Below are 226,963 nucleotides of genomic sequence, written 5' to 3'. Positions count from 1 at the left end.
AGCCGGAGCTACATCTGCGGAATCGCCAGCACCGGCATGACCTCGATCGCCTCGCCCGGAAAGATCGCAAAGTGCGGATGGTTCTCGAACAGCTTTGCGGCGTCCTCCTGCGAGGCCGCCCGCACCACCGTGAAGCCGGTCAGCGCATTGCTGACCTCTGCGATGCCGCTTCCGTCGATCCTGCGGGTCTTGCCGAGCGGGCCACCCATCTCGACGATGACGTCCTTGTGCTTCTCGACCCAGCCGTGCCAGGCGGCCATGCCCTCACGCTCCCTGGCCTTGCGTTCGGCCTCGGGCATGGCATGCCAAGCCTTCATTTTTTCGCCGCTCATGCTGCCAAGATAGACGGCGAGGAATTTGTGTTCGGTGCTCATCGGTTCTCTCCCTTGTTGATCGATTGACGACAGCCGCGATTGCATCGCGGCCACTCTCGCTACGTCTTCAGATCGCCAAAACCGGCGGCGGCGGCCTGCACGTCGGGCGGAAAGTCGCTCATTTCCTGCACCTGCCGGATCTCGATGATTTCGTTGGCGGAGGCCGGGCACTTCTTGGCCCAGGCGATCGCCTCCGCACGCGAGGCCACCTCGATCATCCAATAGCCGCCGAGAACCTCCTTGGCCTCCGCGAATGGGCCGTCGGTCACGACAGGCTCGCCGGTCGCGAACGAGACCCGCGCGCCCATTGACGGCGGGTGCAGGCCGTCGAGCGTGATCAGCACGCCGGCGTCCTTTAAGGCCTCATTGTAGCGCATCATCGCGGCGACGCGTTCGGGATCGAGTTGCACGTCCGGCGGCGCGGTCTCGTAGCCGAGCGGGATCATCAACATCATGAATCGCATGGGGTATCCTCGTTACTCTCGGTCATTCCGGGCAACGACGTCGCGCCCCCGGGATGGCGGCAGTGCCCCCATAAGACGAACGAAGCCCGATAGGACCGACAGGTGCGCGAAAATTATCTCGGAGGTCGCTTTTCCGAGAGGGCGTCAGCGCGGCAATCCGACGTCAGCCGCTTCAAGACATGTCCAAGACGTGTCTATGTCGGCCCAAACTCTGATCCCTTGCGCGGAACCAGCTAAACTGTCATGCCGCGGGCCTGAGCCAAGGACCGCATCATGACCGCCTCTCCCGCCAAAGTCGCCCTCGTCACCGGAGCCGCGCGCGGCATCGGGCTTGCGACGGCCAGGAAGTTCCTGGCCGAGGGCTGGCGCGTGGCGCTGCTCGACATCGAGGGCGAACTTCAGGCGAGCGCGGCAGCGGCGCTGCAAAATCGCGATGACACGCTGGCGATCACCTGCGACGTGTCCGACGCGGCGGCCGTGGGAGCGGCAATGGCGGCAATCATGAGCCGTTTTGGCCGGCTCGATGCGCTCGTCAACAATGCCGGCATCGCCGTGTTCGCGCCGGTGCTGGAGACCAGCGACGCCGACTGGAACAGGATCATGGCGGTCAACCTCACCGGCCCGTTCCTGTGCACCAAGGCGGCCGCGCCGCTGATGCGCGAGCTGGGCGGCGGCGCGATCGTCAACATCACCTCGATCTCGGCGGTGCGCGCCTCGACGCTGCGTTCGGCCTACGGCACCAGCAAGGCCGGCCTAGCGCACCTGACCAAACAGCTCGCGGTCGAGCTTGCCTCGCTCAACATCCGCGTCAATGCGGTGGCGCCGGGACCGGTCGACACCGCGATGGCGAAGCAGGTGCACACCAGGGAGATCCGCGCCGACTATCACGACGCCATCCCGCTCAACCGCTACGGCCTGGAAGAGGAACTTGCGGAGGCGATCTACTTCCTGTGCTCGGAACGCGCGAGCTACATCACCGGCCAAATTTTGGCCGTTGATGGCGGCTTCGATGCGGCCGGCATCGGCCTGCCGACGCTGCGCGGGCAGCGGCGCAACGGGTAGAGGCTTGCAGGGCGGGTTAGCCCTACGGCACCGGATTCGTGGAGTGCTTCATGCGACGCATTGCCGCCCTCAAAGCCCTGATGCTCGCATCTGCGCTGCTCGCCGCGGCGCCGGCCGCAGCCGAGATCCGCATCATCCAGTCGCCCGGCGGGCAGGTCGGGCCGTTCCTCGATCTGTTCGAGAAGGTGCGCGAGAGCGGCGAGCGCGTGGTGATCGATGGTCCGTGCCTGTCAGCCTGCACGCTGGTGCTGAGCATCGTTCCGCGCGAGCGCATCTGTGTCACGAAACGCGCCGTGCTCGGCTTCCATGCGGCACGCTCGGTCGATCGGCTCGGGCGCTTCTATGACGAGCCGGAAGCGTCCGACGTGGTGCTCCAAGCTTATCCCGGCCCGGTGCGCGACTGGATCAGCCGGCGCGGCGGCCTCACCTCGCGGCTGCTCTTGCTGAAAGGACGCGATCTCGCCGCGATCTACCCACGCTGCCGGTGAGGCTTTCGCGGCCGGTTCCAGCTGCTCGCACAGAGAGCAGCAGCACGCATCGCCCCTGTTTTAAAACAGAGTCTGGATCAATGGCGCCAGCTTCAAGCTTGCGCAGATGAGCATCCCCCAAAGAGCAAAATTGATCTGCAGCGCCGTCGCCATCGGTCGCTCCCCTTCCAAGTCCGTTCATCCCGGTTGTCGACTCTTGTGAACCAGGATTAGCGATTTTGTCACGAAGATGACAAGCTCAATCTTGCGCCAGTTGTTGTGCGCTGCGGTCCGCGCGAGGTGATCGCGCGGACCCAGCTTTCGCTCACCGCATCGAGCGGCCGCGCGCGCTTACATGCCTTCGGCGGGACAATTTACCATCCAGGGAATGCCGAACTTGTCGACACACATGCCAAAACCCTTGGCCCAGAACGTCTTGCTGAAGGGCATGGTGACCGAGCCGCCGTCGGCCAGCGCATTGAACTTGCGCTCGCCGTCCGCGGGATCCGCGACCGTGAGCGAGATCGAGAATCCCTGCGGCTTCTGGGCATGGTCGGGCGGGGCGTCGGAGGCCATCAACACGCTGCCGTCGGGCAGCGACATCCGGGCATGCATGATCGTCTTCTCGCGGCCGGGCGCGGCGGGCATGTCCGGCGGCGCATCGGAGGCGCGCATCATCGCGTCGATCTTGCCGCCGAGAACCTTGGCATAGTAGCTGAACGCAGCTTCGCAATTGTCCTGATAGAACAGATAGGGATTGAGCATCGTTTCTCTCCTCTTCTTCGCTTGCTTGACGGCGCTACTTCTCGGTGAGCTTCTTCAGGCTGGCAAGCCCAGCCTCGAAGTCCTTGCCGATCATGTTGTCCATGTTGATGAAGACCTGCATGAGCTTCGACATGAACGGGGCGGGACCATACATCGCCCATGTGACCAGTGTGGCATCGCCTTGCGGCACAAAGGTGAACTCGGCGGTGTTGTGACCTTCGAACGGGCGCTCGAAATCGAGCTTGATGCGGAGCTTTGACGGCGTGTTCGCCTCGAGGATCTCCATATGGCCGGCGCCGACATTGTTGTTGCCGTCCCAGGCGTAGGTCGCGCCCTTGCCCTGTGCAGTTCCACCATAGGTACGCTTCATGGCGGGATCGCGGTTCTCGTAAGGCGACCAGCCGGTCCAGAAATGAAAATCGGCAACCAGCGGATAGATCGCAGCGGCCGGCGCCTTCACCGCGAGCGAGCGCTCGACGCGGAAGGTGTCCGGTTTGGTCAGGGCGAAGACGAGGATGCCCGCGATTCCGACCGCAAGCACGATGGCGGTGATGGCAGCAGCTTTCAGCATGAGTGGCTCCGTGGATACGGAGTTAAGACGAAGGAGCCGGACTGGGGCCGACAAGTGACGGAACGATTTTTTCCGTCACTTCACTTTCGCGCCCTGCCTGAGGCTGCCATTGCCGCCCTTCGGTTGGCTGTCGCGGATCAGGCGATCGAGATGCATGCGGATGTGGGCGGCCTCGGCCGATGTGTTGGCGAGCGCGATGGCGCGGTCGAAGGCGACGCGGGCTTCGTCGTTGCGGCCGAGCTGCATCAGGAAGGCGCCCCGCACGCCGTGGAAATGGAAGTAGTTGGCAAGCTTCGGCGCCAGCGGCTCGATCAGGTCGAGCGCGGCCTCCGGCCCGCGCACCTTCGAGACCGCGACCGCACGGTTGAGCGTCACCACCGGCGAGGGCTGAATCACTTCGAGCGCGCCATAGAGCAGGTCGATCTGGGTCCAGTCGGTTTCCTCCGGCGTCGCCGCACGCGCATGCAGCGCGGCGATCGCGGCCTGGATCTGGTAGGGCCCGCTGCGGCGATGGCGCATCGCCTTGTCGATCAAGGCGAGGCCTTCCGCGATCATGGTGCCATTCCACAACGAGCGGTCCTGGTCGTCGAGCAGGATCAGCGAGCCGTCCGCAGCAAGGCGCGCGGCGCTGCGCGCATGCTGCAGCAACAGCAGCGCCGTGAGCCCCATGATCTCGGGCTCGCTCTGGAACAGCCGCAGCAACAGCCGCGCCAGCCGGATCGCCTCCTCGCACAGCGGCTTGCGCAACTCCGCGGTGTCGCCGCTGGCCGAATAGCCTTCGTTGAAGATCAAATAGATCATCGCCGCGACGCCGGCGAGCCGCTCGGAACGCTCGATCGCGCCGGGCGCCTCGAAGGGCACGCCCGCGTCCGCGACCTTGGCCTTGGCGCGCGTGATGCGCTGCTCCATCGCCGCCTCCGAGACCAGGAAGGCACGCGCGATCTGCTTCACCGTCAGGCCGGAGACGATGCGCAGCGCCAGCGCGATCTGCTGCGTCGCCGGCAGCCCCGGATGGCAGCAGATGAACATCAGCCGCAAAATATCGTCGCGATAGTGCGAGCCGTCGAGCCGCTCGGCGAGCGCGCCTTCGGCATCGTCGAGATCGGAGATCGCCTGGTCGTCCTCGGGCAGCGGCTGCTGCTTGCGGGTGCGGCGAACCTCGTCGATCGCGACGTTGCGTCCGACCATAATCAGCCAGGCGGCGGGATCGCGCGGCGGCCCATTCTGCGGCCAGCTCTTCAACGCGCGCAGGCAGGCGTTCTGGAAGGCTTCCTCGGCGGTGTCGAGATCGCGGAAATAGCGCAGCAGCGCGCCGACCGCCTGGGGGCGCGCCGAGGTCAGCGCAGTCTCGATCCAGGCGGTGTCGGTCTCGCTCACGCCGAGATTCCTCCGGGCCGGAACACGCCGACGGGACGCACCTCATAGGCGCCGCCGGGATTGGCCGCGCCGAGGTCGCGCGCGACGTCCAGCGCGTCGTCGAGGTTCTTGCAGTCGACGATGTAGAAGCCGAGCAGCTGCTCCTTGGTCTCGGCATAGGGGCCGTCGAGCACCAGCGGCGGGTCCTCCTTGCGCAGCGTCGCCGCCGCGGTGGTCGGCAGCAGCCGCGCCACCGGACCGAGCCGACCCTGGCTCGTGAGCTTCTCCTGCACCACCGCGAGCTTCTTCATCACGGCCTCATCCTGGTCCTTGCTCCAGGAGCCGACGAAGTCCTCGTCGTGATAGCAAAGGATCGCATAAAGCATGGGCAGTACCTTCCTGAGCGCTTGTTTTGAAGACGATCCACTATGCATCGCCCCGACAGGGCTGCGGAAAAAATTTGCGAGAAAAACCCGACGGATCGTGCCAAGGAGGGCCATCTTTACCGGAACCCGACGAGGCACTTCGAATGACCCTGGGCACACTGGCCGTCTTGATCAACAGCACGCAGCAGAACTGGCTGCCGGAGCGCTGGAAGGCCCGGTTCGATTCCGTCTGCGGCGGCCGCCGCGTGGTGCTGCTGCCGGATGCCGGCCTCGATCCGGCCGAGGTGCACTATGCCGCAGTGTGGAAGCCGGTGCCCGGCGACCTCGGCTCCTTCCCCAATCTGCGAGCGATCTTCAATCTCGGCGCCGGCGTCGATGCGCTGATGGCGGACAAGAGCCTGCCCGACGTGCCGCTGGTTCGCGTCGCCGTGCCTGATCTCACCAACCGCATGACCGAATATGTCGTGCTGCACGTGCTGATGCACCACCGGCAGGAGCTTTATCTGCGGGACTCGCAGCGCGCAAAACGCTGGGAGCCGAAATATCAGTGGCCGGCGAGCGCCGTGACGGTAGGCGTCATGGGCCTGGGCACGCTCGGCGCAGACGCTGCCAATGTGTTGCGCCGGCTCGGCTTCCGCGTCACCGGCTGGAGCCGCAGCCCGCGCACCATCGGGGGTGTCGAGTGCTTCCATGGCACGGACGGAATGGATGCATTCCTGCGCAAGACCGATATCCTGGTCAGCCTGCTGCCGCTGACTCCTGATACTCACGGCATTCTCAACCGTGACGTCTTCACCAAGCTCAACCGCAAAAGCCCGCTCGGCGCACCGGTGCTGATCAATGCCGGCCGCGGCGGCCTTCAGAACGAGGCCGATATTCTCGCCTGCCTCGACGATGGCACGCTGGGCGCCGCCTCGCTCGACGTCTTCGTGCAGGAGCCGCAGCCGGCGGACAGCCGGTTCTGGACCCATCCCAAGGTGGTGCTGACCCCGCACAATGCGGCCGATACCGACGCCGATGCGATCTCGGCCTATGTCGCCGAGCAGATCGCGCAGTTCGAAGCCGGCGGCGCGTTGGAGAACGTAGTGGATCGGACGCGGGGGTATTAGGCCGCCGAGATTTTCGCGAGCGCTGGTGCGCCATATTCAGTGTCGTCCCCGCGAACGCGGGGACCCATACCGCGTGATTTATCGTTGCGGATAGTCGTAGTACTGAACGACAAACCTTCGTCAAACTTCTCCCTGCGGTTATGGGTCCCTGCGTTCGCAGGGACGACGCCGTTGTTTTGGCGGGCTGCCCCGGGCACATAACAATCCGTCCCCACCGCCATCGCCCCCTGCCACGTTCACCCTCTCTTAGCGAGAATTTGATAGTCGTTCTTAACCAACGGTCAAGAACGAGAGAGACATGCGCGCGAGCCTCGGCCTCAGGATGCGGATCACGGTTGCGCTGGCGGTGACGGCGGCAGCGACTGCGCTGTTTGCCGTGCTGGGCGCGATGTGGATCATCGGTGGGATCATCGACCGCGCCGACCAGCGCGAGCTGCGCAGCCATTATGATGCACTTCTGTCGCGGATCGCGGAAGAGTCCCATCGCGCCGCCGCCATGAGCACGGTGGTGGCCGCGATGCCGGCGACGCAGGATGCAATGGCGAAGCAGGACCGCAACGCCCTGATCGGTCTGTTCGGGCCGGTCTTTGCCGCCACCAAATCGGAGTATGGCGTCGAGCAGTTCCAATTCCATGTGGCGCCGGCGACCTCGTTCCTGCGCGTGCACCAGCCGGCGAAATTCGGGGACGACCTCTCCGGCTTCCGCAAGACGGTTCTCATCGCCAACCAGGAGCGCAAGGTCGTGGTCGGCCTCGAAGGCGGCGTCGCCGGGCTCGGCATCCGCGGCGTGGTGCCGATCGCGCAAGCCGGCAAGCATCTCGGCAGCGTCGAGTTCGGTCTGACCTTCGGCCAGTCCTTCCTCGACGATTTCAAGACGAACCGCCATGTCGACATCGCCTTCCATCTCGCCGACGGCTCCAGCTTCAAGCTGTTCGGTGGCACGCTGAAGGGCAAGAGCTTCTTCGATGCGGCCGATTACGGCCGCGCCGCCGGCGGCGATTTCACGGTGCGGCAGGGCACGCTCGCCAGCACGCCGGTCGCCGCCCTGCTCGGCCCGATCAGGGACTTTTCCGGCAAGCCGCTCGGCGCGGTCGAGCTGGTGATGGACAATGCCGACTATGTCGCTTCCGCCGATCGCGCGTGGTGGCTTTCGCTCGGCATCGCCGCGCTCGGGCTCGCGCTGGCGGCGATCGTCGGCTATCTGATCGCCCGCAGCATCTCGCGCCCGATCCTCTCCATCACCAGCGTGATGCGCGAGCTCGCGGACGGCCGGCTCGATGTCAACGTTCCCGAAAGCCGAGCGAATGACGAAGTCGGCGCCATGGTAAAGGCGGTCGCGGTGTTCCGCGACAATGCCGTGAACTTCAGCAAGCTCCAGGCCGATCAGCTCGAGGCCAAGACGCAGTCCGAGGCGGAGAAACGGCGTGCCTTTGCCGCGCTTGCCGATAATTTCGAGGCGTCGATCCGTGACGTCGTCACCACGGTGTCCGCGGCCGCGGTCGAGATGGAGCAGACCGCGCGCTCGATGTCCGATATTGTCGAGCAGTCGCGGCAGCAGACCCGCAACGTATCGTCGGCGTCGGCGCTGGCCTCGGAGAACGTGCAGACGGTTGCGGCCGCCGCGGAGGAATTGTCCTCGTCGATGACCGAGATCAGCCGCCGCCTCGCGCATGCGACCGAAGTGGTGGGCAAGGCCGCCAGCGACGGCCGGCAGTCGAATGCGCGGGTGCAGAGCCTTGCGGACGCCGCGCAAAAGATTGGCGATGTCGTCTCCTTCATCAACGGCATCGCAGGCCAGACCAATCTGCTCGCGCTCAACGCGACGATCGAAGCGGCGCGCGCCGGCGAAGCCGGCCGCGGCTTTGCCGTGGTTGCTTCCGAAGTGAAGGCGCTGGCGACCCAGACCGCGAAAGCGACCGAAGAGATCGGCGCGCAGGTCACGGCGGTACAGGGCGAGACCACCGGCGCAGTGGACGGCATCCAGTCGATCTGCGCGACGATCCAGCAAGTCGACGAAATCTCCGCCGCGATCGCAGCGGCCGTCGGCCAGCAGGGCACGGCGACGCAGGAGATCGCGCAGAACGTCCAGCAGGCCGCGGCCCGCACCGGTGAGGTCTCGCAGAACATCGCCGGCGTCACCGCCGGCATCGCGGCGACCGGCACCGCGGCGGAAGAAGTGCTGGGCTCGGCGATCGAGCTGTCGAAGCAGTCGCAGCGGCTGCGCGACGAGGTCGACCGGTTCCTTGCGCATATCCGCGCGGCGTAGAGCTACTCTTTAACTCCCACCATCACATCGATCGCGCCCTTCACGATCGCCTCGAGCTCCTTGCGCGGCACGTGGGCGCGGGAGCGGATGGCGATGGTGTGGACGGTGGCGGAGGCGATCTGCGCCAGCGCGACGGGATCGGCACTCTTCGGCAGCTCGCCCTTCTCCTTGGCACGGCGGAAGCAGTTCGTGAAAGCCTTGTCGAGCCCGACAAGCCCGTCGAGCACCATGGCGCGGATCTCGGGATCGCTCACGGCCTCGGACGCCGCGGTCACCACCGTGAAGCAGCCGCGCGGGCCGGTGTCGCCGGACAGATAAATATCCAGCGCTGAAGCGTAGATGCGCTCCAGCCGCTGACGCAGCGGCATCTCCTGCCGGAAGATCTCGACCATGGAAGCGCCCGCCTCGTCGCGGTAGCGCTGATAGCTCTTGATGTACAGCTCGCGCTTGTCGCCGAAGGCGCCATAGAGGCTCGGCCGGTTCATGCCGGTGGCTTCGCTTAAGTCGTCGAGCGAAGTCGCGGCAAAGCCGTGCGTGCGGAACAGGTCGAGTGCCTTGCCGAGCGCGACATCCGGCTGGTAGGCGCGGGGGCGGCCGCGGCGCTTGGGTTGGCCGCGGCGCTCGGGTTGGCCGCGGCGCTCGGGCTCATTGGCAGCAGCTGGCGGCTTCGATTTTTGTACCATTTCGCAAATTAATCCTTGACCAGCGCCATATTATGCAAGATGGTACAAAAATCAATCTGGCCAGGTTGAGCGAAACCCAAAAGGAATTGCCCAAGGAGGCTACCAATGGATCTCTATTTCTCGCCGTTCGCCTGTTCCATGGCGAGCCGCATCGCGCTGTACGAAGCCGGCGCCGAAGCGAACTATCTCGAAGTCGATCCGCCGACCAAGAAGGTGCTGAATGACGGCACCGACTTCCGCACCGTCAACCCGATCGGCCTCGTGCCGACATTGCGCACCGACGAGGGCGTGGTGCTGACCGAGAACGCGGCGATCCTGCAATATGTCGCCGACCGCTTTCCGCAATCCGGTCTGGGCGCCACAGCCGGCATCGAGCGCACGCGGCTGCACCAATGGCTCTGCTTCATCGGCACCGAGCTGCACAAGGGCCTCTTCATCCCCCTGCTCGACCGCAAGGCGCCGCAGGAAGCCAAGGCCTATGTGCTGGAGAAGAACCTGTCGCGGCTCGATTATCTCGACAATTATCTGAACGGACGCGACTTCCTGCTCGATCATTTCAGCGTGGCGGATGCGTATCTCGTCACGGTGATCAACTGGACCATGGCAACGCCGCCGATCGAGCTTGCGAAATGGCCGAACGTGAAGGCCTATTACGACCGCCTGCGCCAGCGGCCGTCGATCGCCAAGGCGATCGCCGAGGAGTTCGAGCTGTACAAGGCCGAGCAGGCGCGGAAGAAGGCGGCGGCGTAACGTCAAGCATCGTTCCGGCCGACAAGGCCGGGACGACTTTTTCGTCAGCGAGCATAGCCGTAAAGCGCAGCCGCATTGTCGGAAGAGACCAGCCCGCTCTCGACGTCGTCCCTAACCGCGGCGCGATCTCGCTCCATGGGTCGGCCGATGCCGGCGCCGCCCGGCGTCATCACCACCAGCCGGTCATCCGGCGGCACCTGCTGAAAGCCCTTGCCACGCAGCTTCTGGCCGGACTTCAGGCCGACATAGCCGGCCTCGCCGTTCTGGCCGCCATCGCGGCCGCGCGGCGGATGATCGATGCGGTCGAATGCCGCGAGAATGTCGAACGGCGCATCGACACCGCTGCCGACTTCGATGATCTGGCCGAGGCCGCCGCGGGTGCGCCCCGCCCCGCCGGAATCCGGACGCAGCTCCTTGCGCCAGAAGATCAGCGGTGTCTGCGTCTCCGCGATCTCGACCGGCGTGCCGCGCACGCCGCTGGGATAGGCGGTCGCGGACAGGCCGTCCTTCGCAAAGCGCGCACCGGTGCCGCCATTCGACGTCACCGCCATCGAGAACCCGTAATTGCCGCCGGCACCGGACCGGGTCTGGCCGCGCACGTTGAGATTCCACAGGCAGGAGGTGCCTTCCGCCGGCACGCGCTCGGGAATGATCTGGCGCAGGCAGCCGAACACCACGTCGGGCAGCATCTGGCCGATGATGTGGCGCGAGGCGACCGGCGCCGGTTTTGGCGCATTGAGGATCGCGCCCGCCGGCGCGGACACGGTCAGCGGCGAGAGCGAGCCGGCATTGTTCGGGATCTGCGAGGCGACGACACAGCCGAGGCCGAACACGGTGTAGGCCGTGGTGTAGGACAGGGGCACGTTGATGCCGAACTTCGAAGCGGCCGAGGTGCCGTCGAAATCGACGTGAATGCCTTCGTCCGAGATCGTCAGCGTCGCCGCCAGCGTCACCGGCGCGTCATAGCCGTCGACGATCATGGTGTTGCGCCAGCTGCCCTTGGGCAGTTTTGCGATCTCGGCCAGCACCGCTTCGCGCGAGCGGTCGCAGATATAGTCGCCGAGCTCGTCGAGCGTGTCGATGCCGAACTCGGTCATCATCTCGACCAGGCGCTCGCAGCCGACGTCGTTGCAGCCGGCGAGCGAATAAGTGTCGCCTTCGGTGTCGATCGGCAGCCGCGTATTGGTGCGGATCATCGCCATCAACGTCTCGTTGACGACGCCCTGGTCGATCAGCTTCAGCATGGGGATGTAGAGCCCCTCCATGAACACGTCGGTGGCATCGGGCCCGAAGCCGATACCGCCGATGTCCATGAGATGGCTGGTGCAGGAGAACAGTGCGACGACCTTGCCGTCCTTGAAGCAGGGCGTGGTCACGACAAAGTCGTTGAGGTGACCGGTGCCCATCCAGGGATCGTTGGTGATGTAGGCGTCGCCCTCCTTCATCGTCGCGAGCGGAAAATGAGCAATGAAGTGCTTCACGGACTCCGCCATCGAGTTGACGTGGCCAGGCGTGCCGGTCACCGCCTGCGCCAGCATCCGTCCCCTAAGGTCGAATACGCCGGCGGAGAGGTCGCCGCATTCCCGCACGATCGGGCTGAAGGCGGTGCGCAGCAGCACCTGCGCCTGCTCCTCGACCACGGCGATCAGCCGGTGCCACATGATCTGAAGGTCGATCAGGCTCGCGCCGTTTGCCTTGCTCATGATCGGGCCGCCTTCCGTTCCATGACGATGCTGCCGGCACCGTCGATATGAGCGTCAAAACTTGTCGAGACGAAGGTCGAGGTCTCGTCCTCCGCGATCACGGCTGGGCCGGCAACGGTCGCGCCGGGCGCCATGTCCTCGCGGCGATAAAGCGGGATCTCGATCAGCTCGCCGGCACGGCCGTCGAAGAATCTGCGGCTGCCGGACGGATTGCCGGCGGGCTTGCGCGTAACGCCCGCGACGCGCGGTGGATTGCGCGCCTCGGTTGTCGCCAGCACCGACCAGCTCAAAACTTCGATCGCCGCGCCCGGGATCGACCGCTCGAACATCGCGGCGTAGTCGGCCTCGAACTTCTGGCGCAGGCCCGCGAGGTCGGCCGTGATCAGCCGCCGGTTCGGCAGCTCGACCGAGATCTCGTGACCCTGGCCGACATAGCGCATGAAAGCGGCCCGCCGTTCGCGCACCGGCGCACCAGCCGCACCGGGCTCGACCAGCGCCCGCGCCTCGGTCGCCATCTCCTGAAGCAGGTCGGAGACCGCTTCGGTATCGAAATCATCGAGCCGGACATGACGGCTGCGCACCAGCTCATAAGCGATGGGCGCCGCGAGGAAGCCGACCGCAGAACCGACGCCGGCATTCGACGGCACGATCACGCGGGAGACGCCGATCTTCTCGGCAACACGCGCCGCATGCAGCGGCGCAGCACCGCCGAAGGCGATCAGCGTATGCTGGCCGACAATCTCGCCACGCTCGACCGCATGCACGCGCGCCGCGCTCGCCATGTTCTCGCAGACGACCTCGTGCACGGCATAGGCCGCGGTTTCCGCCGACAGATCCAGCGGCTCGCCGACATCGCGCAGCAGGGCCTGTTTCGAAAGTTCTGCGTCGAGCTTGATCGTGCCGCCCGCAAAGGCGTCGGGATCGATCATGCCGAGCGCCACGTCCGCGTCCGTCACCGCCGGACGCTGGCCGCCGCGGCCATAGCAGGCCGGTCCCGGCTCCGACGAGGCGCTCTCCGGGCCGACGGTGACGCGCTTCATCGCATCGACATGCGCGATGGAGCCGCCGCCGGCGCCGATCTCGACCATCTCGATCACGGGGATGCGCACCGGCAAGCCCGAGCCCTTCAGGAAGCGCGCGGCGCGATCGACCTCGAACACGCGCGAGGTCTCGGGCTGGTATTTTTCGATCAGGCAGATCTTCGCGGTGGTGCCGCCCATGTCGAAGGACAGCACTTTGGTCTCCCCTAACCGCGCCGCAATCTGCGCGGAGAAGATCGCGCCGCCAGCGGGCCCGGATTCGACGAGCCGCACCGGAAAGCGCCGCGCCGTCTCGATCGAGGTGACGCCGCCGCCTGACGTGACGAGATAGATGGCGCCGCGGAACTGCTCGACCTGCAAGGCATTGGCCATGCGGGCGAGATAACCGTCGATCAGAGGCTGGACATAAGCGTTCGCGACCGCGGTGGAGGTGCGCTCGTATTCGCGGATTTCCGGACACACGGCCGATGACACCGTCACCGAGATTCCGGGCAGCTCCTCGCTGATGATCGCTGCCGCCCGGCGCTCGTGCTCGGGATTGGCGTAGGAGTGCAGGAAGGCGATCGCGACGCTCTCGACCCTCAGCTCACGCAATTTCGGCGCGAGTGCGCGCACCGACTCCTCGTCCAGCGGGAGGCGAACGGCACCGTGGGCGTCGATGCGCTCGGGCACGGTGAAGCGCAGATTGCGCGGCGCCAGCGGTTTCGGCTTGTCGATGCTGAGATCGTACTGGTCGTAGCGGCTCTCGGTTCCGATATCGAGCACGTCGCGGAAGCCGTCGGTCGCGATCAGCGCGGTCTTCGCGCCGCGGCGCTCGATGATGGCATTGGTTGCGAGCGTCGTGCCGTGAATGAAGACGTCGATGTCGCTGATATGCGCGCGCGCGTCAGTGAGGATGAGCCGCATGCCGTCCAGCACGGCCTGTTCGGGGCGCTGCGGCGTCGTCAGCAGCTTGCGGGTCTTGCGCACCTCGCCCACGTCCAGAACGATGTCGGTGAACGTGCCACCGATATCAACGGCAAGCCGCACCTCGGCTCCCTCAAGCATTCCAAATTCTCCGTGCTGGTCGTCAAGACTGGAGGCAAAAGCGCAGCAATTTCCATGCCGTGGACGGCAAGGACGATATACCCGCCCGGCTATTCTGCTTGGCACCTATGCAATAGGCAAGGCGCGTTCGCCGCCCGCGCGTTCAGAGCAGGAATGCAAGCGCCGTTTCGCAGCTCTCCTCGACCTTGAGCGTCAGGAGATCGTCGGCGCGGGTGCGGCCGAGATTGACGGCGGCAATCGGAATGTTGCGCTGCGCGGCCGCTTTCACGAAGCGGAAGCCGGAATAGACCATCAGCGAGGAGCCGACGATCAGCATGGCGTCGGCCTGTGCCAGATGGTCCTGTGCGGCGGTGACGACATCGCGCGGGACGTTCTCGCCGAAGAATACGACATCGGGCTTGAGGATGCCGCCGCAGGCTTCGCAAGGAGGCACGCTGAAGGACGAAAAATTGGCGTGCTCCAGATCAGCGTCGCCATCGGGCGCGTCCGCGGCATCGAGCGTCAGCCATTCGACATTGGCGCGGCCGAGCCTGTCCTGGAATTCGCTCCGCTGTGTCTTCCTCCCGCAGCCCATGCAGCGGACCAAGTCAAGTCGGCCGTGCAAATCGATCACCTGCCGGTGGCCGGCGGATTGATGCAGCCGGTCGACATTCTGGGTCAGCAGCATCCCGCAGCGACCGTTCGCCTCAAGCCGGGCCAGCGCATGATGCGCATCGTTCGGCTTCGCCTGGCCAAACCGCCGCCAGCCGATCAGGCTGCGCGCCCAGTACCGCTGGCGGGTGTGCTGTTCCGACATGAAGGCCTGGAAGTTCACCGGCTGGGTCCGCTTCCAGTTGCCGTGGCTGTCGCGATAATCGAGGATGCCCGAATTGGTGCTGCAGCCTGCGCCGGTCAGCACAAACAGGTTTTCGTGCCGGCCGATGAAATGTTCGAGCGGGGAATTTGCCAGCGGAGAGTTCGTCATGGCGCAGATGTAGTCTGCGCCGGCCGGTTTTGCCAGATCACCCACGGCCTGCTCGAAGCCCGCGGTTAGCTCGCCCAATTCTCCCTGAATTCCGGAAACAGCGTCAGGCCTCCGCAGGCATAGATGGTCTGGCCGGTGATGTAGCTCGCTTCATCCGAGGCGAGGAAGGCGAACACGGCGGCAATCTCTTCCGGGGTGCCGACGCGACCGAGCGGAATGTGGCTGGTGACGACGCCGCGCTTTTCGGGGTCGCCGGTCCAGGCCGCATTGATCGGTGTGTCGATGGCGCCGGGGCCGACCGCGTTGACGCGGATGCCGCGGCCGGCGAACTCGAGCGCCAGCGTGCGCGTCAGATTGGCCATGCCGCCCTTGCTGACGGAATAAGCGAGATAGCCGGGTTTGGGGATGATCTGGTGGACGCTGGAGCAATTGATGATGCTGCCCCCGCCGCCGCGCGCGACGAAATGCGCGAGCGCCTTCTGCGCGCAGAGCACGGCGCCGTTGAGATTGACGTCGATGATGCGGCGATAGGTCTCGATGTCGAGCGCCTCGCTCCGCGACTCCCGCTGGAAGCCGGCATTGTTGACCAGACAGTCGAGGCGCTTGAAACGCGCCAGAATCGTTTCGAACATCGCAGCGACCTCCTGCTCGTTGCTGACGTCGGCCTTAACGATGATATGGTCGAGCTTGCCGTGGCCGCGGTCGCTCGAGGCCGCTCGTGCCAGCGCCAGCGACTCCTCCGCCCTCTCGGGATGGTCGACATAATTGATGGCGACGGTCGCGCCTTCCTGGGCGAGGCGAATGGCGACGGCGCGGCCGATACCTTGCGAGGCACCGGTCACCAGCGCGTATTGGCCGACCAGGCGCGAGGCAAAGGTGGATGAGCGGTCAGTCTGTGGCATGAGCTTCCTCCGGGACATTTCATCATGGATGGAACAGGCATTTTGTTCCATCCGGCAGCGCATCGCCGGGATTCATTCCGCGCGGCGCGCGAGCGGCGAGGTCAGGATCTGGTAGAGGATGATGGCACCGAAGGTCGCCGTGCCGATGCCGCCAATCGTGAACGCGCCGAATTTGAGCGTGAGGTCGCCGGCGCCCGCGGTCAGCGCCACAGCGACGGTGATGAGATTTGCGGGATTGGCAAAGTCGACCTTGTTCTCGACCCAGATCCGCCCGGCCATCGCCGCGATCAATCCGAACAGCACGATCGAGAGGCCACCGATGACGGGTCCCGGGATCGACAGGATCAGGGCGCCGAATTTCGGCGAGAAGCCGAGCAGGATCGACACCGTCGCCGCGAACGCGAACAGCAGGGTGGAATAGACCTTTGTCGCCGCCATGACGCCGATGTTCTCGGCATAGGTGGTGACGCCGGTGCCGCCGCCGCAGGCCGCGACGATCGTCGCCAGGCTGTCGGCGAACAGGGCACGGCCGAGATAGGCATCGAGGCTGCGGCCCGTCATCGCGCCGACCGCCTTGATGTGCCCGAGGTTCTCGGCAACGAGAATGACCGCGACCGGCGCGATCAGGACGATCGCATCTGCCTGGAACGTCGGCGTGGTGAAGCGCGGCATGCCGATCCACGGCGCGGCCGAGAGTTGCGCGAAGTCGATCGGCTTGCCGAAGCCGAAGCCGTTCGCGAACAGCAGGTACAGAAGATATCCGCCGATCGCGCCGAGGATGATCGGCAGGCGGCGCCACAGGCCCGGAGCGGCAACCGCGATCACGCCGATCATCAGCACGGTCGCAAGCCCGATCCAGGTCTCGAACGCGTTGGCGCTCACCGCCTTGACCGCCACGGGCGCGAGGTTGAGGCCGATCGCGGCGACCACGGCGCCGGTGACGGCCGGCGGCATCAGGCGCTCGACCCAGCCGACGCCGGACCACATCACAATCAGCGCGATCACGCCATAGAGCACGCCGGCTCCGACGATACCGCCGAGCGCGACGGAGATGTTCGGGTTCGGCCCCTGCCCGGCATACCCGGTGGCGGCGATGACGACGGCGATGAACGCGAAGCTCGAGCCGAGATAGCTCGGCACGCGGCCTGCGACGATGACGAAGAAGATCAGCGTGCCGCTGCCGGAGAACAGCACCGCAACATTGGGATCGAACCCCATCAGCAGCGGCGCGATGATCGTCGAGCCCGACATGGCGACGCAATGCTGGAGACCGGAAACAATGGTCTGGCCCCATGACAGCCGCTCCTCCGGCATGATCACGCCCGAGGTCTTGAGCTTCCAGCGCGGGAAATAGCCCTGCCCCTGCTCGTCCGAGCTCGTTGTCATTGTCATGTTTCCCCCATTGCGGTGCAGCGATTGATCTTCGTGCGTTCCGACAAAAATGTGATTGTCGCTTCTGCGGCGGCCATCACATGATGCAAGACATATGCGATTCAAGTCCTGCAAAATTCAAATCTTGCAGGATTCAGACCTTGCAAGTCCAGTGCATTCCGGGCCCACGATATGACACAGATCGCGATCCAGACAGCCATCCATCATCGGCATCAGCCCTGGTACAAGATTCTCTATGTTCAGGTGCTGATCGCGATCGTGCTCGGGGTGCTGATCGGCTATTTCTATCCCGACCTCGGCAAGGCGCTCAAACCGCTCGGCGACGGCTTCATCGCGCTGATCAAGATGATGATCGCACCGGTGATCTTCTGCACCGTGGTGCACGGCATCTCCTCGATGGGCGACCTCAAGCGCGTCGGCCGGGTCGGGCTGAAGTCGCTGATCTATTTCGAGACCGTCTCCACCGTAGCCCTCGCCATTGGCCTGTTGGTCGGCGGGCTTCTCCAGCCCGGGCACGGCTTCAACATCGATCCCGCCACCATCGATCCGAAATCGGTGGCGGCCTACGTCACCAAGGCCAAGGAGGAAGGCATCGTCGCGCATCTGCTGGCGATCATTCCGGACAGCTATGTGGGCGCGATCGCGCGCGGCGACCTGTTGCAGGTGCTGCTGGTGTCGATCCTCTCGGGCTTCGCCATCGCCTTTCTCGGCAAGGCCGGCGAGCCGATCGCGGAGGCGATCGACAAGGCCGCCAAGATGTTCTTTGGCATCATCCGCATCATCGTGCGCGTGGCGCCGATCGGCGCCTTCGGCGCGATGGCCTTCACCGTGGGCGCCTACGGCCTCGGCTCGCTGCTCAACCTCGCCGCCCTGATCGGCACGTTCTATCTGACCAGCATGCTGTTCGTGCTGATCGTGCTGGGCGCAATCGCGCGGCTTTCCGGTTTCTCGATCCTGCGCTTCATCGCCTATATCAAGGACGAACTCCTGATCGTGCTCGGCACCTCGTCGTCGGAGACGGTGCTGCCGCAGATGATCCAGAAGATGGAGCATCTCGGCGCCTCGCGCTCGGTGGTGGGCCTCGTGATTCCGACCGGCTACAGCTTCAACCTCGACGGCACCAACATCTACATGACGCTGGCGACGCTGTTCCTGGCGCAGGCGACCAACACCCATCTGACGATCTGGCAGGAGCTCGGCATTTTGGGCATCGCCATGATCACCTCGAAGGGCGCTTCGGGCGTGACCGGGGCCGGCTTCATCACGCTCGCCGCGACACTCTCGATCGTGCCCGACATCCCGATCCAGTCGATCGCGATCCTGGTCGGCATCGACAAGTTCATGAGCGAATGCCGCGCACTGACCAATCTCATCGGCAACGGCGTTGCCTGCGTCGTGATCAGCATCTCCGAAGGAGAGCTCGACCGCGACGCGCTGCACGAGACCATGGCGCATCCGCTGGAGATCGGGGAGTCGCTGGAACCGGGCGGCAGCACGGCGTCGTAGGCGGCGCGCTGCGCAGACGCAGGACGGTTCCACGCGGTAGTTTCCCGGAATGGTCAATTGGTGCGGCGCGAGTCACAACGTCAGCGTTGGGATCACGGATCGATACTTCTTTTTTCAACCCGACGCGCTGGGGGCAGGGCGTCGGGTTTTTGTTGATCGCAGCAAGGAGCGACGCGGCGGGATTGGCGCGCCGACCTCGACGGGCAACTCCGCCTGTTGCGAGAGACGATCAGCTCTTGAGCGCGGTGACCACCACCTCGATCAGCGCGCTGCCGCCGAGATCGGCGACGCCGACGGTGGCGCGGGTCGGCAGATTGTCGCCGAAGAACTCGGTCCAGGCCGCGTCCATCTCCTTCTTCTTCGAAAGATCCGTGACGAAGATCGAGGCGCTGACCACGCGCGACTTGTCGGTGCCGGCTTCCTTCAGATAGCCGGCGATCTTGCCGAGGATGTTGCGGGTCTGCTCGCCCATGGAGGCCGAGGTGTCGTCGGCGATGGTGCCGCCGAGAAAGACGAAGCCATTGGCTTCGACGGCGCGGTGCATGATGGGCGTGCGGATGCTGCGGGTGATGCTCATGATGTCCTCTTGTTGCTAGAGCGTGGTGCGATGGAAGCGGTCGATGCCGAGATCGCCGATGCGGGTCTGGGTGCCGCCATTGACGATCAGCTCTGCCATCACGGCGCCGGCGCCGGGGCCGAGCTGGAAGCCGTGTAGCGAGAAGCCGAACTGGTGATAGAGCCCCTTGTGGCGGCTGCTCGGGCCGAAGACGGGAATGTCGTCCTTCATCTTCGCCTCGATGCCGGCCCACGCGCGGACGATCGTGGCGCTGCGCATCACCGGGAACAGCTCGAACACCGTGCGCGCGCTGATCGCAAGGCTCTTCCAATCCAGCACCGTCTCGTTGCGATCCTGGTACGGCGTTGCCAGATGGCCGCCGCCGATCAGCACGGTGCCGTTCTTGAACTGCTTGAAAGACAGTTTTCGGCCGCGCAGGATCACCACGGGATCGATGAAGTGCGGCACGCGGGAGGTGATCATCAGCATCGGGGCCACGGTCTCGACCGGCACCTGCTCGCCAAGGCTTGCGGCAATCTTGCCGGCCCAGGCGCCTGCGGCGTTGACCAGCACCGGCGCGGCGAAGCTCTCGCTGCCGACATCGACGTGCCAGAGGCCGTCACGGTGCCGGATGTTGCTGGCGGCCGCGCCTTCGCGCACAGTGGCGCCGAGCTGCTCCGCCTTGCGGCGAAACGCGGTCGTCGTCTGCGCCGGATTGGCGGCGCCGTCGCGGCGCGAGACCACGCCGCCGGGACAGGTCTCGGCCACTGCCGGCACGAGGCGCCGCAGTTCGGCGGCATCGATCAATTCCTCATGGGTGAAGCCGAGCGCATTGAGCTCAGCCACGCGCGCGCGGCAGATCGCGAGCTCCTCCTCGTTTTCTGCGACGAGCACCTGACCGTGACTCTCGAAGCTGCAATCGTCGTTGAGGAGATCGTTGATCTTCTCCCAGATCTCCATCGAACGGATCGACAGCGGGATCTCGGGAATGTGCCGCGCAAGCTGGCGGACGCCGCCGGCGTTGACGCCGGAGGCGTGGCGGCCGGCATAGTCCTTCTCGATCAGCACCGGCTTCAGCCCGGCGAGGCAGAGATGCAGCGCGGTCGAGCATCCGTGGATGCCGCCGCCAATGACGATCGCATCCACGTTTTGGCTCATCCGCGCACCACGGCCTTGATATCGGCGTCGCTCTTCGGGACGGCGGCGAGCTCGGCCAGCGTGATCGGCTTCACCGGCGCACGCAGCCGGTAATACCCGATCTCCTGCGGGGTCTTGCCGCGCGCCTGCGCCATCAGCTCGGTGACGGTGAGGCCGCAGAGCCGGCCCTGGCACGGGCCCATGCCGGTGCGGCGATACGCCTTGAGCTGGTTCGGTCCGGTCGCGCCGATCGCGACGGCATCGAGAATGTCCTTTGCGGTGATCTCCTCGCAGCGGCAGACGATGGTGTCGCCCACGGGAATGCGGAACTGCGGCGCCGGGCGGAACAGCGTGTCGAGGAAGACACGGCCGCGCTCGGCCTTGGCGAGATCGGCACGCAGCGTCGCCATGGGCGCGAGCTTTGCGGCAGCCGCGGGGGCCAGTGCTTCCACCGCGGCGCGCGCCGCGATGCGGCCGCGCACGACGGCGGCATTGGCGCCGCCGATGCCCGCGCCGTCGCCGGCGATTGCGATGCCGGCGACCGAAGAATTACCGCTCGCGTCCAGCACGGGCGACCAGCACAGTTGCAGATCGTCCCAGCGGTGCTCGATACCGGCCGCCATCGCCAGATTGACGTTGGGTACGACGCCCTGATGCAGTAGCAACAGATCGGCAGGAATGGTCTCGCGCTTACCGCCGGCGACATAGCTGACATTCGCAACCTGACCGTCACCGGACGCAGCGAGCTCGGCGACGCCGGACATGACCCGAACCTTCGCCTTCACCTCGCGCATCATCGACAGGCCCTTGGCGAAATAAGGCGAGGTCAGGAATGCGAAGGCGTGCGGCAGCGCCGCGAAATAATTGCCGCGCGCGGTCGTGTCGAGAATGCGGTCGATGCGGCCGCCGAGCCGCAATATTTGCGCGGCGAGCAGCCAGAGCAGCGGTCCCTGCCCCGCGATCACCGTGCGTCCGTCAGGCACCAGCGCTGATGATTTCAGCATGGTTTGCGCTGCGCCCGCGGTCATCACGCCCGGCAGCGTCCAGCCGGGGATCGGAAACGGCCGCTCCAGCGCGCCGGTCGCAAGGATCACGCGTCTTGCTTTGACGAAAGCCGAGGCGCCGCCGATCGAGACCGCGATTTCGAGGTTGCGGTCGAGGCTCCAGACCGTGGCACGATGGATCACCTCGGCGCTGCTCGCGCGCAGCGCCTGCACGAGATCGGCGCCGACCCAGTAATCAGCGCCGAGCTGGTTGCGATCGGTCACCGGGGTCGAGGCGATCGCGCGAAACACCTGCCCGCCGGGGCCGATGTTCTCGTCGAGCAGCAGCGTCGATAGGCCGGCTCCGGCAGAGGTCGCAGCGGCGGCGAGGCCGGCGGGGCCGGCGCCGATCACGACGACGTCGTAGGCTTCGCGCTTGGGAGCGACACTCATCTTCCGATCTCCCGCTTGCCCTTCTGGATCTCGATCTGCATGCCCTCGGCGACAGGCACGAGGCAGCCCTGGCGGTTGCCGACGCCGTCGATGGTGACGAGGCAGTCGAAGCACACGCCCATCATGCAGTAAGGCAGACGTGGCGCACCGCTCACCGCCGTGGATCGCCGTGCGTCAACGCCGGAGGCCAGCAGCGCGGCAGAGACGGTGTCGCCCTGCCGCGCAGCAACGGCCACGCCGCCGACGAAGATCTGCACCTGTGGACGTTTGTCCTGTTCGGATCGTCTAAACATGGGATGCCCCTTGGCTCCTTGATATCTCTAGTAGCCGCTGTTGTTCGCCGCGCCCGCGTCGCCGAAACGGCTGGCGGAAAACGCGCCAACCAGCTCCGGCTCGAGCGCGCCCTGCGTGACCATGCGCGCGATCTCGAAGGCATGGTTGGAAGCCAGCGTCACGCCGGAATGGCAGCAGGCGACGAAGGCGCCCGGATGCGTCTTCGACTGGTCATAGATCGGAAAGCCGTCCTGCGGCATGACGCGGATGCCGGCCCAGCTTCTCACCACGTTGAGCCGCGCGAGGTGCGGAAACATCCGCTGCGCGCGATCGGCCATCACGCCGCTGATCGAATGCTTCATCGTCCGCTCGTCGAGCTCGTCCTCCTTGCTGTCGCCGATCATCACCGTGCCCTCGTCGGTCTGGCGGATCGTCGTCAGCGGATGCGGCAGGAACGGCATGGTGCGCTCGGTCACCACGATCTGGCCCCGGGTCGGGCCCATCGGCGCGTAGAGACCGACCATCGGCGCCAGTGTCTGGTTGGCATTGCCCGCAGCGAGCACGATTTTCGCGGCGCGCAGCTCGCCCTTGGGCGTGGCCAGACGGAATTCGCCGCCGCTCTTGCTGATCGCCGAAACCGGACGCTCCGGAAAATAGTCGATGCCGAACGCCCTGAAGCCGGTGTGGAACGCGCGGAAGGTGCGCAGCGAATTGACGTGACCGTCGAGCGGACAATAGCTGCCGCCGGACACGTCCGGGCCGATCAGCGGCAGCGACTTCTTCACCTCGGACGCCGAGAGCATCTCCATCTTGTAGTCGGCCGCACCAACCTGGTTGTGCATGCGCTTGACCAGCTCGGTGCGCTGACCGAACTCGTCGTCGCCGAGCGTGAGATGGAAGCCGCCGTTCTGCTGAAGCGCAACATCGAGGCCGGTCTGTTGCTTCAGCTCGGACGCGAGCCGGCGCCACGCTTGCGACGCCTGCACGGTCCAGACGGTGTAGGCCGGCATGCCCAACCCCTTGCTCTGGACCCAGACCAGCGCAAAATTCGCGCGCGAGGCGCGCTTGGTGATGTCACCCTCGTCGAGCACGGCGACGCTCTTGCCGAGCCGGCCGAGACCCCAGGCAATGGCGGAGCCGAGCAGTCCGCCGCCGACGACAGCGACGTCATAGTCAGATTTTTGTTTGGACGCGTTTTCTTTACGCGAACCGGCGTCCACTTCGCTCGAAAACGCTTTCGACATGGGTTCTCCTATCGTCCCGCATCGCCCTTGCCGGCGAGCACACGGTCGAGCCCGTAGAAGCGATCGAGCAGAATGAGGGCCGTCATGGTAATCGCGATCACGCAGGCCGAGACCGACGTCACCAGCGGATCGATATTGTCCTGGATATAAAGGAACATGCGCACCGGCAGCGTTTCGGTGCCGGGCGCCGCAAGGAAGACGGTCATGGTGAGATCGTCGAAGGACTGGATGAAGGCGAGCGCCCAGCCGCTGATGACGCCGGGCAGGATCAGCGGCAAGGTCACGCGGCGGAAGAGGGTCCAGCCGCCGGCGCCGAGGGAAACCGCGGCCATCTCGACTGTCCGGTCCATGCCGGTCGCGGCCGCGAGCGTCAGCCGCAAGGCAAAGGGAAACACGATGATGACATGCGCGATGATCAGCGCGGCAAAACTGCCGCCGAGGCCGGCCGATGTGAAGAAGCGCAGGAAGGCGATGCCGAGCACAACATGCGGGATCATCAGCGGCGACAGGAACAGCGCGGCCAATGCATCACGGCCGCGGAAGCGATAGCGCGCGATGGCCAGCGCCGCAGGCACCGCGAACAGCAGCGCCACGATGGAGGACAGCGCGCCGAGCCCGAGGCTGATCCAGAACGCGTGGATGAACTCAGGGTAATTCGCGATCGCCCTGAACCAGCGCAGCGAAAAACCGTTGGTCGGCAGCGAGAGAAAACCTTCGGGCGTGAAGGCGACCAGGCAGACCACCAGGATCGGCGCCACCATGACGATGACGAAGATGGTGTGGAAGATCAGCGCGAGCGGGCCATTCCGTCTCATCGGAACACCTCCGCATAGCGGCGCTCGATCAGCGCGTTGCTGCCAACGACGATCAGCACCAGCGCGACCAGCAGCAGCGTTGCGACCGCCGCGCCCAGCGGCCAGTTCAGCGTGTTGAGGAATTCATCATAAGCGAGCGTCGCCGCGACCTTGAGCCTACGGCCGCCGATGATCGCCGGCGTCGCAAAGGCGCTGGCCGAGAGCGAGAACACGATGATCGCGCCGGAGAGCACGCCTGGCATGATCTGCGGCATGATGATGCGGCGGATGGTGGTGATCGGACCCGCGCCGAGCGACATCGCGGCGTTCTCGATCTGCGGATCGAGCCGCTGCAGCGCCGCCCACACCGAGAGAACCATGAACGGCATCATCACATGGGCAAGCGCGATCACCATGCCGGTTTCGGTGAACATGAAGGGAATGGGGAAACGGATCACGCCGAGCGACATCAGGAGCTTGTTGACGAGCCCGTTGTTGCCGCCGAACAGCAGCGCCCAGCCCAGCGTGCGCGCCACCACCGAGATCAAGAGCGGTCCGAGAATGACGAGCAGGAAGAAGCTCTTCCAGCGACCGCTCATGCGGTTGAGGATGTAGGCCTCGGGCGCGCCGAGCAATGCCGTGAGCAGCGTCGTCAGGATCGCGATCCGAAAGGTCCGCCCGAACATTTCGGCGTAATAGGGATCGGTCGCGATCTCGTGCCAGTTCTTGAGGATGAAGACCGGCTCGATGCCCTTGTACTGGCCCCAGTCGTGGAACGACAGCATCACGGTCATCGCCAGCGGAATCAGCAGCACGCCGATGAACAGTAACAAGGCGGGCGCGGTCAGCGCCCATGGCGCCCGCGCGCTGCGCTCCTCGGCGGCCGCGCTCATGCGACAGCCCTCGCACGCACGCTCATGTCCTCGGGCCGCCAGGTGAGGCGAACCGCCTCGCCTTCAGTCGGCTGCGCTCGGCCGTCGTTCTGGCGGATCACAATCGCCGGGCCACATTCGCTGTCGCACTGGAACAGCCAGTGATTGCCCTGAAAAATGCGCGTGACGATCTTGGCGCTGATGCCGGCATCGCCGAAGCAGATGCGCTCGGGGCGAACGCTGACAGTGACGGCGCCGTTCAGTCCAGCGGGCGCCGGTGCGCTCCAGGAGCCCGCCACCAGTCGCGCGGACGTGCCGGTCCGATCGATCGTTCCGGCAAAATCGTTGGTCTTGCCGAGAAACTGCGAGACGAAGGCCGAGGCCGGCTTTTCATAAGTCTCATGCGGCGTGCCGATCTGCTCGATCTTGCCCTGGCTCATCACCACGATACGGTCGGACAGCGACATCGCCTCGTTCTGGTCGTGGGTGACCAGGATCGTGGTGGTGCTGACGGTGCGCTGGATCTGACGCAGCTCGATCTGCATCTCCTCGCGCAGCTTGGCATCGAGATTGGACAACGGCTCGTCGAGCAGCAGCACGCTCGGCTTGATCACCAGCGCGCGCGCCAGCGCCACGCGCTGCTGCTGGCCGCCGGACATGCGGCGCGGATGGCGGTCTTCGTAGCCGGCGAGGCCGACCATCGCGAGCGCGGCGCGGACGCGCTCTGCCCGCTCGTTGCGCGGCACATTGCGCATCTCGAGGCCGAACGCGACGTTCTCCGCCGCGGTCATGTGCGGAAACAGTGCGTAGCTCTGAAATACGATGCCGAGCCCGCGCTTGGCCGGATGGATCGCGGTCAGGTCCTTGCCCTCGAGACGGATCGCGCCGCGGGTGGGGTCGAGGAAGCCCGCGATCATCTGCAAGGTCGTGGTCTTGCCGCAGCCGGACGGGCCGAGGAAGGAGACGAACTCCCCCTTGCCCACCGACAGGCTGAAGTCGTCAACCACAGTCTGCGCGCCGAACTGTTTGGCAACCCGATCGAGCTCGAGATAGGCCATGCGCTGTCTCCGCTACCGACAATCAGATCAGCGCTCGACCTCGCGATTCCAGCGCTTGGTCCACTCCTCGCGCTTCTCGTTGATGAGCGTCCAGTCCGGATTATAGAGCTTCGCCGCGCGCTCGCCGATCGGCGCCATCTTGCCGAGCTCCGGCGGCACCTTCAGCGATTTCAGCACCGGGCCGTAGCCGTAGTCCTTCAGCATCACCAGCTGGATCTTCGGGTCGAGCAGCATCTTGACGAAGCTCGAGGCCAGCGGCGAGGCGTTGGGCTTGGCGATCGGACACGCCGTGGTCAGCAGCGTCGCGGCACCTTCCTTCGGATAGACGAAGTCGACGGGGAAGCCAGTGTTGGCAAAGCTCTGCACGCGACCGGTGCCCCACACCGCGATCACGGCCTGGCCGGACTGGAACAGCTCGGTCATCTTGCCCGGCGACGGCTCATAGGCGAGCACGTTCGGATTGATATCGTTCTTGAAGATCTTGAAGCCGGGCTCGACGTTGGATTCGCCGCCGCCGTTCATCTTCGACAGCATCACCAGCGCTTCCAGACCATAGGTGTTGTTGATCGGCGGGATGACGAGCTGCTTGGCGTATTTCGTGTCCTTCAGGTCGTTCCACGAGGTTGGCGGCGCCCAGCCTTTGTCTTTGAACACCTTGGTGTTGTACATCAACCCGGTGGCGACGATGCCGATCGCAACCGCACGATCGTCCTTGAAGCGCGCGGCATCGTAGAGATCGGCCGGCAGACCCTCGAGCTTGCCGCAGAAGCCGAGCTGGATCGCCTGGTACATCGGGCCGTCGTCGACGATGGCGACGTCGATCTGCTGGTTGCCCTTCTGCGCCTGAAGCTTCGCCAGCGTGTCGGTGGAGTTGCCGGCGACGTACTCGACCTTGACGCCATTTTCCTTCTCGAAGGTCGGGATCACCTCGTCGCGGATGGTCTTCTCGAACGAGCCGCCATAGCCGGCGACGTAGAGCGTCTTTTGCTGGGCCGAGGCGGCTGAAGTGGCGGCGATGAGTGCCGCGATGCTGGCCGCTGTCAGAAGGCGAAAAGTCTTCATGTGGACCGATCTCCATACCGGGATGAGTTGACGTGCCGACGAGTCTCGCGAGCCGAAGCGCTTGCCGCATTTCTTTCCGCGCTGCTCCCTTCTGACCAAGGCTCTGGCCCCCTGCGCGGGTTTTGGCGCGATCTAGAGGTTTGAACCCCTCGAGTCTGCCGAAAAAGCGGGCTGTCTCCAGCTCTGATGAAAAAGATCGCAAACCCCTGCTTCCATCGTCCAATGAATAATGGCACCATCTGCATACGTAAATGTTATGAATGGGATACGGTATGGCCCGGATCAATTCGCGTCAGGTGGAGGCCTTCCGCGCGACAATGCTCACGGGCAGCGTGACTGAGGCGGCGGCGCTGATGACCGTGACGCAGCCCGCGGTGAGCCGGCTGCTGCGCGACCTTCAGGCGCTGCTGAAGATGGAGCTGTTCGAACGGCGCGGCACTGGCCTCGTGCCGACCGCGGCGGCGATGGCACTCTACACCGAGGTCGAGCGCTCCTTTGTCGGCCTCGAACGCATCACCGCGGCGGCGGAAGAAATCCGCGGCCGCCGCACCGGCTCGCTGCGGATCGCGGCACTGCCGGCGCTGTCGAACGGATATCTGCCGCGGCTGACCGGACACTTCTTGAAAGAGCGCCCGAACCTCAACCTCGCCTTCTTCGGCGTGATCTCGCCGATCGTGGTCGACTGGGTGCTCAACAACCAGTGCGACGTCGGCTTTGCCGAGGTGCCGATCGCGCATTCCGGCCTGCCGAGCCAGAAGCTGCCGGCGCCCGCGCGCGTCGCAGTGCTGCCGACGGGTCATCGCCTCGCGGAAAAACAGGTTCTGGAGCCGCGCGACTTCGAGGGCGAGACGTTCATCTCGCTGTCGGCGGGATCGTCGAGTCGGCATCTTGTCGACCAGGTCTTTCATCGCCACGATGTCCGCCGTGTGCTCAGGGTGGAGACTGCGCTGTCCGAGATCATGTGCGGCCTGGTGTCGTCGGGGCTTGGCGTCGCGATCTGCGACCCCTTCACCGCGCAGGAATTCTCCACCCGCGGCGTCGTCGTGCGCCGCTTCCTGCCGCGCATCGACTTCGAATTCTCCGCCGTCTTCCCGGCGCAACGCAGCCCCTCGCCGGTGGCGCTCGATCTGGTCGAGACCATGCGCAAGGCGCTGGCCGAATTCGACGAACAACCCGCACCCTGACTGGACGCTTGCGCGCGTAGGGCCGATCTCTTACCTGAGGGCACATGGCACGCATCACCATCATCGAGACCGGACTGGTTCCGCAAAAATATCGTGAGCGCCACGGCTCGTTTCCGGACATGTTCGAACGGATGGTCCGCGCCGAGGACCCCACCGCTACGGTGGACATCGTCAGCATCCCGAATGGCGATGCGCTGCCCGACCCGCGCAAGCTCGAAGCCGTGCTGATCACCGGCGCTGCCGCCGGCGTCTATGACGGGCTCGACTGGATCGCGCCGCTGGAAGATTTCGTGCGCACGGCCTACGCCAACAAAACGCCGATGGTCGGCGTCTGCTTCGGCCATCAGCTGGTCGCGCAGGCGCTCGGCGGCACCGTGCGCAAGTCCGAGAAGGGCTGGGGCATCGGACGGCACGTCTACCAGGTGCTGCCGGAGAACGGCGTCATCGACGGCGAAGTGGTCGCGATCGCCGCCTCACATCAGGACCAGGTGATCGAGCCGCCCAACGATGCGCTGACGATCCTCTCATCCGAGTTCACCCCGCATGCAGGCCTGCTCTACGCCAACGGCACGACGCTGACGGTGCAGCCGCACCCTGAGTTCGACGTGGCGTTCGCGCAAGTGTGCTGCGAGCTGCGCGACGGCAAGGCGCCCGACGATGTGGTCGCGACCGCGAGGGCGTCGCTGGCGGAGCCGATGGACAGCGCGAAGCTGGGCGGGGCGATTACGCGGTTTCTGGCGCGGCGGTGATCTCACCTCGCCCCACTTGCGGGGAGAGGTCGGATTGCATCGACGATGCAATCCGGGTGAGGAGGACTCTCCACGGGTCCAGCTCTCAGCGAATTTGCCGAGACAGCCGCTCACCCAACCCTCTGTCCCCGTAAGAACGGGCAGAGGGAGAGGAAGCAGTTCAGAACGGATCGCTTCCCAACCCCGCCACATCGGCCGGCCGCGGTCCCGGCGCCGGCCAGTGAAACCGGCGATCCTTCTCCCCAATCAAAATGTCGTTGATCGACGCCTCGCGCCGCCGCATCAAGCCGTGCTCGTCGAACTCCCACTGCTCGTTGCCGTAGGAGCGATACCACTGGCCGTTGGCGTCATGCCATTCATACTGGAAGCGCACGGCGATGCGATTGCCGTCGAAGGCCCAGAGATCCTTGATCAGGCGGTAGTCCTGCTCCTTCTCCCACTTGCGGGTGAGGAACGCGACGATGGCCTCGCGGCCCTGGAACACTTCGGCGCGATTGCGCCAGCTGCTGTCCTCGGTATAGGCGAGCGAGACGCGCACCGGATCGCGCGAATTCCAGGCGTCCTCGGCCATGCGCGCCTTCTGCGCGGCGGTTTCGCGGGTGAAGGGCGGAAGCGGCGGGCGCGACATGATGGCCTCATCGATGGGTCGGGGCCGCAAATCTATCGCCGCAATCGGCGGAGTCGAGTGGCCATGCCCTATTGGGCGATCACGAAATCAGATCGGCCTTCATCAACGTGCGGATCGATTTCGGGATCGGCTGGGCACGGCCACCGCTGATGAAGGCGACGCGTACCTCGGCTTTCACCAGCACGTCCTCAGCTCGCCGCACCTCCTGCGCCAGCATGATCGAGGCGCCCTTCACCGCGACCGGCCAGGTCACGACGTCGAGGACGTCGTCCATCCGCGCGGGCTTGAGGAAATCGAGGCGCATCGAGCGGACCACGAAAGCGAAGCCAGCGCCTTCCGTCTCGACCTGCTCGAACAGCGCCTGCTGCTCGGCGCCCATCAGCCGCAGCTGATTGGTGCGCCCGCGCTCCATGTAGCGCAGGTAATTGGCGTGATAGACGATGCCGGAAAACTCTGGTCTGACGATATCGCAACAGGATATTAACTGCTTGATTCCGTTGGGGCGCTGGAGGGCGAAAGCGTGAACAAGCGTAGATTTTTCTACGCCGCTTCCATGGCGAACCGCAGCGCCTTCGGGATACGTTGCGCCTTTCCGCCTGAGATAAAGGCGACGCGCACGCGGGCCGTGACTAAAAGATCGTCTCCACGCCTGCATTCCTGCAGCAGGATAATCGAGGCGCCCCTCACGTCTTCTGAAACCGTGATAACCTCAAGCAGGTCATCCAAGATTGCCGGCTTTAGAAAGTCGATACTCATTGAACGGACAACGAAGGCAAAGCCTGGCACATCTCTCCGCGCTTCTTTCAGGAGCTCCTGCTGATTCATTCCGAGCAGACGCAAGTAATTTGTTCTGCCGCGTTCCATGAAGCGCAAAAAACTGGCGTGATAAACAATTTGGCCGGAGTCAGTGTCTTCGAAATAAACGCGGACGCGCATTTGATGACGACCGTCGCGAATTTCGCCTTCAAGAGAGCCTGTCACAGGAAGATTCCTCCTATCGCACTTCGGGAGCATGCACCTTGCTCGCGGCAGAAATCGAATGAGGTCCTGGTAGTCAACAAAAACAGCTTGAATCTCACGTTGCGTTACGTTGTAGGCTTGAAAAATGTTGACAAAAGCCACCCCCGCAGGCGCGTCGATTGCTCATTGGCAACTCACATTTGACTGCCACGCCAAGTGATCCATTGCGAGATACATGTCTTCGAAACGCATGAAGCGAGGGGATCCTCGTGACGCTTTCGGTCAGCGTGCTTTTCGAGAGCCCGCGTCACTTCGCTTGATGGCTGGCCGAAACAGATCGGAGTCAAGGCAGATCGAAGATCTCACAAAACCAAGAGGGCTCGTGGTGGTGCGCCGTTGCGGTAAATCAGTCCGTGGAAGCGCCGGGGGCGGCCGGCCGCCCGTAACCCGGGGTCACCTATGTGGGTGAGGTGTGCGCAGCATTCGGTGGTCGCGTGGCACGTTGCGGGCCCTCTTAGGTCCGCGCACGCAGGGAGCCGATCTTAGCAAGTGACGATAGCGTCGCCTTCTTTGAAGCGAAGGAGTTGAACTTCTGTAATGTCTTACCGTTTTCTCCTCGCCTCGTGGGGCACGTTGGGAAACCTCAGTCCGCTGCTCACCGCGGCCCGGCGGTTGCGCGGGCATGGTCACCATGTTCGGGTCATTGCGGACCCCGCCATGCGTGCAGAAGTCGACGCCGCCGATTTCGAGTTCGTGTCATGGCGAAGCGCCCCAATCGGGGAGGCTGCGGATCCAACAGATGTCTCGAGCCTGCGAGATCGGATGCGCAGGGTCGTCTTTGAGCCTTGCTCTGCTTACGCGACAGATATTTGGGAGGAAATTGGCCGCTTACCGGCGGATGCCGTCCTTAGCCTCGATTTTCTGTTCGGAGCGGCACTTGGGGCGGAAGCGTCCGGCGTACCTTTCGCGTTTCTTTCGCCTCACGTCAGCCTTCGGATCCTGCCGGGAATGCCGCCGGCTACGTCCGGATTGGGCCAACCGAAAACGCCAGAGGAGCACGCCGAGGTGGCAGCAGCCTGCGCCGCTCTCCATGGTGCGATGAATGCGTCTCTTCCTATCCTTAATCGGGCCCGCGTTGATTGCGGACTTCCCGTTCTTCCCGACGTTATGGATCTGTTCGACCGGGCTGACCGAGTTCTGCTCGCGACCAGTCGGGCCTTCGACTTCGAAGCCACCTCTCTTCCGGACAACTTTCGCTATATTGGACCGTTGCTCGATGTGCCGAGTTGGTCCAAGTCGTGGCAGGCTCCATGGCCCGGGCAGTCTGATCGTTCTCGCGCGCTGATCGCCTGTAGCACGGGTGCGCAGAACCAGCGCGATCTGTTCCAGCGCGTCATCGACGCCGTCGGAAAGATTGACATCGACGCTGTGTTTACAACAGGTCCGAGTCTGGACGTGGCCGACTTTCGAGCTCCGCAAAACGTGCATTTGGTGCGCGGTGCTTCCCATGACTCCGTCATGAGGGACGTCTCCATCGTCATATCACAAGGCGGCCACGGCACCGTCACCCGTTCACTGATCAACGCTTTGCCGCAACTCGTTCTGCCAATGGCGCGAGACCAGTTGGCCAACGCTGCGCGGGTCGAGGCGAAGGGGGTGGGACTTCGATTGGGGCCGACGGCTTCTGAACCGGATATTGCGGCAGCCATAAACCGGCTGATCACGGAACCGCAATTCAAAGTCGCGGCCCGGAAGCTTGGCGAGGCTCTTAAAGCCGATATCGATACATCTGGCCTTGTCAACGAGATGGAGCTTCTCGCCGCTGTCGGACGTCAGCGACGGAGCCGCTCATGAATTTGGGTCCATTGCGGGCCGGCCAAACGATCAACGAAACGGCTACTGCTCGATGAATTGCCTCTTGCTGGTGGAAACATTATCCACGCGCCGGCTGGCGCAATCGCCGATCAAAGAGAAGGATGCCTTGCGCATTTATCCCGATTCATTTGCCTTCACCTCGTTAGTTGGTCTTATGGCTTCGTTGCCGACGTTTGGCATTGACGCACCCCCTCCCAAGCCTTTCGGCGACGGGAGACGATCTCGGAACGACCTCGGCCGAACTGGGTTTGGCGACGAGCGTTTATCTCATGAGCTTGAGAGCGCCCCCTCTCGGTTATGGGACGATATCGGATCGCGTCGGCCGCAACCCGATCGTTCTGTTTGGCTGTGCACTTGTTGGCATCGCAAGCTTGGGCTTCATGTTGTCCATCTCGCCGTCGAGGGAGCCGGTGCTTCCGCTACTGCAATTGCTGCCTTTGCAATTGCCAGGGACATCTTCGACGGCGAGGCCGCAGGCGCAAAGATGGCCAACGTGATTTTGGCGATCTACATCGTCCCGATGATTGCACCAACCGTCGGCGCGACGCGCCTCGCTCTCAGTAGCTGGCGGACTATCAACCTCGTGCCGGTCGCAGGAGGGCTGATGTTGCTTATGGCAATGTCAGGCATGAGCGAGAGCGCGAAGATTGATCCGAACGCTAGGCTCGGCCCTACGCCGATCATTCGAAATTATCTTCGGAGTCAGCGGCATCCCGTCTGCGTGGGCAACATCCTTTGCAAAGCAGCGGTTATTGGATCCACGTTTGCTTATTTCACCGGCTCATCCCTGTTCTTCATCGATGCTCTGTGTCTCAAGCCGTATGAATACGTGTGATCTTTGGAGCAAGTTCGCTGCGACGGCGGTAATGATGTTTGCTTTCTGCTTGTTGTGGGTGCGGCTTGCCTGGGCATCGTTCTTCCGGCCGAAGGCTGAGCCGAAGTCCATGGAAGGCAAGCCCAGCTCGGGAGGAAAGTGACCGTGATCTCTTATCACAAGTTGAGGCCCGTTCTGTTGAGCCGCGACGGTGTACGTTTGGCACACGTTGAGGCCGGACCTGTAGCCGCGCAAGTCCCTCCGCTGCTCCTTGTCAATGGCTGGACAGGTGACCACGGCATCTTCACGCCCCAGATCGCCCACTTCTCTCAAAGCCGTCGCGTCGTGGCCGTCAATCTTCGCGGTCACGGCTCCAGCGATGCACCCCAGCAAGACTATACCATGGCAGGATTTGCGGACGACATCGCCTGGCAATGCGCTCAACTGGAACTGCACAAGCCGGTTGTGATTGGCCACAGCATGGGAGGCCGGATCGCGCTCGAACTGTGCGGCCGTTATCCGGATCTGGCCTCGGGCATGGTGATGATCGATACGATCATCATGCCGCCCCCGATCTTGCGCGAATCTCCCGGAGTTCGAGCGCTTCTCGAAGGTATCGGCGGGCCCGACTATCTGGTGGTCTTAAAGGCGAACGCATGGGAACTTGGCTGCGATTTCGAAGATCCTGCCCGGCGAAAGTTGATCTACGAAACCTATGTACTTCCGCCCTGCGAGAGAACGCCGCAGCATGTGGCTCATTCAATGATTCGGAACGCCATCCTGAACTATGATCCGGTCCCGGCTGCAGAGGCCTGCTGGATTCCTATGGCTTACATTTCGGCCGATGTTCCGCTGGTGAACATGGCGCGCGATCTCGATCGGCTCCAGGAGATCTGTCCACAGCTGGTCATAGCGAAGACGATGCTCGCCGGACATTACAACACGATCGAGGTTGCAGATCAGGTCAATGCTATGCTCGATCGCTTCCTAACCGTCGGCCTCCACCGGTGCAGAGACTGACGCGGAAGCCTTGAGCAGATCCGGCCATGTGAAGCGGTTTTGCCTGGCAACGGAATGACGATCCGTTCCGGTAGATGCGGTGCCCGAGACGCAAAGTTGGCCTCATACAAGTTCAAGCCGCGCCATCGAAGTTGATGTGAAGTCGCAGCCCCAGAGGTAGAGCCTGGATGTCGATGTCGCAACAGAAGTCCAACGGGTTGCTTGCATTGGGTCGCTGGACGGCTAGGCGTGAATGATGAGCAGATTTATCTATGCCCTTGCATAGCAAGCGAGCCGCATGGACACGGCTCATTTAAGAAGGCTTCCCTTTTCCGCTTCGCTTCGCCCATGGCTGCGCATTGGAGATCGAAATGTGATTGGCGGTGGCCCCGACCAGCTAGGTTTTGCTTATGAGTTTTCTGCATAGTCAGGCTTAGCAAATTTGCAAATCTATAAACTTGCTTTGGTTTGAAATTATGCTATATTACTAAGCATGACTGAGCTTTCCGGACGAAAGCTAAACTTCCTCGAACATACCCTACCGGATGGCCTATTGGTCGATGCCAGGTGGATGACGAAGCATGGCTATTCGACCGGTTTGCGCAGCCAGTACGTCTCGGCTGGCTGGCTGGTTCAGCCGACGCGTGGGACTTTCAAGCGTCCGCTTGGCACCCTGACATGGCAGAAGGCCATCATATCGCTTCAGACGCTGCTTGAGCGCCCCCTGATCGTCGGAGGGCGAACCGCGCTCGAACTTCAAGGCTTTTCGCACTACCTCCGGGCTGAAGGGCCGACCGTCGTTTATCTGTACGGTCCCGATGCCCCGCCCGGATGGCTCTTCAAGCTTCCGCTCAAAGAGCGCTTCACATTCCGCAAGAGCACAACGCTCTTCAAGGCCGATCCGGTGACGAAGGGGCTCAAGAACTTCGCCTGGAATGTCCAGAACAATACCGGCGCAGCCGCAGATGAATTCCAGGCAGGACCATTCAAGCAGATATCGGGCGAGAGCGAATGGCCGCTCACCATCTCATCGCCCGAACGGGCGTTGCTTGAACTGCTCGACGAGCTGCCACATAGCGAGAGCTTCCACCAGGTCGACATGCTTGTTGAGGGCTTGCGCAACCTCAGTCCCCGTAAGCTGCAAAAACTGCTAGACGATTGCCGAAGCGTGAAAGTCAAAAGGTTGTTCTTCTGGTTCGCTGACCGGCACAACCATTCATGGCTGAAGCAGATAGACCGCGACCAGGTCGATTTGGGGACGGGAAAGCGCATGCTGGTGAAAGGCGGAAGGCTCGATCCCAAATATTTGATCACCGTGCCGGAGGATCTCAGTGCCCCTGTCTGAACGCTATCGGCATCAGGTTGCGCTGCTGATCGAGACCTTGCCATTCGTTGCGGCGGAACGGGATTTTGCTCTCAAAGGCGGCACTGCGATCAATCTATTCGTGCGCGACATGCCGCGTTTGTCCGTCGATATCGACCTGACCTACCTGCCTGTCGCCGGCCGGCCGGAATCGCTGGCCGCGATCGATGCGGGCATGAAAAAAATGGCTGTCGCCATTGGCAAGGGAATTCCGGGCGTCAAAGTGAATGAGGTCGTAAACCGCGCGGAAGGCATCGTTACCAAACTGACCCTTCAAAGGGCGGACGCCCAGATCAAGATCGAAGTCACTCCCGTCCTTCGTGGCTGCGTCTTCGATCCCGAGATGCGATCCGTACGTCCGAACGTCGAGGAGAGCTTTGGCTTTGCGGAAACGCAGGTCGTTTCCTTCGCCGACCTCTACGCAGGGAAAATCGTCGCCGCCCTTGACCGCCAACATCCTCGCGATCTTTTTGACATCCGCGATCTTCTGGCGAATGAGGGCATCAGCGACGATCTGAGGCGCGCTTTCATCGTTTATCTCATCAGCCATGACCGGCCCATTTCGGAGGTTGTGCTTCCGCGGCGAAAGGATATCCACCAGGAATTCGAGCACGGCTTTGAGGGTATGGCGTCAGACCCAGTCTCGCTGGATGAGCTATTGAAGGCCCGCGAGGACTTGATCGCCGAGGTAACTGGAAAGATGCCGGAGGAGCATCGGGAATTTCTGATCGGATTCAAGCGCGGGAAGCCGGATTGGGCTCTGTTGGGCGTCGGTGGAGCGGCAGAGCTCCCGGCAGTCCGATGGAAGCAGATCAATCTTGACAAGCTGCGTGCCGCAGATCGCGAAAAGCTTGTGGCTCAGTTGATCGCAGTTCTTAAGTAACTGCATTGTGGTGCATCGGATCGTAAGCTGATGGGGCATGTCGTAGGGCTGTGGAGTAGGCTCGGTCGCTATAGGGTAAAGTAGGAGCCCTCAACGCATAATAGCGTAGAGAACACTGGTTTCACGATGTCGCAACAGAATCCTAGTGGATTGCTTTCATTGGGTCGATGGACGATCAAGGTGTGAACGAGGAGCAGATTTTATCTATGCGCTTCCATAGCAAGCCGCAGCGTCCTGGGAATGCGCTGCGCTCTTCCGCCTGCGACAAACGCCACACGCACACGCGCCATAACTAGGAGATCGCTTCCGCGCCTGCACTCCTGTAGCAAGTCAATTGACGCGCCCTTCACCTCTTGTGGGAGCGTGACGACGTCAAGGACGTCGTCCAAGACCGCCGGCTTTAGAAAATCGATTGTCATCGAACGGACGACGAAGGCAAAGCCGGGCGCATCGTTCCCTGCTTCTTCGAGGAGCGCTTGCTGATTGGTTCCGAGCAGGCGCAAGTAATTCGTTCTGCCGCGCTCCATGAACCGCAAAAAATTTGCGTGATAAACAATCTGGCCGGAATCTGTATCTTCAAAATAGACCCGGACCTGCATATGATGGCGTCCGCCGCGAATTTCGCCGTCAAGAGTGGCTGTCACGGTGCGGTTCCTCTCCTGCGCTTCCGGAACCATTGTCTTGCACAGAGGCGCTTTTCTGAGCAAGCAGCAAAAATCTCGAGCTTGGCTCCTGCAGTCGGAAGCTCAACGCCGCCACATGAATGCCGGCGTGCACTGCGCGCGGTATCGATGGCGTCGCTAAGGTCTGCTCGCGCATTACGAGAAGGGCCCGCCTGAACGGCACGCACCGACCAAAGTGCCTGCTGTCCGGGCGAATATTTTGACATTGCTGCGCAAAGAATGACATGGGCTCGGGGTTGCCGAAGCCGTCCCGCGCAAGCCAGGTGCGATGCGCGCCGGTGATGGCGCCGGAAAGATCCGTGACCGCGGCTATCATCGCCGGCAAGTCTCGGTCGGCGAATGCTCGTCTGGGCAGTAGTAGCAGCGGGGATGGAAGCGGAGATTTCCGGTTCCGTGTAAAACCGTAGTGCAGCGTTCCCGCAGATACGTTTGGGCGGCATCCTTCGGCTCAGGCTGAAACGACCGTCGCCATCGCAGCAGTAATGAACGCGAAATGCCATACCGCGGCGCTGTTGCCCGACTTGGCGCGGCGCCTGTAAGTTCTCCAGGACGATCTTGAGCTTCTCGTCTTCGGACCAGCGCCGCCGGCCCGTGTCCACCACCTCAAGGCGTTCGACTTAGGCACTGCGCATGTCACTGTCCATAAGGACAGTTCTCAACAACACGCCTCATTCAGCAAGGCAGCCTTCACCGGACTTCACCGTCTTTCAATTACCCAAAATTTCTGCTCCGACCATGGCGCCCAGCGCGATATCTGTGACCTGCTGCTGCTGGTGTCGCTGATCTTGTGCCTGATGCGCGACCGCCCTGCCGACGTCGGTCTGGCGGCCTACGGGGAGACCGCCACCGCGGATCCGGTCCAGCCGGCCACGACCACCCCCGACCGGTCCGGTCGCCACCGCGTTCGGCGCGCTGGGGATCGTCGCGCATCAGGTCGGCGCCGCCGTCGCCGCGGCACCGGTCTCACGCGGACCGTCGAAGACACCTACGCGCCGACTTTCCTGACGTCCGGCATGCTGCGCTTCGTGGCTGGCCTCCGTAGCCTGTTCATCGGCTGCAGCGCGCTCTCCGGAGACCAGTCGACGGCCCTCCCGTCGGCGGCGAAGGCATGATGCCGGCTTGCCGCCAGCAGCTGGCACACCGCTCTCGCACCTGCGTTTTCTCGTCGACGGCGGCCTGCCCATAGCCGGAGGTCTGATTGGACGCAGTGTCGAGCTCGAATGCCGCGTCCCACCCGGCCTGGCGACGTGCTGCACGTCGAGATCGTCCCGTCGCGTGCCCCATCCGGGCGGCACGGTCGTCGCGTGCGGCGAGATCTGCAACCAGCGCAGGGAGGTCGTCCAGATCACCACGGTCGGGCTGATCGTCGCGGCACCGAAGCTAGGATGCCGGTGGGTGCTGCGGGCCGAGCAGATGCGCTCCGGAGGGTCCAAATATGGACTTTTGAACGTTTTCCCGCGGATAGCCCTTTTTTTGAACGTTTCGCCGTACGGCTGAACGTTTTTCCTCGTTCGAGGAGATTTTTGGCCGGTCAAGGCTTCGTTGAACGATTTTCCGCGGATTGTCCTGTTTTTGAACGTTTCGCCGTGCGACTGAACGTTTTTCCGCGTCCGAAGGGTTTTTCGGCCGGCCAAGGCTTGGTTGAACGATTTTCCGCAGCCCGCCCTATTTTTGAACGATTTTCCGGGAACCTGAACGATCTACCTCCAACTTGCCGTATCCTGAACGTTTCGCCATCTTGCTGAACGATATTCCGCCCGAGCGCCGGTTTGAACGAGGAGTTCCATTGCAGGACCAGAGCCTAGGCCAACTCCGCCTCCATGAGATGCTGGAGCTCGATGTACCGAAGCCGCACGTGCGCTCGACGGCCGTCCGCGGCAACCGTCGCACCATTGAGGGACAGGACGCACTGATCGAACAGTTTCCTCCCCGGTACGTCCCGCAAGACACCGCGATCGAACATCTCAAGTTCGCGCTACGTCACGAACCGCTAGACATGGGCGTCCTGGCAGCCGCCTTCAAGGCGATGCCGAAGCAGGACATCGAGACCTGGATCAAATCCGAGCCGACCGGCGCCGTCTCTCGGCGGGCATGGTTTCTCTATGAAACGCTGACCGGCGACATGCTCAACATCGAAGACGCCGGCGCGGTGACGTACGTCGACGCACTGGATCCCGAACGGCACATCGTCGCGAACGGCGTGCGGTCCCGCAGGCACAAGGTGGCGGACAATCTCCTCGGAGTACCTGGCTTCTACCTCACCGTCCGGCGGACGGCGCAGATCCAGCAGCACATAGCGGAGAAGCTCGACGAAGTCGCGAAGGCGTACACGGAGAAGGTGCCCGCCGAGACGCTGATGCGGGCCGTGCAGTACCTGTATACGAAGGAAACGAAATCCTCCTTTGAGATCGAACACGAACGGCCGACGCCGGAGAAGGCACTGCGCTTCATCGCCGCCCTCGAACAGGGCGAGAAGTTCGACCCGACGGACGAGAAAAGTCTCATCGCGCTCCAGAACGAGATCGTCGACCCGAGATACGCCGCCTCGGACGTCCGCGACTTCCAGAACTTCGTGGGCGAAACTCTCGGCTCGCACCGGGAGAAGGTGCATTTCGTCTGCCCAAAACCGGAGGACGTGAAGCCTCTGATGTCGGACTGGATGAAGATGACCGCGCGCCTCAAGCAGGACGCCGAGCCCGTCACCGCAGCGGCGCTGATTGCCTTCACGTTCGTCTTCATCCATCCGTTCGAGGACGGAAACGGCCGCATCCACCGTTTCCTCATCCATCACGTGCTGTCGTCCCAGCACTACACGCCCCAAGGCATCATCTTTCCGGTCTCGGCGGCGATCCTGCGCAACATCAAGGAGTACGATACGGCTCTCGAAAGCTACTCGAAGCCGCTTCTCGCGCACGTCAAATACAAGATGACGCCGAAGAACGAAGTCGAGGTACTGAACGAAACCGCCCACCTCTACCGGTACTTCGACGCGACCCGTTTCGTCGAATACCTCTACGACAAGCTTGCGGAGACCATCGCCACGGACCTCAAGGAGGAAGTCGAGTTCGTCGAGAAGTTCGACCGGGCGTACACCGCGGTGACGAACCAGATCGACATGCCAAACAGACGCGCGTCGTTGTTTGTCCGCCTATGCATGCAGAACGCCGGAAAGCTTTCGACGAAGAAACGCGAGCAGTTTCCCGAATTGACCGACGACGAGATCACAATGCTCGAGGAAGCCATCCAGGAAGCGCTGGCGGAATTCGACGAGGCTTAGCCCCTATGGACCGGTACCGCACGGCCCCGTCCGGACGGCGTATCGAACGATCCTCGGCGGCGTCCTTACCTCTACATCGGCGTCATACCCTGTACCGGCCCGGCGCCTTTATCCGGCACGCATACGCGGACGCAGCGTCGAGCCTGGACGCGACCGCCGCCGTCGCGAGCGAACATTCGCGGCGCGGACGGCCTACTCAGCGGGCGACGGGTTCTCGCTCGCCGACATATCCGCGCACATCATCGAGGTTTTCCTGAGCGACCGGATCGACTGGAGCGCGCATCCGCACCTCAAGCGGGGTTCGACCTGGTCGGAGGCCGGCTGGGCGTGCCGGCCTTCGGGGCGCCGAACGGTTGTCACCCGGCCCGCGTGTGGTAGCCTTGCAGTTGCATTTCCGCGCATGCGCGACCCCCAAGGTGATCCATGGTCATGATCGAGTCAGCCGCTCCGAATCCGCTCGACAGCATCTTCCAAGATTTCGAGAAGAAGTCCGGCTGGACCTTGAGTCCGCAAGCAAAGACCATCCTCAAGGAAGGTCTCGAGGCAGTCCACGTTGATATGCTCGGTCTCGGGGATTTCGCCGTGGCCGTCGACCGGGCCCCCATCGTCCATCGGGTCATCGACGCCCTGCCCGAGTTTCTGTTCGATCTCGCCAGGAAGGCCGACAAGCGCGACAAGGTCGAGACGTCCAAGCGGACGATCGGCGGCGTGTTCGTCCTCCAGAACATGAGGCTGTGGGAAAGCCTCTCGGGCTGCACCTGCTGGCCGGTCTGAGCCGTCCATGAACGATGCAGCGCCTCCGCCTTCCCCGCCGATCAAGGACACGATCGACGCGAACTCCGGCCGGTTCGAGTTCCTCAAGCAGACGCTCACGCTCGGGCTCGCGGGAATCGGCGGCGTTGCGGCGCTCTTCACCGACTCCTCGCGCGTTCCGAGCGACACGTTCTCGAAGTGGGTGCTGGTGCTGGCCGGCGCCGGGCTGGTCTTCGTCGTGGCCTTCGCCGTCATGGGACTCTCGGCCTACGCCAATCTGCTGACCGTCAGCGCGAAGATATCTCTGAACACGAATGACGTCGAAAAATATTCGAAGGGCGTACGCGATCACGCGCGGGTCGTAATCATCGCGCTTTCGGTGGCGCTGGCCGGTACGGTCACGTTCGCGGTCAACCGGCTGTTCGCGCCGCCGACCACGCCCGAAGGCGCGGTCACGACCGCCGCCGGTTTCGTCGCCAAGGAAACGAAGCTCACTACCGACATGATCCATTTCGACAGAATGGAAGCCGACAGCGACGCCTACGTCGTGACGTTCTCGGTGCCGACGACCGGCAACGGTTTTACCGTCCGCGTCGCGAAGAAGGACGGTAGCGTCGCCCAGGCCACGCAGCAGAAGAAGCCCTAGCGGAGCAGCCTAAAACAATCTCGTCACCAAACGGCTCCGCAGAAACAAAATTGTCACCTCGAAAACAGGATTGTCACCGTGCTCGCTGCGGCGACCGATCCGGCGATGATCGGCATAGTTGCGGCGACTCACGGCGATCGCTATACTCTGCGCGGGCTCGCCACCTTCGACCTGTCGCCGGCTCAGACGGTTTCCAGGGCAGTGTTGCACGCGCGCATCTCGTCGCCGTCGCTAGCCGAGCCACCGGGCCAACTGCGTTTCTGGCAAATTGGAAGGGCTCTGGGCGACGGCGTCCACGATGTCTGGTGCCGGAAAGACCAAAGTCCCCGTGGGCCTTTCATGTCATGCTCGACGAAGCGCGATGGTCTGGACTGGCTTTCTCGCCGATGTGTTCTCGTTAGAAAGCCCATTATTGAGCTCACCAGTAAGTCGACAACCGAAATCCCGTTCTCCATTCCCGAACTTCAGCTTTTCTACAAGGCCAGGGATCCACGTCCGAAAGACGAACTGACTTCGCAGCCGCATTGCCATTGCTGAACGCTTCCCAAATTGCGTGGCTAACCGCGGACTGCTTGCAAGACCCTGGTTCGTTCGAAGCGATATGGGATTGCCGGAATGCCGGCCACCCTGTAGACGATCCCGGCACGCCGTCCGGCCGCCTTTCAGCGATTGCCCGCGGCGGGGGCCTGTAGCTCAATGGTTAGAGCCGGCCGCTCATAACGGTCTGGTTCCTGGTTCGAGTCCAGGCGGGCCCACCGATAACAAGAAGAAGAAGAACAAGAAATCAATGTTGATGATAAGTGGCTTAGAAGTCACCTAGCGTCATTTCGCTGCTACCCAGCACCCGCCTCGCCGCACGACGTTCAGAGACAGTCGATGAGTCCTTAGATCCGGGCGCGCCTGATCGATCGGTGCCGGGTCGAACATCGACTTAGGAATCGCAGCGTCCTGGAAGAACCAGGGGCTACGGGGCTCGGCGTCGTCAGACTTCGCCGCGATCCAGCGCGTTTTCGCGCGTATGCGCTGCATTTCGTTGCCGAACGCGAAACAAGAGCAGCGAGACTCACCTGGAGATGTGTCAAAGTACATGGATCTAAGTTGCGAATTTTAAGCGGACTCTTTTGGGGGCATCAACATGAGATTTCTGGGACTCTTGCTGGTCGCTCAAGTCTTGTTCCTTTCCGCCGAGGCCATGGCGCAGGGGCTGCCTGCTCCCTCATACTGGAAGAATGAACGGGGTTCAGAACTGGTTGTTTGGTCCGCCAATAGCGGGGCAATACAAGGGAGCTTCACAAACCATGCTCAAGGATTTGCGTGCCAGGGTATCCCTTATCCTGCATCGGGGTCCGCTAGTCGGAGCGGCTTGTATTTTGTTGTTACTTTTGCCCAATGCAATTCCTTCACCCGATGGGTTGGAAAAATCAACGGGTCTCAAATGCCAACGTCATGGACGCTGTTCTACGTTGATAAGAACGGCAAGCCTAGCAAGTTGAAGGGCGCGGATATGTTTACGCGCGTATGGTAGTTTTGAGTCTTCTTGCAACATCGCAACCTTAGACCGGCGTCGGCAGCAATTCATGCGAGATCGATCGCTCCAAAATTCTCACACCAAAACGCTTCGCTTTTCGGCAAATCACTTGCAGAATTTCGGCGACATGAGGGCCGACGTCAGGGAACTTCTGCTTAATTGTCCAGTACTGTCGTTCCTCCTAGAGGCAGCGAAGCGAGCGAACGAATACTCGGCGTCACTGCGCCGAGAGTAACAGCAAGCTGAAAAGGAATTCACGCATGGCTAAGCCACCCCATCCAACCCATCCGGAGCATCCGGACGTGCCGCCAGGCCCGCCCAGCGAGACGCCGGGTAAGGGTCCCCCGCGCCCCAGCACGCCGCCTGGACATCGCCCTGTAGGTTAAGCTTGGCCAAGCACAACCAGGCCGGCGCGGACCAGGACTGGTGGAGGATCTGGCCGGAAGTTTTTGATGACGAGCTGGCTGCGTTTACGCGGCTGGGGATCGAGCCTCGAACTATCCACAAGGGAAACGGGATTCTGATCCTGGAAACGGATTGGCCTGTAGTAGGCCGGTCTGAAGCGATGCTGCTTCGCATCGGCTATTCCCCGCTGCACCCCTTCTTCCGGCCGGCTGTGGCCGCGCCGAACGAGAGCCTGGAGCGCCACCAAAACCCGCTGAGTCGCGAGCTTTGCTTGCTTACTCAGGAATCGGGACAATGGGACTCGAACCAGCTAGTCGCCGACTTCATCCAAGAGCGGCTGGATCATTTGTTGCGCGTTCTTGAAGCCAGAAAGGAAGCCCGTTGGGCCGATGCAGCCAAGCTCGAGGAGCAGGCCGCCGACCCATTAATGCCCTACTTTGCTCCGGCTTCCGAAGACGACTCTGTCGTCCTCTTCGACGGTCAGGCGGCGCTCCCGCCGGCGCAGCATGGATTGCTCGAGGTGGTCTGCTCGGCTCGCTATAGCCGCACGAACGACGCCGCGTTCGAAGGCGTGCTGCGGCAAGTGAAGACCAGCAACGGGGCGGCCATCGGGAAATGGTTCGGATTTCGGACGGAGCCTAAAGACGCTCAGATTCTCACCGGGCGGTGGGTCAAGTTTACTCCCCCCGCGACGACAGATGCGCGCGAGTTGCTCCGGCTTGCCGAAGCAGAGCTCGCGCGCCAGGCCGTGATGCAGCCGAGCAGCGTGCGCAAGGTCAACGAGGTGACACATGGCTCCCTATCGATCACCGGCATCGTGTTCCCGGAGGAGATCAAGTACGGCCCTCAAAAGAATGGCGCAGGATGTTCCTGGTCACCCGGCGTGCGATAGGTGACGCAAGCAAAGTGCCGGCGGAGACCCGGTTGGTTCGGGCAGAGCGTGCGGGAAAGGACGACGTCGTTTCCAGGCTACCGGTCGCCAAGTCGCTTCTAAGCAAGAAGGCCGTCGTTGTCGGAAGTGGCGCGATCGGAAGTTTCGCCGGGCTCGAATTGGCGCGCGCCGGTATGGGCGAAGTCACATTCATAGATTTTGACATTGTCCAGCCCGGCAACAGCCTTCGCTGGCCGCTGGGCCGCTCCGCTTGGGGAAGAGGTAAGGGGTCGGCTCTCGCGAACTTCATCGCCGAAAACTATCCGTTGACGAGGGCGAGCTTCATGCCCGCGCGTCTCGGCGAGACAGTGACCGATCCGGGGGCGCTTCCGCCTGGGTCCAGCAACGTTCTGGCACCTGTGTTTGAGCTACTCCGCAACGCGGATGTGGTAGTCGACGCCTCTGCATCGGAGGAAGTACAGCTTGCACTGTCCCACTACTGCAAGCGTTTTGGCGTGCCTTACGTGGTGGGCCATGCAACCTATGGGGTCGCCGGTGGCCTAGTCGCGCGCTTTCTGCCGGACGCCGAAAGCTGCTTCGTTTGCCTCAACGAGCACTGGAAGGACAAGCACATACCCGAGCCACGCGTCGACGATGCGGGCATGGTCGTTCCGGTCGGCTGCAATGCCCCGACCTTCACCGGGGGTGGCTTCGACCTGCAGGAGATCTCGCTCGAAATCGTGCGTGCGGCGGTTGGATTGCTTTCGGAAGGAAGTTACGATCCCGGTGGCTGGACCGTCGCCGTACTGACGCTCAAGAACGAGGACGGGTCGAGGACGCTGCCGCGCTGGGAGGGACATTCCTGCCCGCCTCACCCCAGATGCTGCGGAGCCAATCAATGACCGTATGGCTCTCCTCGCGCGTGATGCAATCGATGGCGCTGTACGCGCGGGAGCTGTCTCCGCTCGAAAACGGAGGCATTCTTCTAGGTTGGCGTTCGGGCGAGGATCGTATCATCGTCGATCTGCGCGGCCCCGGCCGCCTCGCCCTTCATGGGCAACATTGCTTCGTGCCGGATCACAAGTGGCAGGTGGCTGAAATAAAGAGCGCATTCGAAGCGAGCGAAGGCGACCTCGACTATCTCGGCGACTGGCACTCGCATCCCGATGGTGTCGCTGAGATGAGCGATCTCGATTCGGCGACGCTCTTGCGGATAGCTCGAAGCGTGACTACGCCGCTGATGCTGATCGTCGCTGGCAGCCAAACAGACTGGATCCCTCGATGCTGGAGAGGGGAAATCGTTCGCCCGTTGTTTCGGCGCAGATTGATGGCCACGCCGGAGGAGCTCAAGATTTTCGACCCCTCCACGGTCTGGCCGCGGCGGACCGCGGTCTTGCCGAGTTTGCTCAGAGATTTCACGTCATGAAGCTACGGCGAGAGGCTAGGAGCCTGAAAGCAAAAGCGATTTCATCGCTGAAGATCGGCCTCGAGGCCTTCAATGGTTTCAATGAGGATGGCCGAACAACGAAGACCCTTCTTCATTTGCAGCACGCGTGCGAGATGCTTCTCAAGGCGTGTCTTGTCCAGCGTCAGGTCAACATTCAGGATGCAGTCCAACAACTTCGCGCCCTGACGAAGTGGCATCGATAAGGCTGTGACCGAAAATTCGCCGGAGCCCAGCTGACGAATTATTGTAGGAATCAATCGTCGATATTTCGGTCACCCAAGTAAATGCGGCAGATGAAGTTTAAGTAGGACATCCTTCATCCGACATTACGCGAGTCTTGCCGAGGAGTACCGCGCGCGCGTTTTTCTATCGATGGAGCGCTTCAGGCTTAGCCAGTCTCGCTAGCAATCCGTAGATCGCGTTCTCGATCTCGCGCTCGCCTTCGAGATAGCCCTAAGTGATCGGGCTGACAATGCTCCCCCGAGCTGGAAAGTCAGTGTCCGTTTGGCGCAGTTGATCGGCGGTCCACTCGCCACGCGCCAGCAAAACAGGGATGGCATGGCCGTTCTTTACGACCTTCACAACCAAGCAACTCACGGCGGCTCGTTGATGGCGAAACACAAGAAGCCGATCGACCAGGTTCTTGAAGAGAGCTTCGGGCTGCCGTCGCTGTCGAAGTCGATCGAACTGGAACCGAGCAATGGTTAAGCGTGCAGAGTATGTTTTGTGACTTTTGGTTGCGGGAGCCGGATTGAACCAGCGACCTCAAGGTTATGAGGCCGAAGGTCGAAATGAAAGCGATAAACGGTCCCGGCCGTGTCCCAAGCCAACCGCACCGGTTTCGCACCAGAGGGACCTCACGCCGATTGATAGTTGCTCATCAGGCTTTCGGCGAAAAGGGGGCGATTCGTCCTATTTGTACGCCGCAGCTACCCAGCAGCCATACCTGAGCTCTAGACTCCTTTCTTGCTGGAGAAGCGTACGATCTTATTTCCTCACACCGACCATGGTTCGGGGCGGAGGCATGAGCGACAAGGTCGAAAAGACTCCGATCGAGGCATTCGGGTCGCCAGATATTAAGGAAATGCCGCCTGCCGCGAAGCGCCATCGCAAGAACCGTGGGGTGCCGCCGCCGGCGATGTTCGATATCGATGCGCTACCGGGCAGCTCCAATTTGACGGTATTAGAGGCGGCCGCGATCATCCGGCGCACGCCCGGAGCGCTGGAGCAGTGGCGGCGCGATCCGAACCATCTCCTGAAATGGCGCTACGTCGATGGCCGCCCGCTCTATCGTGTCGATGCGCTGCGTGACTATCTGGCCGGATAAGGAGCATCAGCACGCTTTAGAGACGATGCCCTCAGCAACCTGTGGGCCTTAAAATGGGATCAGGACCGCCGCCCATAACGAGGCCGCTACTGTCGAGATCGGCGGCTCCGCTGAAACTGTACCGATCTCGAACAGTTTCTCCTCCTTGGTCCCGCCAAGTACGCCGAGAGCGGTGTGAATGTTGTCACACCGCCCCAAGGCGCTCGCGCCGCCGACCACCCGAGAATTGCGGGGGTGAGTCGGCATGGAAGCCGCGAGCCTGCCGCATATCGGGGGTTGGGGACATTAAGGAGATTTGAAGCGAATCAACGCGATAAGGATATACATCCTGTGGACGGGCGTGTATGTTCTCTTTATGTTCTGCATTTGACGAAGGGGATTTCCCGGTGCTTTTAGGAAGCATGGCACACAAAGCGGCGGCCCAGAAACGCGGTCGAGGGCGGACGTCCCGTTACGCGCCCCCGGACGATCAGCATCAGTATCAGCTTGCCGATTTGTTGCAGAGAATCGGAAGGGGCGAGCTTGAGGATCGACAACTAGAAATGTTGCGGCCCGACCTCAATGGTCGAGTCAGCATCTTTTATTCGGGACACCTCGATTTGCTCGACTCTCCGGCGGTATCAATCGTCGGCACGCGCGAGGTTTCGGAAAAGGGATGGACGCGCGCCTATCAACTGGCACGTTCGCTCTCGGCTGCCGGCGTGACGGTTGTCAGCGGGCTTGCGAAGGGTGTGGATACCGCCGCTTTGACGGGCGTCGTCGACAACGGCGGCCACGCGGTCGCTGTCATCGGTACGCCGCTGGACAAGGCGTACCCCGCCGAGAACGCTGATCTCCAGCAGACAATCTATGCGCATCATTTGCTACTCTCGCCGTTCCGCAATGGGGCGCCCGTTTTTAAATCCAATTTCCCGGTTCGGAACCGCGTCATGGCCGCGATTACTGACGCCACGGTGATTATTGAGGCGTCGGACACCAGTGGCACGCTTCACCAGGCGTCAGAATGCGTGAAGCTTAATCGCTGGCTTTTCATCGCCAAGTCAGTTCTGGACGATCGGACACTTAAGTGGCCGGCGCGCTTCTTGGATTATGAAAAGACTGCTGCTCTGACCTCGGTCGAGGACGTGTTGACGCGCGTCGGTGCTAGGTAGTCTTGCCGAGCGCCGCGCAGTAGACCGACCGAGCACCGGCGGAAAGCAGCAAATCTCTGCAAGCCCGCAGCGAATTGCCGGTGCTGACAACATCGTCAAGCAACAAGACCCTGCGACCGCGGATCAATTGCGGTGATTCGACCGCAATTGATTTTAGATGGTTGCGCCTGCTTCGGTCGCCGCCGTGGGCAAGCTTCTCAACGGGTTTCTTTCGCACCAGCACCTCAGTCGCGTCTATACGCGGATCGTCAATGCAAATCCGTTGCGCGAGCTCCCGGATGCCGTTGATCTTCTTTTGCGGATCGTGGGACGGAACCGTTGTCAACGCCACTTCCTTCCGGATCAGTGGCTCAACCTTGTTGAAGAAATAGACGATACCTCCGTGCCTCTTTTCTTTCAGATCTAGAATTTTTGCGCTGTAGGTGGGATAGATCGACCGATCGCCGTACAGCGCCATATGCTGGCGGTACGGGTGATAGTGCCCGAACGCAGAGATTTCGTCGTCTCCAAACTCTTCAAATTCGTTAAGATACCAGCGCTTCATCGGATTTCACCTGGTCACCGAATCACTGTACCGTATGGTTTTAACCCGAAAAATGCCATGTCAACGGGAAGGAAATCCCTCGCTGGCCAAAGAAGTCTTTGAAGCAACCAGAGGTGGCCGTGCTATAATCAACCGAGCAAATCTTTTCATACCTTTGGCATTTGACATGCTCGTGCAGCACCTTTGTTACTACCTGACGGATTGGACCGGAATCAAACCTCGTCAGGAAGATTGGGACACCAACAAGGTTGTAAAATGCCTGAAAGGTGAGCCCATTAAGGGGTACGCTCAAGTTAGCGTCGCCGGCACTACCTTCCGATTGGAGGAACGAAACAAGCAGGAATTTTTGGTCCATCTATGGTCAGCATTAGGTCGGTCGTTCAACTCGCAGAACCAGTCTACTGCGATTGTCCCAATTCCAAATAGCGCCGGTGTTGTTGGTGAATCGGCAAACTACAAGACGCTGTTATACGCGCAGGCGATCGCTGCGGCGTCTGGTGGCAAGCTGGTTGCTCTTGATGCGCTACGCTGGAAGGCCGCGGCAGGCGCGATGCACAAGCAGGCCGGTGCTCGCTCTCCCGAGAGGCGATTTGATAATCTCCAAGTGATCCAGAAACCCGATAGGCCAGTTGTTCTTTTTGACGACTTCATTACGTCTGGATCCTCATTCATCGCCGCCGTGTGGCGATTGTCCGAAGTAGGATGTCTTGCGACCGAAGGTCTCGCTGTCGCGCGGCGAACAGCTATCCAAGAGCCAAAGATGTTTAAATATCGGCAGCAGGATTTGGAGATCCCGCCGAAACCGCTTTTCTAGCCCCGCTTAATGTGACGCCTACCGTCCCGTAGCGTGCGCGGTGTTATGTCCCGCGTCGTGATCGAATAAAAGTTCCTCGCTCAATCGTTCGATTCATGTTCAAGCTCCGAGGCGTCAATGCGCCCCGAGTTTTCTAATCAGCATTTGGGCGGCGTACTGTGCTCGGCTGTCCCGGTGCACTGGCTTTCCGTTGGTCTTGCACCATGCGAGAAATGTATCAGGATCAACATCGACCTTGGTCGGCGTGCTTCCAGGGGCAGTCGATTGCTTAATCGCATCCTCGATTTTAGCGAGCCATCGATCATAAGCCGGCAACTGGTTGTCGATCTCCTGCCAGCGGTCCCAATCCTCTTTGCGAAGCCACGCGATTGCGACATGAGGCATTTGAACTTCTCCCCCAAAGTATCGGACGGCAGTCTACGGCAACCTTGAGGCGCGCGAAAGCCGTCCGGAGGGCTAGCCCTCCTCAACTTGCACGGGAGATCAAGATGGTGTATCGCGCGGTCGCATTTCCCGCGTTTTCGCGCGCTTCAGACAGGTGCCCTATGCATAGTCGAGAGTTCAAAAAGGACGGCTTCACCATCAAGGTCATCGCGCATGTCCCCTCGGACAACTCATATCAGCTGGTCGACGCGCTCGCGATCACCCTGCTCGATGGCGATGAGGCTAAGGCAGTCGCCTTCGTCGCCGAGTTGAAGCGCATCTATCTTGGTAAGCCGGTTTCGATGTGGGAATCCGGTGAGCTCGATGAATGATTTGGGCGTTCGACGGTGTTGAAGACCCAGTGAGCCCGGGGGTCGTGATACTGGTCTTCCATCAGGGCCGCGGACGATGTTGGGGCTGACCGTTGCAATGACTGGTTTTGCCGTCGGCTCAAAAAAAATGTATGTCAGATCAACGATGTTGACAGGACACCCCTCAATCCTTGCTTTCAAGAGCTATTCGTCTTCTGCTGCAGCGGTGGAAATCCTGGGCGCCAAGCAGCTTCAACGCGGTCTCGATCTTGGCCAGGAGCGCCTGGATCTCGGCACGTTCGTTCGAGCCGGGATGGCTTCGAGCCGCGCCAGTAATTGCTCCTTCTGGCCCTGGAGGTTCGCAACAGCCGACATTCATCACCGAGTAAACATAATCGACGTCGAAAGGGCCTCCTCTCTTTGAGCGGCCCTTCCTCTATTCACCAGCTCCGCGTGCCGAAGCTGAAGCCGATGATTGGGCCACCGCCGTAGTAGCCGTAGCTCCGGCGGACCACATAGCCGTCGTCTCCGCCATAATAGCGTTGGACATAGCGGGGACCGCGGGTCCGTAGCAGCGACCGTACTCGTCGCAGACGAGACGCACCTGCTCGATGCCTGCTACCTCCGTCGACGCGACGGCCGCAGGCGCGAGAGGAGCGGCGCTTGCGGACGATGCCATCAGGGTCGCCGCGAGCGCTCCTAGAACGATGGTCTTCATGGATGTTCTCCTTCGGCTTCGAGATCAGTCGATTTCTTCGATGATGCGACGCTCATGGGGTTCGACGATGTAGGTATGGCTGTCGCGGTTGATGTACCGGTACTCCCGCAGGGTCGGAGCATCCCGATACACCTCTTCCGGAAACGCTTCGATCTCAACGCCCTCCAGCACGCGCGCGCCGGTGCGGATTTCGGTCCGGACCGTGCTGCCGGTGGTCACCCGCTTCTCCAGCTCGACAGGGCGCGCCTTGGCGTGTTTACGGCCGACTTCCCTATCGCGATCGCTGAACGTTGCCTTGCGCTCCTCCGTTGGCCGCCGTCGAGCGGCAGGACCGCGACGATCTTGTAGCTGGAGGGCTCCACGATCACGATCTCGTCCTTGACCAGAACGAAATCGTAGCCGCGGTGCTGCGGCACGATTTCGACGACTTCCGCCGGTAGTTGCTGAAGACGAACGTCGCGCGGCACGACGGTGCCGACCAACAGCGAGAAGTTCACGTTGGTGAGCGGCTGCACGTTCAGGTGCGAAATCGACGTGCTGATCCGGGTCAGCTGCTGATCGTTGATATTTACAGACGCATTCACGTTCGTATTCGACGAGCGATCGGCCGTGTTCTGCTGGCTGTTCGGCTGCTGGGCCGTGGTGGTCGAATTGCTACCGTCGGGGACTGCGCCTGATTGGTGTCCGAAGCCGGTGGGTTCGCGCTCTGCGTCTGATTGTTCGCAGGTGGGTTGGTCTGCGCCTGGTTCGAAGGCGGATTGGTCTGGTTTGAGGGTTGGGTGGTCTGCGCCTGGCTGGTGGAGTTGTTCGACGTGGGCGCCTGCGTGGTGTTTGTGCCCGTAGTTGCGGCGCACCTCCGAAGGCAGGCTCCTTGTAGCCCGCCAAGAGGCACTGTTTGCGGACCTAAATCGGCACGGCCACGACACCGCCGACGCGCGCAAGGTGCTAGACACCGTGAGAGATTCGCAGGCCATCCACGAACAGGACGTAGGGCGTCTTTTAGAAGCGCTACAAGCCGCTAGCCAGCCGTTGGTGTAGCCCGATATGTAGTAATTGTCTCCGGTTTCGAAGTTTAAGCATTTGGAGTAATTCATGACCATATTTCATCGTACAGATTTCAATCACCGACGAAGCGCAATATCAAAAGTACCGCGAAGCCGTTGTACCTTCATCGCAAAGTTTGGCGGCAAGCTGGCCGCAAGGGGGGCCAAGGTGCACGTCTTCGAAGGCAAGCATGACACCCGGCCGGTGGTCATGTTCGAATTCCCCTCCATGGACGCAATCCACGCCTTCTGGAATTCGTCGGACTACCCGGCAATCAAGAAAATTCGCAAAGGCGTCGCGACTCCAAATGCTTGGGCGTTTCCCGGCGTCTAATCGCCTCAGCCGCGAGTTGTTCGGCAGCACTCCCAACCCGGCCAAACCCTCAAACCCGCCACGGGCCACGCCAGTGCGTTTGAAGGGCATGAGCACCGCCCTTCCTGGGCGGTATCGCAGGCCCATCATAAGATTTCCAGATTTTGGGTATCGCCTTTTGCAAGGCTGGGCTCTTGTATAGGGGTCGCCCAGCGCGATGACGCAGGGCTCATCTAAAGGAGACTGCGATGTTCAAGGCGACGCTCAACCCCCTTTCTCTCGAAATCAAGCTGCCCGACAGCGCTTTCGGCACCTGCCTCGGCATGGTCGTCGTGTTCGGCCTTGTGGCGGTTATCCGGCCGACCGGGCTCTTCTTCTTCCATCGTGACCGAGCGCCGACTATGACCAGACCGTCCATTGCCCGGCTGACAGCGACGTTAATACGATTGGGGGTGCTCAAGAAACCCTCTTGAACCGTCTTGCGATCGTCCTCCCAGGCGCCATCGACGTTATTGCGAACGAGCGAGACGATGGTGATCGGGTTTTCCTTTCCCTGATAACTGTCCACCGTGCCTACCCTGATCTGGTGCCCCACAAGGTGCCCCAAGGCGGAGCGCATCAACAACCTGCGGATCAGATCCCTCTGTGCCGCGTACATACAAATCACGCCGATACCGGCGTCGTGCTTTTTCTGCGTCGTGAGCCATTCAAGAAACGCGGCGTGGCCGATCCACTTCTCCAAAAGTGCGACAATGGCATTGGCTTCCGCTTGATTCACGCGGCTGTATCCCTCGGACTGAACCCGTTCGTAACCGCGCTCTCCCAATTTGTCCGTGTCTAGCCAAAGCAACGGACGGTCCAGATTCGGCGGAAGGCACGACGGATCGATCTCGGGGTCCAACCTCCCAGGCTCGAGTTTCAGATCGTGGTAAAACACTTCGGACACCAGACGCCCTATCGGCGGCAGCATGCGGTACTGCCGCTTCAGGCTAGTACCGGCAAATCTTCCATACTCGGTCGTGAATACCCGCTCTAAGTCGCTCCGCTTTACTTCCCGCTTTGTCGATTCCGGCGCTGTTCGCCACGCGTTTGACGATTTCAACCTCATGGTGCGGCTCAAGCTGCGCATGATCGCCGACCAATACCGCCCACCTGGCCGCTTGTAGCGGAACGAGCAGTTCGCTCGAAGTGCAGCGCGCGGCCTCATCCACGATGACCAGATCGAACGGTGTGCTCGTCAAGCCAAGCGACGTACGACCGAGCCCGACGCATGTTCCGACAACGATATGTCTCGTTCCGGCGAGAAACGGCTCGAAGCTGCGCCCCGAGCGCGACACGCTGCCCATGAAGTCCGATCCCAACGCGGCGGCGCCAAATAAGCGGGCGATGTCGCCGCCGCTGACCGCCAACCTGGTCGAGAAGGCGTCGATCACCTTCTCCCTGACCTCATGCATATAGGTCTCCCAGGTCTCGTCTTCGTAAGGGTCAAGGTCCTCCACTTCGAACTTGTCCAAGTGCGTACCTAAGGTACGCACCAATCCCTCATAGCGAGGGCTCCTAACGTCCTGCTTCCTGACCAGTTCAGCCAGGCGATCCACGATCGGACGGATCTCGAGCTCAATATTGATGACGGCCTTCACCATAGCTCGCGGGATGGCGAGTTCTTCCGCCACTATCGACAGCCGCGGCTCGAATGTCGCGCGAAACCTATCCTTCATCGCCTGTTCGATTTGGGCCGTGTGAAACGGTTTCAGCGCATCCGAGACGACGTCCTCCTTCATCGCGACACGAAGGATACTCGCCTCCAGTTCCGAATTGCGGAACAGCTTCAGGACTGCTTCGGCCGCGGTGTTCACCGCTTCGTGCGACTGGCTCGAAAGAAGGACGTTGCGGGCAAGCTTCTTCGTGATCGCGTAATGCGTTAGTCCGGCTATGAAGCGCGTTTTCCCGTCCCCGGAGGTCCCTGCAGGAGCCCGACGGGTCGAAACCGCACGATCTTCCCGAACGCCTCTACTTGCTCGTCGTTCAGCTCGTACGGAACCAGGTCTTGCTTCGCGACTTTGATTCCAAGATCATTCGGCTTAGCGTATGATTCCGGATCGAAAACGGAGAGCAGGTCGGAGGATCTGCCGTTCCCCGCCAAGATACGATCCACAGCATCCGATCGCCGCCGTAGGCTCTGCACTTCGAAATGACTGACGAAACGCAATCGGTCGCCGGCTCCGACGAGCGATGATCGGGAAAGTCTCCTTCCATCGCCGCTCACGATCACGGCAAGATCCGGACGCGATCTCGCAAGATCCAGTTCGCCGATACGCCGCCACGCAGCCCGATGATCCTGCCTCTCGACCCCGAGCCGATCGCTCAGAGCATAATCGAAAACACCGCTTTCGAGCTCAAAAGGCACTCTGTGACGACCGATCGTCCGGTCGTAGGCGCTGTCGCGCTGCGCGACGCCTTCGGTCGTGAATTCCTTCTCGGCCTGGATCAGTGTCCGCCACAGCCGTCGGATATCGATCTTCGGGAGCTCGGCATCCGGCGCGGACGCGATCTCCTCTGCCAGTTGATCCTCGGCAACCTCTTCCTTACTCGCCTCCGGCGCGTCTTCGATCTGATCGATCTTTTCGGCATCGGAATTGGCGTCCGCGCCGGAAAACCGTTCATGTACCGGCTGAGATACCAGCAGATCGCCCAGACCGGAAAACTCGTTTACGTCCGACCGTTGAATACTGATCTCGCCGCGGAATCGATGAAATTCATACTTGGCGATCAGACTGATGCGCCGCTGATCGATTGAGCGACGGCGGCCGGAAACCGGTCTTGCATCAGCGTCCAAGCGGACTTCCAACTCCTCTACACTACCGCGCACGAACAACGACCTAGTCCCGCGCGCGGCATCTTGGAAATACCGCAGCCGGCCGCCTCGGCCTTGCCCTCCGCCCTTTGTCGAATTGTCGTCTCGACGTTGTCCATCGCCTCCATTACGGGCTGCAGCGTAGCGAGCTTCGGAACCTTCTCCCGGACCTCGAAGATCGCGAGAGCAAGCGGCTTCGCGTCTTCCGGATCCATGCCGCTTTTGGCGAAGAGCTCCTCAGCGATCTTCAGCAATGCGAAACGATCCCGCTCGAACCTGTTGCCCGAAGCCGGTGCATAAGCCGTCGTCGAAATCTCTCCGTCAATCCCCGCCGCGAAGTCGATCGGATCGATCAACGTCGGTCGACCGTCCGCGGCGACCACGATATTGTCAGGCTTGAGGTCGCCATGAGCGTAGTCGCTCTCGTGCAAACGCTCGACGGTAGCGAACAGCGTACGTAGAAAGCCCAGCGCCTCGTTCGGAGTTTCGCCGAAACCGGAGCCGTCTGGGATGAGAGCGGCGAGCGTCGATCCTTCGATATATCCCTGGACCAGGACGATCGCATCCCCGAGCCAATGCGCGGCGTGGACCGGAGCAAGTCCTTCCGGCCGTTCGGCTTTCAGCGATGTCGCCGTCTCCAGAAACGCCAAGATGCGCGGGGGCCTCGCGGCGGAGGTCTCCCCATGTTCCCGGCTTCCACATCTTCACCAGCGCGGGTATCCCCTGATATTCGCTGCGCCACACTTCCATGCGATCGCTCTCGAGGACGTCACCTGAGGCTGGATAGATCGCCGCCAATGCACACTGGGATCGGATCTCCGAACGGAAATGCTCGAGGCCGCGGAGAGCTTCTTCCGGCGTAGGCCTCGCCGCGGTCGCTATGTTGAAAGCCTCCAGCGCGACGGTTGCATCCGCAAATCGCACGGACGCATCGAGCTCGAGAGCGTGCGCAAACCAGTGATGAAGGGATACCAACTTCTTCTGAGGATCGACCGCGGGATCCCACTCCGGCGGCTCCCCGGCCGGCACGCTTCCGAAGAGAAGTTGATGCATCGCGATCGCGCAAAGAAAGATATCCCTGCGCATCGGCCCGCTGTCGCCTCCCAAGAGGTCTTCCGGCACGCGGACGCTGGCGAGGAATTGATAGCGACTTTCGCCAAGCGATTGCAATTGCGGAAACCGGGCGGCAAACAGGTGCGACAGCCGGATCGTCGTCGGAGCCTCCAGCCAGATGCTGTGCTGCCCGAGATCAAGATGCGCCGACTCGTTTCGGTGAAGGCCAGAAACGGCCGATAGGAGTTGGCGACACAGTTCGATGCGCTGGTTCAGTTCGAACCTTTCGGTCGCGCAGAATTCCTTGAGGCGCTTGAGGCGGCGCCGCCGATCGCAGATTTCCCAGTATTGGACGCCGCGCTCGCCGTCGTCCAGGCGAGGAGCCAGGAGCACGCGATCGATCTCGTCGCCCCGGTCCCTGAGCCAATGATAGACGGCGCGCTCCCTACCCGCGATTTCGAGCCTGCCCTCGGCCGAACGGAAGCGCACGAAGTAATCAACATGTCGAAGCATCCCCCAGGCCTCGTGTCGTCGTATCATCCGCGCGGATCATCGCAAGCCATGATTGAACTTCTCCTACTAATTGCGAATATCTCCACACGGTGGCCCGCGTCGCGCAAAAAGATCTTATCAACGGGAAGGAAGCGCGCAGCGCTTCGATTGCTATTGATAGCGCCAAGATAAGTTTGCGGACCCTAGACGACTACAGGGCTCTCATATCGCAATACACGGCCGCACGGCCCACCTCGGAGTATGAAAAGGTGTTCGATATGATATCCGAATAATTTGCTGCACTTGCGTCACTCACGCCACCCGCCGAGACAATCGCGCCGGCGGCGACCAACGCCGAGGAAAGAGCGTTCGCCAATCCCTGCGACGTTATGGGATCGAAGGCCGCGGCCGCGTCGCCGACAGCGATCCATCCGGCGCCCGCGGCATGCGACAACGTCACCGAGGAAGCATTGACTAGCGCTCCGGAATTTCCGCTCCGCCGGGCCTGACGATGAACCGCCCAACTTTCAGATCTCCCGTCGGGACCGGCAACGGCATACTTCCAACCGGTCTCAACTACGTCGACGTCGAGCCACACCGGCTCCTGAGATGGTTCGCGACCCGCCTCGGTTCCGCATCGCTCCGCAACAAGGCGCTCGAACAGTCTTCGGGTCGCGCCTAAGCGGCGCGCCAGCGCGGACGACCGGCCGGTGGCATCGACGACGTTTTCGGTGGCGAGCGTCACATCGCTTTCTTCTCCCGCGATCTCGAGCACGAAGCCTGTCCGCGTCCGCCTCACCGCCGTCACTCTTCCGGCGATCATCCGCGCCCCGGCCGAGACGCAAAGCTCGCGCAGGCGGCGGTCAAACAGCCGCCGATCCACGATAAACCCCTCTCCCCCGGGACGTCTGAGGAAGTCATCGTAATCGATCGATCGGGACACCCAGCGACGACGGATTCCCGCGCAAGGACGGGATACCTCCGGATCCCGAACGATTTCCGTCAGCTCGAGGGCGACGAGTATGCCCATCGACGAAGGCGCGAGCATTTCGAGTCGGTTGGTCCCCATCGGCGGAGAGATGACAGCGACCGTCATTCCGGCACGAGCCAGAAGGCGCGCGACCGTAAGTCCGGCCGGACCAGCACCTGCGATGGCCACCGCTGTTTCGCAAGCCACCTGCATCCCTACACTTCACCCTGCCGGAAACCGCGGCGACCGGGATTGCGCGCGGGAGCCCCGCCTGCTTGTCGCTCGAACGCGAGACCCGCCTTAATGCTTGCTGGATCGCTGAGCTCCTCAACGCTTTTGACGAGAACCCTCTTGAGGTCGTCACCAGACGCCTTGTTGGTACGCCCTTGCTCCACCCTCGTGTCCGGCGGCAAGTGCGACGGCGGATTCCGCACGGGAAGGACCATGCCGAGGTCCGCCCAGTTGTCCAACATATGGCCGAGACGTTCGTAATAGTCCGCACCTCGAACGTCGCGGAGCCAATCGACCCGCAACATGTAGTGCTTGTGAAGCTGGACGAGCGACTTCGCAGGATCCAGTGCGGCTGCACGCTCGTAGTTGGCTTGGGCCAACACCTGATCAGGCACCCGCGCGCCCCAGAACGTGGGCATGGATAGGAATGTCCAAGGAAAGTAGTCGGCCGCAGAGTTGCAGGACGTGCCGTCCGTCTGCCACGGCACCCCCATGAACCGCGTCAAAGCCCCTGCAGCGACTCCATCGAACGGCCCCTTAGCTCCGGTGCAGACGGCCGGCGTCAACGTCGGGCCGAAATCCTGCTTGGCTGGATCGCTGCCGGGCAAGACGTTGAGACGGTAGGCCCTCTTCCAGATACGAGGGATCCGCATGGTCCAAGTCAACTCGATACCGGGATGGAAGGGTCCCCCGAGGCAGTCGCTGAGTGACGCGCGCTCGAGATGACCGATCTGCTCAGCCGCCGATAGCTGATCGAAGGCAGGCGCCGGCGGCGGCGATCCGGGCCAATCGTCCGCGCATTTGCCTGCCGCCCAATTGGACAGGTGATGGTATTGGGTGGGGGTCACGGATAGAAGCGCATGCGAATCCGCCGGCTGGCCCGGTGGATTCCAAAGCGTATCGACGGCATCGCCGTAGATCTGCGGGATTTTGGCTTCCAGGTCGCCGCTCTGGGTCGGGTTGCGGAAAAGATCGAACAGAGCATTTCGCCAAGGCGCATTCGCGGCCTTCGCATTGCGCAGCTTTTCGACGACCTGCGGATCCCGCGCATCGATCGGCGAACCGTAGCCGTGAACGACGAACAGACCGTGATCGACCCATTGCAATCCGGTCAGCCGGTCGAAGATCGGCCAAACGTCGTTCGTGAAGGACGTATCGAGCGGTCGCGCGATCCAGCCCTGGTCCTGAAAGGTCTCGCGGACGGCGTCATCCATGGTCACAAGGCCAAGGAGGCCCGGCGCGAAATTCGGCGGCGTTACCGCGACGTATCCGGCTTCGGCTTCGACCGGATCGGCACCCGCAAACTTGACTATCGCGCGGACAGGACCATCGGCGATGTCGTCGTGCCACCCGACGTTGTTTGCGAACGTGATGGGAGCGATGCCCTTATGGAAGGGCGCAGACTTTCCCTTGCCGCCCAGAAACAGCAAGCGACCCTTGTCGTCGGTGCGCAGTTCTCCGAGTTCGACTTTCTTGTGCCAAAATTGGCCGTCGTTGAACACCACGGGATCGGCATTGCGTCCTTTGATGCTGCGGGGGCTAGGTACGATATCGAGCTTGGCGCGGTCGTCAGAGCCGACAAGGTCATGATTTCGCTGGCGCGCCGGTTGGCTCAGATCGTTCGGGAGGTCCATCGCCTGGTTGAATTCGTACCACCCGGCCTTAAGGTTCGCGATCGAGACACGCCACTCGATCTCGGCATCGTCCGCGGTTATCTCTACGACCGATCCGTCCTTCAGATGGGCGTAAAGCCGGAAGCGAGCCGCTTGGCGCTTGATACTGCCGTCGGCGGCACGGAAGTGCTCGACGTAGCGAGCGCTCGAACCATCGGGCAGCGTGGCCGTTCCGTGGATGACCTCAGGTCCGATGACGAAGTCGTCGGCACCCGAGGCATTGCCCACACGGGCGATGCCCAGTGGTGGATAGATCTTGATGGAATCGATCGACTTCAAGTCCATTGCATCCCCCTCCCGGCCTCTGGGAAACTTAAGCTTTTCGCGGCGTGTGTGGTTCGGCGTCCGGTATGCCGTTTACGAAGTGACGCTTGGCGGCGGACGAGGGATAAGTGGCTCGGCGAGACTCCGCGATAGAACCCAGAGGCTTGTTCGCAGCCGGCACCCGCCAGGGTGCGAAAGTGAGATTGTCGCCGTAGGAAGCCTGCCCCTCCGCGCGAACGTCCTGCTGCGGAAACTCGATGCGCGCGACCGGCACAAACGGAGCATCGGCTTCGTTCCATCGCACGGTCGCTCTGTCGACCGGAAGACCCGCGCCGGAGTTCGGCTTCTGGATCTCGAACGCGAAAGCCGCGGGCTCAGCCAAAAGCCGAACGGCAAGGTCGCTACGCAAGCGGTTGGCGTCACCGGATGGCGCTCTGTTCGGATCTCCCTGCAAAGGTCGCAAACGGTACTTCACGGGTCCGGCATTGCCGCAGTCGTATGGAAGGACGCTCCAATAGGTGGCCGTCAGCACGCTTTCCTCGTGCTTAGCCATGTCCGCCAGGATCTGCTTGGTCTCGGGATGGTCCTTGAACCAGTCGTCGATCTTGCCTCTCAAGGCCAGGTCGGTGAAGACGCACATGTCGAAGCCGGTATCGACGAAGAAAACGTCGTGATTCTGCAGCAGAAGATCTGCGGTGGGTGCTTCCGGGTCGACGGATGCAAGCGTTGGGGGCGTTGTGCCGAAGAGCTTCATTCCGACGCCGATCGTGCCGTTCTCCGCATCGTCGGCATCCGGAGCGACGTCGCTCGAGAAGCGAACCCACATATCGTAGGCATCGCGAGCGAAAATGCCGGCACAGAACTCCGCCGGGCGCGACGAATCGAGCACCATTCGAGCGGACGCGATCCCGTGCATCTTCCGAAAGACCGCTCGATTTGCCGGCCTCCCTCCTTTCGAAATATCGCTCGCCTGCGCGACATCGACGAACAAGTGGCGAGTGTGCTCCACGAAATCGGTTTTGCAAGGATCGGATGCGTCTGCGCTCATCGGCTTGACCCTTTACAGCGATACAGGACCGCGAGTTAGGGCGCGGACCGAAGCAATGGACATGGTCGATCGAGACCTACGCATCTTTGTTACGATCTCAAAACCGACGCTTCAATGCAATCGAGCGGCGCGCCGCAAAACGTCGAAGATAGTCACATTCTATGAGTTCATAATCGGCAGCTATTGCCAACCACGAACACCCGCAATGAAAGCAAGCACGTGCGATCGGGCACAGCGAAGCGCTATCGCCCGCACGCGCAAATCAGAGCCAACGATGCATTCCGAGGAGTCGAAACGTCTAGTTTTCAACGTGCAAGAAAATATCTACACAATTACTAGGATGTGTATTAACGTGATGTCGCATGGGTTTGCAAGGGGGAGTTCGCGATGGTCAGAAAGCGAGGAATGCAGCGGGAAACCACATCGCTCAAAACCAAGCATCCATACGCTACTGCGCCGATGAGCACGCCGCCGGCCGTGGCGTTCGCAGGACCTGGGCCCGCGGGGATCGCCATTCAGGCGATCGAGGTCTGCCAGACCATCCAAAGCATCGACAACACCGTAACACTCGTCGCCAACAAAGCGACACTGGTGAGGGTGTACCTGGATCAATCCCGCGTCGCTGCTGCGACAAAAGTACGCGGCGAAATGACGTTCAAGACCAGCGCACAGGGACCGGCCACCTACGTTCCGGCGATGAACGAGCTCGTCCTGGACCCGGCGGACGGATCAGTAATCGACGACAAGCGGGATGCGATAGCGAAGAGCCTGAACTTCCGCCTGCCGGACGCCGCGACGGCCGCAGGCACGCTGATCATCGAGGTCAATCGGGTCATGCAAACGGGAGGCGATGATCTGCCACTAAGCGGCCCCCGCTCCGCCACCGTAACCTTCGTAGCGGCAGCGCCCTTGCGGATTCGATGCATCGGTTTGCGATATCGCGACGCCCAAGGAAAAACCTTCTCACCGAACGCGGTTCACTTCACGTATCTGAGATCTTTTCTCGAGCGTGCCTATCCGGTCCCTTCCGTCATCTGGTCCCAGATCGTCGTCGACGCCAGCTTCGCCGCACCGTTCAACGACGACACGGTCGTAGAAGCGAATATGCAGATCGCGGCAATACGCAGCTCCGAGGTCAACAGCGGTGTCGATCCGCGCACCCACTACGTCGCGCTCGTAGACGATGGCAACGGCAAGAACTTCATGCGCGGCCGCGCGATGGGAATTCCGACTACGCCGCAGCCCGATACGGTCGCCTCGGCGCCGTGCGGAGTTCCGAACGGCTTCGGCGGCGACGACGATCCTTCATACGCCGATTGGTATGGCGCCCACGAATTGGGACACACCTTCGGTCGCTACCATCCTGGGTTCCCGCCGGGCCAGCAAGATGCATCCGATCCCGCCTTTCCCTTTCAGAATGGGCAACTATCGAATGCGGACCGCAGGTTCGTCGGTTACGATCTCGGGGACGCCAATCTGGGCCTGCCTCTGCAGTCGATGGCCGGGATCAGCCATCATGACGTCATGACCTATGCGAACAATCAGTGGCTTTGCCAGCATACGTTCGAAGGAATACGCGTCAGGCTGATAGCAGAGGACGAGCAATTCGCACCCGCCGTGGCTTAATCGCTTCGAGCGGACGCAGAAAGGACATCGCAATGGCCGAGAACGAGAGCGGTAAGTTCGCGCACGTCATCGCCAATATCGATACCGAGACCGGTAAGGGCCAGATCCGCTACATCCTCCCCACCGAGCGGCGTACCAGCTCCGTCGAACAAGCTGGCCCCGACAAAGCCGATCTCAAGGTTAGATTGGTGTTCAAGGATTCTACCGGCAAAGAGATCGGTCGGGTGCAGCCCGAGTTACGCTTCGAGGCTTGCCACGAAGGCGAAAAGCCCCATCGGGCAATCATTCAGCAGGACGTCTCGGTGACCGATGCGTTGTCGCAGATCGAGCTGGAATACCAAGGCAAGACGATCGATACGTTTCGAGCCGGATCGTCCACGCCCGTCGACCAGCAGTTTCGCGAAACCGCGAATTTCGGGTTTCCCTTGCCTGGCGACCACACCAAACTGTCCGTAGGAACACCGACCATCGAGGCGCGTAGCGGCGTCAGCTACATGGTGCAGGCAAAGGCGGACAACGCTGCCCACTGGCAGACACTTTCTGTCGGACAGTCGACCCCGGATTTCGTCGTCGACAAAAACCAATTTCCCGGAGCATCTACGCTGGAAGTCCGCGTTACGCAGAATGCCGGATTTCAGAGCCGGACCGTAGATCAGCGAACGATCAAGCTCGAGTGACCACATATTAGATTTCGAACTTCGACCAGGAGATGGGGAGGAGACAGCATGGCCATGCGGCGCAACGTCTGGGAGCTCGGAAACGATTGGGCTCCTCCGATCCTCTGGTACGCGCGCGCTGTCGCGGCGCTGAGGCCGAAAGGCTTGACCGACCGGACGAGTTGGCGATTCTGGGCCGGGATGCACGGCTACCATCAAGGTCTATGGGAATTCTACAAGTACAAGGCCACCACCGAGGAAGTGCCGGCCGGTGCCGACTTCGACCGCTACTGGCTCCAATGCCAACATGGAAGTTGGTACTTCCTTCCGTGGCACCGAGGTTACCTCATCGGCTTCGAGAAGCTCATTAGGTCCACCGTCAAGAGCCTTGGCGGCCCGGACGACTGGACCTTGCCTTACTGGAATTACTTCAAGCCCGGGCAGAGCGCGCTTCCTCCCGCTTTCGGCAGCAAGAATTGGCCGGACGGGGGGACCAACCCACTTTTCGTCGAGGAGCGCTGGGGTCCCGATCCTCGACACCCCGGAAGGGTCGTCATTCCGCTTCAGGCCGTCAATCTGGACGCACTGACGATTTCCGAATTCACCGGCGTAGCGAGCGGTGGCGACCCAGGTTTCGGCGGGGTCGACACGGGATTCGAGCACAACGGCGGCGTACATGGGGACATCGAGGGTCAGCCCCACGATCAGGTCCACGGGTTCGTCGGCGGCGAGAAGATGTTCCCGGGCAATCCCCGACCTCTCCCAGGACTGATGTCCGCACCGCAGACGGCCGGGCTCGACCCGATCTTCTGGCTGCACCACGCCAATATCGATCGTCTGTGGGAAGTCTGGAAACGTCGGGATCCGAGAAATCAGGATCCGAAGTCGCCGAGTTGGCAGGACGGTCCGGCCAGTTTGGGGCAGCACAGCTTCGTCGTACCGCTGCCGGACGGCACGCCATGGGAGTTCACGCCCGGAAAGATGTCCGACTTCGCGAACTTGGAGTATACTTACGACGATTATACGCCGGCGGGCGCCGAGACAGGCGCTGGCATGGCCGCTGGTGCGTCCAGCGGAAGCGGGCCCGGAGCTGCCGGCCCCGCTGTTACGGGAGGTAGCGCAATGGCACAAGCCGGAGGAGGCGCCCAGGGTTCGGTCGTGGAGCTCGTAGGCGCCACCAGGCAACCCCTTTCCATCGCCGGAAATGGAGCGCAAGCATCCATCGACCTCGACGCGACGATGAGCGCCAAGGTGGCCGGGAAGATCGCCGCGGGTCCCGCTCCCGGCGCAAGAGCAGAAAAGGTGCTGCTCAATTTGGAGAATGTTCGTGGATATTCGGACGCGACAGTTCTACAAATCTACGTTCAGTTCCCGGGAAAGAGCGGGACACCCGCGGTCGAGCAACCTGTGGGAAGCATCGGATTGTTCGGCGTCACGAAGGCCACGGAGCCGGAAGACGGGCATGTCGGCAACGGTCTGTCTTACGTGTTGAACATCACGAAGGCTTTTGCCGACGCCGCCAACACGGTCAACACAGATCTGAGCCAGATCGGCGTCCGCTTGGAGCCCGTCGCCCCCGTCCAGCCTTCGGCCGACGTGAAGGTCGGCCGCATAAGCATCGTGCGACAAGGCGGATGATGGTGCTTCCGTGACCCCTGCAGCCCATGAGCGGAGGCGATCGCGCATTCCGCTTGTCGCGATATCGCTGCTTGCTTGGTCTGCGGTCATCGCCGACGATCGACAGGGTGTCATTCTCCAGTTTTGCAGGCCGACATCCTGGCCTACGCTCTCTCTCGACCGACTGTCTTTTGCCGTAGCAGCCTATCTCCCCCTTCTCACAGGGGGCTGGCTGCTCATGGTCGCGGCGATGATGACGCCGATGCTCGGTGGCCCGGTAAGTCATGTGCGGGCGAGAAGCTTGCCGCACCGCCGCTTCAGGGCGACGGCTTTTTTTATTACCGGATACTGTATGGTCTGGATCGCCGCCGCGTTGCCCATCGTGACGATGGTGATAGCGATCCCTATCTTTTTCCCAGTATCTATCGTCTCCCTCGCGATTGTTTTCGCGATCGGTCTCGCGTGGCAGTGCAGTCCGGCAAAGCAACTGTGCTTGAACCACTGCCATAGCCTGCCGGCTCTCGACATCCACGGTCTCGAAGCGGATGTGTCCGCGTGGAGATTTGGATACACGCAGGGCGTTTGGTGCTGCGGCGCATGTTGGGCTCTGATGATGATTCCTCTCGCAATGGAAGACCATCACCTCGTTGCCATGACTGGAGTTTGCGCAGTTCTATCGGCTGAGCGTCTGGACAAGCCACGGCGACCTGAGTGGAGCCTGCGGTATCCTTCCGCGATCTTTCGTCTTGTTCGATACGTGTTAGCTAGGACAGCGGGGCGCACCGATTACAGTCGCCGTCCACACCTTGTGGACCGCGGCAGACGACGATCCGAGCAGGTTTCTTCTCCCTAGAGCGATCCGGAGGCGTGGTGTTTGCCGGACTCTTCGAGACGGGAGAAGGAGTAGCCGTCCCAGTGAGCTGAGCCCAATAGGGCTGACGTCGGCACAAGCGCGCTCGGGGAGCAAGTCCCGACCGACATGGCCCGGAATGCCAACTCCGACCTCAACATACCTAAGCGATCGTTTTCGACGACCTCCCGAGCTGTTTGCTCGGTTTGTGCGAACGTCTGTGACCGACGCGCCCCGATCCACTAGCGCTAGTCTTTGTTGTTATAAAATCAACCCGGTTCCACCGGGGCGTACGTTAATGCGTCGAACGAGCCGATAGATTAACGCCCGCCCTATACCCGCGGTCGCAGCCGCTCCCATTCCCGGTACCGATCCGGACATCGATCAGGTCGACGAGAAGCGGAAGATCAACAGGCCGTTCGCCGGCACAACGATCTCGGCCCAGGCCGGAAGACCATGCATCTCACCGTCGTGGGCCTCAATGGAGCCGCCGTTGCCCGCCACCTCCGGGTTGACCCACCCGTCATAGACGTCGGAATTGAAGGACTCGGTCCATCGGCCGGCGCGCGGAAAGCCAATCCTGTAGCCGTAGTGGGTGGTCTCGCTCATGGACGCGATCACGACGACGTCCTCGCCCGAACCGTGCATCCAACGGTGGAACGCCAACACCCGGGTCGGATCCCAGGCGTGGTAGACATTGATCCGGCCCCGCCGGAGCGCGACCTCGGCCCGACGCCTCGCGATCAGCTCGCGCATGAAGCGCAGGTAGTCCGACATGACACGGTCGACCGCGAGCCCGTCCCACCAGATGAAAAGGTTGGCCTGCTCCGTCGAGTCGCTCCAGTATTTGTCCTCCAGAAATTCCTGCCCCATGAAGAGCATCGGCACGCCCGGGCCCGTCATGAGTAATCCCGCCGCCACACGGGCACGGCTGCGCGCATACCAGGAGCGGGAATTGCTTGGGTCGGCCGCGGCGGCGATCCGTGGCTTCTTGTCGGCTTCCGAGTGCGAGGCGAGAAGGACATCGTGGTTCTCGAGCATGGCGACCGCGCGCCAGGGAGCGTCGAAGCCGGGCGCGGAAGCGAGCGCGGCAGCCACCCCCGACCACGTGAAGCTCCCGTCACGCCCTGAGGTAGCCTGAGCAAGCGCGCCCCGCACGGTGTCGCGCAGCCGATCGTCCCATACGAGATCGAACCCTGCCCCGCCGTCCCCGACGGGCTTCACCGCGAACTCCTTGCTCGGATTCCAAAACTCGGCGATCTGGATAGCCGACGGCTTGGCGAACTTCAGCGTCTGCGTCAGCGCCTGACAGAACGACCAGCCGCCGAAGCGGTCGATCACGCTCACCTCGTCGTAGCGGAAGCCGTCGAGATGGAACTCGTCCAGGAAGAATTTGGCATTGTCGATCAGGAACTGCCTGACGCCGCCGTTCCAGTAGGCGAAAACCAAGCCGCCCGCCCAGCCCCGATCCGTGAAGTAGAGACTGTCGTTGTTGTTTCCGAAGGGAAGGCGATCGACGAAGAACAGGCTCTCGTCGCCGAACTCGCCGCCCGCATGATTGTAGACCACGTCCAGGATCACGGCGATGCCGTAGACGTGGAGGACGTCCACGAGCACACGAAGCTGGTTGGCAGCGCCCACGAGATGCTCCCGGCGGAGAGGCGCCCCTCCCCGAGCCGCCAACAATTTGTTCGCGGTCGCCAGATAGCGATCCAGATCGCGGGCCTCGACGCCGTAGGCGAACTCGGGAGAGAAGTAGTCGGTGCCGTTGTAGCCTTGGCTGAACCTCGTCGAGAATTCCACGATCGGTAGGGGCTGCACTGCCGTCACGCCGAGCTCGACGAAATATTCCACCCGGTCGAGCACGTCCAGGAAGCGGGCTCCACGGGCCGCTCTCGCATCGCCGCCGCGGTCGTCGGTCGCATAATAAACTCCGACGTGGAATTGATAGACGATCAGATCCTCGAAAGCCGGCGACCTGAACCCGGCGGAGTGCCAGGGATAGGCCAGCGGATCGCGGATGACACAATTCCAGAACGCTCCTTCGAGCTCGCGCGCATAAGGGTCCCGTTTCATTCCGGTGGAACCCGGTCCGGCAACCCAATACTTGTAGTGCTGCCCCTCCTTCGCATGCGGAAAGAAACCGGTCCAATGGCTTTGGTTCTCGACGAGCAAAGAGGCGTCGGATCTGCGCCAGTCGTTGAAATCGCCGAGTACGTGCACTTCGCTCGCGCGGGGGGCCCATAGACGAAATGCGCAACCACCGCCCACCAGATTGGAACCCATCGCCGTGCCGCGACCGATGTGCATTTGACTCGCCGACATTTCGCTCTCTCCCCAAATCAGCTTTGCACAATTTTGCCACCTAGACGAGAACCAATCGATATGTGATCCTTTTCGTCGGAGGTGGGTCCATGCTCGCGAGGGTCGTCGACAAGGAGTCCGACTGGATTCTGAACCACTGCACAAAGTACTTGGCGCGGGACAACACTGACGAACGGCACAGCTTCTTCGGACTGGACGCCGGTCTGCCGCGGGCGAAGATCAGCGAATGCTGGCGATTTCCTGTCGTCGACGCGGACGACAGTGGCGAAGCGGGCGCGTCCGAGCACAATCATGTTAGTTTCGTGTATCGCGGTCGGGACGCCGTCGTCCGACTTCTGACCCCATGTCTCGGGCTGCATGCGCCAGCGGACCTGAGGCCGGTCGGGGACAGCAATTATCTTTCTCTGACCCTCCGAGTGCCGAAAGGGCGCCGGTACCGCTACCGATTCATCGTCGACGGTCGAGCGCAACTCGACCCGATCAACCCTCAGGTCATGGACACGGCGCAGAACGAACCCTGGTCGTGTTTTTGGACGTCGTCCTACAACGAGCCCATCAACCTCGAACGTTCGGAAATGGCCCTGATCGGCCGCATGACGTCCGCGCTTCTGCCGTTTCAAGGACGCGAAACGCGCAATCTCATCGAGCGCGGGCTCAACGACGGCAACGTCGCGCATTTCTTCCGAATGGACATTCATGTCGGCGTCGCAAACTACATCGACAATATTCTGGCACGCGAGGAACGCCACCATCTTCATTCATACAAACTATGCCTACCGATGATCGACAGGGTCCTCAGGCGACGCAACCCGGGCGTCGAGCCCGCCGACTTGAGCGATCCGATATACAAGGGTCTGTTCGACGACATGAAGAACGACACGCCGGAACTCGCCCGGGACGGATGGGATCACAACGCCTACGGCAATCCGGGCTACTTTCTTTATATCCTGCGAAGGCACACGTGGACGGGTGCCTTCTCGCATCCGAAATACGGTGGCAATCCCGGAGGCCTCGGTTGGGCATTTTTGGGAGAGACCTTCCGCACTTCCGCCGATCCGTCCCTATCCGCCTTCAACTGGGCGCGCGCGATCGAACCACCCTTGGGCAATAGCGGCGAATATCGGGGCTGACGATGGCCGACTTACGCGACGAGTTCGACGTGGTGGTGATCGGCAGCGGCGCCGGAGGAGCGCCGATCGCCTATGAACTCGCAAGGGCGAAGAGGTCGGTCCTGGTGTTGGAAAAGGGTGCACTCCTGCGCACACAGGACGAAAGAGGTCCGGGCAGACTCAGCGATTTCAAGCGCGACGAGATGTTCAACGCCGGACCGGAACGGATCATCACCACCCCTGGCATGGTCAACACCGGCGCCAGTTTCTTCACCAGCCACGTCGAACCCGACCTCAACGACGAACCTCACGTCTTCACGAACGTCGACCGGCCGCAAGACGGGTCCAAGATCACGATCGAGGGCTATACTGCGCAGGTCGTGGGCGGAGGCACCCAGCTATACGGCGCGGTATCCCTGCGCTTCGCCGAGCGGGACTTCAAGCTCAAGACGGCGAACCAGGGACGGCAGTTGAAGGGCGATCCGGGCGGGGACGCATTGAAGCACGTGATCGACTGGCCCTTCGACTACGACGCGATCGAGCCCTTTTACGCGAAGGCCGAGCATCTCATCGGCATCAACGGCACGGTGGCCGGACAGATTAAGAAGTTTTCGCAGGACAACTACCAGACGCCTCTGCTGCCGAACCCGATCAGCGAATTCGCACGGCTTGGAATGCAGAGGCTTGGACTTCAGACCTACCGCACGCCCCTAGCGGTCATCACGCAGAAACACGAGCCGAGCGGCCGTACGGCGGGAGATCCGAAGGTCGGCTACGTCAACCGTTACGGCGACCCTCTCGGATATAAGTCGAATACTTGGGTTTCGCTGCTCCGACCGACGATACGCGACGGGCATGATCTCGAGCTGCGACCGAACTGCGTGGTGACCCATCTCGAGGCCAGCGGACGCAAGATTTCGAAGGTCCACTACCGCGATCCTAGCGGCAATCGGCGTACCGTCAGCGGCAAACTCGTGATCGTCGCATGCTCGGCGATCGAGTCCGTTCGTCTGCTCATGCTGTCGGCCGAGGAGGATCCGGAGAACTTCGCCTCTCTGGTCCGCTATCGGCAGGACGGATGCCTGCTCGGACGGTTCTTCCTCACGCATGCCTTCGGCGGAGCCGAGGTCCAGATCAAGGGACAGCGGTTCGACAAGTCGATCTCGCTCGATAGCGACTATGCGACCGACTCGTGCGCCTCCGAGGACTTCCTGGACGCGCACGGATTGTGGGCTGGAGGAGCCATCTACAACAACACGTCCGATCAATGCCTGCCGATCACGATGGCACGGACCGAAGGCGACACCGACCTCGATTTCTTCTGGGGCGGCTTCATCGGAGCGCAGGACCACACCTCGGAAGCCGCGCTGCAATGGCTCAACGGAGCGTTCGGATCGCGCCTGTCGGCGGCGTTCATGGCAAACCAGATACCGCGCTTCGAGAACCGGATCGAACTGCATCCGGATGTCCGAGACAAGTGGAACCGGAAATGCGGACACGTCATCAAGAATTTCCACCCGCACGACGAACAAGTGATGAACTTGTTCGCCGACGTATGCCGACAGATAATGGTCGAGGGCGTGCCGAAGTACACCGAGCTAGGTTCAGGGTCGGTCTACGGCAACGCGGTCCGGATAGCCAATCACATCATGGGCGGCGCCCGCTTCGCGCCCTCGCGCGAACTCGGCGTATTGGACCCGAACTGCCGGGTCTGGGACGCCGACAACCTCTACGTGACCGACGGCTCGTTCATGCCGACGTCCGGCGGAGCAAATCCGACGTTGACCATCCAAGCCAACGCATTCCGCGTCGCTTCGCACCTGCTGACGATCTGAGGATCGGATGGACCCGAGATTCAACGACATCGCCGCCGACCCGCGCAACTCGATCTTCGAGGTCGTGTTCTTTCCCGACCGGGTCTACCACGCGCAATATCTCAACGCGACGCGCAGCAGTCGCTACCGTTATGTCGTGCAGGAGGTCCGCGGAAAGTCCGACAGCAACCTGCTGAAGGGGTTCGTCTTCATCGATGGGCTGCAGATCTGCAACTTTCTGCGGATCGAGACACGAGGCGGCCGTCTTGCGGAAGTGGTCCGCGAGAAAGGGCGGTTCATGGGCCCCGACATCATGGCCAATGTCGGCCTGACGACAACCGACGGAAAAAGGGTGGACGCGCAGGTGCGGTTGCACTTCTGCCCATGGATCCATGCCTTTCAGATCGAGCTGTGGCAAACGCTCGATGCGCCGGCCGGCAAGCATCACGACTACCAGGTCGTTGACATGATGGGCTATCGCGGTCCCATCACCAAAGTACCGGCATTCGCGGACGCTCTCGCCAATCTCGATGCCCTGAAGCGGATAGACCTGGCCTTCCGCGAGAACGACGTGTCCTATCCCTCCCGGACCGCCATTCCGGATTCAGACGCGGCCTGGGACAACTATTACCAACGGAACGTCCAGGTCCCGAACACCCAGGAACCGAGCAGCGGGCAGAACACCGTGCGCCAAGACGGCTACGGCGTGGATTTCCAGCGCGGCTGGTTCATCAAAAAGGTTCGCGACATCGCGCCGGTCCGTTATCGCAACGGCATGATGGAAGGGGACAATCCGCAAGCGAGTGACGCCAATATCATCGAGATGCGATGGGTGCTGCAGCAGGAGTTCGGAGGCACCGTCGTCTTCTTCCACGAGGTGACTATCCCGCCGCATACGATCGAAGGAACCCACCAGCACATCGGAAGCGAGGAGCTCTACTACGTCTTCGAAGGGCGCGGCATCGCCTACATGGGCGCCGACGACGACCCGGCTCTCGCCCAGGACGCCTCCATTCCCGTCGTGGAACGCAAGATCTTCGGCCTCGACCCGAAGCCATGCAAGAAGCTCGATGTCGCTCCGGGAAGCGTGATCTACACGAAGAGCGGAGGCATCCACGGCATCGAAAATCCATACGACGAGCCGCTGCGCTTCGTCGCCTTTCTTTACCACAGCACCTAGTGCAATCCGGAGCTTGTCGGATCATGTCCATCGTCGATGCGGAAATCGCCAACGTCAGGACGTTTCCGCCGAACGCTCGGCCCAACTACGATCAGAACAATCCCATTTGGAAGCTCGTCAAGGTGCTGGAGGCCGCAGTCCTACAGGCCGATCGCGAGCACTATCTTCCGGAGACGCTCCAACATCTGTTCGGCCTCGAAAGCCTGGCTCTCCTCGGTCCATCCGGCGACGACCGTGACAAGAAGAATCCCCGCCAGCAGGACGTCAAGGAGGACTTCCAGAAGCAGAACCTCTACGACTTCATATTGACGGGCACCGAAGTCACACGCGGCTTTGCGCGAGCCGGCGATTGGGTAGGAAGCTTCCTGCGCATCGCGTACGTGCCCCGCTCCCCGCTGGTCGGAGCCGACGGCGTATTTCCGGGAGATTCCGTCCGGCTGTACCTGAAAGTGGGACAAGACGAGACCGGCTCCAATTATCTGATCGTCCCATATAGTATGGACTCCGCCCGGTACGAGATCGAGCTTTGGGCGTATCCCGGTCGAGATCTGGCGGCGCAACTCGGCCCGCGCGGCAAGGACGCCGTAGCGCGTGGCGCTCTCGTTTCAAGGCCGGATCTGGTGCACGGCGAATTCAGCGATTTCGTCGGGGTCCCGTTCGACGATGCCCGCGCGGCAGCAGCCCGGTCCGCAGGACAAGGCGTGGATATGATGGCTCGTGCGCCCAACCACACCATGCATCCGGTTCGCACGCTGCGGCTCGAACTCGCTTGGACCGACGCCGGCGCGACGAAATGGGACAACGCGAACGGCAGCAACTACGTCTACGAATTCTCGATGGCGATGCGCGGGTGGGGCAGCTATTTCGCCATCGGCGACAGCCAGAATCCCCACGGCGGCGTCGGCGGCCTGGAATACCGCAATCTCTATTCGAACTATTTCGGCCACGAGGGCCAACGGCGCCGAGAATTAGGGGCGCAGTGGACGCCGGAGCTAGGCCGTGTCTTGAGGAACTGGCAGTTCGATGCCGACCACAACAAGCCTTCCGAAAAGAGCCGAGAGGATTTCTTCGCCGTTGACTATATGGATCTCCACATCCTCAAGCGCGCCGCGATCATCGGAATGCATCGGCATCGCGACAACCAGGAGGTCTTCTTGCTCATGGAAGGCCGGGGTCTGATGGTGATGGGCGACTGGGAGAAATTTCCTTCGCGCGACCGCGCGGTCGAGCTGCGGATCATGAAGCCGGGCGATTTATCTCTGGTGAAGCCGGGCCAATTCCATGCTCTCGTCAATCTTCTCGACGAAAACCTGCTGCTATTTATGTTTGGTGGTTACGACTGAGAAGCGGCAAGCCCCCCGGACCGGCAGCATGCATGGCAAGCCTGTCGGTCGAACGCATCGGTTACGTGTCAGCAACGGGAAACGATATGAGTTCAGGCGATTTGATGACCGAGGAACGAGTGGCGACACTGATCTCGGGCGGCACCGGCGCTTGGACGGACGGCACCACCATCCAGATGAACTGGACCTTTCACTTTCTGGGCTCGCGAGCAGGCCACTACAACGCCGCTCCCGTGAAGATCGTGGTTCGTCCGTCCGATCCCTCGGCGGTAACCGGCGCAACTCTGCGCATCGTAGAACGATATCGATATTCGGGAGCGATCGCCAAACAAGCGGATTTCCGGCTACGCCAAAACGGAACGAGCTTCGAGACCGAGTTCGAATGGGATTCGACAGTGAACAATCCGGATCAGGAAATATCGGTTCAATTGGAAACCACGTCGCCCGACGGGCCGATCATGCTGCTCGCGGATCCCATTGCCCGGCGACGTGACTTCCTGATCTCGTTTTCGAACGTCAGCCCTTCCGCGGCAACGCGATCGTCCTGATCGAGTTCAGGTTCCTCGAGCCACAGCGTATAGCGAACGTCTTCATTCATGTCGGCATCCCTCATCAGTCGTAGATCACTGCGCCAACACGCCTGAACAAGCCGCATGCGAGCAACCGATCCAACTCGATCGCCCCTGTCAGGTATCACATCGGTCTTGCGCGCAAATCGGGTACGCCTCCGACAAGAACCGTCTTGCGTGACGGGTGGTAATTCGCGAAGCGTGTGACCTTAAGTCTAGCTTTAAGGTCATCAGGCGATGCGGGTCGAGGTTTTGGGCGGGCTCGAGCGGCGGCGGCGTTGGTCGCAGGACGACAAGGCACGGATTGTCGAGGAGACGCTGGCACCGGGCGCGAAGGTAACTGAGGTTGCGCGGCGCAACGGAGTAGCGGCCAGCCTGGTGTTTACCTGGCGTCGACAAGCACGGACATCGGAACAAGTTGCGCCATCTTTTACGCCGGTGCAGATCGCCGCCGTAGCGGCCTCGGCTGAAGAAACTCCGAAGCTTTTGCCTACGGTTGATGGCCGAGTTCGTTCGGCGGCAGCCGCGCGTACTGGATTGATAGAGATCGATCTCGGCAACCGACGGTGCATCCGGGTGGATGCGCACGTCGATCCGGAGGCGTTGGCGCGGGTCCTCGATGTGCTTGGACGCCGATGATTTCTGTACCAGGGAATGTGCGAGTGTGGCTGGCTACAGGCTACACGGATATGCGCAGAGGCTTTCCATCGCTGGCCCTCCAAGTGCAGGAGGTGCTGCACAAAGAACCGCTTAGCGGTCATTTGTTTGTCTTCCGCGGTCGCCGCAGCGATCTTGTGAAGGTGATCTGGCACGATGGTCAGGGAGCCTGCTTGTTCACAAAAAAACTCGAGAGAGGAAAGTTTATCTGGCCATCGGTTGCCGGTGAAGCGGTAACGATCTCGCTGGCGCAGTTGAGCTACCTGCTGTCCGGGATCGATTGGCGCAATCCGCAAGAAACCCAGCGTCCGACGCGGGTCGGATAATCGTTTTGGGTTTGAATCTGATGCTCGATCTGATTCAATGGCTTCATGACATCGAAGCCGGACGATCTTCCGTCGGATCTCGCAAGCGCCTACCTTGCGCTGCTGGCCGAGCGCGAGGCGTTGCAGGCTGAACGCGATGTAGCAGTCGCGGATGCCGCCAACGCGCGGGCGGAGCTGTCGGACAGCGAGGTGCTGATCGCTCATCTTGAGCTACGGATCGAGAAGCTCAAACGCGAACTGCACGGGCAGCGCTCCGAGCGCACGGCGCGGCTACTCGAGCAGTTGGAATTGGAGCTCGAAGAACTCGCCACCACGGCGACCGAGAATGAGCTGGCTGCGCAGGCTGCCGCGGCAAAAACCCAGAGCGTGAGCGCCTTCACGCGCAAGCGGCCGGTGCGCAAGCCGTGGCCGGACGACATCGAACGTGAGCGCGTCGTCATCGAGGCTCCAACGACCTGCGCCTGCTGCGGTGGATCGCGGCTGGCGAAGGTCGGCGAGGATGTGACCAAGACGCTGGAGGAGATTCCGCGTCGCTTTAAGGTCATCGAGACGGTACGCGAGAAGTTCACCTGCCGCGATTGCGAGAAGATCAGCCAGCCGCCGGCACCGTTCCATGCGACGCCGCGCGGCTTCATCGGCCCACAATTGCTGGCGACGATTCTGTTCGACAAGTTCGGCATGCATATCCCGCTCAACCGCCAGAGCGTGCGCTTCAAGGCCGAGAGGATCGATCTGCCGCTGTCGACGCTGGCCGACCAGGTCGGCCACGGAACCTTCGCCGTCATGCCGCTGTTCCAGCTGATCGAGCGTCATGTGCTCGCAGCCGAGCGCCTTCATGGCGACGACACCACCATCCGCATCCTGGCGAAGGGCAAATGCACGACCGGCCGGATCTGGACGTATGTGCGGGATGACCGGCCGTTCGCCGGGCCTGCGCCGCCGGCGGCGGTCTATTATGCCTCGGGCAACCGACGGGGCGAAAATCCTCAGAGGCATCTGGCCGCCTTCGCCGGCATTCTGCAGGCGGATTGCTATGGCGGCTTCGAGCCGTTGTTCGACCCAAAAAGGAAAGCAATGCCGATCACGCCGGCATTTTGCCTGGCCCATGCGCGGCGGGGATTCTTCGAGCTGGCTGACATCGAGAAAGCCGCCCGGGAAGGCAAGGGCAAACCGGTCTCCCCGATCGCGCTGGAGGCGGTAAGACGTCTGGATGCGTTGTTCGAGATCGAGCGCGCCATCAACGGCCGCAGTGCCGACGAGCGGCGTGCCGTGCGCCAGGAGCGGAGCAAGCCGCTGCTCGACGACATGCACGACTGGCTGCTCCGCGAGCGAGAAAGCCTCTCGCGCTCCGCCGAGGTCCTGAAGCCCATGAACTACATGCTTAAGCGCTGGGACGACTTCGTCCGCTTCCTCGACGATGGCAGGATTTGCTTGACCAACAATTGCGCTGAGCGTCCATTGAGAGGCATTGCATTGGGAAGGCGCAACTGGACCTTCGCTGGCAGCCAGCGTGGCGCCGATCGTGCAGCTATCATGCTGACGATGATCACGACCTGTCGCCTCAACGACGTCGATCCCAAGGCTTGGCTCGCCGACGTCCTCGCCCGGATCGCTGATCTTCCCACCTCGCGTCTGCGCGAACTGCTGCCCTGGGAACGGAACCTCCTGCACCAAGCCGGCAAGTCCGCCGATCAGCAAGCCGCCTGACCTTCACGCAACGCCATCGTAGAACTCGCCGTGCTCGCGCGCACGCGTCAATCAGGCGGCCTTCGTCGTATGCGTACCAAATCGGCGGTATCGAGATCGATGCACGGTGGCCTTCGCGCGGGCATCCGCAGCGACGCGGAGCCCCTTCGACCGATGCAGACGATAGGAGCAACCAGGCATTTTGGCGCCGCGGATGTCGCTTCAGATCCATGGACCAGCGGGTTTGATCTATGCCAGGCTTAATATCGCAGTCGACAAATTCGCGAAATGGATTCTTGGAACGTTTGCGCATCTAGTCGCAATACTCCTTCCGATCTTGACAATAAGGCTGTATCGCCCCCGCGAAGACGCATCGACAGCGGACTCTCGTTTCTCGCTACAATGCAGGGAAAGCTATGGTAGGCGGATGTTCGCTCGCAGGTCACAATTACATCCGTGTCGGCCGTAATTGATTCGAGGACGTCCTCCAATCTGTGCCGGCCGTCAGAGGCCATGATCAACATCGTTCCATCGCGTCGCAAAAGCGACAGAGCCGCGAAGATCGACACTGCAGAAAGCTCCATCATGTCGCTATTTCGATGTGGATGAAAGTTATAAAAGATCGCGCCATGGTTTTCGTAGATGAAATGATAGCTCTCTTTTGGAAGGCTGACCTCTCGCGGAAACTGTCCTATGTATTGTTTCTGCACGAATGGGGTGCGACAAGAACTATAAAAACGTAGAAAGCACTTCTCGCGCGAATTTGGTTCCGCCAAGTGATCGTACACATCATCCCAACGGAATCTCAAATAGGGGTTGAGAGGCGTCAGGGAGATGGTATCGATTCTTGCACGATGTAGAAGGCGATCAACGGTTGCACACGCGACGCCGGCCCCTGGTCCCAACTCCAGAAATCGGACATCTGCGTTGTTCCTGTACAGAGTAAGGATTTGTCTAGCGATGAATGAAAGTGGCCGTGTGTTTGTATACTTCAGTAGAAGTGGCGTCCCATCGTCACGACAAATGTGACCGTAGTCATCTGAATCGACGAACCAACTGGCGGCCTTTTTGTACGCATAATGGATGAGCCCATTCTGCTCGGCTTGTTGAATGCCCTGCATGTACCAATTGCTTTGATCCGGTCCGGACGACATCTCCTTGTTCCTACAAGCTCCGCAGAGCGCGCTCATCCGGACACCAGCGCTCAAAGTGTCTCAACAACCGTTTCCCGGCAGTGTCGGCGCGCGCGAAGGGCCGTGCCGTTACACAATCGGCTTGGCACCCGGAGCCTGACTTTGCCACCAATCTAGGAAGTCCGCCACCATTTGCGGAGTCCAGCGTGGCTCGCCGATTGGCATGCGTCCGCTGTCGACGGAGGCATGAACCTGCGTGGCGTAATAGAGAACACTTGTCTCGTCGTGCAAATCGAGGACCTTCGGCCAATTAACCGATACGCGCTTCATGTGATCGACGTCCATATCGGTGAAGTAAGCCTTGATCGTCTCCCAAGTCACCGCCATCGGATACTCCTGTCTTCGCTCATTGACTCAAACCGCATGTGATCGTCCCCACGGCAACCGACCAGGGGCATGGCCTATTTGGGCAACCGAACCGACTGGCTTTCTCCTGTTTTGCCGTCGACGGACATTCGGCAGATGTAGAGATCGCCGCCCAGAGGCCTTCCCTTATCGTCAGAGCCGTCCCATGTGACGGTGTGCCTTCCAGCGCGCTGGCTTTCACCGTCGACAAGTGTGCGCACGTGAAAGGCGAAGTGATTCCAAATCCCCACGAACACGCTTTTGGTGTCTTGCGGGAGCACATAGGTGATTTCGACGGAACGGCTGCTGAAATTGGAGGTGTGGGACAGCGCCAGACCCGGTGATTGCGGGGTGGAGATCCCCGCGGCGGCCACCACGGCGTCGAGTGCGGCGAGGTCCGCGCGCTTGTAAACCTTTGCTCCGCTGCAATACCCCGTCGAAGCGGGGCTGCCTAGCAGCCGGTACCGGTTGATCTTAATTCTCGGATCGCTATTCGAATTGCCCGGCACGTTGTTTTGTGCGGTCCAGGACTTGCCGCCGTCTACGGACAGGCTGTTGAAGAGGCCCTCGAAATTGTCGGCCCATCCGCCGACCCAGCCGGATTGCGCATCAATGAAACCGACGCCCTCGAGGTCCATGTTGATGGACTGACCGGCGCTGTCGACGACCGGCAACCGCACCCAGGTCTCTCCTCCATCCGTCGTCTTGAGAATTGCTGCCGTAGAGAAGTTCTCGAGTGATACAAACCCCGTCATGGCGTCCACAAATTGAATCTTCCAGCCCCACTCGCCACAATCAAAACCGGCAACGCCTGCGGCCTTGTTGACCCATGTGGCGCCTCCGTCGGCCGTCATTAGAACCACCGGCTTTAGCTGCGAATATTGCGGATGCGTTTCGTAGCCAGGCTTGACAGCGGGGCACGAAGATTCCTTTTTCCCGCCGACGATCCATCCGGTGTTCTCATCGGAAAAATACACGTCGATCAAGTTGTCGGCATGCTGGCTGAGATCCGTGTGCGTCCAGGTCCCGCCGCCATCCGTGGTCTTGACAAGCCCCGGGCCCGGCAGGTTCGGATCGTTAGTTCCGGCTCCGTAGACGACCTTCTCGTTGACGACTGACATGCCGCAAATGCCAGCAGGTGAGCTGTCGGGCATGTTCGAAATATTGTCCCAGGTTGCTCCGCCATCGACGGTTCTATGCAGCAGAATTTTCAAGAAGTCTTTGTTACCGGCGTCGAACGTCGTAACTGCGCCGACCCAGCCGACTTGCTCGTTTGCCCAACCCGTACAACGCAGATACGGAAAGCCGTTGGTATTCGGATCGATGAATTTCCGAGGGGTCCAGGTATGGCCGCCGTCCAAGGTTTGGCTGACTTGCCCGTTGCTATTCACGAGCCAGCCTTTCTTCTCGTTGAAGAACCAAATGTCGTCGGTCCGGGAATTGGCCACCGGCGAGTTCGTCGCCACCCACTTCCAATCCTTTGCCGTACTCATGGGCTGTTCCCTTTCACAGCTCGTCCGGTCGTTTTAGTTACTCAGCGAAACAGCGGCTGCATCGCAGCCCAGATGTGGCTGAGGCCGCCGCGAAAGCCATCTGGATTAGCCTGCGTACCGAGCATGCCGCTGCCGTCGGTATCGGTATGACATCCGAAGCAGCTGCCGAATTGGAGGAAGGTTTCCATCGTCGAGTTAGCCAGTTGCGGCGTGCCGACCACCGAACCTTTGCTTGGCAGGCCGCCGTTCGCAACCCAAGTCGTGCCGACCTGGAGGTAGTTCCGGCGCACGTCGCCCGCGGCCAGCAGCCCCATGACGTTGTGGTTGAGCGAAACGATGTCGGTGTTGTTGGCGGTAAAATTGGGATCGTTCGCGGCAGTGCCCCAGGGCGCGATCCGAACAATGTCGCTTGGACCGATCGTTTGGCCGGGGACCACACCGAGGGTGGTGCCGTTCGGAATTATTCGCTGGTTGTTCGGATTGGCAGCCGCTGCGCCGGTCGACGACAACACCCAGCCGCTAGGTCCATCTGCCGGCTGTGTGCCTACTGTGCCCGACGTCGTGGTGAACGTATATTGCGGATTGGGAGCGTTGTTGATGTGCTCGAACGTGGCCCACAGCATTTCCGGATGGCCGAGCGTGCTGCCCACGATGTGGATGCCGAGCAGCGCCAGTTTGGTCGGTTTTGTTCCTGACTGCATCGATTTGGTGTTGTTGGGCTGCGTCAATGGTGGATCGTAGGTCGGAATCGTCGCGTCAATGGTGATGTAGTCGCCCGGGTTTGCAAGGCCGGTCGCGTCGATCCATGACGACTTGATCTCCACGGCCATCGCGACGCTATCTGGGAAGGCGGACTGCTTGAACGGCGCCGGCGCCTGTTGCGCGACGGTGTTGATCTGGCCGAGAGTGGCGCCCGTGGTCGGGAATGTCGACGGAATGGGATTGGTGATCTTATTGTCGTTCATTCCCGTGTTGAAGTAAGCCCATACATCGTTCACCTGGAGCAGATAGAAGACCAGCGATCCGTTCTGCGCCATCAACGCGCCACCGCCCGCTTGGCTCTCTTCGGTCTCGATCACCGCGCCCGACGACGTCACCAGACGAGGACGCCCGTTCACCAGCACGGTATCCGGCCGCAAGCCCAGAGGTGTGCCCCGGTCGCTGAACAAGATGGGCGCGCCTCCCGGCGTCCCCTGGAATTCGATCTGTTTGTTCGACCGGTCGAACAAGACCGGCTTGCCGTCTGGAGACGCCTGAATCCGCTCTATCTCGACCGACTGGCCCGCCTTGTCGCGCGCCAGCAGCTTGCCGTTCGCGCCGACAGCCAGATGAATGACGTCGTGCACTTTTCCTTTGCTATCGAACACGACTTCCTGTCCTCTGCTTCCGCGCTGCGAGATGGAGGACAGGAACGGCAAGGAGCGCCCTGGCGCGGCGGGAATAAGATTGCGCTGACCGTTCGAATCGAGCGGCGAGACGGCAAAGAAGATGGAGGATTCGAATACGTGGGAGCCGCTGCCCAGTCGCGATGGCACCGGCGAACCCACCCAGAGAAACATCTGTTCGGCCCACTTATAGAACGAACACAGCGAATTCGGTGCGAACGAGAAACTGTTCGCCGGCCGAACGCCGCCGTTATTCGAGACGCTGCCGGCTTCGAATATCGCGCTGAATTCCTGCGACGTGAAGGAGCAGGTCGACATGACGTTCGTGGGCAGGGTAGTGCCAGCGTTCGCGCCTTGACCCACGGATGTCAGCGCCAGCACCGTAAGGAAGCAACGTGCGCTCTTCTGTAACCCAACGCAGATCTTGATATTCAAGACATCCTCCTTGGGGTGATTGCATGGCACATGCAATCACTAGTTGATCACAACAATGCATCGCACACAATCCCGGCCTGCAACTTTAAGGGAAAATCATTCCTGAAATCTGGGTCGGAGCTGCGAGGCCAGCTAGTCTAGTGAGCCGCGGGATGGCGGGCAAAAAGATGCCGACCAGCAAAGTGTCGGCAACACCACACGGAACCTCGGCTTTGGCGAACACGCGATCTCGAGCAGCGTAGACCATGGCGTAGAGACGACCTGAACGCTTGACGACCCGCCCGGCAACCAAGACGGTGTCCACGTTGCTTACGTCCGTGCCGGACACTACGGCCCCCGTCAAATCGTTGACCGGTGGCACGTTCACAGCGTCGGCTCGGAGCAATACGATGTCAGCTTGCTTACCCGGCGAAAGCGTCCCGACCTTGTGGATCAACCCGTTCGCCTCAGCGCCCCGACGTAGCTATTCGCATCAGATCCCTGACACTAATTCAGTCCCGGCAGGTTCGCGTCACCGCGATTTCGAAGTTGCCGGCTGCGGGATACACAACGGCCAGTGCGTAGCCGATCGCGACCGCCGCATCGATCGCATGACCGCCGTTCTTCAAAACATCGGCTCCCACCGCCGAAGCCAAATGCTGCGCCGTTACGACCATGCCATGCTCTCCCGCGGGAGGAGCCACGGAAGCTGAACGCACCCCATTGCCGTAAAGGAAGAACGCGGAGATCAGGACGTAGGTGACGAGAGATCTCTTGATCATGATTTTCTGCCCGGGTCCGGCTGCATCCGATGCAGCTCGCTCTTTCAACGGTAATACCGCCGGCGAGCCTCATTCATGGGAGGCGAATTGAAAGGTCCGCTCGTCGCGCTCGATGGGACCACATCCGAGGCCGCTCAGGAACATTCCCCCACGGGGCTCGCCCCCGAACCGGAGATCGGCCGCGACCGTAGGCTCCCGCGACAATCCGACCGGCAACTGCAGACGTTCACTCGCCCGTGCTCACTCGGAGGACAGTCTGCGACATCCGCCAATCGGTCGATCTCCCAACTGCCTTTGCGCTCTGATTAGTATATGTAAGTGATAGCGAAGCCGGAGCGTAGCCGAATGCGGGCATTTTCCCCTTACGAAGAAATGCCGTTGATCGTCGTATTGCTGATGATCTTGGCTGCCGGTCTCGGTTGGCTAGGTCGTTTACTGGGACTTTCCGTTCCCGCCAGCATACTCGTAGCTTTCGGCGTCAGTCTCGTCGCGTGCCATTGCTGGTTCTTTTTCTTTCGCAAGCAGCACGGCCCCGACGTGCCGAGGTATATCGACTACGTCTATCTTTTCGTCGGCGCGGTAGGTCTCTTCGCCAGTTCGATCGAATACACCAACAGTCGCCTGGACAAGACCCAAAGAGATGCAGTTTCCCACGTCGTGTCAGCGCTCACGGCCGCACGAGAAATCTACGGTGCGACATATTCGCACAATTGCACCGATGACAAGAACGTCTCCATCCGGGCGCTCCTGATACCGTTCGACAAGGACAAATGTCGGTATTTGAAGGAGTGGTTGGACACTTACGACATCGACGGACCGCTCGATAGCGATGCTTCGTACGGGCTTCTGGCCCAAAGAATCGTCACGGTGAGGCAGCTAGATCACCTGGTGCCGGGAGCCGGTTACGATCACTTTGAAGAACAATTTCAGAAATACATGCCTGCCACCGTCAAGACCGGCGTCGATTTCGTCTGGCTGTCACCTGCAATAATGGATGCGATGCGGTACATTGGCTTCATGCTTTTGTCGACCGCGATCGCCCTGCGAATAACTAAGGTGACTGTCGAAGTCGGTGGATGGTATCGCGGGAAGATCGAGAAGCGGCAAGAAATCGAGCAAGTGCCGGAGCAGCTCGGGTGAAAACCGTTGTGCCCGCGCGGTGTCGCTACGGACGATCATCGTGATCGACCTGTCACGCCGTATCTCCCGGTTCGCGGATTTCGGCTGGCACTTACCATGAGGTCACTATCTCAGGTTGTGAAGACACAGCCATTGTTCGCCGACGACCAGCTCTGGTGAAGACCTCAAGCCGACGCACCGGCCCCATGATAGCAGTACGCACTGTGTTCATTCTAAGCCCAACGGTCGAAACCAGACCGTAGACCCACAGTCCGGTAGGTGGCCGCTGAACAGCGCTTACGAATGAATCCGCACAAGTCAAAGCGGTCCCCACGTGCCAAAACGACGATCGCACCCACGGCTCTTAAAAAATTGGCCCCAACGCCGGACGGGGCTTTTTCAACACAATCCCCCAACAGCGGGGGTGACCGTGGCTTCGGATCGCGCAGGCACAAGAGCCGGCGAAGGATCGCTGTGGCTATGCGGTGATCTGTCGGGGGTTCGAGTCAATAGACCGATACATCGCTAAACCCACTATTTCGGAGGCCCTGTTTTCTTATCGGCGCACAGCGTATCTGGCCTAGCGGCGCTTTGATAGCCCGCAGCAAAGGCAACGCACTTATCCGCCAAGCGGACCGATTGCTTTGCGAGAGCTGGAACGAACGGATGTGGGCGGACGGTGAGCCCATCGACCCATCGCCGAGCGTCGATCAAGCGGTCAACGGCGGCTACACTTGGCTTGAGATCGAATGCTCCCGCTGCAAGACACGCCGGGATGTCGATCTGGCCGCCCTTCCTCACCCGCCGACCACCTTCGTGCACGACCTGGCCAGCCGTCTCCGGTGCAGCAAATGTGCTAAGGCTGGTCGGCGTCCTGCGGCGACCCTTCTCCAATTAACACAGCGGCCCCACTCCGCTCCGGAGACGTGACCTTGTGCGATCTCTATTCGATGACGAAAAACGTCGACGCGACGCGAGCCGCCCACTCCTAGCGTTTGCCGGCCTCTGGACCAACTGGACGTCTGTCCGGAAGGCCATGGAAGGCGAGATCACGGCCGACCTCTTCGGTTTTCTGACTTGCGATCCAAACGCCGAGGTCAAACGCGTCCAGCCCTTGCGAGAAGATGTCGAGGTCCGGTACGCGCGCGGCGAGCCGCTTGGTGCGCTCAGCCCAATCCCGTCCGCTCGTCGCAAGAATGGCCATGTCGCGCTTGAGGTCCGCCATAACGGCGAAACCGTCCGGATAACTCACCAGGATCTTGAGCACCGTGACCTGGAAGTTCACGCCCCCTTCCCTCCCCGCTATCGCCACATGGTCGGCGCGTCGTGGAGAGCCTCGCGGCCGATCTGCTTGAGCCGGTCCGGCGAAGTGTCACCTTTCCGCGGCGGCTTCCAGTATCCTGGACGCCACGTGGGCGCGTGTGCCAGATTCGGAGCGCGAAACGTCTTCGCAGACCTCGTCGAGGACAGCGCGCAACAGCGCGGTCGTTGCCCGATCGAACATGGCAGACCCCCCAAAAGGAAAAGCAGCCGTTTTGCAATGGTAAAGGCGCCGAATTCAACATTGTTAAAGCGGCGTAAAATCCAGGCTAAACTAGTCTACATTCGGACTGGCTCTTCGCAAGACTTGGAATTTGCCGCGCCGCAGCACTCGCACGACGATCAGCCATGGCGCCGAGGGATGCGAGGTCCTCTCGTAGCCGGCAAAGAGTGCCAGCTCGGTTTCCGTTGGGAGCACCGGGTTAGGCTGCGTCCAGATCCCGGACCATGGAGTGACGCACCGGCCTGCGGCGTAGCCGACCGGCTTCGTTGGCGTGACACCTCGCGCACCTGAACCGGACTTGCGGCTGCGGAGACGACCCCGCTGCAGTCTCGCAGCAATCGGCCAAGCGCCGCCGCGTGGGCATTTCTCCCAGCGAGTCTCGGTCTCGATCATGCAAGCGTCTCCACGGTCCCGCTCGCCAACCAGCTCAATTCCCGGCTGTTCCAAGCTCGGCAATAGCCCTTCCGGAACTGCTTGCCGCTGCGGCCCGTTGGGATTTCGAAAAGGCGTGCGGAAGACATGGTGACCAAGATCGGTAAGCAAGATATCGCAAAGCTGCTGCGGGAGTACGCGCAGCGGAGCGCGCTGCGCGGCGGCAATCCCTACCGCGCGAAAGCCTATTCCCGCGCCGCTTCCCGCGCCGCCGACAGCCTGACGGCACTGGCCGTCCCGATCGAACGTCTGATTGAAGAGGACCGGTTGACGGAGATACCTGGCGTGGGTGATGCCATCGCCGACATCATCATCAAGCTTCACCGCACAGGCACTCACCCCAGCCTGGAGAAGCTCCGGCAGGAGATCCCCGCCGGTGTGCTGGAGCTCCTGAGCGTGCCCGGGCTTCGGCCCGACAAGGTGCTGCGGCTCTACAAGGACTTGGGCGTCACCTCCCTCGCCGAACTGGAGCAGGCAGCGAAGGAGGACCGGATCAAGAAGGCCAAGGGGCTCGGGTCGGCGCTGCAGACCAAGATCCTGCAAAATCTCGCGATCGCCAAAAGCGGCGAAGGTCGTCTGCACCTGCATCGCGCTGCCGCCCTGCTCAAGCACGCGAAGGACTCGCTGCAGAACGCCCGGCCCGAGCTCAAACGGCTCACCATCGCCGGCGACTTCAGGCGGGGCTGCGAGCTCGTCGCTGATCTGGCCATTGTCGCCGAAGCACCAGGGAGCGGCAGCGAGCCAAACGTGGTCGACTCCGGCGGACTGCAGGTTCACCTCACCGATCGCAAGCACTTTGGCGCCGCCCTGCTGCAGGCAACAGGATCGGCGGCCCACCTGGAGCAGCTTCAGGCGCTCGCCGAAAAGAAGTAAATGCGCCTTGAACAAGACGGACTGCAGAAGGGGCGCAGCGTGATCGCACGCACCGAAGAAGACATCTACCGCGCGCTCGGGTTGCCATTCATCGAGCCCGAACTGCGCGAGGGCCACGGCGAGATCGAGCGGGCGCTGAAGGGGAAGCTGCCAAGGCTCGTCACTGACCAGGACCTGCGCGGGATCGTGCACTGCCACACAGACGCCTCGGACGGAACCGAGAGCCTCGAGACCATGGCGAATGCGACGCTGAAGCGCGGCTTCGAATATTTCGGCGTTGCCGACCATTCCAAGTCTGCGCACTACGCCGGAGGCCTCTCGCTTGAGCAGATCAAGGAGCAGCACCAGGAAGCCGACCGGCTCAACAAGAAGTCTGGCAAGGACTTCCGCATCCTGAAAGGCGTAGAATCTGACATCCTGGCAGACGGAGCGCTCGACTATCCTGACGACGTGCTGGAAAGCTTCGACTTTGTGGTCGCCAGTATCCACGGACGCTTCAAGCTGGACAGAAAGGCCCAGACCGAACGGCTGCTCCGCGCGATTGCCAACCCCTACACCACCATCGTTGGCCATATGACTGGCCGCCAGCTCCAGCGCCGGCCGGGGTACGAGATTGACGTCGAAAAGGTCCTTCGCTCCTGCGCCAAGCACGACGTCGCGGTCGAGATCAACGCCCATCCGTGGCGACTCGATCTGGACTGGCGCTGGCATCAGCGGGCGCTCGAATGCGGCTGCATGTTGAGCATCAATCCGGACGCGCACTCGGTCGCGGAGCTTGATCACATGCATTGGGGTGTCGAGATGGCGCGAAAAGGCGGCGTGCCAGCGGACCGAGTGCTGAATGCCATGCCGCTGGCGGACATCGCGCGATACCTTCGCCAGCGGCGGCGCTCCTTTGCACGTGCAGCCTGACGGACGATGAGGGCCTCGTTCTCCAAGGCATCGTTCTGGCGGTGTCGGCAGATCGCGGGCATCGTTTCAGCAAGATGCCGCAACGCGACATCCTGTTGGTGGAAGGCCATGGCGTCGAAGGAGACGCGCACGCTGGCCGTTTCGTTCGGCACAGATACCTCGCCCGAAGGCAGCCTCGCCTGCCCAATCTGCGCCAGGCACACCTGATACCGTCCGAGCTGTTCGGCACGCTCCGGAGCTGCGGCTACGAAATCGCTCCGGGACAACTCGGCGAGAACATCACGACCGCCGACCTGGATCTTGAGAGTCTGCCGGTGGGGACGCGAATCCTGCTCGGACCGACCGCCTCGGTGGAACTGAGCGGACTTCGAACTCCCTTCGCGCTGATTGATCGCTTCTGGCAAAAGAGCGCGGCAAGGCACGCGCGATGGCAAACATCCTGGCTGCCCGATCGGCGGAGATGCGGGCCAAAAGCGAGGCGATGATCCAGGAGGCCGAGAGGCTGCTTTGCGAAAGCTGGAACGAGCGGATGTGGAGTGACGGCGAACCGATCGATCCGTCGCCGACCATCGATCAGGCCGTGAACGGAGGCTTCCCATGGCTGGAGATCAGGTGCGCGCGCTGCAAGACGCCGAGCGACATTGACCTCGCGGCGATGAAGCACCCGCCGACCACCTTCGTGCACGATCTCGCCAGCCGGCTGCGCTGTCGCAAATGCGCCAAGGCGAGCCGGCGTCCATCCGCGACTCTGCTACAGTTGACGTGGCAGCCGCGCCAACCTCGAACCGAATCCTGACCGATGTGCGATCTCTATTCAATCACGACCCATCAGGCCGCTATCAGCGCGCTATTTCGCGTTGTGAACCGATATGTCGGCAACCTGGCGCCGATCCGGCGTGTTTCCGGATTACAAGGCGCCAATCGTGCGCAACGGCGCCGAAGGCCGCGAGCTTGCTATCGCGCGGTGGGGAATGCCGTCATCCCAGCAGGCCCTGATGGAGGCGACCAAAAAACGGGCAAAGAAACTCGAGGCCAAGGGGCAACCCGTCGATTTCAAGCAGTTGCTCCGGATGGAGCCGGACGGCGGGACCACGAACATCCGCAATGTCAAGAGCAAACACTGGACGCGATGGCTGCGAGCCGAGAACCGCTGCACAAGTAGGGCGGGTCGGTGAGAGTGAACTCCACCAAGGCGGACTTCATCTGGCGCATCACCTCAACACAGTCGCCATGGACGACCGTGTTGAGCGGCTGATTGATGGCGGTGCTCATGAGCGCACCTCCAGGCCGAGAAGTTCGGCCTCCCAATCGATGCCGTGAGCGGAACTGGAATCGAACTCGGCCGGACCGTTCAGTTCATACATGGCGACTGCCTTGGCAATCGCGGCTTCCTAGCTTTCGGCAAGCACGATGGTCTCGTGCAGCTCGTAATCGATGAAGCCGACGCGGTAGCGCCGCGAAGCGGCGGGGCTCATCGCCCCGCCTCCGCGTCGGCCTTGGGCTCGCGAATGACCAGGCGGCCATTCAGGGGCAGGCAGCTGAGCTGGATGTTGAAGCCCTTGCCGTCCTGATGCTCCCAGGCTGCGCCGATCTTGGTCCAGAAGGCGTTGTCACCTTCTCCCTCGATCACATAGACCGCATGCGGCGCCGGTTTCTTTTCGTTGCGTTTCATCTTCGGTACTCCCGTTTGGTTTTACCGGCTGCGCCAATCGCGGCCGGACGGGAATTCCTTGAGGAACGAAGGATGAGCGGCAGGGCAAGGAGGCTCCGACCGAGGGACCCTCCGGGATACGGTTGGATGCCTTGCGCTGACGCGCTTCGGTCCCAAATTCCCCGTCCTACTGGCCGCGCAATGGATGCAGCTCCTCACGGGAGTAGGGCTGAGACGCAATAGAACCGCGCTGAATTGGTTTTCGAGGGTCGGGGTAGGAGACACACCCTGGCCTAGCTGACTAAGCTCCGTGGAAATGGCCAAATGGGCTGATACAATCTCAATGATTCTGAATGCGATACCTTGAGACTGGTGGTGATCCCGCTCGTTCGTCAAGGGGAGGTGGCTAAGCTCCGATAAGCCAATATTTCAGGTCGCCTTGCGACTGAGCTTGCAGACCGAAGCGTTTGCTCGGGGGTGCTCCGTGTTTTATCAGCATGTGAATGTCGGTAAGGACGCCCCTGGATTCAGCGACGTATCCGTGCCCAAGAACCGTCACGTCGGCATTCGTCACGACAACCGTATCGATGCCGCGAAGAACAGTTACCGGAGGGGTAAGCCCGACCCGGTCATATCCGTGTAGCCAATTCGAGAGCCCAACCGCTCGATCTTTGGCTGAGGCGTAAAGAGTCGTCCGCCGGGAGATCTTCCCGTAGGCCTCGTAGAGCTGCTTGAACGTGTCTGCATCAACATCGGGAGCAGCTAGAATGATCTGGTCAAATGCTTTCCCGGTCCGGCGGGCTGCCGCTGTAGCGATTCTATTCACAGCTCTGAGGACACCGCGATTGCCCATGCTGTGCGCAATGATATGGATTTTCGAGGCGCCAGATCGCTGCGCAAAATCTGTTAAGAATTGCGCGATGTATTGTTCGCTGGCTTCGATGGTCGCTTCGTCGTTGGAATATAGGCTGGTCTTGCCGCGTGATGGCCAGCTATAGAACGCCATGCACCCCCGCACTGAAAGATCGGTGCCAAGCTGCGCTGCCCGAATTGCGGCATCTTCAAAAGAGACGTTATAGCCATGAATGAAGATGACCGCCTCGCGGTCGGAAATCCGCAATCGTTGTAGTTGCAACGTAACGTCCGCCCAGAATTCTGCTTCTGCCAGCGCCTTGATATCCGAGAGCTTCAGCCGGTCATCAGCGCCCTTTATCAGGCGCTTCCACCAACTTGAGCCAGTCGAGCCTATCATGTGCGATTCAGGCACGAAGACTTTACATACTCCCAGATGCATCCGTGAATCCCGGCTGCCGGAAAAGCCCTTTCCATAGTCGCTGGCATCATTGGGCTTCCGGTTCGTGCCGAACCAGACGCTGTAGGTGAGATCTTTGCGAGTTATAGCGTCACCAGCTGTTGCTTCCTCCGGAAGCGGGGGCGGGCTCGCGGGAGCCGGGCTAGACGTGGCGCCAGAGTCGGACGACTCCGGCATTTGATACGGTTCGCCCGGATCAACGGAAGCCTGGTCTTGGGAGTCGCCTCGGTCATAAACTCGGGGGCGCGCAGGTTTTGTGGCCTTCCTAGGCACTCTGGTTGCGCTCTTGGGGGCCGCCTTCTTGACGGCTTTCTTGGCCGCCTTTTTGGCTTTTTTCGATGCTCGAGCCTTCCCTTTTGGGAGGCTTCCGATACGAGTACGTTGCGGCTGGCTCTGATACAGATCCAGAGCCATCGCGGCCAGGGTGGTAGGCGCCCGCTGATGCAATTGCATCTTACCACTCTGGATCCAAGGCAAGTGCCTCACTTCCTCAATCAAGAGGCGGGTCTGCTCTTTGGATAGATAGCGGCTCAGCGGAAGATTAGGATCGATGTTCTCAAAGCGGCCGCGTCGGCGCAGGTGCGCAATGAGACGCTTTAAAATTTCTTCAAAGGACAGCATCAGCCCCCCGACCGACGTCTTAATTGATCAAACTATAAAGGCCCGAGAGTGGGAATACAACCGGACCACCTGGCGATCGGCAATAGTGGGCCTTCTGCCCTGGCTTTCAGCGGCGGATGCGCCGAGAGGATGCGAGAGAAGCAATAGAATAGCGCCAAAATGAGTTCAGCGGCACTGTGTGAAGCGCGCCCACCGGAGCCGTCAATCAAGCCTCCAGAGCTGGGCAATAGCACCAAGGATCTCCGCTTGGCGCCGCTCCAGCGTTGCGACCGTCCACTCCTTTTCCTTCAGGACGTTGCTCGTGATCGCGAAATTGGCGACGCCAGCTTTCATCGCGAAGTACTTCTCCTTCTTATCGACGAAATCAAAGTTGCTCGCCTGGGAGTTCTTGCGGCGGGTGAGAAGGACCAGGTTGGCGAGCTTATGTACCCATCGGTCTCGCTCCGGCGCATCCGGGAAGTCAGTCAGCCATTGACTTCCCTCGGAGGGGTTTTGGGGAAGTACGTGTTCGACGGTGACGATCGGCTGATTGTAGACGGCGCTGCCACCGGACAGCAGCTCGTCGAGACGGAGGAGGAGCGGCAAGCGAATGCGCGTGACTCTGTAGATGTCGCCCTGCAAGGCTTCCCGCACGAATCTCTTCTCGTCAACGCTCAACTGTAGAGGCGACTCGGCCGCGAATAGGTCGTCACTGGCCTGAATTGAACCGAGAAGCTTACCGTAACGCCGGATACGCTCGGACGGATCGCTCCTCATGAGGAAAAGGCCGTAGGCGAGCCGCTCCAGGTCCGACAAGAAGCGAAGAATAAATTCGGGGCTCTCTCTCTTTCGCGCAATGACTTCGATCGCCGGCGGCTGCCAGTCGAAGTTGTCCAGGCGAGAGAGGTGGGTCAACTCGCGGTTGATTTCATCGGCGTGCTTAAAGCTGACAAAGCTCTTATCAGTGATTTGCTCATAGGCATCGGCGTAGGGCGACAATTCCTTCTTGATGAAGTCTGCAGGGTTCTTTCGGGTCGGTACGAACTCGCGGAACTCCGCGATCAGTGTGCCCTGCATTTTCTGCTTTCGATGGATCATCCGGATGTGGCCGAAAAGTTCGGCGAATCGCGACCTCCCCAGCTCGTCCTCAATGTCTTCCCAGATGCTGTTGTAGTCATCTTGCTTGTCGCCTGGGAGAGCGCCGATGATTTCGGCCTTAAGAATGTCTGCTGGAGACAAGTCCAGGCCGCGGGAATTCAGGACCGAGAATATCCGGAAGGCTGATTCCTGATCGGAAGCCGCCACTATGACCAGATAACACCGCTGAGCGATGTACATGGTGAGCCGCCGTCGCTGCTGGTCAGGTACGTCCTTCAGTTTCTCGCGGAAGAACGCCGCATTTTCGATCATGCGTGCGCGTGAATCGGAAAACTGCCGGGCGTCAGGCAGACTTCCCGTCTGCGAAATCGTCTGGATCATCGATCGGAAGAACTCGGCATCGCGCTCCCTGGGTGCTAACCGGAAAACATCATCCGTTTCCTTAATCGGGTCGCCCGTTTGGCAGATGTACTTATGGATCGCCTGACCGATTTTCGCATCCGCCAGGTCCCGGAGGACGCAAAGGAGAATGGTTATCGTCGTTAGGCGCTGCTGGCCGTCCACAACATCGGCTTCCGGCGCCTGTGGGTTCTTGATCAGGACAATACTGCCAAGAAAGTACGGACTCGCATTGGCGACGTCTGCCGTGTCGCCGCAGGCAGTCGTTATGTCATCAAGCAGTTCGCTCGCCTGTTCGGTCGTCCAGGCATACGGCCGCTGGTAGGACGGGATACTGAAAAGGTACTTGTCGCAAAAGATATCAAGTATCGGCTTCTCGTTAGCTTCGATCGTATGGCGAGTCATCTTCCAAAAATTCCTCCGGAGGCAATGTATACCGCAAGCCGCTGGAGGGATACTATTTTCGGTTGTGAACAGAAGGCAACGTATTTTTCAGCGGCGCTCCGTGCAAAGCGACATCCTCGGATGGCGCCATTCACTGCCAGAGAGGGTTCAGGAGACGCAAAGGATGAGCGGCGGAGGAGGCTCCGCCCGTCCGACATACTTGGCCGACCCGCGTCGGGTCAAAATCCCCCGTCCCACTGGTCGCGCAATGGATGCAGTCCCCACACGGAAGTAGGCCTGAGACGCAATAGAACCGCGCCAGATTGAGTTTGTGGTCGAGTGGGCGGAGATTTGACGCGCATCAGAGGTCGAGAGGTTCGCAAATAAGGACTGGCAGGTGCTTATATCCTGCGGCTACCGAAGCGTAGAATCGGTGAAAGCCGTTGTGCACCGTGAATCGGTACGGACCAGAGGTCGCGAGATAGACCTCTACGGCCGGGAGCGCGCATTCGGGAGACTGGAATGCGAAGAGGACCGGCATCATCTTGAACTTCTTCAGCATCGGTACGCCGGGATCGCGTCGAGGCGGCTCGATGTCGGTGATCGGCACTACGTCAATGTCATTCTCCGGCCGGATCTTGTATGGGTAATAGCCGCCAGGACTGGGACGGAAGTGCTCCATTTCGGCGAAGTGCCACCAATCGTCCGGGATCTCGAACGTGCCTACATCGACTGGAAGGTCGAAGCGCATGAGTCGGTCCCTGGCTCACCCATCAGCCGATGAAAAGGCGTTTGACCGCGCGCGAGATTCGTTGGAACAGGCTCGGCACCGGCTCAGGCAACTTCTCTACGACAGGGTCTCTGTTCGCTGGAGGAGCGCCAGTCACCTCAAACCCGCAGTGATCCCCGAGTGCGATGATGTCGGCAAACAGACATTCGGGGCTGCATTTCCCGTGTTGACTTGGCTCCATGAAGCTGCCGACGAAATGATAGAGCTGCTGACCCGGGTTCGACCGGCCGAGGGGATCGAGGACCATTGCAAGCATCTGGAGCGTCTGAAGACTCGCGCAAGCCATCGAAAACGCGAATACGTTCTCCCGAGCTTTCAGCGGATGGCCCTTGTCCAATCCCTGGATGTAGGTCGGGTCATCCAGGTAGCCCTCTCGTTCCAGTTGAACCAGCCCGGCATCGTACTGGCCGATGCATTGCATACATTGATGCCCCACGGTGACTGTATGAGCGCGCCAGTCAGCTGCGGCCAATTCCTCATGCCGGTTTGTGCGAACGGAAATTCCACCATCAATGACAGGGATTAGGTGAGCATAGGCAATCAAATTGAGGACATGCCTCCCCCAGGGGCGGTCAACGCAGGAAAACAGAATGTCGCAATCCAGCGCAGCGCGAAAGCCGGCATCCTCGTACACGGCGGCGACCACCGGAATGGCGTCGAATCGCGCTCCCGTTGCGCATTCGCCCAAGTGGTCAGCAAGTCCGTTCGCTTTTAGCGCGCCGACGTTACCCCTCCGCGCGTACAGGAGGCGGTCCAGATTCTTAGTCTCGATCCTGTCGAAATCGATCACCGTAACATCTTCAATCCCGGAACGGGCCATGCCCTCGGCGATGAAGGCGCCCACACTGCCTGCTCCGACGATGCCCACCCGGAGCCGCGCGAGATCGGCTTGTTTCTTCTTTCCCCAGGCGGAAATCGTTCGAATCTGTGCCTCTGTTCCGCGCGGGACGGGTGCGAGAGCCTCCATGAACGTCGATCGAAGCCTTTCTCCAACCACGCGAACGGTGGCGCAGTCCCGTCTCGCGTACTGCCGCGGTGCCGTGCGCTCCCAGAATCGGGCGCTCCAGGCTCCATCGCCTGCGATCGTCAAGCCGACAAACGGAAGCCCCGTTGCGCCATAGACGGCTGCAGCATGACCTTGCTCCGTATTGACGTCATCCGTGCTCATGCCCTGCCAGGATAACCCGCCTGGATGACTGTGCATCAGGGCTAAGCCGGCGCCCGCCTGCGCAGCTTCTGAAAGGGCCCGTGTGAAGTAGTGGGATTCGAAGCTGGCGTTGCCGTGGACGTTTCGCTCGCCCTCCGTCGGCAAGATGAGCCGTTCAACGAGAGCAGTCGTCCTCGTCTGCCCGGTGCTCGGGTGCCAGAGCGCAAAGCAGAGATCTTCCTGCCGGTCGGCGCGCAACAGGTGACGTCGCCCCAGCGCGTCGACCGACTCAGACATGGCCGCACCTCGGACGGCCTTTGTCATTGCGTGTCCCACAATTTCCAGACGTGGCTCATGTAGGTGGCTACCGCCTTCTTCGCGGCGCCCCAGTTGCTGTAGGGGCGAGACCAGTATTGCCATTCACCGCCCAGCGCGTTCTGAAAGTCCGCGCTGTCGTGAATGCCACCCGTCGGGTGTGTGCCTCCGCCCCGGTTGGGATAAAACCTCGGCGACACGTGGATTCCGCCGGGCGATGTCATCGGGAAATCCGCCGGCACGATCAAGCCAAGCTGCACCTGCCGCCCGGCGAAATTGCCGGTCGGGATTTCATAGGCGAAGTAGACGTGCTCGGACTTGCCGGGGACGACCGTGGGATTGAAACCAAGTGATTTCAGACCCGCCATGAAGAAGGGCACCCCGGTTCTTGCGGTCCCGTCGGAGACCGGAGCCGGCCCGACTGAGATCACCTGGAAGCGCGCGCCCTCGTGCAACTGGAAGGGAACGTCGCCCTTGCCCTGAAAGCTGGCCTGATGATGGGGATCGGTTTCGATGAGGTAGTGGGTCGCGATATCCAGACCGGAAAAGTCCTTGATGATCTCGTTCGGCGTCCAGTTGCGCTGTTCGGTCTCGTAGTTCTCCCCGTCTACCGAGAAATGAATGACCTTCGGGTGGTGGTGGGCCTCCTCAAGCTCATGCTCGGCGGTATCGAACTCTTGCTCTGCCGCGTTCAGGTCTTCCATCCCGTGCCGGATCTCCCCCTTGGCCTTGTCGATGTCGGCCTTGGCCTCCTCAACGTCGTGCAGGGCTTTGACTTCATCATGCCCGCAGGCCTCGCGGCCCTTGGGCCCCGCCTCAATGGGCTCCTGATGACCTTCCTGATTCGCTTCGCTCATATTGCCGTCTCCTTCATCAAACAGTCCGCGGATATGCTGATTAGCGTATTTTACGCCAAGCGACAGCCGAGTCAATAGGCTGGCAAACCATTGATTTCAGGAGAAAAGGTTGCCCGTCGCGAGTTCTTGACCAAGGAAGCCAAGAATCTTCAGTCGCACGGTGGCCGCTTCGCGCGACACGGAAAAGCCATTCACGACCGCGCCGATAAGCGCTAGGCCGTTCTCACTCGTCGGCAGCGAGGGCCCGTAAATGTTGCGCTCCCGCTGGATTTCACCAACAATCTTCTGGACGTAGGTCTTCGGCATGAGGGCGGCGCCGGATACATATCCGGCCTGCCACTCCATCCAGTCTGTCTTGCTCGCGGAAATCATCGTGTCCCGCTTGCAATAGATGGCATTGGGCTTCCGATTGCCGTCTACCGGTAGCCGGCGCTGCTCCAGTGCGAAAAGGTAGGCGTGCAGGATAACGTGTCCGTATTCATGGGTGAGGGTGGTGCGCAGCCGGTTCTCGACCCTGTGAACATCATTGGAGATCAACACCTTCGGCTTCCCCGTGCGGGCGAATTCCGTCACGCCCTCCACGCCGGTGCCGTATATCGTCAGGTCAGCGTACTGGTCGAGATCTGCCACATCGCGTTCGATCAGGGTGGTAATATCGTCGGTCGAGATGGGAAATTCGACCTTGCCGTGCTTGCTCCGCAAATGTTCCGCCACGATCTTCTCAAACATGGAATCAAGCTCGGCAGGCTCGTAGTGTGGCCTTTCCCGAAACCCATGCATCGTGTCGCGAACGTACCTCAAGAGCTATCCTTTCAAGTGCCTCCGAAACGCAACGAACGCTTGGTTGACCTGGTCGGGAGTGGACTTTCTTATGAGCTTCCGGTCTTGCTCGGGGAGCATTCCAATCAGTCCGTACAAAGCCAGCGGATCTATTTTCAGAACCTTTGCAAACTCACTTACCAGATGATCCGATGAAGGATTCCTTCGATCGTGTTCAATATCATTCAGATACTGGGGAGTTATAGCTTCGCCGTCTTCCTTAACGACCTTTGCCGCCAGCTCCTTTTGACTCATGGCCCTCTGCTTGCGTGCTGAAGCGATTGCGCGTCCGAAGGACGACATATCTAGACTCATATTCTTTCTCTGGCTCTGGCCTCTTGTATTTTATAACAGCATATCAGCTAATTAGCTGAGTGTCATCATGAAATGAGGAGCGGCTCAACTCCGCTGACTAAGCCAAAGCCCCACATCGTCGCCTATGTGGGGCAAATAGCATTGCACGTTGCGAGTCATTAGCTCTCAACGGGCTTCGACCATTTCCGAGTCTTGGAAAATGGTTTCCCTCACCGCGGCAGCGTGCCTAGCCGCTGCTCTGGGAAGAATCGCACAAAGCTATTTGCGAGACCGGCGGGAAACGCCGACCGTGGATCCGCTCAGGCGCTCCCACCTTGCGCTCCCGGATGACAAGCCGGCCGCTGACGGATAAGGCGATCAGTTCAACGTTGAACCCTTGCCATCGTCATGAGGCCAGGCCGCACCGAGTTTGGTCCAGAACGCACCTTCACCTTCGCCGGTGACAACCAACATTTCGTGGGTAGCGCATTACGAACCGGATGGGGACACGCCGCCGCGATCAGCCAGTACGTTGGTGTAGGGAATTCGCTTGCCTTCGGTCGCCGGAACTGACTTGCGTTGTCGCGTTATCACCGCACCGCATCCCCCGTTGCCATGCTAGCTATATGGTAGCTAGCCGACTTTGGCTTCGAGCGCTTGCTAGAGTAAGTTATTGATTTTGATGGTACAGTTGGGTGGGCTCGAGCCACCGACCTCCTGTTCCACAGAACAAAGGTCAAGATACAACCGCACCAGTGTCGCACCAGAAACAGCGCGAACAAAACGCAACGAAGACGATTGAAACGCAACGAAAGTGCAGCAAAATCAAGAAGTCCATCGATATTCTGCCGCTCATAACCGCCTGATCGATGGTTTGAGGCCTGCCGGGCATGTCGGGAAATCGCCCCAGTTGATTTTTGACCGGCCTCCTGACCTTGCGGCTGGAGGCGCCTCGCAGGCCTGAACGGCTCGTGATAGCTCGCCACTCGATGGGCTTGTTTTCTGCTCAGCGTTCCAGGTGCTTCTAGTCAACCGCTAACTGCGGTTGCCCAGCTGAAGTCATAGTGAGCGCTCAACAACTTTCATTGCGACAACAGCGACGAGAACGCAGATGATTTGCAGCAATGTTCTGGTCGAGAACACTCTATTGAAGAGCCTCATGACACCGCCTCTAGCGCTGGTGACCGAGCCCGATTCCGAGCTTGAGTGCCTTTTGGCGGAGTGAGCCTTCGGAGCGCTTTGTGAGCTTCGCGATTTTTGCAACCGGCGTCTTCTCTTTCGAATGAGCGCGCAGCTCTTTCACGTCGGCCTTTGTGTATTCGCGACGCATTGCTTTCTTCGTAGCCGTCTTGTTTGCCTTCTTCGCCACTTTTAGCTCCTCGATTCGAGAGTGGCGTACTAGCACAGCCGCGTTGAGGCGCAACTCTCCATCGGCTGACTCTATGTGTTAGTACATCCGTGAACTCTCTCGACGGCAGTATTGCGGGGATTTGCGCAACTATTGAATTGTTTTAGCAATTGCTGGTGGGCCAATTCGAACTTGAAGTAATCTGACCGATGTAGGGGCAGACTGGGCGACCTGCCAAGAATACCGCGGGGGGCACAATGCGCCATGGCGTGCTCTCGGCTGCCTAATGTGCAACGCTTGATGCCGCCCGCCCTACATCTGCCTGGTAGGGTGAGCGACACTTCGCATCGTTCGTCCTATTCGTACGCCACGGCATCCAGCAGCCGCACCGGCGCCCTAGATTTCTTTTTTGCTGGCAAGATTTGCGATCCTATTACCCAGGCCGGTCGAGGTTCGGTGGGAGACATGGACGGCAAGGACGAGAGAACTCGGATCGAGGCGTTAGGGTCGCCAGATCGCACGGAAACGCCCCGGCCCACGAAGCGCGGTCGCAAGAACCGTGGCATGCCGCCGCCCGCGCCGTTCGATATCGATACTCTGCCGGGGAGCTCTAATTTGACGGCGTTGGAGGCAGCTGCCGTTCTCCGGCGCACGCCCGGCGCGCTGGAGCAGTGGCGGAGGCATCCGAACCACCCGCTGAAATGGCGTTACGTCGATGGCCGGCCGCTCTATCGTGTCGACGCAGTGCGCGACTATCTGGCCCAGCGCAATAGAACCACTAAGACGCCTCAGCCGCATAATGCTCACGGAGACGGCCGAGGAGCTCGGCCTTGATCGGGTCAAGCGGGTTCGTCCGCTGCAAGCGCACGATTTTGCCGACCCGTTTGGCGCCAACCAACTCCGCAATGTAGTCGTGAGCCGCTTCGAACGCCATCTTGCGGATGATCCACTGTTCGTCGTGATTGTATACCTGATCGATTCCGCTTGGCTTTTGCCCAACACACAGCCGCTGGATTTCGTTGTCGTAGCCACAGCGTGACATGATGGTGCGCAGGCTGCGCCTTAGATCATGCATGGTGAACTTGGCGACGCTCGCTTCCTTGACCAGGCGGTTGACCATCTTGGTGAACCCGGACATCTGGCCGCCGGTCTTCGGTGACGGGAAGACATAGTCGGAGGTTGCCCGCTGGAAATGTTTCGCGGCCGCGAGCACCTCGTCAACTAGGTGAGTGCGCGGTACATCGTGGTGCAAGCCCATCTTGGTCCACGCCGCATCGAAGGTGATACGCTCGTCCATGATGTGCTTTCGCCACTCGATCATGGTAGGCTCGCTGCGGCGCGGGCCACCAAGCAGGCACATGCGTGCCAGAAGACCGAAAGCCCCGAGCTTGCCGCATGCATCCCAAACCTTGATGATTTCCTCATCGGTCAGCGCGCGACCCTTCGTTCGGCGTCCGATCCTTTGCGCGCGGGTTTCCTTGGGCGCGCGATAACCAGCGAGCACGTTGTGCTCGACGTAACCTTCGCCGACGCACCATTCGAGGAAGGTATGCACGTGCTTGCGCAAGTCCCTAGCTGCACCGCGCTTGCCGGTCTTGGCAATCTTGTCGACCGCAGCCATGATCTGCCGTCGCGTCAGGTCCCCCACACCGCTTTCGGCGTTATCCTTGAGCCCGCGCCGCAGCGCCGACATTGCTGGCTTCCAGTTTACAACTTGACGTTCGGTCAGGGACGTCTGGTATGGACCATCTTCAACAATGAGGGTCGCGAGCGTGGTGCGCTGCTTCTCGGCTGCCTGTTGCCGCCTCGCCTCCCGCTTCGCGTCGTTCGGGTCCAAGCCCTTGACGACCTCGCCTGCGGCGATGGTGGCGGCCTTGCGCGCGGCCTTTTCATTATATTTGGGCCACGCACCGAGAGTCTTGCGCTGGGTCCCCCTCACCCCCGGCTTGGTGAAGAGGAAGACCCAGGTCCGGCCGCCGGTGGCGCGCATGCGCAAGGCGAGGCCGGGCAGCTTGTCGTCGTGGAGATAATGCTGCGCCTTACCCGGCGGCAGCGTTGCGTTGCGGATCACCGCATCAGTGAGTGTCAGCTGGTTGGCTGGCGCCGTCATGATTTCTTGCCTCTCTCTGTGTGGCCCGGTGTGCCCCGCAAGAGGGGCGGTCAGCCCTCGAACAGACCGGGTCTCAGACCTCCCCCGTTTTTTGTGCCCCAAGGGAAAATCCGCGACGGGCACAACGGGGGCATACAAAATGTAGTAAGGCCACCTATGGGCTCCTATGGTCCAACATGGCCACAACACATTCAAGTAAAAAGAGTTTTTACACCTCAACTATGGCCGGATTTGGTTGGCTCGGGTCTACGGATTGTGGTTCACACGGGAGAGGTCCAAGGTTCGATCCCTTGTGCGCCCACCATCCATCCTCCTGAACCCTGCCGGTTGCGGATCGTCATCGCGGCCTTACGGCGTTCGAGACCCGTCTCAATCAAAAATTTCGAAAACAACCCCATGCACAGTAGCCGACCTCAGTCGGATCAATGGGTTGCGTATTTTCCGAAATCGCGTTGACCCGTCGGGCAAAACAGGAGCATGATGGCAGCATCCGGAAGAGGATCAGGCGACTATTCTTTTTTGCTGGTCCGTCTACGTAACCGTCGCTCAATGACTTCTCCCAGCGGGCGATCAGGCGATTTTCGAAATGCCTCAAGCTTCTTCATCCAGCCTTTGCGCAGTGCTTGCGACTGCGCTTCGTCGGCCACTTCATCTACAACGGCCCCCTGCGCGGGAATGAGAGCTTGTCGCACGGAGCGACGCTCGTCTTGATGCGAGATCTGCTTGCTGTGCGGAATATTCTTTCGGCTGCTTTTCTGATTTTCCCCATAAGTGTTGCGTCGGTCGTGTTCATAACTCAATCGCTTCTTTTCTTGGGGAATTTTGATCTTGCTCGCAGATTGCCTCCCAAATCCGCACCCCTTCGCCTCGCCCTGTGCCCTTACGCTATCGCCAAAATCTCGATCTCTTGGCTCCCCGCACCGACGACATCGCCGACCGCCTTCCCCATCACCGACTTCGCAACCGGCGATACGAACGAGATCGATCCAGCTTTCGGATCGGCTTCGTCCTCGCCGACGATACGATAGGTTTGCACGCGGCCGTCGGGGCGGCTGAAGGTCACCGTGCTGCCGAAGGCGACGATGTCGGTCGAGGCCGGAGCGGGGACCAGTTGCGCCGTGCGCAGTCGCTCGGTGAGATAGCGAACGTCCCGCAGGGGGACCGCGGACTGCCGGCGCTTTTCGTTGACGTCCTCGATGGCTTGCGCGGCTTCATAGGCCGCGCGCGCGTCCTGAAGCTGCGTCTGCAATGCCTGCAAGCCCGCTTCCGTCACGAGGTTTGGATGCGGCGAGATCGGACGATCCGGCAGCAGCGTCTCGGACGCGGTCTCGGCGCTTTCTTCCTTGGTAAAGGCGACGCTCAATTCGAAGATCCTGTCGAACGTGTCTGGCGATCGCGGCGCGTTGGCGCCGCGGGCGATTTGCCTGACTATATCTCAAGTTCGACGAAACGGCGGAGCTTGAAGACGAGGTCCGGCACGGCCTGGCGGAACCGGGTCGCGTTCTGGAAGCTGGTCGAGAACGGCGCGAAGGTGATCATCGCGTTCCAGTGCCTGTAACCGTAGACCGTGACCGAGGCGCCGGTCGCGGGAAAGTCCTCCAGCTTGCGCAGCTCGCCGAGCACGAGATCGGCGATCGCTTCCGCAGGCAGCAACTGCTTGCCGTCCGCTGTCCTCGCGATCTTCGCCGGCGGCTCGACCGGCTTCGGCGCGGCCGGCGCAGATGCGGTCTCTGGCTTGGCCGCCTCCGCATCGAGGATGGGCACGGCGGCCGGCTCGAATCCATTTATTGGTGCCGTCGGCGGCGTCTCGATGAGCGGCGGTGCAACATTGTCTGCGCGCCTGTTGCCGCCGAGGATGCTGCTGATCATGGCCACAAGGCCAGCATCCTTCTCGTCGCTCATTCCGTCGCGTCCCCCCCACGTCACTTCCCACGGCTCTAGCCTACTCTAGCACCGCTCGCGCCGGCCGCCACCGGGCATGTGCGGCCGGATTTTGCATGGCCAGCCCTGTCTTTCGAAGGACAAATCCATCGACAGCACTTGCGGCGCAACGGCCGATCGCGTCGCGCCGCCGTGCGATCCGCTACTGCTTATCGAACGGAATATATTGTTGGTACTGCTTGGGCACCGAGCTGCGGTAGCGCGCAGGCACCGTGCCGGTATCGACGGAATGGTCGATCTCCTGCTGCCGCGTCATCTTCTTCTTCGCCGGCTTCTTCGACGCGCTCTTCTTGGAGTCGGATGACTGGCTGGACGCGTCGGTTGCGCTCGGCGTCAACGTTGTCGCCGCGGGCGCTGTCGTCGTCGCAGCCGGCGCGGTGGTTGTTGCCGCAGGCGCGGCGGTTCCGCCGGCAGCCGGCGTGCCCTGCGCCAGAGCGAGCGGCGTTTGCGCAAGAAGCGCCAGCGCTGCTGTCGCAGCCAGTAAATATGACCTTTGCATCAAAACCTCCAAATTGCCTGACCCGAATGAAGCCAAGCGTAGGCCTGCCGGATCGACGCGTGCAAGCCTGTTGACGATAGGCCGGCCCAGGCCCGCCAACTGTGGCCGAGATCACATTGCTCAGCGCGACTTGCCTCATCATCGCATGCGTTCTCGCAGCAGCGCGACTCCTGACAGCATTGCGCGCTGCACGCATATGCGCGCCGCGCCACAATCTTCAAATGCGATCCGCTTCGCCGACACGCGGGCGAGCCGGCACTGCGCCAGCTGCTTGCGCCTGTCGATGACGAGAATGTTATCCGTCATCGCTCAGGGAAGAATTTGCAAAGCACACCCACAGCTTGCTCGCAATGCTCTGCTCCGGAGCAGCATCGATATCGCGAACTGTGTGAAGCGACCGCTTGTGGCCCGAGAATCCCTGATCTAGCTTCGCCTGCATATTCCACGGCCAACAACTTGAGCTTTATTCGTTGTCGCGACTTTTTCAGGGAGGAATTTGAAATGAGCAGCCGCCACGCAATTGTTCCGCGCGGATTGAACGCAACCCGTTCGCCGCTTTCGCAAGGCCGGTTCGGCCGCATGTTCCGCAACCTCAGCCCGGCCAAATTCGGCGCCAACGACGCCGACAATGTCGGCAACCTGTCGGCGCTCGCCGACAGGATGATCGGCAGCTTCGATGCGCCGAAAAACGGGCCGGACGCCGAAGAGAGCGGCATTCCCGCGCTCTACACCTATTTCGGCCAGTTCATCGACCACGACATCACCTTCGATCCGGTCAGCTCGCTAACCAAGCAGCAGGATCCTGACGGGCTTGTCGACTTCCGCACGCCGTCGCTCGATCTGGACAATCTCTATGGCCGCGGTCCGAACGACCAGCCCTACATGTATGACGGCATCAAGTTCCTGCTCGGCGAGAAGCTGACCGGCGCCGGCGTATCCGATGCCAGCGACTTGCCGCGCTTCAAGGGCCGCGCGCTGATCGGCGATCCCCGCAACGACGAGAACAGCATCGTCTCGCAGTTTCAGGCCCTGATGCTGCGCTTTCACAACCGCATGGTCGACGACAATGACAGCCTGTCGTTCGAGGAGGTGCAGCAGCGCGTCCGCTTCCACTATCAATACGTCGTGCTGAACGACTTCCTGCCGCGCATCGTCCACGCCGACGTTCTGAACGGGCTGAAGACCGCGGGCCACTATGACCGCAGCAAGCTCGCCTACTACCACTGGCACACTTATCCGTTCATGCCGGTCGAGTTCTCGGTCGCCGCCTACCGGCTCGGGCATTCCATGATCCGCCCGGGCTACCGGCTCAACAACGCCGACAACATGCTGCTCCAGATCTTCCCCGACCCCAACAATCCCGACACGAACGCGCTGACCGGCTTCCGCGCCATGGGCCCGGGACGCGCCATCGACTGGGGCCGCTTCATCGACATCGACAAACGCGCCTTCGGCGACGAGAACGACGACACCAATCCCGACAACAAGCGGCGGCTTCAGTTCGCCTATCGCATCGACACGTCGCTGGTCGATCCGCTGCGCAAGCTGCCGCCGGAGGTCGCGTCCAATCCGGCCTCGCTGGCGCTGCGCAATCTCGAGCGCGGCTGGCGGCTCGGCCTCCCCTCCGGCCAGGCCGTCGCCAGGGCAATGCACCTGACGCCGCTGAACGACGATCAGATCATCATCGGCAGGGCCGTTGACGAGCCCGGCGCGGGTGATCCGCAAACCAAGATCGCAACCATCGCGAACGGCGTGTTTGCCGGCAATTGCCCGCTCTGGACCTATATCCTGGCCGAAGCACGGCAGTTCCAGACCGCCGTCACGATTCCCGTCACCGGCGGGCCCGGCACCGTCAACACGCCGCAACTCGGCCCCGTCGGCGGCCGCATCGTCGCCGAGGTCTTCCTCGGCATGCTGTTCGGCGACAATTCGTCCGTGCTGTCGCTCGACCCGCAATGGACGCCGGTGACCGGCTCCGGCTTCGCACTTAAGGACCTCGTCGCCTACGCGCTCGGCCAGGGCGATCCGCTGCACTGAACTTGCGACGGACGATGAAAAGCCGCTCGCGTCACGCGAGCGGCCTTTCACGCTCAAGTCGCGTCGACATCATGTCGGCCTTTTTCACGGGAATGGAGATCTCCTTCACAGGAACGGACATCTCCGGGGCAACACCCCGCGGCGTAAATCAAGAAACCCGCTTGGGCTGCTCGCGGGTTTCAGTTCTTGTGGCGCTGGCTGCCACGGGCGGTTTTGATTGTGCCTCGGAACTGCGAAACGCCTTGCCGTCTTCGAAGTTCGCTACTTCTTCGGCGCAGAGCCGTCCTTTAGAGAAGCATTGTAATCGGCCTGCGAACTGTTGATGTTTGACTGATTGCCGGACGTACTGCTTCCGGTTGTCGTTCCGACCGTGCTGGTTGTCTCTCCCGGTGCATGAGAAGCCGCGCCAGGCCTATCCTGATTGGCAACATAGCCGGATTCGCCGGAATTGCGGGTCTTTATGCCCTTATCGGCTTCAGTTTGCACGTTTTGGTCCACACCGGCCTGAGACGTCGCGCCCGTTTGCTGCTGGGCGGCAGCAGGTATCGATATCAGTGGAAGTATGGCAAGCACTGCCACAGAAAGCGCTCGCATGGCTGTTCTCCATCTAAACCCTGCCACCTGCATCAACGTGCGCATCTCCGAACATTTCCACCAAGCTGCTGAAAACTTGTGACTGCAACGTTGACACATTTCACGCAGAAACCAACAGGACGGAACGTCATCACGTGTCGTTCGTCTTCCGCAGCCACGATCCATAACCGATGCCAATAGCCCTCGATGTTTTGGCCCGGGGGAAGCACACCCCCTAAGGCGCGGCTCCAAGACCATTCTCCACAAGCCGCGCCGCGAACCAGCGCGAAAGCGGCTCGTCGACGTGACCGCTGACATAGACCTCCGACATCGTCACATGCTGCTTGTCCAGCACCAGCAGCGCGCCGATCCAATAGGCGAACCAGACATGCGCATCGGTCAGCGCCCTCAGCTTGTGCTGGTCGTGCTCCAGCGGGGTGTGGTTGCTCGCCTTGCGGATCTCCACAGTGAGCAGATTGTTCGGGATCTCGCGCTGATGCACCACGACATCGGGATAGATCGACTTGCCCAGATGATCGTCGGTCGAGATGATGGTGCCGTGCGGCAGATGCAGCGTGCGCTCGCCGAGCCGGTCGTAGTTGCAGTCGACCGCCCAGCCGGAAAATTGCTTCTCCAGATGCACGGCGAAGCGATGCGTGATCGCACGCTCGCCGATGTCCTTCTCGAACAAAAATGCTTCCTGCGCGTAGAAGTCCCGGAGCGCCGCGATCACCTTGTTCAGCTCGGTCTGCATCGTGCCTCCGGGCCCATTTCGACCTTGTGCGTTTCGTCCGGTCTCTTGCTCCCTCTCCCCGTTCTTACGGGGAGAGGATTGGGGTGAGGGCCGTCTCCGCAAACTCGATTGAATGATAGGTCGAACGCTTGCGGCGTGCGAGTCGGACAGACTATTGCCCGGGTTCGCAGCCCGCCTTGCCCCTCACCCGGATCGCTCAGGCGCGCAATTGCGCGCCATAGCGATCCGACCTCTCCCCGCAGAAGGGCGGGGAGAGGTAAAGACATCCTACATCTGCACTTCGATCAGCCGCGGCCCCGGCTCGGCGACGGCTTCGGCCAGCGCCTTGTTGAACTCGTCGGCATTGGTGACGGCGCGGCCGGGCACGCCCATGCCCTTGGCCAAGGCGACGAAATCCAGCGTCGGGCGGTCGAGGCGGAGCATGTCGTTGGCGCGCTGGCCGGGTTCGCCTGCGCCGACATTGTCGAACTCGCCGCGCAGGATCTGGTAGATGCGGTTGGCGAACACGATGGTGACGATGTCGAGGTTCTCGCGCGCCTGCGTCCACAGCGACTGGATCGTGTACATCGCGCTGCCGTCGCCGACCATGGTGATGACCTTGCGGTCCGGACAGGCGATCGCCGCGCCGATCGACAGCGGCGTCGAGAAGCCGATCGAGCCGCCCATGTTCTGGAGCCAGTCGTGCGGCGCGGCCGCCGCCGTCGGCGGGAAGAAGCCGCGGCCGGTGGTGAGCGACTCATCCACCATGATCGCGTTCTCGGGGATGGCGCAGGCGATCGCCTGCGCGATCGAGGCGAAGGTCAGCGCGCCGGTCGGCTTGACCAGCTCGGCCAATGCCTGCGGCTTGACGTCCTTGGGGCTGGCCTTCACGGCGCCGGCGAGCGCTTCGAGCGCTGCGACCGAATTCTCGCCCCAGGAGGTCATGCGATGCACCTCGCAGCCCTCGGGCTTGAGCATGCTCGGCTTGTTCGGATAGGCGAAGAACGCGACGGGATCGTCGGACTCGACCAGCACGATGTGGCGGAACTTCGCCAGCATCGGCAGCGCGTTCTCGATCACGTAGTGGATGCGGTCGATCGAGAAGCGGCCGCGGCCGCGCGCCATCTTCGGACGGAAGGTCGGCCCCATCACGGTGCAGCCGGTCTTGCCGGCGATGCGCTCAGCCAGCGCCAAGCCCTTTTCGCTCAGCGCGCTGCCGGTCATCAGCAAGAGCGTGCCCTCGCCCTCAGTGTGAAGGATTCTTGCGGCCTGCTCGACCGCCTGCGGCGAATAGCTCGCGCGCTGCTGCTCGGCCGGCACCTCGGCGATGCCGTCGGCCTCGTTCCAGGCGGTGTCGGCGGGCAGGATCAGGGTCGCGATCTGCGGCGGCGCGCTTTTCGCCGCCGCAATCGCGGCGGCGCCGTCAGCGGCGACCGATTTGGAATCAGGGGAGGTGCGGACCCAGGACGACATCGGCCGGGCCAGGCCCTCGATATCGGAGGTCAGCGGCGCGTTGTAGCCGATGTGGTAGACCGCATGCTGGCCGACGATGTTGACGATGCCGGAATTGGCCTTCTTGGCATTGTGCAGATTGGCAAGGCCGTTGGCGAGGCCCGGGCCGAGATGCAAGAGCGTCGAGGCCGGTGTTCCCTTCATGCGGAAATAGCCGTCGGCGGCGCCCGTCACCACGCCTTCGAACAGGCCGAGCACGCAGCGCATGCCGGGAACGCGGTCGAGCGCCGCGACAAAATGCATCTCGGAGGTGCCGGGGTTGGTGAAGCAGACGTCGACCCCGCCCTTGACCATCGTCCGCACCAGGCTTTCCGCACCGTTCATCCGTCAGCTCCTGCAACCGGCTGGGTTCAAATATCCTTCCGACCAATCATTGTTCGCGCGTCCCGTCAAAGCAATAGCCGGCATCGCGGCCCTGCCCCGCATGACGACGCGCTCGCTTGGCTAATGCCCCGTTCCGATGGGATCGGAACGGGGCATCAGATTCTTGTTTTGACGCGTTTTCTTTATGCGAACCGGCATCCACTTCGCTTGAAAACGCTCTAACCGCTTTCCGGCAAATTGGCGCGGTTGCCGATTTGGTAACGCCAATCGTTAAGCATGGCGCCCTCACGGGGCCGTGGCTTGCGAAAAGCCCGCAAATATGGCCTCTGGCCTTCGTTGAATCGATTTTTGCTGGGGGAGACAATGATCCGGTTTTTTGCCGCGCCGATTGCCGCCATCGCACTGCTCTCGGTCCTGGCGGGCAGCGCACGCGCCGAATTTTTCGATTCGCGCGACGTCATGGGGGGCGGGCCGAACTTCTTCCAGGGCGGCTCCAGCCCGATTCCCCGCACCACCGTCATCTATAACGGCAATTACGCCCCCGGCACGATCGTGGTGAACACGGCCGAGCGGCGGCTCTATCTGGTGCTCCAGAACGGCCAGGCGCTGCGCTACGGCATCGGCGTCGGCCGCGACGGCTTCCGCTGGGGCGGAGTGCACAGGATCACCGCCAAGAAGGAATGGCCGGACTGGACGCCGCCCTCGCAGATGCTGGCCCGCCGGCCCGACCTGCCGCGCCACATGAAGGGCGGCATCGAAAACCCGCTCGGCGCCCGCGCGATGTATCTGGGATCGACGCTGTACCGCATCCACGGCTCGAACGAGCCGGAGACGATCGGCCAGGCGGTCTCCTCCGGCTGCTTCCGCATGACCAATGACGACGTCACCGACCTCTACAGCCGCGTCTCGGTCGGCACCCCCGTGGTGGTGCTGAACAACTAGGGCCACACCGATGGTGCGCTCCCTCCCCCCGCGCGTGCGGGGGAGGTCGGGGAGAGGGTATCTCCGCAACGGGACAATCCCCCAGAGGAAAGAACCCTCACCCGCCGCGCGGGACGATGCTTCGCATCGCCCGGCCACGGCAACCTCTCCCGCAAGCGAGAGCTTTGCATAAAGGGCGAATCTGCGATTCTCTAGGGCCGAAGTTCGGAGGGGGCTCGGAATGGCATATCGACAGGTTGGGCAACCGGGCTTCGCGGATGCGCTGGTATCGCGGCGAGGAAAAGGAAGCCCGGTGCTGAGGCGGATTTCCGAGCTGGTCGACTGGGCGGCTGTGGAGCGCGTGCTGCGCGGCCTTCCGGAGCCGGAGCGTGGCTCGCCGCCCTATCCGCGGCTGGTCATGTTCAAGGCGCTGCTGCTGCAGCAATGGTATGGGCTGTCCGATCCGGAACTCGAAGAAGCACTCGATGACCGCGCCTCGTTCCGCGATTTCTGCGGCTTTGTGCTGAGCGACGAGACACCCGACCATACGACGATCTGGCGCTTCCGTGAGACTTTGCAGCAGGCCGGTCTGGACGAGAAGCTGTTCGCCGAGATCCTGCATCAGATCGACGCGCGCGGGCTGGTGCTGCGCCGGGGCACGTTGATCGACGCGAGCCTGATCCCGGCGGCGGTGAAGCCGCCGAAGCCGCCAGAGGATCCGCAACCGCCCGGCCCGGACGGTCTGGCGCCGAGCAAACTGGTCAACAGCAAGCGCGATCCTGACGCGCGCTGGACCAAGAAGGGCGGCAAACGATACTTCGGCTACAAGGCACATGTGGGCATCGACCAGGGCTCGGCGATCATCCGCCGCAGCAAGCTGACCGATGCTGCGGTCAACGACACGGTGCCCGCCGACGAGTTGATCTGCGGTGATGAGAAGGCGGTGTATGCCGACCAGGCCTATGACAAGCACGAGCGCCGCAGCGGCCTTCGTGCGCGAGGCATCAAGCCGCGGCTGATGTTCCGCCCCAACAAGCATCATCCGCTGACCGAGCGGCAGAAGCGCTTCAACGACGCTGTGGGAAAGCGGCGCGCGCCGGTCGAGCAGGTCTTCGCCCGCCTCAAGGGCGGCTACCGCTGGGCGCGCGCCCGCTATCTGGGCCTGGCGCGCAACCAGACCCATCTGCGCCTGATCTGCCTCGCCATGAATCTCAAACGATGGGCGGTGCTGTCTGCTGTGGGAGCTGCAGCATGACCGTCGTCGCCCGAAGCCATCCGTCGCCACCAAAACGCAACCGTTCCATGCCGTGCGCCGTCAGACGCTGCGCAAAAAAAGCCCGGCAGCGGGAACTACCTCCGCACATCCAATTAAGCAAAGCTCTCGCAAGCGGGAGAGGTTGAGCGGAGCGCGACGTACTACGGGAACCCGCCCAACGCGTGAATTTGCGGACTTGTGCGCGCGAGGCGAATACGGCAGCGTTGCGCGACGATGAGCGCATTCAACCAGCCCTCGGCTGCCTTCCGCCTCGCCCTGCTGGCGCTCGCAGTGCTCACCTATGTTGCTGACATCGCCCCCATCGCGGCCGCCGGCGAACTGCCGGCGATCGCCGCGCGCCAGCGCAGCGAGAAGAAGAGCTTCACCGACGGCGAGATCGTCGAGGGTTTCCTGAAGACGGCGTTCGGCGCCGAATACCACCTCGCCGGCCGCGTCGACCGCATCCGCAAGTTCGATGGGCCGGTGCGGGTCTACGCCGAGAGCGACCGCGCCGACCGCAAGACGCAGCTCGCCAAAGTCGTCGCCGACATCGGCGCACGCGTGCAGCATCTCGACATCGCCATGACCGGCACCAGCGAGGCGGCGAATGTGCGGGTGAAGCTCGTGCGCGACCGCGATTTCTTCCGGACTCTCACCAGCTTCTACGGCGCCGAGAAGGCGCGCGAGATTCGCGCCTCGCTCGATCCGCAATGCCTGTCCGGCTTCCGCAAGAACGACAATTTCGAGATCGAGCATTCCGACGTCATCCTCACCGTCGACAACGGCGATTTCACCTTCCTCGACTGCGCCTATGAGGAGCTGCTGCAATCGCTCGGGCCGATCAACGACACCACGAGCGTGCCCTGGACCATGTTCAACGACAACGTCTCGATGGGATATTTCGATGTCTACGACCAGTACATCCTCAATCTGCTCTACGATCCCCGCATCAAGGCCGGCATGACCGTGCCGGAGGTCAAGGCCGTGCTGCCGCAAGTGCTCGCGGACGTCCGGGCCTGGGTGAAGCAGGTGAATGATCTGAAGGAGTGAGGGGGCTCTTACCCTCCCCTGGAGGGGTCCGGGACGAGCGTAGCTCGCCCGTGGTCGATCGCGTGTAGCGCGAGCGGGGTGGGGTGATCTCTCCGCTCGGGCACCGCATCGGTGGAGGGACTGTCACCCCACCCCGTCTCGCAATCTCGCCTCGCTCGATCGCGATGTCCAGCGGATGGATGGGTAACAAAACAGACCGGATGGATAGGTAACAATCGTTCATGGTTTGGTCGGCTGCGGCGCTGCGCTAGCGCAGCGCCGCAGCCTGCGTGTTTTCTGGTCGATGATGCCGATCGGTATGTGGAAGAAGCGCACTTGCCATTGCCCATCGGCGGCCTCCTCGACGGCAACGGCCTCACCAATGAGAGCGCTGGAGATGTGAATGAGTTCGCCGCGCCACTTGATCTCGCCGTTGGAGCGGACCTGGCGCACCGCGGCTTCGGCTGGATAATCCGGCTCCGGAAGCCGCCTCGGCATCGCACGAGACGAAGGCTGATAGACGCTGGCAGGTGGGCGCTGGCCAAGTGACTCGTGCGGTCGTTCTTCGTTGTAGTCGCGCACGAATGCCGCGAAGCGACGAGCCTGCGCGGCCTGGGTCGGCGGCGGCGGCTGCATGGCCTCCAGAAGCGTGAGGTGAAAACGCTCGTGGCGGCCGTTCTGCTGTGGATGGCCGGGATCAATCCGTTCATGGCGGATGCCAAGCTTGATCCACCATACCGACAGTGCCGTCAGGCCCGTGGTTCCGGTCGAGGCGAACGGCGAGCCGTTGTCGGAGCGGATGATCTGCGGCAAGCCGTACTCGCGAAACGCCCGCTCCAGCAGCGGTTGGCACTCGGCATGTTGCGTGCTGCCCGTCGCCGCCAGGCTAATCAAATAGCGGCTGAAGCCATCGGTCACCGTGAACGGTTCAACGCGAGATCCGTCGCCCAGGCGGATCCAGCCCTTGTGATCGAGCGCCCATACATGGTTGGCATGCTGAGGCACCGTCAGTTGCCCCATGCGCGGCGGCGCACGCCGCCGGGTCCGACGGTTGCTCACCAGTCCCGCCCGTTTGAGAATCCCGCCCGCCGTCGAGGCCGACGGCCAATCGACGTCCCCTTGGCGAGCCTCAAGTTTGCTGACGATCTTGCGCGGTCCCCAGCTCGGCCGCTCAAGCCGCAGCCCCACAATCGCATCCACGATGTGCTGTGGTGTCGCCCGTCCATGAACCCGCGCGGCATGGGAGCGATCCGCCAGCCCGGCAGGTCCTTCCAACCGGTAGCGCTCCAGCCACTTATAACCGGTCTTGCGGCTAATCTCGTAGCGCTCGCAAAGCTCCGTCATCGTCCACAAGCCGGTTCGCTGATCCGAGATGAAGCGAACTCGTTCGTCCATTGTACAGCTCTCCCGCCAAGGCATCGGCTGATCCTCCCAGCCGACAGAGAACTGTCACCCATCCATCCGGTCTACTCTGTTACCTATCTATCCGGTCTGGACAGCGAGCCGACCCTCCCCCTCCAGGGGAGGGTAAGCGCCCGCTGCGCTCTACTCCACGAGATCGGCCACCGTGGTTGCGGCCTTGAGGCCGGTGCCGGTAAGGACCGCAACCGTGGTCTCGCTCGCCTTGATGGCCCCGGCGGCGACGAGTTTCTCCAGCGCCGCGGCTGCGCTGGCGCTGGTCGGCTCGGCGAACAGACCCTGACGCGCGAGGCGGCGGAGGGCAGCGACGATCTCGTCTTCGGTGAGCGCAATGGTGCCGCCGCCGCTCTCGCGCAAGGCGGCGATGATCTCGCGCAGGCGCAGCGGATTCTTGATCGCGGTGCCTTCCGCGATGGTCTTCTTCACCTCGCGCGTAACAGGCGTGTCGACGCCGGCCTGAAAGCTCGCGTCGATCGGCGAGCAGTTGAGCGGCTGCGCCGCGAACAGCCGCGGCAGCTTCGATATCTGGCCGGCCTTCAAGAGCTCGCGGAAACCGAAGGCGCAGCCGAGCAGGCTGCTGCCCGCGCCGACGGGAACGATGACGTTGTCAGGCGCGCGGAAGCCGAGGTCTTCCCAGATCTCATAGGCGAGCGACTTGGTGCCTTCGAGGAAGAACGGCTGCCAGTTGTGGCTGGCGTAAAACGTCTGGCTCGACTGCCTGATAGCCTCGGCCTCCGATTCCTCGCGCGGGCCTTCGACGAGCTGCACGGTCGCGCCGTAAGCGCGCACCTGCGCGATCTTGGCCGGCGACGTCGAGGCGGGCGCGAGAATCTTCACGCGTATGCCGCCGGCAGCACCCAGCCCCGCCATCGACGAGCCGCCATTGCCGGACGAGTCCTCCAGAATGGCGTCAATGCCGATCTGCCGCAGGAACGACAGCATCACCGCCGAGCCGCGGTCCTTGAAGCTGCCGGTCGGATTGAACCATTCGAGCTTGAACAACGGGCGCAGATCGCCCCAATCCTGCTGGACCAGCGGCGTGCAGCCTTCGCCGAGCGTGATCGGCTTTGCGATCTCGACCGGCAGCGCCGCCCGATAGCGCCAGAGCGACCGCGCGCGGCTGTCGATGTCCTCCCGCGATATGCCTGCGCCCGGCGTCACCAGCAGCGGCGTGCGCTCGTCCGAGCACCAGCGCGGCTGGTCGAGCGGGTAAAGCTTTCCATTGCGGGGGTCGATATAGCTGGCGGCGGGCATGGCGTTCTCCAGGGCGATCCGCCCGATATGTCCGAATACGCAGGTTTTATCCAGCCACCTGTTTCGACGGCGTGGACGCCGCCCCTTCAAAAAATCGAACGATTACATAGATATAAGACGCGTTCCGGTGTCGTTCGCCGATCGAGGCGGGCACGCGAACGGTGGCTGCCTGCCGCGCACGATTAACTTGTCTGTCGTGGCTGGCCGCTACAATATGTTGGATTGAGCTTGCGTCGCTGGTCCTCGACCGCCGACGCGACCGAGCCAGGCCCGTCCGAGCGGCGGGCCGTTGGCTTTTTGGGAGTTTGGCCATGAGCCGCGCGAACCGTACCGAGCATATCCGCCTCACCTCCCATCCGGAGCCGGGCAAGAAAGCCGCCTACCCGATCCATTGGGGCGCCGCGGATGCGCGGGCGCGAGGGCCGATCATCGGCACGGTGTCGCGCGCCGGGGACCGCAACGTGATCGGCAGCCACGGCGGCTCCTATGCGATGTACCGCGCGCTCGCAGTCTCCGCCGGCGCGCTCGATCCGATCCGCCGGCCCGATCTCACCAACACCTTTCCGGCCGCGACCATCGGCCCGTTCGAGCAATGGCGCGATCCCGCAAAGATCGTCGCGCTCGATCCATGGGGGCATCTCGTCGCCGAGAATTTCGGCAAGGACATCGCCGAGGGCGTCGATATCCGCCCGAGCATCGCGGTGACGCGGGCCCGGCTCGATTTGCCGGAGATCCGGGAGGCGCTGGCGCAAAAGCGGCTGCGCGCCGACGGTGAGGTCGTGCACGCCAATGGCAGCGTCTCCGTGGTGAAGATCGCGATCGATCCGGTCTGGTACCTGCCGGGCCTTGCGGAGCGCTTTGCCACCAACGAGACCGAGCTGCGCCGCACGCTGTTCGAGCAGACCGCGGGCATGTTCCCGGAGCTGGTGACGCGCCCGGACCTGAAGGTGTTCCTGCCGCCGATCGGCGGCACCACCGTCTACATGTTCGGCGATGTGACAAAGCTGCCGGACCATCGCACCAAGATCACCTGCCGCGTCCATGACGAGTGCAACGGCTCCGACGTGTTCGGCTCCGACATCTGCACCTGCCGTCCCTATCTGATCCACGGTATCGAGGAATCCGCGCGCGGTGCGCAGGAGGGCGGGCTCGGGCTCGTCGTCTACAACCGCAAGGAAGGCCGCGCGCTCGGCGAGGTCACCAAATTCCTGGTCTACAATGCGCGCAAGCGCCAGGAGGACGGCGATGCGGCCGCCGCCTATTTCGAGCGCACCGAATGCGTCGCCGGCGTCCAGGACGCCCGCTTCCAGCAGCTGATGCCGGATACGATCCACTGGCTCGGCCTGAAGCGCATCGACCGCTTCCTGTCGATGAGCGACATGAAGTACGACGCGCTGACCTCGCAGGGCATCGACATCGTCGAGCGCGTGCCGATCCCGCCGGAGCTGATCCCGGCCGACGCCTATGTCGAGATCGCCGCCAAGAAGGCCGCCGGCTATTACTCGACCGACATCGCGCCGGAGAAGGACGTCGACGGCGTGGTCGGGCGTTCGCTGGAAAAATACTGATCGGTGATGGCGGACGCTTTGGACTTGCACGCTCGCTCGCTGCTCACCGCACAGGCGGTGCGCGCACGGGCCGGGCAGATGCTCGAGATCGGCCTTGCCGGCGGCTTGAGCCACTTCACGATCGATCTCGACCGGATGGACGGCGTTGCGGAGGCGGTGCTCGCGGTGACGCGAAAAGCCTATCCGACACTGGAGATTCCATTCCATGCGCGCTGGCGCCACTTCGTGCTTGGCGGCGTCGACCGCTGGGCGCGGCTCGCGGACGCGACACCGTGGCCCGACCGCGCGGCGCGGGCGCGCGCGGAGTTCGACCTTGCCATTGTCAGCGTGCTGCTCGACGCCGGCGCGGGCGCTGCGTGGCGCTATCGTGACGCCCTGACGGGTGAGGCCATCGGCCGGTCGGAGGGGCTCGCGATCGCAAGCCTCGACATGTTCGCCAGCGGTCTGTTCTCGGGCGACGCACATGCGCCGTTCAGGGCGGATGCGAATGTGCTTGCAAAACTGCCGCTCGCCTCCCTCACCTCGGCGTTTCAGGTCAACGATACCAATCGGCTGCTCGGGCTCGAAGGACGTACCGATCTGCTGCGACGTCTGGGCAAGCTGGTTGCGCAGCGCGCGGATATTTTCGGCATGCAGGACACGCCGCGGCCGGGCGGCCTGTTCGACCACATCGCGGCGCAGGCAAATGGCGGCGCTATCGCGGCGCCCGCCATCCTGTCGGCCGTGCTGAACCAGCTCGGGCCGATCTGGCCGTCGCGGCTCGAGCTTGCAGGAATTCCGCTCGGCGATTGCTGGCGGCATCCCGCGATCGAGGCCGACGATGCGACCGCCGGCCTCGTTCCGCTGCACAAGCTGTCGCAATGGCTGAGCTATTCGCTGATCGAGCCGCTGCAGCGCGCCGGATTTGAGGTGACGGACATCGACGGCCTGACCGGGCTTGCCGAGTACCGCAATGGCGGCCTGTTCGTCGATCACGAGGTGCTGCGCCTGCGCGATGCCGCGGATGCCGAACGCGCACATGCGGTCGATTCGCTGCTCGTCGTCGAATGGCGCGCGCTGACTGTCGCGCTGCTGGACCGTGTTGGCGAACTTGTTCGCGCCAAGCTCGGCCGCACGCCTGAGACCTTGCCGCTCGCCAGCATCCTCGAAGGCGGCACCTGGGCCGCGGGCCGCGCCATTGCGTTTGCGCGCCGTCCCGACGGCTCGCCGCCGCTCAAGGTGATCAGCGACGGCACGGTTTTCTAGCGCATTGCGCATTGATCATTTCAGGAGCATCCGATCATGGAAGGCGTCACCATCGTCGATCATCCGCTGGTGCAGCACAAGCTGACGCTGGTGCGGGACAAGTCCATCTCGACCAAATCGTTTCGCGAGCTGATCAAGGAGATCGGCATGCTGCTCTGCTATGAGGTGACGCGCGACCTGCCGCTCACGGACACCGTGATCGAGACGCCGCTCGCAACGATGCATTCGGCCAAAATCGCCGGCAAGAAGCTGGTGTTCGTGCCGATGCTGCGCGCCGGCACCACCTTCGTCGACGGCATGATGGACCTGGTGCCGACCGCGCGCGTCGCCCATATCGGCCTCTACCGCGAGCCGCACAGCTTTGCCGCAGTCGAGTACTTCTTCAAATCGCCGTCCGATCTCGGCGAGCGCCTCGCCATCGTTGTGACGCCTGTCGTCGCCACCGCCAACACCGCCGTCGCCGCCGTGGACCGGTTGAAGGAACGCGGCGCCAGGGACATCCGCCTCGCCTGCCTGATTGCCGCGCCGGAAGGCCTGGAGCGGCTGCGCGGACTGCATCCGGACGTGCCGATCTGGACCGCTGCGGTCGACGAAGGCCTCGACGAGAATGGTTTCATTCTGCCTGGCCTTGGCGACGCCGGCGACCGCGCCTACGGCACGCGCTAAAGCGCGACGAATCGTCGTCGCGCTTTAGGTTGTTGTTTGAGCATGATCTTTTCGGAAAACCGCTGCGCACTTTTCCGGATCATGCTCTAGGAACGCCTTCCATCCTGCGCGGTTCTCCGCTGGATGATGGAGAGCGACATGACCTATCAGGATGACGACCGCAGGGTTGACGGAACCCGCCGCAACAGTCCGATCGGCTGGGCAATCGGCGCGATCTTCGTGATCGCCGTGGTCGCGGCCGTGTTCTTCTACAATGGACGCGAGATTGGTCCGCAGACAACGACCTCGAACCCGAGCACTGCGCCGAACGTCACCACGGGCTCGAATGCGCCGGCCGCGCCGGCGAAGTAACGCGCTCTCGCCGCTCAGGTTGGCGGTCTCGGCGGCAGGTCCTTTGCATCGGCCGGCGCCGGCTTTTGCTTGAGGTCGGCAATCAGACGTTCCATCTCGCCGATTTCCCGCACTTGCGCCTCGATAATGCCGTCAGCCAGCTTGCGCACGCGTGGATCGCGGATGTGCGCGCGCTCGCTCGTCAGCACCGCGATCGAATGATGCGGGATCATCGCTTTCATGTAGGCGACGTCGGACACCGTCTCCTGGCTGCGAACGAGCCAGAGCGAAATTGCGAACACGGCGGCACCCGCTATCAGAATGACCACGTTCGCGGTCCGGTTCCGGTACATGCCCCACATGAAGCCGAGCATCACGATGGCCATGACTGCGCCCATCAGCAGCGCCATCCAGGTCCGGGTCTGGCTGTACCAGACGTGATCCAGGGCGAACGTGTTGAGGTACATCAGGCCGAACATGATCAGCGTGGAAGCCGCGATCATCGCGGCAAAGCGACCATAAGACATGCGATACATCCTGTCGTTGTCAGAGAGGATATGCCTGTCTGGAGCGATTGTTCCGGAGGGAAAAGCTCAGATCTTCCCGCTGCCGCAGATCCCTTTCAGCGCCTGCCATTCCTTGTCCGTCAGGAGCGGCGGGCCGCTGGCGGGGCGGTCCTCCTTCGTCATGCGCGCGAGACGGTCTTCGGTGAGTGGGTGGCTCGCCAAGATCGTAAATCCGCTCCCGCCTTCTTTGCCGGTGATGCGGAACATCAGCTCGGCCGCGGGCTTCGGCGAGCGCCCGAGCTTGTGCATGATCTCGATCGCGAACGTGTCGGCGGCGGTTTCCGCCTCGCGCGAATAGGAGGCTTCGACCACGCTGCGCGAAGCGAAGATCACGGCGGATGAGCCGGTGATGTCGCCGAACAGCAGGCCGATCAGAAACGAGGTGCCGCCATTGTAGATCAGCCCGCGCATGTTGTCGTGATGCTTGAGATGGCCGAGCTCGTGGGCGAGGATGCCGGCGAGTTCATCAGGGTCTTGCGCCTTGTCGAGCAGCCCCCGCAGCACGTACACCTTGCCGCCGGGCAGCGCGAACGCGTTCGGCACCGGAGTCGGCAGCACGCCAGCGGTCATGGCATCGTCGTCGAGGCCCGCGGCATCGCGCAGGCGGTTGACGAGCTTCGTGAACGCGGCCTTGCCCGCGGGGTCTTGGCACACGCTGCGGCCGAAGATGGTCTTGACCTGGACTTCGGAGGCATCGCCGATGCGGCGCTCGATCGGCTTCGGCACCAGCGGCGCGAGACGATCGGCCGCGAGCGGCACGCCGAACAGGACGACGCAGACGATGGAGATGGCGGCCGCCACCGACCAGCCGACGATTTTTGCGATACCGCGGCGCGAGGTCTGGTGCTCGTCGAGGCGCATGCAGCGCGCGGTCACATCGGCGGCCAGCGCGGCATCGCGGATCTCGAGCCGCGCCAGCGGCGGCGCGGTCGTGCAGGCAAGCCGCAGGATGCCCGCCGGACTGTCGGCGCGGCGGATGTCGGCATAGGCCCAGCGAACCGGCGCCCCGCCCTCCTCAGCGATCTCGAGCGCATCCCCGAGCGCCAGCCTCACCTGACGCCGGCGGCTCGACACGCCATCGAAGAAGATGGTCGGCTTGGCCGACTGCGCCGGCGCCTCGGTGGACAACTCACTCACAGCTCAGAATCCCGCGACATCGAGCCCATCGGCAAAACCTTCGCCGAGCGCGCTGGCAAGCTCGCCGCTGCCACGCACGTCCGCCGCGGCTCCGATGTTGTGCACCTCGACGGTCTCCAGCACCCTGGCCCAGATGTCGCGCTGCAGATAGACCCGCATGACGATGTTGAGCGCAAGGGCGAGGGCGAAATAGCCGACGACCATCATCACCAGCATGGGGATGCTCTTCGCGTGAGCATTGGGACCCAATAGCTGCTGGACCGGAAGGCCACTCAGCTTGACAGCGAGAGCGGTGGCCCCGCCGATATAGAAGCCGAAGATGGTGCTCAGCAGCAGCGACCAGCCGGTCACCTTCCAATAGAGGCCGTAGAACGCGTTGTGCGGGAGGTCCGAGGACAGGCTGACGCCGCCGATGCGGATGCCGTCGAGCCACCAGCGCCATTCGCGCGCCTTGAACTCGGCGTAGAAGAACGGGGCGAGCGGGAAGACGACGAGCGCGACCGGGCTGAGCAGCCACAGCCACCAGCCGCGCTTGAAGAAGGTCCAGCCGTCGCTTTCGAAGTCACCACGCAGATCGCCATAATAGGTGTGCCGCATCTTGTAGCGTTCGAGCGAAGCCTCGCGCCAGGGCAGCGCCAGGCCGAGCGTGAGGAACACCAGCAGGCCCCAGGCCATGGCACGGAATGAATAAGCCCAGCCCGAGCCGTCCATCCAGAATCGCACGCCGCGCCAGACCGTGCGGGTCAGCCGGTAGCGCCGCGCGCGAAAGATCGCGAACTGGCCGAAGGCGTAGAAGCTGATGAACAGCGGCGTCGAGGCAAAGCCCTGCCAGCGCTCGAACTCGATACCGACGAGGAAATAGGCAAGGTAGATCGGCATCAGGATCGCGAGTGCGAACAGGAAGCCGATCAAAAGCTCCTTGCCGCGGCCGGTGTATTCGGCGGCATCGCCGTCGATCGCGGTGTTCGACCACAGATGGCGGCGGATGTCGGTGACCAGCCAGAACCGGTAGAAGCCGAAGGTGACGAGCTCCAGCATGGCACCTTTGGTGACCATTTTCCGGAACACGGAGCGGTCGCCGGTGAAATCGACCTGCGTCGACGGCAGTGGCGGCGGCAGGGGTTCGGAGCCGATGGGGGCCCATTGCATGTCGTTCACGGCGGCAACCTCGGGGTGCGGACCTGTCAGGGGCAAACTATAGATCAAGGATTGGTCGATCCCCAAGATGGGCAGGTTCGATTTGCCTCGATTGTGGTCGATTTCTCGCAGGATTCTCCGGCCAACGGCGTGCGGCAGATCACGTTGACACATCCACGTGACGTCCGCCCGATTCCGCTCGCAAAGGTTGGATGTGGCAAAACTCGCCCTTGCTCCGGCGCAGACAACCGGCTGTAATTGCAAATCAAATACCGCAGCGCAGAATTCAACGAGAACGCGCGGTCGATGTCAGGGAGAACGGTCATGCATGGGACGATCGAGAGCGCGGCGAAGCTCGACGCACTTCGCGCACGCGCCACGTCGCTGCCGCTGGAGCAGTTCGATCCGGGCGATCCTGAATTGTTCAGGACCGATACGTTCTGGCCATATTTCGACCGGCTGCGCCGTGAGGATCCCGTGCACTATTGCAAGGACTCGATGTTCGGGCCGTACTGGTCGGTGACGCGCTACAACGACATCATGGAGATCGAGACCAATCACGCCGTGTTCTCCTCGGCCTCGGCGCTCGGCGGCATCACCATCCGCGACATCGACCCGGATTTGCGCCGCGAGAGTTTCATCTCGATGGACCCGCCGCGCCACGCCGCGCAGCGCAAGAGCGTGGCGCCAATGTTCACGCCGACGCATCTGGACAATCTCGCCATCAACATCCGCAAGCGCTCCGCCGAGTGCCTGGACAATCTGCCGCGCGGCGAGGTGTTCGACTGGGTCGATCAGGTCTCGATCGAGCTGACCACGCAGATGCTGGCGGTGCTGTTCGACTTTCCCTGGGAGGATCGCCGCAAGCTGACGCGCTGGTCCGATATCGCCACCACCATTCCCGGCCCGGACGGCCTCGTCGCGACCGAGGACGAGCGGCAGGTCGAGCTGACGGAATGCGCGCAGTATTTCTCGCGGCTGTGGAAGGAGCGCATCGCCCAGCCGCTGAAGAGCGACCTTTTGTCGATGATGGCCCACAGTGACGCCACCCGCGACATGGACGCGAAAAACTTCCTCGGCAATCTCATCCTCCTGATCGTCGGCGGCAATGACACCACCCGCAACACCATGTCGGGCTCGCTGCTCGCGCTGAGCCAGCATCCGGAGCAGTATCGCAAGCTGCGCGATAATCCGGCGCTGCTCGACAGCTTCGTGCCGGAGGTGATCCGCTGGCAGACGCCGCTGGCGCATATGCGCCGCACCGCGCTCTCCGATTTCGAGTTCCGCGGCAAGCAGATCAAGAAGGGTGACAAGGTCGTGATGTGGTACGTTTCGGGCAACCGCGACGAGGAGGCGATCGAAAAGCCCTATGATTTCATCATCGACCGCGCCCGCCCCCGCACGCACCTCTCGTTCGGCTTCGGCATCCACCGTTGCGTCGGCTTGCGGCTTGCCGAGCTCCAGCTCAAGATCATCTGGGAAGAGATCCTGAAGCGGTTCGACCATATTGATGTGGTCGGCGAACCCAGGCGGGTCTATTCGAGTTTCGTAAAGGGACTCGAAAGCTTGCCCGTGAAGATTGCGGCGTGAGTTAAACCACGAGGATGCCGCGCCCCCTCTCCCGCTTGCGGGAGAGGGTTGGGGAGAGGGTGCCTCCGCAACGGGACAATCCCCGAGAGGATAGAGCCCTCACCCGGCGCTACGCGCCCACCTCTCCCACAAGCGGGAGAGGTTAAGCAGACACACTGGAGCCACCACCATGAACATTCAAGCGCCGGTTAAAGTGGACAAAGCCGAACGCATGCGCAGAGCCCGCGAGGAGGCCTATGCGACACCGCTGGCGCAATTCCACCCCGGCGCGCCCAGGCTATTCCAGGACGACACCCTGTGGCCGTGGTTCGAGCGGCTGCGCAAGGAAGAGCCGGTGCATTACTGCACCAATGCGCCGATCGAGCCCTATTGGTCGGTGGTGAAATACAACGACATCATGCATGTCGACACCAATCACGGCATCTTCTCCTCGGACTCGACGCTCGGCGGCATCTCGATCCGAGACGTGCCTGATGGTTACGATTGGCCGAGCTTCATCGCGATGGACCAACCCAAGCACTCGGCACAGCGCAAGACGGTGTCGCCGATGTTCACGCCGACCCATCTGGACGAGCTGGCAAAGCTGATCCGTCAGCGTTCGCGGACCGTGCTGGACAACCTGCCGCGCAACGAGACCTTCAACTTCGTCGAGCGCGTCTCGATCGAGCTGACGACGCAGATGTTGGCGACCCTGTTCGATTTTCCCTGGGAGGAGCGGCGCAAGCTGACGCGCTGGTCGGACGTCTCGACCGCGCTGCCCAAGAGCGGCATCGTCGCGTCGGCCGAAGAGCGCCGCCGCGAGATGGACGAATGCTACGCCTATATGTCCAAGCTGTGGAACGAGCGCGTCAACGCCGCGCCGCGCAACGACCTCCTGTCGCTGATGGCGCACAATGACGCCACCCGCCACATGGACCCCGACAACCTCATGGGCAACATCATCCTGCTGATCGTCGGCGGCAATGACACGACGCGGAATACCATGACCGGCTCGGTGCTGGCGCTGAACGAGAACCCGGACCAATACGACAAGCTGCGCGCCAATCCGGAGCTGATCGATTCCATGGTGCCGGAGGTGATCCGCTGGCAGACGCCGCTGGCGCATATGCGGCGCACGGCGTTGCAAGACACCGAGATCGGCGGCAAGCACATCAGGAAGGGCGACCGCGTCGTGATGTGGTACGTCTCCGGCAACCGCGACGAGGAGATGTTCGAGAGGCCGAACGATTTCATCATCGACCGCCCGCGCCCGCGCACGCATCTCTCCTTCGGCTTCGGCATTCACCGCTGCGTCGGCATGCGCCTCGCCGAGCTGCAGCTCAAGATTGTCTGGGAGGAGATGCTGAAGCGGTTCGACCGGATCGAGGTGGTCGGCGAGCCCAAGCGGATCTATTCGAGCTTCATCAAAGGCTATGAGTCGCTGCCGGTAAGGATTCCGGGGTAGCCGCGCTTCTACGGACTCCCTTGAGGCAAGCCGCCTCCTCAAGCTTCCCTGTCATGCTCCGCGAAAGCGGGGCATCCAGTACGCCGCGGCCTCTCGGTTTAGCCGCGCGGTCTCTGGAATGTGGATTGCCCGCCCCAGTGCGCAAGCGCGCACAAGGCGGGCAATGACACCGGAGTATGGAGCCGCCAGCTATAAAATTCCGGCATGACAGCTCGCACAACATGCGAAGGGTTGCTCGCGGCCTTCTGTCCTAAACCGCGTTGAAAGCACCTAACTCAACTTGATGTCCCACACGCCTTCCCTACGGCAGGCGGCGACTTCCTCGCGGAGCAGCGCGGTGACGGCCAGCGAGGCTGTGGAGGCCGGGCGGTCGATTGGAGAAGCGAAAATGAGCTCGCGCGTCATCGGCTTTGACACCGCTGTTGTTTCCAGCCGCCCATCCGCGACCTCGCCGTGGACCGATGACGGCGGCAACAACGCGAAGCCGAGCCCCTCTTCGACGAGGCTCGTCAGCACGCGGAACGAATCCGCTTCCAGCTGGACATTGAGCTTGATCTTGCGCTGCGCGGCGGCGTGCTCGATCAGCGCGCGAAGGCCGTGGGAATGACTGGGCAGCACCAGACGCTGCCGCAGCAGCCAGCCGATCTCGACGCTCTTCTTGCGCGCGAGCCCGCAGCCGCGCGGGCCGACCGCGACGATGTTGTCGCGCCCCAAGCTCTGCACGTTGAGATGCAGATCGGCCGAGCGGCCATAGAGGATCGCGAGATCCATCTCGCCGCGATGCAGCCATTCGACGAGATGGCCGCTGTAGCTCTCGACGATGCGCAGCGAGATGCCGGGAAATCTTTCGACGCAACGCCGCGCAAAGCGCGCCGACAGCACGCAGCTCACGGTCGGAACCAGGCCGAGCACGACCTGCCCCGAGGGCGGCCCCTTGGCCGACTGGATGTCGTCGCGGATCTGGTCCAGTTGCCGCACGATGCCGGAGGTGCGCACCAGCAGCAGGTGCCCCGCTTCCGTCAGCACCATGCCGCGGCCGTTGCGGGTGAACAGCTCCGTGCGCAGCTCGTGTTCCAGCAGTTTGATCTGCCTGGAAAGCGCCGGCTGCGCCACGCGCAGCGTGTCGGAGGCCTTGGAGAGGCTGCCGAGCTCCGCCACGCAACTGAAGGTCCTGAGCTGCCGGAAATCCATGCTTGCCAATCCTGGAAGGCTACTTCATACGCTATAGCAAATGAGCATAGGGGGCTGGCGATGTTTTCACAACGCCAGAGGGTTGGCCGGCGTTATCTTGACTGCCGCACCGAACAGGAAACGCCATGAGTGAAGACCACCACACCGAAGATCACGCCGACATCCGCGAGGCCGTCGCAAAGCTCTGCGCGCAGTTTCCCGGCGAATATTGGCGCAAGCTCGATCGCGAAATGGCTTACCCAAAAGCCTTCGTCGATGCGCTGACCGAGGCCGGCTATCTCTCGGTGCTGATCCCGGAAGAGTATGGCGGTGCAGGCCTGAAGCTCTCGGCTGCGGCGGCAATCCTGGAAGAGATCCAGCGCGCGGGCTGCAACGGCGGCGGCTGCCACGCCCAGATGTACACGATGGGCACGGTGCTGCGGCACGGCAATGCCGAGCAGAAGGCAAAATATCTGCCGAAGATCGCGAGCGGCGAATTGCGCCTGCAGGCCTTCGGAGTCACCGAGCCGACCAGCGGCACCGACACCTCCTCGCTCAAGACCTTTGCGCGCAAGGAGGGCAACGACAGCTACATCGTCAACGGCCAGAAGATCTGGACCAGCCGCGCCGAGCATTCCGACCTGATGATCCTGCTGGCCCGCACCACGCCGAAGGATCAGGTCAAGAAGCGCACCGATGGTCTTTCGGTGTTCATCGTCGACATGCGCGAGGCGAAGGGTAAGGGCCTCGAGATCCGCCCGATCCGCACCATGATGAACCACGCCACCACCGAAGTGTTCTTCACCGACATGAAGGTGCCGGCGGAGAATCTGATCGGCGAAGAGGGCAAGGGTTTTCGCTACATCCTCTCCGGCATGAATGCCGAACGCATCCTGATCGCCGCCGAATGCGTCGGCGATGCCAAATGGTTCATCGCCAAGGCGACGAACTACGCCAAGGAGCGCAGCGTGTTCGGCCGGCCGATCGGTCAGAATCAGGGCATCCAGTTCCCGATCGCCAAGGCTTACGCAGCGATGCGCGCGGCCGAGCTGATGGTGAAGGAAGCCACCCGCAAATACGAGGCCGGCCTCGACTGCGGCGCGGAGGCCAACATGGCAAAAATGCTGGCGGCGGATGCGTCCTGGGAGGCAGCGAATGCCTGCATCCAGACCTATGGCGGCTTCGGCTTCGCCGAGGAATACGACGTCGAGCGCAAATTCCGCGAGACGCGGCTCTATCAAGTCGCGCCGATCTCGACCAACCTCGTGCTGTCCTTCGTCGCCGAGCACGTGCTCGGCATGCCCCGCTCGTACTGAGGCCGCCATCATGGGAGCATTGGACGGCATCAGGGTGATTGCGGTCGAGCAGGCCGTGGCGGCGCCGTTCTGCTCCTCGCGGCTGGCGGATGCCGGCGCGGAGGTGATCAAGATCGAGCGGCCCGAGGGCGATTTCGCTCGCGGCTATGACGCGGCGGCCAAGGGCCAGAGCAGCTACTTCGTCTGGCTCAACCGCGGCAAGCAATCGGCGGTGGTCGATCTCACGACGAAGGAGGGCCGCGCCGAGCTGGAGCAGCTAATCGCCAGCGCCGACGTGCTGATCCAGAACCTCAAGCCCGGCTCGATGGACAAGCTCGGCTTTTCGCGCGAGCGGCTCTTGAAGGACTATCCAAAACTGATCTCGTGCACGATCACCGGCTATGGCGACGAGGGCCCTTACGCGCACCGCAAGGCCTATGACCTCCTGATCCAGGCCGAGAGCGGCCTGGCCTCGATCACCGGCAATCCCGATGGCGCCTCGCGCGTCGGCATGTCGATCGTGGATGTGGCGACCGGCGCCACCGCGCACGCAGCGATCCTGGAGGCGCTGATCGCGCGCGGGCGCACCGGCAAGGGCGCGGACATCCGCATCTCCATGTTCGACGTAATGGCGGACTGGTGCACCGTGCCGCTGCTCAATGCGGAAGCCGGCAATCCGCCCAAGCGCATGGGCCTGCGCCATCCCTCGATCGCGCCCTATGGCGTGTTCACCTCGAAGGACGGCAAGGACATTCTGATCTCGATCCAGAGCGAGCGCGAATGGAAGACGCTTTGCGCAAAGGTGCTCGATAAGCCCGACCTGCCGGCCGACCCGCGCGTCGCCAACATGGTCGAGCGCGTGCGCAACCGCGACTTCACCGATACGACGGTGGCGGATATCTTCGGCAAGATGACGCGGGACGAGCTGCTGAAACGGCTCTCCGACGCCGACATCGCCTTCGCCGAGGTTAACACCATGGCCGACCTTGCCAACCATCCGCATCTGCGCCGCATCGAGGTCGACACGCCGAACGGCCAGGTCAGCTATCCCGCGCCGGCCCCGATCATCGTCGGCGAGACGCGCGCCTACGGCGCGGTGCCTGCGATTGGCCAAAATCCAAAGTCCAAAAAGTAAGAAGAGCGAAGCGCCATGACCGGGAAGCTCGACATCGATCATTTGCGGCAATGGATCGGCCGCAGCACGGAGGCCAGCGACATCGTCACCGCGCAGCTCGTCAAGGGACTGCGCGCGACGCTATTCCAGGAGGTCGGCGAGCCCAAGACGGGCGATGCCGCGCCATTCACCGTGCATTGGTGTCTGGCGCAGCCGGTGTTTCCGATGTCGATGCTCGGGCCCGACGGCCACCCGACCCGCGGCGGCTTCCTGCCGCCGGTGCCGCTGCCGCGCCGGATGTGGGCCGGCGGCGAGATCCAGTTCTTGCAGCCGCTGCAGGTCGGCGATGAATCGACGCGGACCTCGCGCATCGCCGACGTGCAGGTGAAGACGGGATCGACCGGCACTTTGTGCTTCGTCTCGGTCGAGCACAGCATCTCTTGCCCACGGGGCACCGCGATCCGCGAGCGGCAGGACATCGTCTATCGCGAGATGACGAGCAGTGCGCCCGCTGGCAAGACCCCGCCTCCCCCGCCGACGGCGCAGCATCGCGAGATCCATGTCTCCGATCCCGTGCTGCTGTTCCGCTACTCCGCGCTGACCTTCAACGGCCACCGCATCCATTACGACCGCGACTATGTCACCAAGGTCGAGGGTTACCCTGGTCTCATTTTCCATGGCCCCTTGCAGGCGGCTTTGATCATCGAGATGGCGGCGAAGCTGCGCGGCGGCAAGGCGCCGAAGAAGTTTTCGTATCGCGGCGTGCAGCCCCTGTTCGAGGGCACTGAGTTCTCCGTGAATGCCACCGAGACCGCTGATGGCATGGAGCTGTGGACCGCGAATGCGGAGGGGCAGCCGACGATGAAGGGGACGGCGGTGTGGTGACGACGCCCCCGTCATTGCGAGCGGCGACGTGACGATCTAGACCCTCACCCTGTGGAGCCGCGCAGCGGCGTCTCGAGGGCGGGGCCACCAGCCGGGCCTTCATGCTTCGAGACGCGCGTTCCGCGCTTCTCAGGATGAGGAAAGAACAGGGACGGAAACCATGTCCAAGAACGGCAAGACCGGCAGCAAGTCCGTCACCGTCAAGCAGGCCACCCTCGACCTGCTGCGATCTTTCGGCATCAAAAAAGTGTTCGGCAATCCCGGCTCGACCGAGCTGCCGTTCCTGAGCGACTGGCCCGACGACATCGACTACGTGCTGGCGCTGCAGGAAGCGTCCGCCGTCGGCATGGCCGACGGTTACGCGCAGGCGACGCGCAACGCCGGCTTCGTCAATCTGCATTCGGCTGCCGGCGTCGGCAATGCGCTCGGAAACATCTACACCGCGCATCGCAACCAGACGCCGCTGGTGATCACCGCGGGCCAGCAGGCGCGATCGATCCTGCCGCTGCAGGCCTTCCTCTATGCCGAGCGCGCCTCCGAGTTTCCGCGGCCCTACGTCAAGTACAGCGTCGAGCCGGCGCGGCCCGAGGATGTGCCGGCCGCGATCGCGCGGGCCTATTACACCGCGATGCAGCCGCCGTGCGGGCCGACCTTCGTGTCGATCCCGATCGATGACTGGACACATGCCTGCGCGCCGGTCGAGGCGCGCAAGGTCAGCCGCGAGATCGGGCCGGAGCTTGAGGCGATGAAGGCGCTGGTCGCGGCACTCGGTTCTGCAAAGCACCCTGCTCTCGTCGTCGGGCCCGGCGTCGACCGCGCCGGCGCGGTCGATCTGATGGTGCGTGTCGCCGAGAAGGCCAAGGCCAGCGTCTGGGTCAGCCCGTTCTCGGCGCGCTGCTCGTTTCCCGAACGGCATCCGCAATTCGCAGGCTTCCTGCACGCCTCGCCGGCGCAACTCTCCGACGCATTGCGCGCGCACGACCTCGTGGTCGTGATCGGCGCGCCGGTGTTTACCTTCCACGTCGAGGGCCACGCCGCGATCTTCGACGGCGGCGCGACGATCTTCCAGATCACCGACGATCCGGACGCGGCCGCGGTGACGCCGGTCGGCACCAGCATCATCGCCACCATGAAGCCGGCGCTGAGTCTGTTGCTCGACCAGCTGCCCGAGAGCAAACGCGCGACGCCGAAAGGCCGCACGCTGCTGCCGGCGCCATCAGCCGCCGATCCGCTGCCCGTCGAATTCCTGCTGCATTCGCTGTCGCAGGCGATGCCGGATGGCGCCTCGCTGGTCGAGGAAGTGCCCTCGCACCGGCCCGCGATGCAGAAATTCATGCCGATGCCCGGCCAGGACAGTTTTTACACGATGGCGAGTGGCGGCCTCGGCTATTCCCTGCCCGCCGCGGTCGGCATGGCGCTGGGCAAACCGAAGCAGCGCACGGTGTGCTTGATCGGCGACGGCTCGGCGATGTACTCCATCCAGGCACTCTGGACCGCCGCGCAGCGCAAGCTGCCGCTCACCGTCGTCGTCATCAACAATTCCGGCTACGGCGCGATGCGCTCGTTCAGCCAGGTGATGCAGGTGCGGAACGTGCCCGGGCTGGAGCTGCCGGGAATCGATTTCGTGCGGCTCGCCGAAGGCATGGGCTGCGATGCGGCGCGGGTGAGCAAGGCGGCCGAGCTCGGCGATGCGCTGAAGCGCGGGATGGCGTTTGAGGGCACCTGCCTCATAGAGGTCGTCGTGGATTCGGCGGTGCCGGTGCTGTACGGGCAGAAGCATTAGGGCGAATGCCGCCACACACGCAGCTGTCATTGCCCCGCCTTGTGCGCAATTGCGCACTGGGGCGCGCGATCCAGTACTCCGAGGCCGCAGTGATTAAATCGAGAAGCCGCGGAGTACTGGATGCCCCGCCTGCCGCCTACGCTAAAGCTTCGGCGCCCCTGGATCTCAACCCCGGCGAAGCCTTGGCGTAGACGGGTCGCGGGGCATGACAGCGTCAATTGCGGGAACAGCGTCGGCTACTTCCCGAACTCCTCCCGCATCCTTGCCTGGATCTTGGCCATGCCGCCGATCCAGCGGTCGTAGTTCTCGGTCTTCTTGCGCATGTAGCCGAGCACCTGGGGGTGCGGCAGGATCAGGAACGTCTCCTCCGCAAGGCCGGCGAGCACGTCCTTCGCCACCTGTTCCGGCGTGAGATCGCCATCACCGGATTGCGGGCCCTTTGGGATCGAGCGCAGCATGTTGGTGTCGACGCCCTGCGGGCACAGGATCGACACCTTGATATTGTCAGCCTTGTGCGAGATCGCGAGATTTTCGGCAAAGCCAACCGCGGCATGTTTTGTCGTCGAATAGGCCGGGCTGCCGACCTGCGAGAGCAGGCCCGCGGCCGAGATGGTGTTGAGGAAATAGCCGCCGCCGCGCGCCTTCATGCGGGGGACGAGATGCCGCGCCGCATAGACATGCGCCATGACATGGATCGCCCAGCTGCGCTGCCAGGGCTCGTCCGAATTGCCGCCGGCATTGACCGACATCGGATCGAAGCCGCCGCCGATGCCGGCATTGGAGCAGAACAGCTCGATCGGCCCGAACTGCCGTTCGGTCTCCTCGATGACGTGCGAAATATCCTTTTCCTGCGCGACGTCGCATTTGAACGCTGCACCGTCCACCGTGGCGGCGACCGCCCTCGCATTGCCGACGTCCATGTCGGCGACGACGACCTTGGCCGCGCCTGCCTGATGAAAGGCCTCGCACAGCGCCTTGCCGATGCCGTTTGCGCCGCCCGTGACGACCACGACCTTGCCGGTCACCTGCATGCGACGTCTCCTCTTGATGATACCGCTTCTTGAGCTTGCTCAGCTCAGCACGAGGTCGAGCACCGCGGTATAATGGCACGCCGCGCCAGCCAAGACAAAGCCGTGCCAGATCGCGTTCTGGAAGCGCAGCCGCCGCCAGGCGTGGAAGATCACGCCAAGGCTGTAGAGCAGGCCACCGGCAAAAATGAAGCCCAGCACCAGGGCGGGCAAAGCCTTGACCACGGAATCGTAGAGCATCATTCCGCTCCAGCCCATGGCGAGATAGATGCCGACCGCGACGCGGTCGAACCGACCGGGATATCGGAGCTTCAGCACGATACCAACGATAGCGACGCACCAGACACAGACGAGCAGCGCCAGCGCGAACACACTGTCCTTCAGCTCCAGGATGAACGGCGTGTAAGTCGCGGCGATCAGCAGATAGATCGCGGAATGGTCGAACCGCCGCAGCAGCCATTTGGCCGGCGAGACCGGCCAGAGGTTATAAGTCGCCGACAGCACCAGCATCGACAGCAGGCCGGCGACATAGATCGAGACGCCGACGATATCTGTGGCGTCGGCGTAGACCGCCGCCAGCACCACCAGCACGGTCGCTGCAATGGTGCCGGCGAGGAGGCCGATCGCATGGATGATTCCGTCAGCGATCAGCTCGGCGCGATCGTAGTTCCAGCCCATCGCGTCGGCTGCGGCGTGCACGGAGGTGGAGGCAAACTGTTTCAGTCTGAACACGGTCATGACAATCCGAGAATGGCTGAGGCAATGCTCTCTTTTATGGTCCTTCAGGACCGGCGCGTCGTTCAAACGGCTGATTTGCCGACAAAGGCGGTGGAAGTATGAAGCTTGATTTTTATCAGGCAGTTGCCACTTTTGTGACTAATCCGTTTTGCGTATCCCTCGCCCGAGCCCCCTCACCTTCATATGGCATTCAGTTTCCAGGATATGGTCGAGGAGGCGCGCCTGTCGGCGCGGGCGCTGATCGACTATGGCGAGCATTTTTTCAATCCGACGGTGCGGCTTGGCGTCACCGGCCTGTCGCGGGCCGGCAAGACGGTGTTCATCACGGCACTGATCCATGGCCTCACCCGCGGCGGCCGGTTTCCGGTGTTCGAGGCCTATGCCTCGGGCCGGATCGCGCGGGCGCATCTGGCGCCGCAGCCGGACGATGCCGTGCCGCGCTTTTCCTATGAGAGCCATCTGCGCGCGCTGATCGAGGAGCGGCGCTGGCCGAGCTCGACCGTCGACATCAGCGAGCTGCGCCTCGTCATCGACTACCAGCGCCCGAATGGCGCGGACCGCACGCTGACGCTCGATATCGTCGACTATCCCGGCGAATGGCTGCTCGACTTGCCGCTGCTGCAAAAGAGCTATGAGCAATGGTCCGCCGAAAGCCTTGCGCTGTCGCGGGAGGCGCCGCGCGCGCATCTCGCCGCGGAGTGGCACGCGCATCTTGCGACGCTCAAGCCCGAAGCACGCGAGGATGAACAGGCGACGCTGACGGCCGCAAAGCTGTTCACCAGCTACTTGCGCGCCTGCCGCGACGAGCGGTTTGCGATGAGCCTGCTGCCGCCCGGCCGCTTCCTGATGCCCGGCAATCTCGCCGACACGCCGGCGCTGACCTTTGCGCCGCTGGACGTGCCCGCGGGCGGACAGGCGGGCGAGGGATCGCTATGGGCGATGATGGTGCGCCGCTATGAGGCCTACAAGGACGTTGTGGTGCGGCCGTTCTTCCGCGATCATTTCGCAAGGCTCGATCGCCAGATCGTGCTGGCCGATGCGCTCGCCGCGTTCAACTCCGGCCCCGAGGCGCTGCACGATCTCGAAGCCGCGCTCGCGGGCATTCTCGACTGCTTCAACATCGGCCGCAGCACGATTCTATCCAGCCTGTTCCGGCCGCGCATCGACCGCATCCTGTTCGCGGCGACCAAGGCGGATCATCTGCATCATTCCAGCCACGACCGGCTCGAGGCGGTGCTGCGTCGCGCCGTGAGCCGCGCCGTCGCGCGTGCGGAAAATACTGGCGCGCAGATCGACGTCGTCGCGCTCGCCGCGGTACGCGCCACGCGCGAGGCGCAGGTTGCGCATGGCCGCGACAAATTGCCTTCGATCCTGGGAACGCCAGCCGCGGGCGAAAGCGCCGGCGGCGAGTTCTTTGACGGCAACACGGAAGTCGCGACCTTTCCGGGCGACCTGCCGCTGGATCCCGAGCCGCTGTTCAACGGCGCGGACGCGTTCCGGGGGCTGTCGACGCAGGCCGCCGAGACAAGCGATTTTCGCTTCCTGCGCTTCCGTCCGCCCAAGCTCGAGCGCGAGGGCGACAGCGAGCCGGCGCTGCCACACATCCGCCTCGACCGTGCCTTGCAGTTCCTGATCGGAGACAAGCTGTCATGAACGACCGATCGAAGCCACGACGGCCGGCGACGTTCCGGCTCGACGATCCCGGCGTCATCGTCAGCGAATCCGACGAGACCAGTCGGCTCGGCCGCGCCACCATCCAGATCACGCCGGAGCCCGATCCATCGAACTTCCCGGTGCCAATCGAAACCGCACTTCCCGCGCGACGCCGCTTTCCCTGGGGCACGCTGTTCTGGTCCGGCCTTGCCGGCCTGACGCTGCTCGGCACCGGGCTTGGCGTGGTGCACCTGATCGAGGACCTGTTTGCGCGCAGCGAAAGCCTCGGCTTCGTCGGACTTGCCTTCGCCTTCGTCACCGCGCTTGCGCTGGCCGTGGTGATCGGCCGCGAGGCGTTTGGCCTCGCGCGCCTCACAATCATCGAGAAGCTGCATCAACGCGCAGCCGCGGTGCTTGCCAGCGACGATCGCAAGGAGAGCCGCGTCATCGTGCAGGACCTGCTCAAGATCGCGCACCAGAATCCACAGCTGGCGCGCGCCCGCGCCAAGCTGGAAAGCCACGCCGGCGAGATCATCGACGGCGCCGACATGATCCGGCTCGCCGAACGCGAGCTGATGTCGCCGCTCGATGCGGAAGCGCGACGGCTGGTTTCGTCGGCCGCACAAAAGGTCTCGATCGTGACGGCGGTGAGCCCGCGCGCGGCAATCGACGTGATGTTCGTGTTTGTCGCCGCGCTGCGCCTGATCCGCCAGCTCGCCTTCCTCTACGGTGGCCGCCCCGGCGCACTCGGCATGATCCGCCTGCTCCGCCAAATCATCGCCCATCTCGCCATCACCGGCGGCATGGCCGCGAGCGACAGCCTGGTGCAGCAGATGCTGGGACACGGGATTGCGGCAAAGCTTTCGCAGCGGTTGGGCGAAGGCGTGCTGAACGGATTGCTGACGGCGCGGCTGGGCCTCGCCGCGATCGACGTGACGCGACCACTACCGTTCGCGGCGCTGCCGCCCCCGAAGCTGTCGGACCTCGCGACGGATCTGCTGCGGAAGAAGGACGAGGAAGAGTAGCGGCTCTTCTACCCTCCCCTGAACGGGGAGGGTCGGCTCGCAGCGCGTCAGCGATGCGAGACGGGGTGGGGTGACGGTCTCTCCACCTCGCATGCTGCCCGCGTGGAGAGATCACGCCACCCCGCTCGCGCTGCGCGCGATCGACCCTCCCCCTCCAGGGGAGGGTAAGAAAAGGCGCGCCAGTCTCGCCCTGAACTCGCCCGCCAGCACGCGCCACTGGAACAACGGCGAATCTTTTGGCGGTGACAGGTCCGGCGTCCAGCCCGTCAGCTTTTCCAGCACATAGGTATCCGTCAGCACGCCGCGCCAGCGGCGTTCGACTTCGCCGAGCGGCTGGCGCTGCGCGGAGATCGAATCCCACACCGGTGCGCGATTGTCCGGCTCGCGGCCGACATAGATGCCGGCGTGGCCCTTGATCCTGTTCATTCCGGGATCACGGAAATCCTGAAAGCGGCCGCGCTCGTTGATCTCCACGACAGGCACGCGGCCGCGGAACAGCCAGCGCATCATGGCGTAGGTACGATAGTCCGTGGTCGCGATCCAGGTCGCGCCGGTCTCGTCGAGTGCGGCCTGGGCGCGCGCGGCGAGCTGCTCGTAGCCAGCTTCGGCGCCGATCGGGTCGATCTTGCCGAGCAGATTCCACGGCGCGGCGACGTAGTACAGGAACACGATCACGACGAAGGCGACGCCCGAGACCACCGCAATGTTGAGCCAGAGAACACTCGACCGGATCAGCCGCGCCGGCCAGCCCTCACGCGACAGCATGACGAGGTTGACGGCGGCGGCGGCGAAGCCGACCGGCCACATGAACATCGGCCAGGTATCGCCGACCCGGAGCGTCATCGACTTCACGAGGAAATAGAGGAACGGCACCAGCACCGCGGTCGACAGCAGGATCGCGACTGGCTCGCGCGCGCGATAGCCGCGCCATGCCGTCATCGCCAAAGCCGACAGCACGACCGGCAGCATGACGAAGCCGACCAGGCCGAATTGCAGGCCGATGTAATCGCCGATCGTCCGCAGCGAGATGCCGTAATTGGCGGTGGCGCGCACGCCCTGGAAACGGAACGAGGCCCAATCGTGCTGCGCGTTCCAGATCAGCACCGGCGAGAAGATTGCGACCGCGATCAGCACCGCGAGGTAAGGATAAGGGCTGCGCAGCCAGCGCCAGCGCCAGTCCGGCACCAGCAGGAACGCCGCAACCGCGGGGGCGAACATGATCGCGGTGAATTTCGACAGCAGCGACAACCCCGCGAACAGTCCGGCCGCGAGCCACCAGCGGCCGTCGCCGCTTTGCGCCAGCCGCACCAGCGACCACATCATCGCCACCGCGAACGGGATCATAGCGACGTCGGGGGCAACCTTGGCCATCAGCAGGCCGTAATAGAGCGCGGCTTCCGGCATCAGCACCGCGAACATGACCGCGCGCGCATCATGGGTGAGGCGGCGGACGATGTCGGCGAGCAGCAGCTGCGTCACCAGCATGGCGACGATGCCGCCGAAGCGCACGCCGAGGACGGTGTCGCCGAAGATCGCGGTGCCGAAGCGGACGAGCCAGGCAATCATCGGAGGATGATCGAGGAAGCTTAACGCTCCCTCCTTCGACCAGGTCCAGTAATAGGCCTCGTCGGTGCGCAGCTCGATCGCGGAGGCATAGACGATGCGCAGCAGCGTCATTGCGGCGATGACGAGCGCGGCCATGAGGAGGAGCCGGCGGGCGGCGGCGTCTGGCTTCGCAGAGATGTCGGGAGCGATCGTCACAGCCGCGCTTTTCCCCGACTTGGGAGAGGGAGTCAATGTGGGGCGCCAACGTCGGTGTCGTCCCGGGCAAGCGAGAGCGCAGACGCGAGACCCGTAATCACAGGGAGAAGCTGCCGGACGAGCTGGTAACGAACCTCGCCAAACACCTGCCTGTGGTTATGGATCCCGGATCGGCGCGCGCCTGGGGGTGCGCTTGTCCGGGACGACAGCAGTGGGCGTGGTGTCTTCCCTACTGTTTCGTAATCTTGCCGCGCATGTGACCTCACAACCTGTCCACTCCGGGAATTAAACGCTAGGCTGGCTGTTCTCCTTCATGAACTGATACAACCGAATCATGGCCGCCGCTCCCGCACAGATGTCCGAACTCGTCCGCTCGACCGGCGTGCGGCAGGTGCGGCTGGTCTGCGGCATCATCCTGTTCGCCTATGTGGTCAGCCATTTCCTCAACCATGCGCTCGGCAACATCTCGGTCGATGCCATGGAGATCGGCGTCACCTATCACATGGCGTTCTGGCAATTCCTGCCCGTCGCGATCCTGTTCTACACCGCAGCGCTCACCCATATGGGGCTCGGCGTCTATGCCCTGTACCAGCGCCGGCAGTTCCGCTGGAAGACCATCGAGCCGCTCCAGCTCGTGCTGGGCCTCAGCATCCCTGTCCTGGTCATGGCGCATGTGATCGGCGTGCGGCTCGGCCAGACGCTGTACGGACACCAGAAGCACTATCCGCAGGAGCTCTATCTGTTCTTCGTCGGGTCGAACCGCATCTGGACCATGACCATCCTGCTGATCATCGCCTGGGTCCACGGCTGCATCGGCATCTATTTCTGGCTTCGGCTCAAGCCGTTCTTCGCGCGCGCGGCGCCCTATCTGCTCGCGGCCGCCGTGCTGATCCCGACGCTGGCGCTGCTCGGCGTCTACCAGGGCGGCCGCAGCATCGTGGTCGAGGCCGATGATGGCGAGTGGCGCACACACAATTTCACCAGCCGTCAGGTCGGCACGGTTGCGGAGGCTGACACGCTCGAGCGCATCACCGGCGCCGTCACCCTTGGCTATCTCGGCCTGCTCGGACTGGCGCTGGCGGCGCGCGGGTTGCGCGCCCTGCGCGAACGGCGCGGCGGCATGATCGCGCTGTCCTACGGCAACGGCAAGACGGTGCGCGTGCCAAAGGGCCTGTCGGTGCTGGAGGCGAGCCTGCGCCACAACGTGCCGCATGCCAGTGTCTGCGGCGGCCGTGCCCGCTGCTCGACCTGCCGCATCCGCATCATTGGCGACCATGCCGCCCTGCCCGAACCGTCGCAGCGCGAGGCCTTCGTGCTCGCCCGCGTCGGCACCGCCGATCCCTCGATCCGTCTCGCCTGCCAGCTGCGGCCGGAGTGCGACCTCTCCTTCTTCCAGCTCTTCGCGCCACACACACATGCGGCGGCCGGGCAGGCCACGACGCCCGCGCGAATCGGCCAGGAGCGCTATCTCGTCAGCCTGTTCGTGGACATGCGCGGCTCGACGCAGCTTGCCGAGAAGCGGCTGCCGTTCGACACCGTCTTCATCGTCAACCGTTTCCTCGGCGCGGTCTCGCAGGCCGTGATCGAGAACGGCGGTCAGCCCAACCAGTTCGTCGGCGACGGCATGCTGGCCTTGTTCGGGCTGTCGGCCGATGCGCAAACGGCCTGCCGGCAGGCGCTGAAGGCAGCCAGCAGCATTGCCACGCATATCGACGAGCTCAACGAGCTCCTGAGCCACGATCTGCGCCAGCCGATCCGCTTCGGTATCGGCATTCATGGCGGCGAGGTCATCATCGGCGACATCGGCTATCGCGATCACATCGTCTTCACCGCGCTCGGCGACGCCGTCAACGTCGCCGCCCGCCTCCAGGACATGACCAAGACGCTCGCCTGTGAAGCGATCGTCTCCGAGGAGGTACGCCGCACCGCAGGCCTTGCCGGGGACGCATTGCCGCAGCAGCAGGTCGCGATCCGCGGCCGCGACGAGCCGATGGCGGTGAGTGTCGTTGCGGATGCGAGGGGGCTGGCGGCGCTGGTCGAACGAGGCGAGCGCGTGGCGGCGTGACTCTTCACCTCTCCCCGCTTGCGGGGAGAGGTCGGAATTCGCGCGCAGCGCGGATTTCCGGGTGAGGGGGTACAGGTTTCACGACAGTCACACGCGCGGAGAGAAGCCCCTCACGCCAACCCTCTCCCCGTAAGAAACGGGGCGGGAGCGCACCGTCTTCGCGACTACAGCCCCGCTCAATCTCGTTACCAGCGCGACACCGGCTTGCTGCAACGCAGCGGCATGGGCTTGCTGCGAAAGCACGAATTGACTTCCGCTGAGTCGTTGCGACAGATGAGCGCGGGATCGCAGTGATGACTGCTGGCCCAGCGAAACGCTCCGGGAGGAGACGAGAATGTTCGATCGACGCGACCTGCTCAAAGGAGCAGGCCTTGCCGCCATGGCGGCCACACTGAATTCCAGCAAGGCGCTGGCCCTCGACACCGTCACGCTCCCATTCGCCAATGGCGAACGGCCGCTGGTGAAATATCCGCAGAAGCGGCTGATGATCGGCCTGACCAGCCGGCCGCCGCAGCTCGAGACGCCGTTCGCGGTGTTCAACGACGGCCCGATCACGCCCAACAATGCGTTCTTCGTGCGCTATCACCTCTCCGACCTGCCCTACAATCTCGACCCCGACAAATTCACGCTGGAGGTCAAGGGCAAGGTCGACAAGCCGCTCAAGCTCTCGCTGAGCGACATCAAGAAGATGAAGGCGAGCGAGATCGTCGCCGTCAACCAGTGCTCCGGCAACAGCCGTGGCTTTTCCGAACCGCGCGTTGCCGGCGGTCAGCTCGCCAACGGTGCGATGGGCAATGCGCGCTGGCGCGGGGTGCCGCTGAAGGCCGTGCTGAACATGGCCGGCGTGCAGGCCGGCGCCAGGCAGGTCACCTTCAACGGCATGGACGGCCCGGCCAGCGACAAGACGCCCGACTTCATCAAGGCGCTCGATCTCGATCACGCCAGCGACGGCGAGGTGATGCTGGCCTATGGCATGAACGGCGAGGATTTGCCGTTCCTCAACGGCTTTCCGCTGCGGCTGGTCGTGCCCGGCTATTACGGCACCTACTGGGTCAAGCACCTCAACGAGATCACCGTCGTCGACAATGTCTATGACGGCTTCTGGATGAAGTCGGCCTATCGCATTCCCGATACGCCGAACAATGCGATCGAGCCGGGCACCGCGCCGAAGGCGACGATCCCGATCAACCGCTTCACCATCCGCTCGTTCATCACCAATGTGCCTGACGGCGCCAAGCTGAGGGCGGGCCGCACGACGCTGCGCGGCATCGCCTTCGACGGCGGCAAGGGCATCAAGGAGGTCGAGGTCTCCACCGACGGCGGCAAGACCTGGGCCAGCGCCAGGCTGGGCAAGGATCTCGGCAAATACTCCTTCCGCGAATGGAAGCTGCCGGTGAAGCTCGCAGCCGGACAGGTCGAGTTGAAGGTCCGCGCCACCGGCAATGGCGGCGAGACGCAGCCGGACACGCCGCGCTGGAACCCGGCGGGTTATCTGCGCAATGTCGTCGAAACCGTCCGCGTCAACGTGGCCTGAGGGAGAATGATCATGCAGCGTACCGTTCCCCTCGCCGCCTCACTCGCTCTCGCCGCATTGGTGGGTTCAGCACTTGCAGCGCCGGTCAATTACAAGACCCCAGATGAGGTCGCCGCGTTCAAGCCCGGGCCCAATCTCGAGGTGGTTCAGGGCAATTGCACCGCTTGTCACTCGTCCGACTACGTCGCCACGCAGCCGCCGATGAAGGACAAGAAAGGCTTCTGGCAGGCCGAGGTCACCAAGATGATCAAGGTCTATGGTGCGCCGATCGACGATGCCGATGTCGGCAAGATCGTCGATTATCTGGCCAACACGTACTGACGGCGAGCGCGCTTTCTCTTACCCTCCCCGGACGGGAGGGTCAGGAAGAACCGCCGCTCTTCCCTCTTTCGCAAGATGGCACGCGGCGCCCTGGTCGTTTGATCGCGAAACGGGCAAATCCGGTAAAAACGCTGCGAAGTTGAGCGGAATTCGGCGAAATGCCGATGTGGTTTGAGCTACCAAGCCCGCCACAATCCGCGTATCCTGTTAGGACCGAACCGGCCGGTTGGCGGGGACTGGCGGTTCGCGATCTCGGAGGAAGACCCGCGGAGAAGTCGTGATGGCTAAAGGTACGGTCAAGTGGTTCAACCCGACGAAGGGTTATGGATTTATCCAGCCTGCGTCGGGGGGCAAGGATGTGTTCGTGCATATCTCGGCAGTGCAGAAGGCCGGTCTGTCCACCCTCAACGAGGGACAGACGGTTGAATACGAAGAGATCGCAAATCGGGGCAAGACCTCCGCAGAGAACCTCAAAGTATAAGCCCGCCAGCCTTTGCTGCCTCCCGGATTTGTCCGGGAGCGGGCCAAGAAAATTTTAGAAGACGGCCAGTGCATTCGACGACAGGCGTTGCGACTGCACACGGAGAGCTATTTTTCCCGCGAAGACCGCATCTTTCAACGCCACAGCAACGACAATCGCGACGGCACTTCGTCAACCCACCGGCAACGGTGCGTCGCGCTTGATCTCCTCCATCACCGCATAGGTCCGCGTCTCGCGCACGCCCGGCATCGACAGCAGGGTCTCACCGAGGAAGCGTCGATAGGCGGTCATGTCCGCAAGCCGCGCCTTCAGCAGATAGTCGAAGCCGCCGGCGACCATGTGACACTCCAGCACTTCAGGGGCGAGTTTCACCGCGCGCGCGAAGCGCTCGAAATTGTCCGGCGTGGTCTTGTCGAGCAGCACCTCGACGAACACGAGCAGGCCAAGTCCCAGCCGGTGCGGATTGAGCCGCGCGCCGTAGCCTTCGACGAAACCCTCGCGCTGCAAGCGCTTCAGCCGCTCGCCGATCGAGGTCGGCGACAGGCCGATGCGTTCGGCGAGCTCGACATTGGCGATTCGCCCATCTTGCTGCAAAACCGCGAGGATTTTCCGGTCTGTTCGATCAAGTTCCATATTTTATCTTGCCTGTGACCAGCCTATCTTCATTTTCTAAGGCAATTGGTCTAGTTTGTCTATCGAACTACGGTCAGGTGGGCCTTATCCTGGGTTTCAGCCACAGGACACGCCATGCCGAACATTCCGCCGCCCTTCACCGCGCCTTACGCGCCTGATGATTCCGAGATCGCAGCAAAGCTCTTGCCGGCTTCGCATCTGGCCCCGCCGCAGGAAGCGCGGATCGACCGCACCGCGACGCGGCTGGTCGAGGCGATCCGCAAGCGCGACGACCGGCTCGGCGGGGTCGAGGACATGCTGCGGGAGTTCGCGCTCTCGACCAAGGAAGGTCTGGCGCTGATGGTGCTGGCCGAGGCGCTGCTGCGCGTGCCAGACGCGCGCACCGCGGACCAGTTCATCGAGGACAAGCTCGGCGAGGGCGACTTCATCCATCACGAAACGAAGTCCACGGCGTTCCTGGTCAACGCCTCGGCCTGGGCGCTCGGCCTGTCGGCCCGGGTGATCCAGCCCGGCGAGACACCTGACGGCACCATCGGCCGGCTGGTGAAGCGGCTGGGCGCGCCGGCGGTGCGCACCGCCACGCGCCAGGCGATGCGGCTGATGGGCAATCATTTCGTGCTGGGCGAGACCATCGAGCAGGCACTGGAGCGAGGCAGGCCGCGCTCCGGCCAGAAGTCGCGCTATTCCTTCGACATGCTCGGTGAAGGCGCCCGCACCGCCGCCGATGCGAAGCGCTATTTTGACGCCTATGCGAGCGCCATCGAGACCATCGGCAAGGCGGCAGGCAGCCATCCCCTGCCCGACCGGCCTGGCATCTCGGTAAAACTCTCGGCGCTGCATCCGCGCTTCGAGGCGATCAGCCGCGAACGCGTGATGCGCGAGCTGGTGCCGCAGCTGCTCGATCTCGCCCGGCGCGCCAAGGCCCATGATCTCAATTTCACCGTCGACGCCGAGGAGGCCGACCGGCTGGAGCTGTCACTCGACGTGATCGCGGCAACGCTCGCTGATCCCTCCCTTGCTGGCTGGGACGGCTTCGGCCTCGCCATTCAGGCCTACCAGAAGCGCGCCAGCGCGGTGATCGACTATGTCGATGCACTGGCCCGTGCGCATGACCGCAAGCTGATGGTGCGGCTGGTCAAGGGCGCCTATTGGGACACCGAGATCAAGCGCGCGCAGGAGCGCGGACTCGACGGCTATCCCGTGTTCACGCGCAAGGCGATGACGGATCTGAACTACGTCGCCTGCGCGACGAAGCTGCTGGCCTTGCGGCCGCGCATCTTCCCGCAATTCGCCACCCACAACGCGCTGACGGTCGCGACCGTGCTGGAGCTCGCGGACGGCAGCGGCGGCTTTGAATTCCAGCGCCTGCACGGCATGGGCGAGGCGCTCTACGAGCAGCTCGCCAAGGATCACCCTGATATCGCCTACCGCACCTACGCGCCGGTCGGCAGCCATCGCGACCTGCTTGCCTATCTGGTGCGGCGGCTGCTGGAGAACGGCGCCAACTCGTCGTTCGTGGCACAGGCCGCCGATTATCGCGTCCCCGTCCCAGCGCTGTTGCAGCGTCCGGCGGATGCCATTGTCCGGCCGCAAGCGGCGGCCCATCCAAAAATTCCGCTGCCGGCCGATCTGTTCGCGCCCGAGCGGCGCAATTCGCACGGCGTCGAGTTCGGCGAGCGTGCCGCGCTCGACCGGTTGCTGGCGGACGTCAGGGCGGAAGCGGCCGATCTCAAGCCGCTCCCCGATGCGACGCCTGATCAAGCCAATGCAGCCATCGCCGCGGCACGCACGGGTTTTTCCAGTTGGAGCCGGACGCCGGCAGCCCTGCGCGCGGCAGCGCTGGAGCAGGCGGCGCACCTGCTGGAGAGCCGCAGCGCCCATTTCATCGCGCTCTTGCAACGCGAAGGCGGCAAGACGCTCGACGATGCGCTGTCGGAGCTACGCGAGGCCGCGGATTTCTGCCGCTATTATGCCGCGCAGGGCCGAAAGCTGTTTGGCAGCGAAGCCGCCATGCCGGGCCCGACCGGCGAGAGCAACGTGCTCGCCATGCGCGGTCGCGGCGTGTTCGTGGCGATCTCGCCGTGGAATTTCCCGCTGGCGATTTTCCTCGGCCAGGTCACAGCGGCCTTGATGGCCGGCAACAGCGTGGTGGCAAAGCCCGCCGAGCAGACGCCGTGCATCGCGCGTGAGGCCGTTGCCCTGCTGCACGAGGCCGGCATCCCCAAGAGGGGGCTGCATCTCGTCACCGGCGACGGCCGCACCGGCGCGGTGCTGACCGCGCATCCTGATGTCGCCGGAATCGTCTTCACCGGCTCGACCGAGGTCGCGCGGGCGATCAACCGGACGCTCGCCGCCAAGGACGGGCCGATCGTGCCGCTGATCGCGGAGACCGGCGGCATCAACGCCATGATCGCCGATGCCACCGCGCTGCCCGAGCAGGTCGCCGACGATGTCGTCACCTCCGCTTTCCGTTCCGCCGGCCAGCGCTGCTCGGCGCTGCGGCTCTTGTTTGTGCAGGAGGACGTCGCCGACCGTATGATCGAGATGATCGCGGGCGCCGCGCGTGAATTGAGGATCGGCGATCCCGCAGATGTCGCGACCCATGTCGGGCCGGTGATCGACCTCGAGGCCAAGCAGCGGCTCGATGCGCATATCGCGCGGATGAAGGGAGAGGCGCGGCTGCACTTTGCCGGCACGACGCCGGAAGGCTGCTTCGTCGCGCCGCACATCTTCGAGCTCAACGACGCCGGCCAGCTTACCGAGGAGGTGTTCGGCCCGATCCTGCATGTTGTGCGCTACCGCGCCGAAAACCTCGAACGCGTGCTGCAGGCGGTCGATCGCACCGGCTACGGGCTCACCCTCGGTGTCCATTCCCGCATCGACGACACCATCGAAGCCATCATCGATCGCGTTCAGGTCGGCAACATCTATGTCAACCGCAACATGATCGGCGCCGTGGTCGGCGTGCAGCCGTTCGGCGGCAACGGCCTGTCCGGAACCGGCCCGAAGGCCGGCGGCCCGCACTACCTCGCGCGGTTTGCCACCGAGCAGACCGTGACCATCAACACGGCGGCCGCGGGCGGCAACGCTGCACTGCTGGCAGGCGAGGAATAGATTACAGACAGGAGCCGTCCTTGTCGCCGCGCGCGGCATTGCCGCACGGGATGCGCTTGGACAGCTGCTGGATCTTCAGCTTGGACTGGTTTTGTGCCGCGATGTCGAACACGCTGGCCGGCGTCAGCTCGGTGGCGCTGCGATAGTCGCTGGCCGCCTTGTCCAGATCGCCCTTGGCCTCGTAGGCACCCGCGCGCGCGAAATAGCGCTCGATCGTCGGCTTCTGCATGATCGCCTTGCCGAGATCGTCCAGCGCCTTGTCGTATTGCTGCATCGAGGTGAAGGCGATCCCACGCAGGCCGAGCGCATCCGGATCGTTCGGCCGCATGCGCAGCACAGCATCGAGGTCGGTCATGGCGTGGGCTGCATCCTTCTTGGCGAGGTAGGCGCGTGCGCGGAGCGTGCGCACGAATGCATCGGCGGGCGTCTTGCCGGCGAGCTGGTCGAGCGCCACGATGGCGCGGTCATATTGTCCCGAGATCAGCATCGCCAGCCCCTGGCCAAGCTCGGCGGTCTGATTATTGGGGTTGCGATCGAGCGCGTTCTTGACGTCGACCAGGCCCTCATTTGTGTTTCCCTTCAACAGCAGCACCAGCCCGCGCGAGGCACGCGCGGCGTCGTTGAGCGGATTGAGCACCAGCGAACGGTCGAAATCGACCACGGCCTTGTCGTTCTGGTTGAGCCCCATATAGGCCTGACCGCGCTCGGAATAGGCCATGTAGTCCCTGTCGTTGAGCGCGATCGAGCGGTCGTAATCGGCGATGGCGTCCTGCAATTTTCCGGTCAGGCGGCTGACCATGCCGCGGCAGACGAAGGCGGCGGCATTGTTCGGATTGGAGCTGAGCGCCTGATTGGCAGCGGCCGCCGCCTGATCGAACTGCTTCAGGCCGATCAAGGCCACCGACCGTGAGGTCAGCAATTGCGAGTCGTTCGGCTTCAGCTCGAGCAGCACGTCGAGGTCGGTCTTTGCTTCGGCGAAACGAGACAACGACAGGCTCGCCGCCACGCGAAATCGGAGCGCAGCCTGGTTGCGGGGGTCGGCTGCGAGCACCGTGTTGAGGCGAGGAAGCGCCTCGGCGTATTTCTTCTGGGCCATCAGCTGCGCCGCCTCGCTCAGGGCCGGCGGCGAGGTCCGCAGCGTTCCCGGCGGGATCGTCGCCAGCGGCGCCGTTGCCTGCGGCACCGGCGGAGCCGCAGTAGCCTCCTTGGTCGCAGCAGAAGCAGGCGTCCCACCCTTCACCTTCGCGAGCTCGGCCTGCATCGCGATGGCGGATTGCTTCTGTTGCTGTGCGGCCGGGTCGTTCGGGGCAACCGACAGAACCTTGTCGAAGTCCGCAATCGCGCGCGCGTAGTCGCCCTTGGAGCTGAAGAGCTGTCCCCTTGCGAAATAGAAAGCACGATCGGGACGCGGCGTCTGCGCGATCGCACGCGAAAAATCCTCGATGGCGTGATCGATATCGCCCTTGCGGCGATAGACCTGGCCGCGCCAGTAGAAGGCCACCGGCAGGCTCGTCGTCATCGAGATCGCGGTGTTGAGGTCGGTCATGGCCTGATCGAGCTGGGCGGTCTCGATATAGGCCCGCGCACGCCCGACATAGGCCTGGACGAAATCCTGGCGCAGGCTGAGCGCCTCGGTGAAATCCGCGGCGGCATCCGTCCACTGCTTCTGATCGATCCTGAGGCTGCCACGCGCCGCATGCGCGTTCGGCGACTTGGGATCGAGCTCGATGGCCTGGTTGATGTCGGCGAGCGCGCCGGCGAAATCTGCCTTTCGCTGTCGCGCATAGCCGCGCGACAGCAGGGCGGGAACGGATTTCGGGTCGAGCTGGACCGCCGCATCGGCGTCCGCCAGCGCGGCATCGAGGTTGGAGCGGCTCATGAACAGGCGGGATCTGTTCACATGGGCGCGAACGCGCTCGTCGGCGGTGTGTGATGGATCGTCGATGACGGCGGTGCAGGCAGATTCGATCTTCGCGGCGGCCGGGCCGTTGCAGTCTTCGAGGTCGCCCGCATGGGCCGCAGCGGGCACGGCGCACCAGATCATGAATGCAGCCGGGAGCGTCAGGCGGACGAACGGCATCGACATGGCCGGCTGATCCTTCGAGACGAAGACGTGCCGGCTCGATGAGGGTCGAGCCGGCGGAGAAGCTCTACAACCGGAACGAGGCGATTGCCATAACCGTCCGGCATGCCGACCCCCGAGAAAGCGACTGCCGGACGCCGTTGCATCCCGGGGGAACATCGGTCAAATGATTGTGCTGTCAGGGATTGCGAAATTCCAGCCGGCGGAACCAATAGCGAGGGAACAACGCCGCGATGGAAAAAGGCATTTTTGCAGGGCTCAAGGTCCTGGACTGCGCGAGCTTCATCGCCGCGCCCGCGGCTGCGACCGTGCTGTCGGATTTCGGCGCCGACGTCATCAAGATCGAGCCGCCCGGCGCGGGAGACCCCTATCGCAATTTGCCGAACCTGCCGGGCTATCCGGCCGGCGAGCACAATTTCGCCTGGCTGCTGGAGGCCCGCAACAAGAAGAGCATCGCGCTCGACCTTGCAAAGTCCGAGGCGCAGGCCGTGCTCTACAAGCTCGTGCAAGAGGCCGACGTCTTCATCACCAACATGCCGCCGCCGGTGCGCGCCAAACTCGGCATCACCTATGGCCACCTCGCCCATCTTAACGACCGGCTGATCTATGCCTCCTTCACCGGCTACGGCGAGAAGGGCGAGGAAGCCAACAAGCCCGGCTTCGATAGCAACGCCTATTGGGCGCGTTCCGGCCTGATGGACCTCGTGCGCGCCGACACCGACACCACCCCGGCCCGCTCGGTCGCCGGCATGGGCGACCACCCCTGCGCCATGGCGTTTTACGGCGCCATCGTCACCGCGCTGTATCAGCGCGAGAAGACCGGCAAGGGCTCGCATGTCAAATCGAACCTGATGGCGAATGGGGTGTGGGCGGCGAGCGTGCTGGCGCAGGCCAAGCTCTGCGGGGCCAAGTTCGGCGAGCGGCGGCCGCGCGAACGGGCGCTTAATGCGGTCGCCAACCACTACCAGTGCAAGGACGGCCGCTGGCTGATCCTGTCGCTGCTCAACGAGGAGCGGCAGTGGCCGGCGCTGGCCAAATGCCTCGGGCGCGAAGACCTGATCGACGATCCCCGCTTCGCCACCAAGGCCGATCGCCACGCCCGCTCGGTCGAGCTGATCAAGATTCTGGACGAGACCTTCGCCACCAGGGACCTCGCCGAATGGCGCGAGATTCTCGACGGCAACGGCCTCGTGTTCGGCGTCGTCGGCATTCTCGACGACATTCCCAATGACAAGCAGATGCTCGAGAACGAGGTGCTGGTGCCGTTCGAGAACGACACCATGCTCACCATCAACAGCCCGATCTGGATCGACGGCGCCAAGAAAGTCCAGCCGCGCAAGCCGCCCGGCGTCGGCGAGCACAGTGACGAGATTTTGCGCGCGGCGGGATATGACGAGCAGGCGATCAAAGAGCTGCGGTCGAAGGGGGCGGTGGGCTAAGGTGCACTGACGCCACATACTCCGCTATCGTCCCGGACAAGCGTAGCGCAGATCCGGGACGACGGCGAGGAGATAGCTCGCGCCACAAAGTCCCCATTGCGAGGTCCCATGCCCAGCTACCGCCTGCACTACTTCCCGGAATCCGGCAACAGCTACAAGCTGGCGCTGATGCTGACGCTTTGCGGCGAGACCTTCGAGCCGGTGTGGACCGATTTCGGCGGCGGCGTCACGCGCACGGCGGAATGGCGCCGGAACGTCAACGAGATGGGCGAGATTCCCGTGCTCGAGATCGACGGCGTGAAGATGACGCAGACCGCGCCGCTCCTGCTCAAGCTTGTCGGGCAATATGGCCGTTTCGGCGCCGAGATGGAGCAGGAAAAGTTCGAGCTGCTGCGCTGGCTGTTCTGGGACAACCACAAGCTCACCGGCTACATGGCGACCTACCGCTTCATGCGCGCCTTCACCGAGAACAACGATCCGCAGGTGCTGAAGCATTTTCGCCGGCGGCTCGACGACTTCCTCGGCATCCTCGACGGGCATCTCCAACACAATGAATTCGCGATCGGAGTGAGGCCCACGATCGCCGACATCTCGATGATGGCCTATCTGCACTATCCGAGCGACGAGCACGGCTTCGATTTCGCCGCGAGCCATCCCGCCATCCACGCCTGGCTCGGCCGCATGGCCGCGCTGCCCGGCTGGAAGCCGGCGTATGAGCTGCTGCCAGGGCAACGGATGACGAACTACGCGAGTTGAGGGGCGAGCGCTCTTTCTTCTCCCTCTCCCCGTTGTTACGGGGCCGCGACGAGCTTCGCTCGCGCTGAGAGGGTTGGGGTGAGGGGCTGCTTCCGCAATCACGATGAGAGTTGGACCCGCGGAGAGTCCCTCTCACCCGGAATTCGCGCTTCCGCGCGAATTTCGGCCTCTCCGCGCAAGCGGGAGAGGCGAAGAGAAACTCCGCGTCGTTACTTTAGCGCCAGCCAGCCGAGCGTGAACAGGATCCCGCCGACAATCGCCGCCACCGTCATCGCCCAGGCGCTGACGCGGATGCTGCCGGTCACCTGCTTGGCTTCCTCATTGCGCGCGATCTCGCGATTGCGCTCCTTGTTGGCTTCGCTGGTGTCTGTCATGGTCATCCAAATCGCTTGAGGCTTAACGCGTCTTGATGAAGCACATGCCGATGCGGCGCGAGGCCGCGGCGGCCTGACAGGTCAAGCCTTTAGCACAGCTCCATGACGTAAAACTCTCATCCCGCGTTCCTGATCCCGCATTTGGCAGGGAACAATGCGCGCCCCATCCGTCCTGATATTCGCTGCCGCCAAGCTCTCCGCTGCCACGGGTCTGCGGCCGGCTGGCAAATCCGCGTGAGAAATCAGGGCGTTTGCCCGCAGCGAACGCGGCAAGGATGTCGCGCCGGCGGAGCTGGTCGCCGACAAAATGCGGCGAGGCCGGCACGATGGTGGCGTTGGACGGCTTGTCCGCGAGCCAGTCCACGCCGGGAAAATGAAAACCGCCGATGCCGCGGGTCTGGTGGCAGCCGGCGCAGGTGACGTCGTTGAGGCGGCGCTGGAAGCCCGCGATGGAGCGGATGTTCTGCAGGTCCCCGCGCGCGGCCGCCTGCTTTAGCGCGCCGACCACGTCGTCGTCGCTGAAGACGGGATTGTCCTTGCCCTCACCTTGCGTCATGCCGAATTCCGGCTGCAACGCAGACGCATCGAGCCCGGCCGGCGTCGGCACCACCGCAGCCTTGGCCAGAAACTTCTCAGGGATCAGCACCGTGCCGCGATCGAACTCGCGCAAGTTCTCGGGCGTCAGCAGCCAGTCCTTGAAATCGCGCCGGAGCGCATCGTCGGCGAGAATGCGGTCGCGGTCGATCTGGTTCTCCAGCGTCGCTTCCTCGAAGGTCTTCGTCGCAGCATTGTACTTGAACACCTTAAGCAGATAGTCGGAGCGGAAATCATGCAGCGCCGATTTCGGCGCGACAGAGACCTGGATGTTGGTCTCGATGCGGTCGAGCATGGCATCGGTGGGGTGGAAGCTGCCGCCGATCAGCCCCTGCCAGTCGCCATTGTCGAGCCAGCGTCGCGCAATCTCGGCGCAGGTGATCGGCTTACCGCTCGCGTCGGTCTGGCGCGCATCGCGCGCCTTCATCACCAGGTTGAGCGTCATCGGCAGACGCGTCCCCAATTTGCCGCCGTCCGGCTTCGTCTCGAACCGCGCCAGACGGTAGATCAACCGGATCTCGCCGCAGGATTCTTCCGAGACATAGGCGCGGTCCATGCGGTTGACGATGCCGGCCAGCACGAACCGCGTGTCGGGCGATTTCAGATTGGCCCGATCGAACAGCTGCACGTCAAAGCCCTCGCCGACGCCGAGGGTCTCGCCCGGATAGGCCGCCTTCTGCTGCGCAATGTAGCGCTCGAACTCCGCGTCGATCGCGGGTGGAAGGAGCGCAAGCTGCGGCAGCGACGAGAACATCAAGTCGGTCGTCAGCGGAAAATCCGCGTTCCGCTCCGGCCGCAACAGGCGCGAGATCGTGAGTGCATCGCTCTGATCGAGCTTGCGCAGCAGATCGGGATCGGTGATCGCCGTGCCGCGCCTCAGCGGCGCGGTCTCCGCTGCGACGAGCGAGACAGCGCCGCCCAACAAGACGACGGCAGCAACGAGAATTCGCAACACCCGGCTCATGGCTCAGGTAACACCGCGCCGGGACGCCTATTCAAGCAAAAAGGCGCCTCACATGGTGGTGAAGCGCCTCTTTGAAAGTCGAATACAGTTTCGCTTAGCGCGCGACGATCAGGCCCTTGCTGGTGACGACCACCCAGCGGCCGTCCTGGCGGCGGATCGCATCGACGCGGCCGACGCCGGGAATGGGATCGCCGGCATAGACCTCGTAGAGACCGCCGCGGCCTTCGATCAGCGCGCCGCCATTGGCGACGTCGCGCAGCCTCCAGCCCTCGATCGTCGGCAGCCGGCCGACCTCGGCCTTGGGGGCGGCGGGCGCGGGTGCCGGTAAAGCGGCCGCGGTCGCAACCTGGGCCGGCGCGATCGAGCCGGTGGTTTCCTTGGCCGGCGCAGCCGCGGCCTGCACGGGCGCGGGCGCGGCGGGCGGCGTGGCGCGGAGCTTGTCGACGGTCTCGGACAGCTTTGCCAGCTTGGCCAGCGGCTCGGCCTGGGCCTTCTCGAGCTTGTCGAGGCGGTCGTTGGCGCGGTTGAACTGGCTGAGGCCGGTCTTGGACGTGTGCTCGACATTCGCCTTGAGCGCGACGAGGTCGGCATCGATCCGCGCGACCGATGCATCCAGCGCGCTGGTGTCGGCGACCTGCGCCGGCGCGGCGGCCGGGGCTGCAAAGTGCATCATGCCGGCGGTCGCGAGTGCGCCGCTGATGGCACCGACGCTGGCCGCAATCGCCACCACCGCGGCCATCGCCGACAGGCGGCGCTTGCCGCCGGCCTCGCGCGGTTCGTCCGCCTTCGCATGCGAAGCAAACGCCTCGCGGTCCCAGGACCGATCCGAGGGCGCCATGACGATGAGCTTGCCGGGCTTCGGCTCGGGCTTGCCCTCGGCTTTGGGATCGAATTTCGGCACCTCGATCCGGGGCGGTTCAGCCGTGGGGGCATCCGCTTTCACCGGATCAGGCTTCGGCGGCGCCTCATGGTCAGGGGCGATCGAGGGGGCCTCGAAACCGGCGGCAGCCTCGACGGCCTGCGGCGCGGTCGCGGCGGCTTCGACGACGCCATTATCCTGGGCAGCCTGCTCGGGCATTGGTTGGCTCACAGCTCAAATACTCCAGTCTGGATTGACCTTTTGGTAACTTTCATTGCTTGCGAAATCCTTACCTCCGGACCCGCTTACGGAAATTTTAGGAACTCATCCGGGGCCGAATTTGGCCGGGAAAGTGGAACCGGCGTGGCAGCGCGCAACAAATTGTCAGTCGATGCTGCTCTGCGGCAGAGACCGGCTTTAGCCGAAGGGGTTGTTTGCCCGTCATCGGCGTCCGGCTAACATGAGCCGTCCCGTCAGCCAGAAGGCGTTAGAGGGTGCCACTTTTGGGGTGCCATTTGGGGGTGCCATGACGATCGAGAAATGCATCAACGCGTTTGGTGTCGATGACGTCATCTTCGAAGAGGGCTCGACCGGCCGCGAGTTGTTCGTCGTCCTCGACGGCGAGGTCGAGATCGCCAAGATGAACGGCGCGAGCAAGACCACCATCGTCAAGCTCGGCAAGGGCGAGTTCTTCGGCGAGATGGCCGTGATCGACGGCTCCGCGCGCTCGGCGACTGCGATCGCCTCACTGCCGAACACGAAGGTGATGCGTATCAACCACGCCCGTTTCGTCTACCTCGTCAGCCAGCAGCCGGCGTTTGCATTGATGGTGATGGATGCGCTGTCGAAACGCCTGCGCGCCTCCAACGCCGTCACCTACCGGGCAGCAGAATCATGAGCGAACGGAAGCCGACCGCATTTCCGATTCTGATGAAGAACGACACCTGCTCGCTGATCCAGGCGGCGGAGGACGTCTACCAGATCCGCTTCTCCAATCGGGCCGCGAACGCCTATCTCGTGCGCGGTTCGGCGCGGACGATCCTGATCGACGTCGGCCTCTCCTCGAACTATCCGGCGATGGTCGAGTGCCTGAACTTCGCGGGCTGCCCGCCAGAGAAGATCGACATGGTGGTGCTGAGCCACGAGCATCTCGACCATATCGGCGCCGCCTGGCATTTCAACGAGCGCCGCACCTTCATCGCCGCCCATCGGCTCGCCGCCAACAAGATCATGCTGCGCGACGACTTTTCGATGCTGCGAAAAATGTTCAACGAGCCGAACGTGCCTGTTAATATCGACATCTGGCTCGAGGAGGGCAACCTGATCGACCTCGGCAATTTCCGTCTCAACGTGATGTACACGCCGGGCCACACCTCGGCCTGCATCACGCTGTTCGACCAGGACAAGGGCCTGCTGTTCGCCGCCGATACGCTGATGCCGGGCGGCGTGATGGGCGGCGTGTTCGGCTCGGGCAGCATCTCCGACTACATCCAGTCGCTGGAACGCATCAAGGGGCTGGATACGAAGATCCTGTTGTCGGGACATGGGCGCCTCTCCGACACCCCGCAGGAGGATGTCCGCATCGCGATCGCGCGGTCGCATGGCCTGTTGGAGGACACCGCGCAATTGTTCGACGCGCTGGACGCCCGCTCGAACTTCGAGCCGATCATGCAGTCGGTGCGGGATCTGAACAAGCTGGACGATTGATCGCGCAAACCTCTACCACAACCGTCATTGCGAGCGCAGCGAAGCACCCCAGGCTGTCACCGCGGGAAGATTCTGGATTGCCTCGCTGCGCTCGCAATGACGGAGTTCGAAGCTCACATCACCACAGGCTTATCCGGCAGCTCGTTCGGATGCGCACCCGCCGGGGGAAAATGCTTCGCCAGCTCCTTCGACACTGCCTCGATGCCACTGATCACGCCGCGCTCGAACTGGCCCGAGGCGAATTCGGCCTCCATCGCGCGGCAGATGCGCTCCCACCCCTCCGCCCCTACCTTCGCATGGATGCCGCGGTCGGCGATGATCTCGACGTCGCGGTCGGCGAGCAGGAGGTAGATGAGGACACCGTTGTTGTGCGCGGTGTCCCAGATGCGCAAATGCGAGAACACGTCGAGCGCCCGCGCGCGGGCCGGCTGGTTGCGGAACAGCGGGCGACCGTCGAGCGCGCCTTCGACGACGAAGCGGACCTGGCCGGAATGTGTGGCCTCGCCTTGCTTGATCGCCTGCTCAATGCGACCGAGCACCTCCGGCGGAAAGATCTGCCTTGCCCGCCAATGATGCTGCACAAGATGTCTTGCGATGCGCTTGATGCTCATGACCGCTACCAGCTCCCCGAGGCGCCGCCGCCGCCAAAACTGCCGCCGCCCCCGCTGAAGCTGCCGCTGTCGCTGCTGCCCGACGATCCGCTGCTCCAGCCGCCTCCGGCCGAGCCGCTCGACCACGCGCCGCCACGCGACAATCCCGTGCTCGGCCCCATCGCTGGAAACAGATCGGCGATGAAGCCGATGATGAAGCCAACAACGCCGAGGGCCATCGCGAGTGCGAAAGAGCCGAGCATAAGCCAGGCCAGCGCGGCGATGATGCCACCGGTCGCCAACGATCCGAGCAGGCGCCCCAGCATGGCCCGGATGAACCCGCCCACCCCGATCGAGGCGAACAGCGTCACGATGAGGAGCGGCCCGATGTCGTCCAGATTGCCGAAATTCACCGTCGGCGTGGGAACCGGCAGCGGCTCGCCGTCGATGACCCGGATCATCCGGTCGACACCGGCCGAGATGCCGCCCGCAAAATCGCCCGTCCTGAATTTCGGCGTGATGATCTCGTCGATGATACGCCGCGAGGTCACATCGGTGAGCGCGCCTTCGAGGCCATAGCCGACCTCGATGCGCAGATGCCGGTCGTTCTTGGCAATGATCAGGATCGCACCGTCGTCGACTTTCTTGCGTCCGATCTTCCAGGCCTCCGCGACGCGGATCGAGAACTGCTCGATCGTCTCCGGCTGCGTGGTCGATACGATCAGGACGGCGATCTGGCTGCCCTTGCGGGTCTCGAATTCGCGCAGCTTTTGCGTCAACGCGGCGATGTCGCTGCTGGAGAGCGTGGCGGTCTGGTCGACCACGCGGCCGGTGAGCTGCGGGACGGCCAGATCGGCCGAGGCGGCAAAGCCCCAGCCGAGGAACAGCGCGAGCAGGATGGCCTTCGCGGCGCGCATCGGAGGCGAACGCGCTTACTTCGATGGCGCCGGCGCAGGGTTGAAATCGACCTTCGGCGCGGTCGAGATCTCCCTCTCGTTCTCGACCGTGAAGTTCGGCTTCTCCTTGTAGCCGAACGCCATCGCGGTGAGATTGGTCGGGAAGGACCGGATGGTGACGTTATAGTCCTGCACCGCCTTGATGTAGCGGTTGCGCGCCACCGTGATGCGGTTCTCAGTACCCTCGAGCTGCGACATCAAATCCCTGAACAGCGCGTCCGACTTGAGCTGCGGATAATTCTCGGTGACGACCAGCAAGCGCGACAGCGCGCTGGAGAGCTCGCCTTGAGCGGCCTGGAATTTCTGGAACGCGGCGGGGTCGTTCAGTACCTCCGGCGTCGCCTGGATGCTGCCGACCTTGGCGCGCGCATTGGTGACCCCGAGCAGCACGTCCTTTTCCTGCTGCGCAAAACCCTTTACCGAATTGACGAGATTGGGCACCAGATCGGCGCGGCGCTGATACTGGTTCACCACCTCGGACCAGTTGGCCTTGATCTGCTCGTCCTCGGTCTGGATCGCGTTGTAGCCGCAATTGGTCAGGCTCAGCGAGGCCAGCGCCGCCAGCACGGTGAGGATCTTGCGCATCAAATTTCTCCCGGTGGAATCGGGGGCAAACTATCAGATTGGCGGCGGAAAGCAGCCGATTTACGCAAGCCTCTTGCCTATCATCGGCCGACATAGTCAACTCGACGAAACAACAAGACGACATGAAACGCCGGAGGAAACGCGATGTCCTCGTTCGAGACCATCCTCGTGGAGCAGCCGGAGCCGGCGATCACCCGGATCGTGATGAACCGGCCTGAGGCGCGCAACGCGCAGAACCTGCAGATGACCTACGACCTCAACGCCGCCTTCGACGCGGCGGTGCAGGACGACGCGGTCAAGGTGATCATCCTCGCCGGCAACGGGCCGCACTTCTCCTCCGGCCATGACCTGCGGCCCGGCGGCAAGAATGCCGCAGGTGTCGATTTTCCGCCGATCGGAAATTGGGGCGGCTTCGCCGAGCCGAACGCGCATGGCCGCTTTGCGCGCGAGCAGGAAATCTATCTCCAGATCACGCGGCGCTGGCGCAATCTCGCCAAGCCGACGATTGCCGAGGTGCACGGCAAGTGCATCGCCGGTGGCCTGATGCTGGCCTGGGCCTGCGACCTCATCGTCGCCAGCGACGATGCGCAATTCTGCGACCCTGTTGTCACCATGGGCGTCTGCGGGGTCGAATGGTTCGTGCATCCCTGGGAGCTCGGCCCACGCAAGGCCAAGGAGTTCCTGTTCACGGCCGACAGCTGGAGCGCGCAAGAAGCGCATCAACTCGGCATGGTCAACCAGGTTGTGCCGCGCGCAGAGCTCTGTTCATCTGTGCTGGCGTTGGCACGCCGGATCGCATCAAAGCCGGCCTTCGCGCTGAAGCTGACCAAGGAAGCCGTGAATCGCTCCGTCGATGTGATGGGCCAGCCCGCCGCGATCGATCAAGCCTTTGCGCTGCATCAGCTCTGTCACGCCCACAATCTTCAGGAGTTCGGCATGGTGGTCGACCCATCCGGCCTGCATCCGTCCGTGCGCAAGCCGCCGGCGGCCGCGGAGTAGATACATGGACCTCACTCTCAGTGACGAGCAACGGCTGCTGCGCGAGAGCGCGGAGCGCTTCGTGGCCGAAAGCTACGATGCCGAGCACCGCCGCAAAATGGCGAACGATCCGCTCGGATACAGCCCCGCAGTGTGGAAGCAATTCGCCGAGCTCGGCTGGCTGGCGCTGCCGATCGGGGAAGAGTTTGACGGGCTCGGCGGCGGCGCGGTCGAGATCGGCATTTTGATGGAAGCATTTGGCCGCGGACTGGTATCCGAGCCGTATGTCGCGACGGTGGTGCTTGGTGCTGCGCTGATCGCGCGATGCGGGAGCACGGCGCAGAAGCAGGCGCGGCTGCCGAAGGTCGCGGACGGATCGCTGAAACTCGCCTTTGCGCATTCCGAGCGCCCGGCGCGGTTCGATCTCACCAAGGTCGCGACCACCGCGCATAAGACGGCGCGGGGCTGGCGCCTTTCCGGCAGCAAGATCGCGGTGCTCGACGGCCACGCCGCCGACGAGATCATCGTCTCCGCGCACATCCATGATCATCAGGGGCCTTCGGGGCGCATTGGCCTGTTCCTGGTAGAGGCGAAAACGCCGAGCGTTGCCATGAGTGACTACCAACGTCTCGGCGGCGGTCGCGCCTGCAACATCGACTTATCAGGCGTCGAGCTGCCGGAGGACGCGCGCCTCGGTGACGGCGGCGATGCCCTGCCCGCGATCGAATGGGCTGTCGATCGCGCCATGGCCGCCCTCGGCGCGGAAGCCGTCGGCATCATGCAGACGCTGCTCGACACCACGCTCGAATACACGAAAATTCGAAAACAGTTCGGCCGGCCGCTCTCGGCCAACCAGGTGATCCGCCACCGCCTCGCCGACATGGCCATGCAGCTCGATGAGTCCCGCTCGATGGCGCTGCGGGCGGCGCTGAAGGCTGATAGTCCGCCGGTCGAGCGGGCGCGGGCCGCGTCGGGCGCGAAAGCCAAGATCGGCAAATGCGCGCGGTTCGTCGGCGAGCAGTCGATCCAGCTCCACGGCGGCATGGGCGTCACCGAGGAGCTCGAGGTCGGCGCCTATTTCAAGCGGCTGGTCGCCTTCGACACGCTGTTCGGCGGCAGCGCGCATCATTATGCCCGCCATGCGGAGCTTGGCCGCACCGCTGTACCCGCCTGACAAGGAGCGCATCATGGATCTGTCGTTCAATGCCGACGAGCGCGCCTTCCAGGACGAGGTGCGAAGCTTCATCGCAAAAAACCTCACCGAGGAGATGAAGCGCGTGACCGCGCTGACGCCGTCGGTGTTCTCCGATCCAGACGTCGGCATGGCCTGGCAACGGGCGCTGCACAGCCGAGGCTGGGGCGCGCCGGGCTGGCCGGTCGAATATGGCGGTCCCGACTGGACACCGGCACAGCGCTGGATCTTCGAGACCGAATCCGCACGCGCCGGTGTGCCGAATGTCAACGTGATGGGCGTGAAGATGGTCGGGCCCGTCATCATCGGTTTCGGCTCGCCGGAACAGAAGAATTTTTACCTGCCGCGGATTCTCTCCGGCGAAGACTATTGGTGCCAGGGCTATTCCGAGCCGGGCTCCGGCTCAGACCTGTCCTCGCTGAAAACGCGCGCGGTGCGCGACGGCGACGATTACATCATCAACGGCACCAAGATCTGGACCACGCATGCGCACCACGCCAACCGGATGTTCGCGCTGGTGCGCACCAGCGACGGCCCGCGGCAACAGGACGGCATCAGCTTCATCCTGATCGACATGAAGACGCCGGGCATCACCACGCGCCCCATTCTCACCATCGGCGGCGACCATGAGGTCAACCAGGTGTTCTTCGACGACGTGCGCGTGCCCGTCGCCAACCGCGTCGGCGAGGAAGGCAAGGGCTGGACCTACGGCAAATACCTGCTCGAGTTCGAGCGCGGCTCCGGCATTGCCTCTGCGAAGCTGCGCGAGGGATTGAAGGCGATCGCGGAGCTGGCCGAGTCCGACCTGACCGGCCGCGCCATCGACAGCTCCGACATCGCGAGCCGCATCTCCGAGGTCGAGGTCGATATCGATGCGCTCGAGATGACCGAGCTGCGCGTGCTCTCGGCACTGCAGACCGGGCAAAATCCCGGCGCGGTGTCGTCGATCCTCAAGCTGCGCAACAGCGAGATCCGCCAAGCCGTGACGCGCCTCGGCGCCGACGTGATCGGCCACGATGCGCTCGCGGTCGAGCCGATGCGCCCGCTCTACAAGCTCAACCACGAGCCTCCGATCCCGGAGGACATGCTGACGGTAATGCCGGAATACCTCAACGGCCGCGCCTACACGATCTTCGGCGGCACCTCGGAGATCCAGCGCGACATCATCGCGAAGATGATGTTGGGGATTTGAGGAGACTGAAGATTTAACCCGAGGTCGGACCGCATTCTCCGCTGTCGTCCCGGACAAGCGAAGCGCAGATCCGTGACCCATAATCACAGGGAGATGTGGTTGCCGGGATTCGGAGTTACCAGCTTCGCGCCAAACTCCACGCTGTGGTTATGGATCCCGGGTTCGCGCCCTGCGCGCCCCGGGACGACAGTTGAGTATGTCGTGACGACCAGCGCAACAACGCGCCGCGCTCAACTCGCCGCCTTCGCGTCCCGGATTGCCTGCCAGATCTTCTGCGGCGTCAGGGGCGTATTCAGCTGGGTGATGCCGAGCTCGGCGAGCGCGTCCATCACGCCGTTGGTGACGCAGGGCGGGCCGCCGATGGCGCCGGATTCGCCGCAGCCTTTTGCGCCGAGCGGGTTGGTGCGGCACGGCGCGGAATCGTCCAGCGTCACCACGATCGGCGGCACGTCGTCGGCGCGCGGGATGCAGTAGTCCTGGTAGCTTGCGGTGAGGAGCTGGCCGTCGGCATCGTAGGAGACGCCTTCATATAGCGCCTGGCCGATGCCCTGGGCGACGCCGCCATGGATCTGCCCCGTCACCAGCATCGGGTTCACGGCAACGCCGACGTCGTCGACGGTGGTGTAGCGCACGACCTTGGAGACACCGGTCTCGGGGTCGATCTCGACCTCGCAGATATGCGTGCCGTTCGGCCAGCTCGGACCATCCACTTCGCCTTCGGAATCGACGCTGAGCTTGGCACCGCTCTCCTTCTCGGCGAGATCGAACAGGCTGATGCGGCGGTCGGTGCCGACCACCGTGAGCATACCGCCCTGATACTCGATGTCCTCGACCGAGGTCTCCAGCACGTTCGCGGCCTTCTCGCGCGCCTTCTGGATCAGATCGTTGGAGGAGACCGCGACTGCCGTGCCGCCGACGAACAGTGAGCGCGAGCCGACGCTGCCGAAACCCATGGCAAGATCAGTATCGCCCTGCACGACGTCGATCTTGTCCATGGGGATGCCGAGCGTGTCGGAGATCATCTGGGTGTAGGTGGTCTGCAGCCCCTGCCCCATCGCCATGGTGCCGGAATGCAGCACGACGCGGCCCTGCGAGGTCGCATGCAGGCTGACCTTCTCGGTGTGGGCGCGGCCGCCGGTCCATTCGATGTAGGAGGCGAGCCCGCGGCCGTAGAGCAGGCCCTTCTTCTTCGCGGCCTTCTTGCGCGCGGCAAAGCCGTCCCAGTCGGCGAGCTTCACGGCGCGGTCGAGCATATGGGCGAAGGCGCCGGAATCGTAGACCTGGCCGGCCGCATTCGTGTATGGCAGTTGCGCCGGCTTGATGTAGTTGGCTTTCCGGATCGCGCGCGGATCCATGCCGATTTTTCGCGCGGCGGCGTCGAACAGGCGCTCGACGATGAACACCGCTTCGGGACGACCGGCGCCGCGATAGGCGCCGACCGGCGCGGTGTGGGTCATCACCGACTTCACCTCGAAATGCACCAGCGGCAGGTCGTAGACGCCGGTCTGCACGAATGGCCCGAGCACCAGCGGGATGATGTTGGCCGCGCCCGACGAATAGGCGCCGGTGCAGCCGATCGACTTGACGCGATAAGCCAGCACCTTGCCGTTCTCGTCAAGCGCGAAGGACGCGGTCGAGGTCAGATCGCGGCCGTGGGTGCCGCCGACGAATTCGTCGGTGCGGTCGCCGCGCCAGCGGATCTTCCTGTTCAGCTTGGTCGCAGCAAAGGCGACGATGCCGTCCTCTGGATAAACATTGGTCTTCTGGCCGAAGCCGCCGCCAATGTCGCCGACCAGCACGCGGACGCTGTCCTTGGGACGCTTGAGCACGGCTTCGGCCAGCACGTCGCGGGTCGAGGCCGGGGTCTGCGACTGCACATGCAGGAGGAGGCGGCCGGTCTTCTTGTCGATCTCGGCAATGGTCGAGCGCGGCTCCATCGCCGATGGCACCAGCCGCTGGCTGACGAGATCGAGCTCGATGGTATGCGCGGCCCTGGCGAACGCCTCGTCCACCTTGGCGGCATCGCCATAGCTCATTGCGCCGACGATGTTGTCGGGCGCCTCCGGCCACACCACGGGCGCGCCGGGCTTTACGGCTTCGACCGGATCGACCACCGCAGGCTGCACGTCGTATTCGACCACGATCGCTTCGGCCGCGCTCTGCGCCTCGGAGCGCGACGAGGCGACCACGGCGACCACGGCTTCGCCGGCATAGCGCACGACCTCATAAGCGAGCAGGCGGCGCGGCGGTACCGTCATCGGCTTGCCGTCTGGGCGCTTGAAGATGCTCAGGGTCGGAATGGTGCCGATGTCGTCCTTGACGAGGTCGGCGCCAGTGTAGATCGCGACAACGCCCGGCATCTCGGCCGCGGCGCTGGTGTCGATCGAGACGATCTTCGCATGCGCATGCGGCGAGCGCAGCACGTGCAGCCACAGCGCGCCGTCCTCCGGCTTGTCGTCGATGAACTGCCCCTTCCCGGTGAGCAGCCTCTGATCTTCCAAACGCTTGACGGGCTGGCCCGCTCCAAAACGCAAATTGCCGGGAAGAATGTTCATTCCGCTGGGTCCTCGAAATCCGGAAAAACGACCGCGGGGTTTTACCGGATTTTACGAACGAGACAACCAAGGCCCCGCACATCTGCAATGCGCTCGCCGACCGCGCGGGCCGGAAGCCAGAGCATGATCCGGAAAAGTGTGTAGCGGTTTTCCGATAAGATCATGCTCAAACAACAACCTAAAGCGCGACGACGATTCGTCCCAATCTCATCGCGCTTTAGGACCTGTCGATGTCGACGATGCCGACATTTACATCACGCGTGTCCGAGCCGCGTTTGACGGTGAGCCGAACGGCATGGCCCGCGCCAGCCTGCTCGAGCGCATCGGTCAGGTCCGAGAGCCGCCGCACCGGCTTGCCCTCGACGGCAGTGATGATGTCTCCGACCGCCGCGGTCGTCATGTTGACGCCGCGAATGCCTGCTCGCTCGGCAGGACTTCCGGGCGCGGTGCGGACCACGATCACCCCATCGACGCCCATCCGCGTCGACACGTCCTCGCTGGCGGCGACGATCCCGATTCCGGGCGTCGGCACACGGCCGTTGCGAATGAGTTCGGGAACGATCCGGTTCACGATGTCGACGGGGACCGCGAAGCCAATGCCGGCGTTCGAACCCGATGGGGATATGATCGCCGTCGTGACGCCGATCAGCCGACCGGCGGAATCGAGCAGCGGCCCGCCCGAATTGCCCGGATTGATCGCGGCATCGGTCTGAATCACATTGGCAATCTCCCGGCCGCCCTGGGTCGGAAGCCTGCGCTTGAGAGCGCTGATGATGCCGCTCGTCATCGACTGGTCGAGGCCGAAGGGATTGCCGATCGCGAAGGCGGATTGCCCGACCTTCAGGTCGTTCGAGCTGCCGAGAGCCACCGGCGGTGGGAGCTCGCGTACGCTCCGTATCCGCAGCACCGCAAGATCGTAATTAGGGGCGGTGCCCACGAGATCGACCCGGGCTACCTCTCCCGACGCAAAGCGCACCGCGATCTCGCTGCCATTGGCCACCACGTGATTGTTCGTCACGAGGTGGCCGTCGCGATCCCAGACGAATCCGGTGCCGGAGGCCTCGCCCTGGCCTTCCTCTCCCAACAGGGGATTAGCCGCCGACTTTGCCACAACCTGGACGACCGAGGGCGACACGCGCTCGAAGATGTCGATGGTCGCCTTTTCCGCGTCAGACAGAGGGCCGCGCTGCTCGACGGCGCGCGCGGCAGGCGTCCCCCATGGCATGTGCTGGATCTTGGCCGCGGTCACGGCCAGCAGCACGGCGGCCACGGCCGCCCCGGCAATTCCATAGCGACGATTCATCGGCGATCAGATCTCGTGTACTGGAAACGAGCTTGGGATTGCACATGCATGGCGTGACAGGTCTCGCTCACGCTGCAACGCCGCAAAGCTGTGGAAGTTTCTTGGCCGGGCAGATAAAGGCGGTTTTTGCTGCACGCTGGGGTGCGGACATATTGCCGCCTCTACGCGAGGTGCAGCAACGCAGCTTCCACGATGCTCCGCTGCTCGGCCGTCAGCGCCGCCTGCGGCGGGACGGGGTCGCCGACGTCGTAGCCCTGGATCGAAAGGCCGGCCTTGATGCAGGCGGCGAGATTGAAGCGGGCGAAGGCTTCGTTGATGCGCCACAGCCGGCGCTGGAGCGCGATGGCCTCGTTCCAGCGGCCGGCCTTGCAGAGATCGTACAGCACAACGCTCTGGCGCGGGATGATGCAGGCCGGGCCCGCCATCCAGCCCAGGCCGCCGATCAGCATCACCGCCGCCGGGATGTGGGCGGAGGCCGAGAACACCCGCAAGCCATCGCCGCAGCGGTTCATGATCGAGAGCAGCCGGCCAGTGTTGGTCGAGGCGTCCTTCAGGTAGTCGATGCGCGGATGCTCGGCGAGGCGCGCGATGACATCCAGCGTGAGATCGGAGCGCTGGAATTGCGGATTGGTGTAGATCACGACGGGAATGTCCACCGCATCCGCGATGCTGCGGAAGTAGGATTCGACCTGGACGTCGGCGAGTGGGAAATAAGCTTCCAGGATCGCCAGGATGCCGTTCGCGCCGAGCTTCTGATAGGCTTTCGCCTGCGACACCGCATCTGCGGTCGAGGTCGAGGCGACGCCGGCCACGACCGGCACGCGGCCCTTTGCGGCCTCGATGGTCGTCTGCACGACCGCCGTGCGCTGCGCGACATTGAGATAGGCGAACTCGCCGGTCGAGCCTAGCGGCGTCAGCCCGTGCACGCCGGCGCCGATCAGGTCGTCGCAGAGCTTTCCGAGAACTTCGGTTCGCACCGTGCCGTCGGCATCGACGGGCGAGACGAGATAAGGGAAGACGCCGTGGAAGTCGGTCATGTCAGGAGGGCCCCCGAAAACTGGCTAGACCGGTCTTACCAATGCCCACGGCGGCGATCAAACCCTAAGCAGCTGCACGCGCCGGGGCGACCGTCTCCAGCCGTGGTCCTGGGGGGAAACGCGAAGTCCTGGCCACTCGGCCAGTTTCGCAAATCCCGGCGACGTCCCAGATTGTGGACAGCTTACAGGAGCCTTGAGCTTATAGGAGCCTTGCATGACCGACCCAAGTCCTCTGTCCTCACTCTCGTCCGCGCTCGCAGACATCGTGGCGCGCACTGCGCCGTCCATCGTCTCCGTGCATTCGCATCGCTCCCGGTCGACGGGCTTCGTCTGGAAGCCCGGCCTGATCGTCACCGCCGACGAGGCGCTGGCCGATGAGGGCGCGGTTCAGATCGGACTGCCCGACGGCAGCACCGCGGCCGCCACGATCGCCGGCCGCGACCACACCACCGATGTCGCGCTGCTGCGCGCTGATGCCACCATCGCCCCGGTCAAGCTGGGCGCGACGGTGCCCGCCCTCGGTACCCTGTCGGTCGTCGTCGCTGCCGACCGCGACACACCGAGCGCGGCGCTCGGGATGGTGTCGGCCTCGGGCAAGAGCTGGCGCTCCTTGCGCGGCGGCGACATCGATTCGCGAATCGAGCTCGACCTTCGCCTGCGCGATAGCCAGGAGGGCGGGCTTGCGCTCGATGCATCGGGCGAGGCGTTCGGCATGGCCGTGCTCGGACCGCGGCGCGTGCTGGTGATCCCGACGGCGACGATTGAGCGCGTCGCGGCGCAGCTCGAGGTACGCGGCCGCATCGCGCGCGGCTATCTCGGGCTCGGACTCCAGCCGGTGCGTCTCGACGACGGCGTCGGCGCGATGGTGATGAATGTCGACAAGGCCGGTCCCTCGGCTGCGGCCGGCATCCGCCAGGGCGACGTGATCGTGGCGGTGAACGACCAGAAACTCTCCGGCGTACGCGCGCTGTCACGGGCATTGGGACCTGCGAGCGTCGGCACGGTCGTCGATGTCGCGGTGCGCCGCGGTGGCGAGCCAGCCAGCTTCAAGGTCACGATCGGCGAGAGGCCGGAGGCGTGAGCGAGGACAAGACGTCCGAGATCGTGCTGTCGCTGGAGATTGACGATCCCACACTCGCCGATCGCATCGCGACATTGCTCGGCAGTGTCGCGGGGCTTCGCCTCGCCGGACCGGGCGAGCAGGCCGCCGCGACGATCGTCGCGCGCGATCCGCGCCGCATGCCCGACGATATCGCGCTGACGCAGCGCGAGCTCGACGTGCTGGCGCTGATGGCCGAGGGTGCCTCCAACAAGATGATCGCGCGCCGACTCAGCATCTCCGTGCACACGGTGAAGTTTCATGTCGGCTCCCTGCTCGACAAGCTGGACGCCACCGGCCGCACCGATGCCGTCGCGCATGCCGCACGCCGCGGCGTGATCGAGCTATGACGTCGCCGGGAAGCTGAGCCGGACCGTGAGGCCCGGCGCATTGTCGTGCAAGGTTATCTCAGCGCCATGGAGGCGCGCGACCGCCGCGACGAGGCTGAGGCCCAGGCCGTTTCCCGGCGTGTAGCGGCTCTGCTCGAGCCGGTAGAAGCGCTTGAAGACGTGATCGCGCTGCTCGGCGGGGATGCCCGGACCATCATCCGCAATCGCGATGGCAGCGCCGCCATCGGCGCTGCCGCAGGTCACGGTGACCTGTCCGCCTGCACGGCCGTGCTTGATCGCGTTGTCGACAAGATTGGCGATGGCGTCGAACAGCAGGTCGCGGTCGCCCGTCACGGAGACTTCGCGGTCGCCACTGATGCTGATCCGGGTCGCGACCTGCTCGGCGGCGGCGTCGTAGAGCTCGACCACCTCGCTGGCGATCTCGGCAAGGTTTAGCGTGCGGAAGGCGCCCTTGCGAGCGCGGGTCTCAATCTCCGAGATCCGCGTGATGGAGGCGAACATGCCGAGCACGGCATCGAGATCGGCGATGGTGTCGCCTATCAACGCCGCATCGGCCTCGCTGTCGCGCGGAGCGTGATAGGCCTTTTCCAGCCGGCCGCGCATCCGCGTCAGCGGCGTGCGCAGATCGTGGGCGACGTTGTCGCTGACCTGCTTGACCTCGCCCATCAGCGTCTCGATGCGATCGAGCATCAAATTGAGATTTTCGGCCACGCGGTCCCATTCGTCATGGCTGCCGCGCAAGGGGATGCGGCGGTCGAGGCCGGACAGCATGATGGCGCGGCTGGTGGCGTTGATCTCCTCGATTCGGCCGACCGTGCGCCGCGTCACCAGCACCGCGGCGAGGGTCGCCAGCACCAGGAGCAGCACGGCGACCGCAATCATCGCAAGCTCGATTATCGCGGTGAAGCCATCGTGATCGCCGACGTCACCGATCCGGCTTCGCACGTAAGCGAGCGTGCCGAAATAGACATAGGCCATGATCGCCGCGACGATCAGGCCGAAGATCGCGATCGCGATCAGCGCTTGGCGGAAGGTCGAGGAGCGAAGCGTCTTAGCCAGGAGCACGGAGGCAATATCCAATGCCGCGGATGGTGTGGATCAATGGATAGGCCTGGGCATCGTCGACCTTGCGGCGGACGCGCCCGACATAGACGTCGATGATGTTGGTGGAAGGATCGAAATGCAGGTCCCAGACGTGCTGGAGCAGCATCGCGCGGGAGACGACGCGACCTTCGTTGCGGACCAGATATTCGAGCAGCTGAAATTCGCGCGGCAGCAGTGGAATTTTGCGGCCACGGCGGCTGGCATTGCGCGCGATCAGATCGACGGCGAGATCGCCGACCCGCAGAATGGTTTCCTTGGCTATGGTCTCGCTGCGGCGCCCAAGCGCCTCGAGGCGCGCGAGCAGTTCGACGAAGGAGAACGGTTTGACGAGGTAATCGTCGCCGCCGGCGCGGAGGCCCCGCACGCGGTCATCAACCTCGCCGAGCGCGGAGATGATCAGGAAAGGGGCAGCAACGCCGTCGTCGCGCATCTGCCGCATCACGGCGATACCGTCGATGTCGGGCAGCATGCGGTCGATGGTGATCACGGCATAGTCGCGCGCCACGCCATGGCTCAGCGCTTCACGTCCCGTGGCGGCGAGATCGACGTCATAGCCAGAGGTCGTCAGCTCCTCGACGAGTTGGCCTGCGGTTTCCGGATCGTCCTCGACGACCAGGATGCGACGGTGACCTCCGGTCATGACAAGCTCCACGCGACGATCGCCACCAGACTATCCCGTTCCGGGGCTGAGCGGAACCGCCCGGTGACGATCGCGACAATGGTGCGGTACGGCGATGCGACTACCAATAGTCTCCGCACACATTGATCCATTGCCAGCCATAAGGCGTCCAGCTCCTGCGCCAGCAGCCGTCATAGTAGCTGGCATAGATGAACGGCGCGCCGAAGAAGGCGAAGCGGTGGAAGCGATGATGGCGGAAGAAGAAGGCATGGCGGCCGATGAACGGCCTGCCGGCGCCGGCAAAACGCGGTCCGATCGCCGCATGCGCGAAGCGTGGTCCGCCAAAGCCAGCTCTGCCGAAACCAGCTCCGCCGAAGCCAGGTCCGCGGAAGCCAGGTCCGCCGACATGGGCGAAGCGCGCGCCGCCCATCCCGCCGACATGCATGCCACCGAAGCCGCCGGCGCGCATGCCGCCGCCGAAGCCGCCCGCATGCATTCCGCCGCCACCGAAATGCCCGCCACCACCGAAGCCGCCATGGCCACCACCGCCGAAGCCGCCACCGCCGCCACCGAATCCGCCACGGGCTAGCACAGGTGAGGCGAGCGCCATCATCGCGGCAAGCGTCACCGCCGTGACACCTTTGAGAAACCTGTTGTCCATCGAAGCATCCTCCGTGCTGCGCGGTGATATTTCTGCCGCGCCAGGAGGTTCAGATGAGAGGAAGGGACAGGCAGCTTCAACTTACAAACGCGCCAGATTCTAACGCGGAAGTTAGGGATGCACGCCCTATCGCTCCCTCTCCCTGTTCTTACGGGGCCGCGACGAGCTTCGCTCGCGCTGAGAGGGTGGGGTGAGGGGCTGCATCCGAGCATGCGATGCGATTGGTGACGAAGTTTTCGACGCGCGATCAGATCGGAGTCCGATGGATCTCCATCTCGGCAGCATAGTGCCCTGCCCCTCACCCGCATCGCTAACGCGATCCGACCTCTCCCCGCAAAGGGCGGGGAGAGGTAAGAAAGTCACACCCGCTTGCCGCCGTTCTTCTCGGCTGCGCGGCGCAGGGCTTCGGCGAGGGCGCCGCCGCCGGAGGATTCCTGCTTGCGCGGTGCCGACGACGTCATGCGGTTGGTATTGCGCGTGTTGTCGCGCTGCATGCCGGGCGCGTCCTTCTTGACGCCGACCTCGTCGTCGAGGCGCAGCGTCAGCGAGATGCGCTTGCGGGCCACCTCGAAGTCCAGCACCTTGACCTTGACGATGTCGCCGGGCTTCACCACCTCGCGCGGATCCTTGATGTAGTTCCTTGACATCGCCGAGATGTGCACGAGACCGTCCTGGTGCACGCCGATGTCGACGAAGGCGCCGAATGCGGCGACATTGGTCACCGTGCCTTCGAGGATCATGCCCTTCTGAAGATGCTTGATCTCCTCGACGCCTTCCTTGAACACGGCGGCCTTGAACGCCGGACGCGGGTCGCGGCCGGGCTTCTCCAACTCGCGCAGGATGTCGGTGACGGTCGGCAGACCAAACGTCTCGTCGACGAAATCCTTCGGCTTCAAGGTGCGCACGATCTCACTGCTGCCGATCAGCGCCTTGATGTCGCTCTTGGTCGCCGCGAGAATGCGCCGCACCACCGGATAGGCTTCCGGATGCACGCCGGAGGCATCGAGCGGATCCTCGCCGCCGAGGATGCGCAGGAAGCCCGCGCACTGCTCGAACGCCTTCGGCCCGAGCCGCGGCACGTCCTTGAGCGCCTTGCGCGACTTGAACGGGCCGTTGGCGTCGCGATGCGCGACGATGCTCTGGGCAAGACCCGAGCCGACGCCCGATACCCGCGCAAGCAGCGGCGCCGAAGCGGTATTGACGTCGACGCCAACTGCGTTCACGCAATCCTCGACCACGGCATCGAGCGATTTGGCGAGCTTGGCCTGGCCGAGATCGTGTTGATACTGGCCGACGCCGATCGCCTTCGGCTCGATCTTGACGAGTTCGGCGAGCGGATCCTGCAGCCGCCGCGCAATCGAGACCGCGCCGCGCAGGGTGACGTCGAGGCCGGGCAATTCCTCCGAGGCGAAGGCCGAGGCCGAATAGACCGACGCGCCGGCTTCCGACACCACGATCTTGCTCATCTTCAGTTCAGCGAGACCCTTGACCAGCTCGGTCGCGAGCTTGTCGGTCTCGCGCGAGGCGGTGCCGTTGCCGATCGCGATCAGCTCGACGCGATGCTTCAATGCCAGCTTGCCGAGGATCGCAAGCGACTCGTTCCACTGCCGCTGCGGCTCGTGCGGATAGATCGCGGTGGTGTCGACCACCTTGCCGGTCGCATCGACGACGGCGACCTTGACGCCGGTGCGATAGCCTGGATCGAGCCCCATGGTAACGCGGGTGCCCGCCGGCGCGGCCAGCAGCAGGTCGCGCAGGTTGGAGGCGAACACGCGCACGGCTTCGGTCTCGGCCGCGTTCCACAGCCGCATGCGCAAATCGATGTTGAGATGCACCTGGATCTTGGTGCGCCAGGCCCAGCGCACCGTGTCGATCAGCCAGCGGTCGCCGGGACGCTTGAGGTCGGCGATGCCGAACCGCTTCATGATCTTTAGCTCGTACGCGCCCGGCACGCCGGCGGGCGGCGCTTCCTCGGCCTGGATCTGGAGATCGAGGATCTCTTCCTTCTCGCCGCGGAACATCGCGAGAATGCGATGCGAAGGCAGCTTCGTCAACGGCTCGGAGAAGTCAAAATAGTCGGCGAATTTCTCGCCCTCGGTCTTCTTGCCGTCGCGCACTTTCGAGGCCATGCGGGCATTGGTCCACATGTCCTCGCGCAGCGAACCGATCAGGTCGGCGTCCTCGTCGAAACGCTCGACCAGGATGGCGCGCGCGCCGTCGAGCGCGGCAGCAGCATCCGCAACGCCCTTCTCGGCATTGACGAAGCCTTCCGCCACGGCCTTCGGATCGTTGCCAGGCTCGGCCAGCAGCTGATTGGCGAGCGGCTCGAGGCCGGCTTCCTTGGCGATTTCCGCCTTGGTGCGGCGCTTCGGCTTGAACGGCAGATAGATGTCTTCGAGGCGCGCTTTGCTGTCGGCGGCGAGAATGGAGGCTTCGAGCGCGGCATCGAGCTTGCCCTGCTCGCGCACCGATTCGAGGATCGCCTTGCGGCGGTCTTCGAGCTCGCGCAGGTAAACCAGGCGCTCCTCCAGCGTGCGCAATTGCGCGTCGTCGAGCGCACCGGTCGCTTCCTTGCGGTAGCGGGCGATGAAGGGAACCGTGGCGCCGCCGTCGAGCAGCGTCACCGCCGCCTCGACCTGCTCGGCCCGAACCCCGAGCTCCTGCGCAATTTTCTGGTTGATATTTGCCACGCGAGAATTCCCTCCAAGCACGCGACGCGAACCGAAACCCGGCCGCGGGACGCCGCTTATGGACCAACCGAGGTTGATTCATCAAGGTGCGCCGCGCAACCGTCGACAGAGGATTTTTTTGCCCGACCGATGCGATCTCGCCACAATTTTGCGGAGGCCAGCGCACCGCTTGCGGCTTGACAGAAGCCGCCGTTCCACGGCTGGTGGATCTGCCGGACCACCGAACTCCACACGAGGACTATCATGCGGACAACAGCGGTCGGCGTCTTCAAGATCGCCACCAGGGGCCCCGGCGACGTCGCCGGCCTGATGGCCATGATCGACTCCGGCGCGATCGATCCCACATCCATCCTCGCCATTCTCGGCAAGACCGAGGGCAATGGCGGCGTCAACGATTTTACCCGGGAGTACGCCGTCGCCGCGCTATGCACGGCCCTGGCGCCGAAGCTCGGTTTGTCCTCACAAGCGGTCGAACAGCGCATCGCTTTCGTGATGTCCGGCGGCACCGAAGGCGTACTCACCCCGCATCTGACGGTATTTACGCGCAGCGAGGCCGAGCGGCCCGCTGGCATGTCCGGCAAGCGGTTGAGGATCGGCATCGCGCATACGCGCGATTTCCTGCCCGAAGAGATCGGCCGCTCCGCGCAGATCACGGAGACGGCCGCCGCCGTGACCGCCGCGATGGCGGATGCCGGCATCACCGACCCCGCCGATATCCATTTCGTGCAGATCAAATGCCCGTTGCTCACCAGCGATCGGATCGAGACGGCAAACGCGCGCGGCAACAAGACGGCAACGATAGGCTCCTACAGCTCGATGGCCTATTCGCGCGGCGCCTCCGCACTTGGGGTCGCGGTCGCGCTCGGCGAGATCGCGCCTGACGTTCGCGACGAGGACGTGCTGCGGCGCTACGATCTGTTCTCGAACGTCGCTTCGACCTCATCGGGCATCGAGCTGTTGCACAATGTCGTCATCGTGTTCGGCAACTCGGCATCTTCCGCGAGCGAGTTCGAGATCGGGCATGCCGTGATGGACGATGCCATCGATGCCACGGCGGTGATGTCGGCATTGAAGGGCGTTGGACTTGGCGCCACGCCGCAGCCAGGCCGCGAGCTCGTCAATATCTTCGCCAAGGCCGAGGCCTCGCCTGACGGCACTATACGCGGCTTCCGGCACACCATGCTGGAGGACACCGACATCAGCTCGACCCGCCACGCCCGCGCGGCGGTCGGCGGCCTGATCGCCGGTCTTGCCGGCACCGGGGCGGTCTACGTCTCCGGCGGCGCCGAGCATCAGGGGCCAGCGGGCGGCGGCCCGGTTGCGGTGATCGCGCGCCTGTCCTAAGCACGCCACGACCTCTCCGCCCGGCGCAACCCTGCCCTTCGCGCCGGCTCGGTTGATTCACGCCGGCCCTTGCGAAAAGGGTGACGCGGCACCTCAAGGGATTTGAATTCATGACTTTGCCGATGAGCTGGAACGAATGGGCGCAGCACGATGGCGTTGGCCTTGCGGCGCGCGTGCGCAAGGGCGAGCTGACGGCGAAGGAACTGGCACGTCAGGCCGCAGCGGCGGTCGCCAAGGTCAATCCGACCCTATCAGGCGTGGTCGAGCTGTTCGATGACGTGATCGCCGATCCCGCCAAGGACGGCGCCAATCTCGCAGGTCCCTTCGCCGGCCTGCCGTTCCTGATGAAGGATCTCGGGCCGACCATGAAGGACCGGCTGCAGGAGATGGGCTCGCTGCTGATGCGCGGCAATCGCGCCGCGGCCGACACGTTCCTCACCGGTAAGTTTCGCCAGGCGGGATTGAACCTGATCGGCCGCACGACGACGCCGGAATTCGGCGTGTGCTCTTCGGCCGACAATCCCGCGGTCTATGTCACGCGCAACCCCTGGAATACCGACTACACCACCTGCGGCTCGTCGGCGGGCAGCGCCGCAATGGTTGCGGCCGGCGTGGTGCCGATCGCACATGCGACCGACGGCGGCGGCTCGATCCGCATTCCCGCCGGCGTCAACGGCAATATCGGCCTGAAAGTGTCGCGCGGCGTGTTCTCGCTGGCGCCGCACATGTCGGACCTCACCGGCCTCGTCTCGATCCAGGGCTGCCAGTCGCGCAGCGTGCGCGACACCGCCGCCTTCGTCGATCACGCCCGCGGGCCCGCGCCCGGCGAGTTCATGCCATTCTGGACCACGGCGCAGCCATACTCCGAGATGATCAAGCGCGATCCGTCAAAGCTGCGCATCGCGCTATCGCACACATGGGGCGACTACAGCGCAACGCCGGAGATCGCGGCCGAGCTGGACAAGGCCGGCCGTTTCCTCGAAGGCCTCGGCCATCACGTCGACTTCGCGCTGCCCGAGCTCGACTTCCGCGCCGCGTTCGCGGCGCAGACCACTTGCTACATCTCGAACTTTGCCGTGGTGATCTCCAACATGCTCGCCGCGCGCGGGCTGGAAAAGCCGCCGGAAGATCTGATTGAGCCGATGAATATCCGGATCTGGGAGAAGGGCCGGCACACGAGCTTTGCCGAGCGCGCGAAGATGCAGGGGGTGTTCAACACCACCTCGCGCGGCTTCGGCGCGTTCTTCGAGCAGTGGGATGTCATCCTGACGCCGATCACCGCGCTGCCGACGCCGAAGGTCGGCACCAGGGAATATCTCACCATCTCCGACAATCCCGATGTGCTCGACTGGTTCGGCAATCTCTGGCGTTTCTTCGCGTTCACCCCGCTTGCCAATCTCTGCGGCATACCGGCAATCTCGATGCCGATGGCAACGCAAGAGCACGGCCTGCCGCTCGGCATCCAGGCGATCGCGAAACAGGCCAATGACGGCCTCCTGCTCCAGCTCGCCGCCCAGATTGAGCGCGCGCTCGACGGCAAATGGAACGGCGGCAGGAAGCCGAAGGTGCATGTGGGCTGAGAGGCTGCGATCGCGGTGATACGCGATCGCGCTTCCCGCCTCAATTCTTCACCGCCGGAATCTCCTCCGCCACCGGCTGCTGCCGTCCCTGTTGATACATCGCCAGCGCCTTGTCGAGCGCTTCGCGCAGGGCAAGCGCGGCGGCCACGCTGCAACGCAAGTGCGCGGTCTGAACCACGTCGACCCTGACCGCGGCGCCGACCGGCATCAATAGGTTCGCGGCAAGCTCGATCTGGATCGCGCCATTGTGATGGCCGAAGCAGGAGGCACCGTCGAAATAGATGATCGGCGCGCGTTCCGAGCTCGAGCTCGAAATCGTGACGGGCCCCTGATTGGCGGGCGTTTCGGGGTCGGTCATGGGCGCTCCTTGCGGCTGCTCGAACGAACGAAGCATCCACCATCGTTGCTTCCGACCGCCCTGTCGAGGCCCAACCGCCGTCCGGCGGCCAGTTCGGGTTTTGCACCGCGCCCGACACTGGTCTAGAACGTCGCCATGTCCACTCTATCTCCCACGCTCCCATTCGAGGAACTCGCCGAGGCGATTAGGGGCCGCCGCTCCGATTATGGCCATATCAGCGGGCTCCAGCTCGACCGCTTCGCGCCGGGTGAGGCCTGGTCCAGCTTGCCCTACCGGCCCGTCTTCGTCGGGGACACCGAGACCGGCGTGCTGCATGGCGGCGTCGTCACCGCGATGCTGGACGAGAGCTGCGGCATGGCCGTGCAACTTGCGCTCGACGGCACCCGCGCGATCGCAACCCTGGACTTGCGCATCGACTACCAGAAGCCGGCCACACCCGGTCTCGACATCAAGGCGCATTCGGTCTGCTTCCGCACCACGCGCTCGATCGCCTTCGTGCGCTCCACCGCTTATCAGGACTCCGAGGACGATCCGGTCGCGACCGCGACCGCCTGCTTCATGATCGGCGCCAACCGCACCAATATGCTCGCCGACGGCCGGATGGATTCGCGCCATATCCCGGCGCTGGAGGCGCCGGACGATCCGGGCGGCCCGTTCGCGAGCAGCCCGTTTGCGCGCTGCCTCGGCATTCGCGTCAACGACGACGGCACGCTGACGATGCCGTTCTCGCCAAAGATCGTCGGCAACCCGATCCTGCCCGCGATCCATGGCGGCATGACCGGCGCCTTCCTCGAGACCACCGCGATTTTCGGCGTGCGGCGCGAGCTTGGCATCGCCGCGCTGCCCAAGCCGATCGGGCTCACCGTCAATTACTTGCGTTCCGGCCGCGCGCTCGACAGCATTGCCAATGTCTCGATCGTGAAGCAGGGCCGGCGCATCGTGGCGTTCGAGGCACGGGCCTGGCAGGGCGATGCGGACAAGCCGATCGCCACCGCTTTCGGCCATTTCATGCTGCGGCCGACGCCCGGAAGTGACGAGGAATAGGCGTATTTTCGCTTGACGGCAGCGGGCCGGGCCACAACGATAGCGCGCTCCCTGCGAGAGGTATTGGATTGCGGCATCCGCTCGACATCGTCGCCATGTTCGCCGCGCTCTGGCTGCTGGCAGCGATGGTGCTCGACGCGCTGACGCCGTCGGAGCTCACGGCGGTGATGATCGGAATCGCGATCGGACCCGCCGTGATCATCACCGCCGTGTTCTATTATCTGCGCTGCCCGCGCACGGACTTTGCGGTGATGTTCGCCGCGCTGTGGCTGATCTCCGACATCGCCATGGCATTCATCTCGCCGGCGCAGCTGCCGCATTTCCTGATCGTAGCGGGCTTCGTCCCGGCGCTCATCATCGGCATCGTGCTGCACTGGCAGCGCTTCCAGCGCCGCCATGAACGGCTGCCCGTACCGTCCGCCAAACGCAGTTAGCGCGGCAACAAGTTCGTCTTCGCGAGGTCGAGCACCTCGTCCCCGCGGCCGTTCATCACCGCGCGCAGCACCCAGAGGCTGAAGCCCTTGACCTGCTCGGCCGTGATGGTCGGCGGCATCGACAGCTCCTGCTTGGCCGTGACGACGTCGAGCAGCGCCGGGCCGTTGTGGGCCAGCATCTCCTTCATGGCGCCGGGCAGCTCGCCGGGATCCTCGACGCGCTTGGCAAAGATGCCCATCGCGCGCGCCATCGCCGCGAAGTCGGGATTCTCCAGATCGACATTGGTATCGACGAAGCCGGCGGCCTTCATCTCCAGCGCGACGAAGCCGAGCACGCCGTTGTTGAACACCACCACCTTCACCGGCAGCTTCATCTGCGTCAGCGTGATGAGGTCGCCCATCAGCATGGTGAAGCCGCCGTCGCCGGAGAGCGAGATCACCTGGCGGCCGGGCTGCGCGGCCTGCGCGCCGATCGCCTGCGGCATCGCATTGGCCATCGAGCCATGCACGAACGAGCCGATCAGCCGGCGACGGCCGTTCATGTCGAGATAGCGCGCGGCCCACACCGTGGGCGTGCCGACATCGGCGGTGAACACGGCGTCGTCAGAGGCATGGTCGCTGATGACTTTTGCCAGATATTGCGGATGGATCGGCTTAGCTCCGGGCGTGCCCTTGGCGAGCGAGTCGAGGCCTTCGCGCGCCCTCTTGTAATGCGCGACCGCGTCGTCGAGATGCCGGCGCTGCGTCTTGATCTTGAGCAGCGGCAGCAACGCCTCGATGGTGACTTTGACGTCGCCGACGAGGCCGAGATCGATCCTGCACCGCCGTCCCAGATTTTCCGGACGGATGTCGATCTGCGCGACCTTCGCGTCGGTCGGGAAGAATTGCTTGTAGGGGAAGTCTGTCCCGAGCATCACCAGTGCATCGCAGGCGTGCATGGCGGCATAGCCCGAGGAGAAGCCGATGAAGCCGGTCATGCCGACGTCGTAGGGGTTGTCGTATTCAACATGCTCCTTGCCGCCGAGCGCGTGCACGATCGGGCTCTTCAGCGCTTCTGCGAGCTGCATCAGCGACGCGTGCGCACCGGCGCAGCCGCGGCCGCAGAAGAGGGTGACGCGCTCGGCGCCGTTGAGGAGATCCGCCAGTGCCTTCAGCTCATCCGCCTGCGGCACGACCTTCGGCGGCGACAGCGCAAGGCCGCGCGTGGTCGACAGCGCGCGCTTGGGCGGAGCGCGGAAGGCGACGTCGCCCGGCATGGCGACGACAGCGACGCCGCGCAGGCCCACCGCTGCGCGGATCGCGTTCTCGATCACGAAGGGCAGCTGGCTCGAATCCGAGACCAGCTCGCAATAATGGCTGCACTCACGAAAGAGATTTTGCGGGTGGGTTTCCTGGAAATAGCCGCCGCCGATCTCGGCGGTCGGAATCTGCGCCGCGATCGCCAGCACGGGGACGCGGCTGCGATGGGCATCGAACAGGCCGTTAATCAGGTGAAGATTGCCCGGGCCGCAGGAGCCCGCGCAGACCGCGAGGCTTCCCGTCATCTCGGCTTCGCCCGCAGCGGCGAACGCCGCGACCTCCTCATGCCGGACGTGAATCCATTCGATGGTGCCGCGGCGGCGCAGCGCCTCGGTGAGCGCGTTCAGGCTGTCACCGACGATGCCGTAGATGCGCTTGACGCCGGCCTGCTCGAGCGTTGCCACGAACAGATCGGCCACATTGTTGATCGCCATGTCGGTCTCCTGATCTCGCCAGTACAGCAAGATAGGATACAAACCGACCGTGACGGCATCACGGCTGGTTTATTGCCGGTTCAGTCTTGCGCAATCGCCCGATCATAGGCCGAAATCGTCGCCTTTGCGCGCGCGGCGACATCGGCAGCCGACATGCCGGGCTTGTAGAGGCTAGAGCCGAGCCCGAACGCCGTCGCGCCGCCCTTGATGTACTCCGCAAAATTCTGATCGGAGACGCCGCCAACCGCGGCGATCGTCACGCCCGCGGGGAGCACCGCGCGGATCGCGGCAATGCCAGACGCACCTAGCACGCTGGCCGGAAAGAATTTCAGGCCCGAGGCGCCGGAGCGCGCCGCGAGCAGCGCCTCGGTCGGCGAGAACACGCCGGGAAGCGTCACCATGCCGTGCTGATGCGCCCGCGCCAGCACGTCGGTGTCGACATTCGGCGAGACCATCAGTCTGCCGCCGGCGTCGTTGAGACGATCGACATCCTGCGCGGTGAGCACCGTGCCGGCGCCGATCAATACGCCGGCCGGCGCCTGCTTCACGGCCATGCCGATCGAGCGGAACGGATCCGGCGAGTTCAAGGGAATCTCGATCGCGGTCATGCCGGCCTCGATCAGCACGCCGACGATAGCCTCGGTCTCCTCGGGCTTGATGCCGCGCAGGATCGCGACCAGCGGCCGCTGCATCGACGGAAAAGGAACGCTCATCTCAAGAATCCTTCTACTTGGTCCAAATCGCCGCAGCCGCCATCGACAGGCCGCGGCGGACCGCTTCATCCGCATCGACCGGCTGCACGGTCACCGACAGCGCATCGAAGGCGCGGCGATACAGCGCTGCGAGCCGACCCGAAGCAATCAGCGTGATGCCGGCCTGCGGCACGCTGCCGGAGAGCCCCGCCGCCAGCTCGGCGCCGATCAACGTGCCCGACAACGTTTCGCGCGCCGCGGCCGGCGTGCCGCCGAACAGCAACTGGCGCGACCGCGCGGTGAACAGCAGGTTGGCCGCAAAGGCCGGCGCTTCGTAAGCGGCCTTCACGGCCGCCTTGAAGCTTGGGACATCCTCGGCGTCAGCGGCATTGGCTATCGCGAGCGACAGAATCGTCTCGCGCGAGACCACGCTGAACAGCTCGCCGGTCATGAAGGTGGAAAAATGCGCGACGGTGCCGCCCCTGGCGCGGACCCATTTCGAATGCGTGCCGGGCATGCAGACCAGCGCTTCGCCGGCGGCGTCGAGACCGAGCGCGCCAAGCAATTGCGTCTCCTCGCCGCGCATCACATCCGGCCGCTTGACGTCGCGCTGCGCGATACCCGGCAGGATGCGGATGTCGCGCGCCTGATCCGGCACGCGGACGGCCTGCTTCAGGATGGCGGCGAGCGGCGCCGGCGTGTCGACATAGCCCGCCTCGACCCAGCCGGTTTTTGCGCCGGCCATGCCGCAGACCAGGACGGGCAGATGATCCGGTGCCTCGACCGCGGCAAGATGCGACTGCAGCACGCCGGCGAACCCGGCCTTCGCCGCCGCCAGCATGCCCTCGCCGCTACGGCGCTCGGCCAGAACATGGCCTGCGTGGTCGACCAGCCACAGGCGAAAACTGCTGGTGCCCCAGTCCACCGCGACATAGGCGGGTTCGGTCATCGTAGCGCACATCCTTCGTCTCACCGGCAAGACGCCGTCTCGCGACCATGAGACGGCGCTTGCGCAAATCTGCCCCGGGATATCGGCTATTGCGGCCGCAAACCAGCATTTTATCGCGGGTCCGGCGTGCAAGGCGCGCTGGCACACCGCTTGCTGAAGCCATCCCACTCACATCCGTGAACCGCGCAGCAAGACGCGTCAACATCAGATGAGGACACCCATGGAGATCGGCTATTTCACGATGCCTTCGCATCCGCCGGAGTGCGGCTTGAAGGAAGGCAACGACTGGGACCTGCAGGTCATGCGCTGGCTCGACGAGCTCGGCTATCAGGAGGCCTGGGTCGGCGAGCACCACACCGCACCCTGGGAACCCAATCCCACGCCGGATCTTTTGATCGCGCAGGCCCTGATGCAGACCAAGAACATCCGCATCGGCCCGGGCGGATTCCTGCTGCCCTATCATCACCCGGCCGAACTCGCCAACCGCGTCGCGATGCTGGATCATCTTTCCGAGGGCCGGCTCAATTTCGGCGTCGCAGCATCGGGACTGCCGAGTGACTGGGCGATGTTCAACGTCGACGGCATGAGCGGCCAGAACCGCGACATGACCCGCGAGGCGCTGGAGATCATCCTGAAGCTCTGGTCCGATCCCGCGCCCTTCACCTACAAGGGCAAGTTCTGGACGGTGACCAAGCCGGACACGATGTTCGATTTCCTCAAGCCCCACATCAAGCCGCTGCAGGCGCCGCATCCGCCGATCGGCGTTGCCGGGCTGTCGAAAAACTCGGACACGCTCAAGCTCGCGGGCGAGCGCGGCTTCATCCCGATGAGCCTCAACCTCAACCCGGCCTATGTCGGCAGCCATTGGGACTCGGTGGTGGCAGGCGCCGCGAAAACCGGTCGCAAGCCGAACCGCCAGGACTGGCGGCTGGTGCGTGAAGTTTTCGTCGCCGACACCGATGAGGAGGCCTGGAAGCTCTCGACCGGCGACATGATGGGCCGGATGATGCACGAGTACTTCCTGCCGCTGCTCGGCCATTTCGGCTTCAAGGACTATCTGAAGCACGCGCCCGACGTCCCCGACAGCGACGTCACGGTCGAATATTGCGCCAAGCGGAACTGGATCGTCGGCTCGCCCGCGACCGTCGCCGACAAGATCGAGAAGATCTACGACGAGGTCGGCGGCTTCGGCGTGCTGCTGGTGTTCGGCTTTGACTACAAGCACAAGGCCGAGGCCTGGCACCACTCGCTCTCGCTGCTCGCCAATGAGGTGATGCCGCGCCTGAAGCATCTCGGCTCCGCGAAGAAGGTGGCTTGACCGCAAGTGGGTGCGGCGCAATCGTGTCGCACCCGCTTCTCTTTCGGAGATTTCCGCGTGACGGTCGACGCCAATCCTCCCGACGCAAAGGACTTCAAGCAGGCGATGCGTCAATGCGCCGGCGCCGTGGCGCTGGTCACGGTCGGCGCCGAGCACGGCAAGCGCACCGGGCTGACGGTGACCTCGGCTTGCTCGCTGTCGGATTCGCCACCCTCGCTGATCGTTTGCGTCAACCGCAATGCCAGCGCGCATGCGCGCATCCGCGAGGAAGGCGCCTTCGCGATCAACTTCCTGCACGAGGATCATGCCATGCTGGCGTTGACCTTCAGCGGCCAGAAGGGCGTCAACGGCGATGACCGTTTTGCGTTCGGGCAATGGACGCGAGGGGTGACCGGCGCGCCGGTGCTGAATGATGCGGTCGCCGCGTTCGATTGCGTGCTGGCGCGGGAGTTCGAAACCAAGACGCATTCGATCTTCGTCGGCGAGGTGCGTGGCGTCTCGCATTCCGACGGAGCCGCGCCACTCGTGTATCTGCGCAGCAGCTTCCACACGCCACACGAGATCCGCGAGACCGTTTCAGTCGGCGACCTCGATTCGCGGCATTTGAGCTGGACGGATTTTTCGTAGGGGCACGCTCGCTTTTTTCCCTTCCCCCCCTTGTGGGAGAAGATGGCGCGAAGCGCCGGATGAGGGGTTCTCTCCACGAATTCAAAGGTGAGAGATTTACGCGGGGAGAGATACCCCTCGCCCGTCTCGCCGCTCTCGCGGCGAGCCACCCTCTCCCACAAGGGGCCCCACAAGGGGAGAGGGAAAGAGCGCTCGCCGCGTTGATTCAGCGCTGCTGCGCAGTCTCGATCTTCAGCAGCTTGATCTTGCGATACAGCGTCGCGCGGCTCAGCTTCAGCGCACGCGCTGCTTCCGTCACGCGACCACCGTGCTTGCGGAGCGCCTCCACGATCGCCGCACGCTCAGCCGCTGCGAGGTTCGGCTCCACTCTTCCCCCGAACGGCGGCAGATCAAGATCCGCGTCCGTGATGACACCATCCTCCGCCGTGCAGCCGGCAAGCCGCAGCACATGGCGGAGCTGGCGCATGTTGCCGGGATAGGGATAGCCCGAGAGCAGCGCCCAGGCCTCGTCCGACAGGCGGCAGTTCGGCGCCTCCTCGCGCGCGACCTGGCGAATGATATCGTCCCGATCGGCGCGATCGCGTAAGGACGGCAGCCGTACCTCCATGCCGCGCAGGCGGAAATAGAGGTCGGCGCGGAAGGCGCCCGCCTCCGTCATGCGGCCGAGATCACGGTGGGTCGCGCTGATGAGGCGGATATCCACCGGCACGGGCCTCCGCGCGCCGAGCGGCCAGACCTCGCGGTTTTCCAGGACGCGGAGCAGGCGCGTCTGCAACGCGATCGGCATGTCGCCGATCTCGTCCAGAAACAACGTGCCGCCGTCGGCCTGCACGATCAGGCCCTTCGAGCCCTCACGCCGCGCGCCGGTGAAGGCGCCCGCCTCGTAGCCGAACAGCTCGGCGTCGATCAGGCTCTCGGGCATCGCCGCACAGTTCAGCGCGACGTAATTGTTGCGCGCGCGGCTGCTCGCAGCATGAATGGCGCGCGCGAACACGTCCTTGCCGACCCCAGTCTCGCCATGCAGCAGCACCGGCAAATTGTGATCGCCGATGCTTCTGAGCCGCTTCACGCTTTTGACCAGGCCGGGATCGCGGCCGGCGAGCCTATGCAGCGCGTCGAAACGGTCCGCGGGCGCGTCGCGGCGCGGGGTGGGCAACCTCGTGTGCAGCGGCGGCGCGATACGGCCCTGGCCCAGTGCACGTCCATCGGCACGGCGCAGCTCGACGAGCTCGTCGGCGTTGCGCCCGGCGTGATGGTCGAATTTGATGTAGCGCGACAGATCGATGCCGGATGCGATCAGGCCATCGGTGAGGCCCAGCAGCGCCCGCGCCGAGCGGCAGGCGCCGACGATGCGGCGGTCGTCGTCATAGGCGATGAGGCCGCTGCCGCCGTCTCCCGGCACGGTCGCGATCCAGGCATTGCGGAAACGGCCGCGGAAGATCGCGCCCTCCATCCGCCGCGTCGCCTCCATCGTCACCGCGAGCGCAAGCTGATGCGCGGCCCGCGCCAGATCCTCGCGGCAGGAGGTGATGTTGATGGCGCCGGCGAGCCGGCCGGCCTGATCGAACAGCGGCGCCACCGCGCAGGAGAACATGTGCCACTGCGCACGAAAATGCTCGTCGCGATGCACCAGGATCGGCTTCTCTTCGGCCAGCGCGGTGCCGAGGCCGTTGGTGCCCTCGAACGCCTCGGCGAAGTTGGAGCCGGTGTAGATCTTCCAATCCAGAAACATCTTTGCGTCGGCCTCGCCCGGCAGGCGGCTGAACAGCATGGTCGCGTTCGCGTCTGCCAGATTGACGCAGTAGCCGGCATCGCGCAGCACGCGGGCGAGATCGTCGAGCTCGGGCGTGAGAAGCCTGATCGTGTCCTCCATGGGTTCTGCGACGTGACGGATCTCGGACTCGGTCAGCGTCTGCGGCGGGCCTTGGCGGGCGGGATCGAGCTTGTGGCTGATCAGGCAGCGCCGCCAGGAATTGGCGATGCGCGAGGAGGCGTCGACGTCGGCCAAGCGGTCAGTAACCTGATTGGCGACGGACAGAACACGGGCGACATGGTTGGAGGCCGACAGACTGGCCATCGCGGACGTCTCCACCCTGTATTATTGCGCAAAGTCTGGCAGCACGGGCGGGGATGTCAATCGGGAACCGGTTTTGCCGTCATTCCGGGGCGGCTCAAAGAGCCGACCTATGGTGCGCAATTGCGCACCTGAGAATCTCGAGATTCCGGGTTCGATGCTTCGCATCGCCCGGAATGACGACAACCGCCGCTGCGCAGCTATTGCTGCACCGCCCTCACCACGTATCGATGCAAGGCCGTTTCTTAGCCGTCCTCGCTGGCGGCTTCGGCACCGAACGCAAGCCCGCCATGATCCAGCGCCGCGTCTCGGCGGGATCGATGACGTTGTCGATCTCGAACACTGAGGCGATCGAGACCGCCTTGCCGTTGGTGTAGAGCTCGGCGACCTTGTTGCGGTAGTAGGCTTCGCGCTCCTCGGGATCGGCGATCGCCTCCATCTCCTTGCGGAAGCCGAGGCGGACATAGCCTTCGAGCCCCATGCCGCCGAATTCGCCGGTCGGCCAGGCCGCGGTGAAGAACGAGGCATGGAAGCCGCCACCGATCATCGATTGCGCACCCAACCCATAGCCCTTGCGCAGCACGATGCCGAACAGCGGCACGGTGAGGCTCGCGCCGGTCACGAACATGCGCGAGACGTGGCGCACGATCGCGGTCTTCTCGGCCTCGGGGCCGACCATGAAACCGGGCGTGTCGCAGAGCGAGACGATCGGCAGGTCGAAGGCGTCGCAGAGCTGAAGGAAGCGTGCGGCCTTGTCGCCGGCATCCGCATCGATCGCGCCGCCGAGGTGGCGCGGATTGTTGGCGATCAGGCCGAATGGCTTGCCTTCGATGCGGATCAACGCGGTGATCATCCCGAGGCCGTAGTCGCGGCGCAGCTCCAGCACGCTGTCCTTGTCGGCAACGAGATCGATCACGCTGCGGATGTCGTAGACGCGCAGCCGGTTCTCGGGGATCTCGCGGCGGAGCAGGCGCTGGTCGGCGGTCTGCCACTCCGTCACCGCGCCCTGGAAATAGGACAGGTATTTTTGCGCGACGGATGTCGCCTCCTCCTCGTCCTCCACGAGGATATCGATGACGCCGTTCGGCGCCTGGAACGTCACAGGGCCGACTTCGGCCGGATGATAGACGCCGAGCCCGCCGCCCTCGATCATCGCCGGGCCGCCCATGCCGATCGAGGCGTTTTTGGTCGCGATGATCACGTCACAACAGCCGAGCATCGCCGCATTGCCGGCGAAGCAATAGCCGGAGACGACGCCAACCACCGGCACCAGGCCGGAGAGCTTTGCGAATTGGACGAAGGACGGACCGTCAAGGCCGGTCATGCCGAGCCGGTCGGTGTCGCCGGGCCGGCCGCCACCGCCCTCGGCATAAAACACCAGCGGCACGCGCCAATCTTCCGCAAGCGTCAGCATGCGGTCGATCTTCTTGTGGTTCATATGCCCCTGCGTGCCGGCGAGCACCGTGTAGTCATAGGCAACGACGATGCAGCGTCCGCCCTCGGGCCCGAACTTCTCGGCGTTGACGGTGGCAACGCCCATCACGAGGCCGTCGGCCGGCGTGTTCTTGATGAGGTCGTCGAGCTTGCGCCGGCGCCGCTGCGCGGCGATGGCGAGGCTGCCATACTCCATGAACGAGCCGTCGTCGACGAGCTGGGCGACGTTCTCGCGCGCGGTGCGCTGGTTGGTGTTGCGGCGGCGCTCGACCGCGGCCGGGCGGTTGGCGTCGAACGTATTGGCCTGACGCGCGATCACTTCGGCAAGATCGGGACGGATGTGGTCGAGATCGATATCGGCTTCCGCGGTCGTGCTATCAGCCGCGACATCGAGCGGCTCCAGATACATGATCGGCTCGCCATGCATCAGCGTGACCCCGTCGCCGGCGACAAGCCTCATGACGCGGCCGCCCTGCTCGGCCATCACAAGATGCTCCATCTTCATGGACTCGATCACGGCGAGCTGCTGGCCCGGGCGGACGATTTCGCCTTGCTTCACCTGGATGGTGACAATGGTTCCCTGCAACGGCGCCGCGACCATCACGGCGCCTTCGGGCACCACTTGCACCGCATGCGCCTCGGCGGCGTCACCGCCGCTTCGCTCCGTCGCGGCAAAATAGAGCGGCCTGGCCGCGCCATCTGCGGCGTCGACGAGCTTGCCGATATTGCGATCGATGAAATCGGTCGCAATCCGGTTGGTCCTGAAATCTGGATGCGCCAGCACGGCCTGGAGGAAGGCGATGTTGGTGACGACACCGTCGATCCGGAACTCGCGCAGGGCGCGCGAGGCTTTTGCCACGACGTCATGCCAGGCTTCGCCCGGCGTATGCACGATCACCTTGGCCAGTAGCGAGTCGAAGGCGGCGCTGGTCTTGTAGCCGGCGTAGCCAAAACTGTCGACGCGGACGCCGGGGCCCGACGGCGGCTCGAACACGGCGAGCGTGCCGCCGGTCGGATGCGTCGCGCCCGTCTCGTCCAGCGTCTCCATGTTGACGCGAAGCTGCATGGCATAGCCGCGCGGCTTCGGAATCGAGCCTTGCGCAAGACCGAGAGACGCGAGCGACGCCCCCGCAGCGACCGCGAGCTGGGCGCGGACGAGATCGAGGCCGAGCACCTCCTCTGTCACGGTGTGCTCGACCTGGAGCCGCGGATTGGCCTCGATGAAGGCAAAGCTGTCCTCGGCAGCGCCGTCAACCAGGAACTCGAAGGTGCCGAGATTGTCGTACGACGCGGCGGCCGCGAGCTGCTTGGCCGCCTCGATGATGCGGCCGCGCAAGCCGTCGCCGAGCGAGGGGCTCGGCGCCACCTCGATCAGCTTCTGGTGCCGGCGCTGGATGGTGCATTCGCGCTCCCAGAGATGAGAGATCGCGCCGTGCCTGTCGCCGATGATCTGCACCTCGATATGGCGTGCCTGCCGGATCAGCCGCTCGACATAGACGCCGTCGAAGCCGAATGCGGCCTTGGCCTCGGACTGGCAGCGCGCATAGGCTTCCGCAAGATCGGATGCGGTCTCCACCACGCGCATGCCGCGGCCGCCGCCGCCAGCCATCGCCTTGATCACGACCGCGGCGCCCTTGCCGAGGGATTCGAAGAACGCCGTGATCTCCTCGAGGCTCGACGGCCCGCTGGTGCCGGCGATGATCGGAACGCCGCAGCGCTTTGCCAGCTGACGTGCTGCGACCTTGTCGCCGAACAGCTCCAGTGCGGCCGGCTTCGGTCCGACGAAGGCGATGCCCGCATCGGCGCAGGCCTTGGCGAACGCCGCGTTCTCGCTGAGGAAGCCGTAGCCGGGATGTACGGCATCGCAGCCCGCGCTCTTCGCGACCTTCACCACGGCCTCGATGTCGAGATAGGCTCGCGCGCCGCGACCGGGGATTTCGGCCGCCTCATCCGTGACGCGCACATGCAGCGACAGCGCATCGTCAGCGGGGTGGATCGCGACCGTCGCGATGCCGGCATCGGCCGCCGCGCGCGCGATGCGGATGGCGATCTCGCCGCGGTTAGCGATCAGGAGTCTCTTGAACGACATGCGGCGTCTCCATGCCCGCGCGGGCTGCGGGTCGGCAGGTTCGATGATCCTGCTTCTTCACTTTCGCCGCAGCCGTCAAGGGCGGGAACGCCGGTCGCGATGACCGGTCCCGCGGGCCGGAATTTCAGTCGACCGCACACGCCGTGGCGGAGCGGATTATCCGCGCCACGGCAGACGGGATCGATGCGGTATCAAGCCGCCCGCACGCCCGCAACGAAGGTGCTGACTTCGTTCTCGAGCGATTGCAGCTTCTGCGCCAGCCGGCCGCTCGATTGCAGCACAAGCCCTGCGGCCTGGCCGGTCTCCGCCGTCGCCTCGGTGACGCCGGAGATGTTTTGCGAGACCTGATCGGTGCCGGAAGCCGCCTCCTGCACGCTGTGGGCGATCGCCTGCGTCGCAGCGCCCTGCTCTTCGACCGCCGCTGCGATCGAGGCGGAGATCTCGTTGACCTCCATGATGGTCTTGCGGATGCTGTCGATGTTGCCGACCACCTGGTTGGTCTCGCCCTGGATCGCGGTGATCTGCGCGCCGATCTCGTCGGTCGCCTTCGCGGTCTGGCTCGCCAGCGACTTCACTTCGCTCGCGACCACGGCAAAACCTTTGCCGGCTTCACCGGCGCGCGCCGCCTCGATAGTGGCGTTCAGCGCGAGCAGGTTGGTCTGCGAGGCAATCTGGTTGATGAGGTCGATGACCTCGCCGATCTTGTGCGCGGCGGCGGCGAGCCCCTGCACCGTGTCGTTGGTGCGCTGGCCGTCGGCCGCGGCCTTGTCGGCCACGCTTGCCGCCTGCGCGACACGCTGACTGATCTCGGTGATCGAGGCGGACAGCTGGCCGGCGGCCGAGGCCACCGTCTGCACGTTGCTGGAGGCCTGCTGGCAGGCAGTGGCGACGAAGCTGGCGCGGTCGGTCGCCTTGTTCGCGGTCTCCGACATGCCTTGCGCGGCCTGCTGCATCGCGCGCGCCTCGTTGAAGACGTCGCGAACCACGGCCTGGACGCTCGCCTCGAACTTGCCGGCGAGATCGGCCATCGCCTTGCGCTTCTCGTCGTCGGCCCGCTGCTTGGTTTCCTGCTGCTCGGCGTGCATCCGGCCCACCGTCGATGCATTGTCCTTGAACACGGCAAGCGCCTTGGCGAGCCCGCCGACCTCGTCGCGGCGATCGGTGTAGGGCACATCGAAGGCGCTGTCGCCGGCGGCGAGGCGCTCGGTCAGCGCGGTGATCTTCGCCAGCGGCTTGGTGACGCTGCGGCCGATCACGAAGGAGGCGCCGAGCACCAGCACGAACACGGCGAGACACACCAGCGCGAACGTCATCGCGTCCTGGCGAAAGACGGCGTCGACGTCGTCGAGATAGATGCCGGTGCCGATGATCCAGCCCCAGGGCGCAAAGCCTTTCACATAGGAGATTTTGCCGACCGGCTGGTCGAAGCCGGGCTTGGGCCAGAGATAGCCGTAAAAGCCCGCGCCCTGTTTCCTGACGACGTCAACAAAGCCCATGAACAGCGCATTGCCGGCGGGATCCTTCATCGCGGAAAGATCCTTGCCGTCGAGCTCCGGCTTGATCGGGTGCATGACCATTTTCGGGGTCATGTCGTTGATCCAGAAATATTCGACCTTGTCGTAGCGCAGGCTCTTGATTTCGGCCGTCGCACCGGCCTGCGCCTGCTCGCGGGTGAGTTTTCCGTCGCTCTCGAGCTTCTGGTAGTGCGCCAGGATGCCGTAGCCGACATCCACCATGTGCTGCGTCTTGGCCTGGCGGTCGGCGATCATCTGGCTGCGCAGAGTCGAGAGCGCGATCGGCACCAGCGCAATCATGCCGACGAGGCTGATGCCGACAATCAGGACCAGCTTGAAACTGATGCGGGAGAAAATCATCGGTGCTCGCAAGAATGAAGGGCTGTCATGCCAGATTATCCCGTCTCCCTTAGCAAAGCCTTAAGCATTCGGGTTCCCGTAAGCAGGATCCGGCAATACCCGTCGCGCTAGCAGCCCCTTTTGCCGAGCACGAGATCGATCGTGTGGGCTGCGATCTTGCGCAACTGGGCCTCGTCATCGAATGCACGTTCGAGCACAGCGAGCCCGCGCGTCACCGTGACGATATGCAGCGCTGCCGCCGCAGGATTGCCTTCGAACTCACCGCGCGCGGCACCTGCCGCCAACGTGTCCTGAACCAGAGCGGTGATGCGCGACACGAGGCTCGCAAAAGCCTGGCGCGCTTCTTCATCCAGCCCTTCGCCCGCAGCCGCGCCGAGCTCCATCAATCCGCGCGTGGTCGGACAGCCGCGCGGCGGCGAGCCCGAGCGGAAGTTGGTGATGGTCAGATCGAAAAACGCGGTGAGGCGTTTTCGCAAGGAGCCTGCGCCGAGCGCCTTTTGCAGCGCGGCGAGATAATCGCCGGCATAGCGCTCATAGGCCTGGAGAAACAGCGCCTCCTTGCTGCCGAAGGCATTGTAGAGACTGCCGCGCTGGACGCCGGCGTCGCGCGCGATGTCCGACAGCGAGGTGCCGCGGACGCCCTTGCGCCAGAACTGCTCGAACGCGATGCGCAAGACGTCGTCGTGATCGAATTCGCGCGGCCTCAATCGATGCTCCTTTAACCGTTCGCAATATTTGACACGATGTCAAGAATGTGATTTCTGGACATCGTGTCAAAAATCAAGGCGGATTGATAGCCCGTTTCGTCAAGGGCCGAACGGCGGGCGCTTGCATGCGCCCTCGCCGGCCAGCGCCCGCATTCAAAGGGAGCAGCTCATGCCTCTTCTTCACATTTCGATGCGCACTGGCAAGCCGGACGCCTACCGGCAGGCGATTCTCGACAGTCTCTACCGCGCCATGCGCGAGGCGCTGAACGTGCCAGAAGGCGACCAGTTCATGACCATTAGCGAGCTCGCGCCAGCAAACTTCCGCTGCGGCAACGCCTACGGCGTCAAGCGCAGCGAGGACGCCGTGCTGATCCAGATCACCGTGTTCGCCTCGCGTACCGCGGAGCAGAAGAAGGCGCTGTACCGACGGATTGCGCAGTTGCTCGGCGAAAATCCGGGGATCCGCCCCGAGGACGTGTTCGTGAACGTGCTCGATGCGCCCAAGGAGAACTGGTCCGTCGGTCACGGTCTCGCGCAATTTGCGTGAGTCTGCCCGGCGCAAGCCCGCTGATGCCCCCTTGAGAATTGCCGGCTGAAAAGGTCTGATAGGGCGCGGAGTGAGCCTCCGCCGAGCCGAACCCAGGACCTGAACCGCATGACCATGTCGGTCGAGCAATTGTGGAGCCTGCCGGAAACCGCATTGATCGCCGCCTATGCGGAGGCGCGGCGGCGTCATGCCGAGAAGAAGTTCGAACGCGACACCCAGCGGGCGCGGCTCGAATGGATGCGGGCAAAACTGTTCGTCAACACCCAGGGCAACGTGACCGAGCGCAAGATGGCGGTCGACGTCTCCGAGGAGCTGGCGCGCAAGGGCCAGGAGGTGCGCGAGATGACGCGCGATCTCGACATGCTCAAGATCGACGTCGACGTGATCGACACCATGATCCGCCTGCGCGGCGCGCACGGCGGGCCGCCGATTCACGGCGAAGAGGCGGCCGAGAAAACGGCCGAGCCGGACGGAGAATGAGATGACGGCATTCCGCGGATGCTGCATCGGAGCTACGCGCCTTCCCCGCCCGCAAGGCACGCCGCCATGATCCCGTCGAGTTCGGCCTTCGAGAGCACGCCGAGCTCGGCGATGAAGACGATCCGCGATCGCGGCACGCCTTCCGCCGGTGCATCGCCCGGCGCCAGCGTGGCGCGACCGCCGGCGAACTGGAATACCATCATGCGGCCGGGCTGCTCGATCGTCTCGAACAGCCCTTTTGCACGAGCCAGCCTTGGCGCGAGCCGGCCGATGGCCTGCTGCAGGCGCGGCAGCGAGAGCGGCTGGTCCGAGGTCCAGCTCAGCGTCTCGAAGCGCTCCTCCGCCGGGCGTTTCGGCCCCGGATCGCGCGGCGCGGGCGCGCGATCGACGGTCGCCGGAAACAGCAGCGCGGACGGAATCTCGCCGTGCCTGGCATCGACCACCACCGCTGGGACACGCTGCGCGCGAATGGCTTCGCGCATTCGCGCACCTGCACCCTCGTCCGCCAGATCCAGCTTGGTCAGCGCCACGATGTCGGCGACGCGCAGCTGCGAGCGCTGGAGCGCCTCGTCCAGCGTGGCCGGAGGCGTCAATGCGTCCATCACGCAGAGCACGGTCTCCAGCGGCGACTCGCGCAGGATCACGGGGTCCATCAGGTTGCGGACGATGTCGGCGGGATCGGCGACGCCGCTGGTCTCGATCACGATGTACTCGGGCTTCGGAGCGCGCCGCAGCAGCATCGAAAGCGTTCGCAGCAGATCGCCTTCGAGCGAGCAGCAGATGCAGCCATTGGCGAGGCTGACCACGCCCTCGCTCGCGCCCGCAATCAGCTCCGCATCGATGTTGATCGCGCCGAAATCGTTAACGACAGCTGCAATCCGCCGCCCATCTGCATTCGCCAGCAGATGGTTCACGACCGTCGTCTTGCCCGCCCCCAGAAAGCCCGTCACCAGCAGAATGGGCATGGATCAGCCCTCGACGACGGGGCGGCGCACTGGCTTTCCCGGCCGTGCAGTCACATCAAGAATGCCGCCGCTGATCAGCACCTGGCCGCTGACGATCAGATGCCGCACGCCTTCCGACGGACGGTTCATCGCCGCGAAGGTCGCGCGGTCCGAGAGCTTCTCGTAGTCGAACACGACGATGTCCGCATCGGCGCCGCTATCGAGCCGGCCCTTGGCGCGCATTGAGGGCGTGCTTTGCGACAGGATCTCCGCCGGGATCAGTGCGCATTTGCGCACGCCTTCGAGCAGCGACAGGGTCTTGCGCTCGCGCACCCATTCGCGGATGAATTTCGTGAAGCAGCCGGCCGAGCGTGGATGCGAGGTGGCATCCTCAGGCAGCGGCCAGGCATCCCCGGTGTAGGTCTTGCCGTCCGACGTCGTCCACGGCATCGCGTCGGAGGCGATCGCGCCGCCGGGATAGAGCACCGACATGTCGAGCAGGTCGCGGTGATGCGCATTGTGCTCGGTGTCGAGGATGTGCCAGAGCACCAGCGAGGACGGCTCTTCGGCCTGCGCCTTCAACAGCTCCTCGCGATCGCTGAAGCGATGGCCGTCGGTCACGCGCTGCACCGAATCGTAGCCGGTGCCGTTGCGCTCGACGAACTCCGGATCGCTGAAGAACGCCGCGGCCAGCACGGTCGAGCCGGTGCCGTAGGGGTACGCCTCGACCGTGATCGGCAGGCCCTGTCCTTGCGCCTTCTCGACCAGCACGCGGCAGCGCGCGATGTCGGTCTTGCTCGACGAATTGAAATGGCAGATGTGCATGTGCGCGCCGGTGGCGCCGGCATAGCCGATCAGGCGGATATAGGCCTCCGCCGCGCTTTCAGGATCGACGCGCGACATGTAGGCGACATGGGTGAAGGTCGGCACGTACTGCCTGGCGGCAAGCTGACACACCGCGGTCAACTCCTGCACGCCAGCGCCCGGCGCATAGGCGTTCAAAATGCCGATGCCGATGCCACCCTCGTTCAGCCCGCGCGAAAGACGCTCGAGGATGCCGGCGACCTCCGCGTCGGTCGCGACGTTGTCCATCCAGCGGCGGTCGCGCATGGCATTCCCGAACGCCTCCAGCGAGCTCTCGGCATTGGAGCCTGTCATGGCGCCGATGCGCGCAAAGGCCCAATTGGTCGCGGCGCCGTAGTTCAGCACGCGGCCCCGCCTCGCCTGGCGCTCGTACCAGGAGGCGACCGGCAGCACGCCGGCCTCGAGATCGAGCGTCGTCGTCACCCCGTCGAACGCCTGCATGCGGTCCGCCGGGATCGAGTGGCCATGGGCGTGCAGGTCGATGAAGCCGGGCGCGACCACGAGTCCGGTGGCGTCGATCACCCGCTCGGCGCCGCCGAGGCCCGTGCCGACCGCGGCGATCTTGCCGTCCACCACAGCCACATCGCCGATGGCATCCATCCCGCTCGCGGGATCCACCACCCGGCCGCCAGAGATCACCAAGCCGCTCATATCGAAACTCCTCCGCGCTGAAATCACATCAAGGCAGATTCCGGCAGCAACGACCACCCTCGTCGATGCCGACGCATCATGCTCGCATAAGAGGTCATCGGGCAGACAGGCGGCGGACACGCGCTTGCAGTCTCGCGGCATGGTTTGCCCGAGTTCTGCGCGTCTTCACACCCTCTCGAAGGAAAGGGCGCAGGGAAGACCGGGCGCCGGCTGGCACCCACAAAACCCCCATGCTGAACGAATGCACACGCAATGCACAGGGGAGACACAGGGCAGCCAAACGTCCGGCCTTCCCTGCGCGATGGTTTGACGGCCTATGCCGCGCTCTCCCGGGAGCCGAGTTCCTTCTGGCCTCCCTCGCCCCCGCGAAATTCACGCTTCTCGCGCCGGTTGACGCGATGACGTCTTCGTCGGGACTTGACCGTAGCAACGACGGCCAGGACCACACGGTTTCGCCGTACGCAGGCTTTCCTGCGATGCCAAGAAGCTTCGCAAGACATTGAGCGCCCGTCCGTCTTCGCGGTCCGCGCCGTGCTCACGAGGTTCATCTCGCCCTGCACGCGCAAGCCCGCCTTTAACGCCGCCCGCGTCCACCGCAACTCCCGGCCCGCGCTCGTGACGACGTACGACCGCCCCTTTGGTGGGCTGGGATGGAGCGACACATACGACAAATCCGAATTTCGGTAAAGTGGAATATTTTTGTGGAGAGGGGTTGACAGGAGGTTGGGGGTGCTCCTGCTTCAATGAGCATGACCTCTCGTTGTTTTCTTCGTGTCAATCGCCAACGTTGCGGCATCGCATCGTCAGACCAGGCTAATTTTGGTGTATTGTGCCCTAATCAGATTCTGTCGAAGGTGCTCGCAATGGTAGATCCGCACAAGGTGGGACGAAACGACCCCTGCCCCTGCGGCAGCGGCAAGAAGTTCAAGAAGTGTTGCCTCGGCTCGCAAAGACTGGACGAGCCGTCCCAAATTTTGCAGACACCGGACGTTGCCCGGTCGGCGCTTCAGGACGAAGAAGCTCCCCTGACGTATGATCCATTCATGGAGCCAGATCCGGATCTGTGGGCTGCGCTGGACGAGGAGGATCGGATCGATCTTGTGATGACGTACCATCGGCGCGCCGGAATCCACCTTCCGCGCGAGAAAGTGCACGCTGCCTTTCATGCGATCGTCGAGAGCCAAATTGCCGATCCCAAGCTGCCGGTGCGAAGCACGGCGCAGCGGCTGATTTCCGAAGGACTCGATCGTCACGAAGCCATCCATGCGATCGGCTGGGTGCTTGCCGGACACATGAACGAGCTGATGCACAAGACCCAATCGGGCGATGACAACGTCAATACGAAACCCAACCAGGACCTGAATGAGGCTTATTTCGCCCAGCTGGAACTATTGACGGCAGATGAATGGCTTCGGTCGGGCTGACCGGCGTACTAACGCTCGATGTCGATCTTCTCGAGGCCTGAACTCGCCTCCAGGCAACCGCCTTGCCTTCGCGGAAAAGCCGCTGCGAAGGCATTGCGCGATTGGTGCGCTCTACAATCGATTGAAATCAACGACTGATCTGACGCTCGTTCGGACGTCGTGTCCACGCAACCGCCCGCCAAGCGGCTCTGCCGTCTTCTCGCCCGCATTGTCATTCACGGAGACAGGCGGGGCGGCTTACGGTGGGCAAAGTTCCCAAAAGGTTCCGTGTGATCGTCCGACCTCTTCTGCCACGCGACTCCCGTCATTCTGTTTCGCGCCGCGCCCTGCTCGGCGGATTTGTGTCGGCCGGGAGCGCCCTCGCGCTCGGCGGATGCGCCGGCCTGGGTGCGACCGGCGCGCGCTTCGATGCATCGTCGCTCTCCATTGACCCCACCTTGCTCGTCGCCACCACGCGCAAGCCCGTGAACGGCGGTCGCACGAAACGCTGGTTCGGCCCGGAGCGCGCGACCGCCATGACGGTCGCACGGGCGAAGCTGGGGGTGCCGGACGAGAGCCGCCTTTCTCTCGCCTCGGTTGGAATTGGCGATTGGCGCCTCGACCGCATCGAACCGATGTCGGGCGACGTTGGAGATCTCGTTGCGCAGGCCGGCGGAGGCGACGTGCTGATCTATGTGCACGGCTTCAAGCAGACATTCGAGACGGCGGTGCTCGATGCCGCCCATCTCTCCGACGGGATCAGGTTCCGCGGACGGACCATGGTCTTCTCCTGGCCCTCCAAGGCAGGGCTGTTCGATTATGCCTACGACCGCGACAGCGCGATGTGGTCCCGCGACGATTTCGAGCGCGTGCTCTCGGCGCTCGTGTCGGCTCCAGGCACCGGCCGCGTGCACATTGTTGCGCACAGTATGGGAACCATGCTGTCGCTCGAAAGCCTGCGTCAGCTCTATGCGCGATACGGCGACACCGTGACGGGCAAGATCGGGGCGGTCGTATTTGCCGCGCCCGATATCGACATGGACGTGTTCTCGTCGGCGATCCACCGCATCGGTCCGCTTGCCGGCAAGATCACCGTGATCGCAGCGACGAACGATCGCGCCCTCGCGCTGTCGGGACAGATCGCAGGTGGAATGACCAGGGTCGGTGCCGCCGAGAAGGCCGTCATCGCGCAGCTCGGTGTGCGCGTGGTCGATGCCTCGCAGGAAGGCTGGGGCCTCATCAACCACGATCTGTTCCTGTCGAATGCGGAAGTGCAGCAGGTGATCCGCCGCTCGATCGACGGCACCACGGCGTGAGAGAGCGCCCGCGGCGGCCGGCAGCCGTGACATGTAGACGCATGGAACGGGACTGCGAAGCACGGCGTTCGACCGCAAGGGAGTCCATCATGCCGACCAAGCCGACCATCGCCCGCATCTGGCGCGGCCGTACCCGCCGCGATGTCGCTGACGCCTACCAGGCCTATCTGCAAGCCGAGGGCATTCCGCCCCTATTGAAGACCGCTCGCGGCGTGCAGCACTTGCGCGAGGACCGAGACGAGGAGACGTGGTTCACGACCATCTCCTACTGGACGGACATCGATGTCATGACGGCTTTCACCAAGCGCGACCCAACCAAGGTCCATCATCTCGCGCGCGACGCGGCGGCGCCAACCGAACCTGGCGTACAATCGCAATGTCCACGACACGAGATTGCGGCTTCCCGGTTTGCCCATCCGAGCGAGAGCTATCGCTCTCGCAGCCGAGCGCGATACGCGCTGGGCGTCACGCCGTGATGGCGCTTGAACGTATTGGTCAAAGTCGAAAGATTGCGGAAGCCGGTGCTGAGCGCGATTTCCGCAATCGAGAGATCACCGTGCCGCAACGCCTCAGTGGCCCGCGACAGCCGGCGCTCGACCAGATAGCCATAGGGCGTCCGCTGCGTCGCCGCCCGAAAGGCGCGAATGAAGTGATTGGCCGACAATCCCGTCAATGCCGCAAGCTCGGCCAGACTGATTTCCGAAGTGAGATTTGCCTCGATATAGTCGAGCACGATGCGCAGCCGGCGCGGACTGAGCGGATGCGGCGGCCCGCGCTTCTCCGTTGCCTGGCGGCTGCGAAGCATCGCGTTCGAATACCAATGGACGAGGTGGCGAATGATCAGCTGTTGCGATTGAGCCAGCAGCAGCGAGTGCGATTGATGATCAATGCCGCCATAAAGCTCGAATTCGGCGACGAGCATCGCAAAATAGCCCTGCAGCCACGGGTCCTGCGCAGCGAACATGGGATCGATATCGACGCTGCTCCTGCCGACCAGGTTCTGTTGGGCATAGAGGTTGACCAGATCCTGATCCAGGTAAAGGTGAAGCATCTCGAACACGCCGTTTCGCACGCTCTCGACTTCGTAATCGTGCGGACGGAACGTGACGGAGCCGTGCTGCGAGCCGGTCCCCTTGCATATCCCCTTGACGAACATCGAGACCGAGGTCGAGCCACCGATGTGATACATGAGGACGTTCTGGTTGAGCTTGCTCAGTCCCGTACGGGTGGCGGGCCGACGCCACTTGGCGGCGATCATGCGGCCGTCCGCATCGGAAACAGCATAGTCCGGCCCCGTACCGGCGTTGCTGCCGAGATAGGCGTCGAAAGCCGACTTCGATTCAGATCCTTGATCGCCCATCTGCTCGTTCTCCACGATGCTCGAACGATCTCACCTCGTTTGCGCTGCAGCCGCCTCGCGACGATCCACCATCGCGCAAAAGGTTGGAGCGCGCGATATTGGTTCGCGCGCTCCTTTTCAGGCTCAGCCTACTGCAGACGGAGCTCTAGCGTCTAGTCAGCACATCGGCACGTGGAGGCGGCCGATGCGCGGCGCATTCACTGGCGGTCAGGCCAACGCTCTTGAAATCGAGGTTGTCGCTGTCTTCCTGGCCGAACACCGTTTTCACATCATCGCAGGCAACCGGAAGCCCCTGGATGGATTGTCCCGACGTGTTTCTGATCACGCCGGCCTGGAGATTGCCGTCGCATGTGAAGCTGCTGGCGTCGTTGATGCTGCCGAAGCCGCTATAGATCGCGGTCTGTGGGAACGGACACATCGGCCGGGTACGGCCCGGCACGAGACCGTGTGAATCAGACATGCCGAGAATGGATTTCGGCACGACGTCGTGCTCGACCCGGTTCCTGAGTGCAACGAACGGATCGTACCAGTACGGGCCGAGCCCGCCACCGACGTGCCCGCTCATTGGAGCGACAAACAGACGATACCAGGACTGTAGCTTCTCGTAATCCTTGCCTGTGGTGCCACCGTACAATTTTGTCGCCACGCGGTTGTAGTAGTCCACGTCGTGGCGCCAGCGGATCGCCGGATCAGCACTGCCGTGGAGCTGAATCACCTTGGTCTTGTGTTGCATCGCCGGCCTGAGGTCCGGATCCTGGTTGTCCGTATAGAGATCGATTGGCGGGCCACCCAGGTCGGATCCGGTCCGCGAGCCGATCACCGCTTCCCGTTCATAGGTGGTGGGAACGCCGGGAGCTGTGCAGGCGGCCCACCCGGTGGCGTTGGTCGTCCCCAACTCCAGCGACTCCTGATCGACGAACAGGCAGTTGTTCGCCGGCCATGCGGCATTGGCATGATCGTACTGCACGACCTCCACTGTGCTCGCCGTCAAGGCTGCGGAATTGTACGAGGTGCTCTGGAACGTACCGAGCGCGTTGGCCGGGAAGGTGATACTGATATCGTAGGGATACCAGATCCGCGCACCGTGACCGTTGCGCGGTCCGTCGAAAATCCGATCGAAGGCTGCGGCCTGCCTGGCTGTCAGGCAATTTGGCCGAGCCGGCGCTCCCGCTACGCCACAGACGTTGGCTGCGGCAGTGAAGTGCATCGTGCAGACCCGCGGATCGGCAATGATGCCATCCGCGACGGTGTCGGTGCCGTCGACATCGCAGGCCTTGACGATCGCATTGTACAGCGCGGTCTGCTGATCATTTGTCGGCAATGCCGCGGACCCGTCGAGCTGGACCAGCTTGCGCAGGACCAGGGCGGGCCAACTGTCCGCCAACCGGAACTGCTGCCAGCGATAGGCCGGCGCGCCGATCAGGAAGCCGTCGTATTCGTCGCCGTAGTGCTGCAGTTGACCCATGCCCATGTTGCCGCCACCGGAGGCGCCGTTATAGTAGTGCAGCTTCGGCTCCTTGCCGTAATAGACCTTCGCAATCGCGTCGGCCCATTGCCGGCCGTACCAGGTGCCGCGATAGATCCAGTCGGCGACCGCCCCGTAGGCAATCTTGTTCCGGTGCGGACTGCCAGACGTTGAGATGATCGCGAAGTTGGCGTGACCGGCGGTCCCTTGCGTGAAGTAGCCGGCGTATTGCTCGCCCGCGTCGGTGATCGATGCGACGAAACCCTGGCGGATCGCGTAGGTGGCGTTGGCGCCGTCGAGCCCCTCACCGAAACCAGCGGGATTGAGCGTTCCGGACTGCCCCGGGGCACCCATGGTCATGACGCCTCCCGTCCAGGCGCCGTTGACTGCGCCCGCATTGGTGGGGCCCTGGTCGGCGGAATTGAGTGGCAGCGAGATCACGATCTCGATGGCCTGCTTCTGGCCGGCATCGTATGCCGGCTGCCCCTTTGGGATGCCGGGTGCGTCCAGGCCGGGCCCAGGATTGTTCGGTCCCTCGCCGCCGGGATAATAGACGAACGCGATCTGACAAAAGGCCGGCGTCGGTCCTACCGGCGTCGGCCGAAAGTTGAAGCCGGAGCCGCCCGCCGGCTGCTCCGGTGCCGCGGGCACAATGCTGGCATAAGGAACCGTGACTGTACTGGTGCCGGGCGTGACGACGCCCTGAACGATTGTGCCCGGAAGTGTGCTCGGCGCGATCCCCGCGACTTTGGTACCGAGATTGCCAAGACACGTCGGCAATGGCGGCGGCGCGACATGCGCGTCGGCCGGCATGATCATTGCCCCGCCGATGGCCACGGCCAAGCCTAGTAGTGCTCGTGTTTGCATGGTCCCTTCCTCCCTCTCGTGATTGGTAGAATGTGGTCGAGCGCCCACCGCCCGCGCAGCACATGCGTTGGCGGGCAGCCCGTTCGTTGAAGAGCGAAACGACTAGATTCCGCTCCGGATGTCGGCTTGATGCTGAGCGCAGGGCTGAAGCGTGCCGGCACGCGGCACATCGATACGAACGACAAAACCGCTGCAACTGCGCGCTTGGATACAGATCCCCCTTTGATGTCCCCTGGCAGATCAGCAACGACCTTGTGCCGCCGTTGCTCGAGGGAGATCATCTGACCCGTGTCACGGAAATCAACTCTTGAGGCAGACCAGCGCGAAGATTGGCGCGATTTTGTAAAGCGCAGCAGCGATTTTCGAGGTTCTATCGAAGGAAGATGCCGACGGTCAGGCTTGCGGCGCGCTTACCTAAGACGCCACGGCCGAGAGGCCGCGCCCTGTCTTATCGGCTCTTGGCAGCCTTGGTCGTGGCGCTCAACGGCGATGGTGGACATGAGCCGGACAATTCCACCGACCTTGTCCGCGGCGGATGCGAAGGACGGCGATAATCTCACTGGTCGGATCGGAACCGAACACGACGAATTCACTTAGGTCGCCGCGAAGCGGCGGCCTCACATGAACCCGTGGCGATATCGAGGAGGTCCTCAACACAATCTACAAGAGCTGCATGTGTGACATTGGCGCTCCCTAGGGGAATCGAACCCCTGTTTCAGCCTTGAGAGGGCCGCGTCCTAACCGCTAGACGAAGGGAGCGTGAGGGGTACCGAATAGCCTCGAAATTTGTCCGCCGCAAGGACCCAAGGAGCCGTTTTACGGCTCATTGGCAAATTTCAGCTTTCCGGCCGGCTTCAGCGTATGGGCGTCGAAGGTGCGTATCTCGGTGGCCCCGCCGAGGTCGAGCGTGACCACGAGACGGTCCCCGGCAACCCCGGTGGAGACGATTTTGGCGCCCCTGGGCAGGGTGGCGGTGACATCGCCGGCCGCTTCCACCGCCCTTCCCTCCGACTTGAAAAGGCGGTAGCCCACCGCGATCAGGACGGCGCAGATCGCCAGCGCCGTCGTCAACCCCGCGATCAGCATCATCCGCCGCACCCGCGCAAACAGCGCGGCCTGCTCGGGGGTCGGTTCGGGAACAGCGGTATCAGACGTCGTCATGGAAAGCTCTGGGTCAGCGCAAAGGTTGGAGGTCGTGGTCGAGGGCGACGAGGGCTCGGCCCGGCTCGACCGCGTGCTGGCGGCGCGCCTCACCGACCTGTCGCGATCAAGGCTGAAAACCCTGATTCTGGCGGGCGCGGTGAGCCTCAAGGCCGCCCCGGTCCGCGACCCCGCTTATCACGTCGCATCCGGCGATACGATCATAATCGACGTGCCGGAGGCGGCTCCGGCGGAGCCCAAGGGCGAGGAGATCGCCCTCGATATCGTGTTCGAGGACGACGACATCATCGTCATCAACAAGCCGAAGGGACTCGTCGTGCATCCCGCGGCGGGGCACGAGACCGGCACGCTGGTGAATGCGCTGATCGCCCATTGCGGCACCTCGCTGTCGGGCATCGGCGGGGTCCGCCGGCCCGGCATCGTGCATCGGCTGGACAAGGACACCACCGGGCTGATGGTGGGTGCCAAGAACGACATGGCGCATGCCTCTCTGTCGGCGCAGTTCGCCGATCACGGCCGCACCGGCGAGATGCGGCGCGGCTACATGGCCTTTGCTTGGGGCGTGCCGAACCGGCATCGCGGCACAGTGGACGCGCCGATCGACCGCCATCCGCATGCACGCGAGAAGATGGCGGTGCGCCAGGGCGGCCGCGAAGCCGTGACGCATTGGGAGGTTTTGGAGAGTTTTTCCGGACGCGACGGCAAGGGCGTCGCCGCCCTGCTCGCCTGCGAGCTCGAGACCGGGCGCACCCACCAGATCCGCGTCCACCTCGCCCATATCGGCCATCCCCTGATGGGCGATGCGGTTTACGGACCGCATTTCAAGACCAAGGCGAACCAGCTCGGAGCCGAGTCGCAGGCCGCTTTGGCCGCGCTCGGCCGGCAGGCCCTGCATGCCTATTTGCTGGTATTGGAACACCCGAGGACTGGAGAATTACTTCACTGGGAGGCACCTCTGCCGGAGGATTTGCTTCTCCTTGAAAGCGCATTGAAAGCGGCGCTATGACGCAGGCCGATTGAGAAAAGCGTTACCTTACAAAAAGTTATAGCTGCCACACGGGGACGTGACGTCAGCAATCCTTCCCTTTTTGGCCCCCGATGGGATATATTGCGGCTGCGTTGAAATGACCAACGCGGAACATCGCAGCCCGACCGGCTTTGACACAGCGGTCGTCTGCCTGGCCCGCCGCTATCGGGGGCCTGAACCTTTGGAGGGCGCACTATGGCCCGTACCGCTGCTTTGCCGGTCCTCAATGGAGAATCCGGCCTTTCTCGCTACCTCGCCGAGATCCGCAAATTCCCGATGCTGGAACCCCAGCAGGAATACATGCTCGCCAAGCGTTGGCGTGAGCATGACGATCGCGACGCGGCGCACCAACTCGTCACCAGCCATCTCCGGCTCGTCGCCAAGATCGCCATGGGCTATCGCGGCTACGGCTTGCCGATCTCCGAGGTCGTCTCGGAAGGCAATGTCGGCCTGATGCAGGCGGTGAAGCGTTTCGAACCCGAGAAGGGGTTCCGTCTCGCCACCTACGCCATGTGGTGGATCAAGGCGTCGATTCAAGAGTACATCCTGCGTTCCTGGTCGCTCGTGAAGATGGGCACCACCGCGAACCAGAAGAAGCTGTTCTTCAACCTGCGTAAGGCGAAGAGCAAGATCAACGCGCTGGACGAAGGCGATCTCCGCCCCGACCAGGTGAAGGTCATCGCCAAGCGCCTCGGCGTCACCGATCAGGACGTCATCGACATGAACCGCCGCCTCGGCGGTGATGCGTCGCTGAACGCTCCGATCCGCGACGACGGCGAAGCCGGCGAATGGCAGGACTGGCTGGTCGACAACACGCCCAACCAGGAAGCCATGATGGCGGAGCACGAGGAGTATGATCACCGCCGTGACGCGCTCAACGGCGCGATGGGCGTGCTCAACCCGCGCGAACGCCGCATCTTCGAGGCCCGCCGCCTCGCCGATGAGCCGATGACGCTGGAAGACCTTGCCGCCGAGTTCGGCGTGTCGCGCGAGCGCGTCCGCCAGATCGAGGTCCGCGCCTTCGAGAAGGTGCAGTCCGCGGTCAAGGGCACGATCGCAAGGCAGGAACAGGCGGCGCTGGAAGCCGCGCTGTAAAGCGGCGCTTCGCCGCGTAGAGAGATTGGCGGATCGAAAGAGAGAAAGCCGGCGGCAACGCCGGCTTTTTCGTTTTGTTGGGGGGTGGAAGAAAGCGCAGCTCCACGCTGGATGCATGCCCCGGCTCGACCGGGGCATCCAGTACGCGGCGGCGCCAGTCGGGAGCGGGGCTCTCCAACGCGCGCCTCTGGGATACTGGATCGCCCGGTTAAACCGGGCGATGACAGCGGGGGTGTGGCTCACTGAACCGTCGCTGCCGGTCAACCGACAAAACATCGAACATCAAGCGAACGGACACGCGCCGTGTCGATCATCCTGCAATCCACCGTCGGCGGCTTCGAGGCCCAGTTCATGCGCAAGCTGCCGCTGGTCGAGCAGGCGATGCGCGAGCACGGGCTGGAGCCGTCGGAGTTCGTGATCTCGAAGGATTATGCAGGCACAGCGACGATCCCGCTCATGGGACCGTTCTTCTATAGTTACAGCGTGTTCTTCGGCGAAGAGACATTCACCGTCACCGAGCCGAACGACATGGTGTTCCTGGATTACTTCTTCAAACGCGTGCTGGCGGCCGACGAACCGCCGCAGCTGCCGCGGCGGCCCGGATTGATCCGGCGCTTGTTCGGCTGGATGACGCAGCCGGTATAGCCTCTCTCGTCATTCCGCGCGCGCAGCGCGAGCCCGGAATCCTCCACCCCCAAACTCCGCGGCGAAATGGATTGCGGGCTCGCGATTTTCGTCGCGCCCCGGAATGACCAGGCTACTCCCCGCTTGTCGCAGGACGTCGGCTGGTGTATGTGCTGCCGCCCGGCGCAATACCGCGCCGCTTTGCTCACGCTCTCAAGGGAGGCGGCATGAAGTTGAGATCGACACGTTCCGACCGCCGCCACCCACAGGTCGCCGGCGACCGGTCATGAGCTGAACGCCGCTTTCGCGGCTGTTCTTCCATTCATCCAATCTGGTTTCGAGGGGCGTGACGCAACACGGCGTCGCGCCGTATCGTCATGTATTTGCGGTTCGTTACACCGCTCATCCATCCGCGCAGCCGGACGGAGAGCGGCTTCTTTCGTGCGTCCTGGTACATCCAGCGCAACAACTGTCTGGATTGGATTCGGCAGGAGCTCTCGGACCAGTTCACCTGGTTTGGGCAACATCTGCCGATTCCCGGGCGCATCGCGCGGCATTTCAAGCGGCGCGATTCAATCTGGGGCATCTGCTGGTTCGATCCTCAGGCCCGCGAGGCCGTCAGCCGCGCGCGCTCTGCGCCTGGCTGCTCGAGGAGGGCGGCCTGCCGGTGCGCGAGATCACAACATCGCGCCAGCGCGAGGTGATCTGGCGCGACGCGCACCAGATCGTGACGAAGCCGTCGGCCGACCTGCCCACGGCATTTGCCTGAACCGAGAAAGGCAGGCGGCTTGGCGAAGGCCAAAACGGCACCGGCGGTTTCGGCCGCCGGTGCCCTGAGCCGCACGGCGGAGGATCTTCTATTCCCCCCACGTTCTCGCCAGCGTCGCGAGCCAGCATCCCTCGCAATAGCGCGCGTCCTTGTAGTCGATCCAGTTGTGCGCATAGACGCGGTCGAGCGGGATGTCGTAGCGGGCGCGCAGCACCTTCACGAGGATCTTCCAGGCCGCGACCTGCGCCTCCGTCGGGCCTGCGGTGACATCGGGATAGTTGCCGGCGAATTCCACGCCGATCGAGTTGTCGCGCACCACCTGGCGATAGGTCGATCGGTTGTCGATGTACTTGTTGTCGTTGCGATTGGCGCCGTCGCCATGGGTCGGCACCAGGTTTTCCGCGACCGCCCAATACACCGTGCCGTCGGTCTCCACCCACACCGTGACGCCGCGGCGCGTCGGATTCTTCGCCTGCTCCAAAGCGCCGCCGCGCGCCGAGCCTGATGGCCCCTCGGTCTGGTGCACGATGATGTTGCGCCAGGAATGGGCATTGCGCACGTCACCCCAGGGGGCGAGCCAGACGATCTTCAGACCGGGAATGTCCGGTGTGCCGGAGGCGCGTGCGAGCCTTGTGAACTCGGCGTCCTCAGCAGTGGCGGGGGAAATCAAGAGGAGTGCGGCGAAGGCGGCCGCGATGAGGCGAGATATCATCATCCGGGTCCAGCAATTGACCCGAACCTAGCAGGCTTTACGCGAATTTGCGCGCGGTCTCGGCCAAGCCGGTCGGCTCGGGCGCGAGCGGCGGCGCGGGATCGTAGACCGCAAAATCGTTCTTGCCGTTCTTCTTGGCGGCATAGAGCGCGTGGTCGGCATGTGCGATCAGCCTGTCCGGAAATTGGCCGATGCTGCGGTCCCATTCGGCGACGCCGATGGAGATCGCGATCGGGATGTCGCCGTCGGTGCAGGCCGCGGCGTCCTGCCGGCAGACCTCGAGCACGCGGCGGGCGATCGCCGCTCCCTCTTGCAAGGAGGAGGACGGCAGCACGACGCAGAACTCGTCGCCGCCGGTGCGGGCGAGCATGTCGCCGGGCCGCAGCCGCGTCTGCGCCATCAAGGTGAAGTGCCGCAGGCACGCATCGCCAGCGGCATGGCCATGGGTGTCGTTGATGGTCTTGAAGCCGTCGAGGTCGATCACCAGCAGCGAGAACGGCTCGCCGCTGCGCTCCGAGCGCGCGCATTCCTCGGCCAGGCGCTGCAACAGGTGCCGCCGGTTGGCGACGCCGGTGAGATCGTCGAGCAGCGCCAGGTCGGCGACCTCGCCGCGCAGGCGATCCATCGCCATCAACAGGAAGCCGAAATTGAGCGTCATCGACAGGAACAGCATCGTCAGCACGATGACGGCGTAGGCCTGGCCGCCGGCCAATGCCGAGAAGTCGCCCCCGAGCATGTTGCCGATCGCCCGCGCAGACTGAATCCCGATCATCAGGACGATCACAAGGCCGGCAAGTCGCGCTCCCGGTGCGGCGCGGCCGTCGCGCTCCGACCACAGCAGTGTCAGCGTCAATGCGAGCGGTAGCGACTGCCCGATCACGTGGGACGCGATCCGCAAGATCATGCTGTCATAGGCAAAGGTGAAGAAAAGCAGGATCGCTATCGTCAGCCCGACGATCAGCGCGCTCGCCCGCCAGGAGACCGGCCGGTCGTAGAAGCGTCGGATCCCCATGGCGGCGAGGCAGGCCGCAAGAATCACGCAGCCACTGCCGAGGATCAGGGGGAGCATGGAATCGACGAGCAGGCGGACCAACGCCGTTATCGCGCCTGCTGCACCGACGAAGGCCGATGCCGTCCAGAACCGCGCCGCCTCGAGCTTGGGATAGGCATGCGCGACATAGGCCCAGATCAGGCCCAGCGCCAGGAAGTTGATGACGAACACCGTCCAGAGGGTCGGCACGTTCAGCATGACGATGGCAGCACGCGCAGCGTTCCGCCTCCCATCTCTGGCAACCGTTCGTCCATGACCCGTCCCCGTTTTCTTGCGGGGAGAATGCGCGGGTTGCACTTAATGGAATCTCACTGCGATCGTGCAAAGATGCGGTTTGGTTTTGGATTCATGAACGGCGCACGCCGATTGCCGGATCGTTAGCGATCTCACCGGCGCCGATGCGGATTCGCGGACGAAAATCACCCGAAAATGCATCTGAGCTGTGGATAACGCGATGACACGGATGTGACAGCGCGGGGCAGGCGCTCGCGAATCTGCTGAGTTTGTCATCGAGGATGTTGCGAGGCTGGCCCTCTGCCGAGCATCCCTCGTGTCGCGTTTAACCATGAACCCTTTGAGAGGATACTATGGCTAAGAAAGCGAAGAAGGCGACGAAGAAGAAGGCGAAAAAGGCCAAGAAGGCGAAGAAGAAGTAACGAGGCTTCTTTTTCTTTGCCCGGGTGGAGCCTCGCTCCGCCCGGGCGTCGGGTAAGGTTGGTTCGAAGGTGGCGGGCGCAAGGCCCGCTTTTTTGTTGATTGCGCTCCGCTGCCGCTTCTCCCTCTCTCCGCAGGCGGGGAGAGGTGAGGAAGAAGCTACCGCTCCGCGAACGCCAGCTTGGCGCCGAGCATCGCAAATCCCGCAGCAAAGCTCCGGCGCAGCCAGGTCATCACGGCGGGGCGGGAAATCACGCGCTCGCGCACCGAGGCCGCGCAGAGGCCGTAGAGGACGAACACCGCAAAGGTCATCGCCATGAAGGCGCCGCTCAATTCCAGCATCCGCGCCGCGACATGAGTCTCGTCCGCGGCGATGAACTGCGGCAGGAAGGCGAGAAAGAAGATCGACAGCTTCGGATTGAGGATATTGATCAGGAAGCCGGTGACGATGACGCGGCCGCTCGACCGCTCCTTGATCTTTCCCTCGACCGAAAGCGCTCCGGTCTCACGCAGCGCCTGCCAGGACATGTAGAGCAGATAGAGCACGCCGCACCATTTCAACGCCGCGAAAGCGAGCGCGCTGGTGTGCAGCACAGCGGCGAGCCCGAGCATCGCCGCCATCATATGCGGCACGATCCCGAGCGTGCAGCCGAAGGCGGCTGCCACGCTGGCGCGCGAGCCGCGCGTCAGCGCCGCCGCCAGCGTGTAGAGCACGCCGGTGCCGGGCGAGGCGACGACGATCAGCGAGGTGAGCAGGAAGGACCAGGTCATGGACGGACCTTATCAGTCCGCCTCACGGCAAGAAAGCCGGACCTCGGCCTTCAGGACAATTGCGCGATCTCGGCCTCGCGCAGCACGTCGAGCGGCGCCCAGGGTTTGGCCCAGAATTTCGCGCCGTCCGGCAAGGCTTGTTTCAAGGGACGACCGGAGGTGACGACGACGTCGAGCCGGGGATTGCGATCCTTGGCGACGTGCGCGAGCTCGACCCCGTTCATGCGGCCGGCAAGCTGGACGTCGGTCATCATCAAACAGAGCGCGCCGGCGTTCTTGTCAAGCACGCGCTCGGCGGCCTCGGCGCTTTCGCATTGGATGACCTGATAGCCGCTCTCTTCCAACAGGACGCACAGCATTTCCCGCTGCATGGCGTCGTCTTCAACGATCAGCGCTGTCGCGCGAAATGGTCTTGCTTGTCCCATCGACGGCTCCAATGCTTGGCCTCAATAACGAATGTTAAAGACCCGGGCGCACTACGGTTCGGTTTCATTTCAAAAAAATGTAATTCATGGTTCCATCCTTGATCGGGGAACACCACATCATGCCTGCGATTCGCGGCGCTTGCTGCCATTACGGCAGCTGCCAGCGGCATCGGCCTCGCGCTCGCGCCATTTGCTGTGGGCTGGAGATGGCAAAGGGAACGTAGTCGTGTGGCGCGACAGCATTGCCGATGCGCGCTCCGCCGTCGCCACGCTCTCCGCTGTCATGCCCGGCTTGACGGGTGACCAGTACGGCGGGGCTTCTCGGCTCAGTTACTGCTGCCTCTGGAATACTGGATCACCCGCTTTCGCGGGTGATGACGCTGAGTATGTGATTACTGCCCCATCAGCCGGTCCGCGAAATAGCCGATCGTCTTGCGGTACACCACCGCCCTGTTCCACTCGCGCATCGCCTCGAAATTTGCGGTGCCTTCGCCGTAGGGCTGGCCCATCTTGAAGCCGCTGGTGTGGAGCAGGTTCGCGGTCGAGGCGAGCACGTCGGGGACGCTGTGGCGGAGGTCGACATGGCCGTCGCCGTCGAAATCGACGCCGTATTTGATGTAGGACGACGGCAGGAACTGGGTCTGGCCGATCTCGCCGGCATAGGCACCGATGAGGTCGCGCAGCGGCAGGTCGCCGCGCTGCAAGATCTTGAGTGCGGCGAGCAGCTCGCCCTGGAACAGATCGGTGCGGCGGCAGTCATGCGCGAGTGTTGCGAGCGTGCGGATCACCGGCAGCTTGCCCATGTCGCCCTTGCCGAAATCGCTCTCCAGCCCCCAGATCGCGACCAGGATCTGCCTGGGCACGCCGAACTGCTGCTCGATCCGCGAGAGCAACGCGGCATGGCGCTGGAGCAGCGCGCGGCCGCCATTGATGCGGCCGGCGCCGACGCGGGTCGAGACATACTGCTCAAAACTCTTGTTGAAGGTGTAGCGCTGGCGCCGGTCGAAGGCGAGCACCGCGCCATCCTGGGTGATGCCGCTGAACGCCGCGCTGGTCACGCTTGCCGAGACACCGGCGGCTTGCGCCTCCGAGGCCATGCTGGCGACAAAGCTGTTGAAGTCGCCGCCGCAGCGCGCAGCCTGCGCCGATCCGCCGGCCAGCAAGAGAATGGAGGCGGCGGCGAGAAGCGGTCTCAGCATGCGGGAAAATCCTTCGGGACGATGCGTGGAAGCGGCGCGATCATGCCCGGGAACTGGATTCGCGTCAAAGCGGCAGCGCCGATCATGCCGGTGGGCGCGATCACTGCGCCGAAACAAAAAACCGCAAAACAACCCCATGCACAGTAGAAGCCGCGTCCCGACCTCATGCGACTTTTCCGAATCCGTGTTGACCCGTCGGGCAAAACAGGCGTATTGTGCCAGCATCTCAGACTCCGGGGGCGTCGGCGCCTGCTCATGCCGTATCTGAGAGCGCTGCGCCATCCACCATCGCGTTCAACGATCCCGGCACGCGTGGTCGCGGGCCACCGCGCGCGTTCTCGCTGCGTTGCAAGAACCTGCAAGGTGAACAAACTGTTTCGAGGATCCAAGCATGTGCTTCGCGATATCAGCGAGAACCCGCGACGACATCAGCCGCATATCTGATGCGCTTGCTGCGACATCGCCACGCCGACGATTTGCCTTGCCATGGCAGAGCGCAAGCGATAGCCTTCTATCTCAGGTTGTTGCCCCGCCAGCCCCGGGCAACGCTGAAGAGCAAAATAAACGGCGGGCCTATCGGCCCGCCGTTTATCGAGGCGCAGAGCCGCGCGCAGGCGCCAGGACGCGACCGGCCGAAGACAACTCCGGCAGCTCCGCCGGTCTTCCTGCCGCAAAGGATGTCGATATCAGTCGAAGTCATTTGACTGCGGCGCCCTGATCGACGACAAGCCGCCATGGCCAAGAAACCCGGAACCAATCCCAAAGGCGAATTCGCCTTTTTCAACGTCGTCTATGAGGACGGCTCCCAACGATCGAACCGGCGCGTGCCCGCGGAATTGCTCGGCGGCCTGGAAGGCGACGAGCCCGCCCGCGGCTTCATCATGGAGCAGGACCGCGAGATCGCGGAAAAATCCGGCCGTCCGCCGCTGGCGATCAAGAACCTCGACCGGGTCGGAGCCAAGAAGAAATAAGTCGACGTCCGCGGCGCTCACCAGCGCCCGCTCCACTTGTTCCAGGCAAACAGCAGATCGGCGAACCGATCGTAGAAGAACCGCGTGAACGGCAGCGCCACGCGATTGCCGAACAGCGCCGCAAGCCACCCCTCCCCGGGCGTCATCCGCCACAGCGCAATCGCGACATCCGCACCGACGATGAGCCGGCCGGCCTGATCGGTCGCATGCAGGCGGCGCCTGATGTCGTCGAGCGACGCACCAAAGTGCGCCAGCGCGTCGGGCTGCTCGTTGATATCCCTGAACTCGACCGAGCCCGCGCGCACCAGCGCCAGCAGCTTGTTGCGCTGCCAGTCGATGCCGGCCTCGCAGACGGGGCAGCGGGTATTGTACCAGACGGTGAGGTGGGCGGCGGACATTTGCGTCACCAAGCTGATTGCCGAAAGGAATCGAATCGCAAGCAAGCTTTTCAGGCGTCGCTTCTCAAGGTTCGGCGCGAAGCGCAGCGACGAAGGCCCTTTGCGCATCCGCTTACAGAAGCGGCGGGCTTTAGGCCCGCCGCTTTCGTTGGATCGATGCCCGGGATCAGGCCCCGGCACGACAATCCGAATTAATTATCCAAGAAGCTCCGCAGCTTCCTCGACCGCGACGGATGCTTCAGCTTGCGCAGCGCCTTGGCTTCGATCTGGCGGATACGCTCTCTCGTCACCGAGAACTGCTGCCCCACTTCTTCCAGCGTGTGGTCGGTGTTCATGCCGATGCCGAAGCGCATGCGCAGGACGCGCTCTTCGCGCGGGGTGAGCGAGGCCAGCACGCGCGTCGTGGTCTCGCGCAGGTTGGACTGGATCGCGGCGTCGATCGGCAGGATCGCGTTCTTGTCCTCGATGAAATCGCCGAGATGCGAATCCTCTTCGTCACCGACCGGCGTCTCGAGCGACAGCGGCTCCTTGGCGATCTTGAGGACTTTTCGCACTTTCTCCAGGGGCATGCCGAGCTTCTCGGCGAGCTCTTCCGGGGTCGGCTCGCGGCCGATCTCGTTGAGCATCTGGCGGCTCGTGCGCACGATCTTGTTGATCGTCTCGATCATGTGCACGGGGATGCGGATGGTGCGCGCCTGGTCCGCGATCGAGCGGGTGATCGCCTGCCGGATCCACCACGTGGCGTAGGTCGAGAACTTGTAGCCGCGGCGGTACTCGAACTTATCAACGGCCTTCATCAGGCCGATATTGCCTTCCTGGATCAGGTCGAGGAACTGCAGGCCGCGGTTGGTGTACTTCTTGGCGATCGAGATCACGAGACGGAGGTTCGCTTCCACCATCTCCTTCTTGGCCTGGCGTGCCTCGCGCTCGCCCTTTTGCACGGAATGCACGATCTTGCGGAACTCGACGATCTCGAGGCCGGTCAGCGCCGCGAGCTGATGCACCTCATGGCGGAGGTCCTTGATGCGGTCCTTCTCGTGATGGACGAAGTTCTTCCAGCCCTTCGCCGAGAGTTTCGAGACACGGTTGAGCCAGCGCGGATCGAGCTCCGAGCCGGTGTAGTTGCGCAAGAAGTCCTCGCGCGCGACGCCGTGGCTGTCGGCAAGGCGCATCAGGCGGCCCTCATGCGAGACGAGGCGCTTGTTGATGTCGTAGAGCTGCTCGACCAGCGAATCGATGCGCGCCTGGTTGAGGCGCAGCGACTTCACCTCGACGATGATCTCGTCCTTCAGCTTCTTGTACTTGCGCTCCTGGTGCGGCGAGAGCGACTCGTTCTGGAGCTGGTTCTGGATGTCCTGCTCCTGAAGCTTGCGCAGCTTCTTGTAGCTGTCGGCGATCTTGTCGAAGATCTCGACCACCTTCGGCTTGAGCTCGGCCTCGATCGCCGCAAGCGACATCTGGTTCTCGAACTCGTCGTCGTCCATGTCGGACTCGGCCGCAGCCTCGCCCGGATCCTTCTCCTCGCTGCCTTGGTCACCGGCGGCAGGCGCGGCGCGGAACGGGGTCGGCGACGGGGGCGCCGCGGGCGGCGCGACATGCGCGGGCGCCGCAGCGGACGCGGTGGCTTCGCCACCCTCGGCCGCAGCTTCGCCGTTCGGCCCGGCAATCATGGCGGTGTTCATGCCGGCCTTGGCGTCGGGGCCGGCATAGGTCGCTTCGAGATCGATGATGTCGCGGAGGAAGATCTTGCCTTCGTTGAGTTCGTCGCGCCAGATGATGATGGCCTGGAAGGTCAGCGGGCTTTCGCACAGTCCCGCGATCATCGCCTCACGGCCGGCCTCGATGCGCTTGGCGATGGCGATTTCGCCTTCGCGGGAGAGCAGCTCGACCGTGCCCATCTCGCGCAGATACATGCGCACCGGATCGTCGGTGCGCTCGCCCGGCTCGCTTTTCTTGACTTCGGTAACGGCCTTCTGGGTGACTTCGACGAGCTCGTTATCGGTCTCGTCCTCACCCTCGTCCTTGTCTTCCTCGCCTTCGCTATCGTCGGCTTCGGTGACGTTGATGCCCATGTCCGAGAGCATCGACATGATGTCCTCGATCTGCTCGGGCGAGGTCTGGTCGGACGGCAAGACTTCGTTGAGCTGATCGAAGGTCACGAAGCCGCGCTTCTTGGCCTGCTTGATCATCTTCTTCACGGCCGCGTCGGACAGATCGAGCAACGGCGAGGGCGCGTCCTGGGAATCCTTCTCCGGAGCATCCGCTGCCTTGTCGTCTTTTTCCTTGTCCTTCGCCTGCAGCGTCTTTGCCTTGGTGGCCATCCATTGCTCCTAAACGCGCTTCATGCGAGACGATCGCCGCGCCCCACGTGAATTCACTTGAACCTGTTGCTCGATGCTCTCGCTTCGGCAGCTCTCGACACGGAAAGGGCGGCGCGCACATCTCTCGCCACCCCCAACTCTCTCTCGCCGGATTTGCCTAACGCTTCGTGAGCCTCTTTGTCGCAGCGGATGCAGGTGTAATGCCAACAGCGATTGCGCGGATTCATTCCTGACGCGTCTGTTCTGCCTGCGGCCGCCTCTGGGCCAAAGTGCTACAAGACCGTTAAGCCTCGATTAACCCTGTTTTTGCCGCCAAACCTTGGATTTGGCGAGTCTTTTAGCGGCGCCGAGCCCGGCCGTCCGCATGATTCTTTCATCACACGCTCTTCTGGAACCGGCCCGACAGCTCGCCAAAACCCTCGATCAGGGCCTCGGTACCGTCGACCTCGGCCAGCCGGGCCTTGACGTCACGCAGCCACGCCAAACTGGCCTCGCTGGGATCCTCCCCCAAGGCCAGCTCGGCGTCTTTCAGCTCTCTAAGTAGTGAATGGTATTGCCGATGCAAGGCAACGAGCTGGTGCCAGGTGGCGAGAACGTCGTCCTGCGCCGCGCCCTCGCGGGCGCCAAACACCGCCGCGGTGGTGATGGAATTCTCAACCCTTTGAAGGACCTGCGAAAATCCGCCCTTTTGGAGATCGCCGCGCATCTTCTCGGCCTGCTCCTCGGGGTCCGGCGAATGGTGATGGTCGTTGGCGAAAGCGGCGATGATGCCGGCCCTGAGCTTGTGGGCCTCGGGATGGGCCAGCTCCAGGGCGGCGACCTCCTCGAGGTGCTCGTGCAGCAGCCAGGGATGATTGATCAGGCATTGCAGGATCAGGGCCTCCCGGCGGGAGATGGCGCTGCGCTGGCCGCGCATGATCGGGCTCGCCGCCAGCTGAGGGCTTGCCGCCTGGTAGGGGCCGGAGGGCAAAAGGGTCGGACCGGGCGGGCCGCGGCGGCCTCCGAACCCCTGGCCACCGAATCGATTCGCAGCCCCCCCGCCCCTCGGCTGGAACGGGCGGCCGCCGCCGGGGCGGAAATTGCCTCGGCCGCCAAAGCCGCCGCGCCCACCCTCGGGGGCGAAAGTGCGCTGAAGCCGGTCGGCAAAATCGTCGCGATAATAGCGACGCACCACCTCGTCGCGGATGCCGCTCGCGAGCTCCTTGATGCGCGCCTCCAGCGCGGCGCGGCGCTCAGGCGTGGCAAAATTGCCGCCTTCGAGCTCGCGCGACCAGATCACGTCGGCGAGCGGGCGCGCTGCTGCGATCACCTCTTCGATTGCGCCACGGCCGCCGGAGCGGACGAGATCGTCGGGGTCCTGCCCCTCCGGCAGCAGCGCAAAGCGCAGGCTCTTGCCGGGCGCGAGGAACGGCAGGGCAAGGTCCGCAGCACGATAGGCCGCCTTCTGCCCGGCGCGGTCGCCGTCGAAGCAGAGGATCGGCTCGTCCGCCATCTTCCAGAGCAGCGCGAGCTGGCTTTCGGTCAGCGCGGTGCCGAGCGGCGCGACGGCGCCTGCAAAACCAGCCGTCACCATGGCGATGACGTCGACATAGCCTTCGACCACGATCAGCGCGCCGCCATCATGGGTGGCTTTGCGCGCGGTCTGGTGGTTGTAGAGGTTGTCGCCCTTGTGGAAGAGCGGCGTCTCCGGCGAGTTCAAATATTTGGCCGGAACGTCCTTCTCCAGCGCGCGTCCGCCAAAGGCGATGACGCGGCCGCGCAAATCCGTGATCGGAAACATCACGCGGTCGCGGAAGCGGTCGTAAGGAACGGGAATGTCGTCGCCGGCCACCAGCAGGCCGGTCTCGACCATGTCCTCGACGGAGATTCCGAGCTCGCCGAGATGCTCCTTCAGCGCGAAGCGGTCGGGCGGCGCATAGCCGAGCCGGAACTGCAATTGCGCGGCCTGCGAGATCGCGCGGTCGGCAAGATAGCCGCGCGCCTTGGCACCGACACGCGAGGCCAGCGTCTCCGCAAAAAATTTTGCGGCGAGGTCCATGACCTCATGCAGCGACTTGCGCCGCTGCTCCTGCCGCGCCGCATCCGGCGTCACCGCCGGCAGCGGCAGGCCCGCCATGCCCGCGAGCCGCTCGACGGCTTCGGCGAACGGCAGGCCGTCGGTCTCCATCACGAAGGTGATGATGTCGCCGTGCTTGCCGGAGGAGAAGTCGTGGTAAAAACCCTTCTGGTCGTTGACATAGAACGACGGCGTCTTCTCCTGCTGGAACGGCGACAGCCCTTTCCACTCCCGCCCCGCCTTCTTCAGCTTGACGCGCTTGCCCACGACCTCGGAGACCGAAAGCCGGGCACGCAGCTCGTCGAGGAATTGGGGCGTGAAGCGCATGATGTGGGTGTAGCGCAAACCGGGGTGAGTCGGGCGAAGGATCAGGGATATAGGTGCGGCGGCGCCAGAAGTCAGGTTTAGGCGGGTTATCCGGGTTATTCGACCTATGCACAGGCCCTCGTCCCGTCAGAGCCACTTGAACGCCGCCGGTTCCCGCTTCGGCGGCCCGTTCGATTTCCTGACCTGGTTCGAATACGCCCCCGCACATGCTCGCTGTTCGAGAAGCTGGTGGGGATGCTGCGGCGGACTGAGGAATGGACTTACGTCGAGCACGAGGTTGATGCGCGGGTCGTGAAGGAAATGCTGTTGACGTAATGATCGAATTGCTTGCCCTATGGCGGTGCGCCCCCTCGCCCCGTTCTTACGGGGCCCGCGACGAGCTTCGCTCGCGCTGAGAGGGTTGGGTAAGGGGCTTTCTCTCCGCACGTGAGGTCGTCGACAGAACCTGTCCCTCTCACCCGGATTGCATCTTCGATGCAAATCTCTCCCCGCAAGCGGGGCAAGGTGAAGCAAGCATCCGCCGTCAATGCTCCAGAAAGCGACCGGAGACGATGTGCGGCAGATCGGTGACAGGCCAGTTGTAGACGTAGGTCCAGGCCTTCTCCGCGGTGCCATCAAGCAATGTCACGTCGATCAGCCGGCGCAGATATTCGGTCGGCTCCGGAAAGCCTTCGCCGCAGGCCTCATACATGTCGAGCTCGGCCAGCAGCTCCTCGGGCACGCGCAGGTGAAACAGCTCGCCGTGAACGATGTCCGAGGCGGCATCCGACAACAGCAGGCCCGGATAATGCTTCACAAGAACGAGCCGGCCGTGGCAGGTCGCTTCGCCCAGGAAATCCGCGTGGCCCGCGAGCAGCCGCGCCATCGGATGGTCGAAGCCCCGCATCAGGGTGCCGTAGACGAAGAGACGATCGGAGGTCATGACGTGTCTATAACCGCCAATCGAACGAAGCGACAGCGGCGCCGCAAATCTCGGCCAAGGAAAGGGCGGGAGCGCGCGATATTCGGTCTTGAGATGAATCGCGAGCGGCGGCATCGTCCGGCAAGCTGGATCAATTTCGGATAGGCGGTTCCTGCCTGATTTCGGGGGGCAATGGCATCTTGCTTAGGCAATCAGGAATGACGTTGGACGCAGTCGACACGGCCGATCAACTCCTCGGCGAGGGGGACATTCTACCGGTGCATGAGGTGAACGCGGACGGCAAATCGCCGTTCCTGCTCACCTCGGATCACTACGGTCGGGCGCTGCCGCGGGCCCTCGGCAATCTCGGCCTTGCCGAAAGCGAGCTCGTCAGGCACATCGCCTGGGACATCGGCATTGCCGGCGTCGCCGAGCGGCTAGCCAGGATGCTGGATGCGCATCTGATCGCGCAGCGCTATTCGCGGCTCGTGATCGACTGCAACCGCTCGCCCGGTGTTGCAAGCTCGATCTCCGTGATCTCAGAGGCGACGGCGATCCCGCGCAACGCGGGCATCACCGAGGGCGAGCGCGCGGCACGGCGGCGCGAGATCTTCGATCCCTATCATCACCGCATCGATGCCGCGATCGATCGCCGCCTGCATGACAAGCGGCCGACGGTGCTGGTGTCGCTGCACAGCTTCACGCCCGTCTATGCCGGCGTCGCGCGGCCCTGGCATATCGGCGCGCTGTACAACCGCGACACCGTGCTGCCGCAGCTCTTGCTGAAACATCTGCGCGCCGAGGGCGATCTCGTCGTCGGCGACAACGAGCCTTATGCGGTCAGCGATCTCAGCGACTACACCATTCCCGTCCACGGCGAAGCCCGCGGCCTCGTCAACACCGGCATCGAGATCCGCCAGGATCTCATTGCCGACCAGTCCGGCCAGCGGCAATGGGCCGAGCGGCTGGCGCGGATTTTTGCGGAGATCGAGGCGGAGTTAAGGGCGGAGAGGCTGGTCGATTAGCTTCCGCGGGTCGCAACGAACAGCGCGAGCGCGGCGAAGATCGCGGCGATGCCCCACAGTACGAAGGCGACGCGACCGTCGCCGCGCGGGTCCAGCGTTGCTTCGGCCGGGTTGTCGGGATTGACGCTGACCCGGACGGTGGCACCGTCACGGTAGCGCGACAGCAGCTTGTCGAGCATCTTGCCGGGATCCGACGACGATCCGGTCGCAACGCGTGCGCACTCGTTGGTGTAGCTGACGTTCTGGTACCTGTAGCTGTAGGTCACCCGCTTGCCGGACATCTCGCGACCGAGAGTTTCTCCGGGTTCGCTCGCCTCGCGAAATTGCTCCATCGCCGACACTTTGATCCTGCCCGACACCACCGGCCAGCGCGTTGCCAGCGAGGCCTTCCGCCGCACGGCAAGTCCCATCAGCGCAATGGCGACGCCGAACGCGCCGAAGCCGACGACGAGTCCTGCGAGGTCAGGACGGGCGATGTGGTGTGCGAGGACGTCGTAGCTTTGCTTGAGACCGAACGCCGAGCCGAACACGATGACGAGCACGATCGCCGTACCGATGCCGAGACATCCCCACAGGCCCTTCGGCGGATCGCGCTCCAGCACCGCCTGATCGGGATGGCGCGGATTGTAATAGACGGTGACGGTGCTGCCGGCGGGATATTTCTCGAGATGCTCGGCGACCTCGAAGTTACCGCGATCCTCGCCGATCAGAATGCGGTTATTGCGCAGCTTTCGGCCGCCGACGGAATATTCGTATGTCACGTTCGCGAAATTGCGGCTCTCGAGCCGAAAGCGCTCTTCGCGATCGTCGTCGAACACCCGGATTTCACGCACCTCCGCCGCCGAGATGACGACCTTGCCGGGTGCCTGCAACCAGCCTCGCGCCTCGCGGGCCTGCCAGGTCTTGATGATTGCGGCAACGAGGAGGAGCCCAAGCGGTGAGAGCAACATCGCATAGACGGTCCAGGGCAGATCGGGCACGGCAAAATCCCTCGTCGGCGGCAATGCCGATTGGACGCATCGCCGCCGCAAAGGGTTCAACCCAAATCGGTGAAGAGGTTTATTTCGCCCTGGTCAGCGCCAGCCAGATGCCGCCGCCGATCATGAAGCCGCCGGAGATCCGCGACATCAGCCGGGTGCGCCGGGCCGAGAAGAATTTTCGCGCGCGCCCAGCCGCGATGGCATAGAGCGCGTCGGTCATCACCGCGGTCACCATGAAGGTGGCGCCGAGCAACGCGACTTGCGGAAAGTGCGGCTGGTTCATGTCCATGAATTGCGGGATGAAGGCGCCGAAGAACACCAGCACCTTCGGATTCGACAGCAGCACCAGAAAGCCTTGCAGGAAGAAACCGCCCCGCGGCGGCGCCGGAGGCTCGTCGACACTGACGCCTTCGACCGGCGCCCAGATCAGCTTGATGCCGAGCCAGACCAGATAGGCGGCGCCGGCAAAGCGCACCCAGTCGAACCAGTAGCCCATCGTCGCCATCAGCGAGGTCAGGCCGACCGCGACGACGCCGATGACGATCGCAAGGCCGGCTTGCGCGCCCGCGACATTGGTCAGCGCCGCACGCGTGCCGTGGCGCAGGCCGTTGGCGATGACGAGGGTGACGATCGGCCCAGGCAGCAGCGCCAGGGCGATGCAGGCGGCGACAAAGGCGAGATAGGCTTGCGTGGACATCATGGGGAGGACTCGGCTCGGGGCGGTCTTGCGGTATTAATGCATGACACTCACTGTCCGTCCAGCGCCGCCGTCACCCATGTCTTGATCTCCTGGGTTTCGAGGAACGCCAGCGCCGCGCGCTGCACCGCGCTTGCCTCCCCACCTCCCTGCGCCGTCGCAACGAAGAGATCGCACCGGCGCGAGAGGGCAATGCCGATCGCGGTGTGACGGGCCTCGCCGGGCATCTCGAGATCGTAGCGCCTCGCGCGGCCGCGCATCTCGCCGATTCCCACTTCCTCACCCGGCGCGGCGGCCGCAAAGCGCGGACTGATCAGATCGATGTCGGCAACACGATCGACCTCGTCGTCATCGGCAACCCCGCGATCGCAATTGCAGAAGCCGCGCTTGGCGCGCATGTAGAGCTCGGCGCCGGCACAAACACCGTCGCAACGGAACGCCCGTCCGGCGGGCCAGCCATCGCGCGGGAACGGCCAGGCGATTTCGCGCCAATGTGCCGTCTCTTCCGCGGATCGCGGCGCAAGTTGATGGGCGCCAACGCCAAACGCGCCGAGGCCGATCACCAGAGCCGCGATCGCCCCGCGCCGCATCGTCAATTCTTCGGCAGGCCGGCGACGGCGCGCGCGGGTCCGGTCAGTTCGAGGATATGCAGGCCGGTGTTGGCACGGTCGACGATGTAGATGTAGCCGCGCTCGTCGGTCTCGACATTGTTGGTCTGGATCGCGACCTTGCAGCGCTCGCCGCCCTCGACCGGAATGCAGCGCTTGTCGGTCGCATTGGTGATCGACGGAATGAAATAGCCGACCTCCTTTGGATGATAGGGATCGCGGATGTCGAGCGCGCGCACGCCGGCATTGAAGAAGGCGATAAAGGCCATCTTCTTGTAATAGACCGGCGCCATGCTCTCGTTGGACGAATGCGAGCCGAAGCGGCCGCCGCGCTGGCAGAACTGCCCGCTGGCCTCCGGCACGGTGTAGCTCGAGATCATCATCGGTCGCGTCTCGGTGGTGACGTCGGCGAACCACACCATCTGCCGCGCCTCGCCGCATTCGTTGAGGATCGCCTCGTCAACGATCATGACGATGTCGCGCGTCTTGCCGTCCTTGTCCTCGGCAAATTCGGCGATCGGCATGTCGAGCATCGGGAACGTGGTGTGCGCGCCGTTGAACGCGGACATCGGCAGCCGCGCAATCTCGGGATAGCGCAGATTGTCGGCCGTCGGCTCCTTCGGCCCGTTCAACAGCTTGTCGCGATCGACGATCTGCAGGATGCCGCCCTTGTTGGTGCCGTAGCCGAAAAAGACGCGGTTGCCGTTCGGCCCGGTCGAGATCGGCCCGTGCAATTCGGTCGGCACTGGACCGGTCGATCCGGGCTCCTGCCCGGGCAGGCCGAAGTCGCGGATCTTTTGCGGATGCGCGGGATCGCTGAGATCATAGACCTGCGTCATGCGCCGCGTGCGCCAGTCCGGCGCGCCGGAAACAAGGAAAGCGATGCCGGTGTCGCATTCCCACCAGCTCTTGTGCGTGTCCTTCAGCCCGCCAATGCGCGTGACGAGCACGGGATTGGCGGGGTCAGCGACGTTCCAGATCTCATGCGCCTCGCTGCCGAAGGTGCGCAGCATGTAGACCGCATCGGGATCGCCCTTCGGCAGCGACTTGCCGTCGCACACCCGCACCATCTGCGCGCCGCCGGATTCGTACTTGCCTTCCTGTCCCGGCAGATGCCGCAGATATTTTGGATGCGCGGGATCGGTGACGTCGACGATCGAGGTTCCGTTCGGCTCCGCCTGTCCCGTCATCGGGTTGACCGGCGCGGGCACATCGTCGGTGCCGCCGTGATGGCCGATATAGGCGATCCAGCGGTCGCCCTGGTAATGGATGGTCGGCTGATAGGCGCTGCGCGCCTGGAGGTCGTTGGTGCCGACCAGCTTCATGTTGGACGCTTCCGGCGGCGCGCCGATGGTCTGCTTCTGGGCGTGAACGGCGGCGCTGCCGGCGAAAAGAACGAGGCAGGCAGCAGTCAGGACACAACGGAACATCAAAGTCCTCCCCGGAACCAATCTGCGTTGGCTGAGCTTCAAAGGTTAGCACGGCCAAATGCACGCGCCCAAGACACCATCTTGACAGGCAACCATTTGGTTGCATATTATCGCCGCCATGGATGAGGTCTTCAAAGCGCTCGCCGATGCGTCACGACGCTCGCTGCTGGACAGGCTTCACGCCAGGAACGGCCAGACGCTGAACGAACTTTGCGAGGGCCTTTCGATGACGCGCCAGGCGGTCACGAAACACCTTGTCATTCTCGAGGAGGCCAATTTGGTCACGACCATCAGGCATGGCCGCGAGAAGCTGCACTATCTCAACCCGGTGCCGATCCATCAGATCGGCGAACGCTGGATCAGGAAGTTCGAGCGCGGCAAGCTCGCCGCGCTCAGCGAGTTGAAACGCCAGTTGGAGAAACGCGATGAGTAAGCCGCAATTCGTCTATGTGAGCTATATCGAGACCACACCGGAAAAGCTGTGGGAGGCGCTGACGTCGAGCGAATTCACACGGCAATACTGGTTCGGCGCCGAAGTGCGGTCAGACTGGAAAGTCGGCTCGCCCTTTGCGCTGTCGCTGGACGGCGAGGTCACCGATTCAGGTGAAATCCTCGAAGCCGATCCGCCGCGGCGCCTGTCGTACAGCTTCAAGCACCACAAATACGAAGAGCTGCGCGATGAGCCGATCTCGCGCGTCGTCTTCACCATCGAACCGTTCGGTCCGGTCGTGCGTTTGACCGTGCTGCATGACGGCTTCATCGAGGGCGGCAAGTACCTCGGCGCCGTCTCCAACGGCTGGCCGGCGATTCTGTCGCAGCTCAAGAGCCTGCTGGAGACCGGCAAGCTGCTCAACATTCCACGCGCGGCCCTCAACAAGGGATTTGATGCAAAATGAACCTCGACCAGTTCAAGCCGCTGACGGTCTACACCATCTACATCGCCTCCACGCCGGAGAAGATGTGGGAGGCCCTGACCTCGGCCGAGTTCAGCAAGCTGTATTTCTTCGGCAATACCGTGGAGGTCGAGCCCCGTCTTGGCGGCGCGTTCGTCGTGCGCACGCCCGACGGCGCGCTGCACATCAGCGGCGAGGTCCTCGCTTACGACCCGCCGAAAAAACTCTCTGTCACCTTCAACGTCAACTGGCCGGAACTGATCGAAAAGCTCGGCCCGACGCTCGTGACCTACGACATCGAACAGGTCGGCGATGCGGTCCGGCTGACCATGAGCGAAGGCCATGACCGGCCGCTCAGCGACGACATCCTTGCCGGCGGACGGCAGGGCTGGCCGGCGATCCTCTCCAGCCTGAAGAGCGTGCTCGAGACCGGCAAGCCGCTGGTCGTGAAAATGGGCCCGCCGCAACGGATGCTGGACGCCCTGAAGGCGATGGGGATCAAGACGCCGTAGGTCCCGCTTTGTCGGCGCCGTCGCGCTGGTCAGCGGGACGCGAGCAGCAACGCCACGCCGAGATTGGCCGCGAACAGCGCCGCGTCGATGACGAAGATCCGGAGCATCGGACCTTTCAGCACCGGCCAGTACGCCACCCCGACGCGCCCCCCGCGCATCAGGACCGGAAGATTGTAGGCGAACTGGCTGAAATGGCAGGCGGCAAAGAACAGGAACAGCGCAAGCTGCGCCTCCAGCGGCTGGAAGAATGACGGGCGCGCCGCCAGAAGATAGAGCGACAACAGCCCGATCGGCAGGTTCATTCCGCCCAGGAACGCCACGCTGGCCGCAAGCGTCGGCGCGATCGGATTGCTGCGCTCTTCCCGCGGCAGCAAGATCTTCAGCGTGTTGGCTTGCGCGATGCTGAACTGGATAAAGGCGCCGCCGAACCAGAGCGCGTTGAGAAGCAGGACGAAATCCGAAAGGTGCATGATCATTTTCCGTAAAAGGCTTCGCTGCGCACCACGCGGCCCGCAGCATCGAAATCCATGAACTCGCTGGCGCGGGTGTCGCCGAGCTGCCACCACACCGTCAGGCGCGCGATTGTCTCGTCCCAGCTCCAACTCAGGATCTTCAGGTCGGCGCTTTCGATGTGGCCATAGGCCTCGCGCCAATAGGCGCGGATCTTTCCGGCGCCCGTGACGACGGCAGAACCGGTCAGCGACAGCGCCAGAGGGCTGCGCATCTGCGCATCATCCGCGAAATGCGCGACGACCGCGTCGATGTCGACCTTGCACCAGTTCGCGCGCCATGTCGCGACGAAGCGTTCGGCGGCCGCGCGGTCCATTTTCTTTGCGCCCATGACGCGGCCCCTCCCCGGTTCGTTGGCCGGAAGGTGGCGAAGCTCGCTCCTCATGTCAACTATATTGACTTCAGAATTTGTCAGTTGTTGTCGGCGATCGATCCCATGACGGCCATCCACGCGGCCGCCCCCTGCGCTCCGGCGCGGTCAAACGCCTCGCGCAAGACCTTGCGCTCGTGGTCCGATGCCTTCTGCTCGATGCGCTGCCCCGCGGCAGTCAGGCGCAGCAGCTTGGAACGGTGCTGCTCGGGCGACCGTTTCGACGTCAGGAGCTTGCGCTCCAGCAGCAGATTGAGCGGTCGGTTCAGGGCCTGCTTGGAAATGCCGAGGATCTCGATCAGTGCGCCGATCGCGATATCGGGCCGGCGCGCCACCACGTAGAGGATGCGATGGTGCGAACGCGACAGGCCCTGCTTCGCCAGATATGCGTCGGCCTCCAGCGTCATGCCACGCCAGCCGTAATACATCAGCTCCAATGCCGCATCGAGATCGTGCAGCTTGTCGAGTGAGGCGCGGTGAAGCCCCGCGGCTTGAGCGGTCTTTGCCATCGCCGGAAGCTAGCCCCTCGCCCGCAGCTCGCGCCGCAGCACCTTGCCCGTTGCGGTCATCGGCAAGGTCTCGGCGAACGCGACGACGCGCGGATATTCGTGGGCGGCGAGCTGCACCTTGACGAAGTCCTGGATCTCGCGCGCCAGCGCATCGCTGCCGGTAAAACCCGGACGCAGCACGATCCAGGCCTTGATCTGTTCGGTGCGGATCGGGTCGGGGATACCGACCACCGCCGCCATCGCCACGGAGGGATGCTTCATCAAGGTGTGCTCGATCTCGGACGGGCCGACGCGATAGCCGGCGGTGGTGATGACGTCGTCCTCGCGGCTGACATACCAGAAATAGCCGTCCTCATCCTGCACGCCGAGATCGCCGGTCAGCAGGAACTCGCCGGCATATTTCTTCGCCGTCGCCTCCGGATTGCGCCAATATTCGAGCATGGTGACCGGGCACGGCTGACGCACGCCGATGATGCCGCGCTGGCCGCGGGGCAGCTCCTCGCCCTTGTCGTTGACGATGCGGACGTCGAAGCCCGGCGTCGCCTTGCCCATCGAACCGGCGCGGATCGGGAACAGGTTCGAATTGCTGCCGATCACGAGATTGCACTCGGTCTGGCCGAATACTTCGTGCGCGTCGATGCCGAAGGTCTCGCGCACCCAGCCGAGCAGCTCGCCGCCGAGCGATTCACCCCCGGTGAAGATGCTGCGTAGCTTCACGCCGGGATGCTTCACGCCGGCCTGCCGCATCAGCTTCAGCGCCGTCGGCGGCAGGAAGACGTTGCGGACGCCGAGGTCGGCCATCATCTGCATCGCCGCCTGCGGCTCGAATTTTCGCGCGCGATGGCCGACCAGCGGAATGCCGTGATACCAGAACGCGAGCAGGCCGTTGATGAGGCCGCCGATCCAGGCCCAGTCCGCCGGCGTCCACATCAGATCGCCGGGCCTGGGCAAGAAGTTGTGGCACATCTCGACATTGGGCAAATGTCCGAGCACGACGCGATGCGCATGCAGCGCGCCCTTGGGATTGCCTGTCGTGCCCGAGGTGTAGATGATCAGCGCGGGATCGTCGCACGACGTGTCGACCCGCGCGAAGTCGGGCGATGCGCCCTTCACCGCATCCCAGAACGATTTCGTGCCTGATGGTGCGCGCTCGCCGACGACATAGACGTTCTTCAGGTCCGGCAGGCGATCGCGGATTTTTGCCAGCTTCTCCCAGCCGCCCTCGTCGGTTACGATGGCCTTGGCCTGCGAATTCGACAGACGGAATTCCAACGCATCCTCGCCGAACAGCGCAAACAGCGGGACCGAGATCATCGCCGAACGGAACGCCGCCATATGCGCGATCGGCAATTCCAGCGACTGCGACAGGAACACCGCGACGCGGTCGCCACGGACGAGGCCGTCGGCCTTCAGCACATTGGCGAAGCGGCGCGACATCTCCGCGACCTCGTCGAACGAGGTGCGCGTCGTCGCGCCGTTCTCGTCAACATAGATCAGCGCGAGGCGGCCGGTGCCGTCGGCATGCCGGTCGCAGCACGCCTCCGCGATGTTGAAGGGCGCCGGGATGTCCCAGCGGAAGCTGCGGGTGAGCTCTTCGTAGGTCGCGGCTTCGGTGAGCATGGCCGTTGATCGTTTCCGTGTTCTCGGCGTCATGGCCGCAGTTGCTCCGGCCATCCACATTCTTCTTGCTTGGCGGCCAGTTTAAAGGCGTGGATGCCCGGGACAAGCCCCGCGCCAACGGCGATGCGAACGGTTTGATGGCGCCGGTCGCCGGTTGGCTCGCGATTGTTTCTGTCCGGAGAGTAGACTGACCTTAACCGCATCAAAGGTGTCCATCCTCCCCTGGAGGGGGAGGCTCGGTTCGCATAGAGCGAAGCGGCATGCGAACCGAGGTGGGTGACAGTCTCCCCACGGACGCAGTGCCCGAGCGGAGAGATCACCCCATCCCGCCCGCGCTGCGCGCGATCGAGCCTCCCCTCCAGGGGAGGCTAAGAAAGTGCTAGCTGGATAGCGCGGTCTTCACGAGGCCGGACGCCTTGCCGAAGTCCATCTGTCCCGCGTATTTCGCGCGCAGCACCGCGATCACCTTGCCCATGTCCTTCATGCCGGCGGCGCCGGTTTCAGTGATGGCGTCCGCGATCGCCTTCTTCACCTCATCGTCCGACATCTGCTTCGGCAAGTACGCCGAGATCACCGCGATCTCCTCGCGCTCCTGCGCGGCGAGCTCGGCGCGGCCGCCCTTCTCATAGAGCTCGACCGATTCCTGACGCTGCTTGATCATCTTCTGCAGCACAGCAAGCAGATCGGCGTCGGTCAGCGGCGGCTTGCCCTGCCCGCGTGCGTCGATGTCGGCATTCTTGATGGTCGAGTTGACCATGCGCAGCGTGGATAGCTTGCGCTCGTCCTTGGCCTTCATGGCCTCCTTGACCGCATTGTTGATGTCGTCGCGCAGCATGGCCGGGGGATCCTCTCAATCTGTTCCGCCTGATCTAAGCCGTTCGCGGGCAAGAGGCCATACCGGACCGATGTATTGTTTCCCCATCAGGGGCTGAAATGGCGCAAAGTTGCCGATTCCCGGCCACGACGCCTGCATGTACCTGAAGCCGGCCTCAAATATGCAAAAACGCATGTGAATCTGCCCTCTCGCGCTTTGACGCGCGCGCGAGGGAGGCTTATGAAGCGGGCTCATGACACAACATGACAACGATACCGCCTGGCCGGACCATAAACCGACCGCGCTCCTCGTGCTTGCCGACGGCACGGTGCTCGAAGGCTTTGGTCTCGGTGCCGAAGGCCATGCCGTCGGTGAAGTCTGCTTCAACACCGCGATGACCGGCTATGAGGAGATCCTCACCGATCCCTCCTACGCCGGCCAGCTCATTACCTTCACCTTCCCGCATATCGGCAATGTCGGTACCAACGAGGAAGACATCGAGACGGTGAACATGGCCGCGACGCCAGGCGCGCGCGGCGTGATCCTGCGCACCGCGATCACCGATCCATCGAACTACCGGGCCACCAAGCATCTCGACGCCTGGCTCAGGGCGCGCGGCATCATCGGCCTGTCCGGCATCGATACCCGTGCGCTGACCGCGCTGATCCGCAGCAAGGGCATGCCCAATGCCGTGATCGCGCATTCCAGGACCGGCGAGTTCGACCTGCATGGCCTCAAGGAGGAAGCGCGGGAATGGCCTGGCCTCGAGGGCATGGACCTCGTGCCGATGGTCACCAGCGGCCAGCGCTTCACCTGGGACGAGACGCCCTGGTTGTGGGATAAGGGTTTTGGCCGGCAAGACAAGCCCGAGTTCAACGTCGTCGCCATCGACTACGGCATCAAGCGCAACATTTTGCGCCTGCTTGCCGGCGTCGGCTGCAAGGTGACGGTGGTGCCGGCGACGACCTCGTCCGAAGACATCCTGGCGATGAAGCCGGACGGCGTGTTCCTGTCGAACGGTCCGGGCGATCCGGCCGCGACCGGCAAATACGCCGTGCCCGTGATCCAGGACGTCATCAAGTCGGGCACGCCGACCTTCGGGATTTGTCTCGGCCACCAGATGCTCGGCCTTGCCGTCGGCGCGAAGACGAAGAAAATGCATCAAGGCCATCACGGCGCCAATCATCCCGTCAAGGACGAGACCACCGGCAAGGTCGAGATCACCTCGATGAACCACGGTTTTGCGGTGGACGAGACGACGCTGCCGAAGGGCGCGAGGCAGACCCACGTCTCGCTGTTCGACGGCTCCAATTGCGGCATCCAGCTCGACGGCAAGCCGGTGTTCTCGGTGCAGTATCACCCCGAGGCCTCGCCGGGTCCGCGCGACTCGCACTATCTATTCCAGCGCTTCGCCGACCTGATGCGGCAGAAGAAGAGCGCGTAAGGCGAGCTACGGCTCTCGTGTCCCGGGCGCAGTGCAGCACGCCGCTCTTTGCGGCGTGATGCGCTGTTGAACCGGGGCCCATGGCCGCGGCACACTGGGTCCCGGCTCTGCGACGCAGCGTTGCGCGCTGCATCGCGTCCGGGACACGAGAGGAACGCACTGCGGGCAATGCCCGTTGAATCCTGCTACGTCCGCGCAGGGGCCCAGCCATGTCCGCCGTCCGCGACCATGCCGAGCCGCTCGCCATCGTGTTCGAGGACGACGGGCTCGTGCCGAACAACATCCTCCCCTTCCTGGTCTATCAGGGCGCGGTGAAGCTCGATCGGAAGCGGCCGGAGGAGACGATCGAAAACCTGTTCGGCGCGAACGGCTGGGGCGGCAGCTGGCGCAACGGCGTCTACGATTATCTGCACTATCATGCGACCGTTCACGAGGTGCTCGGCGTCGCGCGCGGCCACGCGCGGGTCCGCTTCGGCGGCGATCACGGCCAGGAGCTCGAAATCAAGGCGGGCGATATTGCGATCCTGCCCGCCGGCACCGGCCATCAATGCATCAGGGCCAG

212 protein-coding genes, 2 tRNA genes and 9 pseudogenes (1 of these 223 running past the window's edge) are annotated in these 226,963 nt (G+C 63.3%); 103 read left to right on the top strand and 120 right to left on the bottom strand.

Going from position 1 to position 226,963, the window contains the following annotated elements; genetic code table 11:
- Window positions 1-8: 8 nt before the first annotated feature.
- Window positions 9-374 carry a YciI family protein gene (locus tag JJB99_RS08270; protein WP_200498302.1) on the bottom strand — a complete coding sequence of 122 codons (366 nt, stop codon included), beginning with the start codon at window positions 372-374 and terminating at the stop codon, window positions 9-11.
- Between the two features lie 59 nt (window positions 375-433).
- Window positions 434-838 carry a YciI family protein gene (locus JJB99_RS08265; protein WP_200498301.1) on the bottom strand — a complete coding sequence of 135 codons (405 nt, stop codon included), beginning with the start codon at window positions 836-838 and terminating at the stop codon, window positions 434-436.
- Between the two features lie 273 nt (window positions 839-1,111).
- Between JJB99_RS08265 and JJB99_RS08260 the strand changes: the two genes are divergently transcribed.
- Complete coding sequence (locus JJB99_RS08260) at window positions 1,112-1,900, top strand: SDR family NAD(P)-dependent oxidoreductase (RefSeq protein ID WP_200498300.1); 789 nt, start codon at window positions 1,112-1,114, stop codon at window positions 1,898-1,900.
- Between the two features lie 50 nt (window positions 1,901-1,950).
- Window positions 1,951-2,388, top strand: a complete 438-nt coding sequence (locus JJB99_RS08255) for a hypothetical protein (protein WP_200498299.1) — start codon at window positions 1,951-1,953, stop codon at window positions 2,386-2,388.
- A gap of 330 nt (window positions 2,389-2,718) precedes the next feature.
- Here the strand turns inward: JJB99_RS08255 and JJB99_RS08250 are convergent, their stop codons facing one another.
- From JJB99_RS08250 to JJB99_RS08235, 4 genes are all read right to left on the bottom strand, one after another.
- The gene (locus tag JJB99_RS08250) at window positions 2,719-3,132 is read right to left on the bottom strand and encodes a VOC family protein (RefSeq protein ID WP_200498298.1); all 414 of its coding nucleotides are present in this window, start codon (window positions 3,130-3,132) and stop codon (window positions 2,719-2,721) included.
- 34 nt (window positions 3,133-3,166) lie between these two features.
- Window positions 3,167-3,703 carry an SRPBCC family protein gene (locus tag JJB99_RS08245; protein ID WP_200498297.1) on the bottom strand — a complete coding sequence of 179 codons (537 nt, stop codon included), beginning with the start codon at window positions 3,701-3,703 and terminating at the stop codon, window positions 3,167-3,169.
- A 75-nt stretch (window positions 3,704-3,778) separates the two neighbouring features.
- A complete protein-coding gene (locus JJB99_RS08240) occupies window positions 3,779-5,080 on the bottom strand; it encodes an RNA polymerase sigma factor (RefSeq protein WP_200498296.1) in 1,302 nt (433 codons plus the stop codon).
- Window positions 5,077-5,445 carry a YciI family protein gene (locus JJB99_RS08235; protein WP_194466203.1) on the bottom strand — a complete coding sequence of 123 codons (369 nt, stop codon included), beginning with the start codon at window positions 5,443-5,445 and terminating at the stop codon, window positions 5,077-5,079. The genes JJB99_RS08240 and JJB99_RS08235 overlap by 4 nt, the downstream gene beginning before the upstream one ends.
- 143 nt (window positions 5,446-5,588) lie before the next feature.
- Here JJB99_RS08235 and JJB99_RS08230 point away from each other — a divergent pair, with 143 nt between their 5' ends.
- Together JJB99_RS08230 and JJB99_RS08225 are read left to right on the top strand one after the other, a co-directional pair.
- Window positions 5,589-6,554 carry a 2-hydroxyacid dehydrogenase gene (locus tag JJB99_RS08230; RefSeq protein ID WP_200498295.1) on the top strand — a complete coding sequence of 322 codons (966 nt, stop codon included), beginning with the start codon at window positions 5,589-5,591 and terminating at the stop codon, window positions 6,552-6,554.
- Window positions 6,555-6,852: 298 nt separating this feature from the next.
- Window positions 6,853-8,820 carry a methyl-accepting chemotaxis protein gene (locus JJB99_RS08225; protein WP_200498294.1) on the top strand — a complete coding sequence of 656 codons (1,968 nt, stop codon included), beginning with the start codon at window positions 6,853-6,855 and terminating at the stop codon, window positions 8,818-8,820.
- 2 nt (window positions 8,821-8,822) lie between these two features.
- Here JJB99_RS08225 and JJB99_RS08220 read toward each other — a convergent pair whose 3' ends face one another.
- Window positions 8,823-9,503, bottom strand: a complete 681-nt coding sequence (locus tag JJB99_RS08220; protein ID WP_200498293.1) for a TetR/AcrR family transcriptional regulator — start codon at window positions 9,501-9,503, stop codon at window positions 8,823-8,825.
- 105 nt (window positions 9,504-9,608) lie between these two features.
- Between JJB99_RS08220 and JJB99_RS08215 the strand changes: the two genes are divergently transcribed.
- Window positions 9,609-10,253 (top strand): glutathione binding-like protein, encoded by a 645-nt coding sequence (locus JJB99_RS08215; RefSeq protein ID WP_200498292.1) that lies wholly within the window; start codon window positions 9,609-9,611, stop codon window positions 10,251-10,253.
- Window positions 10,254-10,297: 44 nt separating this feature from the next.
- Here the strand turns inward: JJB99_RS08215 and JJB99_RS08210 are convergent, their stop codons facing one another.
- The 5 genes from JJB99_RS08210 to JJB99_RS08190 all read right to left on the bottom strand — a co-directional run bounded on the left by JJB99_RS08210 (window position 10,298) and on the right by JJB99_RS08190 (window position 17,301).
- The gene (locus tag JJB99_RS08210; RefSeq protein ID WP_200498291.1) at window positions 10,298-11,956 is read right to left on the bottom strand and encodes a hydantoinase B/oxoprolinase family protein; all 1,659 of its coding nucleotides are present in this window, start codon (window positions 11,954-11,956) and stop codon (window positions 10,298-10,300) included.
- Window positions 11,953-14,043 carry a hydantoinase/oxoprolinase family protein gene (locus tag JJB99_RS08205; RefSeq protein WP_200498290.1) on the bottom strand — a complete coding sequence of 697 codons (2,091 nt, stop codon included), beginning with the start codon at window positions 14,041-14,043 and terminating at the stop codon, window positions 11,953-11,955. Before JJB99_RS08205 ends, JJB99_RS08210 begins: the two co-directional genes overlap by 4 nt.
- A gap of 142 nt (window positions 14,044-14,185) precedes the next feature.
- Window positions 14,186-15,007 carry an NAD-dependent protein deacetylase gene (locus tag JJB99_RS08200; RefSeq protein WP_200500077.1) on the bottom strand — a complete coding sequence of 274 codons (822 nt, stop codon included), beginning with the start codon at window positions 15,005-15,007 and terminating at the stop codon, window positions 14,186-14,188.
- Window positions 15,008-15,072: 65 nt separating this feature from the next.
- Window positions 15,073-15,909, bottom strand: a complete 837-nt coding sequence (locus tag JJB99_RS08195; RefSeq protein ID WP_200498289.1) for an SDR family oxidoreductase — start codon at window positions 15,907-15,909, stop codon at window positions 15,073-15,075.
- A gap of 72 nt (window positions 15,910-15,981) precedes the next feature.
- On the bottom strand, window positions 15,982-17,301 hold the full coding sequence (locus JJB99_RS08190; protein WP_200498288.1) for a solute carrier family 23 protein: 1,320 nt from the start codon (window positions 17,299-17,301) through the stop codon (window positions 15,982-15,984).
- A 171-nt stretch (window positions 17,302-17,472) separates the two neighbouring features.
- Between JJB99_RS08190 and JJB99_RS08185 the strand changes: the two genes are divergently transcribed.
- Window positions 17,473-18,807 (top strand): dicarboxylate/amino acid:cation symporter, encoded by a 1,335-nt coding sequence (locus tag JJB99_RS08185; protein ID WP_200498287.1) that lies wholly within the window; start codon window positions 17,473-17,475, stop codon window positions 18,805-18,807.
- A 229-nt stretch (window positions 18,808-19,036) separates the two neighbouring features.
- Here the strand turns inward: JJB99_RS08185 and JJB99_RS08180 are convergent, their stop codons facing one another.
- The 9 genes from JJB99_RS08180 to JJB99_RS08140 are packed head-to-tail and all read right to left on the bottom strand — an operon-like array spanning window position 19,037 to window position 27,239.
- On the bottom strand, window positions 19,037-19,384 hold the full coding sequence (locus tag JJB99_RS08180) for a RidA family protein (protein ID WP_200498286.1): 348 nt from the start codon (window positions 19,382-19,384) through the stop codon (window positions 19,037-19,039).
- A gap of 15 nt (window positions 19,385-19,399) precedes the next feature.
- Window positions 19,400-20,521 carry an NAD(P)/FAD-dependent oxidoreductase gene (locus JJB99_RS08175; RefSeq protein WP_200498285.1) on the bottom strand — a complete coding sequence of 374 codons (1,122 nt, stop codon included), beginning with the start codon at window positions 20,519-20,521 and terminating at the stop codon, window positions 19,400-19,402.
- Window positions 20,518-21,936, bottom strand: a complete 1,419-nt coding sequence (locus JJB99_RS08170) for an NAD(P)/FAD-dependent oxidoreductase (protein ID WP_200498284.1) — start codon at window positions 21,934-21,936, stop codon at window positions 20,518-20,520. The genes JJB99_RS08175 and JJB99_RS08170 overlap by 4 nt, the downstream gene beginning before the upstream one ends.
- On the bottom strand, window positions 21,933-22,229 hold the full coding sequence (locus tag JJB99_RS08165; protein ID WP_200498283.1) for a (2Fe-2S)-binding protein: 297 nt from the start codon (window positions 22,227-22,229) through the stop codon (window positions 21,933-21,935). Before JJB99_RS08165 ends, JJB99_RS08170 begins: the two co-directional genes overlap by 4 nt.
- Window positions 22,230-22,256: 27 nt before the next feature.
- Window positions 22,257-23,453, bottom strand: a complete 1,197-nt coding sequence (locus JJB99_RS08160; protein ID WP_246775170.1) for an NAD(P)/FAD-dependent oxidoreductase — start codon at window positions 23,451-23,453, stop codon at window positions 22,257-22,259.
- 8 nt (window positions 23,454-23,461) lie between these two features.
- Complete coding sequence (locus JJB99_RS08155; RefSeq protein ID WP_200498282.1) at window positions 23,462-24,268, bottom strand: ABC transporter permease; 807 nt, start codon at window positions 24,266-24,268, stop codon at window positions 23,462-23,464.
- Entirely contained in the window at window positions 24,265-25,140 is an 876-nt protein-coding gene (locus JJB99_RS08150) for an ABC transporter permease (protein ID WP_200498281.1), read from the bottom strand. Before JJB99_RS08150 ends, JJB99_RS08155 begins: the two co-directional genes overlap by 4 nt.
- The gene (locus tag JJB99_RS08145; RefSeq protein ID WP_200498280.1) at window positions 25,137-26,177 is read right to left on the bottom strand and encodes an ABC transporter ATP-binding protein; all 1,041 of its coding nucleotides are present in this window, start codon (window positions 26,175-26,177) and stop codon (window positions 25,137-25,139) included. Before JJB99_RS08145 ends, JJB99_RS08150 begins: the two co-directional genes overlap by 4 nt.
- A gap of 27 nt (window positions 26,178-26,204) precedes the next feature.
- Window positions 26,205-27,239, bottom strand: a complete 1,035-nt coding sequence (locus tag JJB99_RS08140; RefSeq protein ID WP_200498279.1) for an ABC transporter substrate-binding protein — start codon at window positions 27,237-27,239, stop codon at window positions 26,205-26,207.
- Between the two features lie 272 nt (window positions 27,240-27,511).
- Here JJB99_RS08140 and JJB99_RS08135 point away from each other — a divergent pair, with 272 nt between their 5' ends.
- A complete protein-coding gene (locus JJB99_RS08135) occupies window positions 27,512-28,423 on the top strand; it encodes a LysR substrate-binding domain-containing protein (RefSeq protein ID WP_200498278.1) in 912 nt (303 codons plus the stop codon).
- 44 nt (window positions 28,424-28,467) lie between these two features.
- Complete coding sequence (locus tag JJB99_RS08130; protein ID WP_200498277.1) at window positions 28,468-29,172, top strand: type 1 glutamine amidotransferase; 705 nt, start codon at window positions 28,468-28,470, stop codon at window positions 29,170-29,172.
- Between the two features lie 160 nt (window positions 29,173-29,332).
- On the opposite strand, the gene JJB99_RS08125 is transcribed toward JJB99_RS08130, so the two are convergent.
- The 3 genes from JJB99_RS08125 to JJB99_RS08115 form a co-directional block, all read right to left on the bottom strand.
- A complete protein-coding gene (locus JJB99_RS08125) occupies window positions 29,333-29,800 on the bottom strand; it encodes a DUF1348 family protein (RefSeq protein WP_200498276.1) in 468 nt (155 codons plus the stop codon).
- Window positions 29,801-29,879: 79 nt separating this feature from the next.
- Window positions 29,880-30,293 (bottom strand): YbgC/FadM family acyl-CoA thioesterase, encoded by a 414-nt coding sequence (locus JJB99_RS08120; RefSeq protein ID WP_200500075.1) that lies wholly within the window; start codon window positions 30,291-30,293, stop codon window positions 29,880-29,882.
- A gap of 47 nt (window positions 30,294-30,340) precedes the next feature.
- A complete protein-coding gene (locus JJB99_RS08115; protein ID WP_200498275.1) occupies window positions 30,341-30,781 on the bottom strand; it encodes a YbgC/FadM family acyl-CoA thioesterase in 441 nt (146 codons plus the stop codon).
- 696 nt (window positions 30,782-31,477) lie between these two features.
- Between JJB99_RS08115 and JJB99_RS08110 the strand changes: the two genes are divergently transcribed.
- The 5 genes from JJB99_RS08110 (at window position 31,478) to JJB99_RS08090 (ending at window position 36,694) form a co-directional block, all read left to right on the top strand.
- Window positions 31,478-32,614 carry a glycosyltransferase gene (locus tag JJB99_RS08110; RefSeq protein WP_246775169.1) on the top strand — a complete coding sequence of 379 codons (1,137 nt, stop codon included), beginning with the start codon at window positions 31,478-31,480 and terminating at the stop codon, window positions 32,612-32,614.
- Between the two features lie 64 nt (window positions 32,615-32,678).
- The gene (locus JJB99_RS08105; protein WP_200498273.1) at window positions 32,679-33,470 is read left to right on the top strand and encodes a hypothetical protein; all 792 of its coding nucleotides are present in this window, start codon (window positions 32,679-32,681) and stop codon (window positions 33,468-33,470) included.
- Between the two features lie 144 nt (window positions 33,471-33,614).
- Window positions 33,615-34,469: an alpha/beta fold hydrolase gene (locus tag JJB99_RS08100; RefSeq protein WP_246775168.1), complete on the top strand. Its 855-nt coding sequence runs from the start codon at window positions 33,615-33,617 to the stop codon at window positions 34,467-34,469.
- Window positions 34,470-34,941: 472 nt separating this feature from the next.
- Window positions 34,942-35,793: a type IV toxin-antitoxin system AbiEi family antitoxin domain-containing protein gene (locus JJB99_RS08095; protein WP_200498272.1), complete on the top strand. Its 852-nt coding sequence runs from the start codon at window positions 34,942-34,944 to the stop codon at window positions 35,791-35,793.
- Window positions 35,780-36,694, top strand: a complete 915-nt coding sequence (locus tag JJB99_RS08090) for a nucleotidyl transferase AbiEii/AbiGii toxin family protein (RefSeq protein ID WP_200498271.1) — start codon at window positions 35,780-35,782, stop codon at window positions 36,692-36,694. Before JJB99_RS08095 ends, JJB99_RS08090 begins: the two co-directional genes overlap by 14 nt.
- A gap of 200 nt (window positions 36,695-36,894) precedes the next feature.
- Here the strand turns inward: JJB99_RS08090 and JJB99_RS08085 are convergent, their stop codons facing one another.
- From JJB99_RS08085 to JJB99_RS36900, 3 genes are read right to left on the bottom strand one after another with little or no spacing between them, the layout of a single operon-like run.
- Complete coding sequence (locus tag JJB99_RS08085) at window positions 36,895-37,338, bottom strand: YbgC/FadM family acyl-CoA thioesterase (protein ID WP_200498270.1); 444 nt, start codon at window positions 37,336-37,338, stop codon at window positions 36,895-36,897.
- A complete protein-coding gene (locus JJB99_RS36905) occupies window positions 37,322-37,732 on the bottom strand; it encodes a DUF7146 domain-containing protein (protein ID WP_433995775.1) in 411 nt (136 codons plus the stop codon). The genes JJB99_RS08085 and JJB99_RS36905 overlap by 17 nt, the downstream gene beginning before the upstream one ends.
- Window positions 37,690-37,854 (bottom strand): DUF7146 domain-containing protein, encoded by a 165-nt coding sequence (locus tag JJB99_RS36900; protein WP_433995774.1) that lies wholly within the window; start codon window positions 37,852-37,854, stop codon window positions 37,690-37,692. The genes JJB99_RS36905 and JJB99_RS36900 overlap by 43 nt, the downstream gene beginning before the upstream one ends.
- A gap of 642 nt (window positions 37,855-38,496) precedes the next feature.
- On the opposite strand from JJB99_RS36900, the gene JJB99_RS08080 reads away from it, so the two are divergent.
- From JJB99_RS08080 to JJB99_RS08035, 10 genes are all read left to right on the top strand, one after another.
- On the top strand, window positions 38,497-38,874 hold the full coding sequence (locus JJB99_RS08080) for a hypothetical protein (RefSeq protein WP_200498269.1): 378 nt from the start codon (window positions 38,497-38,499) through the stop codon (window positions 38,872-38,874).
- 289 nt (window positions 38,875-39,163) lie between these two features.
- Window positions 39,164-40,654 carry a Fic family protein gene (locus JJB99_RS08075; protein ID WP_200498268.1) on the top strand — a complete coding sequence of 497 codons (1,491 nt, stop codon included), beginning with the start codon at window positions 39,164-39,166 and terminating at the stop codon, window positions 40,652-40,654.
- Between the two features lie 429 nt (window positions 40,655-41,083).
- A complete protein-coding gene (locus JJB99_RS08070; RefSeq protein WP_200498267.1) occupies window positions 41,084-41,428 on the top strand; it encodes a hypothetical protein in 345 nt (114 codons plus the stop codon).
- Between the two features lie 7 nt (window positions 41,429-41,435).
- Window positions 41,436-42,053 carry a hypothetical protein gene (locus JJB99_RS08065; protein ID WP_200498266.1) on the top strand — a complete coding sequence of 206 codons (618 nt, stop codon included), beginning with the start codon at window positions 41,436-41,438 and terminating at the stop codon, window positions 42,051-42,053.
- Between the two features lie 78 nt (window positions 42,054-42,131).
- The gene (locus JJB99_RS08060; RefSeq protein WP_200498265.1) at window positions 42,132-42,590 is read left to right on the top strand and encodes a hypothetical protein; all 459 of its coding nucleotides are present in this window, start codon (window positions 42,132-42,134) and stop codon (window positions 42,588-42,590) included.
- Window positions 42,591-42,735: 145 nt separating this feature from the next.
- A tRNA-Ile gene (locus JJB99_RS08055) sits at window positions 42,736-42,808 on the top strand.
- A gap of 380 nt (window positions 42,809-43,188) precedes the next feature.
- The gene (locus JJB99_RS08050) at window positions 43,189-43,578 is read left to right on the top strand and encodes an avidin/streptavidin family protein (protein WP_200498264.1); all 390 of its coding nucleotides are present in this window, start codon (window positions 43,189-43,191) and stop codon (window positions 43,576-43,578) included.
- A 391-nt stretch (window positions 43,579-43,969) separates the two neighbouring features.
- Window positions 43,970-44,878, top strand: coding sequence for a hypothetical protein (locus tag JJB99_RS08045; RefSeq protein ID WP_200498263.1), 909 nt, complete (start codon window positions 43,970-43,972; stop codon window positions 44,876-44,878).
- A complete protein-coding gene (locus JJB99_RS08040) occupies window positions 44,851-45,759 on the top strand; it encodes a ThiF family adenylyltransferase (protein ID WP_200498262.1) in 909 nt (302 codons plus the stop codon). Before JJB99_RS08045 ends, JJB99_RS08040 begins: the two co-directional genes overlap by 28 nt.
- A complete protein-coding gene (locus JJB99_RS08035; RefSeq protein ID WP_200498261.1) occupies window positions 45,756-46,283 on the top strand; it encodes a Mov34/MPN/PAD-1 family protein in 528 nt (175 codons plus the stop codon). Before JJB99_RS08040 ends, JJB99_RS08035 begins: the two co-directional genes overlap by 4 nt.
- A gap of 41 nt (window positions 46,284-46,324) precedes the next feature.
- Here JJB99_RS08035 and JJB99_RS08030 read toward each other — a convergent pair whose 3' ends face one another.
- Window positions 46,325-46,501 (bottom strand): hypothetical protein, encoded by a 177-nt coding sequence (locus JJB99_RS08030; protein WP_200498260.1) that lies wholly within the window; start codon window positions 46,499-46,501, stop codon window positions 46,325-46,327.
- Between the two features lie 307 nt (window positions 46,502-46,808).
- Here JJB99_RS08030 and JJB99_RS08025 point away from each other — a divergent pair, with 307 nt between their 5' ends.
- From JJB99_RS08025 to JJB99_RS08015, 3 genes are all read left to right on the top strand, one after another.
- On the top strand, window positions 46,809-47,012 hold the full coding sequence (locus JJB99_RS08025; protein WP_200498259.1) for a hypothetical protein: 204 nt from the start codon (window positions 46,809-46,811) through the stop codon (window positions 47,010-47,012).
- Window positions 47,013-47,328: 316 nt separating this feature from the next.
- Window positions 47,329-47,631, top strand: a complete 303-nt coding sequence (locus JJB99_RS08020; protein WP_246775167.1) for a hypothetical protein — start codon at window positions 47,329-47,331, stop codon at window positions 47,629-47,631.
- A 401-nt stretch (window positions 47,632-48,032) separates the two neighbouring features.
- Window positions 48,033-48,782: a DNA-processing protein DprA gene (locus tag JJB99_RS08015; RefSeq protein ID WP_200498258.1), complete on the top strand. Its 750-nt coding sequence runs from the start codon at window positions 48,033-48,035 to the stop codon at window positions 48,780-48,782.
- On the opposite strand, the gene JJB99_RS08010 is transcribed toward JJB99_RS08015, so the two are convergent.
- On the bottom strand, window positions 48,775-49,326 hold the full coding sequence (locus JJB99_RS08010; protein WP_200498257.1) for a ComF family protein: 552 nt from the start codon (window positions 49,324-49,326) through the stop codon (window positions 48,775-48,777). The genes JJB99_RS08015 and JJB99_RS08010 overlap by 8 nt on opposite strands.
- Window positions 49,327-49,492: 166 nt before the next feature.
- Here JJB99_RS08010 and JJB99_RS08005 point away from each other — a divergent pair, with 166 nt between their 5' ends.
- Complete coding sequence (locus JJB99_RS08005; protein ID WP_200498256.1) at window positions 49,493-50,140, top strand: hypothetical protein; 648 nt, start codon at window positions 49,493-49,495, stop codon at window positions 50,138-50,140.
- A 114-nt stretch (window positions 50,141-50,254) separates the two neighbouring features.
- On the opposite strand, the gene JJB99_RS08000 is transcribed toward JJB99_RS08005, so the two are convergent.
- Complete coding sequence (locus JJB99_RS08000; RefSeq protein ID WP_200498255.1) at window positions 50,255-50,524, bottom strand: hypothetical protein; 270 nt, start codon at window positions 50,522-50,524, stop codon at window positions 50,255-50,257.
- A 104-nt stretch (window positions 50,525-50,628) separates the two neighbouring features.
- Between JJB99_RS08000 and JJB99_RS07995 the strand changes: the two genes are divergently transcribed.
- Window positions 50,629-50,895, top strand: a complete 267-nt coding sequence (locus JJB99_RS07995; protein ID WP_200498254.1) for a hypothetical protein — start codon at window positions 50,629-50,631, stop codon at window positions 50,893-50,895.
- 76 nt (window positions 50,896-50,971) lie between these two features.
- Entirely contained in the window at window positions 50,972-51,298 is a 327-nt protein-coding gene (locus JJB99_RS07990) for a hypothetical protein (protein ID WP_200498253.1), read from the top strand.
- 16 nt (window positions 51,299-51,314) lie between these two features.
- Here the strand turns inward: JJB99_RS07990 and JJB99_RS36895 are convergent.
- The 3 genes and pseudogenes from JJB99_RS36895 to JJB99_RS07985 form a co-directional block, all read right to left on the bottom strand.
- Window positions 51,315-51,592, bottom strand: a pseudogene (locus JJB99_RS36895) (hypothetical protein).
- A gap of 24 nt (window positions 51,593-51,616) precedes the next feature.
- Window positions 51,617-51,811 carry a DUF1236 domain-containing protein gene (locus tag JJB99_RS36750; RefSeq protein WP_349629008.1) on the bottom strand — a complete coding sequence of 65 codons (195 nt, stop codon included), beginning with the start codon at window positions 51,809-51,811 and terminating at the stop codon, window positions 51,617-51,619.
- Window positions 51,808-52,446, bottom strand: coding sequence for a DUF1236 domain-containing protein (locus JJB99_RS07985; protein WP_349629007.1), 639 nt, complete (start codon window positions 52,444-52,446; stop codon window positions 51,808-51,810). Before JJB99_RS07985 ends, JJB99_RS36750 begins: the two co-directional genes overlap by 4 nt.
- Before the next feature lie 238 nt (window positions 52,447-52,684).
- Here JJB99_RS07985 and JJB99_RS07980 point away from each other — a divergent pair, with 238 nt between their 5' ends.
- The gene (locus JJB99_RS07980; RefSeq protein WP_200498252.1) at window positions 52,685-52,969 is read left to right on the top strand and encodes a DUF1330 domain-containing protein; all 285 of its coding nucleotides are present in this window, start codon (window positions 52,685-52,687) and stop codon (window positions 52,967-52,969) included.
- Window positions 52,970-53,177: 208 nt separating this feature from the next.
- Here JJB99_RS07980 and JJB99_RS07975 read toward each other — a convergent pair whose 3' ends face one another.
- From JJB99_RS07975 to JJB99_RS07960, 4 genes are read right to left on the bottom strand one after another with little or no spacing between them, the layout of a single operon-like run.
- The gene (locus tag JJB99_RS07975) at window positions 53,178-54,056 is read right to left on the bottom strand and encodes an AAA domain-containing protein (protein ID WP_200498251.1); all 879 of its coding nucleotides are present in this window, start codon (window positions 54,054-54,056) and stop codon (window positions 53,178-53,180) included.
- The gene (locus JJB99_RS07970) at window positions 53,938-54,858 is read right to left on the bottom strand and encodes an AAA domain-containing protein (RefSeq protein WP_246775293.1); all 921 of its coding nucleotides are present in this window, start codon (window positions 54,856-54,858) and stop codon (window positions 53,938-53,940) included. The genes JJB99_RS07975 and JJB99_RS07970 overlap by 119 nt, the downstream gene beginning before the upstream one ends.
- 20 nt (window positions 54,859-54,878) lie before the next feature.
- Window positions 54,879-55,784: a hypothetical protein gene (locus tag JJB99_RS07965; RefSeq protein ID WP_200498250.1), complete on the bottom strand. Its 906-nt coding sequence runs from the start codon at window positions 55,782-55,784 to the stop codon at window positions 54,879-54,881.
- 17 nt (window positions 55,785-55,801) lie between these two features.
- Window positions 55,802-56,452: a hypothetical protein gene (locus JJB99_RS07960; RefSeq protein ID WP_200498249.1), complete on the bottom strand. Its 651-nt coding sequence runs from the start codon at window positions 56,450-56,452 to the stop codon at window positions 55,802-55,804.
- A 178-nt stretch (window positions 56,453-56,630) separates the two neighbouring features.
- Here JJB99_RS07960 and JJB99_RS35990 point away from each other — a divergent pair, with 178 nt between their 5' ends.
- Together JJB99_RS35990 and JJB99_RS07955 are read left to right on the top strand one after the other, a co-directional pair.
- Window positions 56,631-57,098: a hypothetical protein gene (locus JJB99_RS35990; protein ID WP_210347642.1), complete on the top strand. Its 468-nt coding sequence runs from the start codon at window positions 56,631-56,633 to the stop codon at window positions 57,096-57,098.
- Window positions 57,099-57,101: 3 nt separating this feature from the next.
- Complete coding sequence (locus JJB99_RS07955) at window positions 57,102-57,539, top strand: hypothetical protein (RefSeq protein WP_200498248.1); 438 nt, start codon at window positions 57,102-57,104, stop codon at window positions 57,537-57,539.
- A 19-nt stretch (window positions 57,540-57,558) separates the two neighbouring features.
- Here the strand turns inward: JJB99_RS07955 and JJB99_RS07950 are convergent, their stop codons facing one another.
- The 3 genes from JJB99_RS07950 to JJB99_RS07940 are packed head-to-tail and all read right to left on the bottom strand — an operon-like array spanning window position 57,559 to window position 61,533.
- Window positions 57,559-58,530, bottom strand: a complete 972-nt coding sequence (locus JJB99_RS07950) for an NAD(P)/FAD-dependent oxidoreductase (RefSeq protein WP_246775166.1) — start codon at window positions 58,528-58,530, stop codon at window positions 57,559-57,561.
- A gap of 2 nt (window positions 58,531-58,532) precedes the next feature.
- Window positions 58,533-60,506, bottom strand: a complete 1,974-nt coding sequence (locus JJB99_RS07945) for a LodA/GoxA family CTQ-dependent oxidase (RefSeq protein WP_433995752.1) — start codon at window positions 60,504-60,506, stop codon at window positions 58,533-58,535.
- 28 nt (window positions 60,507-60,534) lie between these two features.
- Window positions 60,535-61,533 carry a hypothetical protein gene (locus JJB99_RS07940; protein ID WP_200498245.1) on the bottom strand — a complete coding sequence of 333 codons (999 nt, stop codon included), beginning with the start codon at window positions 61,531-61,533 and terminating at the stop codon, window positions 60,535-60,537.
- A gap of 387 nt (window positions 61,534-61,920) precedes the next feature.
- Here JJB99_RS07940 and JJB99_RS07935 point away from each other — a divergent pair, with 387 nt between their 5' ends.
- The 4 genes from JJB99_RS07935 (at window position 61,921) to JJB99_RS36890 (ending at window position 66,285) form a co-directional block, all read left to right on the top strand.
- Window positions 61,921-63,159 (top strand): hypothetical protein, encoded by a 1,239-nt coding sequence (locus JJB99_RS07935; RefSeq protein ID WP_200498244.1) that lies wholly within the window; start codon window positions 61,921-61,923, stop codon window positions 63,157-63,159.
- A gap of 32 nt (window positions 63,160-63,191) precedes the next feature.
- Complete coding sequence (locus JJB99_RS07930; protein WP_200498243.1) at window positions 63,192-63,836, top strand: hypothetical protein; 645 nt, start codon at window positions 63,192-63,194, stop codon at window positions 63,834-63,836.
- A 48-nt stretch (window positions 63,837-63,884) separates the two neighbouring features.
- The gene (locus tag JJB99_RS07925; protein ID WP_200498242.1) at window positions 63,885-65,453 is read left to right on the top strand and encodes a tyrosinase family protein; all 1,569 of its coding nucleotides are present in this window, start codon (window positions 63,885-63,887) and stop codon (window positions 65,451-65,453) included.
- Window positions 65,454-65,670: 217 nt separating this feature from the next.
- Window positions 65,671-66,285 carry a DUF2182 domain-containing protein gene (locus JJB99_RS36890; protein WP_200498241.1) on the top strand — a complete coding sequence of 205 codons (615 nt, stop codon included), beginning with the start codon at window positions 65,671-65,673 and terminating at the stop codon, window positions 66,283-66,285.
- Between the two features lie 381 nt (window positions 66,286-66,666).
- Here JJB99_RS36890 and JJB99_RS07915 read toward each other — a convergent pair whose 3' ends face one another.
- On the bottom strand, window positions 66,667-68,592 hold the full coding sequence (locus JJB99_RS07915) for an alpha amylase C-terminal domain-containing protein (RefSeq protein WP_246775164.1): 1,926 nt from the start codon (window positions 68,590-68,592) through the stop codon (window positions 66,667-66,669).
- 104 nt (window positions 68,593-68,696) lie between these two features.
- On the opposite strand from JJB99_RS07915, the gene JJB99_RS07910 reads away from it, so the two are divergent.
- The 8 genes from JJB99_RS07910 to tnpC all read left to right on the top strand — a co-directional run bounded on the left by JJB99_RS07910 (window position 68,697) and on the right by tnpC (window position 77,312).
- Window positions 68,697-69,737: a gluconate 2-dehydrogenase subunit 3 family protein gene (locus JJB99_RS07910; RefSeq protein ID WP_200498239.1), complete on the top strand. Its 1,041-nt coding sequence runs from the start codon at window positions 68,697-68,699 to the stop codon at window positions 69,735-69,737.
- 2 nt (window positions 69,738-69,739) lie between these two features.
- Window positions 69,740-71,551 carry a GMC oxidoreductase gene (locus tag JJB99_RS07905; protein WP_200498238.1) on the top strand — a complete coding sequence of 604 codons (1,812 nt, stop codon included), beginning with the start codon at window positions 69,740-69,742 and terminating at the stop codon, window positions 71,549-71,551.
- Between the two features lie 64 nt (window positions 71,552-71,615).
- A complete protein-coding gene (locus tag JJB99_RS07900) occupies window positions 71,616-72,710 on the top strand; it encodes a cupin domain-containing protein (RefSeq protein WP_246775163.1) in 1,095 nt (364 codons plus the stop codon).
- Between the two features lie 23 nt (window positions 72,711-72,733).
- The gene (locus tag JJB99_RS07895) at window positions 72,734-74,053 is read left to right on the top strand and encodes a cupin domain-containing protein (RefSeq protein ID WP_200498236.1); all 1,320 of its coding nucleotides are present in this window, start codon (window positions 72,734-72,736) and stop codon (window positions 74,051-74,053) included.
- Window positions 74,054-74,085: 32 nt separating this feature from the next.
- Window positions 74,086-74,601 (top strand): hypothetical protein, encoded by a 516-nt coding sequence (locus JJB99_RS07890; protein WP_200498235.1) that lies wholly within the window; start codon window positions 74,086-74,088, stop codon window positions 74,599-74,601.
- 258 nt (window positions 74,602-74,859) lie between these two features.
- Complete coding sequence (gene tnpA, locus JJB99_RS07885) at window positions 74,860-75,261, top strand: IS66-like element accessory protein TnpA (RefSeq protein ID WP_074448291.1); 402 nt, start codon at window positions 74,860-74,862, stop codon at window positions 75,259-75,261.
- A gap of 23 nt (window positions 75,262-75,284) precedes the next feature.
- Window positions 75,285-75,605 carry an IS66 family insertion sequence element accessory protein TnpB gene (gene tnpB, locus JJB99_RS07880; RefSeq protein WP_425304745.1) on the top strand — a complete coding sequence of 107 codons (321 nt, stop codon included), beginning with the start codon at window positions 75,285-75,287 and terminating at the stop codon, window positions 75,603-75,605.
- 45 nt (window positions 75,606-75,650) lie between these two features.
- On the top strand, window positions 75,651-77,312 hold the full coding sequence (gene tnpC / locus JJB99_RS07875; protein ID WP_200498234.1) for an IS66 family transposase: 1,662 nt from the start codon (window positions 75,651-75,653) through the stop codon (window positions 77,310-77,312).
- Between the two features lie 1,241 nt (window positions 77,313-78,553).
- Here tnpC and JJB99_RS07870 read toward each other — a convergent pair.
- From JJB99_RS07870 to ggt, 5 genes and pseudogenes are all read right to left on the bottom strand, one after another.
- Window positions 78,554-78,811, bottom strand: coding sequence for a hypothetical protein (locus tag JJB99_RS07870; protein WP_200498233.1), 258 nt, complete (start codon window positions 78,809-78,811; stop codon window positions 78,554-78,556).
- Window positions 78,812-78,885: 74 nt separating this feature from the next.
- On the bottom strand, window positions 78,886-80,322 hold the full coding sequence (locus JJB99_RS07865) for a YCF48-related protein (protein WP_200498232.1): 1,437 nt from the start codon (window positions 80,320-80,322) through the stop codon (window positions 78,886-78,888).
- Between the two features lie 41 nt (window positions 80,323-80,363).
- Entirely contained in the window at window positions 80,364-82,142 is a 1,779-nt protein-coding gene (locus tag JJB99_RS07860) for a hypothetical protein (RefSeq protein ID WP_200498231.1), read from the bottom strand.
- 85 nt (window positions 82,143-82,227) lie between these two features.
- Window positions 82,228-82,578, bottom strand: coding sequence for a hypothetical protein (locus JJB99_RS07855; protein ID WP_200498230.1), 351 nt, complete (start codon window positions 82,576-82,578; stop codon window positions 82,228-82,230).
- A gap of 91 nt (window positions 82,579-82,669) precedes the next feature.
- Window positions 82,670-82,903, bottom strand: a pseudogene (gene ggt, locus JJB99_RS07850) (gamma-glutamyltransferase); the annotation flags it as partial.
- A gap of 345 nt (window positions 82,904-83,248) precedes the next feature.
- Here ggt and JJB99_RS07845 point away from each other — a divergent pair.
- The 3 genes and pseudogenes from JJB99_RS07845 to JJB99_RS36095 all read left to right on the top strand — a co-directional run.
- Window positions 83,249-84,043, top strand: coding sequence for a hypothetical protein (locus tag JJB99_RS07845; protein ID WP_200498229.1), 795 nt, complete (start codon window positions 83,249-83,251; stop codon window positions 84,041-84,043).
- 579 nt (window positions 84,044-84,622) lie between these two features.
- A pseudogene (locus JJB99_RS36100) lies at window positions 84,623-84,952 on the top strand (hypothetical protein); the annotation flags it as partial.
- Between the two features lie 40 nt (window positions 84,953-84,992).
- Window positions 84,993-85,136: pseudogene (locus tag JJB99_RS36095) on the top strand (SOS response-associated peptidase); the annotation flags it as partial.
- Window positions 85,137-85,324: 188 nt separating this feature from the next.
- On the opposite strand, the pseudogene JJB99_RS36090 reads toward JJB99_RS36095, so the two are convergent.
- Window positions 85,325-85,526 (bottom strand): annotated as a pseudogene (locus tag JJB99_RS36090) (hypothetical protein).
- Window positions 85,527-86,084: 558 nt separating this feature from the next.
- Between JJB99_RS36090 and JJB99_RS07835 the strand changes: the two are divergent.
- From JJB99_RS07835 to JJB99_RS07825, 4 genes and pseudogenes are all read left to right on the top strand, one after another.
- Window positions 86,085-87,782: pseudogene (locus JJB99_RS07835) on the top strand (helix-hairpin-helix domain-containing protein).
- Between the two features lie 74 nt (window positions 87,783-87,856).
- The gene (locus JJB99_RS36745; protein ID WP_349629022.1) at window positions 87,857-88,267 is read left to right on the top strand and encodes an MOSC domain-containing protein; all 411 of its coding nucleotides are present in this window, start codon (window positions 87,857-87,859) and stop codon (window positions 88,265-88,267) included.
- Window positions 88,210-88,578, top strand: a complete 369-nt coding sequence (locus JJB99_RS07830; RefSeq protein ID WP_246775162.1) for a hypothetical protein — start codon at window positions 88,210-88,212, stop codon at window positions 88,576-88,578. Before JJB99_RS36745 ends, JJB99_RS07830 begins: the two co-directional genes overlap by 58 nt.
- A 3-nt stretch (window positions 88,579-88,581) precedes the next feature.
- Window positions 88,582-88,936 (top strand): annotated as a pseudogene (locus JJB99_RS07825) (SOS response-associated peptidase); the annotation flags it as partial.
- A gap of 317 nt (window positions 88,937-89,253) precedes the next feature.
- Here JJB99_RS07825 and JJB99_RS07820 read toward each other — a convergent pair.
- From JJB99_RS07820 to JJB99_RS07755, 14 genes are all read right to left on the bottom strand, one after another.
- Complete coding sequence (locus tag JJB99_RS07820) at window positions 89,254-89,454, bottom strand: hypothetical protein (RefSeq protein WP_200498228.1); 201 nt, start codon at window positions 89,452-89,454, stop codon at window positions 89,254-89,256.
- A gap of 385 nt (window positions 89,455-89,839) precedes the next feature.
- The gene (locus tag JJB99_RS07815; RefSeq protein ID WP_200498227.1) at window positions 89,840-91,366 is read right to left on the bottom strand and encodes an alpha/beta hydrolase; all 1,527 of its coding nucleotides are present in this window, start codon (window positions 91,364-91,366) and stop codon (window positions 89,840-89,842) included.
- Window positions 91,367-91,567: 201 nt separating this feature from the next.
- Complete coding sequence (locus tag JJB99_RS07810; protein ID WP_200498226.1) at window positions 91,568-93,247, bottom strand: DUF262 domain-containing protein; 1,680 nt, start codon at window positions 93,245-93,247, stop codon at window positions 91,568-91,570.
- A 340-nt stretch (window positions 93,248-93,587) separates the two neighbouring features.
- The gene (locus JJB99_RS07805) at window positions 93,588-93,977 is read right to left on the bottom strand and encodes a hypothetical protein (RefSeq protein ID WP_200498225.1); all 390 of its coding nucleotides are present in this window, start codon (window positions 93,975-93,977) and stop codon (window positions 93,588-93,590) included.
- Between the two features lie 22 nt (window positions 93,978-93,999).
- The gene (locus JJB99_RS07800; protein ID WP_200498224.1) at window positions 94,000-95,460 is read right to left on the bottom strand and encodes a HesA/MoeB/ThiF family protein; all 1,461 of its coding nucleotides are present in this window, start codon (window positions 95,458-95,460) and stop codon (window positions 94,000-94,002) included.
- Between the two features lie 23 nt (window positions 95,461-95,483).
- Window positions 95,484-96,335, bottom strand: coding sequence for an E2/UBC family protein (locus JJB99_RS07795; protein WP_200498223.1), 852 nt, complete (start codon window positions 96,333-96,335; stop codon window positions 95,484-95,486).
- A gap of 96 nt (window positions 96,336-96,431) precedes the next feature.
- On the bottom strand, window positions 96,432-97,064 hold the full coding sequence (locus tag JJB99_RS07790) for an ImmA/IrrE family metallo-endopeptidase (protein WP_200498222.1): 633 nt from the start codon (window positions 97,062-97,064) through the stop codon (window positions 96,432-96,434).
- A gap of 75 nt (window positions 97,065-97,139) precedes the next feature.
- The gene (locus tag JJB99_RS07785) at window positions 97,140-97,457 is read right to left on the bottom strand and encodes a helix-turn-helix domain-containing protein (RefSeq protein WP_210347641.1); all 318 of its coding nucleotides are present in this window, start codon (window positions 97,455-97,457) and stop codon (window positions 97,140-97,142) included.
- Window positions 97,458-98,619: 1,162 nt separating this feature from the next.
- A complete protein-coding gene (locus JJB99_RS07780; protein ID WP_200498220.1) occupies window positions 98,620-98,817 on the bottom strand; it encodes a hypothetical protein in 198 nt (65 codons plus the stop codon).
- Between the two features lie 757 nt (window positions 98,818-99,574).
- Complete coding sequence (locus tag JJB99_RS07775) at window positions 99,575-100,906, bottom strand: tyrosine-type recombinase/integrase (RefSeq protein ID WP_200498219.1); 1,332 nt, start codon at window positions 100,904-100,906, stop codon at window positions 99,575-99,577.
- 509 nt (window positions 100,907-101,415) lie between these two features.
- On the bottom strand, window positions 101,416-101,706 hold the full coding sequence (locus tag JJB99_RS07770; protein ID WP_200498218.1) for a hypothetical protein: 291 nt from the start codon (window positions 101,704-101,706) through the stop codon (window positions 101,416-101,418).
- Window positions 101,707-101,786: 80 nt separating this feature from the next.
- A complete protein-coding gene (greA, locus tag JJB99_RS07765; RefSeq protein ID WP_200498217.1) occupies window positions 101,787-102,269 on the bottom strand; it encodes a transcription elongation factor GreA in 483 nt (160 codons plus the stop codon).
- A 65-nt stretch (window positions 102,270-102,334) separates the two neighbouring features.
- Window positions 102,335-102,808, bottom strand: a complete 474-nt coding sequence (locus JJB99_RS07760) for a hypothetical protein (protein ID WP_200498216.1) — start codon at window positions 102,806-102,808, stop codon at window positions 102,335-102,337.
- 181 nt (window positions 102,809-102,989) lie between these two features.
- The gene (locus JJB99_RS07755) at window positions 102,990-103,346 is read right to left on the bottom strand and encodes a hypothetical protein (protein ID WP_200498215.1); all 357 of its coding nucleotides are present in this window, start codon (window positions 103,344-103,346) and stop codon (window positions 102,990-102,992) included.
- Between the two features lie 501 nt (window positions 103,347-103,847).
- On the opposite strand from JJB99_RS07755, the gene JJB99_RS07750 reads away from it, so the two are divergent.
- Entirely contained in the window at window positions 103,848-105,383 is a 1,536-nt protein-coding gene (locus JJB99_RS07750; RefSeq protein ID WP_200498214.1) for a peroxidase family protein, read from the top strand.
- Between the two features lie 261 nt (window positions 105,384-105,644).
- On the opposite strand, the gene JJB99_RS07745 is transcribed toward JJB99_RS07750, so the two are convergent.
- From JJB99_RS07745 to JJB99_RS07735, 3 genes are all read right to left on the bottom strand, one after another.
- Entirely contained in the window at window positions 105,645-105,977 is a 333-nt protein-coding gene (locus JJB99_RS07745; RefSeq protein WP_200500470.1) for a hypothetical protein, read from the bottom strand.
- 214 nt (window positions 105,978-106,191) lie between these two features.
- Window positions 106,192-106,710 (bottom strand): hypothetical protein, encoded by a 519-nt coding sequence (locus JJB99_RS07740; RefSeq protein ID WP_200498213.1) that lies wholly within the window; start codon window positions 106,708-106,710, stop codon window positions 106,192-106,194.
- 267 nt (window positions 106,711-106,977) lie between these two features.
- Window positions 106,978-108,525 (bottom strand): acetolactate synthase large subunit, encoded by a 1,548-nt coding sequence (locus JJB99_RS07735; RefSeq protein WP_200498212.1) that lies wholly within the window; start codon window positions 108,523-108,525, stop codon window positions 106,978-106,980.
- 363 nt (window positions 108,526-108,888) lie between these two features.
- Between JJB99_RS07735 and JJB99_RS07730 the strand changes: the two genes are divergently transcribed.
- The 3 genes from JJB99_RS07730 to JJB99_RS07720 all read left to right on the top strand — a co-directional run bounded on the left by JJB99_RS07730 (window position 108,889) and on the right by JJB99_RS07720 (window position 111,751).
- The gene (locus JJB99_RS07730; RefSeq protein WP_200498211.1) at window positions 108,889-109,467 is read left to right on the top strand and encodes a L,D-transpeptidase; all 579 of its coding nucleotides are present in this window, start codon (window positions 108,889-108,891) and stop codon (window positions 109,465-109,467) included.
- 220 nt (window positions 109,468-109,687) lie between these two features.
- A complete protein-coding gene (locus tag JJB99_RS07725; RefSeq protein ID WP_200496530.1) occupies window positions 109,688-110,701 on the top strand; it encodes an IS5 family transposase in 1,014 nt (337 codons plus the stop codon).
- Between the two features lie 234 nt (window positions 110,702-110,935).
- Complete coding sequence (locus JJB99_RS07720; RefSeq protein ID WP_200498210.1) at window positions 110,936-111,751, top strand: DUF2927 domain-containing protein; 816 nt, start codon at window positions 110,936-110,938, stop codon at window positions 111,749-111,751.
- Between the two features lie 219 nt (window positions 111,752-111,970).
- Here the strand turns inward: JJB99_RS07720 and JJB99_RS07715 are convergent, their stop codons facing one another.
- Together JJB99_RS07715 and JJB99_RS07710 are read right to left on the bottom strand one after the other, a co-directional pair.
- On the bottom strand, window positions 111,971-113,125 hold the full coding sequence (locus JJB99_RS07715; RefSeq protein WP_200493737.1) for an IS481 family transposase: 1,155 nt from the start codon (window positions 113,123-113,125) through the stop codon (window positions 111,971-111,973).
- A gap of 150 nt (window positions 113,126-113,275) precedes the next feature.
- The gene (locus JJB99_RS07710; protein ID WP_200498209.1) at window positions 113,276-114,403 is read right to left on the bottom strand and encodes a threonine synthase; all 1,128 of its coding nucleotides are present in this window, start codon (window positions 114,401-114,403) and stop codon (window positions 113,276-113,278) included.
- Window positions 114,404-114,714: 311 nt separating this feature from the next.
- Here JJB99_RS07710 and JJB99_RS07705 point away from each other — a divergent pair, with 311 nt between their 5' ends.
- The 4 genes from JJB99_RS07705 to JJB99_RS07690 all read left to right on the top strand — a co-directional run bounded on the left by JJB99_RS07705 (window position 114,715) and on the right by JJB99_RS07690 (window position 118,233).
- Window positions 114,715-115,971: a GTP cyclohydrolase II gene (locus JJB99_RS07705; RefSeq protein ID WP_200498208.1), complete on the top strand. Its 1,257-nt coding sequence runs from the start codon at window positions 114,715-114,717 to the stop codon at window positions 115,969-115,971.
- Between the two features lie 6 nt (window positions 115,972-115,977).
- Complete coding sequence (locus JJB99_RS07700; RefSeq protein WP_200498207.1) at window positions 115,978-117,216, top strand: URC4/urg3 family protein; 1,239 nt, start codon at window positions 115,978-115,980, stop codon at window positions 117,214-117,216.
- A 36-nt stretch (window positions 117,217-117,252) separates the two neighbouring features.
- Entirely contained in the window at window positions 117,253-117,882 is a 630-nt protein-coding gene (gene upp, locus JJB99_RS07695) for a uracil phosphoribosyltransferase (protein WP_200498206.1), read from the top strand.
- Between the two features lie 138 nt (window positions 117,883-118,020).
- Window positions 118,021-118,233, top strand: a complete 213-nt coding sequence (locus tag JJB99_RS07690) for a hypothetical protein (protein WP_200498205.1) — start codon at window positions 118,021-118,023, stop codon at window positions 118,231-118,233.
- A gap of 14 nt (window positions 118,234-118,247) precedes the next feature.
- Here the strand turns inward: JJB99_RS07690 and JJB99_RS07685 are convergent, their stop codons facing one another.
- The 3 genes from JJB99_RS07685 to JJB99_RS07675 form a co-directional block, all read right to left on the bottom strand.
- Complete coding sequence (locus JJB99_RS07685; protein WP_200498204.1) at window positions 118,248-118,739, bottom strand: DUF305 domain-containing protein; 492 nt, start codon at window positions 118,737-118,739, stop codon at window positions 118,248-118,250.
- A gap of 66 nt (window positions 118,740-118,805) precedes the next feature.
- Window positions 118,806-119,915 (bottom strand): M48 family metallopeptidase, encoded by a 1,110-nt coding sequence (locus tag JJB99_RS07680; protein ID WP_200498203.1) that lies wholly within the window; start codon window positions 119,913-119,915, stop codon window positions 118,806-118,808.
- A gap of 3 nt (window positions 119,916-119,918) precedes the next feature.
- Window positions 119,919-121,073, bottom strand: a complete 1,155-nt coding sequence (locus JJB99_RS07675) for a YjgN family protein (protein ID WP_433995773.1) — start codon at window positions 121,071-121,073, stop codon at window positions 119,919-119,921.
- 303 nt (window positions 121,074-121,376) lie between these two features.
- Here JJB99_RS07675 and JJB99_RS07670 point away from each other — a divergent pair, with 303 nt between their 5' ends.
- Together JJB99_RS07670 and JJB99_RS07665 are read left to right on the top strand one after the other, a co-directional pair.
- Window positions 121,377-122,642 (top strand): cytochrome P450, encoded by a 1,266-nt coding sequence (locus JJB99_RS07670; protein ID WP_200498201.1) that lies wholly within the window; start codon window positions 121,377-121,379, stop codon window positions 122,640-122,642.
- Window positions 122,643-122,811: 169 nt separating this feature from the next.
- Window positions 122,812-124,086 (top strand): cytochrome P450, encoded by a 1,275-nt coding sequence (locus JJB99_RS07665; RefSeq protein ID WP_200498200.1) that lies wholly within the window; start codon window positions 122,812-122,814, stop codon window positions 124,084-124,086.
- Window positions 124,087-124,356: 270 nt separating this feature from the next.
- Here JJB99_RS07665 and JJB99_RS07660 read toward each other — a convergent pair whose 3' ends face one another.
- Complete coding sequence (locus JJB99_RS07660; protein WP_200498199.1) at window positions 124,357-125,277, bottom strand: LysR substrate-binding domain-containing protein; 921 nt, start codon at window positions 125,275-125,277, stop codon at window positions 124,357-124,359.
- A 125-nt stretch (window positions 125,278-125,402) separates the two neighbouring features.
- Here JJB99_RS07660 and JJB99_RS07655 point away from each other — a divergent pair, with 125 nt between their 5' ends.
- The 4 genes from JJB99_RS07655 (at window position 125,403) to mdlC (ending at window position 130,333) form a co-directional block, all read left to right on the top strand.
- Window positions 125,403-126,572 carry an acyl-CoA dehydrogenase family protein gene (locus JJB99_RS07655; protein WP_200498198.1) on the top strand — a complete coding sequence of 390 codons (1,170 nt, stop codon included), beginning with the start codon at window positions 125,403-125,405 and terminating at the stop codon, window positions 126,570-126,572.
- Between the two features lie 10 nt (window positions 126,573-126,582).
- Window positions 126,583-127,686, top strand: a complete 1,104-nt coding sequence (locus tag JJB99_RS07650; protein ID WP_200498197.1) for a CaiB/BaiF CoA transferase family protein — start codon at window positions 126,583-126,585, stop codon at window positions 127,684-127,686.
- 15 nt (window positions 127,687-127,701) lie between these two features.
- The gene (locus tag JJB99_RS07645) at window positions 127,702-128,550 is read left to right on the top strand and encodes an FAS1-like dehydratase domain-containing protein (protein WP_200498196.1); all 849 of its coding nucleotides are present in this window, start codon (window positions 127,702-127,704) and stop codon (window positions 128,548-128,550) included.
- Between the two features lie 160 nt (window positions 128,551-128,710).
- On the top strand, window positions 128,711-130,333 hold the full coding sequence (gene mdlC, locus JJB99_RS07640) for a benzoylformate decarboxylase (RefSeq protein WP_200498195.1): 1,623 nt from the start codon (window positions 128,711-128,713) through the stop codon (window positions 130,331-130,333).
- A 236-nt stretch (window positions 130,334-130,569) separates the two neighbouring features.
- Here mdlC and JJB99_RS07635 read toward each other — a convergent pair whose 3' ends face one another.
- Together JJB99_RS07635 and trhA are read right to left on the bottom strand one after the other, a co-directional pair.
- The gene (locus tag JJB99_RS07635) at window positions 130,570-131,364 is read right to left on the bottom strand and encodes an SDR family oxidoreductase (protein ID WP_200498194.1); all 795 of its coding nucleotides are present in this window, start codon (window positions 131,362-131,364) and stop codon (window positions 130,570-130,572) included.
- Between the two features lie 39 nt (window positions 131,365-131,403).
- Window positions 131,404-132,099, bottom strand: coding sequence for a PAQR family membrane homeostasis protein TrhA (trhA, locus tag JJB99_RS07630; protein ID WP_200498193.1), 696 nt, complete (start codon window positions 132,097-132,099; stop codon window positions 131,404-131,406).
- Between the two features lie 183 nt (window positions 132,100-132,282).
- Here trhA and JJB99_RS07625 point away from each other — a divergent pair, with 183 nt between their 5' ends.
- Both JJB99_RS07625 and JJB99_RS07620 read left to right on the top strand, forming a co-directional pair.
- Entirely contained in the window at window positions 132,283-133,752 is a 1,470-nt protein-coding gene (locus JJB99_RS07625; RefSeq protein ID WP_200498192.1) for a YcjX family protein, read from the top strand.
- Window positions 133,749-134,777 (top strand): YcjF family protein, encoded by a 1,029-nt coding sequence (locus tag JJB99_RS07620; RefSeq protein ID WP_200498191.1) that lies wholly within the window; start codon window positions 133,749-133,751, stop codon window positions 134,775-134,777. Before JJB99_RS07625 ends, JJB99_RS07620 begins: the two co-directional genes overlap by 4 nt.
- A 111-nt stretch (window positions 134,778-134,888) precedes the next feature.
- Here JJB99_RS07620 and JJB99_RS07615 read toward each other — a convergent pair whose 3' ends face one another.
- Window positions 134,889-136,478: a glycosyltransferase family 39 protein gene (locus JJB99_RS07615; protein ID WP_246775290.1), complete on the bottom strand. Its 1,590-nt coding sequence runs from the start codon at window positions 136,476-136,478 to the stop codon at window positions 134,889-134,891.
- 394 nt (window positions 136,479-136,872) lie between these two features.
- On the opposite strand from JJB99_RS07615, the gene JJB99_RS07610 reads away from it, so the two are divergent.
- From JJB99_RS07610 to JJB99_RS07595, 4 genes are all read left to right on the top strand, one after another.
- On the top strand, window positions 136,873-138,603 hold the full coding sequence (locus tag JJB99_RS07610) for an adenylate/guanylate cyclase domain-containing protein (protein WP_200498190.1): 1,731 nt from the start codon (window positions 136,873-136,875) through the stop codon (window positions 138,601-138,603).
- Between the two features lie 334 nt (window positions 138,604-138,937).
- Window positions 138,938-140,137: a molybdopterin-dependent oxidoreductase gene (locus JJB99_RS07605; RefSeq protein ID WP_200498189.1), complete on the top strand. Its 1,200-nt coding sequence runs from the start codon at window positions 138,938-138,940 to the stop codon at window positions 140,135-140,137.
- Window positions 140,138-140,149: 12 nt separating this feature from the next.
- Window positions 140,150-140,458: a cytochrome c gene (locus JJB99_RS07600; RefSeq protein ID WP_200498188.1), complete on the top strand. Its 309-nt coding sequence runs from the start codon at window positions 140,150-140,152 to the stop codon at window positions 140,456-140,458.
- A 280-nt stretch (window positions 140,459-140,738) separates the two neighbouring features.
- On the top strand, window positions 140,739-140,939 hold the full coding sequence (locus JJB99_RS07595; protein ID WP_008563500.1) for a cold-shock protein: 201 nt from the start codon (window positions 140,739-140,741) through the stop codon (window positions 140,937-140,939).
- Window positions 140,940-141,110: 171 nt separating this feature from the next.
- Here JJB99_RS07595 and JJB99_RS07590 read toward each other — a convergent pair whose 3' ends face one another.
- Window positions 141,111-141,572 (bottom strand): Lrp/AsnC ligand binding domain-containing protein, encoded by a 462-nt coding sequence (locus JJB99_RS07590; RefSeq protein ID WP_200498187.1) that lies wholly within the window; start codon window positions 141,570-141,572, stop codon window positions 141,111-141,113.
- 114 nt (window positions 141,573-141,686) lie between these two features.
- On the opposite strand from JJB99_RS07590, the gene putA reads away from it, so the two are divergent.
- Complete coding sequence (gene putA, locus JJB99_RS07585; protein ID WP_200498186.1) at window positions 141,687-144,686, top strand: bifunctional proline dehydrogenase/L-glutamate gamma-semialdehyde dehydrogenase PutA; 3,000 nt, start codon at window positions 141,687-141,689, stop codon at window positions 144,684-144,686.
- 1 nt (window position 144,687) lies between these two features.
- On the opposite strand, the gene JJB99_RS07580 is transcribed toward putA, so the two are convergent.
- Window positions 144,688-146,772: a tetratricopeptide repeat protein gene (locus tag JJB99_RS07580; protein WP_200498185.1), complete on the bottom strand. Its 2,085-nt coding sequence runs from the start codon at window positions 146,770-146,772 to the stop codon at window positions 144,688-144,690.
- A gap of 230 nt (window positions 146,773-147,002) precedes the next feature.
- Between JJB99_RS07580 and JJB99_RS07575 the strand changes: the two genes are divergently transcribed.
- Both JJB99_RS07575 and JJB99_RS07570 read left to right on the top strand, forming a co-directional pair.
- Entirely contained in the window at window positions 147,003-148,208 is a 1,206-nt protein-coding gene (locus JJB99_RS07575) for a CaiB/BaiF CoA transferase family protein (protein ID WP_200498184.1), read from the top strand.
- A 108-nt stretch (window positions 148,209-148,316) separates the two neighbouring features.
- Window positions 148,317-148,964, top strand: coding sequence for a glutathione S-transferase family protein (locus tag JJB99_RS07570; protein WP_200498183.1), 648 nt, complete (start codon window positions 148,317-148,319; stop codon window positions 148,962-148,964).
- Between the two features lie 209 nt (window positions 148,965-149,173).
- On the opposite strand, the gene JJB99_RS07565 is transcribed toward JJB99_RS07570, so the two are convergent.
- The 3 genes from JJB99_RS07565 to JJB99_RS07555 all read right to left on the bottom strand — a co-directional run bounded on the left by JJB99_RS07565 (window position 149,174) and on the right by JJB99_RS07555 (window position 151,974).
- Complete coding sequence (locus JJB99_RS07565) at window positions 149,174-149,344, bottom strand: hypothetical protein (RefSeq protein WP_200500469.1); 171 nt, start codon at window positions 149,342-149,344, stop codon at window positions 149,174-149,176.
- A gap of 16 nt (window positions 149,345-149,360) precedes the next feature.
- A complete protein-coding gene (locus tag JJB99_RS07560) occupies window positions 149,361-150,896 on the bottom strand; it encodes a hypothetical protein (protein ID WP_200498182.1) in 1,536 nt (511 codons plus the stop codon).
- Window positions 150,897-150,990: 94 nt separating this feature from the next.
- A complete protein-coding gene (locus JJB99_RS07555; protein ID WP_200498181.1) occupies window positions 150,991-151,974 on the bottom strand; it encodes a hypothetical protein in 984 nt (327 codons plus the stop codon).
- Window positions 151,975-152,281: 307 nt separating this feature from the next.
- On the opposite strand from JJB99_RS07555, the gene JJB99_RS07550 reads away from it, so the two are divergent.
- Window positions 152,282-152,653 (top strand): Crp/Fnr family transcriptional regulator, encoded by a 372-nt coding sequence (locus tag JJB99_RS07550; protein WP_200498180.1) that lies wholly within the window; start codon window positions 152,282-152,284, stop codon window positions 152,651-152,653.
- A complete protein-coding gene (locus tag JJB99_RS07545; protein WP_200498179.1) occupies window positions 152,650-153,462 on the top strand; it encodes an MBL fold metallo-hydrolase in 813 nt (270 codons plus the stop codon). The genes JJB99_RS07550 and JJB99_RS07545 overlap by 4 nt, the downstream gene beginning before the upstream one ends.
- Before the next feature lie 113 nt (window positions 153,463-153,575).
- Here the strand turns inward: JJB99_RS07545 and JJB99_RS07540 are convergent, their stop codons facing one another.
- Genes JJB99_RS07540 through JJB99_RS07530 form a run of 3 tightly spaced genes read right to left on the bottom strand, consistent with a single transcriptional unit; the run spans window position 153,576 to window position 155,593 of the window.
- Window positions 153,576-154,073, bottom strand: a complete 498-nt coding sequence (locus tag JJB99_RS07540; protein ID WP_200498178.1) for a TPM domain-containing protein — start codon at window positions 154,071-154,073, stop codon at window positions 153,576-153,578.
- 5 nt (window positions 154,074-154,078) lie between these two features.
- Window positions 154,079-154,969, bottom strand: coding sequence for a TPM domain-containing protein (locus JJB99_RS07535; protein WP_200498177.1), 891 nt, complete (start codon window positions 154,967-154,969; stop codon window positions 154,079-154,081).
- A gap of 15 nt (window positions 154,970-154,984) precedes the next feature.
- Complete coding sequence (locus JJB99_RS07530) at window positions 154,985-155,593, bottom strand: LemA family protein (RefSeq protein ID WP_200498176.1); 609 nt, start codon at window positions 155,591-155,593, stop codon at window positions 154,985-154,987.
- 144 nt (window positions 155,594-155,737) lie between these two features.
- Here JJB99_RS07530 and JJB99_RS07525 point away from each other — a divergent pair, with 144 nt between their 5' ends.
- Genes JJB99_RS07525 through JJB99_RS07515 form a run of 3 tightly spaced genes read left to right on the top strand, consistent with a single transcriptional unit; the run spans window position 155,738 to window position 158,955 of the window.
- Window positions 155,738-156,592, top strand: a complete 855-nt coding sequence (locus JJB99_RS07525; protein ID WP_200498175.1) for an enoyl-CoA hydratase — start codon at window positions 155,738-155,740, stop codon at window positions 156,590-156,592.
- Between the two features lie 4 nt (window positions 156,593-156,596).
- Entirely contained in the window at window positions 156,597-157,745 is a 1,149-nt protein-coding gene (locus JJB99_RS07520) for an acyl-CoA dehydrogenase family protein (RefSeq protein ID WP_200498174.1), read from the top strand.
- 13 nt (window positions 157,746-157,758) lie between these two features.
- Entirely contained in the window at window positions 157,759-158,955 is a 1,197-nt protein-coding gene (locus JJB99_RS07515; protein WP_200498173.1) for an acyl-CoA dehydrogenase family protein, read from the top strand.
- 230 nt (window positions 158,956-159,185) lie between these two features.
- Here the strand turns inward: JJB99_RS07515 and JJB99_RS07510 are convergent, their stop codons facing one another.
- The 3 genes from JJB99_RS07510 to JJB99_RS07500 form a co-directional block, all read right to left on the bottom strand.
- Entirely contained in the window at window positions 159,186-161,510 is a 2,325-nt protein-coding gene (locus JJB99_RS07510; RefSeq protein WP_200498172.1) for a xanthine dehydrogenase family protein molybdopterin-binding subunit, read from the bottom strand.
- A 217-nt stretch (window positions 161,511-161,727) separates the two neighbouring features.
- Window positions 161,728-162,813 carry a S1C family serine protease gene (locus tag JJB99_RS07505; protein ID WP_200498171.1) on the bottom strand — a complete coding sequence of 362 codons (1,086 nt, stop codon included), beginning with the start codon at window positions 162,811-162,813 and terminating at the stop codon, window positions 161,728-161,730.
- 161 nt (window positions 162,814-162,974) lie between these two features.
- On the bottom strand, window positions 162,975-163,850 hold the full coding sequence (locus tag JJB99_RS07500) for a dihydrodipicolinate synthase family protein (protein WP_200498170.1): 876 nt from the start codon (window positions 163,848-163,850) through the stop codon (window positions 162,975-162,977).
- A gap of 214 nt (window positions 163,851-164,064) precedes the next feature.
- Here JJB99_RS07500 and JJB99_RS07495 point away from each other — a divergent pair, with 214 nt between their 5' ends.
- Window positions 164,065-164,931 carry a S1C family serine protease gene (locus JJB99_RS07495; RefSeq protein ID WP_200498169.1) on the top strand — a complete coding sequence of 289 codons (867 nt, stop codon included), beginning with the start codon at window positions 164,065-164,067 and terminating at the stop codon, window positions 164,929-164,931.
- The gene (locus JJB99_RS07490; protein ID WP_200498168.1) at window positions 164,928-165,299 is read left to right on the top strand and encodes a response regulator transcription factor; all 372 of its coding nucleotides are present in this window, start codon (window positions 164,928-164,930) and stop codon (window positions 165,297-165,299) included. The genes JJB99_RS07495 and JJB99_RS07490 overlap by 4 nt, the downstream gene beginning before the upstream one ends.
- Here the strand turns inward: JJB99_RS07490 and JJB99_RS07485 are convergent.
- The 4 genes from JJB99_RS07485 to JJB99_RS07470 all read right to left on the bottom strand — a co-directional run bounded on the left by JJB99_RS07485 (window position 165,294) and on the right by JJB99_RS07470 (window position 170,373).
- The gene (locus JJB99_RS07485; RefSeq protein WP_200498167.1) at window positions 165,294-166,364 is read right to left on the bottom strand and encodes a sensor histidine kinase; all 1,071 of its coding nucleotides are present in this window, start codon (window positions 166,362-166,364) and stop codon (window positions 165,294-165,296) included. The genes JJB99_RS07490 and JJB99_RS07485 overlap by 6 nt on opposite strands.
- Window positions 166,351-167,043, bottom strand: coding sequence for a response regulator transcription factor (locus JJB99_RS07480; protein WP_148755763.1), 693 nt, complete (start codon window positions 167,041-167,043; stop codon window positions 166,351-166,353). The genes JJB99_RS07485 and JJB99_RS07480 overlap by 14 nt, the downstream gene beginning before the upstream one ends.
- A 100-nt stretch (window positions 167,044-167,143) precedes the next feature.
- Window positions 167,144-167,683, bottom strand: coding sequence for a hypothetical protein (locus JJB99_RS07475; RefSeq protein WP_200498166.1), 540 nt, complete (start codon window positions 167,681-167,683; stop codon window positions 167,144-167,146).
- 359 nt (window positions 167,684-168,042) lie between these two features.
- Window positions 168,043-170,373, bottom strand: a complete 2,331-nt coding sequence (locus JJB99_RS07470) for a Tex family protein (RefSeq protein WP_200498165.1) — start codon at window positions 170,371-170,373, stop codon at window positions 168,043-168,045.
- A 243-nt stretch (window positions 170,374-170,616) separates the two neighbouring features.
- Between JJB99_RS07470 and JJB99_RS07465 the strand changes: the two genes are divergently transcribed.
- On the top strand, window positions 170,617-171,717 hold the full coding sequence (locus JJB99_RS07465) for a ring-opening amidohydrolase (protein ID WP_200498164.1): 1,101 nt from the start codon (window positions 170,617-170,619) through the stop codon (window positions 171,715-171,717).
- A gap of 110 nt (window positions 171,718-171,827) precedes the next feature.
- Entirely contained in the window at window positions 171,828-173,297 is a 1,470-nt protein-coding gene (locus tag JJB99_RS07460) for an amidase (RefSeq protein WP_200498163.1), read from the top strand.
- Between the two features lie 40 nt (window positions 173,298-173,337).
- On the opposite strand, the gene JJB99_RS07455 is transcribed toward JJB99_RS07460, so the two are convergent.
- The gene (locus JJB99_RS07455) at window positions 173,338-173,655 is read right to left on the bottom strand and encodes a hypothetical protein (RefSeq protein WP_200498162.1); all 318 of its coding nucleotides are present in this window, start codon (window positions 173,653-173,655) and stop codon (window positions 173,338-173,340) included.
- Between the two features lie 135 nt (window positions 173,656-173,790).
- Here JJB99_RS07455 and JJB99_RS07450 point away from each other — a divergent pair, with 135 nt between their 5' ends.
- Both JJB99_RS07450 and JJB99_RS07445 read left to right on the top strand, forming a co-directional pair.
- Entirely contained in the window at window positions 173,791-174,699 is a 909-nt protein-coding gene (locus tag JJB99_RS07450; RefSeq protein ID WP_200498161.1) for a PaaI family thioesterase, read from the top strand.
- Window positions 174,700-174,767: 68 nt separating this feature from the next.
- The gene (locus tag JJB99_RS07445) at window positions 174,768-175,133 is read left to right on the top strand and encodes a hypothetical protein (protein ID WP_200498160.1); all 366 of its coding nucleotides are present in this window, start codon (window positions 174,768-174,770) and stop codon (window positions 175,131-175,133) included.
- On the opposite strand, the gene poxB is transcribed toward JJB99_RS07445, so the two are convergent.
- From poxB to JJB99_RS07430, 3 genes are all read right to left on the bottom strand, one after another.
- On the bottom strand, window positions 175,130-176,866 hold the full coding sequence (gene poxB / locus JJB99_RS07440; RefSeq protein WP_200498159.1) for a ubiquinone-dependent pyruvate dehydrogenase: 1,737 nt from the start codon (window positions 176,864-176,866) through the stop codon (window positions 175,130-175,132). The two genes, JJB99_RS07445 and poxB, sit on opposite strands and share 4 nt — an antisense overlap.
- Window positions 176,867-176,946: 80 nt before the next feature.
- Window positions 176,947-177,579: a 2-dehydro-3-deoxy-6-phosphogalactonate aldolase gene (locus tag JJB99_RS07435; RefSeq protein WP_200498158.1), complete on the bottom strand. Its 633-nt coding sequence runs from the start codon at window positions 177,577-177,579 to the stop codon at window positions 176,947-176,949.
- A 13-nt stretch (window positions 177,580-177,592) separates the two neighbouring features.
- Window positions 177,593-178,507 carry a 2-dehydro-3-deoxygalactonokinase gene (locus tag JJB99_RS07430; protein WP_200498157.1) on the bottom strand — a complete coding sequence of 305 codons (915 nt, stop codon included), beginning with the start codon at window positions 178,505-178,507 and terminating at the stop codon, window positions 177,593-177,595.
- A gap of 220 nt (window positions 178,508-178,727) precedes the next feature.
- Here JJB99_RS07430 and JJB99_RS07425 point away from each other — a divergent pair, with 220 nt between their 5' ends.
- Both JJB99_RS07425 and JJB99_RS07420 read left to right on the top strand, forming a co-directional pair.
- On the top strand, window positions 178,728-179,825 hold the full coding sequence (locus JJB99_RS07425; RefSeq protein ID WP_200498156.1) for an LLM class flavin-dependent oxidoreductase: 1,098 nt from the start codon (window positions 178,728-178,730) through the stop codon (window positions 179,823-179,825).
- 57 nt (window positions 179,826-179,882) lie between these two features.
- On the top strand, window positions 179,883-180,452 hold the full coding sequence (locus JJB99_RS07420) for a flavin reductase family protein (protein WP_200498155.1): 570 nt from the start codon (window positions 179,883-179,885) through the stop codon (window positions 180,450-180,452).
- A gap of 205 nt (window positions 180,453-180,657) precedes the next feature.
- Here the strand turns inward: JJB99_RS07420 and JJB99_RS07415 are convergent, their stop codons facing one another.
- From JJB99_RS07415 to JJB99_RS07400, 4 genes are all read right to left on the bottom strand, one after another.
- Window positions 180,658-182,529: a sigma-54-dependent Fis family transcriptional regulator gene (locus JJB99_RS07415; protein WP_200498154.1), complete on the bottom strand. Its 1,872-nt coding sequence runs from the start codon at window positions 182,527-182,529 to the stop codon at window positions 180,658-180,660.
- Window positions 182,530-182,743: 214 nt separating this feature from the next.
- Window positions 182,744-186,049, bottom strand: coding sequence for an acetyl-CoA carboxylase family protein (locus tag JJB99_RS07410; protein WP_200498153.1), 3,306 nt, complete (start codon window positions 186,047-186,049; stop codon window positions 182,744-182,746).
- A gap of 191 nt (window positions 186,050-186,240) precedes the next feature.
- Window positions 186,241-187,923 carry a methyl-accepting chemotaxis protein gene (locus JJB99_RS07405; protein ID WP_200498152.1) on the bottom strand — a complete coding sequence of 561 codons (1,683 nt, stop codon included), beginning with the start codon at window positions 187,921-187,923 and terminating at the stop codon, window positions 186,241-186,243.
- Window positions 187,924-188,030: 107 nt separating this feature from the next.
- Window positions 188,031-188,630 (bottom strand): TetR/AcrR family transcriptional regulator, encoded by a 600-nt coding sequence (locus JJB99_RS07400; RefSeq protein ID WP_200498151.1) that lies wholly within the window; start codon window positions 188,628-188,630, stop codon window positions 188,031-188,033.
- Window positions 188,631-188,799: 169 nt separating this feature from the next.
- On the opposite strand from JJB99_RS07400, the gene JJB99_RS07395 reads away from it, so the two are divergent.
- Together JJB99_RS07395 and JJB99_RS07390 are read left to right on the top strand one after the other, a co-directional pair.
- A complete protein-coding gene (locus JJB99_RS07395) occupies window positions 188,800-189,177 on the top strand; it encodes a tautomerase family protein (protein WP_200498150.1) in 378 nt (125 codons plus the stop codon).
- Window positions 189,178-189,285: 108 nt separating this feature from the next.
- A complete protein-coding gene (locus tag JJB99_RS07390) occupies window positions 189,286-189,657 on the top strand; it encodes a hypothetical protein (protein WP_200498149.1) in 372 nt (123 codons plus the stop codon).
- Window positions 189,658-189,689: 32 nt separating this feature from the next.
- On the opposite strand, the gene JJB99_RS07385 is transcribed toward JJB99_RS07390, so the two are convergent.
- Both JJB99_RS07385 and JJB99_RS07380 read right to left on the bottom strand, forming a co-directional pair.
- The gene (locus tag JJB99_RS07385) at window positions 189,690-190,622 is read right to left on the bottom strand and encodes a CobW family GTP-binding protein (protein WP_200498148.1); all 933 of its coding nucleotides are present in this window, start codon (window positions 190,620-190,622) and stop codon (window positions 189,690-189,692) included.
- Window positions 190,623-190,625: 3 nt separating this feature from the next.
- A complete protein-coding gene (locus tag JJB99_RS07380) occupies window positions 190,626-192,116 on the bottom strand; it encodes an amidohydrolase family protein (RefSeq protein WP_246775161.1) in 1,491 nt (496 codons plus the stop codon).
- An 881-nt stretch (window positions 192,117-192,997) separates the two neighbouring features.
- Here JJB99_RS07380 and JJB99_RS07375 point away from each other — a divergent pair.
- From JJB99_RS07375 to JJB99_RS07365, 3 genes and pseudogenes are all read left to right on the top strand, one after another.
- Window positions 192,998-193,081, top strand: a pseudogene (locus JJB99_RS07375) (SEC-C metal-binding domain-containing protein); the annotation flags it as partial.
- A gap of 728 nt (window positions 193,082-193,809) precedes the next feature.
- Window positions 193,810-194,835 (top strand): alpha/beta hydrolase, encoded by a 1,026-nt coding sequence (locus JJB99_RS07370; RefSeq protein ID WP_200498146.1) that lies wholly within the window; start codon window positions 193,810-193,812, stop codon window positions 194,833-194,835.
- An 89-nt stretch (window positions 194,836-194,924) separates the two neighbouring features.
- Window positions 194,925-195,311, top strand: a complete 387-nt coding sequence (locus tag JJB99_RS07365; RefSeq protein ID WP_246775159.1) for a hypothetical protein — start codon at window positions 194,925-194,927, stop codon at window positions 195,309-195,311.
- On the opposite strand, the gene JJB99_RS07360 is transcribed toward JJB99_RS07365, so the two are convergent.
- From JJB99_RS07360 to JJB99_RS07345, 4 genes are all read right to left on the bottom strand, one after another.
- On the bottom strand, window positions 195,263-196,195 hold the full coding sequence (locus tag JJB99_RS07360) for a helix-turn-helix domain-containing protein (RefSeq protein WP_210347640.1): 933 nt from the start codon (window positions 196,193-196,195) through the stop codon (window positions 195,263-195,265). The genes JJB99_RS07365 and JJB99_RS07360 overlap by 49 nt on opposite strands.
- Window positions 196,196-196,340: 145 nt before the next feature.
- On the bottom strand, window positions 196,341-198,497 hold the full coding sequence (locus JJB99_RS07355) for a tannase/feruloyl esterase family alpha/beta hydrolase (protein ID WP_246775289.1): 2,157 nt from the start codon (window positions 198,495-198,497) through the stop codon (window positions 196,341-196,343).
- 714 nt (window positions 198,498-199,211) lie between these two features.
- Window positions 199,212-199,286 (bottom strand) — tRNA-Glu (locus tag JJB99_RS07350).
- A 57-nt stretch (window positions 199,287-199,343) separates the two neighbouring features.
- Window positions 199,344-199,688, bottom strand: coding sequence for a hypothetical protein (locus JJB99_RS07345; protein WP_200498143.1), 345 nt, complete (start codon window positions 199,686-199,688; stop codon window positions 199,344-199,346).
- Here JJB99_RS07345 and JJB99_RS07340 point away from each other — a divergent pair.
- From JJB99_RS07340 to JJB99_RS07330, 3 genes are all read left to right on the top strand, one after another.
- On the top strand, window positions 199,687-200,694 hold the full coding sequence (locus JJB99_RS07340) for an RluA family pseudouridine synthase (protein ID WP_200498142.1): 1,008 nt from the start codon (window positions 199,687-199,689) through the stop codon (window positions 200,692-200,694). The genes JJB99_RS07345 and JJB99_RS07340 overlap by 2 nt on opposite strands.
- 216 nt (window positions 200,695-200,910) lie before the next feature.
- On the top strand, window positions 200,911-201,810 hold the full coding sequence (rpoH, locus tag JJB99_RS07335) for an RNA polymerase sigma factor RpoH (RefSeq protein ID WP_200498141.1): 900 nt from the start codon (window positions 200,911-200,913) through the stop codon (window positions 201,808-201,810).
- A 303-nt stretch (window positions 201,811-202,113) separates the two neighbouring features.
- Complete coding sequence (locus JJB99_RS07330) at window positions 202,114-202,455, top strand: hypothetical protein (RefSeq protein WP_200498140.1); 342 nt, start codon at window positions 202,114-202,116, stop codon at window positions 202,453-202,455.
- 836 nt (window positions 202,456-203,291) lie between these two features.
- Here JJB99_RS07330 and JJB99_RS07325 read toward each other — a convergent pair.
- The 5 genes from JJB99_RS07325 to JJB99_RS07305 form a co-directional block, all read right to left on the bottom strand.
- Window positions 203,292-203,918 (bottom strand): peptidoglycan recognition protein family protein, encoded by a 627-nt coding sequence (locus tag JJB99_RS07325; RefSeq protein WP_200498139.1) that lies wholly within the window; start codon window positions 203,916-203,918, stop codon window positions 203,292-203,294.
- A gap of 34 nt (window positions 203,919-203,952) precedes the next feature.
- Window positions 203,953-205,164: a GGDEF domain-containing protein gene (locus JJB99_RS07320; protein ID WP_200498138.1), complete on the bottom strand. Its 1,212-nt coding sequence runs from the start codon at window positions 205,162-205,164 to the stop codon at window positions 203,953-203,955.
- A 615-nt stretch (window positions 205,165-205,779) separates the two neighbouring features.
- Window positions 205,780-206,391 carry a LysE family translocator gene (locus tag JJB99_RS07315; RefSeq protein WP_200498137.1) on the bottom strand — a complete coding sequence of 204 codons (612 nt, stop codon included), beginning with the start codon at window positions 206,389-206,391 and terminating at the stop codon, window positions 205,780-205,782.
- 50 nt (window positions 206,392-206,441) lie between these two features.
- Entirely contained in the window at window positions 206,442-206,816 is a 375-nt protein-coding gene (locus JJB99_RS07310; protein WP_200498136.1) for a response regulator, read from the bottom strand.
- Window positions 206,817-207,208: 392 nt separating this feature from the next.
- Entirely contained in the window at window positions 207,209-208,015 is an 807-nt protein-coding gene (locus tag JJB99_RS07305; protein ID WP_200498135.1) for a lytic murein transglycosylase, read from the bottom strand.
- A gap of 734 nt (window positions 208,016-208,749) precedes the next feature.
- Here JJB99_RS07305 and JJB99_RS07300 point away from each other — a divergent pair.
- Window positions 208,750-208,986: a hypothetical protein gene (locus tag JJB99_RS07300; RefSeq protein ID WP_200498134.1), complete on the top strand. Its 237-nt coding sequence runs from the start codon at window positions 208,750-208,752 to the stop codon at window positions 208,984-208,986.
- A 17-nt stretch (window positions 208,987-209,003) separates the two neighbouring features.
- On the opposite strand, the gene JJB99_RS07295 is transcribed toward JJB99_RS07300, so the two are convergent.
- The 3 genes from JJB99_RS07295 to dnaG all read right to left on the bottom strand — a co-directional run bounded on the left by JJB99_RS07295 (window position 209,004) and on the right by dnaG (window position 214,088).
- The gene (locus JJB99_RS07295; protein WP_200498133.1) at window positions 209,004-209,384 is read right to left on the bottom strand and encodes a thiol-disulfide oxidoreductase DCC family protein; all 381 of its coding nucleotides are present in this window, start codon (window positions 209,382-209,384) and stop codon (window positions 209,004-209,006) included.
- Window positions 209,385-209,575: 191 nt separating this feature from the next.
- Entirely contained in the window at window positions 209,576-211,705 is a 2,130-nt protein-coding gene (gene rpoD / locus JJB99_RS07290) for an RNA polymerase sigma factor RpoD (protein ID WP_200498132.1), read from the bottom strand.
- A gap of 376 nt (window positions 211,706-212,081) precedes the next feature.
- On the bottom strand, window positions 212,082-214,088 hold the full coding sequence (dnaG, locus tag JJB99_RS07285; RefSeq protein ID WP_200498131.1) for a DNA primase: 2,007 nt from the start codon (window positions 214,086-214,088) through the stop codon (window positions 212,082-212,084).
- Window positions 214,089-214,248: 160 nt separating this feature from the next.
- Here dnaG and JJB99_RS36740 point away from each other — a divergent pair.
- A pseudogene (locus JJB99_RS36740) lies at window positions 214,249-214,403 on the top strand (chlorite dismutase); the annotation flags it as partial.
- A gap of 208 nt (window positions 214,404-214,611) precedes the next feature.
- On the opposite strand, the gene JJB99_RS07280 reads toward JJB99_RS36740, so the two are convergent.
- Window positions 214,612-215,010 (bottom strand): gamma-glutamylcyclotransferase family protein, encoded by a 399-nt coding sequence (locus JJB99_RS07280; RefSeq protein WP_200498130.1) that lies wholly within the window; start codon window positions 215,008-215,010, stop codon window positions 214,612-214,614.
- A gap of 197 nt (window positions 215,011-215,207) precedes the next feature.
- Between JJB99_RS07280 and JJB99_RS07275 the strand changes: the two genes are divergently transcribed.
- Entirely contained in the window at window positions 215,208-216,014 is an 807-nt protein-coding gene (locus tag JJB99_RS07275; protein WP_200498129.1) for an N-formylglutamate amidohydrolase, read from the top strand.
- Here JJB99_RS07275 and JJB99_RS07270 read toward each other — a convergent pair.
- From JJB99_RS07270 to JJB99_RS07255, 4 genes are all read right to left on the bottom strand, one after another.
- The gene (locus JJB99_RS07270) at window positions 216,011-216,994 is read right to left on the bottom strand and encodes a DUF3592 domain-containing protein (protein ID WP_200498128.1); all 984 of its coding nucleotides are present in this window, start codon (window positions 216,992-216,994) and stop codon (window positions 216,011-216,013) included. The two genes, JJB99_RS07275 and JJB99_RS07270, sit on opposite strands and share 4 nt — an antisense overlap.
- Before the next feature lie 79 nt (window positions 216,995-217,073).
- A complete protein-coding gene (locus JJB99_RS07265; RefSeq protein ID WP_200498127.1) occupies window positions 217,074-217,694 on the bottom strand; it encodes a LysE family translocator in 621 nt (206 codons plus the stop codon).
- Window positions 217,695-217,741: 47 nt separating this feature from the next.
- On the bottom strand, window positions 217,742-218,281 hold the full coding sequence (locus JJB99_RS07260) for a hypothetical protein (protein WP_200498126.1): 540 nt from the start codon (window positions 218,279-218,281) through the stop codon (window positions 217,742-217,744).
- A 2-nt stretch (window positions 218,282-218,283) separates the two neighbouring features.
- Window positions 218,284-219,729, bottom strand: coding sequence for an LVIVD repeat-containing protein (locus tag JJB99_RS07255; RefSeq protein WP_200498125.1), 1,446 nt, complete (start codon window positions 219,727-219,729; stop codon window positions 218,284-218,286).
- Window positions 219,730-219,847: 118 nt separating this feature from the next.
- Here JJB99_RS07255 and JJB99_RS07250 point away from each other — a divergent pair, with 118 nt between their 5' ends.
- Genes JJB99_RS07250 through JJB99_RS07240 form a run of 3 tightly spaced genes read left to right on the top strand, consistent with a single transcriptional unit; the run spans window position 219,848 to window position 221,134 of the window.
- Complete coding sequence (locus tag JJB99_RS07250) at window positions 219,848-220,162, top strand: ArsR/SmtB family transcription factor (protein ID WP_200498124.1); 315 nt, start codon at window positions 219,848-219,850, stop codon at window positions 220,160-220,162.
- The gene (locus JJB99_RS07245) at window positions 220,155-220,625 is read left to right on the top strand and encodes an SRPBCC family protein (RefSeq protein WP_200498123.1); all 471 of its coding nucleotides are present in this window, start codon (window positions 220,155-220,157) and stop codon (window positions 220,623-220,625) included. The genes JJB99_RS07250 and JJB99_RS07245 overlap by 8 nt, the downstream gene beginning before the upstream one ends.
- Window positions 220,622-221,134, top strand: coding sequence for an SRPBCC family protein (locus JJB99_RS07240; RefSeq protein ID WP_200498122.1), 513 nt, complete (start codon window positions 220,622-220,624; stop codon window positions 221,132-221,134). Before JJB99_RS07245 ends, JJB99_RS07240 begins: the two co-directional genes overlap by 4 nt.
- 29 nt (window positions 221,135-221,163) lie before the next feature.
- Here JJB99_RS07240 and JJB99_RS07235 read toward each other — a convergent pair whose 3' ends face one another.
- From JJB99_RS07235 to JJB99_RS07215, 5 genes are all read right to left on the bottom strand, one after another.
- Window positions 221,164-221,604, bottom strand: coding sequence for a hypothetical protein (locus JJB99_RS07235; RefSeq protein ID WP_200498121.1), 441 nt, complete (start codon window positions 221,602-221,604; stop codon window positions 221,164-221,166).
- 2 nt (window positions 221,605-221,606) lie between these two features.
- Entirely contained in the window at window positions 221,607-221,975 is a 369-nt protein-coding gene (locus JJB99_RS07230; protein ID WP_200498120.1) for a hypothetical protein, read from the bottom strand.
- An 80-nt stretch (window positions 221,976-222,055) separates the two neighbouring features.
- A complete protein-coding gene (locus JJB99_RS07225; RefSeq protein ID WP_200498119.1) occupies window positions 222,056-222,523 on the bottom strand; it encodes a MarR family winged helix-turn-helix transcriptional regulator in 468 nt (155 codons plus the stop codon).
- 9 nt (window positions 222,524-222,532) lie between these two features.
- Entirely contained in the window at window positions 222,533-224,143 is a 1,611-nt protein-coding gene (locus JJB99_RS07220) for an acyl-CoA synthetase (RefSeq protein ID WP_200498118.1), read from the bottom strand.
- Window positions 224,144-224,522: 379 nt separating this feature from the next.
- On the bottom strand, window positions 224,523-224,978 hold the full coding sequence (locus JJB99_RS07215) for a GatB/YqeY domain-containing protein (protein ID WP_200498117.1): 456 nt from the start codon (window positions 224,976-224,978) through the stop codon (window positions 224,523-224,525).
- A gap of 232 nt (window positions 224,979-225,210) precedes the next feature.
- Here JJB99_RS07215 and carA point away from each other — a divergent pair, with 232 nt between their 5' ends.
- Both carA and JJB99_RS07205 read left to right on the top strand, forming a co-directional pair.
- Window positions 225,211-226,401 carry a glutamine-hydrolyzing carbamoyl-phosphate synthase small subunit gene (gene carA, locus JJB99_RS07210; protein WP_200498116.1) on the top strand — a complete coding sequence of 397 codons (1,191 nt, stop codon included), beginning with the start codon at window positions 225,211-225,213 and terminating at the stop codon, window positions 226,399-226,401.
- Between the two features lie 209 nt (window positions 226,402-226,610).
- Window positions 226,611-226,963: the 5' portion of a cupin domain-containing protein gene (locus JJB99_RS07205; protein WP_200498115.1), read on the top strand. It continues 169 nt past the right edge of the window; only the first 353 of its 522 coding nucleotides appear in the window; it begins with the start codon at window positions 226,611-226,613; its stop codon lies beyond the right edge, outside the window.

This window comes from Bradyrhizobium diazoefficiens, from assembly GCF_016616235.1.
GTDB lineage: Bacteria > Pseudomonadota > Alphaproteobacteria > Rhizobiales > Xanthobacteraceae > Bradyrhizobium > Bradyrhizobium diazoefficiens_H.
Note: the sequence above shows the minus strand (reverse complement) of the source record. Positions and strands in the feature narration are given on the sequence as shown.

Coding starts and splice junctions, on each gene's coding strand:
- JJB99_RS07475 (WP_200498166.1), bottom strand. CDS start 167,683: ATGGACAACAGGTTTCTCAAAGGTGTCACGGCGGTGACGCTTGCCGCG.
- tnpA (WP_074448291.1), top strand. CDS start 74,860: ATGCGGGTCGAGGTTTTGGGCGGGCTCGAGCGGCGGCGGCGTTGGTCG.
- JJB99_RS07280 (WP_200498130.1), bottom strand. CDS start 215,010: ATGACCTCCGATCGTCTCTTCGTCTACGGCACCCTGATGCGGGGCTTC.
- JJB99_RS07805 (WP_200498225.1), bottom strand. CDS start 93,977: ATGCGCTTCGACCTTCCAGTCGATGTAGGCACGTTCGAGATCCCGGAC.
- JJB99_RS07685 (WP_200498204.1), bottom strand. CDS start 118,739: ATGTCTTATGGTCGCTTTGCCGCGATGATCGCGGCTTCCACGCTGATC.
- JJB99_RS08000 (WP_200498255.1), bottom strand. CDS start 50,524: ATGCCTCATGTCGCAATCGCGTGGCTTCGCAAAGAGGATTGGGACCGC.
- JJB99_RS07300 (WP_200498134.1), top strand. CDS start 208,750: ATGGCCAAGAAACCCGGAACCAATCCCAAAGGCGAATTCGCCTTTTTC.
- JJB99_RS07425 (WP_200498156.1), top strand. CDS start 178,728: ATGGAGATCGGCTATTTCACGATGCCTTCGCATCCGCCGGAGTGCGGC.
- JJB99_RS08160 (WP_246775170.1), bottom strand. CDS start 23,453: ATGTCGAAAGCGTTTTCGAGCGAAGTGGACGCCGGTTCGCGTAAAGAA.
- JJB99_RS07380 (WP_246775161.1), bottom strand. CDS start 192,116: ATGAGCGGCTTGGTGATCTCTGGCGGCCGGGTGGTGGATCCCGCGAGC.
- JJB99_RS07465 (WP_200498164.1), top strand. CDS start 170,617: ATGCGGACAACAGCGGTCGGCGTCTTCAAGATCGCCACCAGGGGCCCC.
- JJB99_RS07260 (WP_200498126.1), bottom strand. CDS start 218,281: ATGCGGCGCGGGGCGATCGCGGCTCTGGTGATCGGCCTCGGCGCGTTT.
- JJB99_RS07845 (WP_200498229.1), top strand. CDS start 83,249: ATGCGGGCATTTTCCCCTTACGAAGAAATGCCGTTGATCGTCGTATTG.
- JJB99_RS08135 (WP_200498278.1), top strand. CDS start 27,512: ATGGCCCGGATCAATTCGCGTCAGGTGGAGGCCTTCCGCGCGACAATG.
- JJB99_RS07230 (WP_200498120.1), bottom strand. CDS start 221,975: ATGGGCGCAAAGAAAATGGACCGCGCGGCCGCCGAACGCTTCGTCGCG.
- JJB99_RS07890 (WP_200498235.1), top strand. CDS start 74,086: ATGGCAAGCCTGTCGGTCGAACGCATCGGTTACGTGTCAGCAACGGGA.
- JJB99_RS07950 (WP_246775166.1), bottom strand. CDS start 58,530: ATGCAGGTGGCTTGCGAAACAGCGGTGGCCATCGCAGGTGCTGGTCCG.
- JJB99_RS07870 (WP_200498233.1), bottom strand. CDS start 78,811: ATGGCGGTGACTTGGGAGACGATCAAGGCTTACTTCACCGATATGGAC.
- JJB99_RS07655 (WP_200498198.1), top strand. CDS start 125,403: ATGAGTGAAGACCACCACACCGAAGATCACGCCGACATCCGCGAGGCC.
- JJB99_RS08020 (WP_246775167.1), top strand. CDS start 47,329: ATGAGCGACAAGGTCGAAAAGACTCCGATCGAGGCATTCGGGTCGCCA.
- JJB99_RS08145 (WP_200498280.1), bottom strand. CDS start 26,177: ATGGCCTATCTCGAGCTCGATCGGGTTGCCAAACAGTTCGGCGCGCAG.
- JJB99_RS07975 (WP_200498251.1), bottom strand. CDS start 54,056: ATGAGGTTGAAATCGTCAAACGCGTGGCGAACAGCGCCGGAATCGACA.
- JJB99_RS08015 (WP_200498258.1), top strand. CDS start 48,033: ATGGCACACAAAGCGGCGGCCCAGAAACGCGGTCGAGGGCGGACGTCC.
- JJB99_RS07240 (WP_200498122.1), top strand. CDS start 220,622: ATGAACCTCGACCAGTTCAAGCCGCTGACGGTCTACACCATCTACATC.
- JJB99_RS07980 (WP_200498252.1), top strand. CDS start 52,685: ATGACCATATTTCATCGTACAGATTTCAATCACCGACGAAGCGCAATA.
- JJB99_RS07530 (WP_200498176.1), bottom strand. CDS start 155,593: ATGCGCAAGATCCTCACCGTGCTGGCGGCGCTGGCCTCGCTGAGCCTG.
- JJB99_RS07325 (WP_200498139.1), bottom strand. CDS start 203,918: ATGATGATATCTCGCCTCATCGCGGCCGCCTTCGCCGCACTCCTCTTG.
- JJB99_RS08070 (WP_200498267.1), top strand. CDS start 41,084: ATGATCGAGTCAGCCGCTCCGAATCCGCTCGACAGCATCTTCCAAGAT.
- JJB99_RS07595 (WP_008563500.1), top strand. CDS start 140,739: ATGGCTAAAGGTACGGTCAAGTGGTTCAACCCGACGAAGGGTTATGGA.
- JJB99_RS07215 (WP_200498117.1), bottom strand. CDS start 224,978: ATGCTGCGCGACGACATCAACAATGCGGTCAAGGAGGCCATGAAGGCC.
- JJB99_RS07265 (WP_200498127.1), bottom strand. CDS start 217,694: ATGATGTCCACGCAAGCCTATCTCGCCTTTGTCGCCGCCTGCATCGCC.
- JJB99_RS08030 (WP_200498260.1), bottom strand. CDS start 46,501: ATGCCACTTCGTCAGGGCGCGAAGTTGTTGGACTGCATCCTGAATGTT.
- JJB99_RS07760 (WP_200498216.1), bottom strand. CDS start 102,808: ATGAGCGACGAGAAGGATGCTGGCCTTGTGGCCATGATCAGCAGCATC.
- JJB99_RS08150 (WP_200498281.1), bottom strand. CDS start 25,140: ATGAGCGCGGCCGCCGAGGAGCGCAGCGCGCGGGCGCCATGGGCGCTG.
- rpoH (WP_200498141.1), top strand. CDS start 200,911: ATGGCCCGTACCGCTGCTTTGCCGGTCCTCAATGGAGAATCCGGCCTT.
- JJB99_RS08250 (WP_200498298.1), bottom strand. CDS start 3,132: ATGCTCAATCCCTATCTGTTCTATCAGGACAATTGCGAAGCTGCGTTC.
- JJB99_RS08125 (WP_200498276.1), bottom strand. CDS start 29,800: ATGTCGCGCCCGCCGCTTCCGCCCTTCACCCGCGAAACCGCCGCGCAG.
- JJB99_RS07565 (WP_200500469.1), bottom strand. CDS start 149,344: ATGACCATGACAGACACCAGCGAAGCCAACAAGGAGCGCAATCGCGAG.
- JJB99_RS07225 (WP_200498119.1), bottom strand. CDS start 222,523: ATGGCAAAGACCGCTCAAGCCGCGGGGCTTCACCGCGCCTCACTCGAC.
- JJB99_RS07360 (WP_210347640.1), bottom strand. CDS start 196,195: ATGGGCGATCAAGGATCTGAATCGAAGTCGGCTTTCGACGCCTATCTC.
- trhA (WP_200498193.1), bottom strand. CDS start 132,099: ATGACCGTGTTCAGACTGAAACAGTTTGCCTCCACCTCCGTGCACGCC.
- carA (WP_200498116.1), top strand. CDS start 225,211: ATGACACAACATGACAACGATACCGCCTGGCCGGACCATAAACCGACC.
- JJB99_RS08180 (WP_200498286.1), bottom strand. CDS start 19,384: ATGAGCATCACCCGCAGCATCCGCACGCCCATCATGCACCGCGCCGTC.
- JJB99_RS07815 (WP_200498227.1), bottom strand. CDS start 91,366: ATGCTGTCCTTTGAAGAAATTTTAAAGCGTCTCATTGCGCACCTGCGC.
- JJB99_RS07895 (WP_200498236.1), top strand. CDS start 72,734: ATGTCCATCGTCGATGCGGAAATCGCCAACGTCAGGACGTTTCCGCCG.
- JJB99_RS08210 (WP_200498291.1), bottom strand. CDS start 11,956: ATGAGCAAGGCAAACGGCGCGAGCCTGATCGACCTTCAGATCATGTGG.
- JJB99_RS07615 (WP_246775290.1), bottom strand. CDS start 136,478: ATGGCCGCGCTCGTCATCGCCGCAATGACGCTGCTGCGCATCGTCTAT.
- JJB99_RS07570 (WP_200498183.1), top strand. CDS start 148,317: ATGCCCAGCTACCGCCTGCACTACTTCCCGGAATCCGGCAACAGCTAC.
- JJB99_RS08245 (WP_200498297.1), bottom strand. CDS start 3,703: ATGCTGAAAGCTGCTGCCATCACCGCCATCGTGCTTGCGGTCGGAATC.
- JJB99_RS07905 (WP_200498238.1), top strand. CDS start 69,740: ATGGCCGACTTACGCGACGAGTTCGACGTGGTGGTGATCGGCAGCGGC.
- JJB99_RS07915 (WP_246775164.1), bottom strand. CDS start 68,592: ATGCACATCGGTCGCGGCACGGCGATGGGTTCCAATCTGGTGGGCGGT.
- JJB99_RS07665 (WP_200498200.1), top strand. CDS start 122,812: ATGAACATTCAAGCGCCGGTTAAAGTGGACAAAGCCGAACGCATGCGC.
- JJB99_RS07995 (WP_200498254.1), top strand. CDS start 50,629: ATGGTGTATCGCGCGGTCGCATTTCCCGCGTTTTCGCGCGCTTCAGAC.
- JJB99_RS08110 (WP_246775169.1), top strand. CDS start 31,478: ATGCGTGCAGAAGTCGACGCCGCCGATTTCGAGTTCGTGTCATGGCGA.
- JJB99_RS07800 (WP_200498224.1), bottom strand. CDS start 95,460: ATGTCTGAGTCGGTCGACGCGCTGGGGCGACGTCACCTGTTGCGCGCC.
- JJB99_RS07930 (WP_200498243.1), top strand. CDS start 63,192: ATGGCCGAGAACGAGAGCGGTAAGTTCGCGCACGTCATCGCCAATATC.
- JJB99_RS36745 (WP_349629022.1), top strand. CDS start 87,857: ATGCCGCAACGCGACATCCTGTTGGTGGAAGGCCATGGCGTCGAAGGA.
- upp (WP_200498206.1), top strand. CDS start 117,253: ATGGAAGGCGTCACCATCGTCGATCATCCGCTGGTGCAGCACAAGCTG.
- JJB99_RS08170 (WP_200498284.1), bottom strand. CDS start 21,936: ATGAGTGTCGCTCCCAAGCGCGAAGCCTACGACGTCGTCGTGATCGGC.
- JJB99_RS08065 (WP_200498266.1), top strand. CDS start 41,436: ATGAACGATGCAGCGCCTCCGCCTTCCCCGCCGATCAAGGACACGATC.
- mdlC (WP_200498195.1), top strand. CDS start 128,711: ATGTCCAAGAACGGCAAGACCGGCAGCAAGTCCGTCACCGTCAAGCAG.
- JJB99_RS07540 (WP_200498178.1), bottom strand. CDS start 154,073: ATGAGCATCAAGCGCATCGCAAGACATCTTGTGCAGCATCATTGGCGG.
- JJB99_RS08155 (WP_200498282.1), bottom strand. CDS start 24,268: ATGAGACGGAATGGCCCGCTCGCGCTGATCTTCCACACCATCTTCGTC.
- JJB99_RS07315 (WP_200498137.1), bottom strand. CDS start 206,391: ATGACCTGGTCCTTCCTGCTCACCTCGCTGATCGTCGTCGCCTCGCCC.
- JJB99_RS35990 (WP_210347642.1), top strand. CDS start 56,631: ATGCTCGAGGCCGCGGAGAGCTTCTTCCGGCGTAGGCCTCGCCGCGGT.
- JJB99_RS36890 (WP_200498241.1), top strand. CDS start 65,671: ATGGTCGCGGCGATGATGACGCCGATGCTCGGTGGCCCGGTAAGTCAT.
- JJB99_RS07525 (WP_200498175.1), top strand. CDS start 155,738: ATGTCCTCGTTCGAGACCATCCTCGTGGAGCAGCCGGAGCCGGCGATC.
- JJB99_RS08185 (WP_200498287.1), top strand. CDS start 17,473: ATGACACAGATCGCGATCCAGACAGCCATCCATCATCGGCATCAGCCC.
- JJB99_RS07255 (WP_200498125.1), bottom strand. CDS start 219,729: ATGTTCCGTTGTGTCCTGACTGCTGCCTGCCTCGTTCTTTTCGCCGGC.
- JJB99_RS07295 (WP_200498133.1), bottom strand. CDS start 209,384: ATGTCCGCCGCCCACCTCACCGTCTGGTACAATACCCGCTGCCCCGTC.
- JJB99_RS08235 (WP_194466203.1), bottom strand. CDS start 5,445: ATGCTTTATGCGATCCTTTGCTATCACGACGAGGACTTCGTCGGCTCC.
- JJB99_RS07790 (WP_200498222.1), bottom strand. CDS start 97,064: ATGTTTGAGAAGATCGTGGCGGAACATTTGCGGAGCAAGCACGGCAAG.
- JJB99_RS07430 (WP_200498157.1), bottom strand. CDS start 178,507: ATGACCGAACCCGCCTATGTCGCGGTGGACTGGGGCACCAGCAGTTTT.
- JJB99_RS07795 (WP_200498223.1), bottom strand. CDS start 96,335: ATGAGCGAAGCGAATCAGGAAGGTCATCAGGAGCCCATTGAGGCGGGG.
- JJB99_RS07555 (WP_200498181.1), bottom strand. CDS start 151,974: ATGCCCGAGCAGGCTGCCCAGGATAATGGCGTCGTCGAAGCCGCCGCG.
- JJB99_RS07645 (WP_200498196.1), top strand. CDS start 127,702: ATGACCGGGAAGCTCGACATCGATCATTTGCGGCAATGGATCGGCCGC.
- JJB99_RS07750 (WP_200498214.1), top strand. CDS start 103,848: ATGAGCAGCCGCCACGCAATTGTTCCGCGCGGATTGAACGCAACCCGT.
- JJB99_RS07690 (WP_200498205.1), top strand. CDS start 118,021: ATGACCTATCAGGATGACGACCGCAGGGTTGACGGAACCCGCCGCAAC.
- JJB99_RS07620 (WP_200498191.1), top strand. CDS start 133,749: ATGAACGACCGATCGAAGCCACGACGGCCGGCGACGTTCCGGCTCGAC.
- JJB99_RS07830 (WP_246775162.1), top strand. CDS start 88,210: ATGGCAAACATCCTGGCTGCCCGATCGGCGGAGATGCGGGCCAAAAGC.
- JJB99_RS07385 (WP_200498148.1), bottom strand. CDS start 190,622: ATGCCCATTCTGCTGGTGACGGGCTTTCTGGGGGCGGGCAAGACGACG.
- JJB99_RS07495 (WP_200498169.1), top strand. CDS start 164,065: ATGACCGACCCAAGTCCTCTGTCCTCACTCTCGTCCGCGCTCGCAGAC.
- JJB99_RS07455 (WP_200498162.1), bottom strand. CDS start 173,655: ATGACCGACCCCGAAACGCCCGCCAATCAGGGGCCCGTCACGATTTCG.
- JJB99_RS07940 (WP_200498245.1), bottom strand. CDS start 61,533: ATGAGCGCAGACGCATCCGATCCTTGCAAAACCGATTTCGTGGAGCAC.
- JJB99_RS07775 (WP_200498219.1), bottom strand. CDS start 100,906: ATGACGGCGCCAGCCAACCAGCTGACACTCACTGATGCGGTGATCCGC.
- tnpC (WP_200498234.1), top strand. CDS start 75,651: ATGACATCGAAGCCGGACGATCTTCCGTCGGATCTCGCAAGCGCCTAC.
- JJB99_RS08265 (WP_200498301.1), bottom strand. CDS start 838: ATGCGATTCATGATGTTGATGATCCCGCTCGGCTACGAGACCGCGCCG.
- JJB99_RS07935 (WP_200498244.1), top strand. CDS start 61,921: ATGGTCAGAAAGCGAGGAATGCAGCGGGAAACCACATCGCTCAAAACC.
- JJB99_RS07510 (WP_200498172.1), bottom strand. CDS start 161,510: ATGAACATTCTTCCCGGCAATTTGCGTTTTGGAGCGGGCCAGCCCGTC.
- JJB99_RS07560 (WP_200498182.1), bottom strand. CDS start 150,896: ATGAGCCGGGTGTTGCGAATTCTCGTTGCTGCCGTCGTCTTGTTGGGC.
- JJB99_RS08050 (WP_200498264.1), top strand. CDS start 43,189: ATGAGATTTCTGGGACTCTTGCTGGTCGCTCAAGTCTTGTTCCTTTCC.
- JJB99_RS08175 (WP_200498285.1), bottom strand. CDS start 20,521: ATGAGCCAAAACGTGGATGCGATCGTCATTGGCGGCGGCATCCACGGA.
- JJB99_RS07405 (WP_200498152.1), bottom strand. CDS start 187,923: ATGATTTTCTCCCGCATCAGTTTCAAGCTGGTCCTGATTGTCGGCATC.
- JJB99_RS08010 (WP_200498257.1), bottom strand. CDS start 49,326: ATGAAGCGCTGGTATCTTAACGAATTTGAAGAGTTTGGAGACGACGAA.
- JJB99_RS07515 (WP_200498173.1), top strand. CDS start 157,759: ATGGATCTGTCGTTCAATGCCGACGAGCGCGCCTTCCAGGACGAGGTG.
- JJB99_RS07740 (WP_200498213.1), bottom strand. CDS start 106,710: ATGCAGACCGAGCTGAACAAGGTGATCGCGGCGCTCCGGGACTTCTAC.
- JJB99_RS07945 (WP_433995752.1), bottom strand. CDS start 60,506: ATGGACTTGAAGTCGATCGATTCCATCAAGATCTATCCACCACTGGGC.
- JJB99_RS07390 (WP_200498149.1), top strand. CDS start 189,286: ATGACCATGTCGGTCGAGCAATTGTGGAGCCTGCCGGAAACCGCATTG.
- JJB99_RS08195 (WP_200498289.1), bottom strand. CDS start 15,909: ATGCCACAGACTGACCGCTCATCCACCTTTGCCTCGCGCCTGGTCGGC.
- JJB99_RS07505 (WP_200498171.1), bottom strand. CDS start 162,813: ATGAATCGTCGCTATGGAATTGCCGGGGCGGCCGTGGCCGCCGTGCTG.
- JJB99_RS08225 (WP_200498294.1), top strand. CDS start 6,853: ATGCGCGCGAGCCTCGGCCTCAGGATGCGGATCACGGTTGCGCTGGCG.
- JJB99_RS08035 (WP_200498261.1), top strand. CDS start 45,756: ATGACCGTATGGCTCTCCTCGCGCGTGATGCAATCGATGGCGCTGTAC.
- JJB99_RS07500 (WP_200498170.1), bottom strand. CDS start 163,850: ATGACCGACTTCCACGGCGTCTTCCCTTATCTCGTCTCGCCCGTCGAT.
- JJB99_RS08230 (WP_200498295.1), top strand. CDS start 5,589: ATGACCCTGGGCACACTGGCCGTCTTGATCAACAGCACGCAGCAGAAC.
- JJB99_RS07245 (WP_200498123.1), top strand. CDS start 220,155: ATGAGTAAGCCGCAATTCGTCTATGTGAGCTATATCGAGACCACACCG.
- JJB99_RS07610 (WP_200498190.1), top strand. CDS start 136,873: ATGGCCGCCGCTCCCGCACAGATGTCCGAACTCGTCCGCTCGACCGGC.
- JJB99_RS07580 (WP_200498185.1), bottom strand. CDS start 146,772: ATGTCGATGCCGTTCGTCCGCCTGACGCTCCCGGCTGCATTCATGATC.
- JJB99_RS07705 (WP_200498208.1), top strand. CDS start 114,715: ATGAGCCGCGCGAACCGTACCGAGCATATCCGCCTCACCTCCCATCCG.
- JJB99_RS07650 (WP_200498197.1), top strand. CDS start 126,583: ATGGGAGCATTGGACGGCATCAGGGTGATTGCGGTCGAGCAGGCCGTG.
- JJB99_RS07755 (WP_200498215.1), bottom strand. CDS start 103,346: ATGCAAAGGTCATATTTACTGGCTGCGACAGCAGCGCTGGCGCTTCTT.
- JJB99_RS07235 (WP_200498121.1), bottom strand. CDS start 221,604: ATGCACCTTTCGGATTTCGTCCTGCTTCTCAACGCGCTCTGGTTCGGC.
- JJB99_RS07725 (WP_200496530.1), top strand. CDS start 109,688: ATGGCATATCGACAGGTTGGGCAACCGGGCTTCGCGGATGCGCTGGTA.
- JJB99_RS07865 (WP_200498232.1), bottom strand. CDS start 80,322: ATGAGTACGGCAAAGGATTGGAAGTGGGTGGCGACGAACTCGCCGGTG.
- JJB99_RS07305 (WP_200498135.1), bottom strand. CDS start 208,015: ATGCTGAGACCGCTTCTCGCCGCCGCCTCCATTCTCTTGCTGGCCGGC.
- dnaG (WP_200498131.1), bottom strand. CDS start 214,088: ATGCGCTTCACGCCCCAATTCCTCGACGAGCTGCGTGCCCGGCTTTCG.
- JJB99_RS07635 (WP_200498194.1), bottom strand. CDS start 131,364: ATGCAGGTGACCGGCAAGGTCGTGGTCGTCACGGGCGGCGCAAACGGC.
- JJB99_RS08005 (WP_200498256.1), top strand. CDS start 49,493: ATGCTCGTGCAGCACCTTTGTTACTACCTGACGGATTGGACCGGAATC.
- JJB99_RS07625 (WP_200498192.1), top strand. CDS start 132,283: ATGGCATTCAGTTTCCAGGATATGGTCGAGGAGGCGCGCCTGTCGGCG.
- JJB99_RS08130 (WP_200498277.1), top strand. CDS start 28,468: ATGGCACGCATCACCATCATCGAGACCGGACTGGTTCCGCAAAAATAT.
- JJB99_RS07925 (WP_200498242.1), top strand. CDS start 63,885: ATGGCCATGCGGCGCAACGTCTGGGAGCTCGGAAACGATTGGGCTCCT.
- JJB99_RS08255 (WP_200498299.1), top strand. CDS start 1,951: ATGCGACGCATTGCCGCCCTCAAAGCCCTGATGCTCGCATCTGCGCTG.
- JJB99_RS07250 (WP_200498124.1), top strand. CDS start 219,848: ATGGATGAGGTCTTCAAAGCGCTCGCCGATGCGTCACGACGCTCGCTG.
- JJB99_RS07810 (WP_200498226.1), bottom strand. CDS start 93,247: ATGACTCGCCATACGATCGAAGCTAACGAGAAGCCGATACTTGATATC.
- JJB99_RS07700 (WP_200498207.1), top strand. CDS start 115,978: ATGGCGGACGCTTTGGACTTGCACGCTCGCTCGCTGCTCACCGCACAG.
- JJB99_RS07745 (WP_200500470.1), bottom strand. CDS start 105,977: ATGCGAGCGCTTTCTGTGGCAGTGCTTGCCATACTTCCACTGATATCG.
- JJB99_RS07220 (WP_200498118.1), bottom strand. CDS start 224,143: ATGCTCACCGAAGCCGCGACCTACGAAGAGCTCACCCGCAGCTTCCGC.
- putA (WP_200498186.1), top strand. CDS start 141,687: ATGCCGAACATTCCGCCGCCCTTCACCGCGCCTTACGCGCCTGATGAT.
- JJB99_RS07605 (WP_200498189.1), top strand. CDS start 138,938: ATGTTCGATCGACGCGACCTGCTCAAAGGAGCAGGCCTTGCCGCCATG.
- JJB99_RS08190 (WP_200498288.1), bottom strand. CDS start 17,301: ATGACAATGACAACGAGCTCGGACGAGCAGGGGCAGGGCTATTTCCCG.
- JJB99_RS07460 (WP_200498163.1), top strand. CDS start 171,828: ATGACTTTGCCGATGAGCTGGAACGAATGGGCGCAGCACGATGGCGTT.
- JJB99_RS08165 (WP_200498283.1), bottom strand. CDS start 22,229: ATGTTTAGACGATCCGAACAGGACAAACGTCCACAGGTGCAGATCTTC.
- JJB99_RS07600 (WP_200498188.1), top strand. CDS start 140,150: ATGCAGCGTACCGTTCCCCTCGCCGCCTCACTCGCTCTCGCCGCATTG.
- rpoD (WP_200498132.1), bottom strand. CDS start 211,705: ATGGCCACCAAGGCAAAGACGCTGCAGGCGAAGGACAAGGAAAAAGAC.
- poxB (WP_200498159.1), bottom strand. CDS start 176,866: ATGGCGATCAACAATGTGGCCGATCTGTTCGTGGCAACGCTCGAGCAG.
- JJB99_RS07365 (WP_246775159.1), top strand. CDS start 194,925: ATGCCGACCAAGCCGACCATCGCCCGCATCTGGCGCGGCCGTACCCGC.
- JJB99_RS07670 (WP_200498201.1), top strand. CDS start 121,377: ATGCATGGGACGATCGAGAGCGCGGCGAAGCTCGACGCACTTCGCGCA.
- JJB99_RS07535 (WP_200498177.1), bottom strand. CDS start 154,969: ATGCGCGCCGCGAAGGCCATCCTGCTCGCGCTGTTCCTCGGCTGGGGC.
- JJB99_RS07730 (WP_200498211.1), top strand. CDS start 108,889: ATGATCCGGTTTTTTGCCGCGCCGATTGCCGCCATCGCACTGCTCTCG.
- JJB99_RS08260 (WP_200498300.1), top strand. CDS start 1,112: ATGACCGCCTCTCCCGCCAAAGTCGCCCTCGTCACCGGAGCCGCGCGC.
- JJB99_RS07480 (WP_148755763.1), bottom strand. CDS start 167,043: ATGACCGGAGGTCACCGTCGCATCCTGGTCGTCGAGGACGATCCGGAA.
- JJB99_RS08215 (WP_200498292.1), top strand. CDS start 9,609: ATGGATCTCTATTTCTCGCCGTTCGCCTGTTCCATGGCGAGCCGCATC.
- JJB99_RS08200 (WP_200500077.1), bottom strand. CDS start 15,007: ATGACGAACTCTCCGCTGGCAAATTCCCCGCTCGAACATTTCATCGGC.
- JJB99_RS07550 (WP_200498180.1), top strand. CDS start 152,282: ATGACGATCGAGAAATGCATCAACGCGTTTGGTGTCGATGACGTCATC.
- JJB99_RS07785 (WP_210347641.1), bottom strand. CDS start 97,457: ATGTCGTCCTTCGGACGCGCAATCGCTTCAGCACGCAAGCAGAGGGCC.
- JJB99_RS07715 (WP_200493737.1), bottom strand. CDS start 113,125: ATGGACGAACGAGTTCGCTTCATCTCGGATCAGCGAACCGGCTTGTGG.
- JJB99_RS07720 (WP_200498210.1), top strand. CDS start 110,936: ATGAGCGCATTCAACCAGCCCTCGGCTGCCTTCCGCCTCGCCCTGCTG.
- JJB99_RS07395 (WP_200498150.1), top strand. CDS start 188,800: ATGCCTCTTCTTCACATTTCGATGCGCACTGGCAAGCCGGACGCCTAC.
- JJB99_RS08095 (WP_200498272.1), top strand. CDS start 34,942: ATGACTGAGCTTTCCGGACGAAAGCTAAACTTCCTCGAACATACCCTA.
- JJB99_RS07590 (WP_200498187.1), bottom strand. CDS start 141,572: ATGGAACTTGATCGAACAGACCGGAAAATCCTCGCGGTTTTGCAGCAA.
- JJB99_RS07345 (WP_200498143.1), bottom strand. CDS start 199,688: ATGACGACGTCTGATACCGCTGTTCCCGAACCGACCCCCGAGCAGGCC.
- JJB99_RS07820 (WP_200498228.1), bottom strand. CDS start 89,454: ATGAAACGCAACGAAAAGAAACCGGCGCCGCATGCGGTCTATGTGATC.
- JJB99_RS07735 (WP_200498212.1), bottom strand. CDS start 108,525: ATGAACGGTGCGGAAAGCCTGGTGCGGACGATGGTCAAGGGCGGGGTC.
- JJB99_RS08140 (WP_200498279.1), bottom strand. CDS start 27,239: ATGAAGACTTTTCGCCTTCTGACAGCGGCCAGCATCGCGGCACTCATC.
- JJB99_RS07990 (WP_200498253.1), top strand. CDS start 50,972: ATGTTGGGGCTGACCGTTGCAATGACTGGTTTTGCCGTCGGCTCAAAA.
- JJB99_RS07415 (WP_200498154.1), bottom strand. CDS start 182,529: ATGGCCAGTCTGTCGGCCTCCAACCATGTCGCCCGTGTTCTGTCCGTC.
- JJB99_RS07275 (WP_200498129.1), top strand. CDS start 215,208: ATGACGTTGGACGCAGTCGACACGGCCGATCAACTCCTCGGCGAGGGG.
- JJB99_RS07310 (WP_200498136.1), bottom strand. CDS start 206,816: ATGGGACAAGCAAGACCATTTCGCGCGACAGCGCTGATCGTTGAAGAC.
- JJB99_RS07410 (WP_200498153.1), bottom strand. CDS start 186,049: ATGTCGTTCAAGAGACTCCTGATCGCTAACCGCGGCGAGATCGCCATC.
- JJB99_RS07575 (WP_200498184.1), top strand. CDS start 147,003: ATGGAAAAAGGCATTTTTGCAGGGCTCAAGGTCCTGGACTGCGCGAGC.
- JJB99_RS07340 (WP_200498142.1), top strand. CDS start 199,687: ATGGAAAGCTCTGGGTCAGCGCAAAGGTTGGAGGTCGTGGTCGAGGGC.
- JJB99_RS08205 (WP_200498290.1), bottom strand. CDS start 14,043: ATGCTTGAGGGAGCCGAGGTGCGGCTTGCCGTTGATATCGGTGGCACG.
- JJB99_RS07320 (WP_200498138.1), bottom strand. CDS start 205,164: ATGCTGAACGTGCCGACCCTCTGGACGGTGTTCGTCATCAACTTCCTG.
- JJB99_RS07450 (WP_200498161.1), top strand. CDS start 173,791: ATGTCCACTCTATCTCCCACGCTCCCATTCGAGGAACTCGCCGAGGCG.
- JJB99_RS08220 (WP_200498293.1), bottom strand. CDS start 9,503: ATGGTACAAAAATCGAAGCCGCCAGCTGCTGCCAATGAGCCCGAGCGC.
- JJB99_RS07520 (WP_200498174.1), top strand. CDS start 156,597: ATGGACCTCACTCTCAGTGACGAGCAACGGCTGCTGCGCGAGAGCGCG.
- JJB99_RS07545 (WP_200498179.1), top strand. CDS start 152,650: ATGAGCGAACGGAAGCCGACCGCATTTCCGATTCTGATGAAGAACGAC.
- JJB99_RS07710 (WP_200498209.1), bottom strand. CDS start 114,403: ATGCCCGCCGCCAGCTATATCGACCCCCGCAATGGAAAGCTTTACCCG.
- JJB99_RS07660 (WP_200498199.1), bottom strand. CDS start 125,277: ATGGATTTCCGGCAGCTCAGGACCTTCAGTTGCGTGGCGGAGCTCGGC.
- JJB99_RS08270 (WP_200498302.1), bottom strand. CDS start 374: ATGAGCACCGAACACAAATTCCTCGCCGTCTATCTTGGCAGCATGAGC.
- JJB99_RS07435 (WP_200498158.1), bottom strand. CDS start 177,579: ATGAGCGTTCCTTTTCCGTCGATGCAGCGGCCGCTGGTCGCGATCCTG.
- JJB99_RS08040 (WP_200498262.1), top strand. CDS start 44,851: ATGTTCCTGGTCACCCGGCGTGCGATAGGTGACGCAAGCAAAGTGCCG.
- JJB99_RS07910 (WP_200498239.1), top strand. CDS start 68,697: ATGCTCGCGAGGGTCGTCGACAAGGAGTCCGACTGGATTCTGAACCAC.